We start from the raw sequence: 223,789 nt of genomic DNA, 5'->3' as shown, positions 1-223,789 counted from the left end.
GTTTCCTCGGTTTCGGTCCCGTAGACGATGGCCGTTCGCACGTCCGAGATCGGGATGTCGAACTGCGTGTGAGCCAGCCGCATGTTCTGTGCGTCGAAGCCTTTCGTCGCGTGGTACCAGCTCCCGCCCATGTTGGGGAACGGCACGTCGTCGCGCTCGCCCTGATTCTCCATCGTCGCGCCGCCCTCAGGAATCGGGAACTCCGGTGCGCCGTAGACGCCCGTCGTCGTCGTCTCGACGAAGTGGGTGTCTGTGAGGTCGTGTTCTTCGAGGCCCCACAGGAGGTTCCGCGTCGCTTGGAGGTTGTTGTGCTGGGTGTAGTTCGCCCGCTCGCCGTTGATCTGGGAGTACGGCGCGGACGGCTGCGCGGCGGTGTGGACCACGACTTCTGGTTCGTGGACCGCCAGCAGTTCATCGACGAAGGACTTCTCGGCGAGGTCGCCCTCGACGAAGGAGAGGTTCGTCAGGCCGTGGACCTCGCGGGCCGCGTCGAGACGCTCGTCGATACTGGCAACCGGTGTCGCGCTCGTCGCGCCGACGTCTTCAACCCACCCTCGTCGGGCGAAGTTGTCGACAAGCAGCACTCGCTCGTCCGTTCGGTCTGCGATTCGCAGCGCGGCTGGCCACCCGACGTAGCCGTCGCCGCCAGTGATGAGGATAGTCATAGTTACTCAAATTATGAGTAACCATGACGCGTAATCAGTCTTCTGGTTAGTTGCCTCCCTGCCTCGTCCAGCCCGACCGCTCGTGTGACACCTGACCCCGCTCACGGAAGCGACAGCCTCCCTCTACTGGCCGATATCGAACTGGTCGAAGTGTTTGAAGACACACTGGTTCGCGTCCGCCGGTGGCTCCGTGACGACGCGAACGCGTCATGCTTGTCATCGACTGCTATCTCTGCCTCGCTCTCGGGCTCAACTCGGTAGATGATCGGTATCGTGTGTCAGGAGTCGATGTCAACACAGGGTTGTGTTGTGTTTTCGAGACAGGTGGCGAACGTCTCTGCCGGGATACGTTCGTGGTGAAGGTCCGCGTCTTCGGCCTTCGGTTCACCAGTGAAACTGCTCCCGATCTCGCTGTTTCGCAACCGTTAAAACTGACCCTGTCCTCTATCCGATCGCTATCGCACGGGCCGGTGGGGTAGCCTGGTATCCTTCGGCCTTCGGGTGGCCGTAACCGCGATTCGAATTCGCGCCGGCCCATTTTTCCAACGCAATTACTAGATAACGACAGTACCGTCCTCTGCGATTCCGCTCAATAGTCGGTCTGGCCGCGAGATACCTGATAGGCCTGGCCGCGGAACCGGAACCGACGTATGTCTACATTGTGGCCGATGCCGTTGTTCACGACTCGCTCGTCGGTCTCGACGACGACGTGGTCGACATCATCGGTCAGGAACGGCAAGGCATTGCGGAGACCACCGGGGCGGCCGGCGAACCGAGCGCTTGCCATCACCTGTTCGGCGAGAACCCGCTCGCTCGCGCTGTCGGTGCGAGTCAGCGAGAACGTCGCGTCGGCTGGCCGTTCGCCGTCGCCGTGGCGACCAGTCGTCACCGTGACGGTATCGCTGTCTCGGGCTGTCGTTCGCATCGGTTACTGACTGCGTCGGGCGCGGAGCGGGCGTTAAGTCGGCAGTCTCGTCTGAGCCGAGGGTCCCGAACGAACAGCCGGCGAGCCCGGCCAGCGCACCCGGGACTGACGCGAGGAGGGCACGTCTGCGCATGGGCAGCGATTCGTCGCTCCCGGTAAACCCTTTCTGGACGCTCAGACGGGGTTTGTAGCGTTCTTGGAACTCAATTTGAGATGGAGCCGCCTGACTGCGTCTCTATAGCCCCGACTTTTCGGATTCGGGCTGTCACCCTTCCGCGAACATCTCAACGACACGGTCTAGGTCGGGCGACAGTTCCTGCATCACGTCTGTCGTCGTGAGAATACCGACGCCGTCGGCCTGTCCGTCGACTACGAGTCGCTTGATGCTGTGCTCGACCATCGTATCGATGGCTTCCTCTAGCGGGGCACCGGGGTCAATCGTCTTGACCGGCGTCGTCATCAGATCACCAACTGGCGTCGTATCTGGGTCCATCCCATCGCGGAGGCCGGCGATAATGTCCGTTTTCGTGAGTATGCCTCGTCCATACTCGGTTTCGACGACGACAGACCCGACCGCTTCGGACGCAAGGAGCTTCGAAACGTCGCGGACGGCAAGCTCCCGGTCGACGGTCTTCACTGGCTTGGTCATCACCTGCTCGACCGGTGTGTCAAGTGAATTCATAGCACTAGTTAGCAAACACACATAATAAGTCATTTGACTCCCGCAACCGGTGCTGACGTGGCCTTACCAGTCAAAGTCTTCGTGAATCGCCAGTCCCTCCTCGTGACATATCGGCCCGGCGACGTCGGTGATGCCGGCGAGGATTTCACCGGAGCGGACGGACTCCTCGTGGCCGCTGAACTCACCCATCTCGTCGCTGCCGACGCTGTACACGACTCGGCCGAGGCCGGCGTACCGGAGCCCGCCGGCACACATCGGGCACGGCTCGGTGCTCGTGTACATCACTGTCTCTGCCCGCTCGTCCGGGTCAAACTCCTGCATTGCTCGGTGCGCCAGCTGGAGTTCCGGATGGCGGCGCACGTCCGATTCAGTGAGGACGCGGTTCGATGCCTCCATCACAACCTCGTTGTCACGAACGAGTACCGACCCGAAGGGCCGGTCGCCGCGGTTGACAGCGGTCCGGGCCAGCTCGAAGGCGCGTTGCATGTGCGTTTCGTGGTCGAATTCGTCGAACTCTGACACAGGCATACCATCGCTTTGACCCGCAGTCGGAAGTAGGCACGGCGGGGGAGAGCTTGGGGTCGTGACCGCGAACTGACGGCGGTTAGACCGTTCCCAACACTGCCGACACCGCGTTTCCCACACTCGACCACGCGACGGTTCAGTCTGCGACACGTTGGTCGCTCAGGGCCACATCTGTCCCGCGTTGGCACATGCCAGAGCGTATGCCTGTCGGCTCACAAACACGAACTATGCTGCGGACCGCAATCGTCGGCCTGGGCGATGTCGCACACTGGCATAAGGCCGCAATCGAGACGACTCCCGGTGCAGTCCTGACTGCGGTCGCCGATATCGATTCACAGCGAGCCGAGCGCGTCGCTGCCGCATGGGACGTGTCTGGATACACCGACCTGCAGCGGCTGGTGGCGTCCGAAGCGGTCGACTGGGTCCACGTCTGTACGCCGCTGCAGACCCACTTCGACCTCGCGATGGCCTGTATCGACGCGTCGGTCCACGTGCTAGTCGAGAAACCCTTCGTCGCCACCAGAGCGGAGTTCGAACGGCTTACCGCTGCTGCAGACCGGGCTGGCGTTCGGGCGACAGTCGTCCACAACCAGGTGTACTACCGGCCGCTACAGACCGCACTTCAGCGTATCAAGCGTGGCGACCTCGGGCGGCTCCACAGCGTCGCCGTTCACTGGGCGGAGGACATCGACCCGACGGTTCCGGGCCGCGGGGACTGGGTGCTCGACCTCCCCGGCGGCGAGTTCGGTGAGGGCATCGTTCATCCGATATACGTGGGGTTGCGCGCGGCGGGCAATCCCGCGGACGACGCCTCGGTCGACATCCGACGGTGTCGTACGACTGCTGACGACGTTGCCTTCGATGGCATCGCCGTCTCGTTCGTGACGGCCGAGGATGTCACCTGTACAATACAGCACCACTCGAACGTGCCTGACCGCCGTCGCGTCGTTTTTACCGCGGAGTGCGGACACCTCACCGTCGACATCGGGACACAATCGCTCCGGTACCACCGCCACGGCTACGGCCCCAACTCGCCGTACGACCTGCCGATGCTTGCCGGGGCGCTCACCGACCTGCGAAACGCGGCCCGTACGACCGCCAGCGCAGTCCGTGAGACAGTCAAGACGCGGCTCTCGTCGTCGTACTCGACCCACGACACACATACGCCGGTCGTCCGTCGCGAAGCACGGGCAATCGAACACGGCGGTGAGGGGCCGACGCCGCGAGCGGAGGCCGACTGGGCCAACCGGCTGTTCACCTCGGTTGCCGAACTGTGAGTCCTGCGTCCGGGTGATTCGTTGTCCGGATCTGGCCGCGTGTCGTTCGGCTGTCGATGCACGTAAGTCGCCGACCAGCCTCGAACCGGTATGCGTCAGTTCGTCATCATCGGTCACGACGCCCCGACGACGCCGGAGTTCTCGCTCGACGATCTGGCCGGCGCGGCCGGCCGGCTCGACGTGCTCTGTCGGTGTGTCACCAGCGCGTTCTTTTTGAGCCATGCCATCCGGGAAGACGTGCGGGTCCACCTGATTCTGGGCGACGAGTACACCGTTACGTTCGAGGGGAGCGACCTCCGCCGGCTGAACCCGGATGAACGGTCCACAGCGGCACTGATACGGAAGGCACTAGAAGAGCGCGAAGAAGCTATCGGCCACATCCCGGTCGAAACCTCGCCGGGCGTGTCGCTCACGCGACGGGGATTCGAAGGGACGCTCGACGACGTGGCGCGCCGCGGAACCGTCGTCCAGTTGCACGAGGACGGCGACCCCATCGTCGGCGTTGCACCCCCGTCGGACCCGGTGTTCGTCCTCTCGGATCATCACGACTTCCGAGACGAGGAAGCGGCGCTGCTGGCCGACCGTGCGGACGAGCGCGTCTCGCTTGGGCCGAAGGCCCTCCACGCAGACCATTCGATCACGGTCGCGCACAATTATCTGGACACGGCGGGGTTCGAACGGTACTGACGGGGCACGTTTGGAGACTGCCAGAAGGGTTTTCCTCCGCGGTTCGCTGAAATGGTGTATGGAATTATTGGGTTCGGAGACAGCGACGGGTCGCGCTGTCCGACGACGCACCGAAGCGATGAGGGACCGATGACTGACCGGGATGGACTGTCCCGTCGTGCGGTTCTGCAGACGGTCGCCGGGACCGGCCTTGCGTCCGTCGCCGGCTGTTCGGCGTTCGAAAGCGAAAGCGACGACGCGGCCTCGACAGTTGAGGGCGAACGCGCCGCAGAACTCGCCCGACGGTTTGCACCGACGCTGTACTTCGACCGGGCGGAGCCGTGGTTCCCGACGGACCCGCGGCCGTACACAAGCGAGCAGGACGGGGACACCGTCGTCGGCGGGTTCGACGCGTTCAACGGGTATCACGAGCGGATGGCCGACGGAGAGCCGCCGGACCCGACGGCGTTCTACAACGTGGTCGAGTACGAGAACTCGCCGCTTGCCGTCGTCCAGTTCTGGTTCTACTCGGCGTTCGACCAGTTCACAACGAACTTCCACTGGCACGACTGGGAGGTCCTGCACGTGTTCGTCGACACGGGGACGGGCGACCCGCAACTGTACGTCGCCAGCTCCCACTCCCGGAAGGTGCCCAACAACGAGTTCCTCGACCCGGACTCGGAGATGGTGCCGCGCATCCTCTCGGAACTGGGCTCACACTCCAGCGCGCTGTCGGTCAACGACGTTCGCGACCGGTTCACCCGCCTGCCGGAGGGCGACCGGTTCGCGGACATCACGAACAGCGCCGTCGAGACCATTGAGGACCTCGCGGAGATTCCCGTTGCCTACGGCCTCCCGCGCGACGAGGGCTCCCGACTCCCCTACCTCGTTCCGGAGTACGAGGGCGCGCCGCTGTACGAACACGAGCGGCTCCCGTCGGTCAGCCGCGAGGACCTCATCTCGGACTCGCTCACCGTCCGTTCGTTCGACAGTCTCACCCAACCACCGACGGACCTGCCGACGCGGGAGACGGGGCTCGTCTTCCAGCACACCGACCGCGGCGAGGCCGACCCGGACATCGAGTACGACCTCGTGCCGAGCAGCGAACTGGAGCACATCGCCGATTTCACCGGCCCGCAGTTGAGCTTCGAGTTCGCCGTGCCCGAGTTCGCCGAGGACGCCGTCTCAGGCCACATCACGACGACTGGCGCGCCCTGGAACCAGCCCCGCTACGAGAACCCCGCCGCGGATATCTCCGAACCGAACCACCGGGCGGCGCTGGCCGAGCGCTACGACGCCATCGGCGCGCCGGCGGAGATACGGACCATCGTTGCCAGCCTTTCGGAAGCTGTCTCGAACGACGACGCCCCCGACAACGAAGGGCTCACGACCGAGGACACCACCGTCGAGTCTGTCGCCCTGCTGGAGAGCGACCCCGAGGCCGTCCCGACTTTTTCAGGTCTGGCTGTCGTTCAGGACGTGCCAGCGGGCGAACACCGGTTCACCGTCAACGGGGCCGGCGTCGCGCCACACAGTGAGACGGTGTCGGTCCCTGAAACGAGCGAGGCCGAGGGGCCGACTAGAGCCGGTGTCGACGGCGAAGTCCCGCTCGTCGCTCGGGAAAACGCCACTCGTCTCGAAGTCGATCCCGCTGGAGCCGATAGTGACCTCACCGACCTCGCCGTCGAGGACGACTTCGCTGGTCGACTGTACGACGCCCCGCTCGCCGAACCCGACGCTGTGTACGTCCACGGCGGCGGCGCGTATACGACGGAGGTCCGGGACCGCGACGACGAGATAGGTGCATTCCGGGTGAACCCGGACCCCGAGGCCGACACTGCCGCAACAATCGATGAGCCCCGAACTGGCAAGGCCTCGCTGGCGTCGTTCCTCGCCGACATCGCCGAGGAGACGCGCCAATCGGTGCTCGACGAGATGGACGATGACGGCGATTCTGACGATGATGACGGTACTTCCGGGAGTAGCGGCGGCTCCGGGAACGCTATCCAGGGCCTCGAACGAGCGCTCGCCGCTGTCGTTGAAGCCGCCGAGCGAGCAACGGAACGCGCCGAGGCCGGTGACCGCGGAAACGCTGACAAGCAACTTCAGGCCGTCGCTGACCGGCTCCAGCGCGTCGCGACCAGAATCGAGGATGCAAGCGACGCTCTCTCGGACCCGCTGTCGAACGCGGCCCGACGACGCCTCGAACAGGCAGATCGACGGACCGAGCAGGCACAGGCCGCTGACAAGCTGTGAGTGCTCGTGCTATCCTCAGAGCCCGCCCCACCGGGCCAACCCGCCGGCGACGAGGGCCAGTCCCCCAGCGATGAACGTTCCGGGGACCGGGAGGACGAACAGTACGATACCGAGCAGGATGACGATTGTCGATACTCTCATTCCACCTCTACAGAGTGCGCCATCTCGCATCCGTCCGGTGCCTGCATTTGCGTGGACCCGTGTTGACTTTGCCGGTGGGGACCACACTCCCAGTATGGACGAGGAACTCGCCTGGGAGACGCTTGATGCAGAGACCGCATACGCCTGTCCGGGGTTTGATGTCGTCCGTGAGGATGTCCGCTTCCCTGACGGCACGAAGGGTGCGTTCGATTACGTGCAGCACGGTGAGAGCGTCATCGTGCTCCCGTTTACCGCCGACGGCGACGTGGTCGTTATCGAGGAGTGGCGACAGCCAGTCCGTCGAATCAACTACGGTCTGCCTGCCGGAACGGTGGAAGACGAGGACGACGACCCAACCGTCGCCGCCGCCCGCGAACTCCGCGAGGAGACGGGCTACGAGGCCGATACGTTCGACCACCTCTACACGGGCGAACCGGCTAACGGCAACACTGATTATGTGTTCCATTACTACGTCGCACGCGGCTGTGAGGCGGCGGCCGACCAGAACCTCGACCACAACGAATCGATTCGGGTCGACACTGCCGACTTCGATTCCCTGGTCCAGTCGGTGCGCGACGGCACGCTCCGTGACAGTCGGTCTGCCGTAGGTATCATGTACTATGCCCTGTTCGAGCGCTGAACTGACGACAGCTTGAAATCATGTGGGGTGGTACCAGCAAACACATGGCCCCGATTGCACTCGACGAACAGACGGAACGCCGGCTCGATAAACTGCGCGCGGCTGTCCGCCGTCGGACCGGTCAGCCGATTTCGCGGGCGGAACTGCTCGAACGGCTTGTCGAGGACGCCTACGGGTCCCGCGACGAGGTGGTTGCTATGTTCCGAACCTCACAGACGTACGTCGCTGACGAGGACTCTGGGACCGTCCACCGGCCCGAGCGGAAACTGGTGCCCGGCGGAGCGGAACAGCCCGACGAATAGCGGCGCTGCGCCGGCCGGTGCGCCGTTCGGCCCCACCGTCGTTCTCGGCTTCCGCCAGTGACGAACGGCCAGCCACGGGGGAACACAACCCTTAGGCGCGCCCACCGACGACGACGTGTAATGACGAATTTCGAGGTCCGCCAGTACGACGCCGCGGGCCGGCTGGGCGAGCTAACGGTGCCACGGGCCGGCGTCACCGTTGAGACGCCGACTATTCTGCCGGTGGTCAATCCCCACGTCCAGACGGTTGCACCGGCAACGTTGGCGTCGGAGTTCGGGGCGGAGATACTCATCACGAACAGCTACATCCTGCACGGCTCCGATGACCTCCGTGAGCCTGTGTTAGAGCAAGGCCTCCACGACCTGCTTGGGTTCGACGGGGCTATCATGACCGACTCCGGGTCCTTCCAGCTCGCCGAGTACGGCGACATCGACGTGACTACTGAGGAGATTTTGGAGTTCCAACACGAGATCGGCTCCGATATCGGCACGCCGGTGGACATCCCGACGCCGCCGGACGTGGACCGCGAGCGGGCGACCGAGGAACTCAAAACGACACAGGAACGGCTCGAACACGCTGCTACCGTCGACACCGGCGAGATGCTCGTCAGTGCGCCGGTTCAGGGCGCGACGTATCCGGACCTGCGGGAGCGCGCCGCTGCAGATGCCGTCTCGACTGGACTTGACGTGTTCCCGCTGGGAGCCGTCGTCCCGCTAATGAACGAGTACCGCTACGCTGACCTCGCGGATGTGGTCGCGGCCTGCAAGCGCGGGCTGGGGGAGGTCGGCCCGGTCCACCTGTTCGGTGCGGGCCACCCGATGATGTTCGCGATGGCGGCGGCGCTGGGCTGTGACCTGTTCGATTCGGCGGCGTACGCGCTGTATGCCCGCGACGACCGCTATCTCACGGTGCAGGGGACGGAACTGCTCGACGAACTGAGCTACTTCCCGTGTCACTGCCCGGTCTGTACCGACCACACGCCGGCGGAACTCGATGCGATGGACGCCGACGCACGCGAGGAACTGCTCGCGCGGCACAACCTCCACGTCACCTACGGCGAAATCCGGACGGTCAAGCAAGCGATTCGCTCGGGCAACCTCATGGAACTGGTCGACAGCCGCGCCCGTGGTCATCCGGAGATGCTCGACGGCTACCGCGCCTTGCTCGACCACGCCGAGCAACTCGAACGCACCGACCCGGTCTCGAAGGACGCGTTCTTCTACACCTCGACTGAAAGCGCCCGCCGGCCCGAGGTCCGACGCCATCAGGACCGACTGGAGCGCCTCCCGGTCGAGGGCGAGGAAGTGCTGCTGACGGAAGGTAGTTCCAGTGCACAGTATGACGAGAGCTGGGGCGTCCTGCCCCCGTTCGGTCCGTACCCGCGCGAACTCGCTGACACCTATCCGCTGACCGCGGAAACGCCGGACCGGACCGACCGGGCTGCCTACGAGGCCGCGGCTACAGGAGTCCGACGGCTGGTCGAACTCCACCCCGACGTGTCCTTTACCCTGGTCCACGACGACTGGCCAGCAACGGCACTTGACCGCGTGCCTGAGGGCGTTCGCCTGCGAGACCTGCACGCCCGCGACTGATCCGTTTTAATCTTCTCGCCGCCGGTCAGACTGTCGGCACATCCACGTCCACATCGGCAGCCTCACGCCACGAACGGGTCGGCTCCCAACCCAGCCGTTCCGTGGCCTTGGCTGTCGAGTACGCCGCGGCGTCCCCTTCGACTGTACAGTCGTCCGGCACACGACCGTAGTGGTCGCGCACAAGTTCGACCAGCGGTCGGCCCAGCGCGTTGTCGGGGCCGACGCAGTTGAACGTCTCATGCCCCGCAACATCTGCGGTGAGCGCGGCCTCGACGAGGTCGGCTACGTCTCGCACGTCAACGTACGACCAGTAGTTGCCCGCGCCAGCCGCGAGGTCGTCAACGTAGTCCTCTGACCGACAGGGGTACTCCCCGGGAATCTGTATCCACGACGGGCGGATTGACGCCACAGAGATGCCGTCCCGGCGGGCAATCGTCTTCCCGATTTCCTCGGTAACGACCTTTGAGAGCCCGTAGTCGTCCTCGGGCCTGCGTGCGTGCCCTTCCGTAATCGGGAGTTCATCTGGCACGGGGGTCTCCTCGGCGAAAAAGAAGCCGTACGCACCATCAGATGAGCCCTGCACCACGTCAGCGCCGACACGGCCAGCCGCCGAGAGGACGTTATGTGCTGCCAGCGTATTGTTCTGGAACAGGTCTACACCGGGATGGTTCCCAGCTACCGGAATCGCCGCCCAGTGGACCACTGCATCCGGGTCGATGGCGGTGAGCGTGTCGAAGACGCCCCCGGCGTCTGTCAGATCGAGCGCCTGATACTCAACAGCCGGATGACCCTCGTCATCGGGGAGACGGCGGTCAAGCACTGTTACGTCGTGCGGTCCGGCGAGACGGTCGACGATCCAGCGCCCGGAACTCCCCCGGCCGCCGGTCACGACAACATTCATACCGGACTTAGAGCCGCTGGCATCCAAAACGTGGCGGTGTGACTGCGTCTCCGGAAACAACGCTGTTACAGGTCAAGCCGGAACCGCTCGCCGTGCGTGAACGTTGTCCAGCCGAGGATGCGTTCGTCCCGATGTGGCCGGTCGGGGTTGTCAATTGCCGCCTGCTGGGCTGAGACGTATGTCGGGACGTTCTTCACTGGCTGTCCGCTCTGCTTGAGCGCTTTCAGATACGTATCTTTCTCGTAGTACGAGTAGGCCACCTCGTACAGCGAGGACGCGGCTTCCTGCTTTCTGGCGGGGAAGCCGTCACTGTTGACAAACCGGTCGGGGTCCCCTTCACCCATCGCCTCCCAGGCCTCTGGGTCGGCCACGTATGGCGCGTGGGCGTCGAGAATCCGCTCGATAGCACCCCTGTCACCGTCGAATTTCTTGTACTCGTACAGTGTGGGGCCGTCGAGTTTGTCGGCGTAGAGCCGGCTGAGTTCCGCGGCGGTGATCAGTGCCTTCGCCGCATACAGCGAGTACGCTAAACTCGACGCGCGACCAATCTCGTTTTCTAGCAGCCCGTCCTCGCGGAGTTGGGTGAAGCCCGTCTCGCGGTTCCGTCGCATGGCCTTCTGGAACCGGTCCCAGTCCCGGAGGTACACCGAACCGGCGGCGTGGGTCATCTCCTGCCAGTTGAAGATGTTCTGTTGCCCCATCGCGGTCGGAATGTTGTGGCCCACGTCGTCGAGGAACGTCCGGACCCACTCCTGCAGGTCGGCCTCCGCGCCGACACTGTCGTCGCTCCACGCCTCGTGGCCGCGAACGAGTTCCGCGCCCCACCACATTTTCGGGAGCGTGATGAACTGCTCAATGCTGTTCGTTTTTACAGGAGTCATATAGGTCTCCGACCGCAGGAACCAGTGGTCCAGCAGTTCGACGGCCTTCTCGGCGTATTGATCCGCACCGGTGTACTGGTAGGCGAGGCCGAGGTCCCGGAGCCGGTCCCCCGTCCTGATCGCGGCAACGTAGTCCTTGCGTTCCGCGGGGTCTTCAGGTCCTTTCGTTTTGAACTCGTGGCCGTCGCCGTTGTCCGTGACACTCTCGGGGTCCGCTGCCATCGCGTCGCGGACATCGTCCATGAAGGCTTCGTGGGCCTCTGTCCACGGGCTGTCTCCGCTCTCGACACGGGACTGTATCGCGGCCAGCGTATCGAGATGGACGAACATTGCGGCCCTGTTTTTACCTGGTGACTCCGATACCTGTTCTGTTGGTGATCCCGATACCTGTTCCGTTGGTGTCGGCTCCGTCTCATCTGACACGGCCCTCGCACCCGAGTCCCCCGAGGAGAGGCCGGTCGAACAGCCTCCCAGCGCTACGGCTGTCCCCGAGAGGGCGAGCAACACGTCTCGTCGTGTCTGTCGCTGCACGAGTCGTCTGTCATCCCCGATGGATTTAGTTAGGACCTAGCTAATCAGCGAATAGCGGCTTGTTTGCGATAATCATGGTCACATAACTCCCGATCAGGATGCCGTTTGCTGGATTTGAACGGCTTTTTGCTCGCGGGGTCGTGCTGGCCCAAAGGCAAGATAGTTGGTCGCGCGTGGCTGACGCCATTGCATGACCGACTACTTCGAGGTCCACGAGCGCGACAGCGCCGCGCGAGTGGGTGAGTTGCGCCTCGCCGACTCCGTGACGACGCCAGCGCTGGTCGACGACGTGGACACTGAGACGCCGGGCGACTGCCGACACGTCCTTGCTGACGCCGGAAGCCGCTGGTCTACCGAGCGAGACGCTCCCGACGGCGACGACTCGTTGCTCACTGTCTTGCCCCACCGCGGACTCCCCGCCGGCACGCCGGACGAAGTCGCCGAGGCTTTCGCCGTCGACTATCCGGACGTCGAGTTCCCAAGTGCGGCCGTTGTTTCCCCTGATACCGCGACCAACCACGGCAGCGACGCCTACGTTCTCGCTGGTGCGCCCGGCTATGTCGGGCACGCGTCGGCGTTCGTCGATGCCGTTACGACCGTCCGTGAGGCAATTCCCGCGGACACCGCGCTCTATCTGCCCGGCGTTGCAACGCCGCGAAACGTCGCAACGCTCGTCTACGCTGGCGTCGACCTCGTCGACCCGGACCGCGCCGTCGTCCGCGGGACCGAGGGCCGGTATCTCACGACCGACGAGGCGTACTTCCTCGAAGACCTCGACGAACTCCCGTGTGCGTGTCCGGCCTGCCAGCAGCCACGCGCGGAGTTCGACCGCGAGGACTGCGCTGAACACAACGTCAACGCGCTCGCCGCGGAACTCCGACGCGTCCGCCGCCGGATTCGTGACGGTCGCCTCCGTGACTACGTCGAGGGTCAGGCCAGACAGGACAACTGGCTCACCGCGACGTTCCGACGACTGGACCAGGGGTACGGCTATCTGGAGGAGCGAACGCCGCTCATCCGGCGGGCCGACCTCTCGGCGGCCAGTGACGACTCGCTCCGGCGGGTCGAAATCCAGCGCTTCGCCGAGCGCGTCACCGACCGCTACATCCCCCGCTTTGACGACCGCCCGCTCGTGCTGGTCCCGTGCTCGGCACGGAAACCCTACAGCGACTCACAGAGCCACAAACAGTACCACGACGCTATCAAGTGGCGCGCCCACGTCGTCTCGATGACCTCGCCCATCGGTGTTGTTCCGCAAGAACTCGAACTCACTTACCCCGCACAGCACTACGACTCCGTGGTCACGGGCGACTGGACCGCCACTGAAATCGAGTTCGTCAGCCGCGTGCTCGAACGCTATTTAGAAGGCACCGACTACCCGGAGATTATTGCCCACGTTCCCGGCGAAGGCTACCGCGACATCTGCGAGCGCGTGGCCGATTCGCTGGACCGGGAGTTCACCTACACGGTCACCGACCACCCAACGACGGCGGATTCGCTGGGGAACCTCGCCGCCGAACTGGAGGGCTGGGACCGCTATCCGAAACGCGAGCGCGAACACAACACTATCCGCGCCGTTGCTGACTACCAGTTCGGCGAAGGCGCGGGCGACGAACTGTTCGACGACCTGTCGACGCAGGGGCGGTATCCGCAACTGCGTGCCGACGACGCCGACGGGGAGCAACTGGCGGCGCTCGCCCAGCAGTACGGCGTGCTCTCGCTGACCACCGCCGGCGCGCGCCGCTGGGTCGAGAGCGACGTACCGACGAAAACCGTCGAAATCGAGCCGTTCGTCCCTCACGGCTCGGTGCTTGCGCCGGGGATCACGGACGCCAGCGACGACATCCGCGTCGGCGATGACGTGGTGATTAAGGGTGATGCGGCCTTCGGCGTCGGTCGCGCCCAGATGAGCGGCCCGGAGATGCGGTCCTCGACGCGCGGTATTGCCGTCCAGATGCGACACGTCGACGAGCAGTAACAGGGTCCGCTGGGATTCGTTCCGAATCGGCTACCGGCTTCCCTGACCGTCCGACTTATTTGTGCACCGGGAAAACCGCCAGTATGGACGTGTCGGGGTTCCGCCGCTACCTCCCTGCAATCGGGTTTTCCCTGTTGGTACTGGTCACATCACTGCTTCCGGTTCCAGAAGGGGCGGGCGAGCAGGTCCCCGCACTTCTCGGTTTCGCGCTGGATAAGTGGGTGCACGCGGCGAGTTACGGCACGTTGGCGGTGCTGCTCGCGTGGGGCCGGCAGGCCCGCGATGTGACGACGGTTGCAGCACTCGTGATTGTCTCCCTTTGCTACGGGGCCGGGGTCGAACTCCTGCAGGCGCTCGTCCCGTCACGCGGTGTAAGTGGCGCTGACTTCGTGGCCAACGCTGTTGGGGCTGTTCTGGCCGGACTGGCGTGGCTCGCGGCCTACCGTTCTGACGCCCTTTCAGACCGAACCGACCCACAATCCCGGCAGTAACGAAGCGGCTTTACGCGCTCATCGGCTACCTCGCCCCAATGAGCAAGCCCAGTCCTGAAGTCTACGAGGAGGGCAAGGGCATGGACGCCCACAACTCCGTGATGCGTGACATCCGGTCGCGCAACGACTCGACCTATGACCCTCGCGAGCCGACCCGCGTGTGGCTCGACGAGGACAACACCCCGGACGGCGTCTACCAGAGCCTGACTATCATCCTGAACACCGGCGGCTGTCGGTGGGCACGTGCCGGCGGCTGTACGATGTGTGGCTACGTCGCCGAGAGCGTTGAAGGAGGGAGTGTCGCCCATGAAGACCTCATGGCACAGATTCAACACTGTCTGGACCACGAAAGCGAGAACAGCGACGAGCAGAGCGGCCTCATCAAGATTTACACCTCCGGGAGCTTCCTCGACGAGCGCGAAGTCCCGGCGGAAACGCGTCAGGCTATCGCCGAAACCTTCGCCGACCGTGAGCGCATCGTCGTCGAGTCACTGCCGGACTTCATCGACGAGGAGACCGTCGGCGACTTCGTCGACGTAGGTCTGGAGACGGACGTGGCGGTAGGTCTGGAGACGGCGACCGACCGCGTCCGCCACGATTGCGTGAACAAGTACTTCGACTTTGCCGACTTCGAGGCGGCCTCCGAGGCGGCACAGGCCGCCGGTGCCGGCGTCAAGGCGTACCTCCTGATGAAGCCGCCGTTCCTCTCCGAAGCCGAGGCCGTCGAGGATATGAAGCGGTCGGTGCGACGCTGTGCGGCCGTCGACGGCTGTCACACCGTCTCGATGAACCCCTGTAACGTCCAGCGATACACGATGGTCGAGGAGCTGTACCACGACGGCGGCTACCGACCGCCGTGGCTCTGGTCGGTCGCCGACGTGCTGGAGTCGACCGCCGATGAGGACGTCATCGTCGTCTCGGACCCGGTCGGCCACGGCAGCGACCGCGGCCCGCACAACTGCGGCGAGTGTGACGACAAGGTCCAGCGCGCTATCAAGGACTTCGACCTCCGGCAGGACCCGTCGGTGTTCGAGCAGGTGAGCTGCGAGTGCGAGGCGACGTGGGACGCTGTCATCGAACGCGAGCGCAGCTACTCGCTCCCGCTCGCTCGATAAGCACTGCGAGCGCCAGAAACCGTGTGATGGCCTGTCGACCAACGCTTATCCGTCTTTCGCGCATAATACTGTTCGATATGACCCCGAACGGTGACCAGAACAGCCGAAGTTTCAATAAACGCGGGACGGTCACGGAGTGTGACCTGTGTGGTGAACGGCGACAGTGCATCGACGGCGACGGAATGGTCGCCTGCAGTGCCTGCCAGTCCGACCTGCTGCCGTCCGGCTGGGGTCTCTAAGGCTCCTCTTACGCCGCCGTTCACTTGCTTACGATGACTCATCCGACAGCGACCGGTCGAGAGCGGGAATGACGCCGGCGGTCGCGGTCGCTTTGAACGAGGCGACGAGTTCCGCGCCCGTAGTGATATCAAGTTTGTCGAGGCTTGTGTCGGTCACGAGCGCTGACAGCGTCGTCGTCGGGTCGACAGCCAGCGCAACAAGCGCGATAGAGGTTCCCTCGTCGATACGCTCGACGGTGCCCGCGAACTGGTTGCGTGCGCTTGTCCCCGTCGACTCCGGGGCCTCGGACGGTGCGTTCAGCGTCACCGTGTCGGCGCGGATGCCGACCTCCACCGCGTCACCGGGACACGCTTCAGTGTCGACGATGGCCCGGACCGTCCCCGGCGGGGTTTCGACGGTCGCAAGTTCCCCGTCACGGTCCACGACAGTCCCTCGCAGGACTGTCTCTTCCGCCGTCGCTACCCCGTCGAACTCGGCCTGTAGCCGCTGAAACCGGGCCAGTAGTTGCTCGGCAGCGTCCGTTAGTTCACTGCCGCCGCCACCGCTGCCACCTCGACTGCGGTCGACCAGCGGGCCGAAAGCATCTTCGAGTTCCACGATGCGGCGCTGGGCGTGGGCGTACGACCGACCCAGCGCGTCGGCGGCGGCGTTCAGCGACCCGTGGGCCGCGACCGCCTGCAGGAGCGTCCGGTCGCGGGCGGTCAGCGCCACGTCGCCCTGCTCCAGTTGCACTTCGACGTCCGCAGTCGCATCCATATCTCGACAATGTCGTTCCCCGATAAAGGTATTGCCGCCGACCAGCCCTATCTTCCACCGGTGATCGGAGTGGGGTATGAAGCGGTCAGTAGACCAGTTCTCCGGAGATGAACTTCTGGGTGCGGTGGTCCGATGGGTTCTGGAAAATCACTTCTGTCGGGGCTATTTCAGTTATTTGCTCGTCGAGTAGCACTGCGACCCGGTCTGCCACCCGCTCCGCCTGATGCATGTCGTGTGTCGCCACCACGACACCGATACCCCGGTTCCGGGCCTCGGCTATCGCATCCTCGATAACGGCGGTGTTCCGTGGGTCCAGATCCGATGTCGGTTCGTCGAGTAACAGCAGGTCCGGGTCGTAGGCCAGCGCGCGGGCGAACGACACCCGCTGGGCCTCGCCGCCCGAGAGCGAATCCGCGTGCTGGTCCATTTTCTCGGTCAGCCCGACAACGCCGAGGGCCTCGTGAACGGCCGCCGCGGTGCCGTTCGAGCGAACTATGGACTGTAGTTCGCGCTGCAGTCTGGCTGTCCACGACCTGCGGATTCGAAGCCCGTATTCGACGTTGCGAGCGACCGGCGCGTCGAACAGACTCGCTTCCTGAAACACCATGCCGATCCGCCGACGCAGCGAGAGCCGTGTCGCTTCGTCGACGGCCCACACGTCCGTGTCGTCGAAGCCGATGGTTCCCTCGTCCGGTTCCAGTGAGAACGCGAGCAGTCGGAGCAGCGTCGTCTTCCCGACGCCGGACGGACCGATGACGGCAACGACCTCGCCGGGTTCGATCCCGATCGAGAGGTCCCGGAACACGTAGTCGTCTCCGTAGGCGTGTGATACCGCCGTGACATCGAGCATTATCGCTGCACCCCCTGGTCCCCCAGTCGGATGACGATAGCGTTGACCGTCAACACAAGCGTGACCAGCACGGCCCCGAGAATCATCGCCGTCTCGTACTGTCCCTGTCGGGCTTCGAGTTGAATCGCGGTTGTCAGCGTCCGCGTTTTCGAGATGCCCCGTGCGCTCGTGATATTCCCGCCGACGATGAGCACGGACCCGACTTCGCTGATGGCACGGCCAAAGCCCGCAAGCACTGCCGTTGCGATACCGTATCTGGCCTCCTTGAGTACGACTAGCGCCACGTCGAGGCGTGTTCCGCCGAGAACGTGTGCGGCGTCGCGGACCTTGTCGTCGACGCCACTGATAGCCGCGAGGCTGATCGCCGTAATCGGCGGCGTTGCCAGGACGAACTGAGACATGATCATCGCCTCCTTGGTGAATATCAGCTCTAGATCCCCCAGCGGTCCCTGGTTCGAGACGGTAAACAGGACGAGAAGACCGACGACCACGCTTGGAAACCCCATCCCAGTGTTGATGACTGACTTCACGAACTGCTTGCCGGGAAAGTCAGAAAACCCCATCACCACGGCGATCGGGAGGCTGAACAGCGTGCTCAGTGTCACGGCTATGACACTCACGTATAGTGAGACGTAAATGATACTGGACACGTACCCTTCCCGGAACGGAAGGGCGACGACGGTCATCGGTAGGTATCCGACTGAATCGAGGAACACGCTTACTCGCCTGCGTCGCTACTCCATCCTTCTGGCACGTACTGCTGGAAGTTGGGGTCCTCGGACACGGCTTCCGGGAAGAACAACTGTTCGCCGTTGACCTGATAGTTCGAAATTGCGTCCTGGGTTCCGGGGCTGGTGATCCAGCCGATGTATGCCATTGCCAGATCGTAGTTCGCGTTGTCGTGGACGCCGGGATTGACCGCCATAATCCCGTACGGGTTCGCGAGGATCTCTGGTCCGTCCTCGATCGGCCCCTGCACCAGAATGACGAGGTCGATCTCTGAGCGCTGGGAGATGTACGTCCCGCGATCCGAGAGCGTGTACGCGCCCTGCTGGTTGGCGATGTTCAGCGCCTCACCCATGCCGGTCCCAGTCTCCTGATACCAGTTTCCGCCCGGTTCAGTTCCCGCCGCTTCCCAGAGGTTGAGTTCCTTGGTGTGGGTACCGGAGTTGTCCCCGCGTGAGACGAACTGGGACTCCGACTCGGCGATAGTTGTCAGTGCCTCCGTGGCCGAACCCATGCCCTGAATCCCTGCCGGGTCGTCTTCGGGGCCGACGATGACGAAGTCGTTGAACATCAGGTCCCGGCGGTTGATCCCGTATCCGTTGCGCATGAAATCGTCTTCGAGGCCGCGGGCGTGGACCATCACGATGTCCGAGTCACCGTTGCGGGCCGATTCAAGAGCCGCACCGGTCCCCTGTGCGACTGCATCGACCGACACGCCGTACATATCCTCAAAGTCGGGGTGGATCTCATCGAGCAGGCCCGTGTCGTACGTACTCGTTGTTGTCGTAAGCGTCAGGGTTTCGCCGGCCACCCCTGGCTGACCGCCGCCCCCGGATTCCGCTTCCGTTTCCGCTTCGGTCTGGCCGCTGCCTTCCCCGGACTGCGCACACCCGGCGGTAGTTGCTAACGCGCCTGTCCCTATTGCTGCAATGAACTCTCGTCGTTGTATCGGCATAGATACAGCGTTGACCCAACAGCAAATATAATTTATGATGGATAAACCGACGTATCTATTCTGTCAGGTCTGTATGGGCGACAGCGGTAGCGGACACCCTCGCGGCTCGTTGTCCTGAGAGGCACTAGCGCTCGACACAACGCGAGCGGGGGAAGGCTGCCCTGTTAGCGATGATTCGTTGCCGAGAGCAAATGCGAGTGGCTGATGTACTCTATCGCCATCAGCCGCAGCCAAACGCTTTGTCCTCCTCGATTTCACTTCCACTCCGGTACGCATGTATTTATACGGCTTGACCGCCAAGGCAATATAGGGGCCGCCGGACTATGTCACACGCTCCGCTGGTCCCTTCCCCTTTGAGACACAACCAGATAGCGGCGCGGCTGTTCGGATATGCCCCAGTCGCGTATGAAACCGCCGCAGTGACAGTTTCGTCTGTGACCGTTACTCAGCGAAGCCCGTGAGAACGCCGCGGCCGTCAGTCCGACCGAGGTCCGACAGTGTCGCCCGCTCCGGGTGGGGCATCATGACGGCGACGTGTTCGGCTTCGCCGGTGACGCCGGCCACGCTGTGCTTCGAGCCGTTCGGGTTCGCCTCGGGTGTGACAGTCCCGTCCTCGTCACAGTATTTGAACAGAATCCGGTCCTCGGCTTCGAGTTCATCCAGACGCTCGTCGGTGATCTCATAGCGGCCCTCACCGTGAGCGATCGGGAGTTCGACGACCTCGCCGTCCTCGTACTGGCTGGTCCATGGCGTGTCGGCGTTCTCGACGCGCAAGCGGACGTGCTCACACTGGAAGCGGGCGCTCTCGTTGGTCGTAAACGCGCCGGGGGTCAGCGATGACTCGCAACCGATCTGCGCGCCGTTGCAGATGCCAAGCACCGGCGTTCCCTCGCTTGCGACTTCGCGGACGTCGGCCATGATTGGCGAGCGGGCGGCCATCGCGCCGGCACGGAGGTAATCGCCGTAGGAGAAGCCGCCGGGGAGGACGACGCCCTCGACATCCTCGGGAAGCCCGTCCTCGTGCCAGACGAGTTCGGCGTCGAAGCCCAGCGATTCCAGAGCCTGGACGGCGTCGCGGTCGCAGTTCGAGCCGCCGAACTGGATGACGGCAATGGTCACGCGAGCCACCCCGTGTGGAAACAGACCTTTGCCGTCAGTTTCGAGGTGCTGGTCATTCTGTCTCGGTCACCTCGACGTCGTAGTCGTGGATCGTGGGGTTCGCCAGGAGCCGCTCGGCCATCTCCTCGGCGCGCTCGGCCGCGTCGTCGGCGCTGTCGGCGTCGAGATCTAGCTCGAACACATCCGCCGAGCGGAGGTCGTTCAGGTCGAAGCCGAGGCGTTCCAGCGAGCGCTGTGTCGTCTCTGCCTCGGGGTCGAGGACGCCCCGTTTGAGGCGGACGGTGACGGTCGCGGTAAAGGCAGTCATTACTGGCAAGCGAGCGGGCAGCGGAGAAAACGCTTGTGTTCTCCCGGCAGGTCACGTTCCGACCGGCGTCCAGTTGGTTGGCTGGTTTTGCAGGCCGGCCACTCGGAGATCAAGGTCGCCTTGATCAGCACGAATATCGACCCGCCCGTCGAAAAACCGTGCCACGCTTTCGACGACCTGCTCCTCGTGGGCGTTCGGGTCGAGCACACAGATACCCAGCCCATCCGCAGTTCCGATCCGGCCGGTGATGGTGTTGAGGAACCGGTACACCGCCCGCACGTCGTCGCTGTAGACGAGCAACGGCGTCAGCGTGATGATGCCGGTGCGGACTCGCGTGTAGCCGCTGGCGTACGTCGACTCGTACTGACCGGAGTACTCGATACCGATACCGGTCAGGTCCGCCGGCGTGTTGACCGTGGACACGTTGTCCTCCGACAGGTCGCCGCTTTCCTGTGCGCAATCGATAACACGAACTCGCTCGCGGTCGAGCGCACCGCCGTGGCGCTCGAAGTCCTTGAGCATCGTTGTGGCGTCGCTGTCTGTCGCGACGAGGACGGTCCCGCCGTTGGTATCGGGACTACAGAGCAGTCGCAGTCCCATCTCCCGCGCGCCGCTCAGACCGGGCCCGGTCACGAGCAGGCTCGTTCCTGACTCGACCGGATTCAGCGGTAGGTCGTCGAACGTGTATCGGTCGTCCTGTTGCTGTGCCATTAGCGGTCCCCCTGTAGCCGGCGTCGCAGCAGCAGTTGGTCCTCAACCTCGTCAGCGAACCGCTGGAGGTCGTCTCGTTCGGTCTGCGTGTAACGCCGCGGTTCGCCGTCGGTGCAACAGACGGCACCAATTGCGTTCCCCTCCCTGTCTGTAATTCGGACGCCGGCGTAGGACCTGATATTGAGCTGTTTCAGCGCGTCGACCTCGGCAAAGCGTGGGTCTTCGTGGGTGTCTTCGACGACCATCGTCTCGTCCGAGAGAATCGTATGGGTGCAGATGGTGTCCTCGCGGGCGAGGGTCCGCCAGTTGGCTCCCTCACACGCCACGAACCGCTCCTCGTGTTCGTCCATGAGGCCGACAAAGGCCACGTCGATGTCGAAGTGACTGGCCATAAGCGCCGTCAGCCGGTCGAACGCGTCGATTGCCGCCAACTGGTCGACATCGTACTGCTGGACGGCGGCCAGCCGCTCCGTCTCGGTCTCCGGAACCGGGTAGGCCGCCTGCGTTACCTCGGCGGCAGCCATGGCAGCCACATCTGCAAGCCGCTCCCGGGACTCCGGAACCGTCCGCGGCACGTATTCGACGACCTGCTCGGGCCCGCCGCGGGGGAGGTCCGACGGCGCGTGTTCCGTATAGAGAGTCACAACACAGGCCGGATTCACTGCACGGACCGCGTCTACCACGTCGAACCCGTCCCCGTCTGGAAGGTCGAAGGCCGTCACAACGCAGTCGACCGACCGGTCAAGTGCTGCGGTCAACGTATCGAGGGACCCAACTCCCTCGACAGCGAGTCCGGCGTCGGCAAGCGCGTCGGCCGTCTCGGCGCGCTCGTCGGCGTCCGGCTGGACACAGAGAACGGTCGGCGAATCACTCATCACGACCAGACGTTCACGGACTAACACACAAATGGTTGGCGGCCACGCTCGGTGGAAAACGAAGGCTTTTGCCGTGGGACTGCCGACTCTGCGTCAAATGAATGACGACGCTGTCCGGAGGTGGGTATCGTGACTCGCGATTTGACTGAGATTACGGTCGTCGGCGAGGACGACACGGGCCTCATCGCCGAAGTGACCTCGCTCCTGTTCGAGCGCAGCATCAACATCGAAGACCTCGATCAGGCTGTCCGAGAGGGGGTCTTCCGGATGACCATGCGCGTCGACACGTCCGGGATGGTGACGACGGAAAAGAAACTCCGCGAAGACCTCACCGAACTGGGCGACGCACTCGGCGTCGACGTGCAGGTCCGGTTCCCCGCCGACCGCGAGACCCAGACCATCGCCGTCCTCGTCACGAAGGAGTCTCACTGTCTGGAGGCGCTGTTCGAGGCGTGGGCCAACGGCGACCTCGGGGCCGACATCGAGGTGGTCATCGGGAACCACGACGACCTCGAACCGCTGGCGGCCAAATACGACGTGCCGTTCCACGACATCGGCGACGAGAAGGGGACGCCCGACGAGGACCAACTGCTCGACCTGCTCGCGCAGTACGATGCCGACCTCATCGCGCTGGCGCGTTACATGCGCATCCTCTCGCCGGACGTCGTCTTCCGGTACGAGAGCCGGATCATCAACGTCCACCCGAGCCTGCTCCCCGCCTTCCCCGGCGCGTCGGCATATATGCAGGCTATCGAGGAGGGCGTCCGCATCGCTGGCGTCACCGCCCACTACGTGACGACGGATCTGGATCAGGGACCGATCATCACCCAGCGCGCGTTCAACGTCCCCGACGACGCCACTGAGGAGGAGCTCCAGCAGATCGGCCAGCCGCTCGAAGCCGAGGCACTCATTGAGGCCATCAAGCTCCACCTCGACGACGAGGTGAACGTCCATCGTGGCCGGACGAAACTGCGGGACCCCGAGGAAACCTCGGCCCAGCTTGGTGCACCGGAGAAACTCGACCAGCTGAACCCCGACCGTCCGATCGACGGCCTTGGCGAGTTCGTTGCCGAGGACGACGAACTCGAAGCCGACGACTGAGACACCGCCGCTCGGCGTCTCACTCCGGAAACGGTGGCGCAACGGGGCTGTTTCTGGACGTGACGCCGCGAACGCTTCGAGCGACGGTGCGTGCTCGCATGTCAGCCTTGCTTGTTGCTGACGGGCTATCCTTCTGGCTGTAACTGCGGCAATCGATTCGCCACCCCGCGGTGGCGACAGTCTCGGAGAGCATCCAGAACATGAAGCGGTCGGCTCCCTCTATGTGTTGCAAAGCAGGCCTGCCGACACAAAAACTGGACTCCGGGCCGCACAGACATATGCCGTGGTTCAGTCCAGAACCGGTCGAGCTCGCGACAGGAAGTCGGACCGGTCGACGAGTCGCTTCGCGGCGGCGAACGCGAATACCCCGATAGCCACGCCAGCCACGGTGTCTGAGAGGTAGTGCGTGCCGAGATAGACCCGCGAGAACGACACCGTCGCCGCGAGGCCGGCGACGACGCCGAACGGAAGCCGCGGCGACTGGCGCGCTGTCATTGCAAAGACGACGACGGCGGCCGCGTGACCGGAGGGAAACGACGTGGCGATGGTGCCGGCGTCCCCGGTCATACACACCGGGGCAGGCGGAAACGGCCGCTGCACTGTTTGCATAAGCACCCCGACAACGACGCCAGTCAGCACCAGCGCCACGGCAGCTATCAGGAGCTCGTCTTCCCAGCCGGCCAGACCGAAGAAACCGAGAAACACGACTGCCGCCGCCGCCGAACCTAGCCCGGTCACCGAGGTCAGGACCTTCGTGAGAAGTGGGTTCCGGAGTTGGAGTATCAGCGACACCGTCTGGTCGTCGATAGCGACGATAATATCGATGAGTTCGCCGACGACCTCCTCCATGTGCCACAGTTGAGGGGCTGCTGTGGTATATCAGCACCGGCGATTGTCGGCGAGGCGGCAGCGCCGCCGTGTCACACCGGCGTCAGAGTTCGCTTGCGGCATCGACAGCATCGTCGAGCGACGGCGCGTCGAACACGTCGCCGCCGACGTAGGCGTTTGTGCCGGCGCAGTAGAGGTCGCGCGCGACTTTGATTACGTCGTCATCGAGCGGTTCCGGTGACTCATCACAGAGCGCCTTCCAATCGGCGACGCCCTCTACATCGGCCTCGTTTTTCGCCTCGCCCACGGCCTCGACCCACTCGGGCTGGGTTCGCTTGTGGTACTGGCGGATGACCTCCTTCGAGACCTGCTGTCCCTCGTAGGAGAAGCGGTTCTCGTCGAACGTGCCGACCACGTCGGCCACGCGGATCTCTCCGTCGTAGTACAGACACTCGATTTTCCCGTCCTCGTGGATCAGGTTGGCCTCGGCGGCCTGTTCCGTAACGATGTGGTTGACTGCCCGAGCCAGCTCTTCGAGGCGGTCGATGCTGGCCGCGCCGGCGATCCGGTCGGCCGCCTCACGGTCGAGGTATCGGTCCTGTTCCTCGTATTTCGTCGAGAACTCGACGATGGGCTCGTCGAGGTCGACGACTTCCTCTGGCCAGGTGTCGTAGTCAAGGCCGTGGTCGGCAGGCTCGGTCCGGGACCGCAGTGACGATCCGACGCCGACCCGGTTCCGAAAGACGATCTCCAGGGGAATGAGGTAGTTCTCGTTGGCTCCCGCGTGGTAGGCGTCGTAGTCGTAGCTCCCGTCCTCGAAGGGGAGGTCCGGGACCTGCGTGAGTTCGATGACCATCTCCTCGGGGGCGGCGTCGGCCGACAGCGCCTCGCCGAGGTCGAGTACCTCGTCGCTGTCGGGGAGCCTCACGCCCTCGTAGTGGGTCGGGACGTGGTTCTCCTCCAGTAGCTGGAAGTTGTACGCGCCCATCGTACACAGCGACGCGCCCTTGTCGGGGATCTGGTCCGGCATCTTCCCCCAGTCGAATACGGAGTAGTCGTCCGTGAACACGAACGCGCCGCGGCCAAGCCCCTCGGCCGTCGCCGGTTCGTCCACGCGAAATTCCTTGACGCTCGTCATTGTGCCCGCCTTTCGGGCCGGGGACAAAGACGTTTCTCATACTGTCGGCTGTAACTATTGTAAGATATTCGCGGTAGCGAAATTCTTCACAGACAGTATCACTCGCGCTCGGAAGGCAAGGTTTTCTGTCGGGCCGTCGACTGACTGTCTGATGGCTTCCAGTTTGTTGGTCGAGGCTGCGATCATCGTCGCCGCGACGGTCGCGATATGGAAAGGGAGCGACTGGCTCGAATCATCGAGCGAGCGGCTCGCGACGTACTACGGCCTCCCAGACGTCGTTCAGGGCGCGATCATCGTTGCCGTCGGGTCAAGTTTCCCGGAGGTCGCGACGGTCGTCGTCGCGGCGCTTGGCGGGTCAATGCCGCTTGGCGTCGGCGCAATCGTCGGGTCGGCAATCTTCAACATTCTCATTATTCCCGCAGCTGCGGGTATTGCCACGGACGACGAACTCGAATCGAGCCGGACACTCGTCTACAAGGAGGCGCAGTTCTACATGCTCGCCGTCTCAGTCCTGCTTATTACGATGGCGCTTGCGGTCATCTACTATCCCGGTGAGGCCACACTCACTGGCGTTATCACGCGGCCGCTGGCGGCGATTCCGCTCGCGCTCTACGGCCTGTACGTCTTCATCCAGTATCAGGATACGGCCGACCACGACCCTGAAAAGGACTGGACTGCCGACATCTCGGTCGGGCGGGAGTGGCTCTTTCTTCTGCTGGGCCTGGCTGTCATCCTCGTGGCCGTGGAGAACCTCGTCCACGCCGTCAGAGTCATCGGTCGGGCCGCCGGCGTTCAGGAGTTTCTGCTCGGTGTGACGATTCTCGCGGCGGCGACGAGTCTCCCCGACACGCTCGTCAGTGTTAGAGCAGCCCGCGACGACCGCGGGGTCACGTCGCTCGCAAACGTTCTCGGCTCGAATACGTTCGACCTGCTTGTCGCTATCCCGCTTGGCGTTCTCATTGCCGGCACGTGGACCGTCGACTTCGCGATGGCCGTGCCGATGTTCGGCGTCCTGACCGGGGCAACGATTCTTCTGTTCACCGTCCTCCGAACCGACCTTGTGTTGAGCGAACTCGAATCGTATGCGTTGCTCGGCGCGTACGCGGCTTTCGTTGCCTGGGTTATCGTCGAGACTGCGGGCTGGGTCGGTGGCGTATTGCCGACCTGATGGAGTGTTCCCGGAATTGCAGCCGCTTGTCTCCCGGAACACGGGGCCCTGTCGACCTTGTGATCCGTGTGCGTACCCATACGCTTTTGACCGTTCTTTCCCTCCTGTCCAGCAATGCCGGACGTCCCAGAGACCGTCGGTACTCCGGACGGCTCCACCGAGTTCGAGCACCGTCCGACGACTGACCAGTCGTTCGAGAACGCCCTCGCCAAGGCGAGAAACGGGACGCGACTGACAGTTGACGACGCCGTCGAACTCTTTACCACGGGCACTGACCGGGACGGTATCGACCACGACCGGAAAGAGCAGGTGCTCGAAGCGGCCGACCGCCGTCGGGCCGAGGTCGTCGGTGACGAGGTCACCTTCGTCGCGAACCTCAACAACAATGTCACAACGGCCTGCAACACGGGCTGCCTGTTCTGTAATTTCAAGGACCGCTCCGAGCAGTTCCGGAGCGATTATCAGGAGGACCACGGCGGCTTCACGAAGACGCCGAGCGAATCCCGTCAAATCGTACAGGACGCTCTCGACCGGGGCATCTACGAGGTCTGCTCGGTGTCTGGACTCCACCCCGCGCTCGCGCTGGACGACGAACACCGGGAGATACTGGAGACGAGCGACCGCGGAGACCTGAACTACCGCTCGCCCGACGAGTACGAGACGGACCCGGCCACATACTGCGAACAGCTTGACGCGATGAACGTCGGCGACATCCATCTCCACTCGATGACGCCGGAGGAAGCCTATCACGCCCGCCGGGGCACTGACTGGTCCTACGAGGAGGTGTTTAGCCGACTGCAAGACGCCGGGCTCGACAGCGTCCCCGGCACGGCTGCCGAAATCCTCGTTGACGAGGTCCGTGACGTTATTTGCCCGGGAAAGATCCGCACTGACGAGTGGCTCGAAGCGATGGCGGCGGCTGCGTCGGTTGGCCTCGATATGACCTCGACGATGATGTACGGCCACGTCGAGAACGAGTACCACCGTGCGCTGCACCTGCAGCGCATCCGTGACCTGCAGGACCGAACCGGCGCAATCACAGAGTTCGTCCCGCTATCCTTTGTCCACGAGGAGACGCCGCTGTACGAACGTGGCATGGTCGACGGCGGCGCGACGGTCGACGAGGACGAACTGATGATCGCCGTCTCACGGCTCTTCCTCGACAACGTCGACCACATTCAGGCCTCGTGGGTCAAATACGGTGACACGCAGGGGTTGAAGATGCTTACCTGCGGTGCGGACGACTTCATGGGGACGATTCTCTCAGAAGAGATCACCAAGCGCGCCGGCGGCGACTACGGCGAGTTCCGGTCGTTTCAGGAGTACGCCGACATGATCACTGCCATCGGCCGGACGCCCGTCGAGCGCTCGACGGACTACGAGCAGCGCCGCGTTATCGACCCCGACGCCGACGTGCTCGGCCCGCAACTCGGACCACGGGCTGACGGAACGCCATTACTCGACTGAATTAGTGGACCACGGCTGGGCACTGGCCGTGGCCGGTGTGGTAGAGTATTCCGCCTGGAACTGCTGTCAGAGGCACGCCCAGGCATGATATATATTGGTACGCCAGCGTATGTGTAGATACCGCCTAGACTGCTAGGTGATTGTTGTCCAGTGTCTGTTTGGCCGTGGCGACCGTTCACCTGCAGACTGGCCGCCGGAGTCACAGCGTCACTGGATTCACACCCCGGTCCAGTATTGACCGGAACCGGTCGCCGGCGTCATTATCGGCCTCGATAGCCGCCTCGATGGGGGTAGAGAGCCAGCCGTCGTCGACGAAGTGGTCGTAGACCGGCAACCGCTCGCTCAGTGGCACCTCGGCGGCCTCGGCGACGGCGGTCAGTTCCTGCAGCGCGGGCCACTCGTACTCGGGGTTGATGTGGTCGACTGTGACTGGAGAAACGCCGCCCAGGTCGTCGATACCACAGTCAGTCAGGTCCCGGGCGGGCGCGAGGTTCGGGGGGACCTGTACGGACACTTCTTTGGGAAGGGCCGCGCGGGCCATTGCTGTCACCCGGCGCATTGTCGCCAGGTCGGGGGAGCCGCCCTGCCAGCGCTCGTTCTCGACGACGGGCTGGATGATGACCTCCTGAATATGGCCGTAGCGTTCGTGCATCTCTCGGATAGCGAGCAAGCTCTCTGCGCGGTGGTGCCAGTCCTCGCCGATGCCGACGAGAATGCCCGTTGTGAACGGAACGCCGAGTTCGCCGGCCACCCGGAGGGTGTTGAGTCGCTGACCGGGGTTTTTCGCCCGCGGGCCACCGTGTGCCTGAACCTCTGTGGTCGTCTCAAGCATCACGCCCATCGAGGCGTTCAGGTCGGCGACGTGGGCCATCTGCTCGCGTGTCTGGTCGCCGGGGTTGGCGTGCGGGAGCAACCCCTCCTCCAGCGCGATTTCGCAGGCTTCCCGGAGGTACTCGTGGATGGAGTCGTGGCCCCACTCGGCGAGCTGGTCGTGGACCGCGGTGTAGCGGTCGTCCGGGTCGTCGCCGAAGGTAAACAGCGCCTCGGTACAGCCGGCGTCGGCCCCGCGGCGGCAGGTCTCCCGGATCTCTTCGCGGTCCATCAGCTCTGCCTGCCCCGGCGGGTCGTAGTACGTGCAATAGGTGCAGGTGTAGCGGCAGGCGGTCGTCAGGGGTAAGAACACGTTCCGGCAGTAGGACAGCGCCGACGCGGCCTCGACATCTTCGGGCATCACCGACAGCAGTCGCTCAATGTCGGCGTCCGAAATCTCGATAGCGATGTCATACGCGTCCGTGCCGGGTATCACGTCCCGGGGTGGGCACCCCACGGACAAAAACCTTCAGTCGTGTGTGATGGCCTGTGCCAGTAGTTGTGGACGGTCGAAACTGGCCACATGACAACAGAATCAGTGTGTCGTGACACGCCGGTTACTTGTGAACCGTTATCAGCTCCGAAGTGCCGCGTGATCGACGACACCTCGGTGACCGCTACTGCTTAGTCCGCCGGCGTCACTGTGGTGTCACCCGAATCCCGAAGCAGTTTCGTGGCGAACACCTGCCGTCGGGCGTAGAAAAAGTACACGTAAGGGACCTTCGCCAGCAGGTCGAGAAACGCATAGGTGATGCTGACACCGACGTAGGTCGCGAATCCAAGTCCCTCGGGGCCAGCAAGCCAGACGAGCGGATACGCGATCCACAGCAGCCCGACGTGGTTCTTGAGGAGGCTAAACAGGCCGATACGCTGTGGGTCGTCCGGAACCGAGCGCGGGAAGATGAGGTACAGATAGGCAAACAGCGAGATGTGGAACACTGCCGAGACGCCGAACAGTGCCCATTTCAGTGTCCCGGCGGCGACGACCGCCCCGACGCCTGCAAGTATCATCAGGGCGTCTGCCGCCATGACCCCGAAAATCGCGCGTCGCGACGCGCCGGCAGTATACCCGATAAACCCGACCAGCAGCGGCGTCGTCACCACCCAGTCGAGATATCGGAACCCGACAAGCGTCGTCTCGCCGATGGTTACGGTACCAATACCGAACACCATCGCAACGTACGAGATACCTGCAACCCCGGGTATAAGCGCCAGTGCCGCCAGAATTGGCCGTTCGTCGGACCCCTCAAGCGACGCATAGAGGAACCCGACGATGGCGACACCGACCGCAAAGCCAGCGGCGGTTATCCCGTACACGACTGAAACGGCGTCCATCAGTCGTCACCTCCAACTGACGGCGACCCTATGGCGCGCGTCTGGCTTGCCGCTGTGGTATCTGTGTTAATGGTAAACAGTCGAACTCGAGATTCGAGGTCGTCAACCGCGGTTTCACGGAAGGAATCGAGTGAGTCGGAAATCGACTTGACGACGTCCCGCTGCCGACGGATCTGTGTCGACATTTCTTCCGCAGTCGTCGCTGTCTCCGCGCTTGCTTCGGTGACATCCGCTATCGAGTCGGCCGTCGCTTGAACGGTGTCTGCCTGCTCCGAGGTAGTTTCTCGCATCTCTTCGATGGAGGCTGAGATGTCGTCGACGGCCTCCGCAATTGTCGCAATTTCCGACAGGGCCGACTCGACGGTCTCAGTACCAGTTTCGACTCGCGTCTCCGTCGCCTGTATCGAGTCAGTCACCTCCTCTGTCTGCTCAGATACCTCCGCGATGACCGTTGCTATCTCGTCAGCCCGCGACTGCGTCTCTTCAGCAAGTGACTTGACTTCGTCTGCAACGACGCTGAACCCGTTCCCGTCCGCACCGCTGCCCTGTCCACCAGCGCGAGCGGCCTCTATCGACGCGTTCAGTGCCAGCATATTTGTCTGCTCCGCGATCTCTGAGATGATATCCGCGATGTCCGTTATCTCGGCCATTCGCTGCTGGAGGGTTTCGACCTGTGTGACAGCGTCAGCTGCATCAGCCTGTATCTGGTCCATCTCCGTCAGGGATGTTTCCGAGGCTGTCCGAGCGTCACTGCTGGCTTCCTCGACCTCACTGCTCCGGTCGGCAAGGTCGTCAATTGTTGCGGCAATTTCCTCTGCTGACGCGCTCACGTCCTGAATATCGACTGCAGCTGATTCGAGTTTTGTCTGCTGGTCGGTTGCTTGCGTCTGGATATCGGCGACCGTTTCGACAGCCGCGTCGACCTCCTGCTGGACTCGCCGACTCGTTTCGGTTATCTCGTCAGTTTCAGTTGTGATACGCCTCGAAACGGCGGTGACCGTCTCGATCGTCTCCTGTAACTCATCCATCATCCTATTGAACGACTGGCCGACGGTCTCCATAGCGTCATACTCAGTGGCCACATCGACACGCTGCGTGAGATCGCCGTCTGCGGCGGCTGCCATGACTGTCCCGTACTCTGTTGCAATGTCCTGGTAGGCTGTGGCGAGTTCCTTGGCTTCCTCCTCAGCAGCCTCTGCCTCTGCCTGTGCCTCGTTTGCGTCAGTTTGTGCCTGTTCGAGGTCTGCCCTCGCGGCCTCCATCTCTGACAGTCGATCGCGCAACGAGACGCGCATCTGCTCGATAGAGTCAGCAAGGTCCCCGAACTCGTCGGTACGCGTCGAGTCGATTTCGATATCGAGGTCTCCGTCTGCCACCCGTTGTGTCTGTGCTGATAACTCGGTGATGCTGGCAACCGTTTCGGCTGCGTTGATCGAGCCAAGCGTCAGTAAACCGGCGATGCCGGCGACGACTGTCGATGCAACATCTTGTGTTACCACCCCGACAGTGATAAGCAGGGTAGCCGTTGCGATGTATCCGACACCGAGCTTGGCCCCATAGCTCTGCTTGACACTAGAAATAGTCACATATGGATAGTAGTCTGCAACTACCTAAATGTAAACTCGGAAGTATCAGTATTGATACTAGGGCGGCTGAGACCTCGGTCAAACTACCGAAATCGCTCCACGTCGACCCGTCCACCGGTGGCTGTCAGCTCGAATCCTGACTGTTTGAGCCAGTCGGCGGCCGCGCCGTCGCTGTGTAGCAGCACCTCAGCGAGGTCGTCCGGTTCGTCGATGTCGGTCGCAAGCCGCCGTGAGTCAACTTCGGTAACGCTGGCTCCCACGTCTCGGGCGGTCTCCCGATGGTCGCGGATAGACGCGCCGTGGTAGTCGACCCTGAACTCCGGATGCCGACAGACGAAGGCGTTCGTCCCACCGCCTAGACCCGGAGCCAGCACCACATCGGCTTCGGGAGCAAGCAGTCGTTCGATGCTTTCCCGGGTCACAAGCGGGAGGTCGGCCATCACGACGGCAAGTGCCCCTTCGTCGTCAGTCACCGTCGACGCGAGCAGGTCGTTGACGAGCGGATCAAGCCCGCGGTCGTCGACGGTGACCGGAACGGCACAGTCGAGGGGCGCTGTCGAGATGACTTCGGGTTCGTGGCCCGCTGATGTCACTGCGTCGACGACGTCTGCAAGCATCGCTTCGGTAAAATCACGGCGCTCGTCGGGAGAAAGAACGGATGCGAGTCGCGTTTTAGGGGTAGACCCCGAGACGGGGACGGCGAGACGCATTACAGCTTGGAGTATTCGTCCTCACTCATCTGGGCGTACGCGTAGTAGCCGCCACCGACCAGCAACAGGAGGACGATGAGTCCGCCACCGACCAGCAGCAGCGTTTGCTGGGTCTGAGCGCTCTGCTGGGCCTGCTGTGCTTGGCTCTCGGCCTGCCCGGCGAGGTCCTGAGCGTTCTGGAAGTTCCCGTTCTCGTATGAGGAGATAGCGCTGCTGACCAGTTCCTCAGCGCCTTCGTTCCCACCGGCCGCGTCGATTGCAGCCTGTGCGTCGTCGATTGCCTGCCTGGCCGCCTGACTCTCTTCGGTGTAGTGGTGGGCGGTGTCGCTGCGGAACTCCTCTTCGTTGTTGCCGCTGACTCGACTGAGCGCGGCGACCTGATAGTTCTGCGCCGGCTCATACGTGTAGTTCGAGATGGCCGGCGTCGTGCCGACAAGTTCGACGCGAACTTGGTCACCGTTATTATCGATCTCCAGATCCTGTTCGAAGGACTGGTCGCCGTAGGTTTCTTGATTCACCTGATTCCCCGCACGCAACACAGTGACCGTCCAGCTAACGTTCTGAAGTTCGGTCGAACCGGCGAGCGTCCACTCGTTCGGTGCGTCGGTGAACGGGTCGTCTATCGTGTACGTCACCGACACCTCTTCGCCGACGGCACTCTCGGTTGGCACCCCGTCAGCAGAGACAGAGAATGCACTCGCTGTGCCGGCGGTCGCGAGCAGTGCGACGACACAGAGGAGTACGGCGGTCTTATTAGAATAGCGGATCAAGTTCATCTTCGTCGTCTTCGACCAAGTCCTCTAAGTTATCTTCGCTTTGGTTACGGATATCGTCGATGTTGTCCTGTGCTTCGATGGCGACCTGCTGGAGTTCCTTGATTCGTGGAACGTTGTGAACGCCGGCCAGCAGGATGGATGCGGCCACTTTCGGGGCGTTAGTCGGATAGTCGCCACCGCGGACCTCCATCGAACCGGTCTGCTCCTCGAGCCACTTCCGGCCGCGTTCTATCCCCTTCCGGTTCAGGTGCTCTGGCGGCCCTGCCATCACGAGCAGGGCACGCTCTGCACCTTCGATCTCACAGGGGAGTGTCAGCCGGCCGAGCGCGGCTTTCCGAACGAGCGACGTGATACGGTTTGTCGTGTTAGCCGTATCCATGCTATCGTCTGACGAGTCGTCGCCCTTGAACCGCGAGAGCAGGCCGCCGCCGCCAGAGGATACCTCGACGTCCTCGGAGGCGTAGCCGACGGTGGACACGCCGCCGCCGTCGAGCGTGTTGATGATCTCGGAGGAGTCGACGACGCTTTCGGCGACGTTATCGCCAGCCTCGATCTCACCAGCCCCGAACAGCACGCCGAAGCGCCGGACGATCTCCTCGTTGATGTGGTCGTAGCCGCCTTCGACGGACTCGCCAGTCTGTCGCCAGGCGTCGTTGTCGAACACCATCAGGTTGTCCACCTCGCGCACGAACGTCTGGAACGAGCGGGCGGCGTTGAGGGTATAGATGCCACCCTCGTCACTGCCCGGCAGGACGCCCAGGCCGTACACCGGTTCGGTGTAGATGCGCTTGAGGTGTTTTGCGACGACCGGCGACCCGCCCGATCCGGTCCCGCCGCCGAGACCGGCGACGATGAGGAAGGCGTCGACTTCGTGGACAGGGATGTTGTCAATCGCACCCTGCACCTCGTCGATATCCTCTTCGGCGATTTCCGCGCCGAGTTCGTTGTCCGCGCCCACGCCGTGGCCCTTGACGCGGGCCTGGCCAATGAGCACTCGATTCTCTTCCGGAATGTGTTCTAGCCCAAGCAGGTCTGCTTTTGCTGTATTAACCGCAACAGCCGAGCGGACGATTCCCGAGCCGGTTTCCTTGTCGTACTCGAGAAATTTGTCCACAATTTTGCCACCGGCCTGCCCGAAGCCGATCATCGCCAGTTTCATTATATGGTTCTCCGCTTAAAGGGTCAAAGAGCGATGGCGAGTATAAGTGTTTTGCCCGGCTCTCAGTCCTGAAAGCTACGCTTGAAAACAAATCTCTTCTGACACAAACCCCTATAGGTGGAGGCTACTGCCAGTGATTATCCGCGGAGGTATCCGCTGAGTGTCGTTAAAGAGCCACTACTGACGCCGAACGCGTCGATATCGTTTGTTGCCGGACTGTTATCGAATTTGAGCGAACGGTACTGGTCAGCGCCCATCGGGAAGCCAACGCTTCCCAAGACAGAGAGGCCGACCTTCGCGAGCGGCATCGGAAGGGGAACGATGCTTACCGACGACCCCTCTGCATCGTACACCTGATTGGTCACGTCTCTGAGTGTCAGTACTTCCGGCCCACCGATCTCGTAGGCCTCGCCGACGTGTTCCTCGGATTCGATGCTGTCGACGAGCATCGGCACGAGGTCACCGACCCAGATGGGCTGGAACTTTGTCTGACTACCGCCGCCGGGAAGCGGATACAGCGGGACGCCCGGCGCGAACATCCCTTTGAGGCGCTTCGTGAAGGAGACGAACTCCCCGCCCTTGCCGAAGACGACTGATGGTCGGAAGATGGTCCAGTCCAGCGAGGACCCCGTAACGACTTGCTCGGCCTGTCCTTTCGACCGGATGTAATGCGTGTCGCCATTAGGGTCTGCACCCAGTGCGCTCAGCTGGACGAATCGGTTGACGCCGTGCTCTTCTGCGGCCTGTACGCTGTTCTCGGTCCCGCCGAGATGGATGCGTTCGTGCATCTTATCGCCGCCATCCGGCTTGAACAGGGGCGACAGTGCGACCAGATAATACACCGCGTCCTGACCCTCGAACGCGCTCTCGATGCTACCGTAGTCTGTGACATCCCCGGCGACGGTTTCGACACCGTCTGGGAGTGTCGCGTCCTCCGGAGACCGGGACAGCGCAGTGACAGCGTGTCCCTGTTCGTCAAGCGCACGGCACAGGTGCTGTCCAATAAATCCGGTCCCGCCAACGACAAGTACATCCATGGATTCCGATACGGTCGGTAGAACCGTAAAGGTGGGCGTATTTCTTTGCCCGACCGGCCCGCAGTCCGGTCACTTGTGTCAGTCTACGGATGCACCGACCAGGTCGGGGCGCTTACGTCCCCCCACACAGATTGTGAGGTATGCTCGTCACGCTCGAAGGACTGGACGGGAGCGGCAAGACGACCGTGTGGGAACGGCTCCGGAGCGACGACGCTGTCCCCAGCGAAACTGTGTTCACGCGCGAACCGACGGATACCTGGTACGGAGACGCCGTCCAGCGCTCCATCGACAACGACGACGCGGACTCGCTGGCCGAACTGTTCCTCTATACGGCAGACCACGCCGCACACCTCTCGGAGACGGTCCGACCGGCACTCAACGAGGGTCGGCTCGTCGTCTCCGACCGCTACAGTGACTCGCGGTACGCCTATCAGGGTGCGACACTCGCAGGTAGTGGGACGTTCGACGACCCGCTATCGTACGTCCGAGAAGTCCATGCCCCCTGGACCCGCCCGCCGGACCGGACCGTGTATCTCGACCTCGATCCCGAAACCGCTGCACGGCGAAGCGGCGCGACGAACAAGTTTGAGACCGCCGAGTATCTCACAACGGTTCGTGACAACTACGAGCGACTTATCGAAGCCGACCCGGAGCGGTTCGTTCGCGTCGACGCAACCGCCGACCCAGACACGGTGTACGAACGGGTCCGGGCAGCGATTCTCGATTAATCCATCGACGCCGGCAGTTCGACCTCGTCGGGGGCTGGCATCCAGAAGTAATCGAACGTAATCCCGGTAGCGAGTGGAATAACGACAGTCACGAGGAGGACAGCCGTCTGGCTCCCGAGATTTGCACCGAGTTTGAACACTCCGCTCAATACGATGAGAATGACGACCATGACTACCGGACAGAGGAGCAGCGAGTAAACGAGGCTCCCCCACCGCGTGTTCAAGCGGACGCGGAAAAAGCGCGTCATGAGCGCCGTCACAGCACTGTTGACCAGCACGATGACGAGCAGGCCGATAATACCGGCGACACTGACCATGTTCCCCGTAGGGTGGCAAGTCCCTTTGCCGTGTCGGAACAACGCGGGGCGCTCACTCCAAACAGATGTACGTGCGCGTGTCGGCGACGCCGTCGAGGTCTCGGACATGACCCGAGACCGACTGCATGATATCATACACTTCCGTACCCGTCGCTTCGCCGATGATATCGTACTGCCCGGCGACGATATGTGCCTCGGTGATGCCCTCGGCGTCACGAACTGCCGCAAGGAGTTCTTCGGATTTGCCAGCAGCGGTCTTGATCATAATAAACGCGCTAACCATATTGTGGTGTGTCGTGTCATAGCACGAAAAAGCTTCCGTCAGTCGACAACAATAGCCTTGTTGTTTGATATCGTGGTCAAGGCGTCCGGTGGTTCCACCGGGTGGGTACTTTTATTCACCCCCGCCCCATAGGAGGGTGTATGCGATTCGTTATCGTGGGTGCAGGTCGTGTCGGATTGCGGACGGCTCGCGTCCTGCAAGAGAGTGGCCACGAAGTTGTCCTCATCGAGCGCGATGAGAACGCCGTCGAACGTGCGCGAACGGCTGGTTTCGAGGTAATTGCGGGCGACGGCGCTATCGAGGAGACGCTCGGCAACGCCGACCTCGAAGCTGCCGACGCGCTCGGCGCGCTCACCGGCGACCTGAACGACAACTTCGTTGCCTGTATGATCGCCAAGGAACACGGCTGTCGAACCGTTATGCGTATCGACGAGGACTACCGCGAGGAGATCTACCGACGCTACGCCTCCGACGTTGACGAGGTCATCTACCCCGAACGGCTGGGTGCTATCGCCGCAAAGAACGCCCTGCTTGGCGGCAACATCCGCGCGGTCGCCGACATCGCACAGAACCTCCAGCTCGTGGAGTTTACCATTCAGAGACAATCGCCGATGGAAGGGTACTCGCTGTCGGAGCTGGAGCTGCCATCGGATTCCCGGCTAATGGCGCACGGGAAAGGCGAGGACCCGCTCGCCATTCCCGACCCGGACGAAACGCTGGAGGCCGGCGACCGGGTCGTGATACTGGCCGACTTCGGGACGCTCTCTGACGTTCGTAGTATCGTTGTCGGTGAATCAGAACGTGCGACTGCGCTTGGAGGTGCCTGAACATGGTCATTGCCTACGTGATGGTCAAAGCCCACACTGGTGACGCGGACCGTCTGAAGGATGACATCGAAGCCGTCGACGGCGTTGTCGAGGCCCACATCGTCGCTGGTGACGTCGACTTTATCGCAAAAGTGAACGTGGAGACGCCCGCCGAAGTCAAGGATGTCGCAGCGACACACATCCAGGAAATCCAGGGTGTCGAAACGACACAGACCTATATCGCGATGGACTGAGGCTGGCTGTTACCCTGTTTCCATGCTCGACACGTACAGCTACAGCGGTGTCCCGCCGCGAGACCCCTCGCTCCCGCCGGTACTCGCCGAATTGAGCAGGTCAGCCACGACGCCGACATAGTCGTAACCGGGAATGACGCCCTCGACGTACGTCCCCTCGACGTACTCGACGAAGGTTTTGGCGACGTCCGCGGCCTGCCGTTCGCCACCCATTGTGTACTCGAACGTGACCACGACCTGCTCGCCGGCCTCAACGACGGTGTAATCGTCCAGCTCGACAGCGGTTCGGGTCGCTTTCGGCGCGTCCTCAAGCCGTCGCTCCAGCGTCTCAAGCCAGCCATCGACGACGGCGTCACCAACCTCATCGCTTGTCGCGGCCTGTAGCGACGGCGCTCTGACCGTCACCTCGTAGTTTGTCCGCCACTCTTCGCCCTCAGACGCGGTCACGCGGCCGTCGAAGTTCGTCGTCTCGACCGCGTAGCTATCTCCAGCCGAGACGAGTGCATCGTGTCGGTCGAACGCTTCGGCAACGTCATCTGGCACATCAGTCATTACGCCGGTATAGGCCACAGAGGTGCAAAAACGCGTCGTGTCCGGACACTCTCCGTTCAGATCGTCTGTCACTGCCGCACCCGAAGCCCTAACCCACACAGGCTGTGCCACATCTGGGCCAAGTCGGACTGTCGAGTGTGTCACAGACGAGCGGCCAGGGTTGTCTCTTGTGGACTACTGTGGCAAATATCGCTCCTCATGTCCACTCGTCGCAGAATGCGAGGGATGGGATTCGAACTCGAATGCAAACGCTCGCGTTGCTCGCGTTTCCGTAGTTCGAATCCCACGATGACATTCGTTGCTCACGGATTGTTCGCAACAGAATGCGAGGGATGGGATTCGAACCCACGGACCCCTACGGGAGCGGGTCTTAAGCCCACCGCCTTTGGCCAAGCTCGGCTACCCTCGCGCAGATTGAACTCTGCGGGGGCTAGTGAATGGTCCTTTCGGTCTCGGGCTGCGAGATGCCTTATCGTGTCCCACCGCCGTCACGTCGGCGGCACTGGATACGGACCGTGACACATCGACGTGGCTGTCACTCTCTCCGATGCCGATACCTACTCGTCGACAGGGAGCCTGTCTGTTGGGAGGAACTTCGTCCGGTCCGCGTGGTTGAACGTTGCGACCGGGGTCCCGTCCAGTTTTCTGAGCATCGTCTGGAACGTCGCGCCGTCGTTCGCAGCGGTAACCGTGTTCCCGGCATCCTGTAGCTTGTACGCGCCAGCGATGAACAACGAGGCGGCGTCTGGGTCGAAGTACTCGACGGCCAGAAATACCTGTTCTCCGACCGTCCGCCGATACACGTCATACGCTTCGAGGGGGTTCGATTCGACCAGCCGCGTCACGTCTTCGGCCTTGTTGCCCGGAATGACGAACACGAGTTCGAGCCCGTCACCGTCGTCGACTGTCTGCAGGCCCGCATCCCCGGCCGGGACGACGACGGCCTCACGGCCGTTAGACCGCCGCTGGTCTGCCAGTGCCTGTGTCTCTTCTAGCGTCTGTTTCCACGATGCCTTGCGCTCGTCCGAACCGGCGGCAAGCCGTTCGAGGTCGTCCGTCCCCTCGCCACCTGTCTTAACCATATCCAGTCGTTACGCCCGTGGGAGGTAAATGGTGGTGTCACCGGACGCCGAAGACGACTTCCATGCTCAGAGAGAGCCCGAGGACGAACAGGCTCGCAACAAAGAGTTTCACTGGCGGCGAGAATCGGTCTTCGGGTGGGGCGAGCGTATCGAGGGGTGGCACGGCACGAGCCAGCACCGACTCGAACGGCGTCCGCTCCCGCGCTGACACGCCAAACGACACGTCTGATTCACCGGACTCGTCGGAATCGAGAGATGGCGCACGCCACAGTGTGACCGAGGCGTAGCCAAACAGCGCGAAGCCGATAAAAAACAGTGCGAATTTCACTGTCACCCAGCCACCGCCACGGAGCGGCGAGAGCACGCCACCGATAAGCGTCGCTGTGAGCGTTACGCCGAGGGCGTACCACAGCAGATCGAGTATCTTTCCCGCCAGGTTATCCATCGTGCGTGTCGTAGCCACGTTGGCGGAGTTCGTCGCCAGGAGAGACGTGCTCCTGTGCGTGTCGGTGACAGAAGCTCATCCGTCCATCGTCGACATCGTAGTACTGCGGCGTTTCGGTGTCACACTGACTGCCGAACACTTCTCTGAGGTAGGCACGAGCGGCGTCGGGGTCGCCATCACTGAGATACGACGCCGCCTGCTCGACGTGCTCCTGTACGTCCGGCGGAAGGGTCACGTCGCTGAACTCCTCTTCGACGATTTCCTCGCTGTCGGCCAGCGCGGTGTCGAACCCGAGTCGTTCCTTGAGCCGCTCACCGATCGACTGTTCCGCGCGCGACCGCTCGCGAATGACATCACGGAACTCTCGAATCCGGTCCCACACTGCGTCGCTAGCGTCTATGTCCTCTGGCCGAATCCGAACGGGACACCGCGTTGCGAAGGGACACCCCTGCGGCGGATCCCGTGGACTCGGTGGTGAGCCCGGCAGAGTGATCCGATCCACCTGAACCGTCGGATCCGGTTCTGGAATCGCCGACAGCAATGCGCGCGTGTAGGGGTTTTCTGGGCTCTGGAACAACTGTTCCGTCGGCCCGACTTCCATGAGGTTCCCGAGATACATCACCCCGACGCGGTCACAGATGTGCCGGACCACGCTCAGGTCGTGCGCGATGAAGAGGTACGTGAGACCGAACTCCTCTTGGAGCTCCTCCAGCAGATTGAGTATCTGGGCCTGAACGGACACGTCGAGTGCCGAAACGGGTTCGTCGAGGACGACGAACTCCGGTTCGAGTGCGAGTGCCCGAGCGATGCCGATGCGCTGTCGCTGCCCGCCGGAGAACTGGTGGGGATATCGGTAGTAGTGCTCCGGCATGAGCCCGACCTGGTCGAGCAGTGTCCGCACTTTCTCCCGACGCTCGCGGGCCGTGCCCTGTTCGTGAACGTCCAGCGGTTCGCGGATAATCTCGCCGACAGTCATCCGGTCGTTGAGGCTCGACTCGGGGTCCTGAAACACCATCTGGGCGTTGCGGCGCCACTGCTTGAGGTCGCCGCCGCTGAGCTCGGTTATATCGGTTCCATCGAAGGAGACCGTCCCAGACGTAGCCGTCTCCAACTGGATGAGCGTCCGACCCAGAGTTGTCTTGCCACAGCCGGATTCACCGACTAGCCCGAACGTCTCGCCGCGTGAGATTTCGAAGTTCACGCCGTCGACGGCTTTCACCGGGTCTCCCCCGAGCAGTCCACCGCCTTCGTAGTACGTCTTCAGGTCCTGTACATCGAGCAACGTCTCGTCGGCTTGGTGCGACACGGTATCGACGACTGATTCACTCATTTGGGTCACCTCCCTCACTGTGTCCGCCGGTGCCCCCGGCACTGTGGCCGTGGCCACCATCAGCCCGGGCATCGCTGTCGTCGGACCCGACCGGACTGGTATCCTCTCCGGCGTTTCGCTTCGCAGCCGGCCAGTCGTCCGCCGACAGCGCTTCGTCTGCCTCGGCACCTGTCTGGTCTGCGTTCGCTTCGTGCTGTGTCACAGTGTCGTCGGTAGGCATATCTTCGGGGTACAGGAGACAGGCGGCGGTGTGGTCTGCTGAGTCGCCGACCTCGACGTGGGCGGGATGGACCCGCTCACACTCGTCGAAGCCCTTCGGGCACCGGCTGACGAATCGGCAGAACGACGCCGATTCGTGCGGCGTCGGTACGTCCCCTTCGATAGTGGGTAGCCGATCCGTACTGGGGTTCCGGCCGGGAATACTCTGCAGGAGTCCCTGCGTGTATGGATGGTGTGGGTTTGCGAACAGTTCCTTGACGGGTGCTTGCTCAACGACTTCGCCGGCGTACATCACGGCGACGCGGTCAGCAACTTCCGCGATGACGCCCATGTCGTGCGTAATGAACATGATGCCGATGTCACGCTCCGTCTGAATCTCCTGCAACAGGTCAAGAATCTGGGCCTGAATAGTGACATCGAGCGCCGTCGTCGGCTCGTCACAGATGAGCAGGTCTGGGTCACAGGCCAGTGCCATCGCGATGACGGCTCGCTGGCGCATCCCGCCGGAGAACTCGTGTGGGAACTCATCGACACGCCGCGCCGCGTCGGGGATGCCGACTGCACGCAGCAGTTCGATGGCTTCCGACTTGGCTTCGGCACCTTCCATATCGCGGTGGAGCTCTAGCGCCTCGATGATCTGGTTCCCGACAGTGTACACCGGGTTGAGTGAGCTCAGCGGGTCCTGAAACACCATCGCGATGTCCCCGCCACGAACTGACCGGTACTCCTTCTCTGAAAGTGCCGTCAGCTCTCTCCCGTCTAATCGTATGGACGACTCCTCGCGGATTTCGCCCGGACTTTCGACCAGTCCCATTATCGAGCGCGCGGTGACACTCTTGCCGGAGCCGGATTCGCCGACAATACCGAGTGTCTCGCCGCGAGCGATTTCGAAGGACACCCCGTCGACAGCGCGGATCTCCTCTCGGTCGCTGTGGAACACTGTTCGGAGGTTGTCTACGGCCAGCAGTGGCTCGCCGTCTTCGGTGTGGCTCATCCGCCACCACCCCCGGCGGCCGCGCCAGTTGCACCGCCTTCAGCACCCTCGCTCTGTGGGTCGATAGCGTCACGAATCCCATCACTCAGTGCGTTGAACCCGGTAACGACCAGCGTAATCAGGATACCCGGAATGAGCGAGATGTGCCAGGACTGACTGGCGATGTACGACTGTCCAATGTTGATCGCCCGCCCCCACTCAGGAGTCGGGGCGGTAATCCCGAGCCCGAGGAACGAGAGGGCAGAGACCGAAATAATGACCCCGCCCAGTGTTAGCGAGGCATAAACCAAGAGATAGCCGAGGATATACGGTGCCATATGTTTCCGCATGATCACAGTGGGTCGCTGGCCGTAACTCTTTGCCGCGTCGACCCACTCCTGTTCCCCGACCTGTAACGCAGGGCCACGCACCGCTCGCCATAGCCCCGGCCAGCGTATTAACGCGAACAGGAGGATGAACAGCATCGCCCCGTTGTACAGCTCTGCTATCCAGTGATTCTTGAACACCACTGTCGCAAGAATCACCAGCAACAATGCTGGCATTGCCTGCACGGAGTCACTGGTCAGTACCACGATGAGGTCAGTCACCCCCTTGTAGTAGGCGGTAACTAATGCCAGCGTCGTCGCAATAAAGCCTGCAATCGCCATCGATCCGAGGCCGATGAACAGCGACACCCGTGCACCAAAGGCGAGGAAGGTGAACAGGTCCTTGCCGCTGACGAGCGTTCCGACGGGATGGAACCGCCCGAAGTCGTCGTAACTCCAGATTCCGACGTTGCTGTCACCGCTCCCGCGGGAGGCGGAACCGAGGTTCGCCTCACCGATAGTGATCGTTTCGACCGTCTCCGTGTCCGCGTCGTAGTACTGCATATCGTGGGAGTACGGTCCCTCGATATTCTCTTCGGCCGTCGTTGGGCCGACAACGGGCGCGAACGCGGCCATCGTGATGAAGAAGACGACGACCGCAAGTCCGAACAGGCCCCAGTAGTGGCTTCGGAGTCGGTCGATGACGTCGTCAGTCGGCGTCCAGTCAGCGGCGCGGTAGTGCCGGCGGAACGTCACATACCCGTACCACAGCCAGCCCAGCAAGACTGCAACGTATACGTACACCAGCAGGAAGCGAATGAGCCATGCGTACTTCGGCTCAAGGCCAAGGAACGTGCCTTGCCAGGCGCTCCCGTCGTAGTATCCTCGGTTGGGTATCAGTTCGCGGCTCAGCAGGTGCGGCAGTTCGCTGAAGAACGCCGACGCACTGGCGAACGCCTCGGCACCGGGCGCGCCCGGAAGTAGCCCGAGTCCGAAGCCAATCGCGCCGAGCAGCCCATCGAGGTACGTCGGTCCCTCAAGCAACAACAGGAGACAGAGCCCGGCCCCCCACAGCAGTGCCGGCCCGGGGTGGGCCTTGAGTCGGTCCCGTAACGGCTGATCGATGTCTTCGGTGAGTTCTGTCTCCATCATGCGTCGTACCCCACGCGTGGGTCGATAATTGTGTACGCGAAGTCCTGTACGATATTCAGCCCGACGATAAGGAGGATAAACAGATACATCAGTGTTCCAACAAGCGGGAGGTCACCCTGCTCTGCCGCCCGGAAGAACAGGAGACCGATACCGTTAATCGAGAAGACAGTTTCGACGAGCACTGACCCGCCAATCAGGATGAACGCTTCCGCAGTGATCACCGGCACGAGCGGAATCAGGGCGTTTCGGAAGATGTGCTTCCACACCAGTACTCGCGGTGAGACGCCTTTGGCCTTGGCCGTTTCGACGTACTTCGAGTTGATCGTTTCGAGCACGGCAGTTCGGCCGATACGCATCTCTGTCCCCATCGACGCGGACCCGAGCACCAGTGCGGGCGGCAGTATCTGCTTTGTCGCTTTCGCGAGGTTGGTCCATGCCTGTCCCGGGTCAGTTATCAATCTCGTGGGATTCTTGAGCACGGCGAGGTTCGGCGAGGTCACGACGTTCGTCTCCACGATGAAGCTGGTCCAGCTGAACCCGAACAGCTGTTCCGTCTGTGAAAGCACCGTCACCAGAATGACCGCGAGCCAGAAGTTCGGCATCGCTCGCCAGACAATCCCACCGAAGGAGGCGAAGTAATCCGAGAACGTATTCGGATTCAGGCCGGCGTAGAAGCCAAGCGGAATGCCGATTCCAAGGGCGATCAGGACCGCCCAGAATCCGAGCCAGATCGTCCGCGGTGCGTAGCTAATGATGAGGTCGATGGCCGGCGTCCCGGAGTTGACCACCCACGACTGGCCCAGATCGAACAGGAACAGGTCACCCATAAACTCGAAGTACTGTTCCCAGAGCGGTTCGTTCAGTCCCAATCGTTGTTCGATCTGTCGAATCGCACGTGCATCACCTTGCGGACCGAGGATCGCCGCTGCAGGACTGAGCGGCCCCAGCCGGATAATTGCGAACGTTACTGTCGTCCCGAATATAATAACAGGGATTGACAGTACCAAGCGCTTGAGCATATACGTAGCGCGGCTCATGGCTTAGCTTGTCTCCGTTGTACGGGTACTTGTGAGTTCATAATCTCTGAGGGCTGCGAAGTTGTTCCCGTCACCAACCGTGACGGGGACGGTCACGCCAGCAGGGACGCGATTACTCTCTGTCTCCGAGCGACACAGTGTTCATCTTCTGTCGGCTCGGTCCCATCCCGGCAGGCGGAGCAAAGTCGACGTGGTCGTACCAGAACAGCTCAGTCAGCTCGTGATACACCGGCAGCATGGCGACGTCTTCCCAGTTCGCGTTCTCCATCTCGATGTACGCGTCGTTCCGGGCGGTCTGGTCCTCTTCCGTCGGTGCCGGGTTTTCGGCGATCGCCTGATATGCCTCCTCAGCCTGCTGGGCAGCGTCGCCGTTCTCCGGCTGCCAGTTGACGTACGAAATCGGGAAATCGAGGCTCGTGTCAGTCTGTGGCGGGTTCAGCAGCTGGAGGAAGTTGTCCGGGGCGGGCCAGTCGGCGACCCAGCCAAGCGAGTACATCTCTAGCTCGCCGTTGCGACCACGTTCAAGCAGCGTGTTGAACGGCGCCTGGTTGACTTCGAGGTCGATGTAGACACTCTGTAGCTGGTCTCGAAGGATGCTTGCGGTTTCGCTCCAGACACCGGACTCGTAGATTGTCAGCTCCATGGCGAACCGCTCGTTTTCGCCGTAGCCAGCTTCTTCCATCACCGAGCGGGCCTCTCCGAGTTGGCTGTCGTCGTAGCCGTACGGGTACTCGTTTTCGGCGCGGTCGTTGTAGTTCTGGGCGCCGCCGGGGAAGATGGACTTCGGCGTGAAGTTGTAGGCGGGCTCGCCGCGCTGTTTGAACACCTGTTCGACAACGGTGTGCTGATTCATCGCGTACGCGACCGCCTGACGGACCGGCTTGGGTACGCTGGCCATATTGAACCCGAGATAGAACACCCCGATATTCGATACAGCGGAGTAATTGGCCGTGGCGCCGTTGCGCAACTCGCCGTAGGACCCGATCTGACGACCCTGGTCGTCTTCCTCTTCGACGGACACCTTCCCGGGGTCGTACTGCGCCGTGGGGAGCTCGAAGATGTCGGCATTGCGGTTCATCGCGTAGTTGTAATTGGCCGAATCGTTCTCGATGACCGCAAAGTGGACGCCGTCGACGCTCGCGCTCTCGCCGTAATAGTCGTCGTACGCGCTGACCCTGGCCTCAGTGCCGGAGTCCCACGTGTCGAACTCGAAGGGACCGTTCCCGACCGGGTTCGAACTGGAGAACTCGGCCTGTGTCATCTCGCCCTCATACCCTTCGATATCGCCGACCATGCCCTCAGGAACCGGTGAGAAAGAGGAGTACGCGAGCATTTCCAGCGTGGATGCAAACGGTGATTCCAGCTGGATTTCGAGCGTTGTTTCGTCGATAGCTTCGACGCCGAGCGTCCCGGACTGGTACACTTCCTGTTCCTCGCCGTCGACCGTCTCGGTCGTCGTCTCGTGTGTCACGCCCAGCGAGTCCAGAACGAAGTAGGCACGACTGGAGTTGCTAGATGCAGTCAGTCGCTCGAACGCGTAGACAAAGTCGCTGGCGGTTACGGTGTCCCCGTTGTGGAAGGTTGCATCCTTCAACTGGAACGTGTAGGTTGTGAAGTCCTCAGATACCTCATAGTCCGCAGCCATAAGCCCCTCTACAGCGGGCTGACTGTCGGGATAGTTCATCAGTGGGTCGAACATCTGCTGGATGACGATTCCCGACTGGGTGTCGGTCGCCTCGATCGGGTCCATCGTCGTCATCGTCCCCGTGTTGACCCGCCAGAGGTCCCCCTCTTCCTTCAGGTCGGTCCCGACATCGCCCCCACTGTCGTCTGTCGAGTCCATGCCGCCGCCGGTTCCCTCCTCTGCTCCCTCAGTCTCGTCACTATCACTGGAACATCCCGCCAGCGCTGCGGCCGCCGCAGCACTGCCCGTTGCTTTCAGAAACGATCGCCGTTCCATGCTACTTGAACGTGGCATATTGATACCCAAATTGCCCCCTACAAATAGAAGTTATGTCATACAGTAGCTTGAAATATTAAACTGCTCGCATGAAGAAATTCAGTTTATTATCTATAGTAATCTTACATGATATATCCTGTAGTGAATGTTACCTGAATGCAAATATTCCACCCCACACAACGGAATTATCGGCGGTATTGACCGCGCGCACTGGTTTTTACGTGGATTGGTAGGTGGGAGTAACAGCGGCCGCTGTCAGAAACTGCGCTACCAGTCGACGGAGAGTGACCCGTCGCCGTTTGGGTCCGGGGCGATTTCTTCGTTCGTTCGCCGGTCGATGACGTGGATGATGCCCCGGTCCTTCTTGGCTGGACAGGCCTCCGCGGCCGCGATATTGTGATCGAGGTCTGACTCGTCGATGAAGTACGCCTCGGGCTTGGCGATGCCAGTGTCCAGGTCAAGCGTCCAATTGCGCGACTTCTCGGCGCATTTGCCCGCGCCGAAGCACTTGTTCGCCTCGAAGATTATTTTGTAGGGCTTCTCCTCGACCGGGGGGCCGTCCTGTTCGCCGAACTCGCTCGGGTCGACGTGGTCGTCCGCGTCTGTCATTACGCCCCGTTCGGGATGGACCGTCTTTCGATTGTCGGTCTCGCCGTTGTTCGCCGCTACGTCTCAGTCGTCGAGACGACCTCGACGGGGTCCCCGACGGCGAGCGCCGCGTCGCGGTCGGCCTCAGGAACGCGGGCGATGAGCATCAGGGTGTAGAAATGGTCGAAGGCGTCCCGGTCGGCCCACTCCGGAAACGTCTCCTGTCGGCGTTCGATGAACTGTTCTCGGAACCCCGGGGTTTCCTTCCCGGTGTCGGGGTCTCGCTGCGGGACCACACAGCGACCGCAGGGTGTCACCCCTTCGAAGCGGACACTGCCGGCCCGGAATGCTGGAGCGTCCGCGCCGACGAAGCGGTCTTCCCAGAACGCCGGGACGCCGCCGACCTCGACGTTCGCCCGGAGTCGTCGGCGCAGCCCGTCGACAGTCACGTCGTCGAACCACGATGCCACCGTTTCCAGTGTCGCGGTACTGATGACCGACGGCCCCATTTCCCGCCGGTCGACGTACCCAAGTGTCTCGTCGCGCTCGACGGTCAGGTCCACACCGAAAAATTTGCTGAGCCAGTCGGCGGCTCGGGTGCGATCACTTGCATCCCGGAGTCTGAACGACGCGCTATCGCCGTCGGTGGTGACCGACAGTGTCCCCGTTTCGGTGTCGTAGCCGGTGTCGATGTCGTGGACGCGGCGGGTTCGCTTCCCGTTGACCACGCCGCCGTCGGCGTCGAACAGGGCGAACTCGCGGTCGTGCGCCAGCGTCCCGCCCGGACGCATCGATACTGAGTCGCAGTCCATGCCGTCCAGTGCCTTGACGGGGTAGACGGTGAGTCGTTCGACGTGTGCCACTATCGGTTGCTCGGTCGGAACAACGAAAACGTTGTCTGGTTACCGGTGAACGTCGACCGATTCCAGCAGCATCTCCTCGGTCGGCGCGTCGTTGCGGTCGGTGTCGACGCTGCCGATAGACTCGACAACGTCCATTCCGTCGATGACCTTCCCGAAGACGGCGTGCTTGCCGTCGAGGTGGGGCTGGGCGTCGAGGGTGATGAAGAACTGCGAGCCGTTGGTGTTCGGGCCGCTGTTGGCCATGCTGAGGACGCCCGGGCCGTCGTGGCTGAGTTCGTCGTGGAACTCGTCGTCGAAGGAGTAGCCGGGGCCGCCGCGACCAGTGCCGGTCGGGTCGCCCATCTGGATCATGAAGTTCTCGATGATCCGGTGGATGTCGATATCAGTGTACAGCGGGTCGATGCGCTTCTCGCTGGATTCAGGGTCTTCCCACGCACCGGTCCCCGGGCCGACTTCGGTCCCGTCGTAGTCGTCGGCCCCTTCGGCCAGACCGACGAAGTTCTCGACGGTAGTCGGCACGCGCTCGTCGTACAGTTCGACTTCGATCTCGCCCTCTGTCGTGTGGAGGGTTGCAGTCAGGTCACTCATACTCAATCGGAGGGAAGCCCGGCAGAAAAGCCTGCCCACTGACCGAGGATTCACGTACTGCAACGAGGCCATCGCCGCCATAGTCTGAGTAGCTGTCGCGTGGCGGGACGCGGGAGTCCGACGCGTCGCCACGCGAGCGGGAGTGTCGGCTGTTCGTTGCGCCGGGCTACGGCAGGTGTGACAGCAGTAGCTCCGAGACCTGCTCGGGGGCGTCGAACTGGACCCAGTGGCTCGCCGCCGGGAGCCGCTCGACTCGACAGTCCGGGACCCATTCTTCGAGGTCCTGGGTCAGGTCGAGCGAGAGCGCATCGTCCTGAACACCCCAAATAAGGAGCGTTGACGCTGTCACTGGACTGTTGCCGACCCCGCCCGCCGTGAGCGTCAGCTTTGCGTTCCGCCGGCCAAGCGCCCGGTAGTAGTTGACCGCGGCCGTGCGCGCGCCCGGCTGCCCGAGCGCCCGCTTGTACCGCCGCACGTCGGTCTCGGTGAAGGCGTCAGGGCGGGTCGGTCCGTCAGTCAGAATGCGCTCCAGCATGGTGAAATCGTTCCAGCCGAGGCTGGCCTCCGGAAGCGCGGGAAGCTGGAAGAACAGCACGTACCAGGAGCGCAATAACTGGTCGACCGAGTGGCGGAGCGCTCGTTCGTATGCCGAGGGGTGTGGTGCATTCAGAACCGCAAGCTGGTCGACAACATCGGGACGGTCGATAGCGGTCTGCCAGGCGATGACACCGCCCCAGTCGTGCCCAACAATGTGGGCCTGTTCGCGGTCGAACGCCGACACGAGGCCCGCGACATCGGCGACCAGTTCGTCGATGTGATAGGCTCCGACGCCCTCGGGCTTGTCGGAGTGGTTGTAGCCCCGGAGGTCGGGTGCAACCACGCGGTAGCCGGCGTCCGCGAGCGCCGGGAGTTGGTGTTTCCAGGCGTACCAGAACTCCGGAAAGCCGTGCAACAGGACGACGAGGTCGCCGTCCGGCGGCCCGGCGGTCACGGTATGAAGCCTGATACCGTTCGTGTCGACCAGCTCGTGGGTTCCGGGGGTTTCTGCTGCGGGTACCGTCCACGCAGTGCTGTCACGAGCGCTGGCGTGTTGTCCCATCAGAATCATTTCGCCCGCTCGGTAGAAGTGGGTTCCGCTCTGTGGGCCGTTGCCGGCTTAGAAGGTCCGAAGCTCGTCGAGTGTCGCCGCTGCGCTGTCGTCGGCAATCGCTTCACGGGCCTGTTCGAGGCCGTCCTGAATACTGTCGGCGTCCTCACGGGCATAGATGCGGAGGGCGGCGTTGAGCGCGACAGCATCGGCAAAGCCGTCTTCGCGCTCGCCGGCCAGCACAGCCTCGGTTATCGCCGCCGACTCTTCGGCCACGTCGTCGACCTGCAGGTCCTCGCTCTCAATGTCCATCCCGTACTCGCCGGTGCGGATTTCGAAGTCCGCGATGTCCTCGTCGTCGGACTCCTCGCCGGTGACGGGCCATTCGGCCACGATTGTCTCGCCGGGGCGAACGTCGTCGTAGCCTTCCATTCCCTGGAAGAACAGGGCACGCTCGACGCTGCTGGTCTCGGACTGGGCGAGCGTTCGGACCATCTTCTTTGCGAAGGCCAGATGGTAGAAGCTGCCGAGATGCACACTGGCGTTGGCGGGGTTCGCAAGCGTCTCGACAGTGTTGACGAACGTCCGGACGCCCATGTTGTCGCGGCGCTCGAACAGGGCGTCGATGCCGGGGTTGAACTCGGGCTGGTAGTAGTAGCCGAAGCCGACCTCGTCGACCATATCGGCACTTTCGCTCGGCTCGATTTCGGTTCGGACGCCCAGTTCGTCTAACACGTGCTTGTAGGCGTCCTGCTTCTGCGTCGGGACGCGGTCGCCGGAGTGGACGACAACGGGCGTCCCGGCGGCGGCGGCGACGACACCTGCGCCGACGCCGAGAATCGCGGACCGGCCTTTGCCGTCGTAGTTGGCCCCGCAGTCGACAGGGTCAGCTTCTGGCGTAGCTGTCTCGACCGATTCCTCGGACATCACGTCGACATACGCACCCAGTTCCTCGGGGGTGTTGCGCTTCCAGCGGTTGGCGAGCCAGAACGCGCCAAGCGTCGTGTGGTCGGGTTCGTCGCCGAGGATGCGCTGGAACGCCTCCCGGGCCTGTGTGCGGGACATGTCGTCGGCCGATTTGTGACCGGAGCCGACAACTTCCGTCATGAGTCGTTTGAGCGGCCATTCGCCGTACTCCCGGGTCGCTTGCGCCATGGAAACGTGTTCGGGCCAGAGTTCAAAAGCCCCTGCGTTTTGTTCTCAGTTTATGGGAACTGACCGCCTTCCCGAAAGGGATACACGACTACACTCCTAATCGAATACAATGAGTCTCCAGTCGGGCGAGTGGCGCGAGCAGATCGACGAGGTAGACGCTGCGCTCATCGATGAGTTCCAGAGTGACTTCCCGATTCAGGAACGCCCCTTCGAGGCCGTTGGTGATGCGCTGGGGGTCTCGGCGGGAACAGCACTCGACCGGGTCAAAACGCTCCGTGACGACGGCATTTTCCGTCGGTTCGGTCCGGTTCTTAATCCGCCGGTCATCGGCTCTTCGACGCTGGCTGCTGTCAGTGCCCCCGAGGACCGGTTCGACGAGGTTGCCGAGATAATCAACGGGTACCGGCAGGTGAACCACAACTACGCTCGCGACCACGAGTGGAATATGTGGTTTGTTGTCACTGCAGGCTCCCGACAGCGACGCGACGAGATTCTGGCCGAGATTGAGGAGCGAACCGGCTGTTCGGTACTCGTCTTGCCGATGTTGACTGATTACTACATCGATCTGGAGTTCCCGGTTGTCAACGGTGACCGGTTCGCCCGGGAGAGTCTGGAGACGACCGACGCCACTGCGACTCGAATAAGCGAAGATGCCGCCGCGGACCTCTCGGAACTGGACCGACGGTTGTTGCTCGAAATTCAGACTGGTTTCCCGCTTGTCGCAACGCCATACCGAGACGTGGCGGACGCTGTCGATGCCGACGTGTCCGAAGTACTCTCGGCTATCAAGCGACTCCAGCGAACCGGCTGTATCAAGCGCATCGGCTGTGTCGTGAATCACATCGTCACCGGGTTCGACAACAACTGCATGGTCGTCTGGGACGTGCCGGACGACGCCCTCGACGAGCGTGGGCAGGCAGTCGGCGAACTCCCCTATGTCACGCTCTGCTATCACCGGCCACGCCGCCCGGAGCAGGACTGGCAGTACAACCTCTTTACAATGATCCACGGACGCGAAGCGGACATCGTGGACGAGAAGATAGACGAACTCGCGACTGACCACCTCCCGTACGACCACGGCCGGCTGTACTCGACGGAGACGCTGAAACAGACTGGGGCACGATACGACGATATCGTCGGCCAGTAACCGTTCTCAATCAGGGTGTCCCGGGAACGGTGGCCGGAACCCTTTTGCAATTCTGCTGTAAATATGCTAGCTAATGACAAAGGGTCGGCAAGTGACAATTCTCGTTGTCGACGACGAGCCAGCGGTGGCAGACGTGTACGCGGACCAGTTAGGGGAACGCTACACAGTCGAGACGGCATACAGTGGTGAGGCCGCCCTCTCGAAGCTGGACGCCGCAGTCGATGTTGTCCTGTTAGACCGACGGATGCCGGACCTCTCCGGCGACGAGGTGCTGTCGGCGATCCGTGAGAAGCGCTACGATACGCGCGTGGCGATGGTGACCGCAGTAGACCCCGATTTTGATATCATCGAGATGCCCTTCGATGACTACGTCCTCAAACCAGTGTCGAAGGCGGACCTCTTCCAGACAATCGAACAGTTGCTTCTGTACGCCGATTACGAGGAACGCCTGCGGGAATGCTACTCGCTCACGGCGAAATACGCTGCACTGGAATCATCGAAACCACAGGCTGTCCTCGATGAGAGCGAGGAGTTCACTGCGCTGCGGGCCGAACTTGAGGAAGTCCGCGCGGAACTTGACGAACTCACGGATTCGTTCGACGCCACGGACTTCGAATTGCTGTTTCGGAATTTCGAGACGGACGAGTCAATACCGGACAACACACAGTTTTGAGCCGGGTCGGAGCGGTTGTTTCGAGACTCACGGTGACCCGCCCACCCTTTCGAAAGCACTAACCGATTCTCTTCCATAGGGAGGGCAATGAGTCAACAACTCCCGGACGTGCAGGCGTCGAGTCCGGACGTAACGGTCGGTCTCAATCGCGTCGGTGTGACGGGCGTCGAGAAACTCGTCAAACTGGGGCGTCGTGACCGCGACCCCATCGTACTCATGGCGGAGTTCGAAGTGTTCGTAGACCTGCCGTCCTGGCGAAAGGGTGCCGATATGTCCCGCAATATGGAGGTTATCGACGAGACGCTGGAAACCGCTGTCTCCGAGGAAGCCTATCGGGTCGAGGATGTCTGTGGCGACGCCGCCGAACTCCTGCTTGAGAAGCACGATTACACGACGAAGGCGGAGGTTCGGATGGAAGCGGAGTACGTCACTCACGAGTCTACCCCGGCCTCCGAAATGGCGACACAGTCGACTGCTGACATCATCGCTTCGGCGACGGCAACTGAAGACGGGACGAGCGAGGAAATCGGTGCTCGCGTCACCGGGATGACTGTCTGCCCGTGTTCTCAGGGGATGTCAGCGTCCCGTGCCCGCGAGACGCTCAAGCAGCTAAACGTCGAAGACGATGTCATCGAGGAGTTCCTTGAAACCAATCCACAGGCCGGCCACTCACAGCGGGGCCACGCCACGCTCACCGTCCAGAGCGACGGCGCGCCCGAGGTCGACCTGAACGAACTCATCGAAGTCGCCCGCGATTCGATGAGCGCCCGCATCTACAACCTCGCGAAACGGCCCGACGAGGACCACATGACCTACGAGGCCCACAAGGACGCTAAGTTCGTCGAGGACTGCGTTCGCGCGCTTGCCGAGGGCGTCGTCAACACGTTCCCGGACCTGCCGGACGACGCCGTCGTGACGATGAAACAGTCCAACGACGAGTCTATCCACCAGCACAACGCCCACGCAGAGCGCGTGGCACAGTTGGACGATCTGCGGCAGGAAGTCAGCGAGGACTGAGCGCAGCGAAGTCCTCGGAACGTTGAGCGGGGAGCACAGCGACCCGCGAAACCGCAGAAATTTTTGAGCGGAGCAGTTCACAACAGTACGGACGCCGTTTGCGACTCGATTTCCTCTCACCTGTTCCAGCGGTCCAACTATGGCGGGCCGACCGGTTTCGCTTCGGCCCAGTGTTCTTCGAACGCCTGGCTGATATCGGCAGTGAAATCGGAGTCTTTCATGTCGATGACGCCGAAGGTTTCCTCGCGGCCCAGCGGGTGTGGGACCTCGATACAGACTTCGACGCCGTCGAGTAGCTCGAACGTGGTCCTGATGTTCGGGCTGGCGCGGGCGCTGTAGTTGTCGTAGTGGAAGAGGCGCTCGTAGTACTCACGGTTGGCCTCCTCAGGAAGGCTTTCGAACAGATCCGGTCGGACGAGCAGGGACACTTCCACACCGCGCTCTAACGCCGCTTCGAGTTCGTCGACGATCCGCTCGGTGCCGGAGAGGATATCGACCTGTCGAGCGGGTGCCGAGCCGACCATGATAATCTCGTCGTCGGCGGCGGCTAGCCGCTCAAGCAACAGGTCAAGCGAGTTATCGGGGCCGACGGCGGCCGTCCAGAACGGCTCCTCGACGGGGTCTGCCGACTCCAGCTGTGACGAGAGGTCGTCAACGATTTCCTCGTACTGGCCGACCTTTTCCTGGAGTTCGCGCTTCTTGTCTTCGAGCAGGCGGTCGAGGGCCGTGTCGGGCTCGACGGCGACGTATTTTTTTGGTCTGCTGGCGGTCTGGCTGCGGACGAGATTGTACGTTTCGAGGCTGTTGAGCACGTCGTAGATGCGGCCCATCGGAACGTCACTGGCCCGTGATAGTTCCTTGGCCGTTGTCGGTCCCGTTTCCAGCAGTGACCGGTATGCTCTGGCTTCATATTCGGAAAGTCCGAGATCTCTGAGACTGGACATACCCATACATCAGGGTACGTGTGCAAAAACTTGTCGGGGGTTTACCGTTTGTCCACGTTTGCTGTCGTTGTTCGTGTCAGCGGTCGCCAGTGAGTGAGGCTTCGAGTTCGGCCGGGGTCGTCCCCTCGGCGACAATTGCGTCCCCGTCGAGGAGTCGCGCCGTGCCGTCGCCGTCCGGCTCCGGGACGACGGTGGTCTCGTGGTCGGCCAGCCGAAGTGCCGCGCGGTGGAGGTCCGTTCCCGCTTCGGCCCCGACGGTGAGCGTCTGGGGTTGCTGAAGGCGGGCCGCGACGCCGGCGTAGCCGGCCACCTCGACGCCCATCCGTTCTGCTGCGCCGGCGAAGGACTCGACGGCTGAAAGCGCCGCGTTGCGGTATCGGTCCTCGCCGGTGAGTGCCGCGAGGTCGACAAGGGCGTCAGCCAGTTCCACTGTCGCGTCGAGCGGATGGAGCGAGCGGGTACACAGCCCTGCGCCGCTGTCGGGACCGTCCCGGAACGCGCCGTCATCTTGCTGGCGGTTTTCGATGGTCCAGTCGGCGATAGCCTTGGCCGGCCCCGGTTCACCGAGGACCTGCCAGCTCGTCGTCAGGCCTTGGAGGAGCTGGGCCTGGTCAAGCAGCAGACCGGTATCGCTGTCCGCGCCGTCGTAGTGGGCGACCTCGCCGCCGTCGACAAGCGATTCACAGACGGCGTCTCGCGCGCGACTGGCGTACTGCTGTGCGCGCTCGTCGTCGGTGTAGGCTGCGACCCACAGCAGGGCATCGATAGCGAGGCCGTTGCGGTCTGCGAACACTGTCTTGTCGACGTTCGGCGACACGGTCCCTTCGCGCTCTGTCGGCTCCAGCCGGTAGTACTCGTCCGAGCCGGCTTGGCTCGCGGCGAACGCGTCGCCGGCCCACAGCGTCGTCGTGAGGTAGTCGACGGTCCGCTGGGCGGCGTCCCGGTACGCCTCAGTCCCAGTGTACCGGTAGCCGTGAGCGAAGGCCCGGACTAGGGCAGCGTTCTCGTCCAGTAGCTTCTCACGCCGGGGGTTCCCCCAGCTGCGCTCTGTCGAGTACCGGAAGAAGCCACCGTCGTAGGTGTCGAGCAGGTGTGTCCGAATCGCTTCGAGTGTCCGGGTGGCCTGGTCCCGCGCTCGGACAAGGGCGAACTCTACGGTCCGCGGCAGCGGGAACTTCACGTCGGTTCCCCAGCCGCCGAACTCGTCGTCGAACGCGCCAAGCAACTGTTCGACCATGTGTTCCTCGATGCGCGGCCGGAGTTCGCCAGCCGGCGGCGATTCGTCCTGTAGCTGCCGGGGAATCGAGCCCGCCGCCGCGCCCTGGGCGTCCCACGACTCCCGGACGGAGTCCAGAATACCGCGGAACCCGTCCGGCCCGAGGAACGTCGCGCCGGTGATGACCTCGCCCTCAGGAGTCAGGAACACCGTCGACGGGAATCCACCCATCGTGTACCGCTCCCGGACGCGTGGGTTCCGGTCAGCGTCAACGCGGACCGGGACGAACCCGTCGTTGATGTTGGCCGCGATGCGGGGCTCGCCATACGTGCCTCGGTCCATCGCCCGGCACTCGGCGCTCCACGGAACCGTCAGCGCCAGCAGTACCGGCTTCCCCGACTCGGCGGCGTCCTCGAACGGGGCTGTGCCCCACTCGCGCCACTCGACCTTCGTGTCGCGTGCGTATTCGTCCATACCGGGTGTGGGCGGTGGGCGTACAAAGGCCCTCTCACTCTCGGCGAAAGACCGATTGGCGGCGCGGTCCAAGCGTGGGCGATGGATACCCAGCAGGCGATTCGCGAAACGCCGGAACCGGTCACACCGGGCGACCGGCCACCCCGTCTCGGCCGCGTCCCGTTCGTCGACAACACCGCCGCGATGTTGCGTGACCCGCTGGGGTTCTATGACCGCGCCGGGGCCCACGAGGCCGACATGGTGGGGTACAGCGTCGCCGGGACGACGGGCTGTTTCGTCTGCCATCCCGACCTCGTCGAGCAGGTGCTTGTGACCGACGCCGATGTATACGAGAAGGGACAACTGCTTCAGGACACCCTCGGCCAGTTTATCGGCGAGGGGCTGTTCCTGCTGGAAGGCGAGGAGTGGCAACAACAGCGGACGGCGCTCCAGCCGGCGTTCTACCGGGAACGCATCGCCGCCTACGGCGACACGATGACAGAGTTTGCCGACCGAGCAGCAGCGGGCTGGAGCGACGGCCAGCGCATCGATGTCCTCCCACATATGCAGTCGCTGACGCTGAACATTCTCGGCAAGACACTGCTAGACGTGGATATCGAGACGACTGCTGACGCGCTGGAACCGCTACTCGACGCGCTACGTACGCGACTGGACCCGCGGTCGCTGTCGGCGTACCTCCCGCTGTGGGTTCCGACCGGAACGAACCGCGCCGTCACTAATTCGCTGGCCGAGTTCCAGTCCACGCTCGACGACGTTATCGCCGCCCGTCAGCGTGAAGACGAGCACGCCCGCGAGGCACGCGACGACGTACTCTCCCTGCTGCTTTCGCTCGACGACGAGACGATGGACCGCGAGCGACTGGGTCACCAGCTCCTGACGTTTCTGGTCGCCGGTCACGACACGACGGCGCTGACGCTCACCTACGCCTGGTTCTTGCTGGCAAATAATCCGAAGCGCCAGCAGCGCCTGCACGACGAACTCGACGCGACGCTGGGGGAGCGCCAGCCGACGCCCGAGGACCTGTTCGAACTGCCGTATCTCGATGCCGTGCTGAATGAAGTCCTGCGGCTGTACCCGCCCGCGTTCACGGTGTTTCGCCAGCCGACGGAGCCGGTGACCCTCGGCGGCTACGAGCTCTCGACGGACGCCCAGCTCACTCTCCCGCAGTGGCTCGTCCACCGGGACGACCGGTGGTACGACGCACCCGCCGCCTTCCGCCCCGAACGGTGGGACGACGACCTCGAAGCGTCGCTCCCGGACTACGCCTACTATCCCTTCGGCGGCGGTCCGCGCCACTGTATCGGGATGCGCTTTGCCCGGATGGAGGCCAAACTCGCCTTGGCAACCATCGCCCAACAGTACGCCGTCGAAGCAGTCACCGAACCGCCGCTGTCGCTGGCGATGCAGATTACACTGAGTCCCACAGACCCCGTCGAAGTCCGACTGCGGAAACGCTGACCCGCTACGCCGGCGGTCGACAGCTCGGTCCTGCTCTCGAAAGGCGTTTGGGGGCGGGCCTGCAAGCAGTCGTATGCTCCGGGTCATCGGGCTATTGCTGCTCATCCCGCTGTTCGACATCGTGTTACTGGTGACGGTCGCGATACCGTTCCTCGGCTCGCTCGTGACGGTCGCCCTCGTCGTTCTGACGGCGCTGGTTGGCATGCTGCTGGTCCGCGCCGAAGGCCGTGCGACGCTTCGGAAGATACAACAGCGGCTCGCAGTCGGCGAACTCCCGACCGACGAACTCATCGACGGCGGCCTCCTTATCGCCGCTGGCGCGTTCTTCCTCACCCCCGGCCTAGTGACGGACTTCGTTGGCCTCCTGCTCGCGGTGCCGTTCACCCGGTACCCCGTCCGCGCTGCCACGCGCCGCTGGGTCGTCCGGCCCTACATCGATGCCAAGACCAGCGGTTTCGCCAGCGGCCAGGTGTACGTCGGCGGGTTCCCTAACGATGAGAACGGCCCGGCCGGCCCCGGCCCGACCGGTCCAGAGGGTGGCCCCGGTTCGGGCTCTGGTTCCGGTCCCGGCACCTCCTTCGACCCAGACGAAGCCACTGACGTCGACTTCGACGACCGCGACGAAAACTGAAGCCCTGACGCGGTTTCACATCCCCAACCGGCCGCGAAACGTTACCCTTTTCAATACCCCTCGGGTACAAAAGAATGCGTTGGGCCAATAGCTCAATCAGGTTGAGCGCTCGGCTGATAACCGGGAGGTTCGCGGTTCAAATCCGCGTTGGCCCATACCGAGTTCTTCCCGTTCTTGGCTTTACCGAAACCGGAGCTACAGCGCTGTAGTTCGCTGATTTCGGCGGAATTGAAAAGTGCCGTTGAAGGAAGTATTTATCAACTCGCAAGGGAGCCTTGCGGACCCTGCCGCCGTCTGGCGTTTACTACGGCTCAGGCTGTTCTCACGAGGTGGTTCCGGTGACCGACTCGGAGTACCGAGAGACATCGCCACCGGTTTCGAGTCCGTCGAAACGCGGCTCCGGTCGTGAGAACCTGCCGCAGGAACACAAGCCGGAAGTTTCCGGTTCTATCGACTGGTCCGAGTACACCGCGTACCGGTGCTGCATCTGCCAAGACAACTGCATCAACAAGATCGACTCGGACTACGCGCGAGCGCGGGAGTGTCGCCACTGCTACGCGGTCCCCACGCTCGACCGGCACAGTGCCGACGATCCCGCGCGTGGCCGGTAACTCCTCTGTCCGACGATGCGCCGAGGAAAGGACAGGGGAGTACCCGCCGTAGGTAGCCGACCCACCGTCCGACCAACCCAGTGTGTCGGCGGCTCGACCCCACAGGTTCGCGTTCCGGGAGAGGAAACCCCCCTTGCGGGGGTTGACTCGACCTCTCAGCCGTGCGTGTCTGCCAGCCCCCACAACCCACCGAAAGCGAGGGCGCGGGAGAGCTGGCACGCCCGGCAGCGCAGCGGAGCGAGCAGCCCGGACCGGGCCGCGAGCGCCAATCGCGGCCCGCACCTGCTCGACCAGCCGGCAGCGACCCCTTGCGGGTCGACCCGGAAGCCCGAGCGTTTCCCCCGAACCCGGCGGGTGAGGGGAATCGTTACCGCGTTCACCTGTCCGACCAATGCTGTTTCTGCCCCCGCGGGGTCCCACGCATGACCAGCCGCGTGGAGCCGCCGGGACACCTGGGCGGTCTTGACCTCGCGGACAGATGTAACACTCCCGTCTTAGCAGACCTTCTGGAAGAGCGCGGTCTCCTCGGCCACGGCCAACTGCTCGACGGATCACTGACCGAACGTGACGAAGACCGCGTACGCATTGCGAAGTTCGTTGCGGCGCATCCAGAGGGTACGCCGCTGTCTCATGTCGTTTCGTACGCTGTGAAGGGAGTATCGCCTGAGACGTGCGAGCGCGTCGACGGTTCGGACCCGGATTACCAGTTTGCATACCGCTTCATCGACGACCTCATAGCCCCCGACGACCCGTACGTGCGGAAATCCCGGTCGTCAGGCGTTCTTTTCGTGACCCCGACACTGCGGCTTCTTGACTTGATTACAGAAGGCATTACTCAAACAACCCAGACAGAGGGCCTGACGTATGATCGTCAGTTCCTACGTAATTACCTTTCTCGCGTCGATTCTGTAGACGATGACCTGCGGGAGCTACTGAAGGACGGTTTTACATCCTACCTGAACCGCATCAAAGATTACAAACTGCTGTTCGATGTTCACTTCGTCGACCGCCGTGGCGGCGAGTCAACACAGCGGATGACGAAGGATTACAAGACCCGCTTTAACGACTCCGGGCGCGTCTCCAAGCAGTTCGCTCGGTTCAACGACGCGTTGGAATACGGCTACGAACACGCTGAGAACGCCGTGCTGGTGACGCTGACCACCGACCCGAAACGGCAGTCGTCGCTGCTTGACGGGATAGATTCGATAAACGAGAACTTCAACCGGCTACTGTCGTACTTCGATTCGGACCCGTCGACCAAATTGGATACACGCGATTCCGATGTGGCCGGCTGGCGTCCCAACCTTGACGACGACGTGACCGGACGACCGCGTGACCGACCGGACTACATCAAGGCGCTGGAGTTCACGCAAAAAGGATACCCGCACCTGCATGTGCTGTTTTTCGACGTGCCAACCCGTGAGAAAGACGGACTGCCGTGGCTCTGCGACAAGCCGGAGCTGGCAAAGAAATGGACCGACTACGGACAGGGAGAGATCGTCGACGTGTACCCGCTGACGTACCGCGATGACCTCGACGAACTGGAACCAGAGTTCCAGAGCGACGAAGGCTTCGTTGACTGGTACAGGTTCGGCGACCACGATCACGGCGAAGAGTGGATCCGAGAACGGACCCGTTCGCACGAGTTGATCGAGTTCGGCGACGACGGTCATGAAATGGAGTCAACCGCTGGCGCGTATCTCGGAAAGTACCTGAGTGCGACGTTCGGCTCGCTGCTCGACGCCACGGAATCCTTCGAGCAGGGCGACGACAACCGTGAGACGTACGCTGACAAAGCGGCGACGTGGAAGCTCGCGCTGTACTGGGCGACGAACCGACGATTCTGGTCTTGCTCGGAGTCGATTACGGAAGGAATCGATCCGAACGACCACCTGCAAGACCCGGACGTGCGCGAAGCCGTGCGCTGGTGTTCGCTCGACTCAGTACAAGCAGCGAGTGAGAGCGAGATACGCGACGACCTGGCGCGTCGGCAGTGGGACGACCTCGACGATCTCGACGCCGCCGTAGAGCGGGCGATTTCCGATGTGGAACAGCCGCAGGTGCGTTCAACGCTGCCCGAGGAAGCTACGTTCCGGTGTATCGTGGATTACATCGGTGCGTATGCGTATTGGGACCTCTCCAGCAACGAATTAGCCGATAGTCCGTGTGGATTCGAAACCGCTGAAGACTGTGTTCCCGATACCGATGGTCTACCAGCGGTTGACCGTGAGAACGACCCACCGATAGCCGATGTTTGGTCGTAGCAATGGTCAGTACAGACTAATTCTTGCTTTTTTGTCGTTGAATTTTGGGCCTTTCTTGACGGTCTGTTCTTGTCTATCCAGCCTGACTAACCCTGTTTCTTCTAATTCTTCGAGCGAGTGATGACGTAGCTCAAGACGGAGTTTCGCTACATCCTCATTGGCAGAGGGAAGGTCGCTACGGGCCGCAATGGCTGGTGTTTTGCTCTTTCTCATTAGATCTAGTATACTATCAAGACACGGATAAACACACGCAGTTTTCACTGATATTTGTCTTTCCAATTAATGAGGGGTCAAGGACTCTGGCTGTTCAGTTCGTACGCACACCAAACAGGTGTTGCAGTATCTAACTGCTGAAATTATGTAAATTAGTGCCACCTACACCGATAGCCCTGCTTATTTGGAAATCTGGGCCTGTAAAGCGTCCGTCAAACGAGTCCCCGATGGGAGAGCGATACTGGTTCGTTGAGTTAGGAGTGATCGACGAGCGAGTACCCGGTGCGCTGTCGACGACTGAGTCCCCGACAGGAGAACGTGTCGCCTGCTGTGTGAACGACCGATAAGTGAGTCCCCGACACGCCATTGGTGACCGAGTCCCCGACGGGAGAGTGAACCCAGCGCTTCGGGTCGTGTTTGTGAAGTGTTCGGTGAGCGAGTCCCCGATGCGAAACCGACGACCGAGTACCCGATGGGAGAACGTAGAAGTACTAAATATCTGAAACCAAGTAGGTAGTGGCGATTCTATCACTCGTTTTCTGTATCACTGTTCCTTTCTTCGATTTCCTTTTTTATTTCTTCACGTGTTTTCCCGTGCCAAGGTTTGTACTCATCGTCAACATCGACCCATTCGGTCATGTATTTGAGACCTTCCTCAGTGATCTCGTACTTACCTCGGTCAACCTTTCTAACCAGCCCACCCGCTTGAAGTGAGTTTAGCCTGTTTCCGACTCCCTCACGTGACCGGTCGATATTTTCTGCGATGATCGACGGAGTAAGAGTTAAATTAGTACCCAATACGTTGATGATTTCTTTGTCCATCTCGGTGAGCCAATCCGGATGCCCATCGTCATTCTCCATGTTTCCATTGATGAGAGGTCTCCGTTTAAAACCCAATCACCCATTAGTCCCAACCAAAACAAAGTTCCCGAGTAAGGGCTGCTTAACAGAGTTTGCTAATTAGTGAAAGCTTTTAAGAAGTTGGCCGTTGATGGCTAAGATGGAGCCGCCCAGTTGGTCGTTGATGACTCTGGCCGGGAAGTAACGAAGGGCCGTGCTGGAACACGGCCCCGAGGTGGCTCCGGTGAAACGATGGAAACCGAAACCAGCGCGGGAGTGGAGTCCCGCACGGCAAGAAACGACGTACGAAGTGAAAAGACCGCTGGTAGTTCGTACACGGTCTACCGCGTCCACTGTCCGGATTGCGGACACTCGAAGGAGTGTAACAACCGTGCTGACGCTGCTACCCGGCAGCGAAAGACGCCTTGTCCGAACTGCAACCGGATGATGGGTGTCACAGAACTGCGGCGGCCCGGTGACAGCGCCGAGTTTCGTCTCGCTTCTCAGGCTGTTGCAGCTGCTGTCGATGCACAGCGAAGCGTATCCGGTGACGACGTTCCCAGTGTCAATGCGATTCTGGAGGCGATGGGACGCAGTCCCGACGGCTACCCGTCCGATGGTGGTCCGACGGACCTCACTGCGAATCAGGCGGCCCGCGCTCTTGTCGAGGACGGTGCGCTATGAGCCACGACCGACTGTACGTCTGCGAAGCCTGCTCGAATGTAACGTTCGAGCCGGTTCGCGTTTGTCCGGCGTGCGGAAACCACGGTGAGCCGCTGTCGCTCGCGTTCACCTTCGAACGAGGTGAGCAATGAGCGACAACGACCTCGACCCGATCACGCCCGAGGCGGCGCTGACGTACTACCTCGACGCGCGGCGCTACGACCTCCGCGAAACGACGATGCGAAGCCACGAGTCGCGCCTCCGGTCGTTCATCGACTGGCTCCAAGACGAGGGCATCCAGAAAATGAACGACGTGGACCTCCGAACGGTCCATGCGTACCGCGTCTACAAGCGGGAGGACAACGGCGACGACGACACCTGCAACGACGTGACCATGCAGGGACAGGTGTCGACCGTCCGCCGGTTCCTCGATCACCTCGTCGACATCGACGCCGTGCCCGAATCCCTGCCGGAGCGGATACGGCTCCCGAACGTGAACGGTGACGGCTCGGACGACACGCAACTCGACTCCGGGCGCGCAAACGCGATTCTCGACTACCTGCGAGAGTACCGATACGCTTCGGCGGAACACGTCACGCTGCTGCTGATGTGGCGGACCTCGGCCCGACGTGGTGGCGTCCGTGCGCTCGACTTGGAGGACTTCGACGCCGACGAGCGCGCGCTCTGTTTCCGGCATCGACCGGATACAGGCACACCGCTGAAGAACGGTGACGGTGGCGAGCGTGACGTATCGCTTTCGGCGCACGTTGCAGCGGTGATCGAGGACTACATCGACAGCCCGAACCGCCACGACGTGACCGACGACCACGGGCGATCTCCGTTGGTGACCACTGAGTACGGCCGACCGTCGGTGACGACGTTTCAGAACTGGGTGTACCGGCTTACCCGCCCCTGCGTCATCGGTGAAGCCTGTCCGCACGATTACGACCCGGAAACCTGTGAGTTCAATACGCACGACCGCGCGAGTGGTTGCCCCTCGTCAGTGTCACCACACGCAGTTCGGACCGGTTCGATCACGGCCCACCGCGATGCCGGGACGCCGCGCGAGGTCGTCAGTGACCGCGGTGACGTGAGCGAGAAGATTCTCGAAAAGCACTACGACAAAGCGTCGAAGCGCCAGCGGATGCGTCGACGCCGCGACCACCTGCCGGAGGAAATTTAACGATGATTGTTGACTACAGAACCCGACCGCAAAGCCCGATTGCTCAGACCGCGTTGGCCCATACCGAGTTTTTCCCGTTCTTGCCTTTACCGAAACCGGAGCTACAGCGCTGTAGTTCGCTGATTTCGGCGGAATTGAAAAGTGCCGTTGAAGGAATTCTCTGTCAACTCGCAAGGGAACCTTGCGGACCCTGCCGCCGTCTCGCGTTTACTACGGCTCAGGCTGTTCTCACGAGGTGGTTCCGGTGACCAGCTCGAAGTCCCGAGAGACGTACGCCAACAAAGCTGCGACGTGGAAGCTGCACCCTATTAGACGGTAAACCGGCGCTTCTGGCCTTGCTCGGAACTGGTGACGGAAGAAATTGACCAGACGACCACACACAGTGTTGAACAGCTACGGGTGCGTTCGGCGTTGTCTAAAGAGACATCACATGACATACCACCGATAATACCATGAGGCCGTCCCACCGTGACGAACGTATGGACCTCGCAAAAGACTTTTTCGACGAGTGGGCGGGCTTTTACGATGCTAATTACGAGGATCAGGAAATCGGCGATGTTGAGTTCTACGTTGATCTGGCCGCAGAGACCGATGGCCCGGTTCTCGAAGTCGGTTGTGGAACAGGCCGCATCTATCTTGAACTCCTCCGGGCTGGTGTAGATGCGGACGGTATCGATATCTCTGCGGAGATGCTTGAGGTTCTAGAGCAGAAAGCCGACGAAGCTGGCCTCACACCCGCTGTCAGGCAAGCCGATATGACTGACTTTGCTACTTCCCGGAAGTACGAACTCATTATCGTCCCGTTCCGCACCTTCCTCCATAACGTCACAGTAGCGGAGCAGAAGGCGGCGCTCCGACAATTCCGCGAGGCTCTCGCGCCGGATGGACGACTTGTCCTGAACTTCTTTGTCCCGAGTTTCGATCTGATCTCCCAATCCTATGACGAGCCACAAACACGGTCTGTGACATATCAGGGCGAGGAATACGTTGTCACCAGCATATCCCGGCTTGTCGACGAAGTTGCGCAGACTGTCGAAACGGAGCGAACGATTGCACACGACGGAGATGTGGTTCGACGGGCAACGTTTCAACTGGCCCTCCTTTCGAAGTCAGAGTTCGAGCTCCTTCTGGAGACAACCGGATGGAGCGACTGGACTGGCTATGGCGGCTTTGACCGGCAACCGCTGAAAGACGGGGCAAAAGAGATGGTCTGGGTTGTGGAAAAATAAGCTGGTCCCTCGGCTCCGTTTCGGCGAACCATCCACACCGATTTCATCATACTCGCGGTATTTCACACGGGGGAACGACCACTAGCAGAAGTGAGTAGACATCCTGCCAGTCAGTGCGCACGCTCACTCTGTTCATAGCGATTACCGGGGGTGACACAACAGGCCCGGCCCGGAAGACTTTCCTTCCAGTTGTCTGTCAGTAGCTGTATGCGACGACGCCAGTTCCTCGCGGGCGGCACAGTCCTCCTCTCGGCTGCTGTCGCTGGTTGTGGCCATCCCTCCGTCGTGCTGGACATGGACGACGCGACAGCGACCGATATTGCCGACGAAGTTTCGATATCGCCTGACTCCGAATCGGCGGAATACACGGTTGTCTCAGCGGCCATCGAAAACGGCTCCGCGACGCGCCGGGGCCGAAACGAACTGTTCGACCAGATAGATACCGTCCGGATCGATGAGACCTTCTACGAAGTTTCGGAGACGCCACTTGAGAGCAACGAAGTGACAGTGTACGAGGTGCGAATCGATTTCGACCCGGCTGATTCGACGGCTGAAATCGGTGAAATCGCCTATGAGGAGCTACCGGCGGTGGACCGCCAGCGCCTTGACCCGGTTATTTCAGACGACAACCCGCCCAGCGGGGACGGATACGACGTGGGTATCGGATACGGAACCGCCGCGGAAGTGGGTGACGGGTCGGCGTTCGTTCCGGAGCGCCAGTACGATATTATCGTCCACGACGGCGACCGCTACCGGGTGACGGTCAGCACACGAACGACAACAGAGACGAAATACCGGTACGAAGCGACGGAAGTTGCGTCGGGTGTCGACTCGTTTGCTGACCAGATCCGAGACCAGTACCTGTTCACCCTTACGGGCCTTTCCGAAGCCGAACGAGAAGTCGTTGAAGAAGCGATTGACGGCGGCTACTTTCAGGATGACGAGGCCTTCCGGTCTGTCACCGACCGCATTCGGGAGCACGAGGGGGTCGAGGTCACAGATAGCTACGGGACGTGGCTTCTGGCGTACGAACAGGTCGAGTATCTCACGTACGTCGAGTGGTAGTCAGCGGGCAAGGGCCGCGGCTACTCGGCCGACGCGTCGGACCGCCCTGACTCCAGCGTCTGGACTCGGTGCCCGCTAGTCGGTGAATTCGTCGAACAGGTCGGCGACACGCCCCGCAATCTCATCTCGGATTTCCCGCACTCGCTCGACGGACTGCCCGTGTGGGTCGTCTAGCGCCCAATCGCGCACTGCGACGTCGGCGTCGAGTTCGAGCGTCGAACATCCCATCGTCGCAACGACGGTACAGTCGTTGAGTTCGTCGTCCGAAACCGCCTGCGGGACCCGGTCGGACAGGTCGACGTCGAGTTCGGCCATCGCCTCGACGACCTCCGGATGTACTTCGTCAGCAGGGTCTGTGCCACCCGTCAGGATTTCGACCTCGTCTTCGAGTCCACGACGGGTACGTTCTCGCTCGGCAAACGCTGCGGACATCTGACTTCGGCCCGCGTTCTGGACGCAGACGAATCCGAACTTCAGTGGCGTATCGGTCATCGTGTAACCGTACCGAGCGAGTGGAATAATCCTTCCTAAGACCACTATTGTGGGCTATATATCTGAGACCGTCTACCGTACGGCAGTCGCGGTTGGCGAGCGGGACGCTCTCACGTGCGTATAGACCCTTCACATTGAGGGGACAGTTCCTTCGGCTATCCAAGTCCGTGCCTGAGTATATGCCGGAGTACCGCTTCACGTGCCCGAACTGTGATGCGTGTGCAACGGTCGACGGTGGCGTCCGCGAGCGCCTGTTGGTTGTTGGATGCCCAGTTTGCGCTGGAGGTGTCGATACCCCGGCGTTTGTTGAGGTCTCGCCACACGGGACTAACCGACCCTGAGCCACGCCGTTGCCCGTGCTGAATTGGTCCAAGAGCTGCGATGTCTGGGTCGCAGCTTTCAATCATTACACAACTTATTTGAACCTATCTCAAGACTGACTGAACATGATAGAGGACGCACTTCGCTACCAGACACAGGGCGACGACTGGGTCAAACGCGTTGCCCTCGGTGGGGTTGTACTGTTTTTCGGCTTTTTGATCGTTCCGCTGTTCACGTTTCAGGGATACATGCTTGAAGTGATGCGCCGGGTCCTCAGGGGCGAGACTGACACGCCGCCGGCCTGGGACGAACTGGATCTGACCGACATAACTGTTGACGGAATTCGACATACCGTTGTTGTTATGGGGTACGGTTTGTTGCTCACGCTCGCGCTTGCTGTCCCGGGCCTGCTGGTGATCGGCGGTGGACTCGGCGGCTCTGAAGGATTGCTGCTCGTGGGCTTTCTCGTCGCCGCCTTGCTCTACCTTATCGGCGTTCTCGCAATGGCAGTGATACTGCCCGTTGCGACGGGGAACTTCGTCCGGGCGGACAGTATCGCTGCGGGCTTTGACCGTGATGTTCTCTGGTCTGTCGGCACGAGCCGAACGATGCTGATGGCTGTGGTGATGGCGTTTGGGGTCAACATCCTCATCTCCGTTGGAGCGACCGTTCTGGGATTCACCATTATTGGCTACCTTGCAGTTCCGTTCCTCGCGTTCGTCGGCCAGTCCGCGATCATGTACGTCTGGGGACGTGGCTTCGCGGACGCATACGAGGAGGAGTACGGTGAACCGCCGCTTGCACCCACGACTGGGACTGGCGGGACACACAGGTCCGGACCAGCCACGACAGGCGTGGATGAGCCGACGGGAGACAGCTACGCCGATGACTCGAGCTGGAGTAGTGATACTGACGATGACGGATTCGGCACTTCGGCCTGGGACGATGTCGGTGACAGTGACAGCGGGCAACGCTGATAGCAGTCACTCGACACGGCTGGTCACCTGTAACGCAAAATATCGTCAGAAGTCGCTCAACTGCGACTGCAACCCGGCGACGAGTTCGGACTTGCGCCGTAACTGTCTGAGACTGACCGGGAGCTGGTCGGCAATAGCTGTCAGTGTCTCCCGGAAGGACTGTGCGGTCCCGGGTTCCCCGTCAAACGCATTCCGGACGCCCTCACGCACCTGCCAGACGCCGACTGGTGCCCAGTAGTCGTCGGTGATTTCCCGTAGTACCAGACACTTCGCCTGTTTGTCGCGCTCCTGCAGGTGTTCGAGGACATCGAGGCGTGCCGCGTAGTACGCTCCCGCAGTCTCCTCGACATAGGCGGTCCGTCCCTCGTAGCCCTCGTGAGCGCTAGACATGTAGTAGCCCGTCTCGGGACGGGGGTTCCAGACGCTCTGGGGGGCTTTCATCTCGACGAGTTCGAACTCCCAGCGGCCGGGCGCAAGCACCACCCAGTAGCGGTTTCCCATGTACTCGTTGTACCACAACTCCGGCTTATCGATGGTGTCGGCGTTGCGTAGCGTGCCGCGGACGTACTGCCCGACCGTGTCGTCGACGGCGGTAATCGACCACCGTGTCGGCACCAGCGACCGCTCGCTGGCCTGCCCGAGCGCGCCTGCCGAGAGGATGGTGTTGATATCGTACACGTCGAACCCGCGGCGGTACAGGTACGCCATTGCACCCTCCGCGCGCCAGTCGTCGTCCGACAGCGTCTTTTCGACGGGCCGGGGGACGTGGGGGTTCTCCGCCAGGTCCGCACCCGTCGCGTGTGCCCGTGGCCCCGTTGGCGTCCCAACATCGTCGAAGTTCACATCCATCTCGGGAGTGCCGTCGAGACCAACTTCCACGTCGACGGGATGATCCGCGATGGCGACTTCCCGCTGGACGCCGACGAAACCGTTCCAGACGTCGTGGACCCCGCTGGTACCGCGCCCACCACCGGCGCTGACCGAATCGACTGACGTGGTCTGGGTGGAGTTCACCATGCCGGTCCGGCGCTGGAGTACGTCCTCGATGCCAAGCCCCTCCTGATACCAGTCGCCGCTGGTCGCGAACCCGGCAGCGGCGGCGTCGGTATCGACTGGAGAGAGCAGGCCCGTTGAGACGTTGGGGTACCCCGACCGACCGACGAATATCTCGGGGGCCGTCGATCCGAACAGCGAATCGCCCTGCACTGCTGCCTCGAACTGCTGCTCGACGTCTTCGAGGTGGTCCGTGATGGCGTAGGATTTCTCCGCCGCAAGGCGGCGCCGCTGTGCGGCTTCGTCCTCCTCGAACCCCTCGATGAACTCGTCGAGTTGCATCTGTCACGCCTTCGGCCCTCCCCGATAAGAACCTTTCCGGCGGTCCGTGGGAGAGCAACTCTTACAGGGCCGGATTGAGTAACAACAGGTGATATAAATCATGGCAAATACAACGAAGTGGTTCCTGCTCGGCGCGACGCTGGTCAGCATGGCTGTCGTATTCGTCTCGGCGGTCATTCCAGTCGCGTATGAGCAGGCGCTGGTCAACCTTCTCGTCGGAGAACTCGCGGCCCTCACGCTCGCACATTCCACCTATCGGGTCTCATCGGGGAAACAGGCAAGCCCTCTCGCAGCGGCGATAGCTGTCCTGTCCGGTATTGTCCTGTTTCTCTCACCCGTCCTCATTGAGCCTGTCGACCCCATTCTGTCAGTAATGTTCGCTGCTGGTGCCGTCGTCACTGTCGGCGGGCTGGTTGGTGTTCTGGGTCGGGTACTCGGCAGTGAGGAGAGTCGACAGACTGGTGCTGAGCGAATCAGCAGAAACGCCGGGAACTGACGGGCCGACCACAACGTCTATACCGACGGGTCAGCCACCCTCGGACGATGCCGGTTATCGAATGCGACGAGACGACGGCCCGCGAGCGACTGGCGGACGCGGGACTCGACATCCAACAGGGGAACACTGACCACGAGCGCTGGCGCGTCGAATACGGCGGCGCGACAGCGGTCGCCTACGACGGGAAAGTCGTCGTGCAGGGTGAGGGGACCGCACGACTTGAGGCCCTGCTGCGCGGCACTGACGGCGGGCGCGTCCATGCATATTTTGATGGCGCATCGCGGGGTAACCCGGGACCAGCCTCGGTCGGCTACGTGCTGGTCAACGACAGCGGGATTGTCACGGAGGGTGGAGAAACGATAGGAACGGCGACAAACAACCAGGCGGAGTACAAGGCGCTCATCCGCGCGGTTGAAGTCGCACGCGATTACGGATTCGACGATGTCCATATCCGGGGTGACTCAGAGCTTATCGTCAAACAGGTCCGTGGCGAGTGGGATACGAACGACCCCGAACTGCGCGAGCACCGTGTCCGTGTCCGCGAGCTACTGACAGACTTTGACGACTGGCAGATCGAGCACGTTCCGCGGGAAATAAACGACCGTGCAGACGAACTAGCTAACGACGCACTCGACGATGACTGACCTGCCGACAGATGTGACCGAACAGGCCGAACGGCTGACCAGGCTCGCTCGCGAAGTAGTTGATGATGCCGAGGCCGACGCCTACAGGACTGAACGCGACGAAATCCTCGCAGAGTACGACTACACTGCCCGTATCAGAAACGACGAGACGGGTGACGTACTCGTCTGCCATCCCGTCGAATGGGTCGATGATGGCGTCATCCGTCCGGAGCGGGTCGACGACATCGACCGAGGCGTCGAGATACGGCTTTCAGGCCCCGGCGACCCGGACGAGTGGGCAGAGATCGACGCTGCAAACCGTGCTGTCGTTGAAGCCGTTACCGAAGCACACGGTGAGACACACGGCGCCAACGCGGAGTTGCTCGCTGATTTCATGGGTAATCACTACGCGAAACCGATCTCGGAGGCGACGCCGGACGAAATTCAGGAGTTTCGAGACGACTATGTCCGACGAAATGCGTGGCCAACTGCGGAACAGCGGTCGGTTCTCGACCAGTCGATCCGTCTCACTGTCGAAGAAGCCGGTGGTCGCGCTCCTGACGCATAATCGTCTGGTACACCTGTCGGTGAGCAGTATTTGTCTGCCGTTAAGAAGTGGTTAACAGTAGTTCGCAGGTGCCCAGGTGCGAATCTACTGCTGCGCCGCGATCAGATCACGGAGTTCGTCGGCTCGGCCGTCATCGGAGATGAACTTTCCGAACACCCATCCGAGCTGGTCAAGGACTGCATCCTTGCCCGACTCTGTCAGGGAGTACTGGTTCGTTCGCTTGTCGAGTTCGCTCTTCTCGACGAGACCCATCTCGACGAGGTCGTCGAGGTTCGGGTACAGGCGACCGTGGTTGACTTCGTCGTTGTAGTATTCTTCTAGTTCGCGCTTGATAGCGAGACCATACCGCGGCTCTTCAGCGAGTATTACTAGGATATTCTGCTGAAAAGCGGTAAGCTCTTTTGCGATGCCCGGACTGTCAGTAACTGTTTGTGCCTCTGACATAGTTGAGTAAATGTCAGCAAGCTATTTAACACTTGTTAACTCTGGCGCACAACGCCTGCTGTGGGGCATTAACCACCATACAACTAGCAGCTACAGTATTATAAGAAAAATTATATTATGCGCCCTCAGTTGAATTGAGTTTCCGATTAATTTGCTTTCAGATTGTCGTTTACAGGTGGTAAGTGTAATCTAAGAATATATCTATAGTTAGATATTATTGGGTTATATAGGGCATAATACCGAATAGCTGCGGCTATTACGAAAGGACTTTTTGACGGCGTCGCGCAGTCGCCGGTGATGACGAACCTCTGGGAAGACCTCGAAACCGGACCGAACCCCCCCGAAGAAATCTACGCCGTTGTTGAGTGCCTGAAAGGCGAGCGTAACAAGTACGAGTACGAGAAGGACATTCCCGGTGTCGTCCTCGACCGTGTCCTTCACTCGAACGTTCACTACCCGTCCGACTATGGTTTCATCCCGCAGTCGTACTACGACGACGAGGACCCGTTCGACGTGCTCGTCCTCGTCGAAGACCAGACGTTCCCCGGCTGTGTCATTGAGGCCCGCCCCGTCGCCCTGATGAAGATGGACGACGATGGCGAGCAGGACGACAAGGTCATCGCAGTCCCGACTGAGGACCCGCGCTATGACCACATCGAGGACCTCGACGACATCTCACAGCAGACCCTCGACGAGATTGACGAGTTCTTCTCCACCTACAAGAACCTCGAGGAGGGCAAAGAAGTCGAGACGCTAGGCTGGGAAGACAAAGAAGCCGCAAAGGACGCTATCGTCCACGCGCAGGAACTCTACGACGAAGAGTTCAACTGACGCGTCCGGGACCACCTTTTGCGGTTTTTGTTCCGTTGGCGGTGTATTTCCAGAAGTAATACCGGCAGGTACTTCCGATTATGTATGAGCATGGGTAATCTTTTGTCCGTGTAACCGCTATCATTACGTGTATGGCTACTGATGACACCGACGCAGCGCTGGACCACACGACTGTTGTTCCGCGAGTCGAGCGACGGTCGACACCCGGAATCGCACATCTGACGGTGGTTCCGGAGAACGTGGACCAGTCGTCCTGACCGTTGGGCTGTGTCGATTATTTTGCCGCTTTCGGTGACGCGGCGCCGAAAAGAAGTTTCTTGTTCCTGACCTGACTAACAGACCGTATGGGATTATTCGACCGATTGAAGGGCGACGACGCACCGCGTGTTGCCTTCTTCGGCATTGACGGCGTACCGTTCAGTCTTATCGACGAACACCCCGACGTGTTCCCGAACCTCACCGAGATGGCGTCGGACGGAAGCGCCGGCCCCATTGACAGCATCGTCCCTCCCGAGTCTAGCGCCTGCTGGCCAGCGCTGACGACCGGTGTTAACCCCGGCCAAACGGGTGTCTACGGGTTCCAGGACCGCGAAGTCGGTTCGTACGACACCTACGTCCCAATGGGACGCGACGTGCAGGCGACGCGTCTCTGGGACCGCGTCACCGATGATGGCCGCAACGCGACGGTTCTGAACGTCCCGGTCACGTTCCCACCCCAGCGGAACGTCCAGCGGATGGTCTCGGGCTTTCTCTCGCCGGGCGTGGACAAGGCCGCTTACCCGGACGAGTTCCGGGATAACCTTCAGGACAGTGACTACCGCATCGACGTCAACGCCAAACTCGGCCACGACGACGACAAAAGCGACTTCGTCGAAGACGCTCACAAGACGCTCGAAAAGCGCTACGAGACGTTCAAACACTACGTCGAACAGGACGACTGGGACCTGTTTTTCGGCGTGTTCATGACCACGGACCGGGTCAACCACTTCCTCTTCAAGGACTATGAGCGCGACGGCGAGAACCAGGACGCCTTCTTTGAGTTCTACAAGCAAGTCGACGCGTATCTCGGCGACCTGCGCGACCGACTTCCCGACGACGTGACGATGGTCGTCGCCTCGGACCACGGCTTCACCTCCCTCGACTACGAGGTTCACTTCAACGAGTGGCTTCAGGAGGAAGGGTGGCTCGACTACGCGACTGATGACCACTCCGAACTCGGCGATATCAGCGAGGACACCAAGGCCTACTCGCTCATCCCCGGCCGCTTCTACATCAATCTGGAGGGCCGCGAACCGAACGGCGGCGTCCCCGAAGACGAGTACGAGTCTGTCCGCGCGGACCTCAAAGAAAAACTCGAAGCGCTCGAGGGCCCGGACGGCAAGCCCGTCGCAGACCGTGTCGTCACCAAAGAAGACGCCTACCGCGGCGACCACGACGACATCGCACCGGACCTCACTGTCGTCCCGAACCACGGCTTCGACCTGAAGGCCGGATTCAAGGGCTCCGAGGACGTGTTCGGCGTCGGGCCGCGAAACGGTATGCACAGCTTCGACAACGCGACGCTCATGGTCGACGACCCGGATGTTCGCATCGATGACGCCGACCTCTACGACATCGCGCCGACCATTCTCGACCTGCTCGACCACGACTTCGACCGCGCAAAGTTCGACGGCAGTAGCCTCGCCTGAGGCTCCTGTTGCGACCGAGAAATTCTGCTATCTAAACCGTTAGAACAGTCCGTCCAGCTGGTCGTTCGTGAACTCGTCCGGGTCGGTCGTTCCACCCTGTGAGTTCGCCGCTTCTGTGGCGCGCTCCATGAACTCGTTGACCCGCTCGGACCGTTCGACGCCCGAAAGGACGATGAGCGACGCGATTTTATCGGAGCCGAGCGGGAAGTCCCCGCCCCGGACCTCCATACTCCCGGTCTGGTCTTCCACCCAGCGGCGCGCTCGCTCGACGCCTTTCCGCGAGAGGCGTTCGGGGTCACCCGCGACGACGAGGAGGGCCGAGTCAGCCTTGACCGCGTTGGGCAGACTCATGCTCGTAAGGAGGGCTTTCCGGGTGACGCTGGTGATAGTGTTGACGTTCTCGCCGGCATCCTCGCTGGCCTCGGCGCTGGCGTAGCCGATAGAGGCGATGCCGCCGCCCCTGAGTGTGTTGATGATCTCCGAGGAGTCGACGACGCTCTCGCCGACCCCCTCAACTGCCTCGCCGGAGGCGAACAGCAGGCCGACGCGCTGTGAGATGGCGTCATTGACGCGTTCAAAGCCGGCGGCGACGCTGTCGCCGCTGCCCCGCCAGGCGTCATTGTCGACGAGGAGGAGGGAGTCTGCCTCGCGGGCAGCGGTCTTGAGCGAGCGACCGGCGTTGGCCTGGTAGAGGCCGCCCTCGTCCCGGCCGGGAAGAATGCCGAGGACGTACACCGGCTTCTCGTAGATGCGCTTGAGTTCGCGGGCGAGCATCGGTGCGCCACCGGAGCCGGTGCCACCGCCGAGTCCAGCAACGACGACGATGGCCTCGGCTTCGGTCGTAATCCGACCGTCGAGTTCGTCGAGCACTTCGGTGGCGTTCTCCTGCATAACCTGCGCCCCGAGCTCGTTGTCACCGCCAACGCCGTGACCTTTCACGCGGTCCTGTCCGATGAGGGCCGTGTCGATATCGAGATTCTGGAGGTCGGCTCGCGCCGTATTAACGGCGAGGGCCCCCCGGACAGCGTCGAACCCCATGTCGTAATCGAACTGGGCAAGCGACTGGGTTACTTTCCCGCCAGCCTGCCCGACACCAATCAGGACGACTTTCATATCAAATGTCTCGTGAGGGTGACTAATCAACGTTGTCCTCACACTGTGAACGGGCGACAAAGAAGGTGAAGCGGCCCTTGGCGTGGAATGGCGGACGTGGTTCTCAACCTGAAGCGCGTCGGGTGGTTACCCGACCCGGAGCGTGTAGATCCGCTTACGCGCGTCGGAAAACGAAAACCGGGAGTCGATGACGCCGACATCTTCGAGGCGAGAAAGGGCGTACCGGACTGTCCGCGGTGGCAACAGGGTCTCCTCGGCGAGCTGGCTCTGGGTCAGGGTCTCGTTGTACTCCAAGACTTTCGCGACGAGTTTTGCGCTCGGCGGGAGATCGCGGACGGCGTCCCATCCACTGTCCTCGTCCTCGCTGTCGGCATCAGCGGATTGGATATCGGATGCGCTCATGGTACTTCCCTTGTATCCAATACAGAGTGATAATATTTTCTGTTCGCCATTATGCTCTGTGGAAATGTTTCGGCAAAAAACGCGGCCGCGGACGGAGTCTATGTCCGAAAGTTTACCTTCGGTACATCCGGTGTCACAGACGTGGACGAAGTCGAGGTCAGCACAGTCGTGTATGTCCCACCCGAAGAGGTGTACGAGTTTCTGCTGGATTTTCCAGGCTACGCACAATATTCCGAATATCTCGACCGCGTGGTACAGGACGGCGACGGCTCACCGGGGACGAACTACGACCTCGTGTTCTCGTGGTGGAAGCTCTCCTACACCGCTCGGTCGGAGGTGACTGACGTTTCTCCGCCGACGCGTATCGACTGGCGGATCGTCAAAGACATCGACGCCGAAGGGTACTGGGCGGTCGAGCCTGATCCGGACGACGTTCTGGCGGACGAGCAGACGGCCTCACGGGTGCGATTTCACGTTGCGTTCGACCCGGGGTCGGCCTCAGACAGCGCTATCGACCTTCCCCGACTCGTTTCGATGGACTGGGTAATCGAGAAAGTCAAGCCACTCATCCGCAAGGAGGCGACCAAAATCGTCGAACGTGTCGTCGAGGATCTTGAAGGACAGGAGCGGGATGTCGATCTGGAGATTCATGCCGGTCCGGATTCGGTATAACGCAGCGAGGGACCGCTACTCGGGCGTCTCGTAGTCGCCGCCGTACCGGATGAAAAAGTACGCGAGTCCGAGCGTCGCGACCATCACGAACGAGGTTGCAACTCCGAGCGTCTTCGCGCTGTTTGGCACTTCGGGCGGGCCGGAACTCCCACTACCACCGCCGCCGCCGGAAGACTTCGTCGGGTAGTCCGTCCCGACGACGATGGCTCCCTTCATGCCGAGCCCTTCGTGTGGCACGCAGACGTAGGGGTAGATGCCGTCCTCCTCGAAGGTGTGCTCGTAATTGACGCCGGCGCTAGAGACGGCGCTCCCGGAGTCAAGCGGACCCTCACCGTCCGAGACGACGTTGTGGCCGCCGCCGTTGCCCGTCCACTCGAACTGGACCGTTGCACCGTTGTCAACGTGGATCGCGGGTGGGCCGAAGCCGAACGCCCCGCCGTTTGCCTGCACGCCGACTTCTACCGTCGCCGTGTCCTGTCCGGTCGCATCGGCGACTGAGCCATCGTAGTTGCCAACCTGGTCGAGGAACCCACCAAAATCCGGCGGCCCGCCGCCGCCACCTTCGGTGCCTTCCTGTGCGGTCGCGGTGCCTGCTGCGGCCGACGCAGCCGTGGCCCCTGCCGCTGTCCGCAGGAAGCCGCGACGGGACACGTCCGCTCTACCGTCTGTCATACCTGACCGTTTGGGACTCCCCGTCCTGAATATGTCGGTTTCGAATCGGGGCCGTACTTTTCACAGTGGCATCACAACAGCCGCGGGTGCCGTGAAACATTTAACGCCGGTAGACCGAAACCACCGGTATGTCTACCGGAAGCCAGGGGGTCGTCGGCGGGATCCGTATCGACCTCAATCGGTTACACGAAACGTGGATGGAGCTCGTGTATCCACGCCAGCGAAACGCTAACGACACCGTTCTCGGGACGTGGACACCGGACTCCGCGGTCGGGATGGCCCTCTACCGTCTCTGGTCTGCGCTCGGTGTCCCAGTCATCGCGCTGGTGTATCCGCTGGTACTGTGTGGCGTCGTCCTGCGCTACCAGACCCGCCGCATTGACGGCACGGCGACCCGCCTGGGCGTTGTCGGTGTCGTTCTACTCTCTGTCCTCGCCTGGGGTGGCTTAGCGGCCCTTGCCCGGTTCGAGCCTGGGAGTATCGACCTCGTGTCGGGCGGGTTCACCGCTGTCGCTGTCGCCGGCGGGGTTGCGACGCTGTCGGCCGCGCTCGCTGTTACGTTCCGGCGGGTCGGCGGTCGCGGGACGACGGTCGCGCTGGCATACCCGTTTGCTATGACGGCCATCTTCCTCCCGCCGGTCGTCGCGGCGCTGTACTCAACGACTGTCGCCTCGGTCGTCATCCCCGCGAGCGACTCGCTGTCCCGGTGGTTCCTCTACGAAGTGCTGGCCACTGTCGGTGTCGCGGAGTTCTTCATCGAGAACTTCGATCGGGAAGGCATCGCCTACGTCATCATCTGGCTCGGGATCTCCATCCCGCTGGGGTGGGTGCTCGGCCTGCTGGTGACGCTTGCGGACTTCGTCCGCCCAACCGAGTGACCGCAAAGCCACCGTGTAGACGACCCTGGCTCTTGTTGTTGATGGGCTGGAAGCCGGCAAGGTGTTTCTGAAATAGTGGTGTATGGCCGGAACTTGTCCGAACCGCGCGTGATGGAGACAGAGGATGTACTGGGTAGTACAGTGACCAGCATCAGCAGCCCATAGTTGTAGAAACTGTCTGAGAATCGATGTTTCCGGTGTCGTCAATACGGACTTCTGCAAACCGGGAATTACAGTCGAAATGATCAGTCGTTACTGGGTACGTACCAGTCGTCTGTGTTGATTCGTCGGTTATCTTGAGAAGGTAGCCCGGAGATCGAATTTCTAACCAAAGTGTCCCGTTCGGTGGAAGTGTTTCTGTCTGGGTTACGACTGAGGAGGAACTCTCATTATGCAGTAATTCGACAGAGACAGTTCGGCTCGCCGGGCTATCATTCCAGATCTGAATTGGCAAACTATCTCCAGCTCCAGCAACTCGGATGACGGTCGTGGGTTCCGCTTTCGTTCCCTGATACGGGGCTGGAACGGATGGATCAATCGTTGGCGTGTCAGATGTCGTTACGTCGGGCGGACCACTGAGGTGTGAGAGAGCGGGAAACAAGAACGCTGAAACGACGATGCCGGCAACAATGATGAGAATGACCGTAAGAAGCGGACGGATATTCACACTACAAGGGACTTCCTTCTGTGCGTATCTGCCTTCTGGTTGTCACATCGACGGCGCGTACCGGTCACATCAGTCACTTTGAATCGGCGCAACTCGGGGTTGCGGTGACTTGCCCTGCGGACTGTGTGAACCGAAAAAGACCGCTACGGACTGGCGCGGAACTCGCCGTGCTTCATTCCGAGGAAGAACGCGACGACCGAGAACACAATCATCGAGGGCAGAACCATCATCAAGACCGTCGAGAGAGTCATCACAGACGTGAGCCCGACCGTTGCGATAGCGACGATTACGACGAGCGGGGCCACTGCGGGCACAAAGTCAAAATCCATACTTCCGATTGTAGCCGGACAAATAAATTCTTTAAGAAAGCAACAGCGTCGATCAACTGACTGGCCAGCGGTTCGGTTCTTCACCCGCACCAACACGATGAGTACTGCGTACCCGTGAAGTACACTGCTGACGAACGTCTGCCCGGTCGCTACGACGGCGTCGCGTCGTCCGGCCGAACAACGGTTTCCTCGGGCGCGTCTCCATCGGCAACAGCGATATCCGCAGTCTCGTTGCCGCCGAACACAACCGTCGCACCGGTCCGCATCGGTGCAAGCAGTCCGACGACAACCGCGCCCGCAGTCGTCATCGGTGCCCGAAGCGCGACGGTCGTCTCCGCGTCGATATCGTAGTCGGCAACGACACGGCCGCTTTCGGCCATGAGTTCGCCGTGCGTGTATGTTCTGTCGGCCGCCAGAACAGCGTCGTCGGGCGCGACCTCGCCCGGCGGCTGAAGTGGGTTCTCGCTCCACAGTTCTCGCTCGAACTGGGCGATGGTGGGGTCATCGACCGGGCCACCGTAGGCCAGCCCCTTGGTCCCCGGTCCCTGCGTGTAGCGGTCGAGCCACGCCGCTGGCGCGACGAGCGCCGTCGCGTCGACTGCATTCGGCGGGTCCATATCAACGACCGCGCCGTCGAGCGCCGCTGCGAGAAAGGCAAGCAGTGCGTCCGGGGCGTCCCGAAGGTAGCCCGGTCGGTCCTCGTCGGTCGGCTCTTTCGGACCGACGACGACGGCGACCCGCGTCCCGTGCCGGACCCCGTAATGTCGCAGCAGATTCCCGCCTTTCCAGGCGTTCGTGGCGAAATCGGAGTAACTGTACGGCGCCGCCCGCTCCGGCGAACGAAAGAAGACGCCGTCGCGGTCGCGGGCCTGCGCGACAAGGTCACCGAGTACCTGCATATGTCGTCGTTCGGCCCCACCGATGAAAAACAGCGCGGCCACAAAGCCGATGTGGGTGGCTATCCCCACGCTCTAGAAATGAAACGACAGCAACAGGTTGCCGACGTACTCAGGCACAGCGACATCGACACGCCGCCCGCGTACCGGTTGCTTGACGTGGTGGCTGAACTCGGCGACATCGCGGCACAGGTCAACGAAACGACCGGCTACGGCACCGATTTGACGGCACTATCGATACGGGAAGACGAACTCGGCGACGCTCTATTTGCACTACTCGCGCTATGTGAACAACTCGATGTCGACGCCGATGCCGCGCTCTCGTCGGCGCTGGCGAAATACGAGGGACAATCAGGCACAAGCGGGACGCCGGCAAGCGGGGACTGACTACAGCGAGTTCTTCAGTTTCTCGAAGAAGCCTTCATCGACATCGACCTCTTCGCCGCCGGCCTCTGCGAACTGTTCGAGGGCCTCTTTCTGTTCGGCGTTGAGGCTGTCGGGTGTGACGACCTGTACCTGCACGTAGAGGTCGCCGTGGCCGCGGCGGCGGAGCCGCGGCATCCCCTTGCCCTCCAGTCGGAACACTTCGCCGCTCTGGGTGCCGCTTGGCACGTCGACTTCCACCTCGCCGTCCAGCGTCGGGACGGTGATGGTGTCACCGAACACTGCTTGCGGGAACGAGATGGCCTGCTGGTGTTGCAAGCTGTCGCCGTCGCGCTCGAAGTCCGGGTGGTCGCGGACCTGTACCTCGATGAGCAGGTCGCCGTTCGGGCCGCCGTTTTCCCCGGGCGCGCCCTCGCGCTCCATCCGGAGTGTCTGCCCGTCGGCGATGCCGGACGGAATCTCGACTTCGAGGCTCGCATCGTTCTGGACAACGCCGTTGCCCCGGCAGGTCGAACACGTTTCGTCGTACAGCGTCCCCTCGCCGTCACACCGGCGGCAGGTCGTCCGCTGCTGCACCCGCCCCATCGGTGTCTGCTGGACCTGCGTCGTCTGGCCCTGGCCGTTACACTCCGGACAGGTCTCCGAGTCGGCTCCCGGCGGATGCCCGGCCCCGTCACAGTCGTCGCAGGCTTCCGGCCGGGTGACGTTCAGTTGCTTCGTCGCGCCGTTGTAGGCCTCTTCGAGGTCGATTTCCAGTCGCGTCTGGAGGTCCTGCCCCTGCCGCCGTCGGCTGCCACCGCGTCCGCCGCGGCCGCCGCCCCCGAAGAACTGGTCGAAGATATCCTGCATATCGAAGCCGCCAGCGCCGCCACCGAACGGGTCTCCACCCATCCCACCGCGGCCGCCGCCACCACCAGCGCCGCCGCGCTTCTCGGCCTGTTCGAAGCGCTCGTGACCCATCTGGTCGTACATCTGGCGCTTCTCCTCGTCGGTGAGGACCTCTTTGGCCTTCTTGGCCTGCTTGAACTTCTCTTCGGCGTCGGGGTCGTCGCTCACGTCCGGGTGGTATTCCCGGGCTTTCTCCCGATAGGCCTCCTGAATCTCGTCTTCGGAGGCGTCTCGAGAGACACCCAGTATCTCGTAGAAATCCTGACTCATTCGTTGTACAAGGCTTAGACGATTGAGCTACTTCAAAAGAACGGGTTGTCGACTAGTCGTGTTCGACCCGTACCGGGGCGCTTATTTTCGTGCCGGGGGAGGATTCGAGCAATGAGTCCTGAGTCGTCTCGTGGGCATCGGGGTCTCGTCACGGTCGAGCGAGTCGCAGTCTGGGGGCTCGCGGCGCTGGCCGTCGTCGGGCTTGTTGCACTCGTCGTCGGCCCCGGTGCGGACCTGCGGACGGCGTCGCCGTCGGTCACCGTCGACGGCCAGTTCGACGCCGAGGCGGGAACGGTCACGCTCACCCACGCCGGCGGGGACCGGCTCACGGACACCAGTACGCACGCGCTGGCGCTCATCGTCACTGACGCTGACCGGAACCGCTCTACCACACTAACGTGGGCCGAGGCAGAACGGCTGCCCGTCGTGCCCGGCGACAGCGTCGTTGTTGACGACCCACGCGTGGACTCGAATGGTGACGGAAATTATCTCGACGGCGACGCCTCGGTCGGCTTCTACCTCGACAGCGGCGACACCGTTGCGGTCCGCTGGACTGGCCGGCCACTCGGTGCACCGGACGAGCGGACAACGACGCTCGATACAGTAACGCTCGGTAACACAACTGGTTGACTGTTCCCCCTCCTCAGGTGGCCCGTTATGGCATTTCCGGGAAGCGTCCCCGGCCGTTTGCGGCGGTGCTCCTGTTCCGTGTGTCGTCACGGACCGACGGGTCCGGTGTGGACATACACGTCTCCGGTTCCGGTCACAGTCACTCCGTAATCACCCAGCTGAAACGAGAGTGATACGGCGCTGTCCGGCCCTGACGAATGGACAAATAGCTGGTCAAGCGCGTCCGGATCAAGCGTTTCGATGAGGGGTGATAGCTCTATCGCCTCTTGCCCAGCTGCGATTGCAACCGTTTGTACGACCGCTACTGACGGTGAGACTGTGTTCCAGTCGAACTCCGCGTGGAGCGTGTCCGGATTGTCGGATGTCCCGTCGGGCCGCCTGTCGGACCCACTCATTACTAGCAATATGTTGACCAAACATCTTAATTCTACTGTCAATCAATAAGTTGTAATTATGATATGTAGAACGACTACCTAATTACCGAGTAAACGCCGATAGAAAGCTTTCACTGCTGGATGTGAACAGTCCTTTATGATTGCAAGCTGATACAGTAGCTGTCCGCTAAACTTGTATTTCTGTGTCGGCCGTTTCCGCCAAGAAATGACACTACAGACGAAATACTGCCAGTGAAATAGCTGCTGTAGCGTGTCTGACACGACTGCGTCCGACTGAGTATCACTCTAAACGCACTCCCTGATGCCTGTCTGGGCAGTTTTTCTGAAAGAGGCACGCAGCAGATGTGGTTGGGACACATAGGATGCCGCGTGCCAAGTACCTCTACTCCGGACCGGGGTATAACAGTTGTGTGATTAACTGAGTAAACAAGGGCAGGACGCCGACGCGACCGACACGTGGATCAGCACGTGCGACAACCGGAGCCCGGACTGCCACAATACGCTCTGTGGCCCCATCAAGCAGCGCTAACTCCGATGAGAGCCGGCAATGTAGCAGTAACAACGTCTTTTACCTGCGGGCGTCATCTTCCTACACATCCTCGGCTTCCACCGAGATGAAGGTTGGGACACATGACATCTGATGCAACACACGAAGAAGCGGTAAGTTTACTACAGGAGTTGGGTTTGAAAGAGTACGAGGCGAAATGTTTTGTCGGACTCTCTCGGATGTCCAGCGGCACAGCGAAGGGACTGAGCGAAGTGACGGAGGTCCCGAGAACGCGCGTCTATGACGCCGTCCGGATTCTCGAAGCGAAGGGGCTGGTCGAAGTCCAGCATTCGAGCCCCCAGCAGTTCCGGGCCGTCCCGCTCTCCGAGGCCACCGAAACGCTCCGCGATCAGTACGAAGAGCGTATCGAGCGCCTCCAGTCCGCACTGCGCGAGATGGGACGTATCGAAGCCGACAATGACGAGGCTGAGCTACAGGAGGTCTGGTCGCTCTCCGGGTCCGACGCTATTGAGAACCGCGCTGCGGCGATCAGCGCGGACGCGACCGACGAAGTGGTCCTCGTCATCGGCTCTGAAGCGGTCCTCACCGAACCGCTAATCAAGCAACTCAATTCGCTCGACCCGAATGCAGACCTCATTGTCGGGACTGGGTCCGCCTCGATACGGGACCGCGTGGAACAGGAAATCCCACGCGCCACCGCGTTCCTGTCGGAACTGGACTGGCTCCACAGCGAAATGATACCTGAGGAAGACGCTGCTGTCGGACGACTCCTGCTCGTCGACCGGTCGACTATGCTTGTCAGCTCAATCAACCCACAGACTGGCGACGAACAGGCCATCTTCGCGACCGGGCTCAGAAACGGGCTCATCGTCATCGCACGCCGTCTCCTCTCGCAGGGCGTCGTGGAGATGACCCCACTAGAGCAAGACTAACAAGCCATGTGCGCGGGCCGTCACCGCCCACGCCCCTTACTCGTGGTGATACTCGGAAAGGCACGCAAGTAGCGGCCGAAGCCGCTGGTACTCTGGGCCACGTGTGACACAGTGAGTCTCTCTATCCCACTCGATGAGCCCCATCTCTGCCAGTTTCGGGAAATGCCGATGGTAGAGTGCAGCCGGAATGGCTGGCTCACCAACGAGCGATCGGTCACCATCGAAATCCGAAGCGGATGGCTGCCACCGCTCCGTGTCGCGTAACGCGAACAGTATTTGCCGACGGTCCGCGTGTCTCACCGCGTCTAGCTGTGCGCTCAGACGCTGTGGCCTGACCTGTTTCTGATCGCTCATTGTCTGACTGCACGCTCGACTATCTGATATATATGCATTATTTTCATTATCTTATACTGTTTTGATTATCAGGGTAACCTGACTGAGACAGACCTATCCAGTGACGGACCGCTGTTGCGAGCACAGCGGCACAGCAATGCACCCACCGCTGCCTACTGTCGCCTGAAAATGATGGCAATCGGTGGCGTGGTGTGCAGGCGCCGCCCTGTTCTGGCCGTCTTGCGGTGCTGGCACCGGACCGGCATCACCGGGTCAGTCGGTCACTGTCCGGAGATGTCCTGAAGGTTGGCTTTCGTTGCCGTTGTACCGACGAAAGTGACGTGACTCGCGTTATTCGTCTTCGTCGCTTTCCTCGACGTCTTCAAAGTCGGCGTCGACGTACTCCTCGCTCTGCTCGGCCGCGCCGCCTGCTGCGCCGCCCGGTCCGGCAGCGCCGCCGGGGCCGGCCGCGCCACCCGGACCAGCGCCCGCGGCACCGCCTGCGGCCTGCTGGGCCTGGTCCTGATACATCTGCTTGCCGATCTCCTGCAGTTCTTCGCTCAGGGTCTCGGTGACTTCCTCGTAGTCTTCCTTCGTGGCGTCCTCGTCTTCGAGGACTTCCTCGACGTCCTCGATTTTCGCCTCGATGTCGGACTGGAGGTCTTCGTCGATCTCCTCCTCGTTTTCGTCGAGGAGTGTCTCGGCGCGGCGGACGGACGCCTCGGCCTCGTTGCGCGCTTCAATGCGTTCGCGGCGCTGCTCGTCCTCTTCGGCGTGCTGTTCGGCCTCCTGTTGCATCTCCTCGATCTGGTCGTCGGAGAGGCCGGCACCGCCTTCGATGGTGATGTCCTCCTTGTTGCCCGAGCCCTTGTCCTCGGCTTCGACGTTGACGATGCCGTTCTCGTCGATGTTGAACGACACCTCGATCTGAGGCGTGCCTGCGGGGGCCGGTGGGATGCCCGAAAGCGCGAACGCGCCGAGCAGTTCGTTCTCCTCGGCGATTTCACGCTCGCCCTGGAAGACACGGATCTGGACCTGTGTCTGGTTGTCCTGAGCGGTTGTGAAGATCTTCGATTCCTCGGTCGGGATGGTGGTGTTCTTGTCGATGAGTCGCTCGAACAGGCCGCCCTTGACCTCGACACCCAGCGACAGCGGCGTCACATCGAGCAGGACGATGTCGTCTACATCGCCCGAAAGGACGCCAGCCTGAATGGCTGCGCCCAGCGCGACGGCTTCGTCGGGGTTGACGTTCTTTTTGGGCTCCTGCCCAGTCATCTCTTCGACCTGGTCCTGCACCTGCGGCATCCGCGTCGAGCCACCGACGAGAATGACTTCGTCGATGTCGCTTTTGGTGTAGTCCGCGTCGGCAAGCGCCTGCTCCGTCGGGCCGACGGTGCGCTCGATGAGATCCTCTGTGAGGGACTCGAACTTCGCGCGCGTGATCTTTTGCTCAAGGTCCAGCGGACCGTCGTCGGTGGTCGCGATGAACGGGAGGTTGATTCGGGTCTCCTTGCGCGAGGAGAGTTCGATCTTGGCCTCCTCGGCAGCCTCGGTCAGGCGCTGGAGCGCCTGCCGGTCGTCGCGGAGGTCGATGCCGTGTTCGGCCTCGAACTCGTCAGCGAGATAGTCGATGATGGCGTGGTCCCAGTCGTCGCCACCGAGGTCGTTGTCCCCGTTGGTCGCGACAACTTCGTAGACGCCCCCACCGAGGTCGAGGATGGAGACATCGAAGGTGCCGCCCCCGAGGTCGTACACGAGGACGGTCTGGTCGGATTCATCATCGAGCCCGTAGGCCATCGCGGCCGCCGTCGGCTCGTTGACGATTCGTTCAACCTCGAAGCCGGCGATCTCGCCGGCATCCTTGGTTGCCTGGCGCTGTCGGTCGTTGAAGTACGCCGGGACCGTAATAACGGCCTTCTCGATCTCGTCGCCGAGGTACTCCTCAGCGTCGTGTTTGATCTTCTGGAGGATCATCGCCGAGACCTGCTCGGGTGTGTACTCCTCCCCGTCCAGTTCGACCGAGTAGTCGTCTTCGCCCATATGGCGCTTGATCGACTGGATGGTCTCGTCGGGGTTCTTTACCGCCTGGTTCTTCGCCGGTTTCCCGACAAGCCGCTCACCGTCGTCGAACGCAACGACAGAGGGTGTCGTCCGCTCGCCTTCACCGTTGACAATGATTTCAGGGTCGCCACCTTCCATGACCGCGAACGCGCTGTTCGTGGTCCCAAGGTCGATACCCAGAATCTTGTTGCTCGCCATCTTACCCGCTCATAGCGGATTGGGCCGGTTAAAAGTTGCTAGATGTACTGATTGGAAAAACGGACAAAGGGGCCTCCTCCGGGCGGTTTTATACTCGGTGGACTTCCCTGACCGGTGATTATTTAATGTACCGCAATACGACCGCTATACCGTCAGAGTTGCCCGCTACTCCTCGCTCTCGCTGACGGTGACCTGTGCCTCGCGCAGCACTTTGTCGGCCATCTCGTAGCCCGGCCGGTGGACATCGGCGATTGCCCCGTCCGGCTGGTCGCTGTCGACGCGGGCGAGCACCTGATGCTGTGTCGGGTCGACGTCTCCACCAGGGTCGGGGTCGATGACTTCGACGTTCTCGGCATCGAGGACATCGTCTAGCTGGCGAAGCGTGGATTCGACTCCACCTCTGATATCGGTGTCCTCGTCCTGTCCGAGCGCACGCTCAAGATTGTCTCGAACGTCGAGCAGGCGCGTCACGAGGTCCTCGGTGGCACGCTTCTGTTCCTGTTCGCGGCGCTTGTCCATCCGCTTCTTGTAGTTCTGGAACTCCGCTTGCTTGCGCTTGAGCTTCTCCTCTAGCTCCTCGATGTCACCGTCCTGTTGTTCGACCTGCGATTCGAGACTGTCTACGCGCGTCCGTAGCGCGGAGAGTTCCCGAGCGATGTCTTCGGGGTCCGATTCGGCGACCCGGTCGACCAGGTCCTCGTCGGTGTCGAACTCGCCTAGGTCAACCTCGTCCGCGTTGACGTCCTCGGGCACGTCCTCGAGATCCGCGTCACCGTCCGCTTGCGCCTCGCTCGCGGTCGACTCCTCCGTCGCGGCCGTGTCGTCGGCTGCGTCCTGCTCGGTCATACCCGATAGAAGTCGTCACGTGGATAAAAGGATTCAGAAACGGCGTGACGCTGACACTCCGAACCGAAGCTGGTGTCACAGGAGGAAGCTAACGACCATCAGAACGAGGAAGACGACGACGGGGATCTTCGCGATTCGCATACTGAGCCCCGCAACGCCACGCAGCCCGGCCAATCCGGCGACAACAGCGAGGACGAGAAACAGCAGCGCCAGTTCGAGGAACCCACTGCCGGGTTGGAGTGGGATCGCCGGTATAGTGTCACTGCGAACTAATGCACATTCTGCTGTACAACAACAGTACAGTTAGCGTATAAACGGTTTCGACTGTGGCTGCGGTAGATACTGCATGACACTGTGTACCGGCACACCTCCAGGTATTATCTACCGCCTAATCAGGGACCCATGGCAAATACGTCCGGGTCGTACTGGAACCGAGTTTGATAGGTCTCCCACTCATCAGCCTCCTTCAAGCGGTACTTCGCGAAAGACGGGTTTCGGACCAGTTCTAATTCGGCAATCCGTTCCTGAACCGGGTCGAACATACTTTTCCAATCGAGGTCACGGAGTGACTCGCCGGGCTCTTCATCGGCTGCAGCGAATGTCACTCCATCATCTGTCTGCTCAATTGACCCGTACTGATATCGACTCCAAGCCGTGTACGTTCCGAACGGAACCGTTTCAGTTGGCGGTGGTGGTCGACGATACTGCACTTGGAACCGCTGATGCCTTTCCCCGCCGCCCCACAGCACTCCACGAGTGAGAAGCTTAATACGGCTTTTCGTGTCTATAGAGCTGTTATAGGTGATTCGGGCGTGCTCGTATTCGCTTGATTGGAACTGGTCTGCGACGTTATCGGTGTGATGGATCTCGATTTCGTGCTGATACGGTAACGATGTCCGGCGTGCGCGCTCGACAACTGAAATCGTCTCCGTGCCCCGACGAAGCTCATCGTGTGGGCCTGTTCGACGCCACTGTGCCGGGTCGGCCTCATCGGGGTCGACCCACTCGTCCATACTACTAATATGCGATTGACAGTGGTAAGCTTTGTTATGGTTCACTGTGGCATATGTTTCGCGTGCTGCCAATGTCGTGTGAAATACAACTGTTTACACTAACATACGGTCAAGTTCGACAACGAGGCCGCTGTCGGCGTCCGGGTCGCTGACGAGCGTCCCCAGGCAGACCGCAGCCCCGTCGGGCGTGACAGAGACGACCTGTGAATCTATCTCAGGCGTCGCGTCCCCCACTTCTGCCGGGCCGGTCTCGATGACGCCCGGCGCATACACCGGCGCGCCTTCGGCGACTTCGCGGGCGGCGCTGGGCGCAATTGTGACCCGTGGCAGGTGGGACAGCGCACGCTCTGCGGGCTGGATTATCTCGCGCAGTTGCGCTTCGTCCCCGTCTGCAGCAAAGGCCAGCGCGTCCACGAGGTCGTGCATCGTCGACAGCGATCCGTCGTCAAAGGTGCCGGTCGCCGTCCGGCGGAGGTCGCCCATGTGTGCGCCGGTCCCCGCCGCCAGCCCGATATCGTGACACAGCTTCCGGATGTAGGTCCCCGACGCACACCGGACCCGCAACAGTAGTCTCCGGTCCCCCTGTTCGAGGATATCCAGTGAGTGAATCCGGCGGGAACGCAACTGGCGCTTCACTGCGCTCTTTCGAGGAGGTTTCTGATAGATGTCTGTCTCGAACTTGGCGACGATATCCGCAATATCGGCCGGCGCTTGGTCGTGGAGTTCGAGCACCGTCACGTACTCCTTGACGGCGTTGTCGAACACTTGCGCCATCCGAGCGGCGTCGCCGAGCAACACGGGCAGACAGCCGGTCACCTTTGGGTCGAGCGTTCCGCCGTGGGCGACCCGGTCCTGGCCAGTGGCGTCGCGAATCCAGGCCGCGACCTGATGGGCTGACGGGCCCGGTGGCTTATCGAGGTTGACAACGCCGAACGAGCGAAGCGAATCGAGGTCCCGTTCGTCGGGCGGGGCACGGAGTGTCATCGGCTCAGAACTCGTACCGGATGTTCTCGACCGGTGCCTTCCCCTCGTCGCCATCGGGGCTGTATGATTCGACAGCGTGGAGGGTCACGCTCAGAACGCCCTGTGGGTCCCAGCGAGCGGTGTTGACCGACAGGTCGTAGATAGAGAGGTCGTCGAAGTCGATGTCGTAGTAGTCGCTATAGCGCTGGGCCTCGCTGTCGCCACGCTCCCGGGTTTCGGTCTTTGCCTGTTCGAAGGGCTTGTTCTCCCGTGTCGCGATGCGGTCGGCGCGTACGTCCAGCGGCGCAGTCAGCCACAGTTTCATGTCGGCGTACTCGCCCGCCATCCAGCCGGCGAGGCGCGATTCGAGCACGAGGTCGTCACGCTCGGCGGCGATGTCCCGAAGCTTGCGGTCCAGATCACGGTCGATCTGGTCGTCTTCCTCGGCGGCTTTGTTCAGCTCGAGCGGTGTCATCCCGCGCTCTTCGGCCAGCGAGCGGAAAATATCGCCGCCACTGACGTGCTCGTAGTTCAGGGCGTCGGCCAGACTCTTGGCAAGTGTGCTCTTGCCGCTGCCGGCCGGACCGGAGACGGTAATCAACATAGAGATGTTCGGGGGGCCCCGATAGAAAGGGCTGTCTCTTCGCGCCTACCCAGTCGGCGTCGTCTCGACGTTGAGCGCCTTCCGGATGATCTGGGTGAACGACAGCGAGCACAGGAAGTACCAGACAATCCACGCCTGGACCGGGCCGGCGACGCTGTTGCTCCACGCTTCGACCTCGCCGAAGATGGGGAGCGTAATCACCGGGCTCGCGTCGACGCCGGCTCCGAAGACAATCCAGTAGAGCCAGAGGAACAGCGGGATGTTGACCAGCATGATCCACACCATCGGTCGGAACTGCTGTTTGAACATCCCCATCTGGTCGGTCATCAGCTCCATCTGCTCCTCTTCGAGGCGGTCAAGCGCTTCTTGATCGTCGCGTTCCTTTGCGGCTTTGCGGCGCTCTTTCAGGTCCTCCATCTTCTCTTGATGGTCGCCCATCCCCGACATGTCCATGAGGTTGTCCTGCAGAATCGTCGAGGTGGTCCCGGTGATAATTGCAAGCACCAAGATAACGACGTAAAACGGCAGCATGTCGTTGAGCGGCCCGAGGACGATGTCGATGACGCCGCCTGCGATAACGTCCCGGACTGAAGTCAGGGAGTAGCCGGCAAACAGGCCGAGCGTGCCGAGGCCGGCGAGCTTGTCCCATTTCGACCAGCCGCTGCCCTCGTCATCATCGCTCGGGGCCGCGTCGGACTCTTCGAGCGCCTCACGGACGCCATCAGGGTCGTCGATAACGAACCCCTCGCCATCGGCGTCGATGAGCAGGCCGGACTCGATGAGCCGGCCCCACTCGCCGCTCGTGAGGTCGTCGCTCACGTCGCCCCAGGTGACGGTCCCGTTCTCTTCGGCCGCAGCGAGCACCGTCGAGAGCGCATCAGTCATTGCCTCGCCGTCTTCGGCGAGTCGTTCTACCTTCGGCGCGGTACGTGCCATTGTGTGTGCTTGAGTTGCGACGGCATATCAACGTTTTACTCTGACTGTCTCGACGATGTCGGCCTCAAACGGCGGTTCCGTCGCGTCTCAGGCCGTGTGTGCGTCGACGGCGTCCTGAATCTCGCTCCAGACCTCGTCGGGTGTCTGCTCGCCGTCGATGGCGACGAAGCCGTCGTGGTCCCCGTAGTGGTCGATGACCGGTGCGGTGTTGTCGTCGAACACGTCCAGTCGGTTGCGGACGGACTCCTCGTTGTCGTCGTCGCGCTGGATGAGGTCGCCGCCGCATTCGTCACAGACACCGTCTTCCTCGGGCTGATTGAACTCGACGTGGTAGTTCGTGCCGCAGTCGTCACAAACCCGCCGGCCCGTGAGTCGGTCGACCAGTTCCTCCCGCGAGACATCGAGCGAGAGGATCACGTCGAGGTCGGTCATCCCTTCCAGTTCTTCGGCCTGTTCGAGGTTACGCGGATAGCCGTCGAGCACGAACCCGTCAGCCTGTGAGAGGGCTTCGTCGACGATAGCGTTAACTACCGCGTCCGGCACGAGGTCGCCCGCTTCCATGTACTCACGGGGCGTGTCGTACTCGGTGTCCATGTCGCTGATATCCATGTCCTTGTTCGCCCGAAGGGCGTCACCGGTCGTGATGTGTTCGACGCCGTACGCTTCGGCGAGGTTGGCGCTCTGGGTTCCTTTGCCGGCTCCCGGCGGCCCGACAATCAGGATTCGTGGATTCGACATAGTCAGGGTTTCCAAGGGGTCGGTTAAATGGTTGTCCAAATCACGCTGGCGGGTCACGCTGCCGCCACCCAAAGGCGTGTAGGCGTCCCGGGCCAACACAGAATAATGCTTGAACCCGGCGCGCCGGCCCCCGACATCAGCGCACAGAATCAGTTCGGTGAGACTGTCTCGCCCGACTTCGATGCGCCGACCGTGCTGTACTTCTATCCCGAAGATTTCACTGGCGGCTGTACCATCGAGGCTCGGGATTTCCAAGAACAGCTCCCGCAGTTCCGCGAGGGAGGCATCACCGTCTACGGCGTTTCGATGGACGATGTGGCGACCCACGACGAGTTCGCCGAGGAGGAAGGCCTGCTGTATGACCTGCTGGCCGACCCCGACGGAACCGTGGCCAAAGCGTTCGGTCTGGACACGAGCGGCGGCCGGACGGCCCGCCGGACGTTCGTGCTGGCCGACGCCGAAGTGAAGTCCGTCTACGACCCGGATCTCTCGGACCCCGACGGGCACGCCGAGGCAGTGCTCCGGGACGTTCGTAACGAGTTCGTCCAGGGCGGCTGACCTGCCTTTCGTCTTCGGCTTCTTGGTTTGAGTATCTGCCCGACCACGTCTCGCAGTCGAGGACTGGCGCGCTACTGCTGGTCGTCCGGCGGGTCCCGTGCCGGTAAATAGAAAAAGACGGCGTTCCCGTCACCGCTCCGCTCGAATCGGAGTTCACCGCCGAGAGACTCAATACACCACTTCATCACGAACAGGCCGACGCCAGTACCGTGCGCCGTTTCTGTGGCCTGCGTCGGGTCGAAGAGCGCGCTGATCTCCGTATCTGGAATCGGGGGGTTCGAATCGCGAATGCAGATCTCCACTCGGCCGGTGTTCGGTGACGGACCGACGGATACCTCGACTGACGGGGTGACAGCCTTACTGTGAATGATTGCGTTCTCGATGGCGTGGGTGAGTGCGTATGTGAATGCGTCATTGCTGTCTACCCACAGCTCTGCCCGTTCGGTAACGGTAATCTCTGAAGTAGGGTAGTCGGTCAGGATGGTGTTCACGACACCTCGTACCCTGCGCGTGACGTGACAGCGGGTGTAGTCTGTGCCGGGGCGCGCGACTGCCCGTTCGATCTGCTTGACGGATTCGACGATGTTCGTGAGGTTTTCGACGCGAGACCGAATCGTCTTGCTGGCGTCCCGCACGGCCTCAGTCCCGGCCGAAGCTGTGATACGGGCTGTGTTTCCGGCGATGACTGTCGCTTCGTTCCGCAGGTTGTGTCGCAGTATCCGCCAGAGGAGCTCCTCGCGGTGGTGTGTCTCGAAGTACTCCGTGATGTCACGGATCTCCGCACAGACGTACGTCCTCCCGGACACGACCCGCTCCGAGAGGTGAATCCGGGCCCAGATGAGCTCGCCGTCCGCCCGTTTGATCCGCCACGTGAACTGGCGCGACCTGCCTGCGGCGCTGTCTTGCAACCGGGACCTGAAATCGGCGACAGAGTGGACGAATGTGTTTGCGGTGTACTCGCTGATCGACCGCTCGCGCAACTCCGAAACTGAGTATCCGAATATCTCTGCTAGCCGTTCGTTGCCGTCCAGAATAGCACCACTGTCGGGGTCGTACAGTGCGATACCGATGTTGAGCGCGTCGTATGCTGCTGGAAGCGCGTGCCCCGTCTGAGATGCCATTGACATTCAGGTAGCGCGGCGAGACGCCTTGCTGTTACTAATAGCAGTACATAGTGCTATAACGCGGTACAGACGTCTCATCGCCCGACGGGGGTATCTCTCTTCGTCGACGACTGACCGCGTGCGGGATGAACAGCCCGGTCTTCTCGCTGATCCCCCGGCACGATATGGAACGAAGTAGTCCCTGTCATCCCCGGTGCACCCACACCGCCTGCATACCGGCCAAGTGCCCCAATCCCACCTGTAGACACCGCTGACGAGATGCTCCTTCCCGCTTTTCCGCGACTGCCTTCGAAACGGACCTGTCCGCTAGTCGCGGAGCGTACCGTCGCGGACCTGCGGACGGTCTCAGAACACTTCAGCGCCGCCGCCGATACGTGTCTGGTACACCCGGGCGTCGACCCCGCGCTCGCCGAAGGCGTCGAGCATCGTGCTCGCAATCTTTCGGCGGTCTTCCTCAGCACACGCGGCGATGACTGTCGGGCCGGCCCCGGAGATAGTGACGCCGGTGGCACCAGCCGACAGCGCGGCTTCACGAACCTGTTCGTAGCCGTCGATGAGCTTCGCGCGGGCCGGCGTCACCACGGTGTCGTGCATCCCCTGGCCGACGAGTTCGGGGTCGCCGCGGTGCATCCCGGTCGTTAGCGCCGCGGCGTTACCCACTGTCTCTACCATCTGGTCGACGCGGGCGGTCTCCGGGACGACGTTACGCGCGTCCCGCGTCGAAACCACGATATCGGGCAGACACGCCACGAGCGGGATGTCGGCGTCGACCTGCGTGACGCCCTTGTCGGTTGCGATGGTGAACCCGCCCATGATCGAGGGGGCGACGTTGTCGTCGTGGGCGTCTCCGGAGACAACAGCCTCGCCCTTGGCGGCGATGGGGACCAGTTCCTCGCGGGAGTAGCCGCGGTCGTACAGTTCGTTCAGCCCAACGGCCGCTGCGGCGGCGCTGGCCGCGGAGGAGCCAAGCCCTGATGCGGGACGGACACCTTTATCTATCTGAATGCGTGCCGGCGCGTCAAGTGCGTCAGCGACCGCGCCGACGGTGTTCTTGTCGGGGTCCTCCGGGATGTACTGGCTGCCAGCACCGGTTACGTCGATGGTCACCCGGTCAGCTTTCTCCAGACGGACAACGTCGGCCGGACGCTCCAGTGCAACGCCGAACACGTCGAAGCCGCTCCCGAGGTTCGCACTGGTAGCCGGCGCCCGGACTGTCAGCATGCCTGCGAATTTCAGCAGTGTAGGCAAAAAGGTAGCGAACCGACACTGTGGCCGTTTCCCAGTACTGAGAACGCGGCCCAAAGGCATAATGCTGGGAAACCTGACGTTGGGATAGGTATTGCTATGGATGTCGACATTGCAACGGTCGCCATCCTCGGGAACGCGGGTGGAGCGCTCGTCGGTTTCGTAGTTGCGGTTATTGCCACCCGACACCGGGATGTCCCCGGTGCTCGCCAGTACGGCTGGCTCGCACTGGCTGGTGGGTGCTGGTGTGCTGTCTCTCTTTGGCGAGTTGTCGCTACCAACCCCACCGTCGCAGAAACGGTGTACGTGCTGGCACGAACCACTTCGGCACAGCTACTCGGGCTCTGGGCCGTTTTCGTGCTCGTCTACACTGGCCGGCGCTCGTGGCTTCGCCCGACCCGTCTCGTTCCCCTTTTGCTTGCGGCGAATGCAGACGTGCTGCTACTGCTTTTTGGCCAGGGTCGCTTCGTCGAAGCCATCCCCATCACCCAGAGCGGCGTGACGCTGTTCGCCGTGCAACGTGGGGCCGCCTACACGACGACGCTTGCAATCTCTTACATCCCGTTATTTGTCGGCTATGCTCTCCTGATCGAGTTCTTGTTCCGGTCACAGAACCTCTATCGGCGGCAGACAGCGACAATCCTCATTGGAACCATCCTCCCGGTACTCGCCGCCGTACTGTATGATTTCGGCTACACGCCACATCCGGCCATCGACTTTACGCCGGTGGCGTTCTCGATCAACGCGGCACTCGTCGGCTGGGTCCTGTTCGAAGACGAGTCGCTATCGGTAAGAACGGTGTCGGGTGACGGCCTCGTCGACAATCTCCCCGACCCGGTCATCGCTCTCAACGACGACTGTGTTATTATCGATTACAACGCCGCGGCGGCCAGCGCGCTAGATCATCCAGAGCCTGATGGGGAGTCACTCGACGACCTTGCCCCGGATCTCGTTGGCCACATTGAGCGCGGCGAGGTGTTCTCGTTCGGGGATTCGTTCACCTACTATAACCCACAGACGACGAGTCTCACCGACCAATCCGGGACGGAACGCGGTCGCCTCGTCGTGCTCAGGGACGTCACCGGACAGCAGCGCCGGCAGGACCGACTCGAAGCGCTACAGGCCGCGACCCAGCAGTTCATCGAGGCAGAGACAGCCGAAGCGGTTGCGGAGATGGCCGTCGAGTTCGCAACTGCCGTGCTCGACCAGAACGCGGCGGGCGTGTTCCTCGAAGAGGATAGCGTTCTTGAACCGGCCGTCATCAGCGAGACGATCGAAAATAACGTTGAGGAAGAACTGCTATACGGGTCACCGACTGACAGGCCCGAAAGCAAACTCTGGCAGACGTACGAAACCGGTGAGATACAGACTGTCTCGCTGGAGCAGGACGGACTTGACCCGCTCGACAACGCCCTCATGCTGCCACTTGGCTCCCACGGCGTGATGGCGATCACCGCATACGGCAGCACCTTCGCCACGGAGGACAGGCGATACGCTGCGATTCTCGCACAGACGACGCAGGTCGCCCTCGATCAGGTCGAGCGCGAGCGCGAACTCCGCCAGAGCCGGAGTTCGGTCAAGCGACGCCGCGAACAGATAGAGTTCTTCAACGGCATCCTCAGACACTCGCTGCACAACGCGATGGTCGTCATCCGCGGCCGCGCGGAGCACATCAGGGATGATGTCCCGTCATCAAAACAGCGCCATCTCGACAGCATCAGCGACTGGTGTGGGACGCTCACAGAGATGAGCGAAACGATCCGGGATATCAACAACACGGTGACAGCAAGCGAAGCCGAGCGGCTGGACACCGTCGATCTTAACGTCACACTCCGGCGCTCAATTGAGTCGCTCCGAGTCGAGTACGATTCGGTATCGGTCTCCTGCGAACTGGACGGTGAGTACAGCGTGCAGGCGAATGAGTTGCTCGAAGAGGTCCTCCTGAGCATCCTCCGGAACGCGGTCGACCACAACAACGCCGACACCCCGCAGGTAACCGTCTCGGTCCAGCAGGCCGGCGACTGGCTGCAAGTCCGCATCGCTGACGACGGCCCCGGTATGAGCGATGAATTAAAGACGAAAGTGTTTGAGCGCGGGCTCTCACCCGACCAGACCGCCGACGGGTTCGGCCTCTACTTCGTCTCGGTCATGATGGAGCTGTACGGCGGGACGCTCTGGTTCGAAGACAACCGCCCGACGGGGACGATCGCTGTGCTCGAACTCCAGCAGGCGGTGACGTCCAGCAAAGCCGGCGACGACCCCCAGTATGACGCTCCCGAGACGGCGGCGACCGAAGCACAAACTAAATCCCACAACCGCTGATAGGTCGGGGTATGATTGGCGTCGTCGGTGGCGGTATCGCCGGCCTCTCGGCAGCGTACCGGCTCCAGCAACGCGGCCACGAGGTCCGTGTGTTCGAAGCGAGTGAGGATCTGGGCGGCCTGGCAGCGACCTACGAGACGGCCGGGGATCCAATCGAGAAGTTCTACCACCACCTCTCGAAATCCGAGGAGACCATCGTCGAACTCGCCGAGGACCTGGGCCTCGGTGACGCGGTCGAGTGGCATATCGGGGAGAACGCCTACTACGTCGACGGCGTCGTCCACCCCATGGACAAGCCCTGGGAAATCCTCACGTACCCGCACCTCTCGCTGTACGATACGTTCCGGCTGGGGATGCTGGTCCTCGACATCGATGTTCGCGGCGGCATCCCGTCGTTCGACACCTACGAGCGACTGGAGGATTTCGAGGACGTGCCTATCGAGGAGTTCGTCGTCGAACACACCACACGGGGCGTCTACGAGAACTTTTTCGAGCCGCTGCTCGATGCGAAGTTCGGCGACCGGAAAGACGACGTGAGCGCGGCGTGGCTCCTCGGACGGGTCAAGTTCCGCGGCGAGCGGGACATCCTGAACGGCGAGATCCTGGGCTACTTCGACGGCGGGTTCGGCCGGTTGCTCGACGCGCTGGTCGACGCCGTCGGCCGCAAAAATATCTCCACGGGAACGCGCGTGACCGAGGTCGATACGAGCGGCGGGACCGTCTCGTCGTTGACGGCCACGGACGGAACCGAGACGACAGGTCACGATGTCGACAGCGTCGTCGTCGCGACGATGCCGAATGTGCTGGAAGCCCTGACCGGCTACACCTGCGACATCGATTTCCAGGGGACAGTATGCTCGGTTATTAGCATGGACGAACCCTTGCTTGATACGTACTGGCTGAACATCGCCGACGACGCTCCCTTCGGCGCGCTTATCGAGCACACGAACTTCGTCTCCGCGGAGCGGTACGGCGGCGAGCATCTGCTGTACGTCGCTCGCTACATTCAGGACGAATCCGAAGCCATCTGGCAACAGACCGACGACGAGGTCGCCGAGACGTGGCTGCAGGGCATCGAATCCCTCTTTCCCGAATTCGACCGCGACGCCGTCAACTGGATTCGGACGGGGCGCAACCCCCGGACGGCCCCGGTCTACGAGCGTGGCTATCTTGACATGGTCATTCCGTACGATCTGGGCGATGCCGTCGCGGACGGCCTCTACTACGCCGGGATGGCCTCGCGTGCCCAGTACCCGGAGCGCTCGCTCAACGGGGGTATCGTCGCGGGCTTCGAGTGCGCCGACCGCATCGCCCGCGACCCGTTAGTGGCGACGAAAACCGACGAGTCGCCGCTTTCGGAAGCCCAACGCTGAGGGCTTTGCTGCCCGAGTCGATATCCTACGCTCCGGCCATATGTTGGCTGCCCCTTCTGATTACGGCTGATACAGCGAAAAACAGGCCTCCGACCGTCGATCGGCTCAGTCGCCGGCCGCGCTTTCCACGTCGTCCTCGTCGATGACCGGCGCGTCGGTCGGGCTCACGTCGTCCGGTTCCTCGCGGCCGCCACCGACGACCATCTCGCCGTCCTCGGTTTCGACGTAGACGTCGTCAGCAAAGCCACCGACGGCGTGGGGGTGTTCCGGCTCGTCCAGTCGCTCTGGCGTCGACGGCGCGTCGGTGACGCCGCTGGCCGGCCGGAACGTCCCGAGCGGGTCGTCGATGGTGATGCTGTGCGTGTCGAAGAAGTCCGCGTACCGCTCGTAGTGGGCTTCGAGTTCGTCGGCCGGGAACTCCATCATCTCCGTCCAGCCGTGGTTGTAGAAGTCAAAGTTCGCCTGAATGTGGGTTATCTCCCGGGCCTCCGCTTCCGAGTAATCTGCCTTGAGCGCGGCCACGTAGGTGTCCATCGTGGCGTCGAAAAAATCATCGAGGTGGTCGCGCCGCTCCTCCCGGTGTGCCTCGTCGGCCTTCCCGAGGAAGATTTTGGTGTGGAGTTTCACCAGCCCGTAGTTGGCCACCGACCGGACGCCGGGTGTGGTCAGCGCCTTCTTGCTCGCCCAGTGGCGCGGGTTCTGGTAGATTTTCATTTCAACCACGAATACGGGCCCCAGCGTCTTCAAATCCCCGACTATCGGTGTGCTCAGCGCGCTATCGAAAACGATACGCAGATAGCAATCCACATTAGGCCTGATTTCGTACCGGCCGTACATGAGCACGTCGCACGTAATCATCGGTGACGGCATCGCGGGTGCGTCCGCAGCCGAGACAATCCGGGAAGCGGACCCGGACGCGTCGGTCACAGTCCTGACCGACGAGGGGGAGGCACTGTACAACCGGATCCTCATCAAGGAGTTCGCCAAGGGGAAGCTGCCGGAAGCGCCGATCTCGATCCACGAGCCGGAGTGGTACGACGAGCGCGACATCGACCTGCAGCTGAACACCCACGTGACGGACATCGATCCAGATGCCCACGAGATACAGACCCACGAGGGGGACACCTACGAATACGACAAGCTGCTGGTGGCCACGGGTGGGACGCCGGCACAGGTTCCGGTCGAGAACAGTGACGCCGACGGCATCCACCACTTCTGGACGTTCCAGGATGCACGTGGCATCCGTGAGCACGCCGACGAGGCCGACCAGGGTATCATCGTCGGGGCTGGACTGCTCGGCATCGACCTCGCGGCGGTCTGTGCCGCACAGGAAATCGACGCGAAGTACCTGATGCGTGGCAACCGCTGGTGGCGCTACGCGCTCTCGGAGGAGGGCGCAGAGATCATCCACGAGGCCCTCGAAGAGAACGGTGTCGAACCCGTCTTCGAATCCGGCGTCGACCACTTCGAAGTCGACGACGACGGCACGGTCACCGGTGCGGTCGACCCCGATGGCAACCACTACGAGGGCGAGTGGGCCGGCGTCGCTATCGGCCTCGATTTCAACACCGAGTTCCTCAACGGGACCGGACTCGAACTCGACGACGGCGTCGTCGTCGACGAGTACATGCAGACCAACGTCGAGGACATCTACGCCGCGGGTGACCTCACCCAGTTCTACGACACCATCCTCGACTCTCAGGCGCAAAACGGCGCGTGGGGTTCAGCCAAGGAGCAGGGGTCAGTCGCCGGGACGAACATGGTCGCGGACGCCGAGGAAAAGGAGTTCCGCTGGGTCTCCTCGTACTCCATCACGCACTTTGACTTCCCGTTCCTTTCCTTCGGTCATCCGACCCGTGGCGACGACGAAGCCGAACGGAAGTACTCCGACAGCGAGTGGCGGCGGCTCGCCTTCGAGGACGGACAGCTCGTTGGTGGCGTGCTGATCGGCGACCTCTCACAGCAGTCGGCGTTCAAACAGCTCATCCGCGAGGAGCGTCAGGTCGCCGACAAGAAGGAACTGCTGCTGGAGAAGGAAGTGGACCTCGAAGAAGTGAAGGCGCAGACGCCCGCGCCGGCCGAATAAGGCCAGCCGACACCGATATTTTTACTCACTGCGGACGTAATGACGCGTATGCGTCACGCCCTTTCCCGCGTCGTTGCCTGGCTCACCCGTCGTAGCGACCAGTCGGGTGAGGCAGACGACACAGGCGATGACAGCGGCAGCTTCACCGGCTCGCGGCTCGATGGGTCGGTCAATCAGGGGCACGGTCAGAGCAACCCACGGGCCGCCAGCGAGATGGCGGCGGTCCAAGCGGAGGCCGACCGTCTTACACAGGCGGACCAGCATCACGAGTAACTGCCGGCGGGAGAACGACGCTCTTTTTTCGCCCTAAAGCGGAGAGTCGCGTATGGATGGCGGCAGCGGCGATATGACCCTCGCGTTCGACCTCGACGCCCTCAAGCAACTGGCCTACCCTGACAGCGTGTTCAACGACGCGCGCCAGTGGTCCGAGTACGTCGGCGTCATCTCCGAACAGCCCACCTACGTCGTAACCAACTTCACCCGGAAACACCGGATCAGACAGGACTTCTTCTCCGGGCCGCGCGGCCGCGAGGAGAGTCTCGAAAACGTCAAAGAGCAGTTCGACACCGACCGGCACGTCTTTGTCGGTGCGGACGACGAGGACGCCGACCTCGCCGAGGCGGCGGGCTGGGAGTACCTCCCAGTCACGCAGGCTGCGGAAGCGGCCGACTGGAACCTCGGCGACCCGGAGACACCGGACGCAACGACCGACGAGGACGAGGCGCGCGACGACTGGCCGTAAGCGGCACAGTCCCGCCGTCGGCGGGTATCTACGATTCGACTAGTTTTATATTTTCCCGGAGAGCGACTGAAGATATGGCCCTCCAGATCGGCCGTGCCTTCCAGGACGGTATTGATGAACTACTCAGCGAACGTGGGGCGATGTTTGCCGGCGTATTCATCGTCTATGGATTGCTCAGCTCTGTTGTCTGGGCGTCACTTTCGCAGGCGTTCACAGAACTGTTTCTGGGGCGACTGCCGAGCGATGCACAGGTAAATCAGGCAGCAATGGCTGGGGGTACCCCACTGGCACTCGACCTGCCGCTTGCAGTTGCTGGCGTCGGTGCGCTCGTGTTGCTTATCCTCAATGAGGCGCTGAACATCGTCGCAATCCGTGCCTTTGCCAGTGATGACCGCGAACCGATTCCCGACAATGTGGGCCGACGGCTCGGGAGGACCGTTGTGGTCGCGATCGCAGCCGGCATCCTCACCACTATCGCAGTGGGTATCGGCCTCATTCTACTCATCATCCCCGGACTGGTGTTTGGACTCCTGTTCTTCTTTGTCCGACAGGAGATTGCACTGAACGACAGCGGCGTTATCGAATCAATTAGCAACAGTGTCAGCGTCGTCACCGACAACCTCCTCGCCACGTTCGTTCTGGCTATTGTGCTCGTGGTGCTTGGATTCGTTCTCGGAGGTGCCGTCAGCTTCCTCCCGATCTCGTTGCCGCCGATGGTGTTGGCGACAGTCTCTACTGTCTTCTCAAGTGTCGTCAGCGTCTTCTCAATCGCTGTGACGACTGTCGCGTACCTCCAAGCAACGGGGTCCAGCTACACACAGGATACAGAGTCCATCGGCGGGCTCTAACCCGCTGTAGTCCGTATCGCGGCCTTTAACCACGCGAGCGACCAATCACGGGTAATGGCTGAACCGCGCGTGCCCGGTGGGCGCGAGTCCGAACTCGAACTGGCCTGTGGCGAACTCGTCGACACGCATGACCTCCATCTGGGGATGCGGGAGTTCGCGTGTGACTGCGGGCAGACTCACGGCGTCGTGCTTGACCCGCACCCGCTGGCACGGTTCGTGCCGGAGTTTCTCACCGAGGTGCTACACGCGACTATCGAGACCAACGACGACTACGATGAGTTCACCACCGTCCACCTGATGGGCGTCGTCATGGAGGAGTTCCCCGAGAAGGTCGTCGCCGCCGACACCAGCGAGGACGGGTCAGTTGGCTTCTCGCTGGCATGGGTGAGTGACTTCGATTCCCGCCGTCTTCACGAAATCGTCGTCGAACTGCTCGTGGAACTGATGGAACACGCTATCAGCCACGCCGAGGACGACGACGTGATGGCGGAGTTCGAGGAGCAGATGCTCCAGTTCGATGTTGACGCATTTGTCGAACAGTACCGCGACGAGCGAAACTTCGACGGCCGGTCGGACACCGCCATCTGAGGCCGACTGCGACCTGAGTACTTAGTGGGTCTGGCTCGCACACCCATGCATGGCGGGTCGTGTGGTAATCCTGCTTGTCCTCTTGCTTTTTGCGGGCTGTGGAGCCTTCGGCGGGGCGGAGCGACAGACGGTGACCCCAGTTCCGGTGCCCGAGCAGTCACAGGACGACCGGGCCAACCCCGCCGTGACCGAGGACGCTGTCGACGCCAGGCGACTCGCGGCGGCCCACCGGCGCGCGACGCGGAATCGCTCGTACGTGCTGGGAATGCGGTTGTCGCTGGAATGGGGGACACAAATCGTCAGTCTCGTCGTCGAAGACAGGTATCGCTACCAGTTCCGAACCGAAATCATCAACAAGAATTACACCAAGCAGGTGTACACCAACCGGAACCGACGCTATGTCTACGACGAGCGAGCACAGGGAGCCTGGACCGCAACGCGGCGGCCAACCCCGGTCAGCGGGGTACTCGACCCCGACCCCGCTCGACTCATCGAAGCCTACCTCGCCACGAACGTCAGCGTCGACCGTCCGAGGGACGACTGTGACTCCTGCAGCGTGACGCTCATGGCTACGGACCCGCCGGCGGCGTTTGAACCGGCCGATAATTACAGCGTGCAGGCGACTGTCCGGCCGGACGGCCTCGTCCAGTCGCTCACCGTCTCGTACTGGGACCGCTCCAGAAAGGCCCCGGTAAGCTACGAAATCCGGTACTCCGCGGTTGGCGATACAACCGTCTCCCGACCGGCGTGGGTCCGAAAGCGCTGGGGGAACGCGACAGACAGCGACCCTGAACTGTCCGACAGCCAGTGACACGCCGCCGTCGGTTGATTTCCCGAAATCAGCCGTCTGACTGTTGTCTGACGGTGTTATATGGTGGAAGCGGTGCTGTAACTGTGTATGGCTATGCGTGAGGGAGAGTTCGGGCGCATCCTGACAGTGCTCGAAGAAGCCGATGTCAACGGCACACTGACGGCACGCGAAATCTGTGACCTGCTCGAAGAACACGACGAGGCGTTCGGGAGCGCCCACCGTGTTGCCACAGTCCTTGGTCGTCGTGCTCAGTCCGGCGAGGTCGAGGTTATTCAGGGCCAGCCCTACCGGTATCGCGTTCCCGACCGCGACAACTGACCGTTCTCAGCGCCGCTACCGTCTGTCTGCTATACCGAGACTCGTCTGTGAGAGTGCTGACTATGTGACGCAGACGCATTACGATATTCGAAATTAGGCTTCGAGCTTCGCATTGTTTCGCCGGGCTTATTACGATGTGTAGACTCCGCTCGTACAATGACAGCGGACGAGGACCGTACAATCCTGCTCATCGGCAGTGGCCCGATCAAGATCGGACAGGCGGCCGAGTTCGATTACTCCGGCGCACAGGCGTGTCGTGCCCTTCAGGAAGAGGGTGCCCGCGTCGTGCTCGTGAACTCGAACCCGGCGACGATTATGACTGACCCGGAGATGGCGGACAAGGTGTATCTCGAACCTATCAACACCGAAGCTATCTCTGAGATCATCCGGAAAGAAGAACCCGACGGCGTCATCGCCGGTCTGGGCGGCCAGACCGGCCTGAACGTCACAGCCGAACTCGCCGAAGAGGGCGTCCTCGACGAGTACGACGTGGACGTGATGGGGACGCCACTGGACACCATCTACGCGACGGAGGACCGCGACCTGTTCAAACAGCGGATGGAGGACATCGGCGAGCCGGTGCCGCGCTCGACGACCATCACGCTCGATGAGGGCGAGTCGGTCACCGACCTGGACGAGGAGTCGCTCGTGGACCGCGTCGAAGCGGCCGTCGACGAGGTCGGCGGGCTCCCCGTCATCGCACGCACGACATACACGCTCGGTGGCTCCGGTTCCGGGGTCGTCGACGAGATGGACGAACTCATCGAACGCGTCCGCAAGGGCCTGCGCCTCTCGCGCAACAACGAGGTCCTCATCACCGAGTCCATCTCCGGCTGGGTCGAACTCGAATACGAGGTGATGCGCGACGCTGACGACTCCTGTATCATCATCTGCAACATGGAGAACATCGACCCGATGGGCATCCACACCGGGGAATCGACCGTCGTCACCCCCTCGCAGGTCATCCCCGACGAGGGCCACCAGGAGATGCGCGACTCCGCGCTGAAAGTCATTCGTGACCTCGGCATCCAGGGCGGCTGTAACATCCAGTTCGCCTGGCACGACGACGGCACGCCCGGCGGCGAGTACCGCGTGGTCGAGGTGAACCCCCGCGTCTCCCGCTCCTCGGCGCTGGCCTCGAAGGCGACCGGCTATCCCATCGCCCGCGTCACCGCGAAGGTCGCACTCGGCAAGCGACTCCACGAAATCGAGAACGAGATCACCGGCGAGACGACCGCCGCCTTCGAGCCGGCTATCGACTACGTCGTGACGAAGGTGCCCCGCTGGCCCATCGACAAGTTCCGCGACACGGAGTTCAAACTGTCGACGGCGATGAAATCCACCGGTGAGGCGATGTCAATCGGCCGGACCTTCCCCGAGAGCCTGCTGAAGGCGCTTCGCTCCTCGGAGTACAATCCCGCTGCTGACTTCAACGAAATCGACGACGCAGAACTCGAAACGGAGTACCTCGAAAAGCCAACGCCTGACCGTCCGTACGCGATGTTCGAGGCGTTCTGCCGCGGCTACACCGTCGAGGAAGTCGTCGACATCACCGACATCAAAGAGTGGTACGTCGAGCGGTTCAAAGAGGTCGCCGACGCCGCTGAGGCCGCCCGCGATGGCGACTACGAGACCGCCGCACAGGCCGGCTTTACCGACCAGGAAATAACGGCGCTGGCCGGCGGCGAGTTCAACGACACGCACGTCTCCTGGCTCCCGGCGGATCTGGATGAAGACGGCGGCGACGAGCCGGAAGTCGAAGCGGCGACCGATGGCTCCGGTGTCACAGTCGACACCGTCGAGACGGAGACGACTGACCGCGACTTCAAACTCGTCGACACCTGTGCCGGCGAGTTCGAGGCGACGACGCCGTATTACTACTCGACGCGGGACCCGCTGTCGGGTATCGACCGCGACGAACTCCAGATCGACCCGGACCTCGAAAGTGTCGTGGTCGTCGGTGGCGGCCCCATCCGTATCGGGCAGGGCGTGGAGTTCGACTACTGTTCGGTCCACGCGGTCCGCGCGCTGGAGAACCTTGGCATCGACGCCCACGTCGTCAACAACAACCCCGAGACGGTGTCGACCGACTACGACACGTCCGACGGACTGTTCTTCGAACCAGTCACTGCAGAGGAGGTCGCCGATGTCATCGAAGCGACCGACGCGGACGGCGTGATGGTCCAGTTCGGCGGCCAGACCTCTGTCGACATCGGCCACCCGCTCGAACAGGAGCTCGAACGCCGCGACCTCGACTGTGAGATCATGGGGACCTCCGTCGACGCGATGGACCTCGCCGAGGACCGCGACCGGTTCAACAAGCTGATGGACGAACTCGGTATCTCACAGGCCGAAGGTGGCTCTGCGACCTCCAAGGAGGAGGCCCTCGACCTGGCCCACGACATCGGCTACCCCGTCCTCGTGCGCCCGAGCTACGTGCTCGGCGGCCGCGCGATGGACGTGGTGTACAACGACGAGGACCTCGAAACGTACATCGAGGAAGCCGTCCGCGTTAGCCCGGACAAGCCGATTCTGGTCGACGAGTTCCTCGCCGACGCCGTCGAACTGGATGTCGACGCCGTGGCCGACGAGGACGATGTCCTCATCGGCGGTGTAATGGAACACGTCGAGACGGCTGGTATCCACTCGGGCGACTCCGCCTGTATGATTCCGCCCCGGTCTCAGGAGATCAAGGACGTGATGCCACGTATCCGCGAGGTCGTCGAGGACATCGCCGACGCGCTCGACACCGTCGGTCTGCTGAACGTCCAGCTCGCCGTCCGTGACGGCGAGGTGTTCGTCCTCGAAGCGAACCCGCGCTCGTCCCGTACCGTTCCGTTCATCTCCAAGACGGCTGGCGTCCCGATCGCCAAAATCGCCGCTAAGGTGATGTCCGGCGCGACGCTCTCGGAACTCGACGTGCAGGAGCAGATTCCGGAGCAGGTCTCTGTCAAGGAGGTCGTCCTGCCCTTTGACCGCCTGCCGGGTTCGGATCCGCGTCTCGGCCCGGAGATGAAATCCACCGGCGAGGTCATGGGGACCGCCGGCTCCTTCGGCAAGGCCTACCAGAAGGCCCAGATGGCCGTCGGCAAGGCAATCCCGCTCGAAGGGACAGCCATCGTCGACCTGCCAATCCTCGGCTTCGAGGAGCACTTCGACGTGCAGGACTTCGACGACTACGAAGACACCGACGCCATCATCGACGCCATCCAGAGCGGCAAGGTTGACCTCGTTCTCTCCCGCAACCGCGACGTGCTGGAAGCCTGTGTCGAGGAGACTGTGACGTACTTCTCGACTCACGAGAGCGCCGAGGCGGCGCTGGAAGCGATCAACTCCGCTGACCAGCCACTCGCTGTTCAGGCCATCGATGAACGGCCAAAGACCCAGCGCGAGTGGGGCGCTGAGTAACGCGGTCGGCTGTTCTCGGGAGCAGATCACCCACCGCGGTGGCACCGATTCCTGTCACTCGAACGGACAGGTACAAATACTTATTCGTTGGACACGTTCACGTACCATTCATGGCCGATGCCGTACGTGTCCTGCATGTTGAGGACGACCCCGAGTTCGCGTCGATGACGGCAGCGTTTCTCAGCCGTGCCGACGACCGGTTCGACGTGGTCTCGGCAACGTCGGCAAATGAGGGACTCACCCGGCTCAGCGAGGAACCAATCGATTGTGTTGTCTCGGATTTCGAGATGCCCGGTCAGGACGGCATCGAGTTTCTGGAATCCGTCCGAGCTATCGACGAGAACCTCCCGTTCATTCTCTTTACGGGGAAAGGCTCCGAGGAAGTGGCCAGCGAGGCGATTTCGGCCGGTGTGACCGACTACCTCCAGAAACAACAGGGCACTGACCAGTACACAATTCTCGCCAACCGCATCGCCAACGCGGTCGAGCAGTACCGGTCACAGCGGGCACTGGACGCGAGCCGGGAGCGGCTCTCGCTGTTTATCGATAAGTCACCGCTCGGCGTCATCGAGTGGGACGAGAGCTTTGAGGTGGTTCAGGTCAACGAGAAAGGCGAGGAGATCCTGCGGCGTGGGGAAGCGGCGCTCGCCGGCAAGGGGTTCGAGACGCTCGTCCCGGACTCGGCGCTGGATGCGGTCGAAGAGACAATCACGGCCCTGCAGGAAGGCAGCGGGGGCTACTATACGGTGCTTGATATCGAGACCGGCGACGGCGAGGAGATCGTCTGTGAGTGGCACAACCGAATCATCCGAGAAGACGGAGAGACCGTCGCGATCTTCTCGCAGTTTCAGGAGATCACGGAGCGTCGGCAGCGACAGCAGCGTATCGAGGCACTGCACGACACAACGCGGGAGCTGATGCACGTTGAGTCACGCGAGGCTGCCGCCGAACTGGTCGTCGAAACCGCGCGTGATCTGCTCGGATTGCCACTCAGCGCTGTCTTTCTCGCCGATGAGTCGGCCGACGCTCTCAGGCCGACCGCAGTGACCGACCAGGCTCAGGCGATTATCGACGACCATCCGACGTTTAGCGAGGGTGATAGTCTGGTCTGGGAGGTGTTCGACTCCGGCGAACAGCGTGTTTTCAACGATGTCTCCACTCACCCCAACCGCTACAACCCAGACACCGACGTCTGTAGCGAACTCCTGATTCCACTGGGCGACCACGGTGTGCTGATCGCCGCATCGACCGATGCCGCCGCGTTCGAGGACGCATCGGTCTCGCTGATGCGAACCCTCGCTGCGAACACCGAGGAGGCCCTTTCCAGACTCGACCGGCAGCAGGAACTCAGAACGCTCACGGAACGCCACGAACTCGCCCTTGAGGGTGCTGAGCTCGGCGTCTGGGACTGGAACGTTCAGACGGACCAAGTCACCTTCGACGAGCGCTGGGCGAATATGCTCGGCTACACGCTCAATGAACTCGACCCGACAGTCGACACCTGGGACGAACTGATTCACCCTGAGGACCGCGAGCGGACCTACGAGGCACTGAACGCCCACCTCGACGGCGAGACGGAGATATACGAATGTGACCATCGCCTCAAGACGGCGACCGGCGACTACCGATGGATCCGCGACATTGGCAAAGTGGTCGAACGCGACGAGAACGGCGATCCGGTCCGTGCGGTGGGGATCCATCAGGACGTGACCGACCACAAAAAGCGGAAACAAGAACTCGAAGACACGAGCCGCAAACTGCAGGTCATTCTCGACACAGCGCCGACGTACATCCTGATGAAAGATATCGACAGCCGCTTTCTCTTCATCAACAGTGCGGCTCGTGACCTCTACGGGATCGACGCTGACAAATCTGTCGTCGGCCTGTCCGATTACGATATTCTTCCGGACCGCATCGCGGAGCAGACTCACGCCGACGATCAGCGGGCCCTTGAACAGAAAGAGACCGTCGAAGTCGAGACGGTGATTCCGGTCGACGGGACGGAGCGGACGCATCTGACGCGGAAGACACCGATACTCGACGATGACGGCGAGCCGTACGCCCTCTGTGTCGTTGCGACTGACATTACCGACCAGAAACAGCGCGAGCGGGAGTTGGCTCGCCTCACCGACGAGTATGCGGCGGTGTTCGAGAACACCAACGACGCCATCGCGCTCGTCGACATTGAGGAGCCGGCAGACGATCCGACGTTCCGATACGTTCGGACGAACGAGGCCTACGAGCGACAGACCGGGTTCGACACCGAGTCACTGACCGGTCAGACCCCAGTTGAGGCTGCCGGCCCGGACATCGGTCGTCGAATCGCCGACCACTACAAGCAGTGTGTCTCGGCCGGTGAACCTATCACATTCGAGGAGCGGGACCTCCACCCGACTGGCGTCTGGGAGACACAGATAACGCCGATCTTCGCCGACGGGGAGGTCGCTCGGCTCGTTGCTATTTCCCGGGATATCTCCGACCGCATCGAGTACCGCGAGGAACTAGAGCGGCAGAACGACCGGCTCGAAGAGTTCGCGAGCATCGTTAGCCACGACCTCCGGAACCCGCTTAGCGTCCTCGAAGGCTCGCTCACCCTCGCAAGAAACACCGGCAACGACGAGCAGTTCGACCGCTGTTACCGTGCAATCGACCGGATGAAGGAACTCATCGAGGACCTTCTGACCCTCGCTCGTGAAGGGGACACGGTCGCCGAAACGGAGCCGCTCGAGCTCGAATCGACCGCGCTGTCCTGCTGGCACGCCGTCGAGACGTCCGATGCCTCCCTGGATATCACTGCCGAGAGTACGATATACGCCGACGAGAGCCGCGTTCGCCAACTCCTCGAAAACCTCATCAACAACGCTGTGACGCACGGCGGCCCGGCCGTCACTGTTGAGGTCGGCGATCTCGACGACCCGGGGTTTTACGTCGCCGATGATGGTGGTGGTATCCCGCCGGAAAAGCACGACACAGTGTTTGAGAGCGGCTACACCACCACTGACGGTGGAACCGGCTTTGGGCTCGCTATCGTCAAGGAGATAGCGGCGGCACACGACTGGTCGGTGTCCGTTACTGAGAGCGACGCCGGCGGCGCACGATTCGAGTTCAGGGGCGTCAGACAGGAGTCATAGAGCGGTCGGGCTGTAACGACTGTTATCCATGCACCGATTTCTCAACCATTACATGTCCGAACCGTTGAACCGATATGGTGGTCATAGCTAGTACTCGATTAGCTACTGATGACTATCTGTCCTGTTCTGTGCCAATAATGGCACGTTCGTAACACTCATCTCTGGGGCTGTGACACTAGCAGTATGGACCGTGTTGCAATCGCTGTCGCCGCTCCGGGAATCCGATGATAGAGGACATCACTAAGCGGGCGGAGACAGTCGCTGAGATGGCTCCCAGTGACTCGGTAACGGTAGGTGTCCTCGCTGGATACAAGAGTCGTTTCTCCGAGTCACCACCGCTGAACAACCCACCGCTGACGTACCTCGACGGCGCGGAAGCCCCGGCGTATCTCCTGACCAACGGGAAGCGCGGCATCGGTCGCGGAACGAAACGCAAGACCGACTCACCGGTCGGCGACCGACGGACCGTCATTCTGGTTACCGGCCGCCGGACGCTCTGTCTCATCGGGAAAGACGAGGACGACGACATCATCGAGATCCCACACGAAGCAGTTGCCGACGTTACCACCAAGACCGGGTTCCGTGCGCACCGCCTCGCGCTCCGGACCCCACGGAAAATGTACCACTGCTGGGTGCACCGCAAGACCGACAAAACAACGCTCAAAGCGGCCGCCGAGTTCATCGAGAACCACCAGCAGGACAGTCCGGACGCAATCGACGGCGACGACGACGCCAACCGAGTCATGTACCGCGGTCGCCCCGTCGCACCGCAGAACAACACGGCCAAAAGCGAAGACAGCGACCAGACGAAATACTACCGCGGGCAACCAATCGACGACGACAGCGACTGAAAGACGTGGCTCATGCGCGTCCAAACCGCGCCGCCCGCGGTTCGTTGCTGTTCACAGTTCGCAGTTCTCATCTGCTCCGCTCGCTTCGAACCGCGCTACTGCTCGCGGGTCACTCTGTTCCCCGTCGTCGGGCGGCGATACCGCCCGACTGCTTGCGGGACCGAAGGTCCCGCTCCGCTCGGAAGTCCGGGGACCCTTCCCTACGGCCAGGCTCCCCCTACTCCCCCGCCATCCCTAGCACATCATCAAAGAAGCCGAGCGAATCGTGCGGGCCGGGGTTGGCCTCGGGGTGGTACTGGCGCGTGATGATGTTCAGGTCGTCGTTTTCCAGCCCTTCCGGCGTGTCGTCGTTGACGTTAATTTGGGTCACGTCGAGCTTGTCGCCGGGGTCGGCGACGGTGTAGCCGTGGTTCTGGGTCGTCATCACGACCCGATTGGAGCGCAGGTCACGGACCGGCTGGTTCACGCCGCGGTGGCCGAACTCCATCTTCTCAGTTTCGCCGCCGAGCGCGTTGGCAACGACCTGCTGGCCGAGGCAGATGCCCGCGAGCGGCACGTCGCCGACGTAGGTCTCGACGAGTTCCCCAGCCTGCTCGAAGTTCTCGGGGTCGCCGGGGCCGTTCGAGATGAACAGCAGGTCCGGGTCGACAGCGGCCACGTCGTCCTCGGTGGCGTCGTACGGGAACACGTGGACCTCGGCGTCGCGTTCGACGAGCGACTCGGCGATAGAGCCCTTCGCACCGCAGTCGACCAGCGCGACCGTCGCACCGTCGCCGCCCTCGTTGTGGACCTCGACCTCGTCGACGGAGACCTGCGCGCCGATGTCGGTGTGGTCAGACATATGCTTACACTCGTGGAGTTCGTCGAGCGCGTCCTGCTCGGTCACGTCCGGCCCGGCGGCGATCCCGCATTTCATCGCCCCCTCGTCGCGGATTTCGGTGACGATGTCGCGCGTGTCGAGGTGGTCGACGGCCGGGATACCCTCGGATTCGAGCCACTCGGCCACGTCGTCGGTCATCTCGCGGGCCACTGCCGCGCGCGGGTGGACGCGGTCCGACTCGAAGCGTTCCTCTCGGACGCCGTAGTTCCCGATGAGCGGATAGGAGAACGTCAGGACCTGTTCCTCGTAGGAGGGGTCGGTAAGACTCTCCTCATACCCGGTGTACGCCGTTGTAAAGACCAGTTCGCCGCGGGCCGTCCCCGGAGCGCGAGCGCGCGCCTCGATGACGCGGTCGCCTTCGATTGCCACGTATGCGTCAGCCATTACGAGATGCGTATACTATAGTCGGCCATAAGGGTTGCTTTCGAAGACGAGTTTCGAATTTCGTAATCCTCAAGTCACGACCGGTGATACTGTCATATCTCGATGGACGACCTCGACAGGGAGATACTCTCGATACTCCGCCGGGACGCCCGAACCCCGTATACGGAAATCGCGGACCGGGTCGGCACGTCGGAAGGGACTGTGCGAAACCGCGTCGAACGACTGGTCGACGACGGCGTTATCGAACGATTCACTGTCGCGACGCGGACCGGCAACGTGAAAGCGATGATCGAGGTCAGCGTCGATGTGAACGTCGACACGGCCGAGGTTTCGGACCGCATCGCTGATTGGCAGGAGGTCGATTTCGTGTGGCAGGTCTCCGGCGAGGAGGACATCGTCGTGGTCGTTGATGCCGCTGACACCGACGCAGTCAACGGGCTCATCACGCAAGCGCGTGAGTTGGAGGAGGTTGTGGGCACGAAGACGAGGTTGATTTTAAACGAGCGCGTCGGGTGATGCGTGTGGCGTGGCCGTGCGCGAACCGACGCGATTAATCGAAATCCACCGAATGAGGCTCATTCTGAACGAACGAGTTGGGTGACGCGCGGCAGTGCCGCGCGAGCCAACTCGGTGAATCGGAATTCGCCGAGTGGGGTTGATTTTAAACGAGCGCGTCGGGTGATGCGTATGGCGTGGCCGTGCGCGAACCGACCTCGAAGAACGAGCGGCGGAGCCACGAGCAGACTCGCAGCGCCGTGGTCGCCACCAGCCCGACGTGACACCCTGATTTCATATCTATTGGGCTACGAGAGACGGTATGCAGTTCCCGGCGGGCCTGGATATCGACATCGTCTCGACGTACGGACAACTCGCGACTGACGGGGCGCAGTTCCTCGCCGCCGCGGCGCTGCTCTACGCTGTCGGCCGGCTCATCGTCGTACCAGCGGTCCGGTTGGCGCTGTCACGGACGGCAACGAATAAAACGGTTGCCAGTGCGCTGACTAGCGCGGTCCACCTGCTGTCGGTCGTCTTTGCGGTGGTCATCGGAGCGAGCGTTGCAGGCTTCAGGGGGGCGCTCGCGGGGTCGACGCTGCTGGCCGCGGGCATCACACTGGCGGTGGGGCTGGCAGCACAGGATGTGCTCGGGAACTTCGTCGCTGGCGCGTTCATCGTGACTGACCCGGATCTGAACGTCGGTGACATCATCGCCTGGAACGGGATGCAGGGCACGGTGGTCGATATCGACCTGCGAGTGACGCGGATTCGAACGCCAGATAACGAGCGCATCATCGTCCCGAACACGGAGCTGGCGACGAGCGCGGTGACGAACCAGACATCAACAGGCCCGGTGGGTATCTCCTACCGGTTCGGCGTGAGCTATGACGCCGATATCGAGACGGTACAGGCCATCATCACGAACGCCGCCCGCGACCTCGATCACGTCTCGGAGAAGCCGGCACCGACAGCCAGAGTCAGCGACCTCGCGTCGACAGCGGTCATCCTGACAGGCCGGATCTGGATTCCCAACGAACGGCGGAATCGGCTCGCGTCGGTCAGGGCTGCGTTTATCGAGCAGGTGCAGGCCGACTGCCGCGCCGAGGGCATCGACCTCAGTGACACGAGCCAGCACGAACTCTCCGGCGACATCGGGGTCCACGACGGCGTCAGGCCGGCGCACGAGCGAACCGAATAGCTACCGGTCGGTACAGCATCGACCCCGTGCTGTCTGCGAGATTCGCAGCGCCCGTACGTTTATACCTGTTCATAAGATGGTATGTATATGGACGAGAAGCGCTTCGTCGTCGCCCTCTTTGGTCTCGCTGTCGCGGTGGTGGTCGGCGTCCTCGCATATCAGTTTATCGCGGCGTTGACCGTCTCCGTGTTCCTTTACTACTCGACGCGACGGTACTACACCTCCTTGCGCAGGCTCCGCCTTCCGGCGCGGGTGCGTGCGGTCGTCGTCATGGCTTCGCTGGCGATTCCGCTCCTGTTGCTCGTCAGCTATGCGGCCGTCCTCCTCATCATCGAAGCCCGGCAGTTTGTCACCCAGTACGCGCTCGTCGACGTGGCCGCAACACACGTCAGCTGGCTGGACGGCGCGGAGTCTGTGCCAGACCTCACCGTAGAGGGGTTGTACAGCGCCTACCAGTCGGGACAGCTCAAGCCGTTCGTTGACTTCCTCAGCGAGAACGCCATGGTACTCACGTCGGTCGCCTCCCAGTTCTTCCTCAATCTGTTCATCACGACCATCGTCACGTACTACCTTCTGGTAGACGGACGACGCATCCGCGGGTGGCTGCTCCGGTTCGATGACGGGGCCATTATCCGCGAGTATCTCGAAGCTGTCGACGAGGAGCTGGAAGCGGTGCTGTTCGGCAATCTCCTGAACGTGCTGGCGATATCGCTCATCGCCATCGCTGCATTCACCGGCTATAACGCCGTGGCTCCGGCGGCCGTTGAGGTCCCGTACCCGACGCTCGCCGGCGCGCTGACCGGTATTGCGAGCCTGATTCCCGTCGTTGGGATGAAAATAATCTACCTTCCGCTGACCGGCATCACCGCGCTCCCGGTGGTGCTTGACGGCCAATCGTCGCTGCTTGCGTACGTGCTTGGATTCCTCCTCATCGCCGTGGTCGTCGTCGACACGATTCCGGACCTGCTGCTCCGGCCACTTCTCAGCGGTGAGAGCACACACGTCGGGCTCCTGATGCTCGCGTACACGCTCGGACCGGTCGTGCTGGGGTTCTACGGGCTCTTCTTTGCCCCAATACTGCTCGTCGTTGGCATGACGTTCGCGAACACGGCACTTCCTCGGCTGCTCGGCGCGAGCGAACCGGACGGTATCCACCCCGACCAGCTACGACTGGAAGACTTCAGCTAGCCGTCGTAGCGGTGAACGAAACCCGAATGTGGATAGAGTTCGCGAGCGAGCAGTGATTGACAGCCACGTCGGGTGTGTACTTTTGACATACAAAAATAACATTTATATTCAGGTCGAAATAAGGAACTAAAAATGGGGTCAAACTCCGACTCCCTCCCCTATCAGGCGTCCTCAGATGACCAGATCGGGGAGTTGCATGTGGCGATGCGGCGACTGATGGCCGCCGAAGACCAGTCTGCGGTCGCGGCAGTCGCAGTTGAGACTGCAACAGCAATTCTCGATTTTCCCTTCAGTGTCTTCTGGGAGGCCACCGACAGTGAACTCAAAGCCGTAACCATCTCCGAGCCACTCCGGGAGCACGTCGAGGCCCCTGCTGACCCGGGGAAGGTAATGCGACATGAGCATGGGAGCTGGCTGTGGAAACAGTACGAATCCGACGAGACACAGCGAGTTCTGGTTTCGGAAGAAAAAGCCGCGTCTGATGCACCGCTGCATGGCGGTATCACCGTCCCGCTCGCAGAATATGGGCTTTTGACTGCTGGGACGGATGAGCGAGCCGAACCGACTGAGCGTGAGACGCAGTTGGCCGATATCCTCGGGAAGAACGTACTCTCGACCCTCGAACGGATCGAGCGCGAGCGGGAGCTGAAGCGGCAACGCGACAACCTCGACCTGTTGAACCAGATCGTCCGTCACGACCTCACGAATCACCTACAGACCATCACCGGCCGGGCGGAGTTGCTCCGGGACCAGTGCAGTGGCGACGCCCTAGAACACGTCGACGGGATTCAGGAGAGTAGCCAGTCGGCCGCAGAACTGCTTGAGACGGCTGGAAACCTTGCGACGGTAATGCGACAGACGGACTGGGAGACTGAGCCGGTCGCCCTCGGCCCAGTCCTGTCCTCGGTGACCGAAGACATCACAGCGACGTACACTGACGCACAGGTTACCGTCCCGGATGAGTTCCCGTCGGTACAGGTCCAAGCTGACGAACTCCTGTCCTCCGTGTTCCGGAACGTCCTGACTAACGCCATCCAGCACAACGACTCGGCAACGCCGTCAGTCGTCGTCGACGCAACTGATGATGGAGACGTAGTCAACGTCATTGTCGCCGACAACGGCCCGGGAATCCCGGACGAGCAGAAACGGACGGTGTTCGAGCGCGGGGAGAAGCGACCGGACAGTGAAGGGACCGGCGTCGGCCTCTACCTCGTCCGAACGCTGGTCGACGCGTACGGCGGCGACGTGTGGGTCGAAGATAACGAGCCGCGGGGGGCCGTTGTCGGACTCACGCTGCCGAAAGCGGCGGATGACGCCTGAACCACCGCCGGAATGAGAGGGCTTGTTATCGATTCAACAACCCGTCCAGTAAATGTATCGCGCCGTGTTTGTCCAGCGGGTCGTTCGCGTTCCCGCAGTGGGGCGACTGCACGCAGGCCGGACAGCCGTCGGCGCAGTCACACGCGGTCAGCATCGACAGCGTGGTGTCCATCAGCGGCCCAATATCGTGGTAGCCCGCTCGCGTTAGCCCGATGCCGCCGGGATAGCCGTCGTAGATGAAGATGGTCGGTTCGCCGGTGTGGGGATGGCGCGGCGTCGACAGGCCGCCGATGTCGCCGCGGTCACAGAGGTATTCAAAGGGGAACATCGAAATCATGGCATGCTCGGCGGCGTGGATGGCCCCTGGGAAGTCGCCGTCGTCGCCGGCGTCGCCGCCGTCGGTCACCGCATCGCCGGACTGAACGCCGTCGCCGCTTTCGCTCCCGCTCTCAGCCCCGTACGCACCCTGCCGTATCTCGCGTTCTAGGTCCGACGGCACGGTGTGGTACAGCGCCTTCGTCTCCAGCGTGGTCTCGGGCAGGCCGAGCGACCGCTGGCCGAGCACCTCCCCTGAGGAGCCGTCGCGGCGCTCGTAGCCGGTGATCTGCTTGCGCATCGTCACGGACGCGAAGCGGACCGGCACGTCTTCGCGGGTCGGCAGTCGCCGCTCCGCCAGGTCCGCCTCGACGGTGATGGTCTTGTCGTGCAGGACGCGGGTGAAGTAGTCGGCCCACGTCCGGTCGAGTTCTGCCACACCCGCGTTGAGGTCGAGGTCCGTCACCTCGTAGCGCCGGCCCTGATGATGGTAAATCGCGCCGGGGTGGGCGTCCCGCAATGCGTCTTCGACGGAGAGTTTCGCTATCACGTCGCCTTTCGCCACCAGTTTCACCTCGCCGTCGTCGACGGTCCGCAGGTTCATCTCGTGGTGCGGGCTGCCGTTACCGAGCCAGCGCATCCCTTGGTCGGTCTGGCGGCGGTCGAGCTTCCCGGCCGATTCGAGGCCGGAAACCACGTCGGGGAACGTCTCGCCGAAATGACGGTCGTCGTCCGGCGAGAGCCAGTTTTCGCAGGCGGCTGCGTGGACGTGGCCCGGGAGCAGTTGCTCGTTTTCGGGGTTGGTCACGGCCTGCTCGGCCCCTGTCTCGAACAGCGCGTCGGGGTTGCGCAGGACGTACTGGTCCAGCTGGTCCTCCCCGCCGACCAGCGCCACCAGAGCGGGGTCGGTGCCGCGGCCGGCCCGTCCGGCCTGCTGGAAGGCCCGCATCCGCGTGCCGGGGTAGCCGTCCAGCAGCACGGCATCGAGGCCGCCGACATCGACGCCCAGTTCGAGCGCGCTGGTCGACCAGACGCCGCGCAGGTCCCCCGACTGCAGGCCCTGCTCCAGTTCGCGCCGCCGGTCGTCGGTCAGTGCGGCCTGATACGCGCCGACGCCATCGGCGAGGTCGTGCTCGCCACGCTTCCGGAGTTCGTCGGCGCTGTCGCTGGCGTACCGCTCGGCCGTCTGGCGCGACCCGGCGAAGACAACTGTCTGAAGGCCCCGCTCTACGAGGTCAACGAACAGCTGTTTCGTCTCGACGTGGTTCGACTTCCGGCGACCGCTCCCCCAGCCGTCGCCATCGTACTCGGGCGGGTTCCACAGCAGCCAGTGACGCGGCCCGCTGGCACTGGCGTCCTCGTCGACCAGCGCGAACGACGGTTCGGGCTGGCCGGTGACCGCTGCCGCGTGTTCGACTGGGTTGCCGATGGTCGCCGAGCAACAGACCCACTCCGGGCCGCCCGCTGTCCCACCGTCGCTTCCTGTGCCCGTCCCCCCAGCATCGAATCGCTCGGCGACCCGCTGGAGGCGGCGCATCACCAGCGAGACGTGGCTACCGAACACGCCGCGATAGCCGTGGACCTCGTCGATGACGACGGTTTCGAGCCGCTGGAAGAACCAGTCCCACAGTCGGTGGGCATGGGGCAGAATGCCGTAGTGGAGCATATCCGGCGTGGTCAACAACACGGTCGGCTGGCGCTCCCGGATAGCCTCCTTCTCGGACTTGGACTGTCGGCCAGTGTACTGGGCGATGGAGACGCCGGAGGCGAAGCCAAGTCCCTGCGCCAGCTCCGACAGCGTCTCGGTCTGGTCGTTGATGAGCGCGACCTGTGGGGCGATGTACAGTGTCGTCGCCCGGCGGTCCAGCGCCCGCTCGAAAGCCGGAACGGTGTAGGCGAGGCTCTTCCCGCTCGCTGTCTCGGTTGCGAGAACAACGTTGTCACCGGACCGGACTGCCTCGATTGCGTCCACCTGATGCGTGTAGAGGTCGGTGATGCCCCGGTCTTCGAGGACGCTGGCGAGGCGGTCCGCAATCTCGCAGTCCGCGGTCTGCGCGCCCCGGCCGAGGACCGTCCGCTGGTCGACGATCTGTCCCTCGTAGTACGGCCGGTCCCGGAGCCACGAAATCGTGTCGTCCACGGGTGATGTATGGGTGCGAAAAGTATCGGTGTTGCTGTTCTCGGCTGGAGATACATCAGCCGACGGTGGACTCAGTCGGTGGTCGACTGATTGAGCGGCGGTGTCGCATCGCGTTCCGCTGCGGGCGGCAGGGACCCCACCGCTGCAGGGAGCGCAGCCAGTGGGACGGTGTCGTGAGCAGTGCTGGCGTGGACGCTCTCATCCGTCTCGACAGCGAGGTAGGTACCGCCAGCCTCGACGACCGGGCTGTTGCCGTCACCGGTTTCGCCCGCTATCACGACAGCATCGGCGGCAGCGGCGAGGTCAACTGCGCGCTCGCGGGCCGCGTCGTCAATGCCGGCGAAGGCTGGGACCGTGACCGTCTCACAGTCGAGGTCCCGGGCTCGCTCGGCGGCTGCGTCGCCGGCAGGCACAACGCCGACACTGACCTGACAGCCGGCTCCGACGAGCTTCGAGACGGCGGACGCCGCCGGCTTGCCGGTCCCGACGACGTGAACGCGACGGGTGACAGACTCTTGTTCAGCAAGCGGCGTCACAAGTGGCGCGTCGGTGCCGGGCTGGGTCGTCACCAGCGTCTTCGCGTCGAAGGCGTCACGGAGCGTGTCGCTCGTGAGAACATCGGCGGGACGGCCCGCGGCGCGGATGCCGCCGCCGGCGAGCAACACCAGTTCGTCGCAGTACCGCGCGGCCAGATTGAGGTCGTGTATCGCTGCGACGGCCGTTTTCCCGTCTTCGACCAGCGTCTGGACCAGTTCAAGCGTGCGGACGGCGTGGTTGATGTCGAGGCTCGCCGTCGGTTCGTCAAGCAGGAGCACCGGTGTCTCCTGTGCCAGTGCCCGAGCGAGGAGGACCCGCTGGCGCTCGCCGCCAGACAGCGAGGTGAACGGCCGGTCGGCGAACTGGGCAACGCTCGCACGCTCCATCGCCGTCTCGACGGCGCGCCGGTCGCCGTCGTCCATTCGGTCGAATCGGCCGAGATGCGGTGTCCGCCCCATCTCAACGGTCTGTCTGACGCTGAAGTCGAACGACAGTGCGGTGCCCTGTGGCGTGCTCGCGACGAGGCGGCTCACCGCTTTCGCGGATTTACTCTGGATGGGCTCGCCGTCGACGCGAACCGTTCCGGCGTCCGGGTCGAGTGTCCCCTTCACCGCTCGCAGGACGGTCGTCTTACCCGCGCCGTTGGGACCGACGAGGCCGACGAGCGACCCACGGTCGACGCTGAAATCGACGTCCGAGACGACCGACTGGTCGCCGAAGGAGACCGCGAGGTCAGACACGTCAAGCATCGGCCCGGAGCGGTCCCGTTCTGGGTCCGAACCTTCGGGCGCGGTCTGCTCGCTCATAGCTCGTGCACCTCCCGCTTCCGGAGCAAGTACAGGAAAAACGGCGCGCCGAGGACGGCGGTGACGATGCCGACCGGGACCTCGGCGCTACCCGAGCGTGCTAGCGTGTCCGTCGCCACGAGAAACGACGCGCCGGCGAGCGCTGCCGTCGGGAGCAGTATCCGGTGGTCCGGCCCGACGAGCAGCCGCATCACATGAGGGACGATGAGGCCGACGAAGCCGACGATGCCGGCGACGGCGACGCCCGCTGCCGTGATGACTGCCGACAGCGCGAGCAGGACCCGCTTGGTCCGTTCGACCTCGATACCGAGGCTCTGGGCGTCCTCCTCGCCCAGCAGCATCACGTTCAGGTCGCGTGCGTACGCGAGCAACACCACGAACGGGATGGCCACGAGCACGACGCTGCTGGTCACCTCGGGCCAGGACGCACCCTTGAGATGGCCCATCAGCCAGTACAGCGCCCGCCGGATGCTCTCGCCGCTGTGGAGCAACAGGAACGAGACCACCGCGCCCAGAAACGTCTGTATCGCCACGCCGGCCAGCAACAGCGTCGCGACCGGTGTGCGGCCGTTCCGCGTCGCGATGAGATAGACGCCGAAGGCCGCGACCAGCGCTCCTGCGAAGGCCGCGCCGCGGAGCCCGAGCCCGAACGGGATGACGACTGGCGCGACAATGAAGGCGACCGCGCCGACCGCCGCGCCGGAGGAGACGCCGATGATAGACGGGTCGGCCATCGGGTTCCGGAAGATACCCTGCATGATTGTCCCTGCGGCGGCAAGCGAGAAGCCGACGACCGCACCGAGCAGTATCCGGGGGAGTCGGACCTGCAGCACTATCTGTGTCTGGAGGTCGCTTACGGCGTAGGAAAACACGTGAGCCGTGGTCACGTCGACGGCAGGGCCGGAGATCGAGATGCCAGTCGGAACGACGACAGCGTTGAGCAGCACTTTCCCGACATCGGCAGGCGGAATCCACACCGGGCCGATGCCGGCGCTCGTCGTCACCACGGCACAGAGGACGGCGACGAGCCCTGCCGACCACCCGACAGTCCGACCCGCGAAACGCATGTATGAAAGCCCACTTGCAGTAGATAAGTATTTATTGCTCCTGACACCCGCCTATGGTATGCGACGACGGTCTCTCGTCTGTGTCTTTGTCCTGCTCGTCGGCTCGTTCGCGGGTATCACTCCAGCTTCAGCAACAGCAGCCACACAGGCGGAGGGCTGCTCGTTTCCGGTCACGATGACCGACGCGACCGGGACCGAGGTCACTATCGAGGAGCGCCCGGCGCGGGTGACGACGACCAACCCCTCGGCCGCCCAGACGATGTGGGAGATCGGCGGTCGTTCTCAGGTTGTCGGGCTCACACAGTATGCAAGCTATCTGGACGGCGCTGAGAGTCGGACGAACGTCTCCGCGAGCTTCGGCGTCAACGTTGAGCGCGTCGTCAGCACGAACCCGGACCTGGTGATTGCACCGAACGCCAGCGCCGGTGACGTAACCCCGCTTCGGCAGGCCGGGGTCACCGTGTATCACCTCCCCGCCGCGACAACTATCGAGGACATTCGAGCAAAGACAACGACCATCGGCCGCCTGACCGGCAACTGCGAGGGTGCGAGCGAAGCGAACGCCTGGATGGACGCAAACGTCGACGCTGTCCGGCAGGTCACCGCCGATGTCGAGGACCGACCGACCGCGCTGTACCCGCTGGGTGGGGGGTACGTGGCGGCGGGCAACACCTTCGTCACGTCGCTCATCGAACTCGCGGGCGCGGAGAACGTTGCGGCCCGTAACCACACACAGTACCCACAGCTCAGCGACGAGGTCATCCTTCAGCTCGACCCGGACGTGCTCTTTGTTACCGAGAACACAGCGACCGTCGCGGAGACAGAACCCTACGCCAGCACGACCGCGGGCGAGACCAATTCGACGGTCACCGTACAGGTGCGGAACATCAACCAGCCCGCCCCGCGGAGCGTGGTCTCGTTCGCCCACAACGCCACTGCACAGCTCTATCCGGACCGCTACGACGCCGACAGCTACGTTCCCCGGTCGGCGGTGACCAAAACGAGCGAGCCCACGCCCGCGGACCACACGCCAAGCACTGAACAGTCCACGACCGACGCCAGTGGTCCCGGATTCACGGCTGTTGGGGCGCTTGCCGCACTGCTGACGCTGGTCTGCATACAGCAGGTCCGCCGCCGGAGGCCATAGCGCCATGGATAAACAAACTATCCGCGAGACGGTCTGGGACGCGCTGGAAGAAGGCGGTATCGCTCGATTCCCGTTCCCGCCCCACGACCGGATTCCAAACTTCGAGGGCGCAAACGAGGCCGCACAGCGCTTGACCGAGACAGCAGTCTGGGACGCCGCGGAGACGGTGAAGGCGAATCCGGATTCGCCACAGCTCCCGGTCCGCCGGGCGGCGCTGCGGGCCGGCAAAACGGTGTATATGGCCGTGCCACGGCTCCGGGACGAGCAGTGTTTCTACGAACTCGACCCCGCCGAACTCGACGATATCGAGGCCGCGCCGGCGGTGTCGAACGTCGCGGACCACGCCCGGCAAGTGGGCCCCGAGGCGGTCGGGAGCGTCGACCTCGTGGTGTCGGGCTCAGTCGCAGTCACCGAGGACGGCGCGCGCATCGGGAAAGGCGAGGGGTACAGCGACCTCGAATACGCTGTTCTCCGTGAACTGGGACTGGTCGACGAGACGACACCGGTCGTGACGACGGTCCACGAACTTCAGATTGTTGGCGGCCCCGAAGGCGTCGTCGACACCACTGTCCCCGTCGACGACCACGACGTGCCGATGGACTGGGTTGTGACGCCGGAGCGCACTGTCGAGGCGGCGACCACGCATACGACGCCAGCGGGCGTCGACTGGGACGCGCTTTCGACAGAGCGCATCGACGAGATTCCGGTCCTGTCAGCTCGCCGGCCCGACTGACCTCTCAGTCGCTATACACGGGGTAAAACCCTGGTAATGAAAGCCTACCGGCGGTACAATTTTATCCCCACATACCCTGAAACGGGTATGGATACACCCGTGGCCACGCCGAACCGTCACGGGGCCGACGGAACTGCCGGGCGGGTACGCGTTCTCTATGTTGACGCGGACTGCGACGACATCACGGCAGTCACGGAGACACTGAGCGGGAGCCCCGACGAATTTACTGTGACGGTGTGTGAGACGGCGGACGACGCACTCACATCACTCGAAAACGCGTCCTACGACTGTGTCGTCAGCGAGTATCGACTGCCGGACCGAGACGGAATCGAACTGTTACGGGCTGTCCGGGACCAGTCCTTTGACCTCCCGTTTCTGCTCTTCACTGACGACGGCGATGAGAGCGTGGCCAGCGATGCCATTTCGGCCGGGGTCACGGACTACGTGACGAAGACACCGCTCTCAGAACAGACGGAGCTGCTCCGACAGCGGATTACCGCTGCTGTCGCCCGCTATCTGGAGGAGGCAGACATCCTTGACCGGATGACAGACGGGTTCTTCGCGGTGGACGAGGACTGGGAGTTTACCTACCTCAACGAACGTGGCCGGCGCGTCATCGGCCGTGCGATGGCATTGGACGGGGATACTGCTGACTTGCTGGGGCAGAATATCTGGGAGGCGGTCCCGTCGATAGAAGGAACGGAGTTCAGCAAGCAGTACCGACGGGCGATGACCAAGCAGGAGCCAACATCCTTCGAAGGGTACTTCGAGCCGCTACAGACGTGGTTCGACGTGTCCGTGTACCCATCGCCAACCGGAATTTCGGTGTACTTCCGTGATATCACTGAGCGGCACAGGCACGAAGAAGAGATCAGGAGTAGAGAGCGGACGCTGCGAGAGATTTACGGGGTCATCTCGCGCAAAGACCTGGATTTCGAGGAGAAGGTCGAGCGACTCCTCGAAATCGGGCAGAACGCCCTCAAAGCCGAAACGGCCGCGCTCTCACACATCGATGGCGATATGTACGTCTTCGAAATCGTCCGCGACCGGACGGGAGCTATCGAGGCGGGCGATGCAGTCCCGCTGGACGCCACGAACTGCGAACGGGCCGTCGTTGAGGAGCAAACGCTGGTGCTCGCTGATATCGCCGCAGACCGCCCTGAGCTGACCGCCAAGGCCGGCTACACGGAGATGGGAATCTCCTGTTACCTTGGAACGCCCGTCATCGTCGACGGGTCGGTGTACGGGACGTTCTGCTTCTACGGCACGGAACGCCGTGATTCCTTTTCGGAGTGGGAAGTCACGCTCGTCGAGCTGATGGGGAACTGGATCAGCTACGAACAGGAGCGTGAACGCCGTGAGCAGGAGCTCACTCGCCAGCGTAACCGTCTGGAGGACTTTGCCAGCGTCGTCAGCCACGACCTCCGGAACCCGCTCAACGTCGCGGTCGGCCGGCTCACGCTTGTCGACGAGGAGTACGACGGAGACCCGGAGCACGTCGAATCGCTCCGGCGGTCACTCGAACGGATGGATGAACTCATCGACGACGTGCTCGCGCTCGCTCGCGGCGGCCACAAGGTCATTGACGCGACCGAAACGTCGTTAGACGACATCATCACGGCCGCCTGGGACACCGTCGAGAGCTCGGACGCGACGCTTGAACGGGTCGATACGGACGCACGAATCACAGGCGACCAGACGCGGCTTCAGCAGCTCTTCGAAAACCTCTTCCGAAACAGTGTGGAGCACAGCAACGACCCCGTGACCGTCCGCGTCGGGACCCTCGCTGACGGCCGGGGGTTCTACGTCGCGGACGACGGTCCCGGGATTCCCGAAGACGAGCGTGACGAGGTGTTCGAGCGCGGCTACACCACGAGCGACGACGGGACCGGCTTCGGGCTGGCTATCGTCTCCGAAATCGTCGACGCACACGGCGGCCGGATAACTGTCGCAGAAAGCGAGGACGGCGGGGTTCGCTTCGACGTGACCGGTGTCCAGGTCGACTGATTATAACTGGTCGACTGATTATAACTGGTCGACGCAGTCCCGAATGAGGCCATCGACGTTCTCCGGGAGCGTCGGGTGATAGGCCCGGTCCGGCAGGTCACGCACGTCAAGGCCGAGCTCGACGATGGTCTGGAACGTCTTGGCGAAGCTGTCCGCGTGGTAGTGCATGCCTTGCCAGCCGAGCACTGTCCCGTCGTCGGCGTCGACGACGAGCTTTGCAAGCCCCTCGGGCACGTCTTTCGATTTGAACACGCCGTCGTCGCTGGCCTGTCGCGTCGCCGTGACAATATCGTAGCCAGCCTCTTTTGCAGTCTCCTCGTTGTGGCCGACGCGAGCGAACGGATACACACCCAGCCCGGAGAAGATGACGTGGTGGTGGACGTTTCGGTACGCTTCGAGCGAGCCACCGGCTTCCTGTCGGACGATGTTCTCGGCCGCGGTGAAGCCCTGCTCCTTGGCGACGTGGAGAATCGGCTCTTTCCCGTTGACGTCGCCAACGGCGTAGATGTGGTCGGCGTCGCGGGTCTGCATCGTGTCTCTCGCCCAGTCGCCGTCAACTGAGACCGGTGTGTTCTCCAGCCCGAGCCCTTCGACGGTCGGCCGACGGCCGGTAAAGAGGAACAGCTGGTCGGCCTCGAACGTCTCCTCGCTGCCGTCGTCGTACTCGACGGTGAGGCGAACGCCGCCGTCCTCGGTCTCTTCCAGTTCCTTCTCGTAGCAGTTTGTCGGAATGGTCACGTCCCAGTTGTTTTCGTAGATGTCGAGCGCCTCGTCGCCGAACTCCGGGTCGCCTTCGTCGATTGGCCGGTCGTCGTGCTCGATAACGGTAAGCTCCATCCCACCGGCCTCCGCCAGATACGGCACCATTTCCATCCCGATGTAGCCAAAGCCCATCACGATGCCGGAGTCGGGGAATTCGGTGGCGTCGAGCACCTGGTCGCTCGTCATGAAGTCGACCTCGTCGATGCCGGGCGTCTCCGGGACGTTCACGCTGGAACCGGTCGCAATGACGACGTAGTCGGCCTCGTGTTCCTCGCCGCCAGCCCGGACCGTGTGCTCGTCGACGAACGTGGCGGTGTCGTGAATGAATGTCACGTCGTCGCGTTCGGCCATCTCGTGGACGGAGTCTCGGCGGTGCCCCGCCCAGTCGAGCACGTGGTCGTCCTTGCGTTCGACGACGGCTTCCAGATCAACCTCGGGCACGTCGCCAACGAGGCGTTCGTCGTGGCGCGCCTGAAAGCGATGGGCCCCTGCGGAGAGCACTTCCTTGGACGGCATACAGCCACGAAGGATACAGAGCCCACCGCCGGGCTCGCCGTTGTCGATGAGCGTGAGTTCGATGTCATCCGCCTCGACAAGGTCGCCGGCGACTGCGGCCCCGGCACTGCCATACGCGCCGATGATAACGACGTGAGTCATACCAGTGCTAGAGCGACGGCATTAAATAAAGGCTTCAGTGGCGTGTTTCGCCCGGACACGACCGACGTGTGGTAGTCTGGCCCACCGAATCGACTGGTCAGTCGTCGCCGTCGACGGGCGCGGGTGGACGCGACCGCCCGAACCCGAGTATGCCACGAACCGACCAGTCAGCGTTGAACACTCGGTCCCAGACGACAAGTGCGGAGGGGATCACCAGCAGGGACGCGAGGAACGCGTACCCGATCGACAACGCCGTCAGGATACCGAACTGGCCGATTGCGGGGAACACAGCCAGCCCGAGCACGCCGATGCCGAACGTCGTGGTGAGCATACTCCCGAACAGCGCGCCACCGGTCCCGCGAACGGTCCGGTCCAGTGCCGTTTCGAGGTCGTTTTCGTCGAACTCGTCGGCAAACCGGTGGGTGACGTGGACTGAGTAGTCGACCCCCAGTCCGATAGTTATCGCCAACATCGTCGCTGTCAACGCGTTGAACGGGATGCTGAGCACCCGCATCGTCCCGCCGAGCCACGCCACCGTGACGACGACAGGAATGATGTTCACGAGACCGAGCGACGGCCGCCCCTCCAGCATATTGTAGATGAGGACCAGAAACACTGACGCGCCGATAAGCGCGATCGCCAGCGACTGGATCGCAGACTCCAGGATGAGGTCCGAGACGGCCTGGAACACGACAACCGAGCCGGTTGCCGTCGCGTCATACCGGAAGTCGTCGGCAACGCTTCGCGTATCGGTGGTCACCTCTGCGTCGGTCGCGTCCGCCTCGACGGTATAGACAACGCGTGCGCTCCGGTAGTCCTCGGTGATGTACTCGAGCGCCTGGCCACGGGCCGACGAGTCGAGCAGGTACTCGTATATCTGTTCGAGGTTATCGTCCGGGATCCCGTTGTCGTTCCGGTCGTTGCGCTCGACCATTCGGCGGAACTCGGGGTCCTCGTCCGCCCGGTCCTGGATGACGGTCACGATAGACGTCGAATCAGCACGCCCGTCTTCTCGAACAAACGAGTCCGGCGGGTTGTTCCCCGCCCGATACATCTGCTCAAGCGCCGCGTCGTTCCGCATCGGCCCCTCTACGTACACCGTCGCCTGACTGGACTGGGTCGTGTCGAACCGTTCATCGAGGAAGTTCGTCACCTCCGTTACGGTGTATTCGCTTGGAGCGAACGGCTCCGGCAGGGCCTCGACGAAGTCCGGGTTCTCCTCGGGCGGCAGGAAGTCCTCCTGACTGAACGAAGTCGAGACGCCGGTGGCGTAGTAGCTGGCACCGACCGTAGATACGAGGATGAGAACGAGGAAGATGATCGGGGCGCGGTTCGCAATGACGACGCCGCCGCGCAACACGTCACTGAGTGCGGAATCCTCTGCACCCAGCGGCGTCTCGCTGAACGTCGGGATGGGGTAGGACTGTCTGAGCCGGTCCAGCTCCACCTTCGCGGCGGGCAGGAACACCCCGAAGATGAGGAACGTGAAGGTGATACCGACAGAGGCCACGTAGCCGAAGTCCTGAATCGGCGGCAGCGCGCTGGTGAGGTTCGCGGCGAACCCGATGACTGTCGTGCCGGTCACGATGAAGAACGCGACAAGCAGTTGGTCGGTCGTGATCCGCATCGATTTCTGGATGGACGCCCCGGTTTCACGCTCCTCCCGATATCGGTTGACGGCGTGAATCCCGAAGTCGATACCCACCGCCAGTAACAGCGGTGGCACGGCGATGAGCATCTGCGAGAAGGGGATGCCGGCAAGCCCCATGAAGCCGAACGTCCAGACGACGGCCATAAACAGCGCGAGCAGGCCAAGCGCCATGTCCGCGAGGTCGCGGTAGGCAATCGTCAGGAAAAACAGAATGAACAGCACTGCCGCGGGCACAGTCAGGATGAGCGAGTCGCCGACGACGTTCGAGAACTCGTCTGCGACGATACCGCTACCGAACAGGGTAATGCCACCGTGGTCAGCGCTGGCGACAGTGAACCCGGCTTGTTTCTGGATACTCGTTAGCGGACTCGAACCGCCCTGGCCTGACCCGGAGGAGATTCCCGCCGGGACCTCGTGTGTGACGACCCCGATGGTCGCCGACGCCGAGGCGGCTTTGCGGTTGAAGTCCTTGCTCAGTAGTGATTTGAACCGGGGATTCTGCTCGGCCGCGCGCCTGACGGCAGCGTCGATTTCACCCGGCGTTGCGGCTTCGACAGCATAGACCTGTTGTTCAGTTGTCGTCGCTTCCGGGTCTAGCTGCTTGGCGACAATGCTGGCGGCGCTTGAGGTCGATGTGACACGGAGCGTTCCGCGCTGTTCCAGCCGGTGCTGTGACCTGAGCATCCGGAGCAGCGCCGGCTTCGAGAGCACGTTCGTCTCCTGCTGGATCAGCTGTGTGCTCCCTGTATCCGGTGAGAAGGTCGGCGAGAACTTGTCGTTGACCTCCTGTAGTGCCTCCTCGGCCGGCAGTCCGGTCGTAAACTGCGACGTCCCGGAATTGGTCGAGACGCCCCCGAGGCCGGCGCTGAAGACCACCGTCACGACCAGGAAGAGGAGCACCACCTTCCGTGAATCGTGGACGATGCGGTCGTCTGCCCAATCGATGTAGCGCTGATAATCCATGCGTTAGCGGAACCTGAAGTAGCCGCCGATGGCCAGGGCGGCCACGAGTGCGACGCCGATAATCACCGTCAGTGGTGAACTGCCACCGCCGGAGTTGGTCACGGAGACCGGAAGCCGGTAGGTATCAGACACCGGCGTATCTCCGTCCGGTTCCTCGTACTGGAAGTCCACCGAAACGGGGTAGCTCTTCGTCATCGCGGCACCGCTTGCGCTGATGCCGAACTCGATGGTTGTTGATTCACCCTGGTCAAGGCTGTCGACGTACGCCTGGTCGTCCGAGACGGAGATCGGTGACTCGGCGAACAGTTTTGCCTCGATATCGGTCAGTCGCTGCCCGGCGTCGTTGGTAATGGTCACTTCGAGCGTGCTGGACCCGCCAACGTTGACGGACGCGTTCGTCGTCTCGACAATGAACTCATCGGCGCTCCCGTCGACGCTCTGTCGGATTTCGAGCGTGTCGCTCTCGCGCCTGTCGTCCTCACTGTTGCGGTAGGTGGCGACGAAATCGAACTGTCGTGGGCCGGCGTTCGCGTTATCGGACACGTCGGCATCGAACGAGACGGTCGTCGACTCGCCCGGCTCGAGGTCGCCAACTGCGTACTGGGTCTGCTTCGGCGAGATGTTGTCGTGGGTGCTCTCCCAGTTCAGGACAACGTTACGGACCGTTCGGTCGCCGGTGTTGGTCAGTGACGCTTCCAGCGTGCCGTCGTCACCCGCCTGCAGGGTCGATTCAACGTCGCCTAGCTCGAAGGACTGCTCTGGCTCGGGCCGGATTCCGAGTGCGATTCCGTCGTCAACACCGGAATCACCCTCCGGGTCGTTGTAGCCGACTGTGGCGGAGATTGCATACCCTCTGACGGACGCGTCCTCGCTCGCGGACGCGTCAACGCTGACGATGCGAGTCTCTCCTGGTTCCCACGTCCCGATGTACTGCTCCGCGGAGTTGGACTCACCGAACGCGATTTCGCTGCTCTGTGAGCGCAGGGAGACCGTGGCGTCTCTGACAGTCACTGGCCCATCGTTGTGGAGCGTGACGTTGTACGTCCCCGAATCGCCGATGGCGACGTCACTGTCGACGCCCCGGACGCTGAACGTTTGCTCGCGGGCAGGTGTAATCCCGAGCGACGAGGCGGACGTACTCTTTCGTACCCCGTCCGTGTCGTCGAAGTCGACCTGCAGGTCAAACTGGTACGGTTCGGCTCTGGCGTCGCCGCTTGCACCGACGCGGTACCGGAGGGTCCGCTGTTCACCAGCCTCCCAGGTGTCGATGAACCGGGAACTGCTGGTGTCGCTACCGACTGTGAGTTCAGGGTTCGTTGATTCCAGCGTTACTGAGGCTTCTCGGGCTGGTTCGTCACCAGTGTTTTCGACGGTGACTGCGACCGTCCCGACTGAGTCGACGCGTGCGCCGGAGTCGACGCTCACCACGTCAAAGGCCGCGTCGTCGTCGATTTCGAGTTCGAGTTCGACCCGTTCGGTCGCGGTCTTTTCGTCACGTGCCCCGTCGTTTTCGGAGATATAGCTCGTGTACTCGTATTCGATGATGACGGGAACGGTGTAGTCCCCAGGACTTGCGTCGTCATCGACGCTGATGTCGAATGAAATCGGACTCGTCTTGCCTTCCGGGACGGAGCCGACGGCCTGCTTGCTCGTTGTTACCGTAATCGGGGCGTCTCCGTCGTTGACCTTGACTGTGGTCCCGCGGGCGGTGGTCACCTCACTGTTCTGTATTCCCTGGCTCGTGGACCCAGAGTCGACCGTTCCGCTGTTGACGAGGACAACGTCGAGTGTCGTCTCCTCACCGGGTGTGACGGTATTATCGATGAACGTTGCGTCGAAGTCGGGACTTCCGGTCACGGCCCCGATAGCCGTTCCGGATGCCATGAGCAATGCGACAACAGCCAGCGTCAGTAATGTTCGTGGTTTCATGCGTAGGGACACTTCGGACATGCCGTGTCGTTATTTCTGTCCGGAGCGGACGTCATGCGTGGGAGATCGGCATATATGCCCACATACGTCTGTACAGACTCCCGCCCGAACCGTGTACATCGAACGAACGTTCGGTCGCCTATCAACGTTGTGGTTCAGTAACAGTGGGAAGATATTTACTGCCCGAACGAATATTCGGTCGGGATGAGTGATGGAATTCCGTTCGCCGGGGAGCCAGCGGACTCGCACGAGGCGATAATGCGAGCCACGTTCCGTGCCCTCCGGGAATACGGGTATGCCGGACTTTCGATACAGCGAATCGCGGACGAGGCCGACCTCAGCAAATCGACGTTTTATCACCACTTCGATGGCAAGGAGGACCTCCTGTTGTCGTTTCAGGAGTTCATCCTCACGGAATTTAACCGCATTTTTCAGATCGAGTCGACCGGCGACCCCGAACAGGACATCAAGACGTTTGTCAGTCTCATTCTCGACGATTTCCCGGACTGCGTCGAAACGCCAACCAAGAACGCCGTACTCGGTTCGTACGTCGAGATGCGTGCTCAGGCAGTCCAGAACCCGGACTTCCGCGAGAAATTCACTGAGACGGACGAACTGTTCGCCCGACAACTCGTACAGATCATCGAGGACGGCATCGAACAGGGAGTCTTCGCCGATGTCGACCCCGACACGGTTTCGCGGTTCATGATCACGATACTCGACGGCGTAATTCTTCAGAGCGCAACGCGCAACGACAATCCTGTCGCCGAGGTTCGGGATACCATCGACGAGTACATCGAAGAGACGCTGATTCTCAACACCTAGCTTCGGCTGATAGACTGGTACGTCTGTTTCAGCTCTTCGAAATCATCGTTCTCGGCGTGCAGCATCCACTCCAGTTCCCTGGCACGTTCCTTTAGCTCCGTGTACTCGGCGCTCGATTCCAGCTGTGACGCGGACTTTTCGCGTTCCAGCACAGAGAGCTTCGAGGAAATCCGGAAGTACTCGTCGAGCCTATCGTCCTCGTCGGGTCTGTCGAGATGTTGATCGAGCGTCGACAGGAGCGTCGACTGGCCGACCGGCTTCTGGAGGTAGTCGTCGAACGGCATCTCCAGAATATTCAGATCAGCGTCGACCGCGGTCAGCATGATGATGATGCCGTCGTACCCTCGCTCACGCAACCGCGAAAGCACGTCGTCACCGTGCACGTCGGGCATTCGTCGGTCGAGCAACACAGCGTCGAACTCCGGGCCGGCAGCGTCGAGTGCCGCCTGACCGCTGTACGCGACCGTAGTCTCGTAACGCTCACCCAGTTTCAGGGCCTGCGTGTCGGCGACGTCGTGTTCGTCGTCAACGACGAGCACCCGCGGCGGGCCGCCTGTTGTTCTGGACACAGTATTACGCAGGTCTAGGGCTGGCAACTGTATATGTCTTATCGGCAGCCGCCTCTCGAAAAGCGTTAACCGATGGCCCATTGAGTGTGTACCGATGAGCAAGTCGTCGGCGGACACAGGCGGTCGACACCGTCTTGGCAGCCTCGCGGCCGTGATCGGGTGGATAGGAGCAGGAGCGGTCGTGCTCGCCACCGTCGCGCTGGCGGTGCAGTCAGTGTTCTCACTCGGGCTCTCGGAACAGGTCACCATCGGCCTCGGTCTGGCGCTTGGCGGCGGGCTGGGCGGCGTTTCCTACCTGCTGGTGACTGATTCGCCCGGCGAGACGACCGACGAGACGATGACTGTGTCGGCAGATGCCAAGCACACACCGGAGCCACAGCCGGTCGACCTCTTCGACGGTCATCCTGACCCGGTGTTGTACTTCGCCGACGAGGGCCACGGCCCGGTCGTGCGTGCAGCAAACGAATCGTTTGGGGCCACGTTCGACGTCCCGTCCGACCGCCTCAGCGGGACAGCCCTCTCAGAAGCCCTGCTCGTGGCCGGTATCGACGAAGTGGACGCCGAGACAGTCAGCACGGCTGACCTTGATGTCGTCGCCCTCTCGACGGCACCCGACGAACCGCGGCAGTTTCGGCTGCGGACAGCCGGCGCCCCATCGACCGGCTACCTCCTGCTCACACCGCTGGGGACAGCGGGCGAGTGAACGGCCAGACGCCGCCCGCGGGTCGGCGGCGTAACGGAACTTTAAAGATTCCATCCCGGCGAGATTCTGGATAGGAATGCTCGCGTCACCGCTGCAACTCATCGATAGTTTCCTGCTGAACTACACCATCGGTGATGTCCTGCTACTCGGCTTTGTCGGTGGGCTCGTCGCAATTCTCCCGCAACGATCGCTCCGGATGCTGGGACTGCACACAATTGCGCTGGGCGCACTGCTCGTGATTACGCCGGCATCGGCGATGGAACCGAACAGTGCGAGCGTCCTCGCATCGTCGTTCCAGTACAAACTATTCGGTATCGTGCTGCTCGTCCTCGCCCCGGTGCTGTACGCCGTCGGTCGGCGTTAGGCCAGCTTGTCAAGTGCGGTGAAAAAATCAAGCGGCGGACCGGCAAGCCGGACCGGCTCGCCCGCACGCGAGACCGTTATCCGCTCCGGTGGGACCACGTCTTTTCGAACCCGCCCGTCACTGACGACGACACCGCTGTCGGCGTCTGTGAGTTCGACGACGATTTCGCTGTCAACGTCGACGACCAGCGGTGGCGTCCCCATCTCGTTTGCCATCCCCGTGATGATGAGGCCAGCCACGTCGGGGTGGACGAGCGGCCCGCGTTCGCTGAGGTTGTACGCCGTCGAGCCGGTGGGTGTCGCCACCAGTACGCCGTCGGCGTGGCCGGACGTGTACAGCGAGTCATCGACGTACACATCGACCGTCGCCCCGCCGCCGTGACCGCGGCGCTCGCCCTGCACGACGACCTCGTTTAGCGCCGGCGACAGCTCCCAGTCGTCGCCGCTGGCCTGCAACCGCGGCTTGGCCCGCGTTCTGGCGCTCCCGGTTTTCTGGATGTGTTCGACCTCCGCGACGACCGTCTCGACGGCCTCTTCGGGTGCAATAGCGTTCAGAAAGCCGACTTCGCCGAGATTGACCCCCAGTATCGGCGTTGACCCCGCACCGCGGGCCGCGTACAGAAACGTCCCGTCGCCGCCGATACTCACGACGAGATTACAGGCGGACATCTCATCGACCGGAGCCGAATCGGGCACGGCTGCCTCCCATGCGTCGTGGTCACCCAGCGCTCCGGCGGTCGTTTCGTCGACAACGACGGCCGCCGACGTGGCGCGCAGTCGGTCACACAGTGTACTCGCAAGCGACATAGCCCGGTCGTTGTCCCGCTGCGCGACGATCCCGACAGTCATTGTCGGACGTTCCCGCCGGCCGTATATAAACCCTCTACGACAGCAATTATATCAGTCCCGACGCGTATCCACTTCCATGGGCCGTTCGTGTGGCTGGTGGTCGTGCGTATGAGTGAGGATGATGAGTCCGACGACGACTGGTTTGAAAGTGCGCTGGACGACGAGGACGGCGACAGCGAACCGACTGAGGCAGACGACATTTCGGCGACGCCATCCGAGAGCGACACCGAGGAACCGGCGTCTACCGGCACTGACTCGTTTGGGGCCGACAGTGACGACGGCAAGCGCAGTGGTGATAGCAGCCCGTTCGATGACGACGGCAGCGCCGCTTCTGGCGGGGACAGCAGCCCGTTCGACGACAGCGGCGGTGACCCCTTCAGCAGCGAGAGTGGGCCTGCTGATGCCGACGCTGGGTCCCCCGGCGATGGTGATGGCGGCGGGCTCTTTGACGACGACTTCGCCACGGCGTTCGAGTCTGCCGGCAGCGGTGGCGGTGATAGCGGGAGCGACTTCGAGGAGGAGTTCGAGTCCGATATCCCACGGGTCGACATCGGTATCGAGGGACTCGACCAGATGATTCAGGGCGGGATTCCACAGCGCCACCTCATCGTCACTATCGGTTCAGCCGGAACCGGGAAGACGACCTTCGGGCTGCAGTTCCTCCACCACGGCCTCCGGAACGGCGAGAACGCGGTGTTTCTGACCCTCGAACAGTCCCACGACGCGATACTGGACACCGCCAGCGACCGCGGCTGGGGATTCGAGGAGTACGAAGAACAGGGCCAGCTGGCGATTGTCGACCTCGACCCGGTCGAGATGGCGAACAGCCTCGACAACATCCGGGGCGAACTCCCGGCGCTCATCGAGAAGTTCGGCGCTGACCGGCTGGTGCTCGACTCCGTCTCGTTGCTTGAGATGATGTACGACGACCAGTCCCGTCGACGCACCGAAGTGTTCGATTTCACCCGGTCGCTGAAACAGGCCGGTGTGACGACGATGCTCGTCTCCGAAGCCAGCGAGACCAACCCCTTCGCGTCCAGACACGGTATCATCGAATACCTGACGGACGCCGTGTTCATCCTTCAGTACGTCCGGTCAGACACCAGCGAGACGCGACTCGCCGTCGAGATCCAGAAGATACGGAACGCGAACCACTCCCGGGAGACAAAACCCTACGAGATAACGAACGACGGCATCTCAGTTTACCAGCAGGCTAACATCTTCTAAACCGTCGCCGTCCCGACCGACTCCGCTTCATCCCGATCATCAAGTGCGGCGTTGTAGCCGCTGGCCCAGAGGTCCGTCGCGACGACGAGCACGTAGAAGGTGGCGAACGGACTGAGCAGCACGGCAATAAGCGAGCCGATGAATGGAACGACATTGAGCAAGTTCACCACGACGTTGACGGCGATGAACAGGGCAATCGAGACCAGCCACGGTGTCGCGTACTCCGGAGACATGACTAACGTCCGTAGCGTCCCGAAGTCGAACCCGGCACCGAACTCGCCGGTACAGGCGAAGTGGATAATAGCCGCTGTCGCAACGTAGCCGAACACCAGCGACAGGACGAACGAGATGGCCAGCCCACCGAAGAGGCCGGCCAGGCCGGCACCCGCTCCGGCACGAGTCCCGGTCGCCAGCGCGAATAGGCTGCCGCCGACAGTTACTCCGAACACGACGAGCGGGACGAGCATATACACGATACCGATGAGCCAGGCTTTGACGCCGTCGACAAGCAGTTCCCCCCAGTTTTCGAACCCTGGCGGCTGTGTCGCCCCGTCTGCTCGCTTGCGGATTGCCTGAACGAGATAGCCGTACACGAGGATTGCAGGGACGACGAGGAACGAGAGGAGGCTGAGGCCCCCGCCGATGAGGACGGTCACGGTCCAGTCGTCGTCCTCCATGGGATACGTGAGTGCATCGTCTATCGATTCCATGACTATTGGTCACACTCAACAGGGTTAGTTACAGACAGCTTGCCGGGTTATTCGCTCGGCTTACCACAGGACCGGGATGTGTCGCCACCGTCACTTTCTCTCTGCGATTGCCCCGGTTAGCGGAACCAATAAATCACAACCGGGCAACAAGTGGGATATGGTACTACTCGTTCCCTTTGACGGCTCGGCCCTGTCGAAAGCCGCGCTCACGCGGGCGATGGAGTTCGCGGACTACCGCGATGAGGATATCACTGCACTGTCTGTTATCCCGGACGATGCGGCGTACGCGCGGGAACACGGCTGGCTCGACGCGGATGAGGCGTTCACTGTTGAGGCGGTCGCCGACCGGATGCGAGAGCAAGCCGAGTCAGTCGCCCCGGCGGCGTCGTTCCGCTATGAGGTCCCGGAAGACGTGAGCTCGATGGCATCGACGACGACGAATATCACCCGGACAATCAGAGAAGTCGCTCACGAAGAGGAGGCCTCAATCGTGTTCATCGGCAGTGAAAACGCCGGGCGGGTGTCGACGCCGGTCTGCAGCGTCGGCTCGCCGGTCTCAGAAGACCCCGAATACGACGTCCATATCGTCCGGCACCCGTAGCGCTATCTGACGACAGTTACGGGGATGGACGCCCGTCTGACGACGATTTCAGCGACGCTACCCAGCAGGATACGAGACATGCCCGAGCGGCCATGGCTCCCCATGACGATCTGGTTGATGTCGTGGTCATCCGCGTACTCCACGATGACCTTTGTTGGTCGCCCGACCTCGATGACGCGTTCGACGGACTCGACACCGGCCTCGGTCACTTCCGACTCAAGGTCGTCGAGGAGGTCCTCCGCCGTTGCCTTCTGTGTCTCGTACCACTCCTCGGAGAACGAGGGAATCGATGCCTCCGCGCTGTAGCCGGCCTCTGCGGGGTTGATGACGTGCAGGAGAACGAGTGTCGCGTCCGGATGCTCCTCGGCTGCGAACTCACAGGCCACCGATGCCTGGTCTGAGCTGTCGACCGGAACAAGGATTCGTTTTGCCATACGTCCACTTCCGCTGGGGCCGGTTTGAATCTTCGGCCCGCTGCAATCGGTGAGTTGGCCTGCGGTCTGTCAGTCTCGCCCGTGGCGAGTCACACACGTTGACAGGCCGATGAGTTCGACTGGCTCGGAGTTATCGGGCGAGTAGACGACCCGCTGGCCCTTCTCCATGTAGGGAACCTTCGATTCCAGATTGCTGGGGATGTTCACCGCCGAGATGGCGTCTTCGTCGCCGAGGTTGAGTACCATCGTCGTATTGATCTGCTTGAACACCGGGTCGGCGATGTCCTGTGGGTCCTGCGTGATGAGGTACAGGCCGAGACGCTCCTTGCGGCCCTGTTTGGCGGCCTCGGTGAACTTCCCGATGACCTTGCGGCCCTGCACGCTGTCGGCGTCGGTCAGGAAGTTATGGGCCTCGTCCATCCCGAGGACGAGCGGCGTCTCCTTGATGCGGTCGTAGTCCGGGTCGTTCGAGAGCTTCTGGTCGATGAGCAGGCTGGAGACGGCCAGTACGATTGTCGATGCGGTCCGGGAGTCCGTGATGTGGTACGTCGGGATAACCGTCAGCCCGCCGTCGCGGACGAACTGCGAAATCTGGTCGGTGATTGGTCGGGCGTCCTGGTCGAAAACCGCGCCAAAGCCCTGAACGCGGCGCTTGACAGCGTCGAACGTAGCCTCGTGCACGTCTCCCGCCTCGTCCAGTTCCTCCTTGAGCGCGGGGTCTCCGAGGAAGGTCCGGAAGTCGCTGTAGGTCCCGCCCTCCCCGTATTCGCGCTTGAACCGCGGGAGCAGTGTGTTCACCAGCGCGCCGTACTGGTTGTCGTTCAGGCTTGACCCGGCGATGAGCCAGGGATTGTCGTGGACGAGTGAGAACGGAATCGTGAACTCCACCTGCTCGGCGCGGTGGTGGCTGGCGTTGTAGTCGGCCCCGGCCACCTTCGGAACGAAGGCGATAGTGTCGTCGTGCCCGCCGTAAGCGATGCCTTCCCGTTCACAGCGCCGCTCGAACTCGTCGGTCATCTCGGGGTTGTCGTCGTGCATCTGGGCGTACTCGTCTTGGGGGTCGAACTGGACGACGGCGAGTTCGGGTGTGCGGCCGTCGCCCATCTCGTAGGTCCGACCGAGATACTGCCGCAGGACGTTTTTCGAACTGTGGGTTTTCCCGGACCCGGTCCCGCCAGCAACGAGGGTGTGCCGGAACACGAGCGGGTCACCGGCGACGTAGTCGTCTTTCAGCCGGTAGTCGATGGTCGGCGGCTCGGCGGCCGTCCGGACCTTTTCGCCACCGACGGCAAGGTGGCCCAGAAAGACGCCGTCCTCGGGAATCTTCAGGCCGGTCTTGATCTCGGACTTGTCGGTGGCCTCCCGGACGACGGTTTCGGGTTTTGGCACCCGGTCAGTCATCCGCCGTTTGAGTTCGCCACCGTCGCTGTACAGCACTGCAACCGGCTCAAGCTCGGCGATGAATTTGAAATCCCGCTCGTCGATGCCCCGCTCGCGCATCGCTCGCCGGGCGTGGATTTCGGTCGCGTCGTCGGCATGGAACTCTTGGGCGTACTCCAGGGCCTTGATGCGGCAGAACAGGCGCTCACCGCCTGGGTATGGGACGAGTAGATACGTGCCGATGCGCAGACGCGAGCGGTTCCGCGCGGTGACGTACGCCCGGAGGACCGTTTCCTCCGCTTCCTCGCTGATCCGGAGGCCGTTCGCGGCCGAGAGGACGCCGAGGCCGGTGTCTGTTCCGGCCGGTGTCACATCCATATCTTCGAAGTCATCGTCTGCAGACTGTGTTGTCGGGTCGGTTTCCTCCGACGCATCGACAGCCCCATCACCGTCATCGGCCGTCTCGGCCGACTGTGCGGCCTCGTCGTCAGCCGCCGCGTCGTCGCCGTCGAAATCAGTGAAATCCCCGAGGTCGGACATACCCCAGTTCAGGGTAGCCGGGGATTAACACCTTTCCCCAGCAGCATGAATGTGAAACCTTACCCGGATGGCTGTCAACGAACGCATATGAAGCCGACGCGGGTGATGTCTTTCAATGTGCGGTACGATACTGCCGGGGATGGGGTAGACGGGTGGCCCCACAGGCGGCGGCTGGTGGCGGGGACCATCCAGTATCACAATCCCGATATTATCGGGGTGCAGGAGGCGATGGCACACCAGCTCCGGGAGCTAGAGGTGTTGCTGGACGGCTACGAGTGGGTCGGTGACCCCCGCGACTCAGTCGACGCCGGCGGGGAGCACACGGCCATCGGCTACCGGGCCGAGCGCTTCGACTGTGCGGCCACGAACACGTTCTGGCTCTCAGAACAGCCCGCCGAGCCCAGCAGCGTCGGCTGGGACGCCGCCTACCCCCGCGTGGCGACCTGGGCTCGCCTCCGTGACCGCGACACCGACGACGACCTGCTGTGTCTGAACACGCATCTGGACCATCAGGGGGCTGACGCCCGGGTCGAGGGCATCGAACTGGTGCTTGACCACCTCGATTCTATCGCCCGGGATGCTCCTGCAGTACTGATGGGCGACTTCAACTGCGTCGTCGGCGAACCGGCCTACGAGCGGGCCGAGGGCCACGGACTCCCGGACGGCCGCACGCTCGTCGACGCCCGCGACATAGCGAGCGTCATCCACGGTCCGACGACGAGCCGGACCGATTTCCACGACCTGCTCCCTGGGATGGGTATCGATCACGTGTTCGTCAGCGAGGACGTGGCCGTCGACACGAGGGCCGTCATTGCCGACCGCGACGACGACCACTACGGCTCCGACCACTTGCCTGTCGTGGTCGACTGCGAGCCCTGACCCGGGGGAGAATCTTTTGCCGTTGGGGCCCCTATATAGGATTATGTTGCTTATTCGGGGGACGGCAGGCGGGACGGCGCTGACCGGGACGCTGTACGAACCGGGTGAGGAGCCGCCCGAGTTCAAGGGCGCGCCGGACGAGGGGACGCCCTACGTCTGGGTCTGTGACGCTTTTTACGAGGTCGAGAGCGGCGGGCAGGTCCAGTCCATCGGCGACCGCGAGATACGAATCGCCTTCGAATCCCCGATGCCCCGCGGCTTCGAGACGCGCGATGCGGCCATCGACGCGGCCAAGGAACATGTCCGAACGCAGTTCGCCCGGCTCGGCGTCGCCGGCGAGACGGTCGACGTGACGGTACAGCAGGCCGAGACGGCGTAGTCGGAGTGGCCCGTTTTCTGAGTCAGCGAACGACCGGTGAGTTATACGACGGTGCCGAGTGCATTGTTCTGGCCCGTCGCGACTAGCCCCTTCAGAACGATTCTTCGACGGCGCCCCACCGGATGTCGTTGTACTCCCGCTCCCGGTCGGTCTCGAAGGTCCGCTCGATGCGGCGGGTGAGTTCCTCACTGCCTTGCCGGTCGATTTTGGCAAGCTCGTCGGCCTTTCCGATTGCCAGCGGCGGCCCCTGTTCCCGGGCCACGTCGTGGAGTATCTGCCGGGTGAGTTTGGTCCGGCACTCTGGGTCTTTGGTGAACGCGTACGGGGCCTCGACGCGGAACACGAGGTCCGAACGCGGGTCGTAGAGGACGAAAAACGTCACCTCGTAGGCCTCGGGGTCGAGCGACCGCTCGATGCCCAGCGCGTCACCGTCGGCGGCCATGATGCCGTCAGTGCCGCCCCGCGAGCGGAACCAGTTCGTCGCAGTGAGACAGTCGGTCTGGCGCTCGCCTTCGTCGTCGCAGCGTTCCAGGATTCGGCGGAAAAAAGCAGTGTCGTTCACCCACGGGGCGTTGGTCTTGCGCCGGAGTGCCCGCGTGAGGGCCTTCGTCGAGGAGTTCTTGATGAACCCGACCATCGGGACGTCCCGCTCGACGAACCGCTCGACGAGGTCGACGTAGTTGTTCACGACCGTTTTGGGGCGGTCGTCCTCCGCGAGCAGGTCGGCCAGTTCGGTGTCGCGGTCGGCCCAGCGGAGCACGCCGGTCGGATAGATAGGGCCGTCGAGGATGAACAGGTCCTCGACCACGTCGGCGTTGGTCAGCGCGTGCCGGCTCTCCGCGAGGTACAGCGCCAGTGCGTGGACGACCCGCTGCTCGTAGCGGTCGACCTGTGGCACGTCGAGGACGCGCCGTTTGGCGTAGCCGCGGTCCCCGCCTTGCCACTCGCCGTCGAATCCCAGCGTCGCGTCGTTCGAGTGGACGGCCATGATGATGGTCCGGCCCCGGTGGAGTTCCACGTCCGAGGGCACACTGCCCATCGCAGCCTGGGCCACGTCCAGCACCAGTCCATTCTTGAACGTCGTCGGATTGATCGTCCCCGAATCCAGGCCGTGCTGGGTCGGAAACGGCGGGTCTGCCAGCGCGATATCCTCGATAGGGACCTTCCGGCGGCGCTGCTCGTCCAGCGGCTCCAGAATCTTCGTTCCGTCCTGCCACAGCGGGTCGAGAAAGCTGTCCCACACCTCCTCGGCGGCCGCCTCCTGGTCACTCGTCTCGACGGTCTCGCGTACCTGCCCGGCGAGCTTGGCGATTCCGTCGACGTGAACCGGGTCCAGCGTCATGCCCGTGGGTTCGCCGGGACGGGCATAACCCTTTGGTCACCCGCCGATTCGGTGGTTACTCCTTGCCCGACTCCTCGCGGAGCAGGCGTTCGATGGCCTCGGCGATTTCCTCGTAGGACTGCATCGTCAGGCCGTCCGTGGTGATGAGCACGCCCTGGCGTTCGGTCGTCGCCCGCACGAGGTAGCCGTTGGAGAACGCGCGCACGGTGAAGCGATAGTCGCCCAGTTCGGACTCTTGGTATGCGTTTTTTGTCTGCTTGTACCCCTGCCATTCGTGGCCGACGAAGTCGTTGAGGTCGGCGTCCTGTTCGAGGTCGTCCCGCAGGTAGAGCTGCTCGAAGTTCGCACGTGTGAAATACGTCACCGAGCGCAGCGAGTCGCCCGTCGCCGTCCGGGCTGTCGTAACGATTGCGTCGGCCAGATCCTCCGAGAGAATATTTCGAGTCATGCCCGACCGAAGGCGGGCCACCCTCTTAATTTCAGGGTTCCAGATACCGACAACGATAGCGGGGCGGAGGCGGGGGGATAGCCCCACCAGCACCGCCGAATTTCGCATTATCGACCGTCACGTTCGGGACTGACCGACAGTGTATTAGGCCGGTCGCGTGACCCACTGGATATGGACGCCGGACTCATCATCTTGGACGGGTGGGGCCTGAATCCGGACGACGATGTCCGGGATGCCGTCGCCGCCGCCGACACGCCGAACTTCGACCGCTACCGAGACGCGGGCGCAGCGTCGACGCTTACCACCCACGGCCGCCGGGTCGGCCTCCCGGAGGGCCAGATGGGCAACTCAGAGGTCGGCCACCTCAACATCGGGGCCGGCCGCGTCGTCAAGCAGGACTCTGCTCGCGTCAGCGACAGTATCGCCCGCTCGCGGGGCGAAGCCCCGCCCGATGACGACGCACAGGACCCGCCGTTCTTCGAGAACGAAACGATTCTATCGGCCTTCGAGCACGCCGAGGCGCACGGCGGCCGGGTTCACTTCATGGGCCTCGTGTCGGACGGTGGCGTCCACTCGTATCAGGACCACCTGCACGCACTCATCGAACTCGCCGGCGAGCGCGGGACTGACGCTGTCTCACACGCCTTCACCGATGGCCGGGATACCTCGCCGACCGGCGGCGAGGACTACCTTGCTGACCTCGAAGCCCACGTCGAGGAACACGGGACCGGCCACGTCGCCACCGTCTGCGGACGCTACTACGCGATGGACCGCGACCAGAACTGGGAACGGACCCGCCGGGCCTACGACGCCATCGTTCACCGAGAGGGCGACCACCACGCCGATGAGGCCGTCACGGCCGCCACGGAGTCGTACGCCCGCGACACCACTGACGAGTTCATCGAACCCACGACTGTCGGTGACCACGCCGGCCTCGAAGCCGGCGACGCGGTCGTCTTCTTCAATTTCCGGTCGGACCGCGCCCGACAGCTCACCCGGATGCTCGGCGATATCCGACCCGAAGACTGGGGGGCCGACACCGAGCCACCGGACACCCGGCTGGTGACGATGACGCAATACGACGAGACGTTCGACCTGCCGGTCGCCTTCCCACCGAACCAGCCTGCGGACGTGCTCGGCGAGGTGCTTTCCGAAGCCGGGAAGACACAGATTCGACTGGCCGAGACGGAGAAGTACCCCCACGTCACCTACTTCCTCAACGGCGGCCGTGAGGTCGCGTTCGACGGCGAGAGCCGCGAAATCGTCGATAGCCCTGACGTGGCGACCTACGACCTCCAGCCAGAGATGAGCGCGCCGGAACTGGCCGACACCGCTATCGAGTTCATCGAGACTGAGGACCCCAGCGCGATGGTCCTGAACTTCGCCAACCCCGATATGGTCGGCCACACCGGCGACTTCGACGCGGCGGCGACCGCCGTCGAAGCCGTTGACGAACAGCTCGGGCGACTGGTCGAGACAATTGGAGCTGCTGGCGGTCACGCACTCATCTGTGCCGACCACGGGAACGCCGACGATATGGGCACGGAAGACGACCCGCACACGGCCCACACGACCAATCCCGTCCCGTTCATCTACCTCTCTCCCGACGGAACTGCCGGCGGTCGGACTGCCCGTGACGGCGGGACGCTGGCCGACCTCGCGCCGACGATGCTCACGCTCATGGGTATCGACCGGCCGGACGCGATGACCGGCACGCCGCTGGTCGAGTAGCGGGCGACGCAACCACGCTATTTTTCGAGCAGCGAAAGGTACACCGGCGACACGCGGTCAGTTGTGTATGTCTCGGTTCCGCGCTTGACGATTCGGCGGTCATCGGACTGCATTGCCGTGGCGTCGACGACGAACACGACGGGGTCGGCGGCGTGGCGACGCCCCACCTCCCGGGCCGCCGCGGCGGATTCGGAAAGGTGGACCGTCTGGCGGCTCATCGGCTTCAGTCCCGCCTCGCGTATCGAATCGACGTTCCGCGGGGCGGTCCCGTGGTACAGCGTCGCCGGAACGGGGTCATCGGTCCCGTCGAGGGTCACGTCAACGGAGTGTCCGTATGCCGCGCGAACACGGCCGCCAGCGGTCGCAATTCCTGCTTCATTGCCGACGCCCGTCCGCTCGAATCGCCCTTTCGGGTCCGTGGCGATGACGCCGGCCAGTGCCGCAGCATCAGCCCAGTCGTACTGTCGCTCGACTGCGACACGGAGGGCATCGAAGCCCGTCCACCCCGCTTTGTCTACCTCGATGCCTGCGTCTTCGGGAAAATGTCTGAGCGCGCCCGAGACGAACTTCGAGAGCTGTCGTCGCCGTGCGCCGTCGAGAATGTGGGTCCCAGCTCCGTCACAAACCGGGCACGTGTCGCCCTCGAAGAAGCCGTCTTCGGGACAGCGGCGGACCGCGTCTGGCATAGTCGAGAATGAGCCACGACCATACAAAAGCGTCACGCGGACGTGCCAGTTTTCTGCGACACAGACACCTGTTCCAGCCGGTTTCACCGGCGGCCACGGCAGCGCTGCTGGCAAGGCGGCCTGCAATTGCAGGTGACGGTGCTGGGTAGCTTCAAGTAGATACAGTCATCAGTGGGCCATAGCGAGATGCCGTCCCCAACAGACCTCGAACTCGGCGGTGAGCGGTCCGACGTGTACCGGTTTGTGGAACGGAACGGCCCTGTCGCGCCCGCCGAGGTGGCCGAAGCTATCAGTGTCGACCCCGAGCGGTTCCAGCACCACGTCTCCATTCTCAAACGGGACGACCTCATCGAGGCCACCGAGGACGGGAAGCTCACCGTGGCACTTCATGGCGGTGAGACGGCCGAACACTACGAAGCCGGCGTTAGCTACGAGATACGCCCGTCCCGGCCGTCGGACCTCTCCGGCGTCGTCGGCACGATACGCGACGTGACCAGTGAAGCGCCGTATATTATCGCGGCCGGCGTCGCGGAGCAACTGGCCTACGAGGACACGCTCGTCCGGTGGGGTCCCAACCGCTGTCGCGTCGTGTTCGTCGCCACGGTGGACGACGATGTTGTCGGCTGGGTCCACGTCGCCATGTCCGAAGTGGACGAACTCGCGTCGACGGCCGAACTCACGCTCGGCGTGATGGAGACGTACCGACGCCATGGTATCGGCAGTCACCTGCTTCACCGCGGGGTCGAATGGGCCGCAAGCCGTGGCTGTCGGAAGGTGTACAACAGCCTGCCGGCGACGAACGAGCGAGCAATCGACTTTCTGAAGGCGGTCGGCTGGACGACTGAGGCTGTCCGCACTGACCACTACGAAATTCGGGGCGAACTGGTCGACGAGGTGATGCTGGCCCGCCAACTGGACTGAGACGGACTGTATAGCGTCCCACCGCGTGGTGAATAGCGACCCCCGAGCCAGCGCCCTGTGGCTTTATGATTATCTACCGACAAGTGCTGGCGTGACATTTGAGCAACTAGAAGAGTACGGGATGCTCCAGATGGACAGCGGGGATATCGAAAAGACGCTCGAACGCAAGAGTATCGGCGTGCTCGGCGTCCCAACCGACTCCGCGCCGCTATTGCGCCCGCTCAGTTTCTGGTACGACGGCGAGTCTGCGCTCTATTTCGTCTACGTTCTCGGTAGCGACAGCCGGAAGGTGACGGTGAGCGACCAGGCAGACGTTGCCCGGTTCCTCATTTATGATATCGAGACGACGTTCAACTGGCGCAGCGTCCTGCTGACGGGGACCATCGAGCGAGTCCCTGACGACGAACGCAGGGCAATCGAAGACCAGATTGACACTTCATGGAAGCCTGACGTGTTCGAGCGGGCGGCCGAGACGGAGGCCACAGCGCTGTACCGGTTCCAAATCGATGACCGGGCCGGTATCAAGCAACTCGAACTCCCGCCCGAACTCAGGTCTGAATCCTCGTCGAGTCGGCCGGAGTAACCGGGACTCAGCCCGTTCGGAAGGAGAAATCCAGCGTCGGCGCGGAGTGGGTCAGCGACCCCATCGAGATGATGTCCACACCTGTCTCGGCGTAGGCCGGCACGTCCGCGACGGTGATACCGCCACTGGCTTCGGTGAGCGCATCGGCATCTGACGCCGCTACGAGGTCGACAGCCCGCTCGGTCTCGCCGGGGGACATATTATCCAGCAAGACGATGTCTGCGCCGGCTTCCGCGGCCTGCGGCGCGTCCTCCGGGGCTTCGACTTCGACGTCGAGTTTTGTTGCGAAGGAGACTCTCTCGCGGAAGTGCTCAATAGCGTCAACGAGGCCCATTTCGGCGACGTGGTTGTCCTTGACCATCACCATGTGTGAGAGGTCGAGCCGGTGGGTGTCGCCGCCGCCAGCCGCCACCGCTCGCTTTTCGATGCCGCGCAGGCCAGGGGTCGTCTTTCGCGTGCCGGCAATGCGGGGCGTGGAGTCCCCTGCGGCCGGGTCCGCCGCGTCGACGGCGGCACGGGTCTTCGTCGCCACGCCTGAAGCGTGACCTGTGATGTTCACGGCGACGCGCTCGCCGCGGAGCACCGACTGCGCGGGGCCGTCGACACGAAGCACTACGTCGCCAGCGTCGATGGCGGACCCGGAGTCGACCGATGTCTCCACCGCGCAGTCCAGATACTCGAACACCGCGGTGGCGGCGTCGAGGCCCGCCACCACGCCGGACGCTTTCGCTACCAGACGGCCCTCGGTCGTCCCGGGTACGTCGTTGGTCACGTCGTGGTGGCCTACGTCCTCGCGGAGCCACCGCTCGATGTCACTGTCGGTAAGCATCAGTCGGCCGTGGACTCCGGTGGCTCCTCGCTCGCGTCCACGAGATTGTGCGTGCCGACGCTCTCCTCGTTTTCGGCGGCGTGGCGCGCGATCAACAGGGCGGTGACGCTCGCGTGGCGGAGTTCGTACAGCGAGCGACTGGTTCGCGTGCGGACGTAGGCATCGACCTCGCCCTTGAGCCGGCGGAGGACGGCCATCGCGCGCTGGAGGTCCGCGGGGTCGCGCTCGACGCCGACGTTCTCGGCCATCACGCGGGTCAGCCGCTGGAACTTGTCGCGGGCAAACCGCTCTGGCAGGTCCGGGTCGCGTTCGAGCAGTTCCGGCGCTTCGATTGGCTCCGGGTCGGCCCCGGCAGCGTCCCCGCCAGCCCGCAGGCCCCAGACCAGCCCTTCGAGCAGGGACGTGCTGGCGAGGCGGTTCGCGCCGTGGACGCCGGTCCGGGAGCATTCGCCGACGGCGTACAGTCGGTCCAGCGTCGTCCGGCCGCGGTCGTCGACGTTGATGCCGCCACAGAGGAAGTGCTCGGCGGGCGCGACCGGAATGCCGTCTGTCCAGTCGATGCCGTGCTCTTTACAGCGGTCTGCGAGGTTCGGGAACTCTTCGGCGAAGTCAAGCGGCGAGACATCCAGCGTCACCTCACCGGTCGCCTCTCGCTCCGCCTTGACTGCCCGGGCCACCACGTCGCGGGGCGCGAGTTCGGCGTCCGCGTGGTAGTCGGGCATGAACCGCTCGCCCTTGCCGTTGCGCAGCAGACCACCCTCGCCGCGGACGGCTTCGCTGACGAGGAAGGCCACGTCGCCCGCTCCGGCGGTTCCACCGCCTCCGTCCGAGCCACGGGGTGGCTCGCTATCGAGCGTACAGGCCGTGGGGTGGAACTGCACGTACTCCATATCCTCGACCTCGGCTCCGGCGAGCGCGGCCATGCCGATGCCGTCACCGGTCGTGTTGTCGGGGTTCGTCGTCCGCGGGTAGAGGTCGCCGATGCCGCCGGTCGCCAGCACGACGCTGCCGGCGAAGTACGGGTCGACCTCGCCGTCGGATTCGAGCATCGCGCCGTGGACCCGCCCCTCGTGACGGATGAGTTCGAGCGCGGCGGTGTCGTCCAGAATCTCCACGCCGTCGTGGTCGTCGATGTAGTTCAGGAACGGGACGTGAATGTGCTTGCCCGTCGAGGCGTCCACGTGGAGGATGCGGTCTTCGCTGTGGGCGGCCTCGCGGGTGAAGTCGTGGCCCGAGCCGTTCTGGTCGAACTCGACGTCCAAGGTCTCAAGCAGCACGTCCTCGACGGCCTCGTTGGCATTCTCGACCAGCACATCGACGGCGTCGGGGTCGGCGGTGCCGTCGGAGGCGGCCATGATGTCGTCTTTGAATTCTTCGGGCGTATCTCGGGAGATGGCGATGCCGCCCTGTGCCCACCAGGAGGAGGAGCCTTCCGGGCGGGTCGCCTTCGTGGCAAGCGTCACGTCGTCGCCTTCGCGGGCCGCAGCGAGCGCTGCCGCCAGTCCGGCGATACCGGAACCGATGACCAGCACATCCGTCGTAATCGGGTCGTCCGTCATGGTCAGATCTCCAGCATTCGGTCCATCGCGACCTGTGCCAGTTCCTTCTCCTCGGGCGCGACTTCGATGACGTTGCGCTCGCGGCCCTCGACCAGTTCCTCAAGCACCCATGCGAGGTAGTTCGGGTCGATCTGGCGCATGGCGTTGCAGTCCATGCAGGCGTCGCCACACAGCGGGACGACATTCACGTCGGGATGCCACCGCTGGAGGTGGTGCGTGAGGTGAATCTCCGTGCCGATGGCCCACGTCTCGCCGGGGTCGGCCTCGGCGACGGACTCACAGATAGTCGACGTGGAGCCGGCCACGTCGGCGGCCTCGACGACCTCGCGGCGACACTCGGGGTGGACGATGACGTTCGCGTCGGGGTAGTCCTCGCGGATGGACTCGATGTGGTGCTCTCGGAACCGCTCGTGGACCTGGCAGTACCCCTCCCAGAGGATGACGTCGTTTTCGACGGCGTCAGCGGCGTCGGTCCCCTCGGCGTCCCAGGGATCCCACTCGACGGTTTCGTCGGCCATGCCGAGCCGGTGTGCCGTGTTTTCACCGAGGTGTTTGTCGGGCAAGAACAGCACCTTGTCGCCCTTCTCGAAGGCGTACTCGAAGGCCTTGTGCGCGTTCGAGGAGGTACAGACCAGGCCGCCCTGCTCGGCGCAGAAGGCCTTCAGGTCGGCGTAGCTGTTCATGTACGTGATAGGGATTATCTCTTCGTCGTCGTCGAGCGCCGCGGTCAGTTCGGCCCACGCGGCGTCGACCTGCAGCGCCTCGGCCATGCCGGCCATCGGGCAGGAGGCCTCCATCGACGGGAGAATCACGGACTGGTCGTCGTCCGTGATGATGTCTGCGGATTCGGCCATGAACGTCACGCCGCCGAAAATCACGTAGTCGGCGTCGGACTGGGCGGCTTCTTTCGAGAGCTGGTAGGAGTCGCCGATGAAGTCGGCGTGTTCGACAATCTCCTGTCGCTGGTAGTTGTGGCCGAGGATGACCACATCATCGCCAAGCTCGGCGAGCGCGCTCTCGATGCGTTCGGTCCGCTCGTCCGCATCGAGGTCCCGGTACGACGGCGGGAGCTGCTCGAGGTTGTCATACTTGAAGAGGCTAAGATCCGTCTCGAACGCGGCGGTTTCCATTTCGGGCACGTTGTATCCACCTGTGGGTACTCACACTTCGCAACTACTTCGTGAAAAGATTTTATCTTCAAAGAAGCTAGTTGGTGGCGGAGAAAATTGTGTATCCAATATCGGTGGCCACTATACTTTTGTTTCCGGGGTTGGTGACCGCTCTGGTTTTATATCCGGCTTTGGCGACTTATCCGGTTCTATATCCCGTATTGCTGAATCAAGTTGTTTGTTACCGAACAACAAGAACCGAGGCGCTTCGATACCGCTCTTTGTTTGATTCAGTCCCCGGAGTCGAATACGATGTCCCCGGCGCTGACGGTCATTGTGACGTCTATGTCCGAAATCTTCCCGTTCGGTACTTCCCACGGCGAGGCCGATAGCACAGCGAAATCCGCGACCGACCCCGGTGTGACTGTGCCCATCCGGTCCTCGTCGAAGCCCGCATAGGCAGCACCGCTGGTGTACGCCCGGAGCGCCTTGCCGACTGTCAGTCGCTGGCTCGGCTCCGGCGCGGTAACGGCCTGCTGAACACCATACAGCGGGGAAAGTGGCATACAGTCGCTCCCGAAGGCCAGTTGTGCGCCGGCATCCACGAGGTCGCGGAACCGGTTCGTCAGCCCGCGACGTTCGCCGAGGCGCTCGTCGTACAGGTCGCCCGGCGCTGCCCAGCGGTGGAAGTTCGGCTGGGCCGAAACGACCAGCGGCGACGCTGCCAGTCGCTCCACCAAGTCGCCGGTGAGGACTTCGGCGTGTTCGACGCGGTGGCGCTCGTCCGCGGCGTCGACGGACTCGATAGCCGAGAGCAGCGCGTCGATGGCCGCGTCACCGATGGCGTGAGCGGCGAACTGGAGGCCCGCGTCGTCGACCGCTGACACGAGTTCCCGGAGTGCGTCCGGGTCTGTCCGCCACTCGCCGGCGCTATCGCTGTCGGCGTAGGGGGTCCGAAGCCGCGCGGTTCCAGCCCCGAGCGACCCGTCGATGTACGCCTTGATAGCGCCCGTTTGCACTCGGTCGCTCCCGTGGTTCGTCACTAAGCCGAGTTCCCGTATGGCGTCGAGGTGGTCTGCCCAGTAGTTGAGCCGAACCCGCAGAGAGAGTGCGTCTTCGGCGTCCAATTCGCGGTACACCTGTGGGGCGTGAGACTGCCGCACCATGTCGTGGACGGCGGTAATTCCTTCCGAGAGCGCCACCTCCTGTGCAGCCAGCAGATACTCCCGTGTCTGTGTGTAGTCGGGCGCGATGGCGTCGAAGACGGCCTCAGCGGCTTCCTCGACGAGCACACCGGTCGGCGCGCCGTCCTCGGTGCGGACGCCGTCGTCGGGCAGGTCCAGCGTGTCCAGCGCGGCGTGGTTCACAGATATCGTGTGAATGTCTTCGCGCGCGGCTACGACCGGGCGGTCAGTGCTCACTCGATCCAGTGTCGCCGCCTGCAGCAGCTCGCCGTCCCAGTCGCTCTCGTCGTAGCCAAAGCCCAGAACCCAGCCCTCGCCGTCGTCGGCCGCCAGCAGCCGGTCGATGCAGTTGTCCGGGCCGTCTGCCCCGGCGAGGTCGGCTTCGACCGCACGCCGGCCGACGATGTCAAGATGCGTGTGGGCGTCGACGAAGCCGGGCAACAGCACGCCACCGCGACAATCGACGGTCTCAGCACCCGCTGTCAAGAGTTCGTCCGGGTCACCGACGGCGGTAACCGTGCCGTCCGTCACTGCAACCGCGGACGCCGGGTCGTCGCCGGATAGCGGCCGTACCTCACAGTTCGTGAATACGCGGTCGACCATACAGACTCCGGGCGCGGCGACTGCAAAACGCTTGGCCCGCCAAGAGCAACTGTTAGGAGTCCCGAAGCCACACCGGTCAGTATGACCGACTCCGACGTCGTTGCGCTCGCAGAGCGCGTTCGTGACGGTGAGTTGCGGCTCTACGAACTGGAAGACCACGCCGAGCCCGACGTTGCGGCGGCGGCCCGCAGACACCTGCTGGCCGAGGAGACCGACACGGACCTCTCTGCGGTCGGCGACTACACGTTCGACGCCGCCGACGCCGAGAGCAACATCGAGAACATGGTCGGCGCGGCGCAGGTCCCGATGGGCGTCGTCGGCCCGCTGCCCGTCGACGGTGGAGCCGCTGACGGCGACCACCACCTCCCGCTGGCGACCAGCGAGGGCGCGCTGCTGGCCTCGGTTAACCGCGGCGTCTCGACCATCCGCAACGCTGGCGGCGCGACCGCCCGCGTCCTCAAATCCGGAATGACCCGCGCGCCGGTGTTCCGCGTCGAGGACGTGGCTGAGGCGGGCGAGGTGTCGGCCTGGGTCCGCGAACACGTCGATGTCCTCGCCGACGCCGCCGAATCAACGACGAGCCACGGCGAGCTACAGGACGTGACACCCTACGTCGTCGGCGACAGCGTCTTCCTGCGCTTTTCTTACGACACCAAAGACGCGATGGGGATGAACATGGCGACCATCGCAACAGAGGCGGCCTGCGATGTCGTCGAGACCGAGACGCCGGCCGACCTCGTGGCGCTCTCGGGCAACCTCTGTTCGGATAAAAAGCCCGCTGCCATCAACGCCGTCGAGGGGCGTGGTCGCACCGTCGCCGCGGACGTGTTGATTCCCCATGAGCAGGTCGAGGACCGACTCGATACGACCTCCGACGCCATCGTCGAGGCCAACACCCGAAAGAACCTCGTCGGCTCCGCAAAGGCCGGTGCGTTAGGATTCAACGCTCACGCCGCCAACGTCGTCGCCGCCGCCTTCCTCGCGCTCGGGCAGGATATGGCACAGGTCGTCGAAGGGAGCAACGCTATCACGACGGTCGACGCCCGCGAGGACGGCCTGTACGCCTCGGTCACCATCGCATCGCTGGAGGTCGGGACCGTCGGCGGCGGGACGGGCCTGCCAACCCAGTCCGAAGCGCTGGACGTGCTGGGGTACAGCGGTGGCGGCGACCCCGCCGGGAGCAACGCCGACGCGCTCGCCGAAGTTATTGCCGCCGGCGCGCTGGCCGGCGAACTCTCTTTGCTTGCGGCGCTGTCCTCGCGCCACCTCTCCTCGGCGCACGCTGACCTCGGGCGGTAGTCCCGGCTTCGGGACGGTCTGTCATCACTGCCGGCTCTGACTCACCAGAAAGCCGGCACCCGCAACGAGCACGACGACGCCGGCGAGCAGGAGTGCTTCCTCGCCCAACAACGGACCGAGCACGAGCAGCGCCCACGCGACGGCGAAGACACCGTGTGCGATGGCGAACAGCCGGCGGCCCCGGCGAGCGAACACGACCGTGCCCAGCGCGAACCCGAGCGTGAGAACGACCGCCGAGAGCGCAACCGTGCTCACCCGCAACGAGCCGACTGCGACGGGTTCGACGACTGGCGTGAGCAAGAACAGCAGTCCCGAGAGACCGACGAGCGTCCCGACTGCGACCGGTCCGGGCTCGAAATCCAGTGTTGCGGTCATAGCAGCCGGTAGTGCCCCCGACTCTCCGATGCCTCGCCGGCACGAACCAGCTTTTTCAACGCCTTCCGGGTGTACGACGCCGGGACGCCACGCTCCTCGGCGTAGCCCACGATATCGTCTTCGGTCGGCTCATCCAGTGCCCGCAACGCGTTCGTGACCGTCTCCTTACGGCTCGACCCGCCCGTCGCTCCCTGTTCGGCGCGGTCGGCAGCCGCCGACACGGCGTCGGTGTCCACCCCCGAATCTTCGAGATACGTCTTGTCGTCCACGCCCGCGTCGTCGACCTGCCGCTCCATCTCGGCGTAGGAGTCCAACTCTGCGAAGGCGTCGCCCTCCCCTTGGCGGTTCGCAAGCATCGACGCCCGAACCTCTCGGGCGTGGGCCTCGTCGTCCGTCTCGACGAACTTCCGACGCTTCTCGTGTTTGCGGCGCGTGCCACACCGCGGGCACTGGGTCGTCTCCGGTCGCCCCTCGGTGACCCACAGCGCGCTGCACTCACTACACCCGACGACCGCGTACATACCTCCCCGTCAGGGCCGGACGGTACTGAACCCACCGACGTCCGATGCCGGGGGACGAAGGCTTAGGTGCGGTGGACATGACATAGCTGAGCATGGAAGAAGTACCACAGGCGGCCTGTGAGACAGTCGAAGCAGTCGACGGCGTGCACCTGACACAGATGGCCGTCGGAGAGGAGATGAGCGTCCAGCAGTTTCATATCGAACCCGGCGCGGCCGTCCCGGAACACAGCCACCGCCACGAGCAGGTCGGCTACGTTGTGAAAGGGACCTTTACCTTCCACGTCAACGGCGAGGAGTACGTCATCGGCCCCGGGGACTCCTACGTGGTCCCGAGCGAGGAACCACACGAGGCGCGCAACGACGGCGAGGAGCCGGTCCGTGGTATCGACGTGTTTAGTCCGCCGAGGCCGAATCCGGACTGGCAGGACTAACCACAACTGTTTGAGTCCTCCGGCCGTATGGTAACCAATGACGCGAGCAGTGGTTGCTATCGTGACGCTCGCGCTCGTACTCGCCGGCTGTTCTGGGTTCGTCCAGCAAGACAGTCCCGAGACGGTCACGCCGGCAACGGTGCCGACCGACGGGGTCGGGTATCCGCCGGGCGTGAGCGACGACGCAGTGGTTCCGTCAACGCTGGCCAGCACCCACGAGCGGACGCTTGCGACGACGAATTACACGCTGGTCACTCGCCAGTGGGTCACTGACAGCAACGGGACAGTACTCCGGCGGTCCAACCACACCCGCTACGTCGCGGTGAACAAGACGACGTACGCAGGTCGGTTCCGACAGAACGGCACGGAGTTGAACACGTTCACCACCCGCATTGACTACTGGACTAACGGTTCCATCGTTGCGGCCCAGTACGACGAGCGAGTGAACCGCCGCAGCCAGGTCAAGTGGTCTGTCCGCGACGACGGCCCGGTCTCGGACCTCTCGGAGCGCCGGACGATACGTGGCGTCGGAGAAGCCGTCGCTCTCTCCGTTGCAGACCGAAGTGACAGCGGCGTCGTCCTCGTCGGCACCCGCTTTCGGAACCCTGACAGACTCAACACACCGCTGTTCGTGAGCGACCCCCGCAACGTCTCCGTCCGACTTCGCGTCAATCACGATGGCACCGTTTCCGCGTTTCGGCTGGCCTTCGATGCTAAACGGAGCGACCGACAGGTTCGTGTCACCCAAGAGATGCGGCTCCGACACATCGGGTCGACGACAGTGAGACAGCCGGAGTGGGTCGAAAATACAACTCAGCGGTCGCTTCAGGACTAAGAGTCTGCCTGCAGCGAACACTCAGGCGCTGCCGAGCGCGGGAAACACTCGCCGCGATGCGAGGGTATAGCCGGCGTACAGGAGGACCAGGCCCATGTACACCTCCCAGGTAGCGAACGCGGAGACGCCGCCGGACAGGTCGGCGAGAGCGGCCTGTTCGGTGAGTGCCCCGCCAACGGTTAGCCCGGCTGCGAGCAGCGTCGAGAGCAGGAGTTCAAGTAGCTCTGGAATCGATTCTGAGACCATGTGTGCCCAGATATCATTCCGAACGCGTTTGTAGCTCTTTCGATCCGAGAGAGCTTAGTAGGTCCACGAGGACGGACCTGTATGAGTCAAAACTGGAACGCGGACTACGCGACACTCGCGAAGCGCGGGTTCATGCTCGGGGCAGGGCTGTTCCTCCTCGGCATCGCGGGCGAAGTCGCCGGAAGCGCCGTTCTCGGGACGCTCCCCGCCTGGGGCGACACCCTGCTAGTCGACATGGAAATGCTCGGTATTCTCGTCGGACTTCTCTCGCCGCTCGTGTTTGGCGTAGTTATGCCGCTGACCGAGTAACGCCTCTCGGACGGCTGTGCTGCATAAGAAACGCAACTCCCAAGAGATAGCGCTATTCTCCAAATGATACTCGCCTGTGTCGTCACTTTCGGGCTGTAACGCGCACTAAAAATGCAGAGTTCGGGTGGTCAGCGCGACTCGCTTATGCGAGCTTCTCGATGTTCTGGCGGCTTTGCCGCCAGAGCCCAGAAACTTGCTTACGCAAGTTTCTCGATGTTTTCGACGACCTTCTCGGCGAACTCGCTGGTGGCGAGCTTCGTACCGCCTTCGATCTGGCGTTCGAGGTCGTAGGTGACGTTGCCAGAGGAGATGGTCTCCTCGACGGCGTCACGAACGAGCTGGCCGGCGTCCTTCCAGCCCATGTATTCGAGCATGAGGCGGCCGGAGAGGATCATTGCGGTCGGGTTGACCTTGTCCTCGCCGGCGTACTTCGGCGCGGAGCCGTGGACCGGCTCTGCGAGACAGCGGGCCGAACCGAAGTTCGCACCGGGGGCGATGCCGAGGCCGCCGATCTGTGCGCCGGCAGCGTCGGACATGTAGTCCCCGTTGAGGTTCATCGTCGCGATGACGTCGTACTCGTCGGTACGGGTCAGGAGCTGCTGGAGCATGTTGTCGGCGATGCGGTCGTTAACGACCAGTGAGTCCTCGGGCGCCTCGCCGTCGTACTCGTCCCACAGCTCGTCCTCGGTGATGACGTGCTCGCCGTACTCCTCTTCGGCGACCTCGTAGCCCCAGTCACGGAAGGCTCCCTCAGTGAACTTCATGATATTGCCCTTGTGGACCAGCGTGACGCTGTCGCGGTCCTCTTCGAGGGCGTAGTCGATGGCCTCACGGACGAGGCGCTTGGTCCCGAACTCGGTGATCGGCTTGACGCCGATGCCGACCGGGCCGTCGTGGATGGTCTCGTCGAAGTTCATCTCGTCCTCGACGAACTCCTTGACCTCCTCGACTTCGTCGGTGCCGGCCTCCCACTCGATGCCGGCGTAGACGTCCTCGGTGTTCTCCCGGAAGGTGACCATGTCCATCTCCTCGGGGTCTTTGACCGGTGACGGGACGCCCTCGATGTGATAGGTCGGGCGAACGTTCGCGTAGAGGTCGAGCGTCTTGCGAAGTGCGACGTTCAGCGAGCGGAAGCCAGCGCCGACCGGTGTCGTTAGCGGGCCCTTGATAGCGACGTTGAACTCTTTGATGGCCTCGACGGTGTCATCAGGGAGGTTCTCGTCGTACTTGTCTCGGGCGGACTGGCCGGCGTAGATGCGCATCCAAGAGATGTCACGACCGGTTGCGTTCGCGGCGGCTTCGAGCACCTTCTGTGCGGCCGGACCCACGTCGGTCCCGATACCGTCCCCGTGGATGATAGGGATAATCGGGTTTTCCGGAACGTCGAGTTCGTCGTCCTCCGTGACCTGAATCTGCTGTCCCTCGTCGGGAACCTCCACTTTGTCGTAATCGTAGCCCATATTCCGCCAATTGACAGTCGCCCCTAAAGGCGTGCCGCTTTCCCTCAGACGTGGTAACACAGTGCGTAAAGAAAGGGCACGACCGCACGCCAGCACGTCACTATCGCAATGGTCGGAGGTGATATGCCTTTCGTGTGTCAACGGGTCCGCATGCACGTCATCGTCCACGGCGGCGCGGGCAGTCCACCAGAGTCACCGGCCACCCGACAGAAAACGCTTACCGATGCCGCTGAACAGGCAACGGAGGCGGCGCGTCCGATGGGCGCGGTGCTGGCCGCGCTTCGGCCACTTGAATCAGACCCAGCATTCAATGCCGGCGTCGGTGGGGCAATCCAGAGCGACGGCGAAGTCCGGACTGACGCTGGACTGATGACCGACGACGGCGGGGTCGGAGCGGCGTGTGCAATGTCTGGCGTTGTACACGCCGCGGATGTAGCCCATACTGTGGCAACTGAGACGCCACACGTCCTCCTTGCCGGCGACGAGGCCGTTGAGTTCGCGGCTGGCACAGGTGTCGAAACCGGCCGGGACCTCACGACTGCAGAGACGCGACAGCGATACGAGCGCGCGGACCCGCCCGACGGTGGCCCCGCTGACCACCTCGACTGGGTCCGTGAGCATTTCAGCGGCACTGACACCGTCGGCGCGGTTGCGACCGACGGGGACCGGCTTGCGGCGGCGACATCGACCGCCGGGCGCTGGTTCGCGCTGGCCGGTCGAGTCGGCGATGTGCCACAGGTTGGGGCCGGCTTCTACGCGGACGGCCGCGGTGGTGCGAGCGCGACCGGCGAAGGGGAGGCTATCGCCCGGTTCGGGGTGGCTCGCCGCGCTGTCGAACTACTGGACACGTACGGCCCGAAACAGGCCGCCGAAGAAGCCATCGCCGAGTTCGAGGACGCGACCGGTGGACGTGCCGGCGTCATCGTTCTCGACCACGCCGGCCATACCGGGGCCGAACGGAACACCGCCGCAATGCAGACCGCGACGAAATAGCAGAGGGAAACCCCTTTGCCCGCCACCGACTAACCGGCGTGCATGACTGACGTGGACTTCGATTCCGAGCAGTACGAGAAATGCCGCGAAGCGGGCGAAATTCTAGCACAGGTACGCGACGAGGCGGCCGAACGCGTTGAGGTGGGCGTCTCTCACCTCGAAGTCGCACAGTGGGCCGAGGACAAGATCCGGGAACTGGGCGGCAAGCCGGCGTTCCCGGTGAACATCTCTATCGACGAGGAGGCCGCTCACGCTACTCCCGAGCGCGACGACGACGCGACGTTCGGCGAAGAGATGGTCAACCTCGACATCGGCGTCCACGTCGATGGGTGGCTCGCCGACACCGCCGTGACGGTCGACCTCTCCGGGCAGGACGAACTCGCCAAAGCCCCCGAAGAGGCCTTGGACGCCGCGCTGGACGTTGCCGGCCCGGGTGTTGATGTGGGCCAGATCGGCGCAGCCGTCGAGGAGGTCATCGAAGGGTACGGCTACAACCCCGTCGTGAATCTCACCGGCCACGGACTCGGTCACTGGGAACAGCACACGTCGCCGAACATCCCGAACCGCGAAGTGGCACAGGGTGCGACGCTCGACGTGGGTGACGTGGTCGCTATCGAGCCGTTCGCCACCGACGGCCGCGGCAAAGTGCAGGAAGGGGCTGACGAGGAGATTTTCGCCCTCGAACGGGAAGGATCAGTCCGGAACCGGCAGGCCCGACAGGTCCTCGAACAGATCACCGATGAGTACCGAACACTGCCGTTCGCCGCCCGCTGGCTCGACTCGCCGCGAGCGGAGATGGCGCTTCGCCGCCTGAAACAGCAGGATATCGTCCACGGCTACCCCGTACTCAAAGAGCAGGACGGCGCGTACGTCAGCCAGAAGGAGCACACCGTCATCATCACTGAGGACGGCTGTGAAGTAACGACGCGCTCGCGGTAACGCGACACCGACTTCGAACCCGCTGGGTGATACCGGACTACTGTTTTCGAGTCCCGTCAGCCGCATCACTATGTGGTTCGTGTGAAAGGGTGGGGTGGGGGTGTGTAGCCACGCAGTCGGAGACCGCGTGGCGTACGGAAAGGGTGGGGTGGGGGGTGTGGGATGGTTAAGCGTTGTTCATCCGTGTCGACGTGGTTGTCCCACAGATTTGACACTCGCTAACTCGATACGGCTCTCGGGAAAACGCCGCGTTTTCGCGTTTATCGGATTCTGTCTGTATCTGGACACGCACGGCGTGCGGTGTCTCACGGTCACACGTCGAACAGTGTTCGGCCATGTCAACGCCGTCGTTTATCGCTGCCATCCCGTCTGATACAAGCCGGGTAGAGAGTATAAAAACCACCATCAGTTCTGGTCCGTTTAGCACTGTTTATCGCCAGACGGCAGTCGATTTCTGCCGAAGGCGACCTTAGGTTCGCCGAGAATGTTTAAAAGCCGTCCTGAGCCCACAAAACCCGTTCAGCTTGCGTGAACGGCCAACACTTTTATATACTACATTCGCGGTATCGGTCATATCGTTTTTGCTGGTGGGTCGACAACTGGCGGTATGGACAAGGTGTTTGCGCCGTGGCGCATCGAGTGGGTCGAACGCGAAAAGACGGACCCTGATGTCGACTGCGTGTTCTGTGCGTTTCAGGCACAGGACGACGACCGGGCGAACAACCTCGTGGCGCGAAGCGACCACGCCTTTGTCCTCCTGAACAACTACCCGTACAACCCCGGACACGTGATGGTTATTCCCCATACCCACACCGGCGAGTACGGCGACCTCGACGACGAAACCCTGCTCGACCACGCCCGACTGAAACAGCGGACCTTCGACGCTCTGGAGACGGCGTTGTCCCCGGACGCGTTCAACGCAGGGCTGAATCTCGGCGGCTCGGCGGCCGGCGGCTCGATTGACGACCACCTCCACACCCACGTCGTGCCGCGGTGGAACGGCGACACCAACTTTATGCCGGTCATCAGTGATACGAAAGTCATCGTCGAGGCTGTCGAAGAGACGTACGACCGGCTCTACGCTGCGTTCGCGTCACAGGACGGAACGACCGCTCCGGAGGACGGAGCTGTCCGAATCGAGTAGCTCTGGCCGTCCCGGCCGTACCGACCGAGATGCCGTCTTCGTCTGTAGCGATGCGGTGAAACAGCCGATTTCCGGTAGCTGAAAAGCATCGGGTGGGCCTTTTTCAGTGGCTGCCAAACTGTCGCATGGTCCTATGACGCAAGAAAGCCCTCCAAATCACGGCCAGCGTGACAAGTACCCAGCTCCGTCCGGTCGCCGCCGCTTCGTCAAAGGACTGGTCGGCGCCAGTGCGCTGTCAGGGGTGACGACTGTCGGCGGCCTCGCAGTCGACGCAACGACCGACCAAGGTGGCGTCGGTGGCGGTACCGTGTCCTATGTCGGCATCCGGAATATCGCTGGCCCAGCGAACCGGCCGATGCCGATTGTCCCCTTGGAGATATCCGATGGCGCACTCCGCGGGATGTGGCCGTCCGTATCAGAAGTGACAGCGGGCGGTGATACCTTCCGTCTCGCCAGGGGTGAACTGGGCGGCGTGACGTACTCTCAGCAGTGGTTCCAGTACTGCGGGCTCGAAGTCGCCCCGGGACTCGAACCGGACCCCGAGCGCGACGGGTTTCTCAGGTCGAAGACGACGTATGACTGGCAATCTGACCTGCCCGATGGAGAGAAACTCCGTGTCGAGCACTTCGAGAACTACGAGTCGTGAGGAAACAACATCGGTAGCGACGGTCTCGGCAAGCCAGCGGTCGCGACCTGGCGTTCACAGGGCGAGGACGTCAAGGAGATTCAGGTTCAGGTGCTCCGGACACCCGCTGTCTCGAAGATGGTCGCCGGTGAAGACGAGTATGCTGACCTCGCCGGTGAGATACGTGACTTTCTGGACGCGGCCACTGCCGAGGATTTCATCGCATGGGTGAACCGCTGTACGCACCTCTGCTGTAATCCCGGGTACAAAAAAACGTCTGGAAGCGCGAAATTCGAGGCCGCCGACAAGGTGTACTGTAACTGCCACCAGTCGGTATACGACCCGTTTTCGCCAGCGATGGCAACCTTCGCGTCTCGGCCTCGGCCACAGGAGTAGCTCAGTGTCGAAGCGGCTTTGACGGCGGCCCAACAACGGAGGGGCAATGTCACGCCGCACGACGCTCAGGCGAGTCGGCCTGCTCGTTCTCGGCGTCAACCTTCTCCTCGTGCTGCTGAAAGCCGGCGTCTGGCTCACTACCGGAAGCTTCGCCGTCCAGTCCGAGGCGGTCAACAGCGCCGCTGACACCGCCTACTCGCTGGTCATCGTTGCCGGGCTGTACCTGACGACGCGCCCGCCTGACTTCGAGCACCCCCACGGCCACGAACGCATCGAGCCGTTCGTCTCGCTGTTCGTTGCCGCGGGTATCTTCGCCGCTGGCGGGTTCGTCCTCTGGAACGCCGGGACTGCCCTGCTGACCGGGAACGTCTCGGTAACACAGGGGCCAGCCGCCGTGCTCGTGCTCGCCTTCTCGGCCGTCGCGAAGTACGCCCTCTACCGCTACTGTCTCCGCGCGGGCACGGACCGTAACTCCCCGGCGCTCATTGCGACGGCGAAGGACAACCGCAACGACATCCTCACTGCGGGAGCGGCGCTGGTCGGTGTCGCCGGTGCAATGGCCGGTTACCCCATCGCCGACCCGCTGGCCGCACTCGTCGTCGCCATCGGCATCATCTACACCGGCATCGAGGTCGTACAGGAAAACGTCACCTATCTCGTTGGCGGCGCACCACCGGAGGACCTCCGGCGCGAAATCCTCCGTCGCGCGCTGGACCACCCGAAGGTCAGCGGCGCACATGACGTTATCGCCCACTACGTCGGCCCTGAAATCGACGTGAGCCTCCACATCGAGGTGGAAGGTGACCTGACGCTGTTTGAGGCCCACGACATCGAGACGGCGGTCATCAAATCAATCGAGGAGCTTCCGGAGGTCGACGACGCGTTCATTCACGTCGACCCGAAGGAACTCGGCGAGTGGAAAGACGACGAAGAAGTGGAACGACTCGCTGACTTGGAGTGACGTTTTAATAGCTGTCGTGCCATGCGATAGCATATGGGTGACGACTCATCACGTAGCTGGCTTGCACTTGGACGACTGTTGTTCGGCCTTGGCGTGGCCCTTCAGGCCGCTGAGGACTTCCGGGACATGGAAGACGCTATTGAGTACGCTGAGTCGGCGGGTGTCCCCGCGCCAGACTTGCTGGCCCCGCTGGCCTCAGGGATGATGCTGGTCGGCGGGCTCGGGACGGCATTCTGGCGGCTTCCCCGTGTTTCGACCGGTGCCGTCGCCACGTTCCTTGCCGTCGTGACCCCGACGATGCACGACTTCTGGAACGCTGACCCGGACGATCAGAGCGGCGAGCGTCTGGCTTTCTTCGGGAACCTTGCGATGTTCGGCGGAGCGGTAACGTTCCTTCGCAAAGCCTACAGTGGCGACTGAGCGGCTGGTCAGTCCTGACTGAAAATGTGGGGACCCGTCAGTCCGCTATCTGGGCCCGCTCGATTGGCTCGCCGAAGGCGTACACGGTGTTGTGGCTCGTGATCTCCACGTCGACCGTGTCGCCGATTTCGAGGCCGCGCTCCTGTGCGTCGGCGATGACGACCTGCCGGTAGGCCTCGTCGTAGCCCACCAGCGACTCGTCGGTGCCGTCCTCGACGAGCAACACCGAGGACGTGTGGCCGACCATCTCCTCGTAGGCCTCGGCCATCAGTTCCATCTTCGCCTCGCTCATCTCCTTCGAGCGGTCCTTCTTCGTCTGGCCGCCGAGCCCCTTCATGTCGGCGGCGTCGGTCCCGGGCCGCTTCGAGAAGCGCGTGACGTTGATCTTCTCGGGCCGGGTCTCGCGCAGCAGCGCCATCGACTCCTCGTGGTCGGCCGGCTCCTCGGTCGGGAAGCCGACGATGAAGTCCGTCGACAGCGTCCAGTAGTCCAGATGGTCGTCCAGCGTCTCGACGACCTCCAGATACTCCGAGACGGCGTGCTGGCGGCGCATATCGGCCAGCACGTCGTCACTGCCGGACTGGACCGGCGCGTGGATGAAGTTGTACAGTTCGTCGTGCTTGGCGAACACCCGGGCCAGTTCCTCGCGGACGCCGTGGAGGCCCTTCGGGTTCGCCATGCCGACGCGTACCCGGAAGTCACCGTCGATGTCGGAGCAGATGCGGTCGAGTAGCTCCGGCAGCAGGCTCGTCCCCTTGTTCGTGTCCCAGCCGTAGACGCCGGTGTCCTGACCCGTGATACGGATTTCCTTCGCGCCGGCGTGGACGAGTGCGCGGGCCTTCTCGACGTTCTCCTCGACCGACGGCGACTCGATTCGCCCGGTCGCCTGCTTGGTGATGCAGTAGGAGCAGTCCGACATACACCCCCGTGCGATGGGAAGGATACCAACGACGCCGTTGAGCACCGTTTCGGTGTCCGGCGTGATTGTCGGGCACTCGCCGTTGAGGACGTACTGGGGCACGTCGTCCCAGTGGAGTACCTCCGCGTCGATGTCGGCGCTCTGGAACTCCTCGCCCTGCGCGAGCGCCATACAGCCCGTGATGACGAGGTCGGCCGGCGTTTCTTTGTCGAGTTCTTTGGCCCGTGCGAGCATGTTCCGCTCGGTTTTCTCAAGCACCGTACAGGTGTTGAGAATCGCTACGTCAGCCGACTCCGGCCCGTCGGCGGGGTGGTGCCCGCCCTCCCGGAGCGCTTGCTCGATCTGCTGGGTCTCACCTCTGTTCGAGGTGCACCCGTACGTCTCGACGTGATACCGGGCCATTCATCCAGACACTATCGCCAGGACGGCAAAAGGGCGACGGATTGGACCGGTCAGTAGCCGTCGGTTGTGTCCGCGTCGTCACGGTCTATCTCTGGTTCGGGCGGGGTCTGGCCCTCCGTCTCCGCCTGCCACTCCCGGACGATAGTACCGCCGCTGGAGGCCCCGATTCGCTCGGCACCGGCCTCGAACATCGCTTCGGCGTCGGCCCACGACCCGACGCCACCACTGGCTTTCACCGGGAGGTACGTGCTGAGGATCTCTACGTCGTGGACTGTCGCGCCGCCATCGCTGAACCCCGTCGCGGTCTTGAGGTACGCGGCGTCAGCGTCTGCGACCAGTTGGCCGACCCGTTCGAGTTCGTCGTCAGAGAGCAGCGGCGCTTCGACGATGACCTTCACCGGAACCGGGACGCTGGCAACGACTTCGGTGATGTGGTCCCGGACGGCATCGTCCTCGCCGGCCTTGAGCAAGCCTATGTTGCACACCATATCCAGCTCCTCGGCTCCGGCGTCCCAGGCCAGTTTGGCCGCCTGACAGACGCTGTCGGTCTGTCCCTGGCCGTGAGGGAAGTCGATAACGGCCGTGAGCGGGACGTTCGCGTACTCGGTCGCAAGCGGGAGCGCCCACGGGGGAATGCATGCTCGCATGCCGTACTGTAGCGCCTCGTCGAGGCAGGTTCGTACGTCGTCTGGTGTCGTCGTCGGCCCAAGGACCGTATGTTCGATGCGGTCTGGAATGTCGTCCATACCGCGGGGTGACACGCGGTGTCTACGTAAAGACGGCGGGCGGCAGGCGATGGGGGGCTACTGTCTTCCTGTCCTCGCTGTTCGGTGGTTGCCGCTCAGGCTGTGATGACCACGGCCGGTCTCGTTCGGAAGGTTTTCCCTCGTCGGCGTCGGCGTGAGGGACATGGTACTGCCTTCGGGGTTAGCGCTCCCGCCGCTTGAGTACACTGTGGCGCTGCTTGCGGGCACACTTGTGGTGACAGCGCTGTTGTACGCCCTCGAACCACCGATCGACCAGCGAACCGTGGTCGCCCTGACGCCATGGATGGCACTCGGCGGCGCACTCCACGCGTTCCACCAGCCGCCGATAGAGGCCTACCGACCTGTGGTCGCGCCGCTGTTTGGCGCACCGGCGGTGTACCTCACGACCTTCGTCACGCTCGGCGTCGTCTGGATCGTGCTGGCGCTGTTTAGCGTCCGGCGCGGCCACAGCGAGACGATATCGCGTAATCTGGGGTACATCGGTGTCGGGCTCCTGACGGTGTTGCTCGTCATCGCCGTCGTGATGGCACTGGAGTCCGGCCTGCTGGGGCTCATCTGGCCCACCATTGCTGTCGTCGTCGCAGCTGTCGTCACCGCGGTAACGGTGCTTGCGGTCGCGCTGTGGCGGACACCGGTCGTGGTTCGGATGCGCTATGCGGCCCCGACGGTCGTATTCGCGCATATGCTCGACGGCGTCTCGACGGCGGTTGGCGCTGACGTTATCGGCATCACGGAACGAACGCCGATCCCGGCCCGAATCATGGAGTTCGCCGGCACACTCCCGACGGCCCCGTATCTCGGCAAAGGCTGGCTGTTCGTGTTCGTCAAACTCCTTGTGGCGGTTGCAGTTGTCTTCCTGCTGGACGACTACCTCGAAGAGGACCCCATCGAAGCGAGTCTCCTGCTCGCGCTCGTGACCGCCGTCGGCATCGGCCCGGCTACGAATAACATCGTCCTGTTCCTGTTCAGCCCGGTCTGAGTGGGACTACTCTGCCACCGAATCGCCGAGTCCCTCCTGCCGTTCCCGTTCGAGCCGCTGACATCCGAACACGAGCGAGTCCGGAACGTCCGTCGCGTTCGACTGTAGTGATTCGAACACGGTAGCCACCTCATTGAACCGCGGGCCGCGACCAGCAACCAGTGGCTCGATCTCCCACGTAATGAACTCATTGTCGGACAGCATCGGCAGATGACAGTGGTACAGCTCCCGCCGAAGGACCGCGGGATCCTGCGGGACGTTGGGGTTTACAGCACTCTCGGGGAGGGCGACTGTCTCGTCAGGCTGGGCATCCAACAACGCGACGATGAGCTGTCGCCGCGGCTCGACGGTAACAGCCTTGAAAACTTCGTCCCAGCGTCTGATCACCTGCTTCCCGTTCTGATAGCGCTGCTGTGTCATGGTGTAACTTGCAATATGTTTCTGCACGACGACATATATACTATCGTGGTGTACTATATTGAGTGAATTGAACTCTGACGATGATCGCTCCGAGACGACACTGCCGCGGATGCTGCAACAGGCTTGCTGGCGCTCGGTGAGACACCCGGTGCAACTCTCCTGATAGCGGGCCGTTCTGGCCTCGGACCCGTTCTTGGAACTGTCCCGCTGTGCCTCCACGGTCGCATGACACAATGCTCATTGGCACCGCGAGCAAGGGGAGACACGTGCTTGATTACCCCCTCACGCAGTGGGCGTTCGTCTGTGTCGTCGCCGGCGCGGTCGTCGGCCTGTTGTTGAACATCCCGATGGTGACACAGGACGGGGGGTACCTGCCGGCGTACGTTGCCGCGGCCGGACTCACCCGCACTGACCCGAGTGCAGTGAGTCGTCCCCTCGCCGTCGTCGTCCATCACGGCACCGCCCTCGTCGCGGCGCTGCTGTACAGCGCGGTTGTCGCTGGCCTCTCGTTCGTGCTTCCGACGGCGATCTCACTCAACGGCGTCCCGCTGATTCCACATACCATCGGTGCTGTGGGCATCTCCGCGTTCATCTACTACTTTTTCGCTCGCATCGCCATGCCTCGATTCGGTGGCAGTCTCCGAGACGACGCTGACGAGATCATCCAACAGTGGGCACTCACGGCGTTCATTTTCGGAGCGGCGCTTGCGCTGTTCATCCCAGTGCTCGTCACCTGGCTGTAAGCTACGTGTCCCGGACCCGCTTCGAGAGGTTTCTGTAGGCCCCGAGATACAGGAAGACGCTGGCAAGCAGCGCGAACGGGACGACGAGAGTCCACGAGGGGCCGTCCGGTGTTCCTGCGCCGACGGTATAGCCGGTCAGCAGTCCGAGGACGATTCCAGCGGCGATAGCGATACCCGCCGGCCCTCGCATCCGTCTGTCGAACAGCGAGATATTGTCTGCCATACATCCTCTCTGTTGGGCGTCCTACCTCACTGTTGCGACCGACGGGAATCCACTGACTACTAAATAGTTCCGTGCGACTGGCCTGTATGGCGAAACAACCCCATCTACTCGTCGAACCGGGTGACCTGACAGACATCGCGCTCGTGCCGGGCGACCCCGGACGCGTCGACCGCATTGCTGGCCTCTGTGACGACCACGAAGTCGTCGCGGAGAACCGCGAGTACAAACTCGTCAACGCGACCTATGAGGGCCGCGAACTGACGATCTGTTCGACCGGCATCGGTTCGCCGTCGACGGCCATCGCCGTCGAGGAACTCGAGGCGGTCGGCGTCGAGACGCTCATCCGCGTCGGGACGACCGGCGCGCTGCAGGAAGGCATCGAGATCGGCGACATGGTCGTCGCCAACGGCGCGGCCAAGGACGAGGGAACGTCCCAGCGCTACGAATCCAAGGCTGTCCCGGCCGTGCCGGACTACGACGTGCTCTCGTCGCTGGTCGACGCCGCCGAGGCGAACGACGAGGACGTTCACGTCGGCCCCATCGCCACGGACGACGCCTTCTACGCCGAGACGGATGAATACATCAACGACTGGGAGGCCGCCGGCCTGCTGGCCGTCGAGATGGAGGCCGCCGCGCTGTTCTCCCTGTGTCGCCGTAAGGGCCTGCGCTCAGGCGCTATCTGTACCGTCGACGGAAACCTCGTCGAGGGGACACAGAAGGGCGAAACCGAGGACGAGGAACTCCCAGAGAAAGCCAAGAACAACGTCGAGCGCGCCATCGAAATCAGTCTGACGGCGGCCGCGTCGCTGTAGGCGTCGGAGTGACTGTCTCTTTGAGAGCCGCCGACGGTGCTATCGAACCGGAATGCGCGGCCGCTCGCGCCGCGCTCCGGCGGAGGGCTTAACAGACGCTCTCCCGTGGGAAACTGTATGCTCGACCAGTTCCGGAAGCGACTCCGTGCGGCGGCAAGGCGACTCCGGCGGGTCGAGCGCCGCGAACTACAGGACTTCAGACGCTGGGCCGAGGTGACTGAAAACCTTGTCCACCTTTCGATGCTGGTGTTCGTCCCGCTTGCTATCGTGCTGGTGACGACGCTGGCAAACGCCGTCCCACGACTGAGTTTCCTGCTGTTTCCGCCGCTCGCAGCGGGGTCGTACACGCTGTTCGTCGACCCGACGAGCAAGTACTCCGACCCGAAGCGGTTCGTCGCGGGGCTCACCATCGGCGCGGTCTGTGGACTGGGCGCACTTGCCGTTTCGAACAGTTACCTCACAGCGCCGGGCGGCCAGTTCGGCGTCAACGCGCTCGGTGCCGGCCTGGCCGTCTTTGCGACTGGCGTTGTCACATGGCCGCTGGACATCGAGGAGCCGTCGTCGTACTCCACCGCCCTGCTGGCGCTGCTGGTCGAACCGAACCAGCGGGCGACGTTCGTTGCTAGCATCTTCCTCGCCAGTGTACTTGTGGCGGTCCTCTTTATCATCTGGCGCGAGCAGTTCTACGAGCAGCGAGCGACGTACCTGTACGAGTCGATGTCCGGTGACGACCACGTGCTGGTCCCGATGCGTGGCGACTCGGCAGGACAGACAGCGATGCTGGGCGCACGGCTCGCGGCCGCCCACGAAGCCGGAAAAGTCGTCCTGCTCGACATGGTTGCAGACAGCGACGCCGCCACGACCAAGCAATCGCTCACGCGGGACACGATACAGCTCGATATCCGGTCAGAAAATGGCTCAGAGTCGCCGCCAGCCCGGACCCGCCTCATCGGCGATGGCGGTGACCCGGCCACTGCGGGGGTGTCGCCCGACAAGACTGACCTCGAAGCGGAGGTCGACTGGCTGGAGACCCACGCCGACCGAATCGAGACGCGAACGGGCGTGTCCTGCCAGGTCGTCGTTGCGAGCGACGATGGCTCGCCGGCCAAGACGACGCTGCAAACCGCGGCCGAAACCAACTGTGACCTCATCGTCGCGCCCTACGAGAGCCAACACGGAGCGCTGACGCCGTATCTGCAGCGGCTGTTTCGAAGCAAGAGCGATATTGTCGTCCATCGGTCCCGGAGCGACCGGACCCGCTGGAAACAGGTCATCGTCCCCGTCCGGTCCGTCAGCGATGTAGCCCACAACATGGTCGACTTCGCAACGCGACTGGCCGGTCGGAGCGGGCGGGTCGCCGTCGCAACCTGTATCGGTTCTCGCGGGGACCGCCGCCGGGCCGAAGAGATGCTTGCGGACCTCATCGAACCGTACGAGGGCGCGTTCGAGACAAGGGTTCCGCGGACAAGCATCCAGACGTTTCTGTCCGATACTGCATCGCAATACGACCTCGTCATGATCGGAGCAAGCCGTGACCGGAGCAAGGCGTCGCGGTTCATTTCGCCACCGACGTTCGAACGACTGGAGGACGTGGAAACAGACATCGCTATCGTCGACCGCGGCCGGGCCTAGATATCTGCGTCGTCCTCGTCGTTCACATCGAGCAGGTGGTCGGCGATATTTTCCATCCCCTCCCGGCCCAGCGCCGACTGGACGATGAGGTGGCCACCCAGCACTGCCGGGCTGATGACCGTGTCCGCGCCCGCTCGTCGGAGTTTCTCGATGTTCTCGCGGTCGGTCGCCGCAGCGACGATGTTAACCTCGGGGTTGAGCGTCTGTGCCGTCAGTATCGCTAGCGCGTCCTGTGCGTCGTCGTTCGTCGCTGCGACGACCGCCACAGCGTCCTCGATACCGGCCCGTTGCATGGGTTCCTCGTCACTCGGGTCCGCAGTCAGGACGGCGATATCCTGTTGCTGGAGCCGTGTCGCTGTCTCCGTGTCCGGCGTGATGACCACGAAATCGATTGCGCCGGTCAGTTCTTCGATAATCGGTTCCGTCAGGTCGCCGTGGCCGAGCACCAGTACGTGGTTCTCGAGCAAGTCCAGTTGTGCGTCAGTCATGTTTCCGAGTGCCTCCGAAAGCCGCTTCTCGATTGCCGGGCCCAGCAGCGACCCAAGCGCGATGGCGAAACTGGCCGTCCCGAGGACGACCACGGACATCCCGAATAGTTTCGCCTGCTGGCTCTGTGGGGTCACGTCGCCGTACCCGACGGTACTGGCCGTGACCAGTGTGTAGTAGAACGCATCGGTCACTGTCGAGAGATTAGTGAAATCGTCCCGGAGCGCGTACGAGCCCGCCGTTCCGTACATAAGCGAACCGAGGAGTGCCGCGCCAGCGGCCAGTTGCGCTGTCGAGAGGTCGATTGGTCGGTCGAACCGCCGCCGGTTCAGCAACATTGCCGGGAGCGAAATCAGCGAGAGCACCACGAGCGGAATCGACACCGCCGAACTCGGCACGGGGCCGACGAACGGAAGCGTCACCGCCGAGTTCTGTACCAGCCCCTGAACCGCCGCCACGGGCAGTAAGACGATGGTCGCGTACCACGCGATTCGCAGGCGGCGTCGGAGTCCGACGACGCTAACGAGTAGCGTGAATCCGGTGAGCGCACCGGTAAATCCGGCGGTACGCTGGATGCTTCGCGGAATGAGGTCTCCGAGCGGTCCGCTGATCGATACGGCACTGATGTTGACCACACCAGTGACGAACGACAGCACCGCCACAAGCACCGGCAAGAGGATTGTCGTGCGCGCTCCCAACCAGTTCCGCGGCCTGTCCATACCCATCCAGATTACAGCGGTCGGTGTAAATGTACTGTCCGCGGGCCGGAAGCGATTTACTACCGGCCACGCAGGATGTGGACATGGCTTCGCTCCCGGTCGAGGTGTTGATGGGGATCTATCTGGGGTTGTTGGTGGGAGTGATACCGGCGCTCGTGTCGTGGGCGCTGGGGTTCAGTTTCAAGTACTTTACCGGCATTACCGTGCCGGGGTTCGGTGTTGTCGTGCTGGCAATCGCACTTGCCGGCGTCAGCGGCGGCCTCATGGCACTGGCGGATAAGTCGATTACGCAGGCCCCTAACGCCGAGCGCATCATCACCGCAATCATTCTCGTGGGGATGGTGTCGCTGTACGCTCACAGCAAGGGCGACCAGCTTGGGGCGAACTTCCCGAAGCGGCTCTCCTTGCAGGGGCTCCGCGAGAAGAAACTCTCCGCCGATGTGGTCGAATTTGTCGGCGGCCGCGACGAAGTCCGTATTCGCATCGTCGGCGACGTGGCCGACATGGAAGGGTATCCTGCGCTTGCGGAGCCGCTCCGGGCCGAAATCCGCAGCGAGGAGTGGCGGTTCCCGGCCGACCTCCGCATCGGCGAACTCGAACGCCGGATGGAGGAGCGGCTGAAATCGGAGTTCGACCTCGGCGACGCCGCCGTCTCCATCGACGAGCAGGGGCGAGCGACGGTTGTCGCCGCGCCGCCGTTTTCGGGCCTGTCGAAGCGTGTGGGCGACAACCGTCACGCCGTTTCGGTGGACGCGCTGTTGCCGACCGGGCTGGCCCGAAACGATGAGGTGACAGTGCTGACTGAGGACGCACAAGTTCGGGGAACCGTCGTCAGTGCCCGGTCGACGCCGTCGGCCGACGAGACACCAGCCGAGACCCCGACGGAACCGGAAATCGCCGACTCCGAGACGCCCCCAACGCCGGTACAGGCACCGACGACTGACGGCGGCGAGGGCCGGCTCACGGTCGCCGTGACCCGGACGGACGTGCAACCACTCCTGCGGTCGGCTCAGCCAAAGGTCGTGGTCGAACCCCGCGGAACCCATCGGGAGTACGAACTTGTCTCCCTGCTCCGTCGGGCCGGAAGCCGGTTTCGCCGTCTCACAGTTCGCGCCGACGGCCCGCTTGACGGGACGACGCTCCGGGACGCCCACGTTCGGGAGGCCTACGACGTTGCCATCGTCGCTATCCGGACGCCGGACGGCTGGCAGGTCGCACCACGCGGCGACGCGGCCGTCGAAGCCGGCAACGAACTGTACGCGATTGGCCGCCGCACCGACCTTGATGCCTTCGTGGAGGCGGTCGCATGACGCCGCTCGGCGCGCCACTCCTCGCACAGATCGGTGCGAACCTGCAACTGGGGATAGTGTCACGAACGCTGGTTGAGGGCGTTGTCTGGCTCCTCGCCATTGCGGTCCTCGCCGCGACGCCGGCTGGTGCTATCGCCGTTTTCTACCGCTGGTACGTCCGGGAACGAATTCAGACCGGGCTGGCGCTCCTGTTCGGGCTGACTGCGGTTGTCCTCGTTATCGGCGCAACGACCGCGCTCAGCGAGGTTATCCTCGGTGACGAGGATGTGCTGGCGGCCGGTGTCGTCCTGTTGAATCTCGCTGCGTTCCTTGCCGGCGGCGTCGGAGCCTACGGTGGGATGCGCATTGGGGACCGGCTGGGCGTCGACCTCTTTGCCGCGACTGGCGGCCGGAACATCGACGCCGACGTGAGCGAGATCGTCCAGACCGTCGGTCGCGTCACGTCTGTTCGCCTTCCCGAGGATATCGACGACATCATCGGCTACGACCCGATGCCCGACGAGACTAAAGAGACACTTGCGAACCGCCGCTTTCTCTTCCCCCGGCGGCTGACAAAAGACGAACTCCGGGACCGGCTGGTTGGCCGGCTCAAGACCGACTACGGCGTCGGCCACGTGGACGTTGAACTGGCCGACGACGGCACCGTCGACTACCTTGCGGTCGGGTCGCGGGCGGCCGGTATCGGCCCGACGCTGCCGCCCTCGACGAACGCCGTCGCCATTCAGGCTGACCCGGCCCATGCTGCAAGCGCTGGCGATCTGGTTCAGGTCTGGGAGCAAGCGCCGGCGAAACGCGTGCTCACCGGCGAACTCCGGGGCGTCGCCGACGATGTGGTAACGGTCGCTATCGACGCCGCCGACACGCCGAAACTTGACCCGCAAACGCGGTACAAGCTCGTCACGCTCCCAGTGCAGGACCGCTCCGACCGAGAGTTCGCTTCGCTCCTCCGTGCGGCCGACGAGACGATGGGAACCGCCACTGTTGAACCGGGGAGCACGCTTGACGGCGCGCCGGTCGGCAGCCTGGCAGTCTCGGTGGTCGCGATCACCCGCGACGACACAGCACCGGAGACAATCCCATCCCGCGAACGCGTCCTCGCGGCCGGTGACACAATCTACGCAATCGCCACCCCGGACGCGCTGCGGCGGCTGGAACAGGCAACGGAGGGGACAGGCGAACCGGGCACGACGGCGGCTGTGACGGACGAACTGGGCAGCGATACTGATGGCGATGATGGCCAGTCAGGCGCGTCCGACGCTGTTGCCCGGAACGAGCAGACTGACGGGACGGAAGAACCGGCGGCTGATGCGACTGCTGCCACGGCTAACGACGGCGCTCCGAATGCCGACGCGACCGAGACTGAGGCTAATGACACGGCAAACGCTGATGCGGACACATCCACGGCCGACACCGCCGCTGCCGACGAGCCGACTGAGACCGCTGTTGAGGATGGGTCGGCGGCGACCAGCGATGGCGCGGATGCACCAGCAGACGCCGAAGCTGAAGCCATGGCGGACACTGCCGACAGCGACGACTCCCCGGACGACGACCCGCTAGAAGCACTCCGGAACACCGACATGGAAGAGCCAAGCGACGATCTGACTGCGGACGAGGCGTTCGACGACCTGCCGGCGGACGACGGCGACGACACTGTCGAGGTGTGGGACCCAGAAGAGCGAATCGCCGAGGCGGACGGCGAGCCGGCCGCCGACGAAGCCAACGACAGCGACTCGATAGCCTCTGAAGCGCCGACCGAGGACGGAGACGGCGAAGATGACGAATCAACTGCTGGTGACGATTCGGAGAAACCAAACTGAGGCGAGTATCGGTACTACCGGACACCCCGTCACAGACTGTCCCTCTCCTGCCTGCCCGAACGGGCCGGACCGGACACACCGTGGTCCGGAACCCTCTTTTGCCGGACGCTCGGAATACGGCTATGGAGTGGAAACTGTTCGCACACCTCCGGGACGCGGCTGACGGCCAGTCGGTCAGCGTCGATATTGAGGGGGACGCCACGGTCGAAACGGCGCTTGACGCGCTGCTTGCGACGCGACCGGCGCTCGCTGAGGAGGTGCTCGACGAGAACGAAGAGTTGGCCGACCACATCCGGGTGCTCGTCGACGGTGAAGACCCGTTCGCCGCCGGCGAAGGGCTGGCGACGGCAGTCGATGAGGAAACGGAACTGGCGCTGTTCCCGCCGGTCAGCGGCGGTTGAGACGGATCGTTGGCCGGGTCAGCTTTCCACCGGTCGCGCCACTGTCACGTTCGAGATGACGACGCGAACGCCGTCCTGATATTCAGTATCGAGTGTCACGTCCCAGCCGTGGGTCCGTGCAAGCATCCGCAAGTTCGGGAGCGTCATCCCGGCCGCGGCGTCCGGTATCGCGCCGCCGTACTCGAAAAAGGCCTCCGACGCTGTCTCGCCCGCCGGGGTCCCGTCGTCGGTGATGACGATCTCGTCGGCCTCCCGCGAAACGGTGACCATCGACGCGTCGTTGTGTGCCGCGAACGTGAACCCGCTCTCGAAGAGGTCCCGCAAGCGTGTCGGGTCGGCGATGACCTGTCCCTCCACGTCGGCCGCCATGGTGAGCCCGTCAGTGTCGGCACGGTCCCAGGCTCCTTCGACGACTGGCTGGAGGTCGACAGGCATTGTTTCGTCGATCGTCTGCCCATGTCGAGCCAGCGTCGCGAGTCCGTCGACGATTTCGGACATCCGGTCGGCTGTCTCAGACGTTGACTGGAGGGATTCCTTCGCCAAGTCGACGTCCCCGCGGTTCAGGGCGTCGCCGGCGGCGGAGACGCGGCCGGTGACTATCTGGAGCGTGTTCAGCAGTTCGTGTCTGATTGCAGTGGCGAACCCTTCCAATTGCTCGTTCTGCCGGTCAAGTTCGCGCCGACGCCGCTCGCTCTCGGTCACGTCGGTAAACACGAGCATCCGACCGATATCGACCTGGCCCAGTGAAAATGAGGTGTCGCTGACGAGGTAATACTCCGCTCCGCCACCTCGGTTTCGTTCGAGAATCTGCTCGTCCGTCTGCAGTATCTCCGTGACGGCCGGCAACACCGTCTCAAGATTCTGTCCGCGGCTCCCGGATAGTGCTGGGAAGAGCCGCTGTGCCTTGCCGTTTGACTCCTTGATGTGGCCGTCATCGTCGAGATACACCACAGCATCATCGACGCCGTCGGTCAACTGTACGGCGAGAAACGCTTCGTCGTACACGTAGAGGACACCGAACGCGAACAGTGCGACGCCAAGCGGTTCGTGGTTGATATCGAGCAGTATATCGCTGGTGTACCCGATGACGTCAAGCACCGCTGGGAGCGCCGTGACGCCGACGAGAACGCCCAGTGGGCGGGTGTCGTAGTCCGCTTCGAGGAACAGTTCGAACAGCATGAAGAAGCCGACGGTGACGAGCGCGTAGGAGAGCCCCGTCACCACCCAGTGAAACACGCCGTGTGTGACCGCCAGATGCGGGAACGGGTCGGCGACGAACTGCGTGGCGAAGTAGAGCCCATGAAACGGATTGGTCAGCTTTACGATGACGATACCGAGGTACGCGCCCACAGCGACCCCGCGGTACGACCTGTTCCGGTGGAAGGCCCGACCGGTGTACGCCGAACAGAAGTACAGCCACGCGCCGACCGTCGCAAGCCCGACGATGAGGCTGCCGAGGTAGAACGCGTACCCCAGCGTCCCGGGCGTGATCAGGAAGCCGAGCTCCAGCGCCGCCCAGCCACCGCTACAGACGAGGAGCCCGACCATCCCTCGGCGGGTATCGGGGTCTTCCATGCGAGTCGCTCTGTAGAGCCCGATACCACAACCGACCGCCGCGAGAGCGTACGCCGCGACATACGCAAGAAACGCTGGAGGGCTCCCGAACAAATTCATCTACCCATGATATGGGGAGTATTTCTATGAGTGTTGTGACCGCGTTATCGGTTATGATAACGCTCCGAGGCCGTCTATCTCGAACACGAAGTCCGGGCGGCCGTCGATGTTCCCGCCAGCATACGCGGCCTGGGCGACGTGGCGCGGTGTCTCGGGGATGAGGACCCGGGTCCCGTCGACACCGAGCGTAGCTGCATCGGCAGCTATCGCGGTGAATAACGCCTGTGCAGCGTCGACGTCACGCCACACCCCGACCGCGTACTCCGCAAGCTGTTCGCCGTCAGCTTCGGTTGTCCGGACGCGGCAGGCCATTCCCTGTGGCTCGACATCGCCGACAGTGAGGACAGTCTGGTCGGCCGCCAGCCGGTCGAGTGTTTCCCGCGTCAGCGTCGAGAGCGCCCAGCTCTCCCCACTGTCGAGCGCAAGCCCGGACAGGACACCTCGGCCATCGCTCTCCTGCCAGTAGCGCCACGCTGTCGTGGGGTCGTTCCGGACAGTCATTTCGGGCGTCCCGTCCGCCGGATCGGGGTGCGCCCAGCGGAACGACGTGACCGCTTCGAAGCCAGCAGCTAGCGACTGGCCGAGCCCAGCCTCGTTCCAGGAAAACACCATGCTTCGACCGACTGACGCGCCGGCATCGGCCGCCCATTCGATGAGGTGCTCGGTCAGCAGCGACCCGAACCCCTTCCCCCGGTGATCCGAGTCGACACGCATGCCCTGGAACCATGCCTCAGTCTCGGTGAGTATGACGGCCTGCGCGAGGCCGACGGCGTGGCCGTCAACATCGACGACGAGGGTTTTCCGGTTGGGGCCGTCATCGTCGACCCAGTCACGGAACACGTCGGGGATGTAATCAGCCATCGCACGGTCGGCCCAGACATCGCTGGTCAGGTCCACAATATCGTCGTAGTCGTCGTGACGAGCCGTCCGAACAGTCGGCGACATACCGGGAGACTCGCCCGCGACAATAAAAAAGAGGCGCTCCGATGGCGAGGTCAGTGTTTGCACCGTGACCGAGCCACTGCGCCAGTTCCAGTGCTACAACCAGGGCGTCGAGCGCTGCTGAATCTCGCCAGCAAGGGGCTCCTGCATCGTATCGGCTACGTCGTCGCTGTTTGCCAGCGCCCACATGAGCTTGACCTTCGCTGTGCCGGGGAGCATATCCTCGCCCTCGATGACGCCGGCGTCGAGCAGGTCCCGACCGGTGTCGTAGACGCGGTCACAGACCCGGCCTTCGAGGCACTGGCTGGTCATGACAAGCGGGATGTCCAGTTCCTCGATGGTCCCGATCCAGTCGGTGTTGACGTGACCGAGCCCCGTCCCTTCGATGACAATGCCTTCGCTGCCTTCGGCGGCGGCTTCAAGCAGTGACGGGTCCATCCCCGGCGAGAACTTCAGGAGTTCCACGTCCGTCTCGATGTTGTCATGCAGTGCTAGGTCGACGGCGTCCCGTTCGGTGTACTCGCGGTGGAACGTGACAGTGCTCTCGCCGTCGATGTCGTAGTCGACCTCGCCGAGTGGCTTCGCGCCGACGGTCTCGAAGGCGTCCCGGCGCGAGGTGTGGTTCTTCCGGACGCGAGTGCCCCGGTGGAGCGCACAGCGGTCGTCGGACTCATCGGCGTGCATACAGACCAGCACTTCCGCACAGTCGCTCGTCGCAGCCTCGACGGCGGAGACGGCGTTCATCACGTTATCAGAGGACGGCCGGTCCGCCGACCGCTGGCTGCCCGTGAACACGATCGGAACCGGCGTGTCGAGCATGAACGACAGCGCCGACGCGGAGTACTGCATCGTGTCGGTGCCGTGCATGACGACGATTCCGTCCGCCCCGTTCTCGATTTCCTCGTGGACTGCCTGCGCAAGGTCCTGCCAGACTGCCGGGGTCATGTTCTCCGAGAGGATGTTGGCGACAACGCGGCCGCGGTAGTTCGCCATCCCCGCCAGATCCGGGACCGCCCGCAGCACGTCCTCGGCGTCAAACTGGGCCGTCACTGCCCCGGTCCGGTAATCGACTGTCGAGGCGATGGTTCCACCAGTGGAAATAAGAGAGACCGTCGGGAGGTCATCGTCAAATTCGATTGCCGACTGGCTCTGTTCGTCCTGTGCGCTCTCGACATCGTACACATCCGACTCCAGCACGTCGATAGACGTATCTTCGCGGTCGATGCCAACGTTGTACCCGCCGTCGAGTTTGACGACGAGGTGGTCGGGCGTACTCGATGGGAGCAACACGCCCTCGTATGTCTGGGCCGCGCGTTCGACGCGGACCCGGTCGCCTGCGTTCATGGGCGGCACTTTCCGCCGGTGGGACTTGAACCCACTCGTTTCGGCGAGCGCGCTCGACCATGTGCTGGACCTGCCGACTGGGCGGCGGCTTCGGTGTCCACCGCGGTTGCACTCCGAGGCATCGCCATTTGTTACGCTGGCTTTCAAGCGGTACCGGACCACAATGTTATCTCACTCGACATTCTTCTAACAGGTATGGCAGACAACAAGAACGGCCGCGAAGCCCAGGCCCAGAATGAGGAGCGTCGCCAGCGGGAGCGTGCTATCGCCGAGGAACTCAAGCGCGCGGACGAACCTGAGCCGCCGGTTGACCCGACGGAACTCGCGTACTTCGAGACAGAACTCGAAACGCTCGAATTCCCGGCGACTGCGGCTGAAGTGGTCGCTACGGTCGGCGACCACGAGATCGAGTCGGCCGACGAGACGTACACTGTCGCGGACCTCCTGCCCGATACAGAGGTCGAGTCTTTCGACTCGCCAGCCGAGGTCCGGGCCAGAGTCCAGCGACCGACGGTAGCCGAGGCGATGAAACGCGTCGTGGCGGCCGCCGACGAACACCAGAGCGCGTCGTTCGGGGCCTCACAGCGTGATGGCTACGAGCGGACGTTCCGGGAGCTACAGGCTATCGACGCGGATGACGACGACGAGGGCATTCGGGCCATCGCCGACTGGATTATTGAGCACATTCACGAGAACGAGAAGCTTCCCGGGTCCCGCGACGTTCGCCGTGAAGCGGCGGAGTTCTGCCGGTCGAACGGCTACTCGGTTCGCAACGACGAGTGGCTCGGCATCTGAGCGCCACACCATCGTATCCCTGACTGCCGGCAGACCCCACAAGGACCATACTACTCGCGGTCCCACACTCTGTATGGCCGAACGAACCGAGGAGCGGACCCGCGACGCGGACGCGAAATCGGGCAGTGACCTCGGCGTCGATGTCGGCACGACCGAGTCGGTCGAGACGGACGTTGCTGTCGGGGAATCGCGCGGCGCGGAGTCGTCTGTCACCGAAACGTCCACGACAGACAGCGGCAGCTACTTTTCACTGCGGGCGCTGCTGTTCGCCTTCGGCGCGGTCGGCGGCGGCATGGTGCTCGGCGGGCTGATACCGCTCGTCCCGTTCACTGAACTGGTCGGCATCCTGCTTGGCGGATTCGTCTACGGACTGCTCGCCAGCGAGCGCCGATACGCCGAACTGGGGCTGGCGGGTGGTGTCAGTGGCGGTGCGACGGCTGTTCTGTCTCTCCTCCCCCAGCTCGCCGCAGGATTGAGCGGGACCAGACTATTCGCTATCGCCGGCGGTGTCGGTCTCGTGCTCGCGCTTGTCGGGCACTACTTCGGCCGAGACCTTCGCAGCGGACTCACGAAAGACCTGTAGCTCTCTCGACGGCAGATTCGGGTCAGTGCCGCGACCGCCTTTCTGGCTTACTGCACTGTATTCGATGGTCCTCCCGTCCGATGCCGCATATCGGTCGCCCGGCCAAACGATGTCGATGTTTTTCGCGGTAGCCTGCCTACAAAAGCGCCCGATAGCAGTATCGCCGTGAACGGACTTCCTGTCACGTAATATCGACTGTACTGGTCTTGTCATATGGTGGTAAAATAAACCTATGTCTCCAGAATATCGGCCTATATCTGACCATCTGATTCACTTTCCGGCGTTTCTATCACAGTGTCTTGAGTTGATAACGCTTATAACCCTCGTATGTAAATCCCGGAATAGAACGCATGGCACCAGAAACGTACGGGCTTATCAGCCTGTTTCCGGCGATGCTCGCCATTGTACTGACGTTGTTCACTCGCCAAGTACTGCTCTCGCTGTTTGCAGGTATCTGGATCGGTGCGACGGTTCTCGTCGGCTGGAACCCGGCCGCCGGAGCCGCTCGAAGCCTCCAGTTTGTCGTGGATAACGTGACTGAGCCGTTTAATGTCAAACTGCTCTTGTTCACGTTCCTTATCGGGGCAATGCTGGGGATGATCTTCCTCTCCGGCGGGATGAATGCGCTGGCGTCACAGATGGTCAAGCGCATTCGAACCCGTCGGCAGGCGGCGCTTGGCACGTCGCTACTGGGGATGACGATCTTCGTCGACTCGTACGCCTCGACAATGATTACCGGGTCGGTCATGCGGCCGATCACCGATAAGTTCGACATCAGTCGCGAGAAGTTGGCGTACATCCTTGACTCAACCACTGCCCCGACCGCATCGATATCAGTTGTCTCGACGTGGCTCGGATTCGAGGTCGGCCTCATCGCCGAGCAACTGACCACAATTGGGGTGGACCGAAGCGCGTTCCTGCTGTTCCTCGAATCGATTCCCTATCGGTTCTACAGCCTGCTCGCACTTGCAATGGTATTCATTGTTGTCATCGCCGACCTCGACTTCGGCCCGATGGCGGAGGCCGAACGCAGAGCCAGAGAAGAGGGGAAGGTCCTCGGCGACAACGCTGACCCGCTGATGGAAACACAGGAAGACGATATCGTGACGCCCGACCACGTTGAGCCGCGGTGGTGGTACTTCGCCGCGCCAATCATCGCACTCGTGGGGGTAACCGGGTTCTCGCTGTACTACTCCGGCGGTGGATTCGCTGGCCGGGGCCTTACCGACGCGCTGTCGAACGCAGCCACTGCGGATGCCATCGTCTGGGCCTCGTTCTCGGCCTGTCTGGTCATTTTGACCATTCTCGTCGGGCACGCACGAATCGCAGTTGACGAAGTGAGCGACGCTATCTTCGAGGGCTTCAAGATGGTGATGTTCCCCGTCGCGGTGCTCTCGCTCGCGTGGTCTATCGGTGCCGTGAGCCAGGCACTCGGTGTCGGTCCATACGTCATCGCCATCAGCGAGGGAATTATCACGGCTGGGATGTTGCCCGCCGTCATTTTCGTCAGCGCGGTGATTATCAGCTTCAGCATCGGCACGTCCTGGGGGACGATGGGTATCCTGTTCCCGGTCGCAATCCCGCTCGGACACGCGCTCGGTGCGCCGCTGGCACCGGCTATCGCGGCGATTCTGACCGGCGCGCTGTTCGGTGACCACTGTTCGCCGATCTCGGACACCACGGTGATGTCGAGTATGTTCGCCGCGAGCGACCACGTCGACCACGTGAACACCCAGATTCCCTACGCGGTGCTGGCCGGCATCGTCGCAACGGGACTGTTCCTGATGGCCGGCTACGGCGTCCCGGCGTACATCGCGCTCCCGATCGGACTGGCCGCTGTCGGGTCCGTGACGTACCTGCTCTCAGAACAGTTGTCCGTCGAGGTCCCGAGTTCGTACGGGTCGAAAGCGGACTGAGACGGTCCGCTTTCTGAAGTGCTGTCGTCTCGTCTAAACGATTTCCCAGCCGTCGTCGGTCCGCTCGACCACGTTATCGTCCGCGAGCCGAGTGAGTGCTTCCTCGACGATCTCCGGCGGCGCTTCGATCTCTCTGGCCAGCGCCGGCACCGTGTCGATACCGTTTGCGAGCCCGCTGACCAGTTCTGCGTACAGTCGTCCGTCGCCGTTCTCGAAGCCGGAGTCGATGCGGTCCCGCACGTCCGTCAGACGGGCCTGCACCCACCGCTGGGCCAGCGACAGTTCGTTCTCTAGCTGCTGGAGATGCTCCAGTTCGCGTGCCAGGTCGTGAAAATTCCCGCCAGCTTCCTCGCCTACATCTATCGAGAGGTGACGGCAGGAGGGCATCTCGAACTCGGGATTTGCCGGATAGGCGCTCTTGGTGCCGAACTCATAGGGAGAGACACGGACCTCCAGACGGAGGTTCCGGGCGATAGAGAAGTACTTCCGGCGCTGGTCGTCTGTCCGGGAGTCGATGAGCCCGGCGTCTTCGAGCTTCTGGAGGTGGTCGATGACGGCTTTCGGGCTAACGCCGATGTATTCGCTGATTTCGGTGACGTAGCAGGGCTTGTGTGCGAGGAGTTTGAGAATCCGCCGGCGGTTGGCGTTTCCAAGGAGATTGAGTAACTCGGCGGAGTCCATCGACACGTAGGTAGCGGGTCACGGTTCAAAAGGGTGACTCTCGTCGGGCGGTTTGCTAGCGTCACCTGCCTACGATAGCTGGTCTATCCACGACGCGCCCTGTGAGCCGCTGTTGCCGCTCCCCTGACCGCTTCCGCCATTACCGCTCTGTCCGCCGTCGTTCCCCTGCCCACCATCATTTCCGCCGCCATTTGCGTTGTCGTTGCCACCGTCAGAAGCGCTGTCAGAATCATCAGCACCGTTACTATCAGAGGTGTCGTCAGCACCGTCACTGCCAGAATTTCCGTCAGAGCCATCGGAGTTACCACTGTCAGAACTGTCGTCAGAGCCATCGGAGTTACCACTGTCAGAACTGTCGTCAGAGCCATCGGAGTTACCACTGTCAGAACTTCCGTCAGAGCCATCGGCACTGCCACTGTCAGAACTGTCGTCCGAGTCCGATGTACCGGCTGAATCATCCTCCCCACCACTGTCGGCTTCATCTGAACCGCTGTCGTCTCCTGCGGTATCGTCGCCGCTGTCGTTCTCATCACCACTCCCATCGCTGTTGCCCCTGTCGTTACCCTGCTCAGCTCCGTTTCCCCCACTCTGAGCTGTGTCGTCGGACTCGTCGGTTTCGTTTTCGCCGTCGTCAGGCCCGTCGTCCGGTGGCCCTCGGTCACTCTCGTTCCCTTGCTGTCCGGGGGCATCTGCAGGCGGTCCCTGTTCGCTTTCGTTGACACCCTCCTCAGACACGTTGGCTGGTGGGCCCCGGTCGCTCTGGTTGCTCCCAACGTCGTCCGGTGGTCCTTGGTCAGTTCGGTTGACACCGGCGACGTCCGGTGGCCCCTGATCATCCGGGCCGGCGGTCTCTGGCGGTCCGGCGATGCCGCGAGCAATCGACGAGACCTGCTGGCCGGAGAGCTTGCTGGCGTTCTGTTTCAGGCGCTCCAGTGCGGTCTCGTTCACACCGGTCTGTTCGGCGGCCGTGTCAGTGTCGTTGATGGCGGTCTGCAGGCCCGCGATTTCTGTCGTGAGCCGGCTTCGCTGCGCCACGTAGGCTTGCTCACTGATATTTCCGTTTTCGTATCGCTGTTCGAGCGAGGCGTTGCGCTCCTGCAGTCGTTCGAGTCGGCGCTCAAGTGAGCCGGTTCGGTCCGTGACCAGTTCGGCTCGTTCGGTTCCGTTGGACTGGTTGTATGCCGACCGCCACATCCCGTTTTCCACTGTGTCGTTCGCGGCGGCGGAGTTCGACTGCAAGAACGCAGTGAGTTGCACTCCCATCCCGCTGGCAGAGTTGTTCTGCGTGGCCACTGTCTCCGTCGCGGTCTCCTGTGCTGTCACGGCCGGGAGGCCGACAGCGACAGTCCCGACGATGACCAGCACGGTGAGGAGCGTGGCCTGGCGTGGGCTCATTCCTATCCCTGCCTCTGTCCTCCCTCATCAAAAAGAAACGCCTTCGTTCGCGTCGTTCATCGACGCCTGAGACCGCCTCAGATAGTCCAAGAGTGTTTAAGTTGTCTTTTTACTCGGCACTTGCATCGGCAGCAGCCGCCAGGCGATTCCCACCGATAGCACCGAGAGTGCGACGGTCGCGAGCGGCAACACCACCCCTGGGTCGTATCGCAACGGCGGATGGTAGCCGAAGCCGTAATCGAGGACGTCGTTAGCGAGTGCCAGCACCAGCGCAGTCACGAGCGCGCCCTTCGTCGTTCGGGCGTAGTGTGGGACTAACAGTCCCTCGGCGACGAAGCCGAGGTGGGTAATGATGATGCCGAAATACGCCCACGGAGCCGGGAAGTAGGCGTCGAAGCCGATGTTTAACGCCACGACAGTCCACAGCCCCATCTTGACCAGCCAGACCAGCGCAATCGTGTGGAGGTACGCGAGCGGCACCGTCAGCGGAACCTCGTCGAGCGACTTGCCGAGGAATGGCAGGAGGGTCGCTACCGACAGCGTCATCAGGAACAGCGCGGCCGGCGAATCGGCGTACAGCGGCCAGAGAAACGTCGACACCTCGGGCATTGTTTCGACGTAGAACCGGACGCCAACGAGCATCGCGACAGCGTTGACAACCAGCAGCCACACGAGACTCGGCGTCTGTTCCAGATAGTACCGCGCGTACCGACGTGGCAACGGCCCCCGCTGCTCGCTCATAGGTCGACTCGGGGCCGGCCGTGGCAAAGCCCTGTCGGACGGGAGTCGGCATCGGGTCACCGGCCCCCCGAATCCGCGCTGTTTGCACGACGACAAAAGGTTGCCGGCGAACACTTATGTGTGTGAGTGTCACACATACACTTGCACCGATGTTCGAACAGTTTTCGCGGGGATACTACCTCGGCCGCCTCTACGTCGAACCGAGAGACGACGCGGCGGCCGCGATGTGTCGCGAGCAGCACGAACGAGTGAACGAACAGTTGTACGCCTCCGGAGACGGGGTTGAGCGCACAGACTATCCGCTGGTAATGAAACTCGGTTCCCAGCATTTCGCCGTCCACGGGGACGAACAGGTCCCGGCGGACACACTCGTCGTTCCCGAACCGATGCTCGAAGACGCCAACGTCCGGAACCCGCCCAGCCTCGAAGAAGTGTTTCTGGCGAAAGCGGACCACGCCGCACAACTGCTCTCTATCTCCGAGGGGACGCCGACACTGCCCGACACCGCTGTCTGAGGGGGCACAACTCCGTTTTACTGTCTTTTCTCCGTCCACCGAGTGGGCGAAATGCTTGAAACGCGTGATAAGTAGGTTATACGCTTAAGCTACAGACCAATGCGGTTCAGGGGCTTCTAGTTCCCTGTATGTCACAGCGAAGTCACACCGACAACTGGGACAGCGCTACAGAATCCAAATTCTACCTCCCCGCCGGGGTCACCCCGTCGTCCGAAGCCAGTTGGTCCGAGCGGCTCTGGGCCATGCTATTCAATCATCGCGTCTGAGCCGGCGACATCACTGCACGGGAACCCCTTGCCCAGCGGGCGAGTCCCTCTCTCAAGCCGACCTGCACAGACGGGAAATAAAATCCGCATTGACTCCGTACTCAGAACTCACGACCAACCGACTCAGTTAAGCCACCGCACGACCTCCTTCACCCAGTAACGAGAATTTGAGACAAAGCCGCCACAGACATCTCGAACGAACACTGTAATTGCACGTTTTGCCACACTCACACCACTACCCTACAACTAATGACCGATATCAAGGCGGTCGTCCGGGTCGAGCACCCTGACATCGTGCTTACAGAGACCGTGACCCACGCCCCAGATTCGAACGTCAGGTCCGTGTCAGAGGCGGGTACGGACCCGACGTCGGGCAGGTTCTTTTACTATATCGAATCGCCTGATTTCCAGCAGTTCGAGGCCGGGTTACAGAACGACAGCACTATCGGCGAATTCGAGCGCGTCATCGAAACCAGAGACAACGAGGCCATCTACAGCTTTGAGTACACTGACGAGGCGAAGATTCTCTCTCCCGTAATCTCATCCGCGAATGGGGTTATCCTCGACATGGAAAACGACGGGAGCGCATGGATACTGACGATATGGATGCCAGAGCGAACGGCTCTCGCTCATCTCTGGGACTATGCTCAAGAGAACGACATCGACATCGACCTGCTGCGCGTGAACGAATACGCCAGTCTGGGCAACACGGATGCAGGGTTGACCGACAGCCAGCGGGAAGCGCTTCTCGTCGCACTCGAAACGGGATATTTCGAAGAACCACGGAACGCGACTCTCAGCGACGTTGCCGCCGACCTAGACATCTCTCAGCCTGCGGCCAGCGGTCTCCTTCGACGTGGCATCAAGCGGCTCATCATCTCCTCGCTGAGAGATGACGACGGACCGCCGAACTGAGCGGGAGCGTTCCGATGCAGCGACGGTTCGGGAAGTCACTTTTAAGCCCGTCCCCGTCTGCCATCCAGTCGATGCTTGACCGGTTGCTGGGACGGGCGTCGCTGAAGGAGCGAGTAGCCGAACTTGAGGAGGCAAACCACCACCTCGAACGACAGCTCGACGCCGAGAAGGAGCGCCGCGCCGACGCAGCGACCGAGCGCCAGCGGGCCGAGGCCGAGGTCAATCGGCTGGAGGACCGCGTCGCCGAACTTCAGGACCGAGTCGAACGCCTGCAAGACGAGGAGGGAGAATCGACGTTCCGAGCCGAGGAAACGCTCAGTCGGGCGCGACTGAGTGAGGTCCTCGACCGGCTGGAATCCGTCGAGACAGAACCAGAGGGGGTCTTTACCGCCTACGTCGATGCGGAGCGCTCCCTGCCGGGTCCAGTCCGGGACGCCTTCGGTGACCGCGCGTCGCTGGTCGCCAGCGCCGCACCGTGTCTCGCAGTCACCGACGACGCCGGCCTCCTGTCGGCGTGTCTGTCCGTCCCCGCGCCGTCGTCGCCGTTCACCGGGTGGGCCGACACGGTCCAGCTGGAGCGGTCGTGGTTCGAACCGACCGGCGAGCACGTCGTCGCGCTGGTTCGCTCGGACCTGTTCGCCATGGGCGAGTACGACGGCCGGGAGCAAACTGCGTTCCACGGGTTCGACTCGGAGCTAAAGAGCCAGCACTCCAAGGGCGGCTTCTCACAGAGCCGGTTCGAGCGGCTCCGGGACCAGCAGATCGACTCCCATCTTGACCGCTGCCGGGCCGCTATCGAGGAGGTGTCCCCCGACCGGCTGTACGTCGTCGGCGAGGGGTCAGTTATCCACGAGTTCGAGGACCTCTCGACGGCGATGAAACCGGTCGACGCGACTGGGGAGCCCGACGCAGCACTTGACGATGCCGTCCGGTCACTGTGGACCGTTCGGTTGCGCGTGCCGTAGTTTGGGCCCTGTTCATTCCGGCACCCTCGGTGCCGGTTCCGTAGCTTTTTCGCGGGGCGGTGATTCTGTCCGGCCATGGCCGTAGCCATCTTAACACACGACGCCTTCCCCGACCGAGCCAAAACGGCCGTCGGGCTGTTGCGGTACGGTGACCGAACGGTACGCGCGCTTATCGACCGCGAGCGGGCCGGCCAGCGCGTCCACGACTCGCTGCCGGACGTGCAGGACGCGCCAGTCGTCGCATCGATGGCCGACGCACCCGAGGTGGACGCGCTCGTCATCGGCATCTCGCCTATCGGCGGCGAGTTCGACGAGTCCTGGCGTGAGGATGTCCGCACGGCGCTCGAACGCGGCTGTGACGTGTATTCTGGACTGCACGACTTCTTGGCTGACGACGACGAGTTCGCCCGCCTCGCCGCGGAACACGGCGCCGAACTGCACGACCTGCGCAAGCCGCCCGAAGACCTGACCGTGGCAGCGGGGACCGCCGGCGACGTGGACGCGACAGTCGTCACGACCGTCGGGACCGACTGCTCGACGGGGAAGATGACTGCCTCGTTCGAGATTCGCGACGCGGCGCGGGAACGTGGCCTTGACGCCGCTGTCGTCCCGACCGGCCAGACCGGCATCGCCATCTCCGACCGGGGTATCGTCATCGACCGCGTCATTGCCGACTACGCTGCCGGCGCGGTGGAACGGTTGGTCGAAGAAGCGCAGGCGGCAGACCTCCTCGTCGTCGAAGGACAGGGCGCGCTGGCCCATCCGGCCTACTCGGGTGTGACGACGAGTATCCTCCACGGGTCGGTCCCGGATGCGCTCGTCATGTGTCACGAGGCTGGCCGGGAGGCCATCCACGGCTACGAGTCGTTCGATATTCCGCCCCTCCCCGAGTACGTCGATATCTACGAGCGTCTGGCCGCCCCAATCTCTGATGCGTCCGTCGTCGCGGGCATGTTGAACACGCGCCACCTCGACGACGATGCGGCCGCGGATGCCGTTGCGGGGTACAGCGCCGCTCTGGATGCACCGGCGACTGACCCGGTCCGCCACGGCGTCCCCGACGAGGTACTGGACGCCATCCTATGAACTGGACCGTCGACCGCCACGACCTGCCGCTGTCGAACCCATTCGGCATCTCGCGGGAGACCAGTGAGACCAGCGAGACCGCCACAGTCGAACTCACCCACGAGGGAACCACCGGCATTGGAGCCGTCACGCCGTCGGCCTACTACGACGAGAGCGCCCAGTCGGTGGCTCAAACGCTGCCGTTGCTCTGTGAGACCGTCGACGGCATCGGTGACCCACACGCCCAGCAACGCATTGAGCGGGACCTCGCCGAGCAAGCGCCGGACCAGCCAGCCGCTCGGATGGCACTCTCTATCGCCGTCCACGACCTCGCCGCTCGGCAACTGGACCTGCCGCTGTACCGCCAGTGGGGGCTCGACCCCGACGCGGTTCCGCCGACCACCTACACGGTCGGCATCGCCTCGCCCGAGCGGATGGCCGAGAAAGCAAGGGAGGCGGCCGACAGCGGCTTCGGCCATCTGAAGGTCAAACTCGGGACTGGGGACGACCGGGCGCGGCTGGACGCGGTCCGGGACGCGGCCCCCGATGCCGAACTACGTGTCGACGCCAACGCCGCCTGGACTGCACAGGAGGCTATCGACAATGCGGACTGGCTTGCCGACGCTGGCGTCACGATGCTGGAACAGCCGGTCGAGGCCCACGATATCGACGGCCTCCGCCGCGTGACCGACGCGACCGAAATCCCCGTCGCCGCCGACGAGTCCTGCGTGACTGCGTCGGACGTGCCGCGGGTCGCTGACGCCTGTGATATTGTCAACGCCAAACTCGTCAAATGCGGCGGCCTCCGGCCCGCAACCCGACTGCTCAACGCCGCCGACGCCCACGGCCTCGACCTGATGCTCGGGTGTATGGTCGAGTCCAACGCCAGTATCGCCGCGGCGGTCCACCTCGCACCGCTTGTCGACTACGTCGACCTCGATGGTGCGCTCTTGCTGGCGTCAGACCCCTACGACGGCGTGTCGCTCGACGGCGACGTGTTCGACCTCACTGCAGTATCGGCCGGCACCGGGGTCCGGCGGATGCGAGATGCGTAGCTGCGAAGTCGCACAATAAAAAATCAGGTTCGGCCGACGACCGCTTACGCCGACTCGGCGGCGTCCAGCAGTTCGTCGTAGTCCGGCTCGTTGGTCGGGTCATCGGCGACCCAGCTGTAGGCGACTTCGCCGTCGTCGTCGACGACGAACACGGCGCGGTTTGCGACGCCAAGCAGCCCGAGGTCTTCGATGTCAATTTCGAGACCGTAGTCCTGAATCGCCGACCGGCCCATGTCGCTGAGCAGGTCGAACTCCAGCCCGTGCTCATCACGGAAGGAGTTCAGCGAGAACGCCGAGTCGGCGCTGAGGCCGAGGACCGTCGCGCCGGCGTCGTGGAAGTCACCGAGGTGCTCCTGCAGGGCGACCATCTCGTTGGAGCACGGCGGTGTGAACGCGCCCGGGAAGAAAGCCAGCACGACCGGCCCGTCGCCCAGGTGGTCGCTCAGTTCGAAGTCCTCTACCTCACCGTTCGCGATTGTCGCCGAGATGTCCGGCGCTGTGTCGCCTGTGGATACCATCACCCGAATATAACGGCGTCATCCGAATAAATACCCGCCATCCGGCAGGGGACTCCCGGACTCCGCTCTACCAAGTGCCGGCCGCTCACAGCCACTCCTCGAAGGAATGGTGCTCACGACTTGCCGCAATGTAGTCCCGCTGCATTGACTGGATGGCTGTTGAGAGGTCGTCGCCGTCATCAAGATACTCACGGACGCGAGCGATCTTCCAGTCGCTTGGGGTCATGCCGGCATCGTAGCGGGCCTCGATAGGGCTGAGGTACTCGTCGATGCGGGCCTCCGAGATGTCCTGTTCGGCCAACCCCAGACGAGCGTACTCAAAAACCTCGTCGTAGATGGCGTCGTGGTCGGCCGTTCGCTCGCCCTGCGCCGTCACCCACGAGAGGTCGGCCTCTAGACCATCGTCCGCAGCGTTGTAGAAACTCCGCCGGGCCTCCTGCCAGGGCAGTTCCGCAACAGGGTGGTCGGCGACGACAAGGCCGCGGATGAGGCCGACCGTCAGCGCCTGTAGCCCGATCATGTCCTTGGCGTGGGGCTGGGTCGGGAGCGGGCGATACTCGATGCGGAGCGACTTTTCAGTGCTTGCCCCGTCGACGGGGGCTCCGCCGACGACACAGCGGAGCCAGCGCCAGTAGGTCCCACGCTTGTGGTCGAACTCCCAGAAATCGTCTTCGAATTCTGTCCGGTCGTCATCGTGCAGGAATTCCCGCAGGAACGGCGCGAACAGGTCGTCGTCGACGACGCGACCGACGACATCCGTCGTGTCGTCGAGGTCTTGCGGGACTCGGACCTTTGGGTTCTCACTGGTGTTGACCGACTGTTCGAAGGCCGCGATACGGAGTTCGTGATGGGTGGTCTCACAGAGCCACTCGCCGTCGGTGTCACCGTACATATCGGCGGGGAGGAACGGCGAGTTCACCGATAGCGCGAGCAGTGGCCCGAGCGTCCGTATCGCGGCGTTGTAGTACTCGGGGAACGCCGCGGCGTCCGGAATCTGGAGGTGTGGCTGGATCGAGGTGGCCAGCGACTCGAACAGAATCGTCGGGAACGACCCGCTGTATCCCGGCACGTCGAAGTCGATGCTGCCGCCAGCGTGGTCCAGCGCTTCGTTGTCTAGTGCCACGTATCTGGGAGCCTGCCGCATGTTGTCCGCGAGGACGACCCCGTCGTTCATCTCGTGTGCCGAGAGATACTCTTTGCTGCCTTCCTCGGGCGGAATGGTCCACATCGCGTCAAGGACGAGTTCGCAGTTGTGCTTGCTCGCCTGCTGGCGGGCCTGTTTCGTCTGCATCTCTACTGCCGTCGTCTGGACCTCCATTCCGGTCTGGTCGAAGCTGTTCGGTTTGGTGTTGACTTCGGCGTTGTGCAGACCCAGTTCCTTGTTGGCCTCGCCCTCGAACACCACGTCGGGCAGGCGGGTCAGTCGCCCCTCCCAGTCTTCGGGGTCCATGTACGGCTCGTCGTCTTCTTCCTCGACCGACGACTCAACGGCCGACTCGGCCTCGTTTTCGGGTGTCTCAGGTTCGTCGTCGGCCAGCGGGCTGTCCGGGTCGATGTCGAGCGACGGCCCCTCCCCGGGACCAAACGCGTCGTCGGACTCGTCAGCGGCGTCGCCGGTGTCTTGATCCAGTGACTCATCTCCAGCGGGTTCCAGCGGATCGCCCTCGTCTGGCTCCAGCGACGCCCCGCCGCCGTTTGGCTCCAGTGATGCGCCACCGCCGTTTTCGGGCTCCGCCGGCGCGTCGAGCGACCCGCTCCAGGCAGCCTCGCTCGATCCGCTCAGGTCGTCGTTCAGGTCCGCCTCGGTGGCTTCCTCGCTGTCTTCCGCATCGTCCGGTTCGGGCGGGTCCGGCTCGGCGTTGATGGCGTACAGCTCAATCTCCAGACCGACGGAGAACGCTTCGTTGTCGAACTCCCCGGCCTCGATGGCTCTTCGGAGCTGCATCGCCTGTTCGTCGACCCGCTCAGTGAACGCCGCGGCAGTCTCGTCAGCGAGCGACCGGGTCACCAGGTCGACGATATCGTCCATGCACGGTACTGTGTGTGTTCTTCCACTATAAGTGACCCGTCGTGTCCGGCGTGACGTTACTCGAAGAGGTCCTCGTGGCGAGCCGCGAGGTTGGCGTAATCGCCGGAGCTGAACGCTTCGAACACTTCGTTGGGGTCGATCGTGGTCTCGGACAGCGGCGTCACTGTGGCCGGGCTCCCGCGGACAAAGGACTCCGCGGGCACCTCGTAGCCTGGTGGAACAACCGTCCCCATCGCGACGATAGAGCCCTCGCCGATGGTGGCGTCGCTGACCGTCGAATTGAACCCAACGAGCGCCCCGTCGCGTACATGGGCGTCGTTGAGGACGGCTCCGTGGCCGACCATCACCTTCTCGCCGACGGTCGAGGCGTGGACGATGGCCCCGTCACCGATCGCCGATTCGCGGCCCACCTCGACGGGGGCCACGTCGCCGCGCAACACGACACCGGGCCAGACGTTCGCGTTCGGGCCGATGGTGACATCACCCACCAGTGTCGCCTCGCGGCTGACGTGGGCGTATCCGTGGATATCTGGCGTGGCTCCTTCGAAGGCGTACTCTCGGCTGTCCATACTGCCACCATCGTGTCGGCGGCTCGAAAAGATACCGGTCAGAACGGGGTGCTACCGGTAGTATAGCTGCTATCGAGCACGTCCGTCCCGCAACCGCCAGCGACACCTGGGCTATTCGATGTGGACGACGAGAACGGGGACGGGCGCGCTCTGGACGACCCGTTCGGTGACACTCCCGAGATTGGCGACCCGGTCTCGTCCGGTTCGGCCGTGGGTCCCCATCACGATGACATCAATGTCTTCCTCCTCGGCGTAGTCGGTGATTGTCTTGTGGGGAATCCCTTCTGCCATGGTCGTGACGACTTCGACGCCGGCTTCCTCGCCGCCGACCACGATGTCGTCAAGCGCGACATCTCCCTCTTCCTCCAGCGACTGACGCACCTCGTCTTGATTGGCCTTGTCGGCCGCGACGTAGAGCCGCCTGTCCACGACGTACAGTCCATGGAGAGTCGCGTCGTTGTCACGCGCGATCGAGGTGGCGTGTGCGAGCGTCTCTGTCGTTCCCGAACTGCCGTCTGTGGCCACGAGCACCGAATCGTACATATCCAGCTTCTCATGCGAACCGTGCCCACATAGTACTCCCTATCACGCTGACACGGCCCGTGGCTGTCCAACCGACGGTGTAACCGTCGATTCAGTTTCCGTCGTTCAGTGTATAACTGTTCTAACCATTATTTGTCAACAGGAATACTTTTGCCAGTCCCTGCGCATTAACTTCTATACGATGCAGGGGAGCACGCAGCCAGATGATACACGGGCAGAACTGTACGTTCGTTCACTGCTGCCCGACGGGCACACGCAGCAACAGGCTGCGGTTATCGACCGAATTAAGAGGTTGTCGGACACTGATGTTTTGTCGGACTTTAGCGTTCAGGTCATTGGTCGGCAGATACCGTCCACACCAGCGGAGGCACGGACCGAACTGGGACTCTTCGCACTCAACCGGGTGAGCGTCTTTCAGGAATGGGCAAAACGCAACAAATGTTCACTCGAACCTGCGTTTCAGGTCCGGTCGGTTGACTCTGAGATGTCGGGGGAGCAGTACCGGGCGATCGTGTTCCCGGTCCAACTATTAGCCGAGTACACCGGGTCGGAACTCAGGTGCGTGACGCCGCATACGGCCGACGGGGAGACCGTCACTGTCATGGACCGGCTTACCATGCTTGAAGGCGAGGAAGAACTGGCGCTCTCATCGCTGGAGCGGGCAAGCGCAGCACGCCCACCGGCCCAGTCTGACCTGCCGGCGGCCGACACTGTCGATGAGGATTCGGACCCGCCGTTGCCAGAGTAACACCAGCGTCGCCCGCGTCTCAATACACTTATCCCCGGCCGCCGTCGTATCCTCGGATATGAGTACGGTCACGGTCACGCTGCCCGACGGGACCCCACTAGAGGTCGAACGCGGCAGCACGGTCGAGGATGTCGCCTACGAAATCGGGCCAGGGCTGGGTGACGACACGGTCGCCGGCGTTGTCGACGGCGAACTTGTCGACAAACACGCGCCGTTGACAGCGGACGTCGAACTCGAAATCGTCACCGAGAGCAGTGACGAGTATCTCGATGTGCTTCGTCACTCCGCTGCCCACGTCTTCGCACAGGCCCTGCAGCGCCTTTACTCCGACGCGAAGCTCACAATCGGGCCGTGGACCGACAACGGGTTCTACTACGACATCACCGGCGTCGACATCGACGAGGACGACCTCGAAGCCATCGAGGCCGAAGCCGAGGAGATCATCGAGGAGGACCTCGACATCGAACGCGAACTTGTCGACCGCGACGACGCCTTCGAGCGCTACGAGGACAATCAGTTCAAACAGGACATCCTCGAAACTGAGGCCGCGGACGACGAGGAGGTCTCTTTCTACACCCAGGGCGAGTTCGAGGACCTCTGTCAGGGCCCCCACGTCGAATCGACCGGCGAAATCGGCGGCTTCGCGCTGCTTGAAATCTCGGCGGCCTTCTGGCGCGGCGAGGAAGAGAACGAGACGCTGACTCGTGTGTACGGAACCGCCTTCCCGACGGAGGACGCGCTCGATGAGTTCCTCGAACAGCGCCGCAAGGCCGAGGAGCGCGACCACCGCAAGATCGGCCAAGAGATGGACCTGTTCTCCATCGACGAGACGACCGGGCCGGGCCTGCCGCTGTACGAACCCAACGGCAAGAAGATCCTCAACGAACTCTCGGACTATGTTGCCGGCCTCAACCGTGACGCCGGCTACGACGAGGTCGAGACGCCCCACGTCTTCCGCACCGAACTCTGGAAGAAGTCGGGCCACTACGAGAACTACGTTGACGACATGTTCCTGCTCGATGTCAACGACGAGGAGTACGGCCTGAAGCCGATGAACTGTCCCGGCCACGCCACCATCTTCGAGCAGAATTCCTGGAGCTACCGGGACCTACCGGTGCGGTACTTCGAGGACGGGAAGGTGTACCGCAAAGAGCAGCGCGGCGAACTCTCCGGGCTCTCCCGGACCTGGGCCTTCACCATCGACGACGGCCACCTGTTCGTCCGCCCGGACCAGATTGAGGAGGAAGTGCTGGCGACGGTCGACATCATCCTCGATACGCTTGACACCTTCAATCTCGACTACACCGTCCAGTTCGCCACCCGGCCCGAGAAGTCCGTCGGCGGCGACGAGATCTGGGAGAAAGCCGAATCCCAGCTTGAATCTGTCCTTGAGGAGCAGGACATCGACTACGTCGTTGAGGAGGGCGACGGTGCCTTCTACGGCCCGAAGATCGACTTTGCCTTCGAGGACGCGCTCGGTCGCCACTGGGACGGCCCGACCGTTCAGCTGGACTTCAATATGCCCGAGCGGTTCGACCTCTCCTACACCGGTGAGGACAACGAGGAGCACCGCCCGGTGATGATCCACCGCGCGCTGTATGGCTCCTACGAGCGGTTCTTCATGGTGCTGACCGAGCACTACAACGGGAAGTTCCCGCCGTGGCTCGCCCCCGAACAGATCCGTCTGCTGCCAGTCAGCGACGACAACATCGCCTACTGCGAGGAGATTCAGGATGAACTCGATGACTTCCGGGTCACTATCGAGGACCGTTCCTGGACTGTCGGCAAGAAGATTCAGCAGGCCCACGACGACCGCGTTCCCTACATGTGTGTCATCGGCGACAACGAGGAGGAAGCGGGGACCATCTCGGTTCGTGACCGCAAGGAACGCGAAGAGAAAGACATCGACATCGCCGAGTTCCGCGACCACCTCGAAACTGAGGTCGAGCAGCAACGAACCGCTGTGACGTTCCTCGCCGGCCGATAGCCGCTGTTCGCTCGGCTGATCCTTGCTGCCGATGTACTGACTCCCGGAATAGCTCGGGCGCGTTCTTTTAACCCCGGCGGGCGAGCCGACCTGTATGACCACTGACAGCGGTGAGTCGAGTGACACCATGCGGGGGCGCGCCGCGGGGGACACGCGACTCCTCTGGTTCCTCCTTGATGCGGACCGCTGGCTCGTTACCGCCCTCCTCTCCGGTGTCCTGCTCTGTGCGATTCTCGTCGTCGGGCTCTTGCATCCGAAACCGGCCATGACGTTGCTGACTCGCGGTGACCCGGTCGAAACGCTGTTTCAGGCGCTGATTACGGGGACCATAACCGCAGTAACACTGGTCCTGACACTGAACCAGCTCGTCCTCTCACAGGAACTCGGTGCGGTGGGTGATCAGCGTGAACGGATGAACGGGTCGATGCAGTTCCGCGCCGACGTTGCTGACGCCGTCGACACGCCAGTCAGTCCGGCAGAGCCCTCGGCGTTCCTCCGGTCGCTGGTTCGCGGGACCACCGAACGGGCCGAGAACACCCAGAACGCTGTCGACGAGACGGCACTCGATGACGACCTGACGGCGTTGCTGTCGAACTATCTGGAGGATGTGCGAACAAACGCCGACAGCGTTACCGACCAGCTTGAGGGCGGGACCTTCGGCGAGTTCGATGTCGTCAAGGCCGCGCTGAACTACAACTACTCCTGGAAGCTGTATGCCGGTCGACGTATCCGTGAAGCGTACGCCGACGAACTCACTGACGAGATCGACGACTCGCTTGCGGAACTCGTCGAGACGCTCGAACTGTTCGGCCCGGCCCGGGAACACTTCAAGACGCTGTATTTCCAGTGGGAACTGTCCGACCTCTCCCGGACACTGCTCTACGTCGCCATCCCGGCGCTTACCGTCGCAATCACCTCGTTGTTGTTCCTCGATGTGCAGGATTTCGTCGGCGTCACAGCCGGCGTCCCCGACGCGTTGTGGCTCCTCGCCGTGACGACGACAGCATCCCTGCTTCCGTTCACAGTCCTGATATCGTACATCCTCCGTATTGTCACGATAACCAAACGAACGCTCGCAATCGGCCCGTTCATTCTCCGCGAGACGAACCGGAGTGTCGACGTCGACTGGGAGTGACGCCGTCACATCACCACGGTATAAGTGCCGGTCCGGACTCGCTATGATTATGCAGATTGGTTCGCGTCGGTGTATCCTCAACCCCGTCAGCGGCGACGGCGAGCACGCCGACTACGTTCCGCGGCTGATGGAGGCACGCGGGTTCGGGGTGTACGAAACTCAGGCGGCGGGCGACGCGGTCGAACTCGGCCGCGAAGCCGGGCGGGCTGAGGCCTCTGAGGTCGCCGTCTGTGGCGGCGACGGGACGGTGAACGAGGTTGTCCGCGGACTCAACGACGCCGGCCACCTCGACTCGGTGACGCTGAGCGTCATCCCGGCCGGGACGGCGAACCTTCTGGCCGGGAACATCGGCGTCACAGACATCCAACACGGTGTCGAAATCGCCGATATTGGAGCGACGCGACCGGTCGACGTGGGCATCGCCGACGAGGAGCCGTTTCTCGTCTCCTGTATCGCCGGCCTCCCCGCCGACGCCAGCGTTTCGACTCCGGGCGACCTCAAAGAGCGGTTCGGCACGCTGGCGTTTCTGCTCACCGGCGCACAGGAGGCGCTTCGTTTCGACGGGCTCGATATCACCATCGCGGCTGTCGAGGAGGATGGACCGTTCACCTGGTCCGGCGAGGCCACCTGCCTGCTGGTGGGCAACGCCCGCAAGTTCGTCGCCGAAGGTGGGCAAGCAAACATGGAAGACGGCCTGCTCGACGTGGCTATCGTTGAACAGATGCCAACAGGGAACCTCGTCGCGGAGGCCATCGGCCAGCGACTACTGGCGCTTGATACCGACGGCGTGACCCACGTTCGAGCGGACGAGATTACCGTCGCCGGGCACGGCAAGGAACTCACGTTCAGTCGCGACGGCGAACTCAGCACGCACGAGACGCTGTCGCTGTCGGTGCGTGAGACCACACTGACGCTGCGAGTCGGGCCGGGCTACGAGCCGGACCCAGTGTGACGAGACGGCGCGACCGACGGGCAGTGGTGAGTGAGCCGCGTCCGCTTGCGAAATTCCCTGACAGCGCCCCGGATGTTTTTATCGCCGTCCGTCGAGGGAACTGGTATGCCCTCGCTCTCGATGGGCGCGCTCGTGGTCTTCGCGCTCGTCGTTGCCGCCCTGACGCTGTTCGTCACCGAGTGGCTCTCGCCTGATATGACGGCCATCGCTGTCCTCGTTGCGCTGGTCGTGCTGGAACCGTACACCGGCGTCCCGGCGCGGACAGCCATCGAAGGGTTCGCCAGCCCGGCGGTGGTTACCATCGTCGCGATGTACATCCTCAGCGCCGGTGTCGAATCGGCCGGCGTTGTCGACTGGCTGGCCGGACGGCTCGCGGCGCTGACGGGCGGCGACGAACGGCGTCTGCTGACCGCCATCGTCGGCACGACGGGCGTCAGCGCGGGCTTCGTCAACAATACGCCGGTTGTCGCCGTCTTCATCCCGCTGGTCACCGGCCTCTCGGAACGGTACGGTATCTCGCCGTCGAACCTGCTGTTGCCGCTCTCTTTCGCCGCGATGCTCGGTGGGACGCTCACGCTGGTCGGCACCGCGACAAACCTGCTCGCGAGCGACCTCTCGGCGCAGTTGCTCGGCCGGCCGTTCTCGATGTTCACGCTGACGCCTGTCGGTGTCGTCGTCCTCGCTGTCGGCGTGGGCTACCTGCTGACGGTGGGTCGGGCGCTCGTCCCCGAACGGGTCCATCCCGCGGCCGACTTCACTGAGGAGTTCGAGATGGACCGCCATCTGGCGCAGTTACGGGTTCGCGAGGCGTCCCCGCTGGTCGGGCTGACGGTTCGAGAAGCGCTCGAAGGCAGCGTCTCCGACGACGCAGTCGAGGCGGTCGTTGACGTGGTCGACGCGGGGGAGTCACTGCCGACCGAGGCCACCGTCGAACAGGTCCTCGCGGTGAGTGGCCCGCTTGACGTCGACGTGCTCCAGATCGACCGCGACGGCGAGTCGTTCTTTGCGACAGCCACCGACCGCCCGCTCGAACCTGGCGACGTGCTGACGGTCCGTGGCAACCGCCAAGCTGTCAACCAACTCGCTCAGACGCTTGACCTTCGGGACCTCGCCCGTGAGTCTGTTACGGCGGACTTGCTGGCGGAAAGCGGGCACCCGGGCGTCCTCGCGGAGGCCGTCATCGACAGGGAGTCGCGGCTCCGCGGGCGAACGCTCGCCGACGTGCAACTCCGCAGTCGATTCGACGTGACGGTCCTCGCCGTCCGCCGCGGCGACGAGGTCATTCACGAGGATCTCACGGCGGTCGAACTGTCCGCTGGCGACTTACTCTTACTCCAGACGCCCCTTGACGAGATGGGACACCTCCAGGACGAAGGCTACCTGACCCTGACCGAGGGCCCACCGGAGCTGTTCGATGCGCTTGAGGGCGGCCCACCCTCGCTTGACGCCGCTGCGGCGGTCCCGCTTGCGACCCTGCTCGCCGTCATCGCGCTCGCAGCGCTGGACCTGCTGCCCATCTATATTGCCGCGCTGGGTGGCGTCGTCGCCACGGTCGCCACCGGCACACTGAGCGCCTCGAAGGCCTACGACGCGGTGAGCTGGAACGTCGTGTTCCTGCTCGCCGGCCTGCTCCCCTTGGGCCAGGCGATGCAGGCCACCGGCGGAGCCGCGTTCGTCGGCGCGCTCCTTGTCGACGCCGCCGGCGTCCTCCCGCCGCTCGCGCTGCTAGCGCTGGTGTATCTCCTGACTGCTGTCCTCGCCAGCGCCATCACCCCGGCCGCGACCGTCGTGTTGATGATCCCGATTGCCGTCGCCACTGCCACGGAGATCGGCGCTTCTGGGTTCCCGTTCCTCGTCGTCGTGACGTTCGCGGTCGCGACGGCCTTCCTGACACCCATCGGCTACCAGACAAACCTGATGGTGTACGGTCCCGGCGGCTACCGCTTCACTGACTTCGCGCGCGTCGGCGGACCGCTACAGCTGCTTCTGTGTGCCGTGACATCGCTCTCGGTGTCGGTCGTCTGGCCGCTGTAAAAGTCCCGCGTTGCCGGCGTTACTGCTCGTCTTCTTTCAGCTCGTCCAGTTCCGACTCAACCTCGCTCTCGTCGACGTCGACCTGCGTACTCTCGTCGGCGAGTTCCTGTTCCAGTTCGGTTTCGGAGACATCCGCGTCGCTCGACCCGCTGTCGCCGTCCTCGGCTTTCCCCATCTCGGCTTTTAGCGTGTCGAGTTCGGCGTCGACTGACCCTTTCTGTCGGACTTCCTCAAGCTCCCGCTCCAGTGAACTCTCGTCCGATATCTGACTTTCGAGGACGCCGTCCTCGCGGAGTTCGTCCATCGCCTGCGAACGGGCTTCCATGTCCTCGGTCCGTTCCTCCGCGCGCTCGATAGCCTGATTGATATCCTGCATCTCGTCGCCCGCGCCGGTCATCGCTTCGTTGACGCGCGCCGACGCCTTGGCGGCCTCGTGGCGAGCCTTCATCGTCTCCTTCTTCGTCCGGAACTGCTCGATCTGTTTCTGGAGTTCGTCTTTCTGCTCGACCAGCTGGTCCTGCTGGCTCTGTAAGTCCTGTATCTGGCCTTCCAGGTCCTCGATCTGACTCATTTTCTGCTTTTTCTTTTCCAGCGCCTGGCGGGCGAGGTCTTCGCGGTCCTGCTCGACGGCCTGGCGCGCCTGTTCGTTGTGCTTCTCGACGTTTTCTTCGAGACGGCGCTTCTGTATCTCCAGTCGCTTCTTCTGGGTCGTCAGGTCCGCAATGCCCTGCTTGACGTCCTGCAGTTCGTCACGCAACTGCTCGTAGCTGTAGTCGAGGGTCTCTGTCGGGTCCTCCGCTCGGTTCAGGACGGCGTTGAGCTTGGAGCGGATGACGTACGACGCGCGCGAGAGGATTCCCATGTATGCGCATTGGTCTCTCCAACCTTAAATTTCTTACAGAGGGCTGGCGAGTGAACACGTATGACTACCGTCGGGATACCGGGTGGGCGAGACGTCACCGCGTCGCTTGACCGGCCAGCATCGGACACCGTCATCGTTGCGTGCCCGCCCCACCCGCAGTACGGCGGCTCCCGGTCTGACAGCCGGCTCAAGGCGGTCAGCGACGCGCTGGCCCCCGACATCAGCTGTCTCCGGTTCGACTACGGCGCGTGGGACGAGGGCCGTGGCGAGCGGGCCGACGCCGAGAACGCGCTGGCGTGGGCCGACGAGCGCTACGACGCAGTTGGCCTGTTTGGCTACAGTTTTGGCGCGGCTGTGGCGCTCTGTACGGCCGCTGCACACGACACTGCGGCCGACCCAGCGGCCCTGTCAGTGCTCGCCCCACCGGCCGGCGTGACCGCGCATCTCGATGCGGCCACTGCGCTTGACGCCATCGACTGCCCGGTACAGGTCGTGGTCGGGGAGCGCGATGCGACAGTCGACTGGGAACCGGTCGTTGACCGGGCTACCGAGCTGGGCCAGACGGTTGAGCGCCTGCCAGCCGACCACCATTTCGTCGGGCAGAGCGGCCGTATCGGCGAGACGGTTGGGCCGTTTCTCCGCGACCACCTGTAGCTGCTGGGAACCCGGTATTCAGAGTCCGTAGTCGATTCCTGTCGCCGGTTCAGTACCAAGTGAAAGTATAGCTCAGCCCCACACCTGCTGGACAGTATCGAAAGACAGAGGCGCTGTCGGCTCGACCTCATACTATGGACCGCCCGCTCTCGTTTGCTGCCGTGTCGTTTCTCGCCACGCTGGTGACGCTGTTAGTACTGATGCAGACGGCACTCGTCGCGGGCGGGCCGCTCCGGGCACTCGTGCTTGCCTCGGTTGGTGCCATCGGGACGTACTTCGCCATCCGGTCCGGCGTCCTCAAGTCCTGACCGTCGCCGAACCTCCCCACCAATACCGAAGATACATTTATACTATATACCAATAAATAATGTTGTATGTCAACGCGAACCGGAGCGGCGGTGTCTCACTCGACGCGGCACGGCGTCGTCTCGCTTCTGGGGGGGTTCATCGCCGGGTACCTGTTGTTTATCGCCATCGGCTCCAGTCCCAGTGATGCGGTGTTTTCGGCGCTGTCACTTGCCGCGCTCGTAGCTGCGTGGCGCGTCCTCACGCAGCCCTCACTGTAGCCGCGTTGACACTGCGACGGGGTGGCGAACAGTGCGCGCTCCGAAACCGTTTAGACTACGCGGGGTTCACCGTCGGTATGCCGACCGAACCCGAAACGGACTACGACCCGGAACTGGGTCGGAAGTTCATCTTCGTCACCGGTGGCGTGATGTCTGGCCTGGGGAAAGGCATCACTGCCGCCAGCACAGGTAGATTACTCAAAAACGCCGGGTTCGACGTTACAGCGGTCAAGATTGACCCGTATCTGAACGTCGACGCCGGTACGATGAATCCCTTCCAGCACGGCGAGGTGTACGTGCTCAAAGACGGCGGGGAGGTCGACCTCGACCTGGGGAACTACGAGCGGTTCCTCGACATCGACATGACCTTCGACCACAACGTCACCACGGGGAAGACTTACCAGCACGTCATCGAGAAGGAGCGGTCCGGCGACTACCTCGGTCGCACGGTCCAGATTATCCCGCATATCACCGACGACATCAAGCGCCGTATCCGCGAGGCCGCCGAAGGCAACGACGTCTGTATCATCGAAGTCGGCGGCACGGTCGGGGACATCGAAGGGATGCCGTATCTCGAAGCGCTCCGGCAGTTCGCCCACGAAGAGGACGAGGACGATATTCTCTTTACCCACGTCACGCTCGTCCCATACTCGAAAAACGGCGAGCAAAAGACCAAGCCGACCCAACACTCCGTGAAGGAACTGCGCTCTATCGGTCTTCAGCCCGACATTCTGGTCGGCCGCTGCTCGGACAAACTCGATATCGACACCAAGGAGAAGATCGGGTTGTTCTGTGACGTGCCGACGGAAGCCGTCTTCTCGAACCCCGATGTCGACGATATCTACCACGTCCCGCTGATGGTCGAGGAGGAAGGTCTCGACCAGTACGTGATGGAAGAACTCAACATCGCGTCGGAGGCGCTGCCCGAGGACGAGCGGGAGAACCGCTGGCGCGACCTCGTCACGCAACAGACCGAAGGTGAGATCGAAGTCGCGCTCGTCGGCAAGTACGACCTCGAAGACGCCTACATGTCCGTCCACGAGGCGCTGAAACACGCCGGGCTGGAGAAAAACGTCGACGTGAACGTCCGGTGGGTCAACTCCGAGAAGATGAGTGACCACCACGCCGACCGGATGCGTGAGGCCGATGCCATCGTCGTCCCCGGCGGGTTCGGGGCGCGCGGGACCGAGGGCAAAATCGAGGCCATCCGCTACGCCCGCGAGAACGACGTTCCGTTCCTCGGGCTGTGTCTCGGCTTCCAGATGGCCGTCGTCGAGTACGCGCGGAACGTGCTGGACCTCGACGACGCCCATTCCGCGGAACTGGCCGAGGACACGCCACACCCCGTCATCGACATCCTCCCCGAGCAGTACGAAATCGAGGACATGGGCGGGACGATGCGGCTGGGTGCCCACGAAACCGAAATCGACGCGAACACGCTCGCCGCGACGCTGTACGGCGGCGAGTCGTGTACGGAACGGCACCGCCACCGATACGAGGTCAACCCCGAGTACATCGACGACCTCGAAGCCGCCGGGCTGAAGTTCTCCGGCCGCGCCGGGAACCGTATGGAGATACTCGAACTCGCGCCCGAGGACCACCCGTACTTCATCGGGACGCAGTTCCATCCGGAGTTCCGCTCCCGACCGACGCGTGCCAGTCCGCCCTTCGTCGGCCTGCTCGAAGCCGTGCTCGGCGACGACCCCCACACTGTGACGACTGAGGAGGTGAGCCACTGATGGTTGACGTCGACGAGTTCATCGCCGACGCGAAAGCCGAGATCGCAGACGAGATCGGCGAGAAGAACGCTGTCATCGCACTGTCGGGCGGCGTCGACTCCTCGACGGCCGCCGCCCTGGCCTACGAGGCCATCGGCGACCAGCTCACCCCCGTCTACGTCGACACCGGGCTGATGCGAAAAGGCGAGACCGACCAGATACGCGAGACGTTCAGCTACATGGACTCGCTGCGTATCGTCGACGCACAGGACCGGTTCCTCGACGCGCTCGGCGACGAGACCGACCCCGAGGAGAAGCGCCACATCATCGGCGAGCAGTTCATCCGGGAGTTCGAGACCGTTGCGAAGGACGTCGACGCCGACTACCTCGTCCAGGGGACCATCTACCCGGACCGCATCGAGAGCGAGGGGACCATCAAGTCCCACCACAACGTCGGCGGCCTCCCCGAAGTAGTGGACTTCGAGGGCATCGTCGAGCCGATGCGGGACCTCTACAAGGACGAGGTCCGCGAGGTCGCCCGCGCGCTTGACCTCGAAGAGATCATCTCTGAACGGATGCCGTTCCCCGGTCCCGGCCTCGCCGTCCGCATCATCGGCGAAGTCACCGAGGAGAAACTGGAAGTGGCCCGCGAGGCCAACCACGTCGTCGAGGAGGAACTGGAGGAGTACGAGCCGTGGCAGGCACTGGCCGCCGTCATCGGCAAGGCCACGGGTGTCAAGGGCGACAACCGCGTCCACGGCTGGGTCGTCGCCGTCCGCTCTGTCGAGAGCCGGGACGGAATGACCGCCCGGGCACAGGAACTTGACTGGGACACGCTCCAGCGCATCCAGTCGCGCATCACCGGGGCACACGAGAACGTCGCCCGCGTCGTCTACGACGTGACCCACAAACCGCCGGCGACAATCGAGTACGAATGAACGTCGTCCTCGTCGGCACGGACCCCAACGGACTCACGGACGCGCTCGAAGCTGAAGGACACACAGTGACGGTTGCCGATGTTGGTAACCGACCCGGGCTGGAGGAGGCCGGCATCCACGAGGCGGACGTGTACTTGTTGACCGAGATGTCACAGGCCACCTCAATCGCCGTTGCGAAGGACCTTAACCCCGACTTGCGGGTCGTCGTCTACGCCGAGGGGTCGCTTCCGGACTTCGCTAGCCGACAGACCGACCTCGTCGTCGACCCGAACCTGCTCGGCTCCGACGCGGTCGCCGAGGAACTGTAGCGCAGTTCCGGGCGCTCCGGTTGTTGCTCACAGCGTCGCCGCAAGCCGGGCCAGTCGCTCTGTGCCATTTTTCTTGAATGGAACGCCGTGGCCCGGGACAGCGATGTCAAGGTCAGGCGCGCGCTCGGCGAACTCACTGACACTCCGGGTGACGGCGTCGGTATCGTAACTCAACAGCCACGGTGAGGGCTCGAAGCGGCCGCGGTCCTCACGGACGAGGTCACCCAGCAGTCCCAGTGACAGCGACTCGCTGACGTAGCAGACGTGTCCCGGCGTGTGTCCGGGGGTGTGATAGGCGGTGAAACTCCCGACGGTATCGCCGTCGGCCAGGGTGACAACGTCGTTGTCCGGCGCGTCGACGAACGGTGAGACGAGTCGCTGGAACGCACCCTTGTGGTTTCCCAGCGGCGGCGACCGCTCACCGGTGACCAGCGGCGCGTCCCGCTTGCCGACGTAGATGGGCACGTCGATGCCGTCGAAGGCGGTCAGTCCACCGACGTGGTCGAGATCGAAGTGTGTAAGCAGAATGCGGTCCAGATCCCGGAGCTCGTAGCCGGCATTGCTCAGGCCGGCGATGAGTTCGTTGCCGTGCCAGGGCAGCCCCGTGTCCACGAGCGTGAGTGCGCCGTCGTCGTCGACGAGCGTCGCGTTGACGCCCGTGAGATCGTACCACCAGATATCATCGGCGAGCGCCGTCACCATAGCGCGGGGTTGGTGCGGCGATTCCTAAACCCTTGGTCACTGCTCCGTTTCGGTGAGCCGGCTCCGGTTCTAATCGAGTGCGACCGGCGCGGCCTGTCGCACATCGTCCTGCAGCCGGTCGGCGTGGTCGAGCCGAATCTCGCGGGCATCACGGGGTGTGACCGGTTCCGGTCTGTCGAACGTCGGCGCGACCGGTTCGTACGCGTCCACGTCGAATCCCATCCGGTCGAGATACGACCCAACGCTATCGCAGGTGGCCCCGTCCCGGATAGCGTCGTTCGCGTATGCAAGGACAGCGTCGAACTCCGGGAGCACGATTTTGTCGTCGGTAACGCGGCCCGTCTCACCCTCGATACGCACCTCGGTTCCCCTGAGGTGGTCCATGAGAGACGCTACGGCGTCGGCGAGTTGCAGGACCTGACTCGGGAGTGCAGCGTCGGGCGACCGCCACTCGACGGTGCCGAACTCGGCCCGAAGCTGGACTGGCGTCCAGATAGCGCTTTCGGGCTCGAAGTTCGCTGCGACAGTCCGGCGGTCGACACCAGCGTCGACAGCCGCGGTCACAAACTCATCGTAGCGCCGTTCGAGCCGGCGGTCCCACTCCGCAGTGTCGTTGAGATACGACCACAGCCAGCCCTGGTGTGGCACCGAGTTGTACGCCATCCAGCGGTACAGTTTCGAGCGCGCACTGTCGGCCAGCCGCCGGCCGCGGAAATACGGCGAGGACGAGACGAGCGCTAGCGCGGGGTCAATGGCAATCAGCGTATTCAACTGGTCGATTTCCCGCCCCGGCTGCTGTTCGATGTGGATGTGCGTGCCGGCACAGTGGCGGACGTACTCGAAATCATCGCCGACGACACAGTTTTGAATCCGGGTCCGGTCGCACGGAATCTCCTGAATCTCGTCAGCGTTGACTGGGGTCGAAAGCGGCACGAGCCGTTTCCCGAGGTCGTCGGCCCGCCGCAGCACGGCTCCGAGTCGGTCAAGGAGTTCCTCGCGCAGTTCTGTAGCTGTCTCACACGGCGTTGTCTTGACCTCCAGCAGGGGCTCGACGAACTCTCGCTCCGCTCCTGGGGTTGCGTTGACGAGCGCCCCCGGTTCGACCAGCCGGCCCGCGTCGTCGATGACCCAGTACTCCACTTCGATGCTTCGTCGTATCGGTTCGGATTCGTGTACTGACACAGTGGCCTCGCTGTGAGTTCAGCGGTGTGTTCCCGCGCCGGGATTCAGTGGTAACACACCACACGAAAGCTGCGACCAGATGGTTAATGATAGTTGTGTGATTAGTAATATTTGCCACATCAAGCGCCACGGTTGCGGGGATAACCGGTATAAAATACGTCATACGTGCCACGACTCCACCGAAACATCTCCTATGTAGAGATATCTGTCGGGTCGAAACGGAACGCCGCTCAGAACGGCAACTGCGACCGAACGAACTGCACGCCGGTCTTGACCTTCGACGGGTCCCGAATCCGTTCCATCTCCGCGTCGGTGAGTTCGAAATCGAAGACCGCCAGGTTCGCTTCCAGGTGCTCGCGGCTGGATGCCTTCGGAATCGCTGCCACGCCGTCCTGCTGAACCAGCCACCGGAGCGCGACCTGCGCCGGGGATTTCCCGTATTTGTTTCCGATCTGGACGAGCGCGGGGTCGTCAAGGACGCCGCCGCGGGCCAACGGGCTATACGCGGTCAGGAGCACGTCGTGGATGCGACAGTAATCCAGCAGTTTCCGCTGGTCCCAGTAGGGGTGGTACTGTACCTGATCGGTGAAGATAGGGGCCGAGGAGATGTCCCGCGCCCTGTCCAGCAGCGACGGCGAGAAGTTGCTGACGCCGATGTGGTGGACCAGCCCCTCCTCGACGAGGTCGTTCATCGCCCCGAGCGTCTCCGACAGCGACGCCATCCACGGGGTGTTCGGCCAGTGGATGAGCAGGAGGTCCAGATAGTCTGTTCCCAGTTTGTTCAGGCTCTCTCGGGTCGACCGGCGGACGCTGCGCTCGTCGCGATTGGACCCGTCGAGCTTTGTCGTCAGAAACACGTCTTCGCGGTCGACCGCGGCGGCATCCATCCCCAGCCCGACCTGCCGCTCGTTGCCATACGCCTGTGCGGTGTCGATGTGGCGATAGCCCATCCCCAGAGCTGTTTCGACGGTTTCACGGCAGGACTGGCCGGTGAGCTGCCACGTCCCGAGGCCGAGTGCGGGGACCGACGTTCCCTGAATCTGAATATCGTCCATACTGTTCGTTTGTATCACACCGGTAAAACGTCGGTGTCAACCCGACGCCCCGCTGTGGCTGATAGCTCAGGGGTATGTCGTGGCTACTGTCGAGAGTTATGAGTATATATCATAAACAATTTTGAGGTATTAATATCGCGTCCGTTCTATCTGCCACGTCTCACGAGGGACAGGAGTGAGCGTTCATGGATACCCACCGTCCACAACGACTGCTGGCATTGGCGTATGAACAATCCACTGTCCGGGGGCGTCACGGATGAGTGAGCTAGCTGGCGTCTTCGTCTCGTTGACGACTGGGTCCGGGAGACACGAGGGGACCGACGACCACGTGTACCTCGGCGTCTGTGGCACGGTCGGCGGCCGCGAGTTCGCGCTCAACGTCGAAAATTTCGACGACTGGGAGGAGGGAAGCGTCGTGACCTACTCCTTCGGAAAGTACGCGAACTTCTACGGGGGGAAGGACCCGCGAACCGCGGCCGACCAGCTCGACCGAATGACGATTTGCCTGCCGAACATAACGCACGTTTATCTCCGCAAACAGGGGGACCGGACGACATCGGGGGACGATTTTTGGGAGCTAGAGGAGTGCCACGTCAACCTCCATTCACAATCTTCGACCCGGCAGTTCGTCTCCACCGGAACGGCGCGCCTCGGGAACGAGTACGGACACAAACTCTGGCTGGCCGAGTCGTTCCACCAGGGAACGTATCGGGACGCGCGAATCCCTGCGGATGGGGCCGCCGAGTGCGAACGCCAGCGGGAGTGAATCCCTTCGGAGACACGGACAACAACTCAGGCTTGCCACACTGTCAAAACGCCAGCGGGCCGTTTTTCGACGCAGATGCGAGCGGCCAGCTAGTGACCTGCGGTGGTGCCTACTTCTCCAGGATAGTTCCGCCCGAACCGACCGCGATGTCGGTGCCGCCGCGGACGACGGCCGTCAGATTCTCGCCGGCGGGCGTCTCATCCGGGGTCCAGTCGCCACCGCCGAGGGCGTACACCTTGCCACCGCCACCGACTGTGTAGCCGGTGCTGTCGTCGTCGGTGACCTCGATGTCTCGCAGGCCGGCATCGCCTGTGTCGGTCGGCGTCCATTCAGAGCCGTTCCAGTGGAACACCATACCGCCACCGCCGGAGACCCACACGTTGTCCGGGCCGTCGGAGTCGACGCCGTAGAAGTTGACGTTGGCGTCGGCGAGGCCGATCTTGTCCCACGTCGACCCGTCATCGGTGACGAAGACGCTCTTGTTGCCGTCGACGATATGGCCCGAGCGGACCCCGTGGAAGTCGACAGCGTTGATGGCTGACCCGGACCCGGGCGTGGTGTAGTCCCACGTCTCACTCGCGCCGTTCTCGAAGCTGTAGTACATCTTGCCGGAGTCGCCGGCGACGTAGACGTTTGCCTCGCCGGCGCTGCCGGTCACGGACACGTCGTTGAAGTTGTTGGTGACATCCATCGGAGCGCTGTGGTTGGTAAGCACGCCCGACTCCACGTCGTACTCGCCGATAGCGCCCGAGGCACCGACGAACCAGAGGGCCGTGCCGTCGTCGGTCACGTCGGCCCCGTAGAGGCTGTTGCCGTTGCCGGTCGGGCCGCCGCCGATGACCTTCTGCCAGCCTGTGCTGGTTCGTTCGAGGACGATACCGCCACCCGCCACCGCGTACGCACTGGCCGCGGTGTACTCGACATCGTGGAGGGTGTTCCCGGTCGGGGACTCGACGGACTCCCAGGGACCGGCCGCAGCAACTGTCCCGGAGAGGGCCGCCCCACCCAGTGCAGCTGCAGCTGTTGCGCCGATACCCTTGAGTACGCCGCGTCGTGTCGCGTTGCGATCGGACATGACACCCGGTTCTGTGGACTGTCCCCACTTCAATGGGCGGCGCAGTTAACGACCTTTCACGGCGATTTATCCGTTTAAACAGCCGATATTCGGGAGTATGGGCCGTTGGCATCGGCAAAACTGGTGGCCCGGAGCGAGCCGGCAAATATCACGTTAAGTCGGCTAAACGGACACAAGACTGATACCATGAATCCGCCGGCTGTGGGTCAGGACAGTTCAGCGACGAGTGACGGGGCTTCCGCCGCGATGATCTCGTCAATGGCGACACGGGCCGCCGCCGGGTCCGCGGGCAGGCAGAACACTGGCGTCCCATCGGCGATCCCGGCCGTCGCACGGATGGCGATGACCTCGGTCCCCTGTTGTTCGAAGAGGAGGCCCCGGTACACTTCCTCGAATCCCGGCAGGGCTTTCTCGAACAGGGGGTGGACCGCTTCGAGCGTCTGCTCCGCCGGGGCGACGCCGAGTCCCCCCGCGGTGACGACGACCTCCACGTCGTCACGCCCGACCAACCTGTCGACGGCCTCCTGAATGCCGTCATAGTCCCCTCGAAGGCGTTCGCGGGCTGTGACTGTCTGGCCGGTCGCTTCGAGTGCTGTCTCCACTGCCTCGCCCGTCGGGTCGCCTTCCTCTGTCGCCGTCCCGACCGTGACGACGGCGATGGCCACTGACTGCTCCTGCGCCGCGTCGGTCTGGGTCACTGTTTGCGCTGGCGTCGCATCCGTTGTCTGAACTGCCGCTTCCTGCGGTGTGTCTCTCGGCTGCGTAGCTGATTGTGTCTCGGCGCTGGCTTCCTCGTCAGGTCTCTGTGTCGCCTCAGCAGCCGTTTCAGCGTCCTGTGTTTCGGTCGCTGATTGGCTGCCCACACTGTGATCCGCCGCCTCGTCGATACGGTCCGTGACAGAGCTATCGGTTTCGGGCTTCGAGGTAGGCTCGTCGCTGTTCTCTGCGGTATCATCTGCTACAGGCGTCGCTGTGCCGTCAGCTTCTTCTGGCGCTTCGTCGTCGTTTCCCGCCGCTGGATCGGCTGCTTCGGCGGGGTCCGAACTGCTGGCCTCGTCGTCAGTATCGGCTGCTGCGGATTCCTCGTCGCCCCGCGTCTCGTCCTCATCCGTTTCATCGTCTTCCCCGTCAGTCGGCCCTCGGCGTGTGTCACGGGACTGGAAATCCACCATACGACTTCATCGGCCGCCGTGAATAAATACCCTGACGACCGTTTACGGAACTGCAATACATATAATATCTGAAACCGATAGTCTTAAAATATAGAAAGAAGAATAAAAATGTATGGGTGGGAGATATCACGTCGTTTGCCATGAGTGTGCGTTCGAGGGACTGTACGAAGACGCATCGGTCGCGGAGGGGCAGCGGGACGCACATACTTCCGACAGTGGACATCAGATGAGCCTGCGTGACATCTCGTGTCAGGAAGCGCCCGGGCTGTCGCAGTAGCGGGACCGTTAGCGTTTTGCACACGCTTGCCTGACTCCGAGATATGCAGCCACGTTGTTCCGTCGGTATTACTGGAGGCCGTCCCATCGTGATGCACCGTCCGAGCAGGGACGGGGTGCGTACCGATGGCTGACGACGAGTCCGGCTACGTCCATCGCCCTGACACGGAGCCACAGGCCACAGATACGTCGCGTGCGGAGAGTGAGACGGGCACGGAAGCTGTCGACGGTCCCGAATTCGGGACGAGCGGCTGGATTCTTGTCGGGATGATCGGCGTGGCGTTCCTGCTCGTCCCTGGCGCAATTTTGCTCTTGCCGGCCGCCCAGAGCGTTATCAGTAGCTTCGGCCTCACGCTCCGGGATGCCTATCTCACGCTCCCGCTCGTTCCGGCGTTCGCACTCGGTGCGCTTGCGGTGTGGTCTGCGGTCCGTTCGCAGTCGAAGTGACCGAGAATAATTATATCAGGGACGCCTTTGCTAGGCTACTGAATGGTCCTGTCGCCGCTTACTGTCGTTTTATTGTCGGGTGTCGTCGGCATGGCTGTCGCCTTTCTGGTGTGGCTCCACCGGGACCGGCCGGGGGCAGGACCGCTGGCAGTGTTCGTCGTCGCGGCGAGCCTCTGGGCCGTTGCGTACGGTATCGAACTCGCTGTGCCGGGGCTGTCCACCATGGAGCGGCTCGTTCAGGCACAGTTAACGCTCTCAGTAATCATCCCTGTCGCGTGGCTCGTGACGGTTATCGAGTACACGGGGCACCCACACTGGCTCACGCAACGCCGAACAGCGCTGTTGCTCGTCGAACCGGCGGTGTTTGTCACGCTCGTGTGGTCGAACCATGCCCACGAACTCATCTGGTCCGGCCGCCAGACCCAATTCGTCTCAGCATCGTCGGTGACGCTCGTTCCCGCGTTCGAACTCATGTACTGGGGCCATATGTCCTACATATTGCTGTTAATCCTCGCCGGCAGTTTCCTCCTGTTGCGGATGCTGTTCCGGTCGAACCAGGTGTTTCAGGGTCAGGGGCTCGCGCTGCTACTCGCCATCACCGTCCCGACGGTCATCCAGACGCTGTTTGTGCTTGATGTGGTTCCAACCACGTTTAATCCGACAAGCCTTGGGTACGTCGCGTCGGGGGCCGTCCTCTCGGTCGCCATCCTCCGCGGGCAACTACTTGATGTGGCACCGGTGACCCGGGAACTGGGTCGGGAAGCTATCTTCACGGAAATGGACGACCTCGTCATCATTGTCGACGACGAGCGCCGTATCGTTGACGTCAATGCGGCCGCCACGGCGCTGTTCGACGGTGACCAGAACACGCTTCTGGGCCGTTCGCTACCGCAGGCGTCACCGACACTCGCCGAAACAGTCCCCGGCCCGGGTGAGCGAACGCAGACCGAGACGGCCCTCGAACGCGACGGCAGCGTCCGGTACTACGACGTGCGCGTGATACCGCTGTACCGCGCGTACGGTGTTGTTTCTGGCCATCTCATCAGCCTTCGTGATATCACAGACCGCCGACAGCGCGAACAGCGGCTAGATGTGCTTAACCGCTTGCTCCGTCACGATATCCGAAACGAGATGAACGTCGTCAAGGGGAACGCGGACTTGCTCAGGGATACGGCCGATGCCGACGAACGCGAGCGACTCAACCGTATTATGAGCACAGTCGACGACATCGTCGACCGCAGCAACAAGATCGGCCGGGTCACCGAGGCTCTAGAGACCGAACAGCACAGCCCGACAGCGCTTCAGACGCTGCTGGACTCGGTCGTGAGCGATGCGCAGGACCGTCATCCTGACGTGGCGATTACGCTCACCTGCGAGAATGATATCTGGATACGGGGCGGTCCGTCGGTCCTCATCGCGCTGGAGGAACTGGTCGAGAACGCTGTCGAACATCAGGCCACCGATGCGGGCCCAGTTGCGGTCGAGATTACGGCGACACGGGCCGATAGAACGCCGGGTGTCCATGTGGCCGTTCACGACAACGGTCCCGGTATCACCGACCACGAGCGCGAGGTTATCCGCTCGGGAACCGAAACGCCGCTCAAACACGGCTCCGGCGTCGGGCTCTGGCTCGTCAACTGGATCGTTCGGAACCTCGGCGGCCGGATGTCGTTCCCCGCCACAGACGAGCCGGGAACGACTGTGGAGTTGCAACTGCCGGCGGCTGAGCCAGCCCATGCGACGGACGAGCCCGCGGCAGTCCACGGCGAGAACGCTGATTGATGCCGGCTGCTACCACTCGATTTCAGCCTTGTCGCGCCAGAACCGCCCGCTCGGCGCGTCGGGTTGGAAGCGAGCGAGCCATACTGGCGTCTCAGCACCCTTTTCGGGCGTTCGGGGGGCGCTCCCCTCAGTCATGTCCGTCTGAACGTATCCCGGACACACCGAGTTGGCGATGAGGCCGTCGGCCGCGTACTCGCCGTCGAGGTACTTCGTCAACCCGTTGACGCCCGTCTTCGAGATGCGGTAGGCCGGCGTGCCGCCTGACTGACTCTCGGTGATGGCGCCGAGGCCGGAAGACATGGTGACGATGCGACCGCCCGCCTCGGCCAGCAACAGCGGAAGGGCGTACTTCGTCATGAGCACCGCTCCTCGGAGGTTCGTGTCGAAGGTGTGGTCGATGACGTCGGTCGGCATACCATCGAGCGGTTCCCGTGAGTCCATCACGCCGGCGTTGTTGACCAGCACGTCAAGCCGGCCCTGCTCGCGCTCGATGCGGTCGACCGCGGCGACCATCCCGTCGTCGTCAGTCACGTCGAGTTCGATAGCGTGACGGTCTGTCGCCTCGATGTCGTCAGTATCACGAGCGCCGGCGTACACCGTCGCGTCGAGGTCGACCAGCCCGTCGGCGATTGCCTTCCCGATGCCCCGCGTGGCGCCGGTGACGAGTACGACTTGGCTGTCGAGGGAGTCGTACAGCGGAACGTCCATACCCGGGGTTAGGCGGCGGGGCCGAAAAGGAAACGGGTCGGGATGTCATCACTGCAATGCCTGCCGACCGTACTGCTAGTGACTCCCCGAGCGTCGGTGTACACCGTCGCGTCGAGGCGTCGGCGTTACCGTTCTTCGTCCCGGCGCATCGCGATCTCGAACCAGGGACAGAGCCGGAGCTGACGGTAGTACTCGGGATGTTCACGCAGCCGCTCGTAGGGGACCCACATGAGGCCGTCGACCTCCTCGGGGTTCGGTTCCAGCGAGGTGTCGTGGAGTGTGGCCTGCAGGACCGCACAGACTTCCCATTCGAGGCCAGCGTTCTCGTAGTAGCGCTTGTACTCGAACCGGTCGGTCACGCGGAGGTTCTGGTACTGCGAGGGGTCAATGCCCAGTTCCTCTTCGAGCCGTTCCTCGGTGGCTTCGACCTGCGTCTGACCTTCGACAGGGTGGGAGGCGACGGTCCCGTCCCAGTGTGTATCCCAGAGGCGCTTGTTCGCCGCGCGCTGTGCGAGCAGGATTCGGTCGTTCTCGTCGAACAGCAGAGCGGTGAACGCGCGGTGGCGAACACCGTCGCCAGTGTGGGCGTCGAGCCGATTGACCAGTCCCTCCTCGTTGTCATCGGCGTCTACCGCGATGACCTCCTGTCGGGCGTTTTCGTGTGTCTCGTCGACCGCGTCGGAACTCATATGTCGTACCTCTCACAGAGGCGCGTATTACGCCCTTCGACTTCCAGTCACCGCGCCGGGTGGTCCGAAACGAACTGCTTGAGTATCTGTTCCTCTGCGCGGTGGAGTGTCTCGCTGCAGGTCGACTTCGCGATACCGACGCGGTCCGCCAGGTCCGTCAGTGAGCACTCCCGTGGCGTGTCGTAGTAGCCCGCGTCGATGGCCTCCTGAACCAGTTCTAGCTGGCTCTCGGTGAGCACCTGCTCGGTTTCGAGGTGTTGCTGGATGCGGTCGACACTGAAGGAGATGCCGAATTCCTCCAGTTGCTCGCCAAGTTCGGAGAGTCGCTCCTGTGGCGCTGATATCTCCCAGACGGCCTCGCCGTCGGACAGGGTAAACGGCATTTCCAGCGGGACACCCGAGCCCTGCACTGGGAAGAGCAGGAGCGGCATCGATGTCTCGAACTGAACCAGTGCGCTGTCGTCACGGTGAGAGAGGATTTCGAGAGTTGTGACCGACTCGCGGTTCTCGATATCACGGAGGACCGCTGGGAGGTCGTCCGATGTGATCTCCGCGAGCCCGACACCGGCGTCCTCGCCGGGGAGCGCAGACAGGATGCGAAACGTCGCGTCGTCGTACGCTCGCGAGACATCGCCGATCCAGATTTCCTCCGGAATCGTGAGCGTGAGTTCAGCGTGTGGCATTGGCGTAACCGAATATATTCGCCCGACCCCTGCGTCCGTACTCCCGAACATGTTCGTCTACCTGCGATGGGGACAAGAAACTTGGGGGGCGGTGTCCCACGCTGTCAACACGAAATCAGGTCGGACAAAACCACAGCGTCGAACATCTTCGGGTATGGCGAACGCTTATCTCGCCGGCCACTGGCCGTCTGGTATGGAGCGCGTTTCGCTGACCCGGACGGTCCCGGCTAACCCGGAGACCGTCACTGCGCTGATAACGGACGTAGAGCCGTTTATGGTTGCAGCGGGGTTTGACGAGGTGACACTCGACGGAGACAACCTCGGCATCACGAACCGCGTCGGACTCTTCGAGATCGAACTGGATCTGGAACTCGTCGAGACTGACGCAGTGCTGCGGTACGAGCAGCGTCAGGGCATCTTCGAGTCGATGATAACAGAGTACACGGTCGAGGCCGTCGACGCTGGGACCGAAGTCACGGCGACGACGGAGTACAGCGCACTCGATCTCCCGGTACTCGGCGAGATGATCGATTCGACCGTCATTTCGCGACAGCGCACGAAGGAACTGAACAAGCAGTTCGACTGGCTGGTCGAACAGGTGTCGTAGCAATACGTGTGATAAAGTCGCTCAGACGAATTCCTCTCTGCAATCCGTTGTGTATAATAACCCGAACATCTTCGGGAGAGAACCGAGGGATGCCCGTCGATAACCGGTACATATGAGCCATTCCCACGAGGACGTGTCGCCGGTTACAACCGAGGTTCACGACACCTCTTGGTCGGCGAATCTGGAGACGCCCGCACACGCTAAGGACCCCGACGTGGTCGTCGAACAGGCCATCGATGCCGTCGAGATGACGACGGCTGGGAATCACGTTAATCTGGTGAGCCACGCCGACCACGGCCACCCGGAAACCTATCTGTTTGACGCGCTGGACGAAGCGTTCGATGAGACGATCACAACGGAGTACGTCCAGCAGTGTGGCTGTGGAGGCCACGTTACCCGCGTCTACCGGGAGGCATAGATGCGCGGGCAACTCGACCTCGACCAGCAGCCGCTGGTGCTGATCTGGGAGGTAACGCAGGCCTGCGAACTGGCGTGCAAGCACTGCCGGGCCGACGCCCAGCCTCGCCGGCATCCCGACGAACTGTCGACGGCGGAGGGGAAGGCGCTGCTGGATCAAGCCAGCGAGTTCGGCGACGGTCAGCTGGTCGTCCTCTCGGGCGGGGACCCGCTGGCTCGCGGGGACCTCCCTGAACTCGTCGAGTATGGCACCGAACAGGGCCTCCGAATGACACTGACGCCCAGCGGGACGAACTCGATCACGCCCGAGCGGCTGGCCGAACTCGACGACGCCGGACTCCGGCGGCTGGCCCTGTCCATCGACGGCGGCGACAGCGACGCTCACGACACGTTCCGGGGTGAGTCCGGGAGCTTTGAGGCGACGATGGCGGCCACCAAGGCGGCCCGTGACCTCGACATCCCGCTGCAGATCAACACCACCGTCTGTGCTGAGACGGTCGAGCAACTGCCGGCGATCCGGGACCTCGTCGCAGACCTCGATGCGGTGCTGTGGTCGGTGTTCTTCCTCGTCCCGGTCGGTCGCGGGCGAGTGCTGACACCGATTGACCCCGAGCGGGCCGAACGCGTGCTGTCGTGGCTCCACGAGGTCAGCGACGAGGCACCGTTCGGCCTCAAGACGACCGAAGCGCCCCACTACCGGCGCGTCGCGATGCAGAAGCAGGACGAGGGAGCCAGCGGGCTCAAACGCCGGATGGGTATTCGCGCTGGCAAGGGGTTCGCCTTCGTGAGCCACACCGGTGAGGTGTACCCCTCCGGATTCCTGCCGAAATCAGCGGGCAACGTTCGTGATGAAAGCGTCGTGGACATCTACCGGGAGTCGGCGCTGTTCCAGCAACTCAGGGACGACGACGCGCTGACGGGCAAATGCGGGGCCTGTCGATACCGAACGGTCTGTGGCGGCAGCCGGTCACGAGCGTACGCGACGACGGGGGACCCGCTGGCGGCGGACCCGCTGTGTGACTACCGGCCGGACGGGTTCGAGGGGTCGGTTCCTGACCAGCACCCGGCAGATTGAGGGGGTTTTTCACTCCGTGGGAACGCGCCTCGCCCGTTTTGTAATGTGGTGTCACAGTATCTTACATGAGCGACTCCGGCATTAGAGTGGAGCTGTCGGTCGACGCCCCGGGGGCCTGTCCGGTGGCGAGCGTCTCGGATGAGGCGGGCACGGCCGTGACCGATGTCGCCCGAAGCAGCCCAGATGCAGACGGGCAGGTCATCGAAGAGTTCACCGCGACGGGTACTGACGACGGGGCAATCGAGGCACGGGAGGACATGGAGAAAGTGTTCGTGACGGGCAACGGGACCCGCTACCAGTTTTCCCGGTCGCGAACTGAGTGCGTCTGCGAGGCGGTCGAAACGTATGACTGTCCGGTCGCGGATATCCGTGCTGAGGGCGGGCAGCTCCGCCTGACCTTCCACGCGCCTGATGTCGACCGGGTGCGCGCTATCGTGACGCGGCTGAAAGAACTGTACGACGGCGTTTCGCTCCGGTCGATGCGGCGGAACGGCGACGTGGACCCGGTGGACTCGATTCTCGTCGACCGAAGTAAACTCACCGACCGGCAGCAGGAAGTGCTCGAAACCGCCGTCGATATGGGGTACTTCGAATATCCGAAAGGGGCCAACGCCGGCGACGTGGCGACGGAACTGGATATCTCCGTCTCGACGTTCGCGGAACACCTTGCCGCCGCCCAGACGAAGCTGCTCGACAGCATTGTCGCGGAGTAGGCCCACAGCGCGCTGGCGGTGATGAACCACCACGAGTCGTGCTCAGGTCCCACCTCACTCCGGCCTGATTGTGACGTGCCACTCTTCGTCGGCGACCTGCTCCGCGTCGTACCGGTATCCCTTTGTCGTGAGGACGTCGTACAGCGGTACTGGCTCGAAACTGTTCACCAGCCTGAGCGCCTCGCTTTCGCTGACAGAATCGAGGGCGCTCATGATCTGTTCGAACGGTTCCCCGTCAACGTCCCGAACGTCGAGTTCCTGTACCGCCTCCTGGTGCTCTGTGCTCATACGTTCGATAACTGTCCCCGTTAGTCAGGCGCTTGTCCCGAACGTGTTCGTCTCCATGGCGGTACAGTACTCGTGGTGCGAGGCTGCACCACTCGCCACTACCGCGGGGGTACTCCCGGGACCGCGCTACCGAAGCGTCGTGTAGCTCAGTCCGGCAATTGCGACGAACTGCAACGAGCGAAGGACCAGCACGGCTTGCTGGACGTGTGGGTCGCCAGCGTAGAAGCTCTGCATCGAGAAGAAGAAGTAGACGGCGATGGCGTTCTCGGCGAGCATCGCGACGGCGAAAGCGATGAGGCCGGCGACGAGCCCCGTCCGGAACGTCGCGTAGTTACGGACCCAGACGCCCAGCAGCGGGAGCAACAATAGGACGTTAAGTCCGCCAAGGATGGCCGCGGCGGTGATGAGCGGTCCCATCGCCATCAGCACCACCCCTTCTGTTGGCTGGCCGCGGTCCGGATGGTAATTTGTCCCCTCATTCGTCCATCTTCTCCACGATTTCCTCGAAAGTGTCGCGGTAGTTGTCGAACCGGTCAGTCAGGAAGTAGAGTTTGGCGTACTCCTCGTCGCCGGATTCGACCACGTCGTGGTCCTCTAGCTGTTCCATGTGATGTCTGATCGTCTTGTAGCCTACGTCGAGTTCGTCGGCGAGTTCGTTTGCGTTCATCGGTCGGTCCGCGAGAGCGTCAATGATACGCGCCCGGTTGGCACCGCCGCGTGTCGCCGTCAGCAGATACCAGAGCGCTTTCTCCATCCCACTGTCCTCCCGGGAGCTGTGTCTGCCCGTCGTATAGTCCTGTCTCTCCCCGTCGAACAGCGCGCTGGACCTGAATTCATATGCCACGATGGGATACCGGAGTCAAGACGGGCGTCGGATAAAGCGTTTCTTCGCACTCTCTTCCGAGACTGTTCCAATTTCGGGGCGACTGTCCGCGGTTCCATTCGCCTCCAAGCGCTCAGCGGAGCGCCGCCGTCGCGTCGGCCATGATGTCGATGGCCTCTTCCAGCGTCTCCATGTCTGTCGCGTAGGAGATGCGGGCGTAGCCCGCGCCGTGTTCGCCGAAAGCATCGCCAGGGACGACCACCACGCCGCGGTCGATAACTTCGTCCACCCAGCCGTCGGGGACCTTCGGCATCGCGTAGAACGCGCCCTTGGGCGTCGGACAATCCAGTCCCATCTCATTGAGGCCATCCAGCAGCACGTCCCGCCGCTCTTTGAAAGCCTCGCGCATCTCCGCGACGGGCTCCTGTGGGCCGGTCAGCGCCGCCTCGGCGGCGTACTGGGCCGGGGCTGACGCACAGGCCTGTGCGTACTGGTGGACCCGCAGCATCCGCTCGATGCGGTCCGTCGCCCCGGTGACCCAGCCGAGCCGCCAGCCCGTCATCGAGTACGCCTTCGAGCAGGCGTTGACGATGACGACGTTGCCCGTCTCGCTGAACTCCGCCGGCGAGCGATGCTCGCCCTCGAACACCTGGTGTTCGTACACCTCGTCAGAGATACACAGCACGTCGTGCTCATCGGCGATGCGGGCGAACTCCCGCATATCCTCGGGGGACTGGACCGCTCCGGTCGGGTTTGCGGGCGAGTTTACGACAAACGCCGCCGTGTCGTCGGTGATGGCCTCCTCGACCGTCTCAGGGGCCATCGTGAGGTCCTCGCGCAGTGGGACAGGTCGCGGCGTCCCGCCGGCGAGGTGGGTCAGCGCGTCGTAGGAGACGAAGCCCGGGTCCGGGAAGATGACCTCCTGTCCTGCATCGACGTGGGCCTCCAGCGCGATATGCAGCGCCTCGCTCCCGCCCGACGTGGCAATGATGTCTCCGGGGTCGACCTCAAGGTCGTTATCCCGCTCGTGCTTGGCGGCGATGGCTTCCCGGAGTTCCTCGGTCCCCTTGTTCGACGTGTAGGCATCGACGTCTCCCGCTCGAATTGCCTCGACAGCCGCTTCGCGCGCGTGCTCCGGCGTCGGGAAGTCCGGCTGGCCGAGGCCGAGGTTGATTGCGTCCTCGCCCGCCGCCTCGAACACTTCGCGGATGCCCGAGATCGATACCTGCTCTACCCGCCGGGAGAATGCAGTCATACTCTCTTTGGGGGCGGCCGGCCCGATAATTCTTCCCGATTTCGCTAGCGCACCACAGACATCGCAATCGCGCCGCCACCGCCGACGCTCACTCGCCTCGCCGCTGGCGGTCCTATCGGACGACGCTCATCGCAATTGCGCCGCCACCGCCGACGCTCATCCCCACGATGCCGCGATGATGATCCGCTCGCTCCATCGCATACAGCATCGTGGTCGTGAGGATGCCGCCGCTGGCTCCGATTGGATGGCCGAGCGCCACCGCGCCGCCGAGGGGATTGTGCTTTTCGGCGGGGATGTCGAGTTCGTCGGCGACGTACACCATCTGCGCGGCAAAGGCCTCGTTGAGTTCGAAGTGGTCCACGTCGGCGACGGTGAGGTCGTTGCGCTCTAGAAGCTTCGACACTACGTCCCGTACCGCGATTGAGAACTCCGACGGATCGCGGTAGGCAACCGCGTAGTCCTCGACGTGGGCCATCGGCCCCAGCCCCTCGCGCTTGACCGTCTCGGCGTCGGCCAGCACCACTGCACCTGCCCCGTCAGAAAGCTTCGATGCGTTGCCGGCGGTGATTGTCCCACCGTCCGCAAAAGCCGGTGGGAGCGCCGCCAGCTTATCTACCGTCGTGTCCGGATGTGGTCCTTCGTCCTCTGTCACGAGCCCGTCCGCCGTTTCCACAGGAACGAGTTCCTCGGTGAACTGCCCGGACTGGATAGCCTCGCCGGCTCGGTGATTGCTCCGCCGAGCGTACTCGTCTTGGGCTTCGCGGCTGATGTCGTGCTCGGCGGCGAGTTCCTCCGTCAGCGTGCCCATATGCGCGTCGTACTGTTTGTCCCACAGCGAGTCCCATATCATCGCGTCAACGAGTTCGCTGTTCCCGTGGCGGCGACCGCCGCGCATATCCGGCACAAGATACGGAGCGTTCGACATCGACTCCATGCCGCCGGCGAGACACACCGACGCCCGACCGGCCTCGATGCGGTCGGCGGCGGTCGTGATCGCTCGCAGTCCCGACCCCGACGCCTCGTTGAGTGTCGTCGCAGCCACGTCGTCAGGGAGCGGCGATTCGACGACGACCTGTCTGGCCGGGACCTGACCGACGCCGGCCTGCACCGCGTTTCCGAGGCCGACCCAGTCAACACTGTCCTCGTCGACGCTGGTCCGATTGAGCAGTCCCTCGACGGCCGCGCTGCCGAGCGCTATCGCGCTTCGGTCTGTGAGCCTTCCCAGCAGTTCACCGTGTGCGGTGCGTGCGCCGTCGACCAGAACCACATCAGTCATACGAGCTACATGAACCTAATCCTACAATATTGTTCGCCCGACGATGAACGGCGTCCTACTCCTCAGTCGACGTCCGCAGTTCCTCGATAGCCGTCTCAAGTCGTCTGAGTGTCGCATCAGCGTCGGTGTAGCCTTGCTCGTACTCACCGTAGGCGTCGTCGGCTTCGTTTAGGAATGCCTCAACAGCGTCGTGCATCTCGTGGTCGCTCATGGCTGTCCCGACGGCAGCCGACCGGAAAAGTCCCGCTACTCGCGGGTCACTGTGTCACGTCGTAGTCGACGCTCGCATCGCGGAGTGCGTCGGTCACACGCCCGACGGTGTCCTGTGTCGCGACGACAACAGCATCGAGTCCCCGCGATGCGGCGGCGGCGGCCACCTCACCCGCCGCGAAATGTGTTGTCGGTTCGATGTCGGCATCGCGGAGCGCAACGACGGATTCGACGCCCGCGGCGGTAACAATAGGGACATCTGCACAAGCCGCGGCGATGTCGTCGATGTTCTCGACCGGCCCCGACCGGACCGGCGGGACCTGAATGACGCTGACGTGGCCGGGGTCGAGGTCGATGACGCCCTCGAAGCCGGTGACGCCGACGACCTCGCCCTCTGCGGCGCTGGTCGTCGTCACGCCCGTCGCGTCGCCGCCGCCGGGGTCAGCGTGCAACAGGCCGTCCGATAGCGAGAGCGTGACCGTCTCGCCTTCCGCCAGATCCGCCGTGGCGATGGCGGCGTCTTCCTGCACGCTGCCGAGCACGTCGTCGGTGACGTGGTCGGCGAACCGGCGGACGTCGGTCGCGGACTGGAACACCCAGTCGACGCCCTCTTTCGTGACGCGGTAGCGCGACCGCCCTTCCTTCTCGACGAGGCCGTCGTCGACGAGTTCACGGATGTACTCGCTGACGGCCTGGCTCGTCACACCGACAGCGTCGGCGATTTCGCCCTGACTCACTGCGGGCTGGCGCTCGGCGATCTCCACGAGGACCCGAAACCGCGTTGCGGCCCGCTTGTTCTCCAGGACGTCGACCATACAGGAATCACGGGAGTCGCAGGTAAAAATACCACCGACACTGTCAGGCCGAGATATTCGGCTGCAGTCCGGCCACCTGCGATGTGTCTCGTCCCCATGCCCGACAATATAAGCCTCCCCGGTGCTGACTGGACGGCGATGACAGCCAGCTACGACGACCGGGCGCTCCTGCTCGGGGAGACGCTCGTCGTCGCGGACCTCCACGTCGGCCGGGGCACCGGCGGGAACCTCGAACTCCCGGTCGGGTCCGGCTCGGACATGGTCCAGCGGTTCCAGTCGCTCGTCGAGCGCCATGACCCAGCGGAGGTCGTTATCGCCGGCGACCTCCTCCACTCGTTCCAGACGGTTCCCCGGTCGGTCGAAAGTACCGTGGCAGGGCTCAAAAGCGCCTGTCAGGGGGCCGGGGCTCGCCTGCTTGTGACGCCGGGTAACCACGACACGATGCTCGACAGCGTGTGGGACGGCCCGACCGAAACGACGTATCGCGTCGGCGAAACCGTCGTCTGTCACGGCCACGAGGCACCCGACGTTGATGCCGACCGCTACGTCGTCGGGCACGACCATCCGACGATCAGCATCGAGGGCCAACGCCAACCCTGCTATCTCGTCGGGAGCGGCCAGTACCGCGGCAGCGACGTGGTGATGCTCCCGTCGTTCAACAGGCTGAACGCCGGCGTGGAGGTCAACGAGATGCGGGCCAGCGACTTTCAGTCCCCGCTCGTTACTGATGCCGACCGATTAGAGCCGGTAGTCTGGGACGAGAGCGGGCGCGAGACGCTGTCGTTCCCGCCGCTGGGTGAGTTCCGGCGCATGCTATAACGGTAAGTATTTGACCCGCGACGGTGGACGCTGGAATATGGTTCAGACAGAAATCGCGCTGGGTCTCATCGCGATTACGCTGCTCTCGCTACTGCTGCTGTACTTCGCGACGATAAAGTACGTCTCTGAAGTCCTCGAAGGAGAGGGGCACGAACAAGAG

The 223,789-nt window shown here is 62.9% G+C and carries 234 protein-coding genes, 3 tRNA genes and 2 pseudogenes (2 of these 239 running past the window's edge); 118 read left to right on the top strand and 121 right to left on the bottom strand.

The genetic code is table 11. The annotated features are described in order from the left end of the window. Positions 1-665, bottom strand: the 5' portion of a protein-coding gene (locus G9C82_RS06800; RefSeq protein ID WP_127013686.1) for an NAD-dependent epimerase/dehydratase family protein. It extends 508 nt beyond the left edge of the window; only the first 665 of its 1,173 coding nucleotides appear in the window; it begins with the start codon at positions 663-665; its stop codon lies beyond the left edge, outside the window. Positions 666-1,129: 464 nt separating this feature from the next. Between G9C82_RS06800 and G9C82_RS06790 the strand changes: the two genes are divergently transcribed. After that, positions 1,130-1,202, top strand: a tRNA-Pro gene (locus G9C82_RS06790). Between the two features lie 52 nt (positions 1,203-1,254). Here the strand turns inward: G9C82_RS06790 and G9C82_RS06785 are convergent. From G9C82_RS06785 to G9C82_RS06775, 3 genes and pseudogenes are all read right to left on the bottom strand, one after another. Continuing rightward, positions 1,255-1,584, bottom strand: a pseudogene (locus G9C82_RS06785) (hypothetical protein); the annotation flags it as partial. A gap of 271 nt (positions 1,585-1,855) precedes the next feature. Beyond that, a complete protein-coding gene (locus G9C82_RS06780) occupies positions 1,856-2,272 on the bottom strand; it encodes a cyclic nucleotide-binding/CBS domain-containing protein (protein WP_004964229.1) in 417 nt (138 codons plus the stop codon). Between the two features lie 63 nt (positions 2,273-2,335). Then, a complete protein-coding gene (locus tag G9C82_RS06775) occupies positions 2,336-2,800 on the bottom strand; it encodes a nucleoside deaminase (RefSeq protein ID WP_004964226.1) in 465 nt (154 codons plus the stop codon). Positions 2,801-3,024: 224 nt separating this feature from the next. On the opposite strand from G9C82_RS06775, the gene G9C82_RS06770 reads away from it, so the two are divergent. From G9C82_RS06770 to G9C82_RS06760, 3 genes are all read left to right on the top strand, one after another. Then, on the top strand, positions 3,025-4,074 hold the full coding sequence (locus G9C82_RS06770) for a Gfo/Idh/MocA family protein (RefSeq protein WP_127013685.1): 1,050 nt from the start codon (positions 3,025-3,027) through the stop codon (positions 4,072-4,074). Positions 4,075-4,164: 90 nt separating this feature from the next. Continuing rightward, positions 4,165-4,761: a tRNA (pseudouridine(54)-N(1))-methyltransferase TrmY gene (trmY, locus tag G9C82_RS06765; protein ID WP_004964221.1), complete on the top strand. Its 597-nt coding sequence runs from the start codon at positions 4,165-4,167 to the stop codon at positions 4,759-4,761. 129 nt (positions 4,762-4,890) lie between these two features. Further along, positions 4,891-6,996: a hypothetical protein gene (locus tag G9C82_RS06760; RefSeq protein WP_174789846.1), complete on the top strand. Its 2,106-nt coding sequence runs from the start codon at positions 4,891-4,893 to the stop codon at positions 6,994-6,996. A 15-nt stretch (positions 6,997-7,011) separates the two neighbouring features. On the opposite strand, the gene G9C82_RS20880 is transcribed toward G9C82_RS06760, so the two are convergent. Beyond that, positions 7,012-7,137: a transporter gene (locus G9C82_RS20880; RefSeq protein WP_194242931.1), complete on the bottom strand. Its 126-nt coding sequence runs from the start codon at positions 7,135-7,137 to the stop codon at positions 7,012-7,014. Positions 7,138-7,231: 94 nt separating this feature from the next. Here G9C82_RS20880 and G9C82_RS06755 point away from each other — a divergent pair, with 94 nt between their 5' ends. From G9C82_RS06755 to tgtA, 3 genes are all read left to right on the top strand, one after another. Next, positions 7,232-7,777: an NUDIX hydrolase gene (locus tag G9C82_RS06755; RefSeq protein WP_127013683.1), complete on the top strand. Its 546-nt coding sequence runs from the start codon at positions 7,232-7,234 to the stop codon at positions 7,775-7,777. Positions 7,778-7,821: 44 nt separating this feature from the next. After that, positions 7,822-8,079 (top strand): hypothetical protein, encoded by a 258-nt coding sequence (locus G9C82_RS06750; protein WP_007189160.1) that lies wholly within the window; start codon positions 7,822-7,824, stop codon positions 8,077-8,079. A gap of 120 nt (positions 8,080-8,199) precedes the next feature. Then, entirely contained in the window at positions 8,200-9,672 is a 1,473-nt protein-coding gene (gene tgtA, locus G9C82_RS06745) for a tRNA guanosine(15) transglycosylase TgtA (protein WP_127013682.1), read from the top strand. Positions 9,673-9,697: 25 nt separating this feature from the next. Here tgtA and G9C82_RS06740 read toward each other — a convergent pair whose 3' ends face one another. Both G9C82_RS06740 and G9C82_RS06735 read right to left on the bottom strand, forming a co-directional pair. Further along, positions 9,698-10,573 (bottom strand): NAD(P)-dependent oxidoreductase, encoded by an 876-nt coding sequence (locus G9C82_RS06740; RefSeq protein WP_127013681.1) that lies wholly within the window; start codon positions 10,571-10,573, stop codon positions 9,698-9,700. Between the two features lie 65 nt (positions 10,574-10,638). Further along, positions 10,639-11,784, bottom strand: a complete 1,146-nt coding sequence (locus tag G9C82_RS06735) for an alginate lyase family protein (protein WP_174789901.1) — start codon at positions 11,782-11,784, stop codon at positions 10,639-10,641. 391 nt (positions 11,785-12,175) lie between these two features. On the opposite strand from G9C82_RS06735, the gene arcS reads away from it, so the two are divergent. The 4 genes from arcS to G9C82_RS06715 all read left to right on the top strand — a co-directional run bounded on the left by arcS (position 12,176) and on the right by G9C82_RS06715 (position 15,808). Then, the gene (gene arcS, locus G9C82_RS06730; RefSeq protein ID WP_127013679.1) at positions 12,176-13,963 is read left to right on the top strand and encodes an archaeosine synthase subunit alpha; all 1,788 of its coding nucleotides are present in this window, start codon (positions 12,176-12,178) and stop codon (positions 13,961-13,963) included. Between the two features lie 83 nt (positions 13,964-14,046). Next, complete coding sequence (locus G9C82_RS06725; protein WP_007189155.1) at positions 14,047-14,454, top strand: VanZ family protein; 408 nt, start codon at positions 14,047-14,049, stop codon at positions 14,452-14,454. 38 nt (positions 14,455-14,492) lie between these two features. Then, the gene (locus G9C82_RS06720; protein WP_007189154.1) at positions 14,493-15,569 is read left to right on the top strand and encodes an archaeosine biosynthesis radical SAM protein RaSEA; all 1,077 of its coding nucleotides are present in this window, start codon (positions 14,493-14,495) and stop codon (positions 15,567-15,569) included. A 77-nt stretch (positions 15,570-15,646) separates the two neighbouring features. Next, entirely contained in the window at positions 15,647-15,808 is a 162-nt protein-coding gene (locus tag G9C82_RS06715; protein WP_241244086.1) for a hypothetical protein, read from the top strand. Between the two features lie 28 nt (positions 15,809-15,836). Here the strand turns inward: G9C82_RS06715 and G9C82_RS06710 are convergent, their stop codons facing one another. The 8 genes from G9C82_RS06710 to G9C82_RS06675 form a co-directional block, all read right to left on the bottom strand. After that, a complete protein-coding gene (locus G9C82_RS06710) occupies positions 15,837-16,565 on the bottom strand; it encodes a TOBE domain-containing protein (RefSeq protein ID WP_007189152.1) in 729 nt (242 codons plus the stop codon). Between the two features lie 85 nt (positions 16,566-16,650). Beyond that, on the bottom strand, positions 16,651-17,415 hold the full coding sequence (locus G9C82_RS06705) for a phosphate ABC transporter ATP-binding protein (protein WP_004964194.1): 765 nt from the start codon (positions 17,413-17,415) through the stop codon (positions 16,651-16,653). Continuing rightward, a complete protein-coding gene (locus tag G9C82_RS06700) occupies positions 17,415-18,101 on the bottom strand; it encodes an ABC transporter permease (RefSeq protein ID WP_007189150.1) in 687 nt (228 codons plus the stop codon). Before G9C82_RS06700 ends, G9C82_RS06705 begins: the two co-directional genes overlap by 1 nt. 32 nt (positions 18,102-18,133) lie before the next feature. Beyond that, positions 18,134-19,096: a substrate-binding domain-containing protein gene (locus G9C82_RS06695; RefSeq protein ID WP_004964188.1), complete on the bottom strand. Its 963-nt coding sequence runs from the start codon at positions 19,094-19,096 to the stop codon at positions 18,134-18,136. 441 nt (positions 19,097-19,537) lie between these two features. Next, positions 19,538-20,215 carry a phosphoribosylformylglycinamidine synthase I gene (purQ, locus tag G9C82_RS06690; protein WP_127013677.1) on the bottom strand — a complete coding sequence of 226 codons (678 nt, stop codon included), beginning with the start codon at positions 20,213-20,215 and terminating at the stop codon, positions 19,538-19,540. Between the two features lie 52 nt (positions 20,216-20,267). Beyond that, positions 20,268-20,522 carry a phosphoribosylformylglycinamidine synthase subunit PurS gene (purS, locus tag G9C82_RS06685; protein WP_004964181.1) on the bottom strand — a complete coding sequence of 85 codons (255 nt, stop codon included), beginning with the start codon at positions 20,520-20,522 and terminating at the stop codon, positions 20,268-20,270. 51 nt (positions 20,523-20,573) lie between these two features. Beyond that, complete coding sequence (locus G9C82_RS06680) at positions 20,574-21,233, bottom strand: hypothetical protein (RefSeq protein WP_004964178.1); 660 nt, start codon at positions 21,231-21,233, stop codon at positions 20,574-20,576. Beyond that, on the bottom strand, positions 21,233-22,108 hold the full coding sequence (locus G9C82_RS06675; RefSeq protein ID WP_127013676.1) for a GAF domain-containing protein: 876 nt from the start codon (positions 22,106-22,108) through the stop codon (positions 21,233-21,235). The genes G9C82_RS06680 and G9C82_RS06675 overlap by 1 nt, the downstream gene beginning before the upstream one ends. Positions 22,109-22,228: 120 nt before the next feature. On the opposite strand from G9C82_RS06675, the gene G9C82_RS06670 reads away from it, so the two are divergent. Further along, positions 22,229-23,209 (top strand): formyltetrahydrofolate deformylase, encoded by a 981-nt coding sequence (locus tag G9C82_RS06670; RefSeq protein WP_127013675.1) that lies wholly within the window; start codon positions 22,229-22,231, stop codon positions 23,207-23,209. A 288-nt stretch (positions 23,210-23,497) separates the two neighbouring features. Here G9C82_RS06670 and G9C82_RS06665 read toward each other — a convergent pair whose 3' ends face one another. Continuing rightward, positions 23,498-24,058 (bottom strand): phosphatase PAP2 family protein, encoded by a 561-nt coding sequence (locus G9C82_RS06665; protein WP_127013674.1) that lies wholly within the window; start codon positions 24,056-24,058, stop codon positions 23,498-23,500. An 82-nt stretch (positions 24,059-24,140) separates the two neighbouring features. Next, on the bottom strand, positions 24,141-25,175 hold the full coding sequence (locus G9C82_RS06660; protein ID WP_127013673.1) for a phosphoribosylaminoimidazolesuccinocarboxamide synthase: 1,035 nt from the start codon (positions 25,173-25,175) through the stop codon (positions 24,141-24,143). Positions 25,176-25,326: 151 nt separating this feature from the next. Between G9C82_RS06660 and G9C82_RS06655 the strand changes: the two genes are divergently transcribed. After that, positions 25,327-26,343, top strand: coding sequence for a sodium:calcium antiporter (locus tag G9C82_RS06655; RefSeq protein WP_127013672.1), 1,017 nt, complete (start codon positions 25,327-25,329; stop codon positions 26,341-26,343). 114 nt (positions 26,344-26,457) lie between these two features. Continuing rightward, on the top strand, positions 26,458-27,810 hold the full coding sequence (cofH, locus tag G9C82_RS06650; protein ID WP_004964161.1) for a 7,8-didemethyl-8-hydroxy-5-deazariboflavin synthase subunit CofH: 1,353 nt from the start codon (positions 26,458-26,460) through the stop codon (positions 27,808-27,810). 199 nt (positions 27,811-28,009) lie between these two features. On the opposite strand, the gene cofG is transcribed toward cofH, so the two are convergent. The 7 genes from cofG to G9C82_RS06615 form a co-directional block, all read right to left on the bottom strand. Continuing rightward, entirely contained in the window at positions 28,010-29,116 is a 1,107-nt protein-coding gene (gene cofG / locus G9C82_RS06645) for a 7,8-didemethyl-8-hydroxy-5-deazariboflavin synthase subunit CofG (protein ID WP_127013671.1), read from the bottom strand. 188 nt (positions 29,117-29,304) lie between these two features. Continuing rightward, entirely contained in the window at positions 29,305-30,015 is a 711-nt protein-coding gene (gene sop1 / locus G9C82_RS06640) for a sensory rhodopsin I (protein ID WP_004964156.1), read from the bottom strand. After that, a complete protein-coding gene (htr1, locus tag G9C82_RS06635; protein ID WP_127013670.1) occupies positions 30,015-31,601 on the bottom strand; it encodes a sensory rhodopsin I transducer Htr1 in 1,587 nt (528 codons plus the stop codon). Before htr1 ends, sop1 begins: the two co-directional genes overlap by 1 nt. Before the next feature lie 83 nt (positions 31,602-31,684). Further along, positions 31,685-32,311 carry a 2-phospho-L-lactate guanylyltransferase gene (gene cofC / locus G9C82_RS06630; RefSeq protein WP_011224716.1) on the bottom strand — a complete coding sequence of 209 codons (627 nt, stop codon included), beginning with the start codon at positions 32,309-32,311 and terminating at the stop codon, positions 31,685-31,687. Further along, a complete protein-coding gene (locus G9C82_RS06625; RefSeq protein ID WP_004964147.1) occupies positions 32,311-33,087 on the bottom strand; it encodes a hypothetical protein in 777 nt (258 codons plus the stop codon). Before G9C82_RS06625 ends, cofC begins: the two co-directional genes overlap by 1 nt. Next, positions 33,065-34,246, bottom strand: a complete 1,182-nt coding sequence (locus G9C82_RS06620) for a tubulin/FtsZ family protein (RefSeq protein WP_004593875.1) — start codon at positions 34,244-34,246, stop codon at positions 33,065-33,067. Before G9C82_RS06620 ends, G9C82_RS06625 begins: the two co-directional genes overlap by 23 nt. Positions 34,247-34,383: 137 nt before the next feature. After that, positions 34,384-35,283 carry a complex I NDUFA9 subunit family protein gene (locus tag G9C82_RS06615; RefSeq protein WP_011224717.1) on the bottom strand — a complete coding sequence of 300 codons (900 nt, stop codon included), beginning with the start codon at positions 35,281-35,283 and terminating at the stop codon, positions 34,384-34,386. Positions 35,284-35,423: 140 nt separating this feature from the next. On the opposite strand from G9C82_RS06615, the gene tmk reads away from it, so the two are divergent. Beyond that, entirely contained in the window at positions 35,424-36,011 is a 588-nt protein-coding gene (gene tmk, locus G9C82_RS06610) for a dTMP kinase (protein ID WP_011224718.1), read from the top strand. Here tmk and G9C82_RS06605 read toward each other — a convergent pair. Continuing rightward, positions 36,008-36,328 (bottom strand): hypothetical protein, encoded by a 321-nt coding sequence (locus tag G9C82_RS06605; RefSeq protein ID WP_004964136.1) that lies wholly within the window; start codon positions 36,326-36,328, stop codon positions 36,008-36,010. The two genes, tmk and G9C82_RS06605, sit on opposite strands and share 4 nt — an antisense overlap. Positions 36,329-36,380: 52 nt before the next feature. Then, positions 36,381-36,611 (bottom strand): Lrp/AsnC ligand binding domain-containing protein, encoded by a 231-nt coding sequence (locus G9C82_RS06600; protein ID WP_004964133.1) that lies wholly within the window; start codon positions 36,609-36,611, stop codon positions 36,381-36,383. A gap of 140 nt (positions 36,612-36,751) precedes the next feature. On the opposite strand from G9C82_RS06600, the gene G9C82_RS06595 reads away from it, so the two are divergent. Both G9C82_RS06595 and G9C82_RS06590 read left to right on the top strand, forming a co-directional pair. After that, on the top strand, positions 36,752-37,438 hold the full coding sequence (locus G9C82_RS06595) for a TrkA family potassium uptake protein (RefSeq protein ID WP_004964130.1): 687 nt from the start codon (positions 36,752-36,754) through the stop codon (positions 37,436-37,438). A 2-nt stretch (positions 37,439-37,440) separates the two neighbouring features. Further along, positions 37,441-37,671, top strand: a complete 231-nt coding sequence (locus G9C82_RS06590; RefSeq protein WP_004593869.1) for an Lrp/AsnC family transcriptional regulator — start codon at positions 37,441-37,443, stop codon at positions 37,669-37,671. Positions 37,672-37,710: 39 nt separating this feature from the next. On the opposite strand, the gene G9C82_RS06585 is transcribed toward G9C82_RS06590, so the two are convergent. The 14 genes from G9C82_RS06585 to G9C82_RS06520 form a co-directional block, all read right to left on the bottom strand. Beyond that, a complete protein-coding gene (locus tag G9C82_RS06585; RefSeq protein ID WP_127013669.1) occupies positions 37,711-38,223 on the bottom strand; it encodes a DUF5813 family protein in 513 nt (170 codons plus the stop codon). 324 nt (positions 38,224-38,547) lie between these two features. Further along, a tRNA-Leu gene (locus tag G9C82_RS06580) sits at positions 38,548-38,632 on the bottom strand. Between the two features lie 148 nt (positions 38,633-38,780). Then, complete coding sequence (locus tag G9C82_RS06575) at positions 38,781-39,305, bottom strand: hypothetical protein (RefSeq protein WP_011224720.1); 525 nt, start codon at positions 39,303-39,305, stop codon at positions 38,781-38,783. Positions 39,306-39,342: 37 nt separating this feature from the next. Continuing rightward, positions 39,343-39,750, bottom strand: coding sequence for a hypothetical protein (locus G9C82_RS06570; protein ID WP_004964121.1), 408 nt, complete (start codon positions 39,748-39,750; stop codon positions 39,343-39,345). Further along, entirely contained in the window at positions 39,743-41,080 is a 1,338-nt protein-coding gene (locus G9C82_RS06565) for an ABC transporter ATP-binding protein (RefSeq protein ID WP_127013668.1), read from the bottom strand. The genes G9C82_RS06570 and G9C82_RS06565 overlap by 8 nt, the downstream gene beginning before the upstream one ends. Beyond that, positions 41,073-42,293: an ABC transporter ATP-binding protein gene (locus G9C82_RS06560; RefSeq protein ID WP_127013667.1), complete on the bottom strand. Its 1,221-nt coding sequence runs from the start codon at positions 42,291-42,293 to the stop codon at positions 41,073-41,075. Before G9C82_RS06560 ends, G9C82_RS06565 begins: the two co-directional genes overlap by 8 nt. After that, entirely contained in the window at positions 42,290-43,747 is a 1,458-nt protein-coding gene (locus G9C82_RS06555) for an ABC transporter permease (RefSeq protein WP_004964112.1), read from the bottom strand. The genes G9C82_RS06560 and G9C82_RS06555 overlap by 4 nt, the downstream gene beginning before the upstream one ends. Next, positions 43,747-44,787 (bottom strand): ABC transporter permease, encoded by a 1,041-nt coding sequence (locus G9C82_RS06550; RefSeq protein WP_004964110.1) that lies wholly within the window; start codon positions 44,785-44,787, stop codon positions 43,747-43,749. The genes G9C82_RS06555 and G9C82_RS06550 overlap by 1 nt, the downstream gene beginning before the upstream one ends. A 112-nt stretch (positions 44,788-44,899) precedes the next feature. After that, positions 44,900-46,747 carry an ABC transporter substrate-binding protein gene (locus G9C82_RS06545; RefSeq protein ID WP_127013837.1) on the bottom strand — a complete coding sequence of 616 codons (1,848 nt, stop codon included), beginning with the start codon at positions 46,745-46,747 and terminating at the stop codon, positions 44,900-44,902. A gap of 267 nt (positions 46,748-47,014) precedes the next feature. Next, positions 47,015-47,356, bottom strand: coding sequence for a ferredoxin (locus G9C82_RS06540; RefSeq protein WP_127013666.1), 342 nt, complete (start codon positions 47,354-47,356; stop codon positions 47,015-47,017). Positions 47,357-47,412: 56 nt separating this feature from the next. Beyond that, entirely contained in the window at positions 47,413-48,198 is a 786-nt protein-coding gene (locus G9C82_RS06535; protein ID WP_127013665.1) for an MOSC domain-containing protein, read from the bottom strand. Positions 48,199-48,237: 39 nt separating this feature from the next. Then, on the bottom strand, positions 48,238-48,786 hold the full coding sequence (locus G9C82_RS06530) for a peptidylprolyl isomerase (RefSeq protein ID WP_004964101.1): 549 nt from the start codon (positions 48,784-48,786) through the stop codon (positions 48,238-48,240). A 166-nt stretch (positions 48,787-48,952) separates the two neighbouring features. After that, positions 48,953-49,885, bottom strand: a complete 933-nt coding sequence (locus G9C82_RS06525) for an alpha/beta fold hydrolase (RefSeq protein WP_127013664.1) — start codon at positions 49,883-49,885, stop codon at positions 48,953-48,955. Between the two features lie 57 nt (positions 49,886-49,942). Then, positions 49,943-51,028, bottom strand: a complete 1,086-nt coding sequence (locus G9C82_RS06520; protein WP_127013663.1) for an anthranilate phosphoribosyltransferase — start codon at positions 51,026-51,028, stop codon at positions 49,943-49,945. Positions 51,029-51,137: 109 nt separating this feature from the next. Between G9C82_RS06520 and G9C82_RS06515 the strand changes: the two genes are divergently transcribed. The 3 genes from G9C82_RS06515 (at position 51,138) to mptA (ending at position 53,865) form a co-directional block, all read left to right on the top strand. Continuing rightward, positions 51,138-52,175, top strand: coding sequence for an AsnC family transcriptional regulator (locus tag G9C82_RS06515; RefSeq protein ID WP_004964094.1), 1,038 nt, complete (start codon positions 51,138-51,140; stop codon positions 52,173-52,175). A 73-nt stretch (positions 52,176-52,248) separates the two neighbouring features. Further along, positions 52,249-52,848: a response regulator gene (locus G9C82_RS06510; RefSeq protein WP_007189130.1), complete on the top strand. Its 600-nt coding sequence runs from the start codon at positions 52,249-52,251 to the stop codon at positions 52,846-52,848. Positions 52,849-52,935: 87 nt separating this feature from the next. Then, positions 52,936-53,865: a GTP cyclohydrolase MptA gene (gene mptA, locus G9C82_RS06505; RefSeq protein ID WP_004964088.1), complete on the top strand. Its 930-nt coding sequence runs from the start codon at positions 52,936-52,938 to the stop codon at positions 53,863-53,865. 137 nt (positions 53,866-54,002) lie between these two features. On the opposite strand, the gene G9C82_RS06500 is transcribed toward mptA, so the two are convergent. Continuing rightward, positions 54,003-54,809, bottom strand: coding sequence for a TrmB family transcriptional regulator (locus tag G9C82_RS06500; protein ID WP_004593852.1), 807 nt, complete (start codon positions 54,807-54,809; stop codon positions 54,003-54,005). A 76-nt stretch (positions 54,810-54,885) separates the two neighbouring features. Then, a complete protein-coding gene (locus G9C82_RS06495) occupies positions 54,886-56,499 on the bottom strand; it encodes a DUF255 domain-containing protein (protein ID WP_127013662.1) in 1,614 nt (537 codons plus the stop codon). An 81-nt stretch (positions 56,500-56,580) separates the two neighbouring features. Between G9C82_RS06495 and G9C82_RS06490 the strand changes: the two genes are divergently transcribed. The 5 genes from G9C82_RS06490 (at position 56,581) to G9C82_RS06470 (ending at position 61,463) form a co-directional block, all read left to right on the top strand. Next, positions 56,581-57,957: a cytochrome P450 gene (locus G9C82_RS06490; RefSeq protein ID WP_127013661.1), complete on the top strand. Its 1,377-nt coding sequence runs from the start codon at positions 56,581-56,583 to the stop codon at positions 57,955-57,957. Between the two features lie 73 nt (positions 57,958-58,030). Further along, positions 58,031-58,588: an FxsA family protein gene (locus G9C82_RS06485; protein WP_127013660.1), complete on the top strand. Its 558-nt coding sequence runs from the start codon at positions 58,031-58,033 to the stop codon at positions 58,586-58,588. An 81-nt stretch (positions 58,589-58,669) separates the two neighbouring features. Further along, positions 58,670-58,743: transfer RNA gene (locus tag G9C82_RS06480), tRNA-Ile, on the top strand. 183 nt (positions 58,744-58,926) lie between these two features. After that, positions 58,927-59,199 carry a hypothetical protein gene (locus G9C82_RS06475; RefSeq protein ID WP_127013659.1) on the top strand — a complete coding sequence of 91 codons (273 nt, stop codon included), beginning with the start codon at positions 58,927-58,929 and terminating at the stop codon, positions 59,197-59,199. Between the two features lie 422 nt (positions 59,200-59,621). Beyond that, the gene (locus G9C82_RS06470) at positions 59,622-61,463 is read left to right on the top strand and encodes a hypothetical protein (protein ID WP_127013658.1); all 1,842 of its coding nucleotides are present in this window, start codon (positions 59,622-59,624) and stop codon (positions 61,461-61,463) included. A gap of 741 nt (positions 61,464-62,204) precedes the next feature. Here G9C82_RS06470 and G9C82_RS06465 read toward each other — a convergent pair. Further along, a complete protein-coding gene (locus G9C82_RS06465) occupies positions 62,205-62,537 on the bottom strand; it encodes a MarR family transcriptional regulator (protein ID WP_174789844.1) in 333 nt (110 codons plus the stop codon). Positions 62,538-62,768: 231 nt separating this feature from the next. Between G9C82_RS06465 and G9C82_RS06460 the strand changes: the two genes are divergently transcribed. The 5 genes from G9C82_RS06460 (at position 62,769) to G9C82_RS06445 (ending at position 66,656) form a co-directional block, all read left to right on the top strand. Next, a complete protein-coding gene (locus G9C82_RS06460; RefSeq protein ID WP_127013657.1) occupies positions 62,769-63,200 on the top strand; it encodes a hypothetical protein in 432 nt (143 codons plus the stop codon). After that, positions 63,197-63,331: a zinc ribbon domain-containing protein gene (locus G9C82_RS20875; protein WP_277601704.1), complete on the top strand. Its 135-nt coding sequence runs from the start codon at positions 63,197-63,199 to the stop codon at positions 63,329-63,331. The genes G9C82_RS06460 and G9C82_RS20875 overlap by 4 nt, the downstream gene beginning before the upstream one ends. After that, a complete protein-coding gene (locus G9C82_RS06455) occupies positions 63,328-64,362 on the top strand; it encodes a site-specific integrase (RefSeq protein ID WP_127013656.1) in 1,035 nt (344 codons plus the stop codon). Before G9C82_RS20875 ends, G9C82_RS06455 begins: the two co-directional genes overlap by 4 nt. 479 nt (positions 64,363-64,841) lie before the next feature. Beyond that, on the top strand, positions 64,842-65,591 hold the full coding sequence (locus G9C82_RS06450; protein ID WP_127013655.1) for a class I SAM-dependent methyltransferase: 750 nt from the start codon (positions 64,842-64,844) through the stop codon (positions 65,589-65,591). Positions 65,592-65,798: 207 nt separating this feature from the next. Beyond that, positions 65,799-66,656 carry a hypothetical protein gene (locus G9C82_RS06445; RefSeq protein ID WP_127013654.1) on the top strand — a complete coding sequence of 286 codons (858 nt, stop codon included), beginning with the start codon at positions 65,799-65,801 and terminating at the stop codon, positions 66,654-66,656. A 75-nt stretch (positions 66,657-66,731) separates the two neighbouring features. Here G9C82_RS06445 and G9C82_RS06440 read toward each other — a convergent pair whose 3' ends face one another. Continuing rightward, positions 66,732-67,148, bottom strand: coding sequence for a low molecular weight phosphatase family protein (locus G9C82_RS06440; protein ID WP_127013653.1), 417 nt, complete (start codon positions 67,146-67,148; stop codon positions 66,732-66,734). Between the two features lie 446 nt (positions 67,149-67,594). Between G9C82_RS06440 and G9C82_RS06435 the strand changes: the two genes are divergently transcribed. Then, the gene (locus tag G9C82_RS06435) at positions 67,595-68,446 is read left to right on the top strand and encodes a DUF4013 domain-containing protein (RefSeq protein ID WP_127013651.1); all 852 of its coding nucleotides are present in this window, start codon (positions 67,595-67,597) and stop codon (positions 68,444-68,446) included. A 45-nt stretch (positions 68,447-68,491) separates the two neighbouring features. On the opposite strand, the gene nreA is transcribed toward G9C82_RS06435, so the two are convergent. Continuing rightward, complete coding sequence (gene nreA / locus G9C82_RS06430) at positions 68,492-69,781, bottom strand: DNA repair protein NreA (RefSeq protein WP_127013650.1); 1,290 nt, start codon at positions 69,779-69,781, stop codon at positions 68,492-68,494. Between the two features lie 100 nt (positions 69,782-69,881). Between nreA and G9C82_RS06425 the strand changes: the two genes are divergently transcribed. Genes G9C82_RS06425 through G9C82_RS06415 form a run of 3 tightly spaced genes read left to right on the top strand, consistent with a single transcriptional unit; the run spans position 69,882 to position 71,468 of the window. Next, positions 69,882-70,277, top strand: coding sequence for a hypothetical protein (locus G9C82_RS06425; protein WP_007189120.1), 396 nt, complete (start codon positions 69,882-69,884; stop codon positions 70,275-70,277). Positions 70,278-70,324: 47 nt separating this feature from the next. Beyond that, entirely contained in the window at positions 70,325-70,921 is a 597-nt protein-coding gene (gene rnhA, locus G9C82_RS06420) for a ribonuclease HI (protein WP_004964067.1), read from the top strand. After that, positions 70,914-71,468, top strand: a complete 555-nt coding sequence (locus G9C82_RS06415) for a hypothetical protein (RefSeq protein ID WP_004964064.1) — start codon at positions 70,914-70,916, stop codon at positions 71,466-71,468. The genes rnhA and G9C82_RS06415 overlap by 8 nt, the downstream gene beginning before the upstream one ends. 84 nt (positions 71,469-71,552) lie before the next feature. Here G9C82_RS06415 and G9C82_RS06410 read toward each other — a convergent pair whose 3' ends face one another. Beyond that, positions 71,553-71,912, bottom strand: coding sequence for a PadR family transcriptional regulator (locus tag G9C82_RS06410; RefSeq protein ID WP_004593840.1), 360 nt, complete (start codon positions 71,910-71,912; stop codon positions 71,553-71,555). Positions 71,913-72,209: 297 nt separating this feature from the next. On the opposite strand from G9C82_RS06410, the gene G9C82_RS06405 reads away from it, so the two are divergent. The 3 genes from G9C82_RS06405 (at position 72,210) to G9C82_RS06400 (ending at position 74,431) form a co-directional block, all read left to right on the top strand. Then, positions 72,210-72,743 carry an inorganic diphosphatase gene (locus G9C82_RS06405; protein WP_127013649.1) on the top strand — a complete coding sequence of 178 codons (534 nt, stop codon included), beginning with the start codon at positions 72,210-72,212 and terminating at the stop codon, positions 72,741-72,743. 131 nt (positions 72,744-72,874) lie between these two features. Further along, the gene (locus G9C82_RS20870; RefSeq protein ID WP_277601703.1) at positions 72,875-73,000 is read left to right on the top strand and encodes a hypothetical protein; all 126 of its coding nucleotides are present in this window, start codon (positions 72,875-72,877) and stop codon (positions 72,998-73,000) included. Positions 73,001-73,087: 87 nt separating this feature from the next. Then, complete coding sequence (locus G9C82_RS06400; protein ID WP_127013648.1) at positions 73,088-74,431, top strand: alkaline phosphatase family protein; 1,344 nt, start codon at positions 73,088-73,090, stop codon at positions 74,429-74,431. A gap of 39 nt (positions 74,432-74,470) precedes the next feature. On the opposite strand, the gene G9C82_RS06395 is transcribed toward G9C82_RS06400, so the two are convergent. Together G9C82_RS06395 and G9C82_RS06390 are read right to left on the bottom strand one after the other, a co-directional pair. Continuing rightward, positions 74,471-75,544 carry a tubulin/FtsZ family protein gene (locus G9C82_RS06395; RefSeq protein WP_004964052.1) on the bottom strand — a complete coding sequence of 358 codons (1,074 nt, stop codon included), beginning with the start codon at positions 75,542-75,544 and terminating at the stop codon, positions 74,471-74,473. 126 nt (positions 75,545-75,670) lie between these two features. After that, positions 75,671-75,946, bottom strand: coding sequence for a helix-turn-helix domain-containing protein (locus tag G9C82_RS06390; RefSeq protein ID WP_127013647.1), 276 nt, complete (start codon positions 75,944-75,946; stop codon positions 75,671-75,673). Positions 75,947-76,087: 141 nt separating this feature from the next. Between G9C82_RS06390 and G9C82_RS06385 the strand changes: the two genes are divergently transcribed. Then, positions 76,088-76,618 carry a type II toxin-antitoxin system RatA family toxin gene (locus G9C82_RS06385; RefSeq protein WP_127013646.1) on the top strand — a complete coding sequence of 177 codons (531 nt, stop codon included), beginning with the start codon at positions 76,088-76,090 and terminating at the stop codon, positions 76,616-76,618. A 15-nt stretch (positions 76,619-76,633) separates the two neighbouring features. Here the strand turns inward: G9C82_RS06385 and G9C82_RS06380 are convergent, their stop codons facing one another. Then, positions 76,634-77,290 (bottom strand): halocyanin domain-containing protein, encoded by a 657-nt coding sequence (locus G9C82_RS06380; RefSeq protein ID WP_127013645.1) that lies wholly within the window; start codon positions 77,288-77,290, stop codon positions 76,634-76,636. A gap of 128 nt (positions 77,291-77,418) precedes the next feature. Between G9C82_RS06380 and G9C82_RS06375 the strand changes: the two genes are divergently transcribed. Continuing rightward, positions 77,419-78,168, top strand: a complete 750-nt coding sequence (locus G9C82_RS06375) for a hypothetical protein (protein WP_004964040.1) — start codon at positions 77,419-77,421, stop codon at positions 78,166-78,168. An 810-nt stretch (positions 78,169-78,978) separates the two neighbouring features. Here the strand turns inward: G9C82_RS06375 and G9C82_RS06370 are convergent. Together G9C82_RS06370 and G9C82_RS06365 are read right to left on the bottom strand one after the other, a co-directional pair. Continuing rightward, entirely contained in the window at positions 78,979-79,164 is a 186-nt protein-coding gene (locus tag G9C82_RS06370) for a hypothetical protein (protein ID WP_004964038.1), read from the bottom strand. Positions 79,165-79,313: 149 nt separating this feature from the next. Continuing rightward, complete coding sequence (locus G9C82_RS06365) at positions 79,314-80,063, bottom strand: hypothetical protein (protein ID WP_127013644.1); 750 nt, start codon at positions 80,061-80,063, stop codon at positions 79,314-79,316. Here G9C82_RS06365 and G9C82_RS06360 point away from each other — a divergent pair, their 5' ends adjacent. Next, complete coding sequence (locus G9C82_RS06360) at positions 80,064-80,447, top strand: MazG-like family protein (protein WP_007189112.1); 384 nt, start codon at positions 80,064-80,066, stop codon at positions 80,445-80,447. On the opposite strand, the gene dnaJ is transcribed toward G9C82_RS06360, so the two are convergent. After that, positions 80,448-81,602, bottom strand: coding sequence for a molecular chaperone DnaJ (dnaJ, locus tag G9C82_RS06355; RefSeq protein ID WP_004964030.1), 1,155 nt, complete (start codon positions 81,600-81,602; stop codon positions 80,448-80,450). Positions 81,603-81,713: 111 nt separating this feature from the next. Between dnaJ and G9C82_RS06350 the strand changes: the two genes are divergently transcribed. Further along, positions 81,714-82,232, top strand: coding sequence for a hypothetical protein (locus tag G9C82_RS06350; RefSeq protein ID WP_007189111.1), 519 nt, complete (start codon positions 81,714-81,716; stop codon positions 82,230-82,232). Positions 82,233-82,318: 86 nt separating this feature from the next. Here G9C82_RS06350 and G9C82_RS06345 read toward each other — a convergent pair whose 3' ends face one another. Beyond that, the gene (locus G9C82_RS06345; protein ID WP_004964021.1) at positions 82,319-82,627 is read right to left on the bottom strand and encodes a HalOD1 output domain-containing protein; all 309 of its coding nucleotides are present in this window, start codon (positions 82,625-82,627) and stop codon (positions 82,319-82,321) included. Positions 82,628-83,257: 630 nt separating this feature from the next. Here G9C82_RS06345 and G9C82_RS06340 point away from each other — a divergent pair. Continuing rightward, positions 83,258-84,067: a TrmB family transcriptional regulator gene (locus G9C82_RS06340; RefSeq protein ID WP_049944641.1), complete on the top strand. Its 810-nt coding sequence runs from the start codon at positions 83,258-83,260 to the stop codon at positions 84,065-84,067. A gap of 36 nt (positions 84,068-84,103) precedes the next feature. Here G9C82_RS06340 and G9C82_RS06335 read toward each other — a convergent pair whose 3' ends face one another. The 9 genes from G9C82_RS06335 to G9C82_RS06295 all read right to left on the bottom strand — a co-directional run bounded on the left by G9C82_RS06335 (position 84,104) and on the right by G9C82_RS06295 (position 91,759). Then, on the bottom strand, positions 84,104-84,421 hold the full coding sequence (locus G9C82_RS06335) for a hypothetical protein (protein WP_011224742.1): 318 nt from the start codon (positions 84,419-84,421) through the stop codon (positions 84,104-84,106). A 330-nt stretch (positions 84,422-84,751) separates the two neighbouring features. Then, the gene (gene dnaK, locus G9C82_RS06330) at positions 84,752-86,659 is read right to left on the bottom strand and encodes a molecular chaperone DnaK (RefSeq protein ID WP_127013643.1); all 1,908 of its coding nucleotides are present in this window, start codon (positions 86,657-86,659) and stop codon (positions 84,752-84,754) included. 165 nt (positions 86,660-86,824) lie between these two features. Continuing rightward, on the bottom strand, positions 86,825-87,505 hold the full coding sequence (locus tag G9C82_RS06325) for a nucleotide exchange factor GrpE (RefSeq protein ID WP_007189108.1): 681 nt from the start codon (positions 87,503-87,505) through the stop codon (positions 86,825-86,827). Positions 87,506-87,580: 75 nt separating this feature from the next. Beyond that, a complete protein-coding gene (locus G9C82_RS06320) occupies positions 87,581-87,760 on the bottom strand; it encodes a DUF1328 family protein (RefSeq protein ID WP_127013836.1) in 180 nt (59 codons plus the stop codon). A gap of 137 nt (positions 87,761-87,897) precedes the next feature. Continuing rightward, positions 87,898-88,518: a hypothetical protein gene (locus G9C82_RS06315; protein ID WP_004964008.1), complete on the bottom strand. Its 621-nt coding sequence runs from the start codon at positions 88,516-88,518 to the stop codon at positions 87,898-87,900. A 93-nt stretch (positions 88,519-88,611) separates the two neighbouring features. After that, the gene (locus tag G9C82_RS06310) at positions 88,612-89,502 is read right to left on the bottom strand and encodes an RNA-guided pseudouridylation complex pseudouridine synthase subunit Cbf5 (protein WP_127013642.1); all 891 of its coding nucleotides are present in this window, start codon (positions 89,500-89,502) and stop codon (positions 88,612-88,614) included. 4 nt (positions 89,503-89,506) lie between these two features. Continuing rightward, on the bottom strand, positions 89,507-90,085 hold the full coding sequence (gene cmk, locus G9C82_RS06305; RefSeq protein WP_011224745.1) for a (d)CMP kinase: 579 nt from the start codon (positions 90,083-90,085) through the stop codon (positions 89,507-89,509). A gap of 45 nt (positions 90,086-90,130) precedes the next feature. Further along, positions 90,131-91,021, bottom strand: a complete 891-nt coding sequence (locus G9C82_RS06300; protein WP_004963999.1) for a DUF106 domain-containing protein — start codon at positions 91,019-91,021, stop codon at positions 90,131-90,133. Between the two features lie 87 nt (positions 91,022-91,108). Further along, a complete protein-coding gene (locus G9C82_RS06295; protein WP_127013641.1) occupies positions 91,109-91,759 on the bottom strand; it encodes an adenylate kinase in 651 nt (216 codons plus the stop codon). A 105-nt stretch (positions 91,760-91,864) separates the two neighbouring features. On the opposite strand from G9C82_RS06295, the gene G9C82_RS06290 reads away from it, so the two are divergent. Next, positions 91,865-92,317, top strand: a complete 453-nt coding sequence (locus G9C82_RS06290) for a peroxiredoxin (RefSeq protein WP_007189102.1) — start codon at positions 91,865-91,867, stop codon at positions 92,315-92,317. Positions 92,318-92,388: 71 nt separating this feature from the next. Here G9C82_RS06290 and G9C82_RS06285 read toward each other — a convergent pair whose 3' ends face one another. Further along, complete coding sequence (locus tag G9C82_RS06285) at positions 92,389-93,438, bottom strand: PAS domain-containing sensor histidine kinase (protein WP_127013640.1); 1,050 nt, start codon at positions 93,436-93,438, stop codon at positions 92,389-92,391. Between the two features lie 348 nt (positions 93,439-93,786). Next, positions 93,787-94,662: a homoserine kinase gene (locus G9C82_RS06280; RefSeq protein ID WP_127013639.1), complete on the bottom strand. Its 876-nt coding sequence runs from the start codon at positions 94,660-94,662 to the stop codon at positions 93,787-93,789. A 123-nt stretch (positions 94,663-94,785) separates the two neighbouring features. Between G9C82_RS06280 and G9C82_RS06275 the strand changes: the two genes are divergently transcribed. Together G9C82_RS06275 and G9C82_RS06270 are read left to right on the top strand one after the other, a co-directional pair. Then, positions 94,786-97,008: a histidine kinase N-terminal 7TM domain-containing protein gene (locus G9C82_RS06275; RefSeq protein ID WP_127013638.1), complete on the top strand. Its 2,223-nt coding sequence runs from the start codon at positions 94,786-94,788 to the stop codon at positions 97,006-97,008. Between the two features lie 11 nt (positions 97,009-97,019). Then, entirely contained in the window at positions 97,020-98,381 is a 1,362-nt protein-coding gene (locus tag G9C82_RS06270) for an NAD(P)/FAD-dependent oxidoreductase (protein ID WP_127013637.1), read from the top strand. A gap of 105 nt (positions 98,382-98,486) precedes the next feature. On the opposite strand, the gene G9C82_RS06265 is transcribed toward G9C82_RS06270, so the two are convergent. Continuing rightward, a complete protein-coding gene (locus G9C82_RS06265; RefSeq protein WP_127013636.1) occupies positions 98,487-99,095 on the bottom strand; it encodes a DUF6149 family protein in 609 nt (202 codons plus the stop codon). Between the two features lie 121 nt (positions 99,096-99,216). On the opposite strand from G9C82_RS06265, the gene G9C82_RS06260 reads away from it, so the two are divergent. From G9C82_RS06260 to G9C82_RS06215, 10 genes are all read left to right on the top strand, one after another. Next, positions 99,217-100,467: an NAD(P)/FAD-dependent oxidoreductase gene (locus G9C82_RS06260; protein WP_127013635.1), complete on the top strand. Its 1,251-nt coding sequence runs from the start codon at positions 99,217-99,219 to the stop codon at positions 100,465-100,467. A gap of 48 nt (positions 100,468-100,515) precedes the next feature. Continuing rightward, on the top strand, positions 100,516-100,740 hold the full coding sequence (locus G9C82_RS06255) for a hypothetical protein (RefSeq protein WP_127013634.1): 225 nt from the start codon (positions 100,516-100,518) through the stop codon (positions 100,738-100,740). Between the two features lie 52 nt (positions 100,741-100,792). Beyond that, positions 100,793-101,209, top strand: coding sequence for a hypothetical protein (locus tag G9C82_RS06250; RefSeq protein WP_127013633.1), 417 nt, complete (start codon positions 100,793-100,795; stop codon positions 101,207-101,209). A gap of 74 nt (positions 101,210-101,283) precedes the next feature. Then, positions 101,284-102,057, top strand: a complete 774-nt coding sequence (locus G9C82_RS06245) for a hypothetical protein (protein WP_004963969.1) — start codon at positions 101,284-101,286, stop codon at positions 102,055-102,057. Between the two features lie 54 nt (positions 102,058-102,111). Next, complete coding sequence (locus tag G9C82_RS06240; protein ID WP_011224755.1) at positions 102,112-102,645, top strand: DUF5815 family protein; 534 nt, start codon at positions 102,112-102,114, stop codon at positions 102,643-102,645. A gap of 49 nt (positions 102,646-102,694) precedes the next feature. Beyond that, positions 102,695-103,456 carry a hypothetical protein gene (locus G9C82_RS06235; RefSeq protein WP_127013632.1) on the top strand — a complete coding sequence of 254 codons (762 nt, stop codon included), beginning with the start codon at positions 102,695-102,697 and terminating at the stop codon, positions 103,454-103,456. Positions 103,457-103,543: 87 nt separating this feature from the next. Beyond that, positions 103,544-103,774 carry a hypothetical protein gene (locus tag G9C82_RS06230; protein WP_004963957.1) on the top strand — a complete coding sequence of 77 codons (231 nt, stop codon included), beginning with the start codon at positions 103,544-103,546 and terminating at the stop codon, positions 103,772-103,774. Between the two features lie 156 nt (positions 103,775-103,930). Further along, a complete protein-coding gene (gene carB, locus G9C82_RS06225) occupies positions 103,931-107,182 on the top strand; it encodes a carbamoyl-phosphate synthase large subunit (RefSeq protein ID WP_127013631.1) in 3,252 nt (1,083 codons plus the stop codon). Between the two features lie 110 nt (positions 107,183-107,292). Further along, the gene (locus G9C82_RS06220; RefSeq protein WP_127013630.1) at positions 107,293-110,313 is read left to right on the top strand and encodes a PAS domain S-box protein; all 3,021 of its coding nucleotides are present in this window, start codon (positions 107,293-107,295) and stop codon (positions 110,311-110,313) included. Positions 110,314-110,537: 224 nt separating this feature from the next. After that, positions 110,538-111,164: a hypothetical protein gene (locus G9C82_RS06215; RefSeq protein ID WP_004963949.1), complete on the top strand. Its 627-nt coding sequence runs from the start codon at positions 110,538-110,540 to the stop codon at positions 111,162-111,164. A gap of 217 nt (positions 111,165-111,381) precedes the next feature. Here the strand turns inward: G9C82_RS06215 and carA are convergent, their stop codons facing one another. Beyond that, positions 111,382-112,428, bottom strand: a complete 1,047-nt coding sequence (gene carA / locus G9C82_RS06210; RefSeq protein ID WP_007189090.1) for a glutamine-hydrolyzing carbamoyl-phosphate synthase small subunit — start codon at positions 112,426-112,428, stop codon at positions 111,382-111,384. Positions 112,429-112,530: 102 nt separating this feature from the next. On the opposite strand from carA, the gene G9C82_RS06205 reads away from it, so the two are divergent. Next, entirely contained in the window at positions 112,531-112,944 is a 414-nt protein-coding gene (locus G9C82_RS06205; RefSeq protein ID WP_004518577.1) for an Lrp/AsnC family transcriptional regulator, read from the top strand. A 145-nt stretch (positions 112,945-113,089) separates the two neighbouring features. Here G9C82_RS06205 and G9C82_RS20865 read toward each other — a convergent pair whose 3' ends face one another. Further along, on the bottom strand, positions 113,090-113,221 hold the full coding sequence (locus tag G9C82_RS20865) for a hypothetical protein (RefSeq protein WP_277601702.1): 132 nt from the start codon (positions 113,219-113,221) through the stop codon (positions 113,090-113,092). A 24-nt stretch (positions 113,222-113,245) separates the two neighbouring features. Here G9C82_RS20865 and G9C82_RS06200 point away from each other — a divergent pair, with 24 nt between their 5' ends. The 3 genes from G9C82_RS06200 (at position 113,246) to G9C82_RS06190 (ending at position 116,629) form a co-directional block, all read left to right on the top strand. Beyond that, complete coding sequence (locus G9C82_RS06200) at positions 113,246-114,121, top strand: mechanosensitive ion channel family protein (protein ID WP_121303745.1); 876 nt, start codon at positions 113,246-113,248, stop codon at positions 114,119-114,121. Positions 114,122-114,208: 87 nt separating this feature from the next. Beyond that, complete coding sequence (locus G9C82_RS06195) at positions 114,209-115,309, top strand: AI-2E family transporter (RefSeq protein ID WP_127013629.1); 1,101 nt, start codon at positions 114,209-114,211, stop codon at positions 115,307-115,309. 132 nt (positions 115,310-115,441) lie between these two features. Continuing rightward, positions 115,442-116,629 (top strand): sensor histidine kinase KdpD, encoded by a 1,188-nt coding sequence (locus tag G9C82_RS06190; RefSeq protein WP_127013628.1) that lies wholly within the window; start codon positions 115,442-115,444, stop codon positions 116,627-116,629. A gap of 25 nt (positions 116,630-116,654) precedes the next feature. On the opposite strand, the gene G9C82_RS06185 is transcribed toward G9C82_RS06190, so the two are convergent. From G9C82_RS06185 to btuC, 3 genes are all read right to left on the bottom strand, one after another. Further along, on the bottom strand, positions 116,655-119,084 hold the full coding sequence (locus G9C82_RS06185; protein WP_127013627.1) for a DEAD/DEAH box helicase: 2,430 nt from the start codon (positions 119,082-119,084) through the stop codon (positions 116,655-116,657). A 71-nt stretch (positions 119,085-119,155) separates the two neighbouring features. Next, positions 119,156-120,427, bottom strand: coding sequence for an ATP-binding cassette domain-containing protein (locus G9C82_RS06180; protein ID WP_127013626.1), 1,272 nt, complete (start codon positions 120,425-120,427; stop codon positions 119,156-119,158). Next, positions 120,424-121,494 carry a vitamin B12 ABC transporter permease BtuC gene (gene btuC, locus G9C82_RS06175; protein ID WP_127013625.1) on the bottom strand — a complete coding sequence of 357 codons (1,071 nt, stop codon included), beginning with the start codon at positions 121,492-121,494 and terminating at the stop codon, positions 120,424-120,426. Before btuC ends, G9C82_RS06180 begins: the two co-directional genes overlap by 4 nt. A 58-nt stretch (positions 121,495-121,552) precedes the next feature. On the opposite strand from btuC, the gene G9C82_RS06170 reads away from it, so the two are divergent. The 3 genes from G9C82_RS06170 to G9C82_RS06160 all read left to right on the top strand — a co-directional run bounded on the left by G9C82_RS06170 (position 121,553) and on the right by G9C82_RS06160 (position 125,381). Next, complete coding sequence (locus G9C82_RS06170; protein ID WP_127013624.1) at positions 121,553-122,641, top strand: PGF-CTERM-anchored ABC transporter substrate-binding protein; 1,089 nt, start codon at positions 121,553-121,555, stop codon at positions 122,639-122,641. A 4-nt stretch (positions 122,642-122,645) separates the two neighbouring features. After that, complete coding sequence (locus G9C82_RS06165) at positions 122,646-123,374, top strand: 5-formyltetrahydrofolate cyclo-ligase (RefSeq protein WP_127013623.1); 729 nt, start codon at positions 122,646-122,648, stop codon at positions 123,372-123,374. A gap of 87 nt (positions 123,375-123,461) precedes the next feature. Beyond that, positions 123,462-125,381 carry an ATP-binding protein gene (locus tag G9C82_RS06160; protein ID WP_007189082.1) on the top strand — a complete coding sequence of 640 codons (1,920 nt, stop codon included), beginning with the start codon at positions 123,462-123,464 and terminating at the stop codon, positions 125,379-125,381. 18 nt (positions 125,382-125,399) lie between these two features. Here the strand turns inward: G9C82_RS06160 and G9C82_RS06155 are convergent, their stop codons facing one another. From G9C82_RS06155 to G9C82_RS06145, 3 genes are all read right to left on the bottom strand, one after another. Then, on the bottom strand, positions 125,400-126,800 hold the full coding sequence (locus tag G9C82_RS06155; RefSeq protein ID WP_127013622.1) for an NAD(P)/FAD-dependent oxidoreductase: 1,401 nt from the start codon (positions 126,798-126,800) through the stop codon (positions 125,400-125,402). A gap of 97 nt (positions 126,801-126,897) precedes the next feature. Next, entirely contained in the window at positions 126,898-129,414 is a 2,517-nt protein-coding gene (locus G9C82_RS06150) for an RND family transporter (RefSeq protein ID WP_127013621.1), read from the bottom strand. A 3-nt stretch (positions 129,415-129,417) separates the two neighbouring features. Continuing rightward, a complete protein-coding gene (locus G9C82_RS06145) occupies positions 129,418-131,343 on the bottom strand; it encodes a COG1361 S-layer family protein (RefSeq protein WP_127013620.1) in 1,926 nt (641 codons plus the stop codon). Between the two features lie 204 nt (positions 131,344-131,547). Between G9C82_RS06145 and G9C82_RS06140 the strand changes: the two genes are divergently transcribed. Beyond that, positions 131,548-132,168, top strand: a complete 621-nt coding sequence (locus G9C82_RS06140; RefSeq protein ID WP_004963914.1) for a TetR/AcrR family transcriptional regulator — start codon at positions 131,548-131,550, stop codon at positions 132,166-132,168. On the opposite strand, the gene G9C82_RS06135 is transcribed toward G9C82_RS06140, so the two are convergent. Then, positions 132,165-132,707, bottom strand: coding sequence for a response regulator (locus tag G9C82_RS06135; RefSeq protein WP_004963911.1), 543 nt, complete (start codon positions 132,705-132,707; stop codon positions 132,165-132,167). The two genes, G9C82_RS06140 and G9C82_RS06135, sit on opposite strands and share 4 nt — an antisense overlap. Positions 132,708-132,831: 124 nt before the next feature. On the opposite strand from G9C82_RS06135, the gene G9C82_RS06130 reads away from it, so the two are divergent. After that, on the top strand, positions 132,832-133,440 hold the full coding sequence (locus tag G9C82_RS06130) for a hypothetical protein (protein WP_007189077.1): 609 nt from the start codon (positions 132,832-132,834) through the stop codon (positions 133,438-133,440). 76 nt (positions 133,441-133,516) lie between these two features. Next, on the top strand, positions 133,517-133,804 hold the full coding sequence (locus G9C82_RS06125) for a hypothetical protein (protein ID WP_004963905.1): 288 nt from the start codon (positions 133,517-133,519) through the stop codon (positions 133,802-133,804). On the opposite strand, the gene G9C82_RS06120 is transcribed toward G9C82_RS06125, so the two are convergent. After that, positions 133,801-134,652, bottom strand: a complete 852-nt coding sequence (locus G9C82_RS06120) for an NAD(+)/NADH kinase (RefSeq protein ID WP_127013619.1) — start codon at positions 134,650-134,652, stop codon at positions 133,801-133,803. The genes G9C82_RS06125 and G9C82_RS06120 overlap by 4 nt on opposite strands. Positions 134,653-134,760: 108 nt before the next feature. On the opposite strand from G9C82_RS06120, the gene G9C82_RS06115 reads away from it, so the two are divergent. Continuing rightward, a complete protein-coding gene (locus G9C82_RS06115; RefSeq protein WP_127013618.1) occupies positions 134,761-135,879 on the top strand; it encodes a KaiC domain-containing protein in 1,119 nt (372 codons plus the stop codon). Here G9C82_RS06115 and G9C82_RS06110 read toward each other — a convergent pair. Further along, on the bottom strand, positions 135,876-136,589 hold the full coding sequence (locus G9C82_RS06110; protein ID WP_127013617.1) for a DUF4013 domain-containing protein: 714 nt from the start codon (positions 136,587-136,589) through the stop codon (positions 135,876-135,878). The two genes, G9C82_RS06115 and G9C82_RS06110, sit on opposite strands and share 4 nt — an antisense overlap. A gap of 157 nt (positions 136,590-136,746) precedes the next feature. Between G9C82_RS06110 and G9C82_RS06105 the strand changes: the two genes are divergently transcribed. Beyond that, entirely contained in the window at positions 136,747-137,190 is a 444-nt protein-coding gene (locus G9C82_RS06105) for a universal stress protein (protein WP_049939108.1), read from the top strand. A 2-nt stretch (positions 137,191-137,192) separates the two neighbouring features. Here G9C82_RS06105 and G9C82_RS06100 read toward each other — a convergent pair whose 3' ends face one another. Both G9C82_RS06100 and G9C82_RS06095 read right to left on the bottom strand, forming a co-directional pair. Beyond that, a complete protein-coding gene (locus G9C82_RS06100) occupies positions 137,193-137,624 on the bottom strand; it encodes a universal stress protein (RefSeq protein WP_004963892.1) in 432 nt (143 codons plus the stop codon). A 69-nt stretch (positions 137,625-137,693) separates the two neighbouring features. Then, entirely contained in the window at positions 137,694-139,544 is a 1,851-nt protein-coding gene (locus G9C82_RS06095; protein WP_011224778.1) for an ATP-binding protein, read from the bottom strand. A gap of 87 nt (positions 139,545-139,631) precedes the next feature. On the opposite strand from G9C82_RS06095, the gene G9C82_RS06090 reads away from it, so the two are divergent. Beyond that, on the top strand, positions 139,632-140,423 hold the full coding sequence (locus tag G9C82_RS06090; protein WP_127013616.1) for an endonuclease/exonuclease/phosphatase family protein: 792 nt from the start codon (positions 139,632-139,634) through the stop codon (positions 140,421-140,423). A 43-nt stretch (positions 140,424-140,466) separates the two neighbouring features. After that, entirely contained in the window at positions 140,467-140,802 is a 336-nt protein-coding gene (locus G9C82_RS06085) for a hypothetical protein (protein ID WP_004963886.1), read from the top strand. Positions 140,803-140,893: 91 nt separating this feature from the next. On the opposite strand, the gene G9C82_RS06080 is transcribed toward G9C82_RS06085, so the two are convergent. Both G9C82_RS06080 and G9C82_RS06075 read right to left on the bottom strand, forming a co-directional pair. Then, positions 140,894-142,144: a DNA double-strand break repair nuclease NurA gene (locus tag G9C82_RS06080; protein ID WP_127013615.1), complete on the bottom strand. Its 1,251-nt coding sequence runs from the start codon at positions 142,142-142,144 to the stop codon at positions 140,894-140,896. A gap of 55 nt (positions 142,145-142,199) precedes the next feature. Then, positions 142,200-142,592, bottom strand: a complete 393-nt coding sequence (locus G9C82_RS06075; RefSeq protein WP_004963876.1) for a hypothetical protein — start codon at positions 142,590-142,592, stop codon at positions 142,200-142,202. A 171-nt stretch (positions 142,593-142,763) separates the two neighbouring features. Here G9C82_RS06075 and gpmI point away from each other — a divergent pair, with 171 nt between their 5' ends. Then, entirely contained in the window at positions 142,764-144,323 is a 1,560-nt protein-coding gene (gene gpmI / locus G9C82_RS06070; RefSeq protein ID WP_127013614.1) for a 2,3-bisphosphoglycerate-independent phosphoglycerate mutase, read from the top strand. 17 nt (positions 144,324-144,340) lie between these two features. Here the strand turns inward: gpmI and G9C82_RS06065 are convergent, their stop codons facing one another. Continuing rightward, complete coding sequence (locus tag G9C82_RS06065) at positions 144,341-145,009, bottom strand: RNA 2'-phosphotransferase (protein ID WP_007189065.1); 669 nt, start codon at positions 145,007-145,009, stop codon at positions 144,341-144,343. Between the two features lie 186 nt (positions 145,010-145,195). Here G9C82_RS06065 and G9C82_RS06060 point away from each other — a divergent pair, with 186 nt between their 5' ends. Next, the gene (locus G9C82_RS06060; RefSeq protein ID WP_007189064.1) at positions 145,196-145,930 is read left to right on the top strand and encodes a bifunctional helix-turn-helix transcriptional regulator/GNAT family N-acetyltransferase; all 735 of its coding nucleotides are present in this window, start codon (positions 145,196-145,198) and stop codon (positions 145,928-145,930) included. A gap of 91 nt (positions 145,931-146,021) precedes the next feature. Then, positions 146,022-146,513 (top strand): pyridoxamine 5'-phosphate oxidase family protein, encoded by a 492-nt coding sequence (locus tag G9C82_RS06055; protein ID WP_004963863.1) that lies wholly within the window; start codon positions 146,022-146,024, stop codon positions 146,511-146,513. A gap of 7 nt (positions 146,514-146,520) precedes the next feature. Here G9C82_RS06055 and nadC read toward each other — a convergent pair whose 3' ends face one another. The 4 genes from nadC to G9C82_RS06035 all read right to left on the bottom strand — a co-directional run bounded on the left by nadC (position 146,521) and on the right by G9C82_RS06035 (position 151,797). Next, positions 146,521-147,342: a carboxylating nicotinate-nucleotide diphosphorylase gene (nadC, locus tag G9C82_RS06050; protein WP_127013613.1), complete on the bottom strand. Its 822-nt coding sequence runs from the start codon at positions 147,340-147,342 to the stop codon at positions 146,521-146,523. Further along, on the bottom strand, positions 147,342-148,901 hold the full coding sequence (locus G9C82_RS06045) for an L-aspartate oxidase (RefSeq protein ID WP_011224788.1): 1,560 nt from the start codon (positions 148,899-148,901) through the stop codon (positions 147,342-147,344). The genes nadC and G9C82_RS06045 overlap by 1 nt, the downstream gene beginning before the upstream one ends. Positions 148,902-148,903: 2 nt before the next feature. After that, positions 148,904-150,031 carry a quinolinate synthase NadA gene (gene nadA / locus G9C82_RS06040; RefSeq protein ID WP_174789895.1) on the bottom strand — a complete coding sequence of 376 codons (1,128 nt, stop codon included), beginning with the start codon at positions 150,029-150,031 and terminating at the stop codon, positions 148,904-148,906. A gap of 269 nt (positions 150,032-150,300) precedes the next feature. Next, positions 150,301-151,797 carry an amidohydrolase gene (locus tag G9C82_RS06035; protein WP_127013612.1) on the bottom strand — a complete coding sequence of 499 codons (1,497 nt, stop codon included), beginning with the start codon at positions 151,795-151,797 and terminating at the stop codon, positions 150,301-150,303. A gap of 81 nt (positions 151,798-151,878) precedes the next feature. Between G9C82_RS06035 and hmgA the strand changes: the two genes are divergently transcribed. Next, on the top strand, positions 151,879-153,096 hold the full coding sequence (gene hmgA, locus G9C82_RS06030; protein WP_127013611.1) for a hydroxymethylglutaryl-CoA reductase (NADPH): 1,218 nt from the start codon (positions 151,879-151,881) through the stop codon (positions 153,094-153,096). A gap of 24 nt (positions 153,097-153,120) precedes the next feature. On the opposite strand, the gene G9C82_RS06025 is transcribed toward hmgA, so the two are convergent. Next, on the bottom strand, positions 153,121-153,471 hold the full coding sequence (locus tag G9C82_RS06025; protein WP_004963847.1) for a hypothetical protein: 351 nt from the start codon (positions 153,469-153,471) through the stop codon (positions 153,121-153,123). Continuing rightward, on the bottom strand, positions 153,468-153,992 hold the full coding sequence (locus G9C82_RS06020) for a DUF5817 domain-containing protein (protein ID WP_004963843.1): 525 nt from the start codon (positions 153,990-153,992) through the stop codon (positions 153,468-153,470). Before G9C82_RS06020 ends, G9C82_RS06025 begins: the two co-directional genes overlap by 4 nt. 92 nt (positions 153,993-154,084) lie before the next feature. Between G9C82_RS06020 and G9C82_RS06015 the strand changes: the two genes are divergently transcribed. Together G9C82_RS06015 and G9C82_RS06010 are read left to right on the top strand one after the other, a co-directional pair. Continuing rightward, entirely contained in the window at positions 154,085-154,423 is a 339-nt protein-coding gene (locus G9C82_RS06015; protein WP_004963841.1) for a cupin domain-containing protein, read from the top strand. A 37-nt stretch (positions 154,424-154,460) separates the two neighbouring features. After that, positions 154,461-155,258 (top strand): hypothetical protein, encoded by a 798-nt coding sequence (locus tag G9C82_RS06010; protein ID WP_127013610.1) that lies wholly within the window; start codon positions 154,461-154,463, stop codon positions 155,256-155,258. Positions 155,259-155,279: 21 nt separating this feature from the next. Here the strand turns inward: G9C82_RS06010 and G9C82_RS06005 are convergent, their stop codons facing one another. Continuing rightward, positions 155,280-155,504, bottom strand: a complete 225-nt coding sequence (locus G9C82_RS06005) for a hypothetical protein (RefSeq protein WP_004963836.1) — start codon at positions 155,502-155,504, stop codon at positions 155,280-155,282. Between the two features lie 81 nt (positions 155,505-155,585). Between G9C82_RS06005 and G9C82_RS06000 the strand changes: the two genes are divergently transcribed. After that, a complete protein-coding gene (locus G9C82_RS06000) occupies positions 155,586-155,813 on the top strand; it encodes a hypothetical protein (RefSeq protein WP_007189053.1) in 228 nt (75 codons plus the stop codon). 197 nt (positions 155,814-156,010) lie between these two features. On the opposite strand, the gene icd is transcribed toward G9C82_RS06000, so the two are convergent. After that, positions 156,011-157,273, bottom strand: a complete 1,263-nt coding sequence (icd, locus tag G9C82_RS05995) for an isocitrate dehydrogenase (NADP(+)) (protein ID WP_004963830.1) — start codon at positions 157,271-157,273, stop codon at positions 156,011-156,013. 150 nt (positions 157,274-157,423) lie between these two features. Here icd and G9C82_RS05990 point away from each other — a divergent pair, with 150 nt between their 5' ends. Both G9C82_RS05990 and map read left to right on the top strand, forming a co-directional pair. Next, positions 157,424-158,266: an isoaspartyl peptidase/L-asparaginase gene (locus tag G9C82_RS05990; RefSeq protein WP_049939112.1), complete on the top strand. Its 843-nt coding sequence runs from the start codon at positions 157,424-157,426 to the stop codon at positions 158,264-158,266. A 42-nt stretch (positions 158,267-158,308) separates the two neighbouring features. Beyond that, positions 158,309-159,205 carry a type II methionyl aminopeptidase gene (gene map, locus G9C82_RS05985; RefSeq protein WP_004963823.1) on the top strand — a complete coding sequence of 299 codons (897 nt, stop codon included), beginning with the start codon at positions 158,309-158,311 and terminating at the stop codon, positions 159,203-159,205. 166 nt (positions 159,206-159,371) lie between these two features. On the opposite strand, the gene G9C82_RS20690 is transcribed toward map, so the two are convergent. Beyond that, positions 159,372-159,569: a hypothetical protein gene (locus G9C82_RS20690; RefSeq protein WP_004518623.1), complete on the bottom strand. Its 198-nt coding sequence runs from the start codon at positions 159,567-159,569 to the stop codon at positions 159,372-159,374. 243 nt (positions 159,570-159,812) lie between these two features. On the opposite strand from G9C82_RS20690, the gene G9C82_RS05975 reads away from it, so the two are divergent. The 4 genes and pseudogenes from G9C82_RS05975 to G9C82_RS05960 all read left to right on the top strand — a co-directional run bounded on the left by G9C82_RS05975 (position 159,813) and on the right by G9C82_RS05960 (position 162,751). After that, a complete protein-coding gene (locus G9C82_RS05975) occupies positions 159,813-160,349 on the top strand; it encodes an HIT domain-containing protein (protein ID WP_127013609.1) in 537 nt (178 codons plus the stop codon). 133 nt (positions 160,350-160,482) lie between these two features. Continuing rightward, positions 160,483-161,370: pseudogene (locus G9C82_RS05970) on the top strand (ubiquinol-cytochrome c reductase iron-sulfur subunit). Positions 161,371-161,416: 46 nt separating this feature from the next. Further along, positions 161,417-162,331, top strand: a complete 915-nt coding sequence (locus G9C82_RS05965) for a cation diffusion facilitator family transporter (RefSeq protein WP_127013608.1) — start codon at positions 161,417-161,419, stop codon at positions 162,329-162,331. A 33-nt stretch (positions 162,332-162,364) separates the two neighbouring features. Continuing rightward, complete coding sequence (locus G9C82_RS05960; protein WP_004963811.1) at positions 162,365-162,751, top strand: DoxX family protein; 387 nt, start codon at positions 162,365-162,367, stop codon at positions 162,749-162,751. Between the two features lie 37 nt (positions 162,752-162,788). Here G9C82_RS05960 and G9C82_RS05955 read toward each other — a convergent pair whose 3' ends face one another. Together G9C82_RS05955 and deoC are read right to left on the bottom strand one after the other, a co-directional pair. Then, complete coding sequence (locus tag G9C82_RS05955; protein ID WP_127013607.1) at positions 162,789-164,072, bottom strand: tRNA (N(6)-L-threonylcarbamoyladenosine(37)-C(2))-methylthiotransferase; 1,284 nt, start codon at positions 164,070-164,072, stop codon at positions 162,789-162,791. A 50-nt stretch (positions 164,073-164,122) separates the two neighbouring features. Continuing rightward, complete coding sequence (deoC, locus tag G9C82_RS05950; RefSeq protein ID WP_127013606.1) at positions 164,123-164,818, bottom strand: deoxyribose-phosphate aldolase; 696 nt, start codon at positions 164,816-164,818, stop codon at positions 164,123-164,125. A 163-nt stretch (positions 164,819-164,981) separates the two neighbouring features. Between deoC and G9C82_RS05945 the strand changes: the two genes are divergently transcribed. Next, entirely contained in the window at positions 164,982-165,818 is an 837-nt protein-coding gene (locus G9C82_RS05945; RefSeq protein ID WP_127013605.1) for a DUF63 family protein, read from the top strand. A 6-nt stretch (positions 165,819-165,824) separates the two neighbouring features. On the opposite strand, the gene G9C82_RS05940 is transcribed toward G9C82_RS05945, so the two are convergent. Beyond that, the gene (locus G9C82_RS05940) at positions 165,825-166,238 is read right to left on the bottom strand and encodes a hypothetical protein (RefSeq protein ID WP_127013604.1); all 414 of its coding nucleotides are present in this window, start codon (positions 166,236-166,238) and stop codon (positions 165,825-165,827) included. Between the two features lie 233 nt (positions 166,239-166,471). Here G9C82_RS05940 and G9C82_RS05935 point away from each other — a divergent pair, with 233 nt between their 5' ends. Next, positions 166,472-166,981 carry a hypothetical protein gene (locus G9C82_RS05935; RefSeq protein ID WP_127013603.1) on the top strand — a complete coding sequence of 170 codons (510 nt, stop codon included), beginning with the start codon at positions 166,472-166,474 and terminating at the stop codon, positions 166,979-166,981. A 1-nt stretch (position 166,982) separates the two neighbouring features. Here the strand turns inward: G9C82_RS05935 and G9C82_RS05930 are convergent, their stop codons facing one another. After that, positions 166,983-167,204 (bottom strand): hypothetical protein, encoded by a 222-nt coding sequence (locus tag G9C82_RS05930; protein ID WP_004963795.1) that lies wholly within the window; start codon positions 167,202-167,204, stop codon positions 166,983-166,985. Between the two features lie 86 nt (positions 167,205-167,290). Here G9C82_RS05930 and G9C82_RS05925 point away from each other — a divergent pair, with 86 nt between their 5' ends. Next, a complete protein-coding gene (locus tag G9C82_RS05925; protein WP_007189044.1) occupies positions 167,291-168,016 on the top strand; it encodes a nucleoside phosphorylase in 726 nt (241 codons plus the stop codon). A 117-nt stretch (positions 168,017-168,133) separates the two neighbouring features. Then, positions 168,134-169,648, top strand: coding sequence for an HPP family protein (locus tag G9C82_RS05920; RefSeq protein WP_121303716.1), 1,515 nt, complete (start codon positions 168,134-168,136; stop codon positions 169,646-169,648). On the opposite strand, the gene G9C82_RS05915 is transcribed toward G9C82_RS05920, so the two are convergent. Beyond that, positions 169,645-170,853, bottom strand: coding sequence for an NAD-binding protein (locus G9C82_RS05915; RefSeq protein ID WP_127013602.1), 1,209 nt, complete (start codon positions 170,851-170,853; stop codon positions 169,645-169,647). The two genes, G9C82_RS05920 and G9C82_RS05915, sit on opposite strands and share 4 nt — an antisense overlap. Before the next feature lie 29 nt (positions 170,854-170,882). On the opposite strand from G9C82_RS05915, the gene G9C82_RS05910 reads away from it, so the two are divergent. The 3 genes from G9C82_RS05910 (at position 170,883) to G9C82_RS05900 (ending at position 174,381) form a co-directional block, all read left to right on the top strand. Next, on the top strand, positions 170,883-172,163 hold the full coding sequence (locus G9C82_RS05910) for a potassium channel family protein (RefSeq protein WP_127013601.1): 1,281 nt from the start codon (positions 170,883-170,885) through the stop codon (positions 172,161-172,163). After that, positions 172,160-173,980, top strand: a complete 1,821-nt coding sequence (locus G9C82_RS05905) for a TrkA C-terminal domain-containing protein (protein WP_127013600.1) — start codon at positions 172,160-172,162, stop codon at positions 173,978-173,980. Before G9C82_RS05910 ends, G9C82_RS05905 begins: the two co-directional genes overlap by 4 nt. Positions 173,981-174,102: 122 nt before the next feature. After that, on the top strand, positions 174,103-174,381 hold the full coding sequence (locus G9C82_RS05900) for a ubiquitin-like small modifier protein 1 (RefSeq protein WP_004963775.1): 279 nt from the start codon (positions 174,103-174,105) through the stop codon (positions 174,379-174,381). A gap of 18 nt (positions 174,382-174,399) precedes the next feature. Here the strand turns inward: G9C82_RS05900 and G9C82_RS05895 are convergent, their stop codons facing one another. From G9C82_RS05895 to gatD, 3 genes are all read right to left on the bottom strand, one after another. Beyond that, positions 174,400-176,055, bottom strand: coding sequence for a histidine kinase N-terminal 7TM domain-containing protein (locus G9C82_RS05895; RefSeq protein ID WP_127013599.1), 1,656 nt, complete (start codon positions 176,053-176,055; stop codon positions 174,400-174,402). 51 nt (positions 176,056-176,106) lie between these two features. Beyond that, the gene (locus tag G9C82_RS05890; RefSeq protein ID WP_127013598.1) at positions 176,107-177,000 is read right to left on the bottom strand and encodes a GNAT family N-acetyltransferase; all 894 of its coding nucleotides are present in this window, start codon (positions 176,998-177,000) and stop codon (positions 176,107-176,109) included. Between the two features lie 93 nt (positions 177,001-177,093). After that, positions 177,094-178,341 carry a Glu-tRNA(Gln) amidotransferase subunit GatD gene (gene gatD / locus G9C82_RS05885; protein ID WP_127013597.1) on the bottom strand — a complete coding sequence of 416 codons (1,248 nt, stop codon included), beginning with the start codon at positions 178,339-178,341 and terminating at the stop codon, positions 177,094-177,096. Between the two features lie 195 nt (positions 178,342-178,536). Between gatD and G9C82_RS05880 the strand changes: the two genes are divergently transcribed. The 3 genes from G9C82_RS05880 to G9C82_RS05870 all read left to right on the top strand — a co-directional run bounded on the left by G9C82_RS05880 (position 178,537) and on the right by G9C82_RS05870 (position 181,635). Next, a complete protein-coding gene (locus tag G9C82_RS05880; RefSeq protein ID WP_011224806.1) occupies positions 178,537-179,136 on the top strand; it encodes a hypothetical protein in 600 nt (199 codons plus the stop codon). 73 nt (positions 179,137-179,209) lie between these two features. Then, positions 179,210-179,719, top strand: a complete 510-nt coding sequence (locus tag G9C82_RS05875; protein WP_004963758.1) for a hypothetical protein — start codon at positions 179,210-179,212, stop codon at positions 179,717-179,719. A gap of 350 nt (positions 179,720-180,069) precedes the next feature. Then, complete coding sequence (locus tag G9C82_RS05870; RefSeq protein ID WP_004963755.1) at positions 180,070-181,635, top strand: Na+/H+ antiporter NhaC family protein; 1,566 nt, start codon at positions 180,070-180,072, stop codon at positions 181,633-181,635. 33 nt (positions 181,636-181,668) lie between these two features. Here the strand turns inward: G9C82_RS05870 and G9C82_RS05865 are convergent, their stop codons facing one another. The 3 genes from G9C82_RS05865 to G9C82_RS05855 form a co-directional block, all read right to left on the bottom strand. Next, positions 181,669-182,316: an ArsR family transcriptional regulator gene (locus G9C82_RS05865; RefSeq protein WP_004963752.1), complete on the bottom strand. Its 648-nt coding sequence runs from the start codon at positions 182,314-182,316 to the stop codon at positions 181,669-181,671. A 69-nt stretch (positions 182,317-182,385) separates the two neighbouring features. Next, a complete protein-coding gene (locus tag G9C82_RS05860) occupies positions 182,386-183,711 on the bottom strand; it encodes a hypothetical protein (protein WP_127013596.1) in 1,326 nt (441 codons plus the stop codon). 96 nt (positions 183,712-183,807) lie between these two features. Next, a complete protein-coding gene (locus G9C82_RS05855; protein ID WP_127013595.1) occupies positions 183,808-184,452 on the bottom strand; it encodes a DUF1405 domain-containing protein in 645 nt (214 codons plus the stop codon). A 149-nt stretch (positions 184,453-184,601) separates the two neighbouring features. Between G9C82_RS05855 and G9C82_RS05850 the strand changes: the two genes are divergently transcribed. From G9C82_RS05850 to G9C82_RS05830, 5 genes are all read left to right on the top strand, one after another. Beyond that, positions 184,602-184,967 (top strand): DUF5802 family protein, encoded by a 366-nt coding sequence (locus G9C82_RS05850; protein ID WP_004963742.1) that lies wholly within the window; start codon positions 184,602-184,604, stop codon positions 184,965-184,967. A gap of 515 nt (positions 184,968-185,482) precedes the next feature. Then, entirely contained in the window at positions 185,483-186,148 is a 666-nt protein-coding gene (locus G9C82_RS05845) for a helix-turn-helix domain-containing protein (protein ID WP_127013594.1), read from the top strand. 71 nt (positions 186,149-186,219) lie between these two features. Beyond that, positions 186,220-187,113, top strand: coding sequence for a Vms1/Ankzf1 family peptidyl-tRNA hydrolase (locus G9C82_RS05840; protein WP_127013835.1), 894 nt, complete (start codon positions 186,220-186,222; stop codon positions 187,111-187,113). Between the two features lie 75 nt (positions 187,114-187,188). Then, on the top strand, positions 187,189-188,199 hold the full coding sequence (locus G9C82_RS05835; protein ID WP_007189032.1) for a DUF1611 domain-containing protein: 1,011 nt from the start codon (positions 187,189-187,191) through the stop codon (positions 188,197-188,199). Continuing rightward, positions 188,196-189,233: a dipeptide epimerase gene (locus G9C82_RS05830; protein ID WP_127013593.1), complete on the top strand. Its 1,038-nt coding sequence runs from the start codon at positions 188,196-188,198 to the stop codon at positions 189,231-189,233. The genes G9C82_RS05835 and G9C82_RS05830 overlap by 4 nt, the downstream gene beginning before the upstream one ends. A gap of 44 nt (positions 189,234-189,277) precedes the next feature. On the opposite strand, the gene G9C82_RS05825 is transcribed toward G9C82_RS05830, so the two are convergent. The 4 genes from G9C82_RS05825 to G9C82_RS05810 form a co-directional block, all read right to left on the bottom strand. Then, on the bottom strand, positions 189,278-189,751 hold the full coding sequence (locus tag G9C82_RS05825; protein ID WP_004963728.1) for a peroxiredoxin: 474 nt from the start codon (positions 189,749-189,751) through the stop codon (positions 189,278-189,280). A gap of 85 nt (positions 189,752-189,836) precedes the next feature. Next, a complete protein-coding gene (locus tag G9C82_RS05820; protein WP_127013592.1) occupies positions 189,837-191,780 on the bottom strand; it encodes a hypothetical protein in 1,944 nt (647 codons plus the stop codon). A gap of 56 nt (positions 191,781-191,836) precedes the next feature. Further along, positions 191,837-192,349 carry a gamma carbonic anhydrase family protein gene (locus G9C82_RS05815; protein ID WP_004963719.1) on the bottom strand — a complete coding sequence of 171 codons (513 nt, stop codon included), beginning with the start codon at positions 192,347-192,349 and terminating at the stop codon, positions 191,837-191,839. Positions 192,350-192,460: 111 nt separating this feature from the next. Continuing rightward, positions 192,461-192,892: a universal stress protein gene (locus G9C82_RS05810; RefSeq protein WP_004963716.1), complete on the bottom strand. Its 432-nt coding sequence runs from the start codon at positions 192,890-192,892 to the stop codon at positions 192,461-192,463. Between the two features lie 181 nt (positions 192,893-193,073). On the opposite strand from G9C82_RS05810, the gene G9C82_RS05805 reads away from it, so the two are divergent. The 5 genes from G9C82_RS05805 (at position 193,074) to G9C82_RS05785 (ending at position 199,748) form a co-directional block, all read left to right on the top strand. Further along, positions 193,074-193,640, top strand: coding sequence for an HTH domain-containing protein (locus G9C82_RS05805; protein WP_004963715.1), 567 nt, complete (start codon positions 193,074-193,076; stop codon positions 193,638-193,640). A 58-nt stretch (positions 193,641-193,698) separates the two neighbouring features. Then, positions 193,699-195,627, top strand: coding sequence for a threonine--tRNA ligase (gene thrS, locus G9C82_RS05800; RefSeq protein ID WP_007189028.1), 1,929 nt, complete (start codon positions 193,699-193,701; stop codon positions 195,625-195,627). Positions 195,628-195,721: 94 nt separating this feature from the next. Then, positions 195,722-196,762 carry a hypothetical protein gene (locus G9C82_RS05795; protein WP_127013591.1) on the top strand — a complete coding sequence of 347 codons (1,041 nt, stop codon included), beginning with the start codon at positions 195,722-195,724 and terminating at the stop codon, positions 196,760-196,762. Positions 196,763-196,811: 49 nt separating this feature from the next. Continuing rightward, positions 196,812-197,714, top strand: a complete 903-nt coding sequence (locus G9C82_RS05790; protein WP_174789842.1) for a diacylglycerol kinase family protein — start codon at positions 196,812-196,814, stop codon at positions 197,712-197,714. 105 nt (positions 197,715-197,819) lie between these two features. Further along, positions 197,820-199,748: an SLC13 family permease gene (locus G9C82_RS05785; RefSeq protein ID WP_127013589.1), complete on the top strand. Its 1,929-nt coding sequence runs from the start codon at positions 197,820-197,822 to the stop codon at positions 199,746-199,748. A gap of 19 nt (positions 199,749-199,767) precedes the next feature. On the opposite strand, the gene G9C82_RS05780 is transcribed toward G9C82_RS05785, so the two are convergent. Next, positions 199,768-200,610 (bottom strand): PspA/IM30 family protein, encoded by an 843-nt coding sequence (locus tag G9C82_RS05780; RefSeq protein WP_127013588.1) that lies wholly within the window; start codon positions 200,608-200,610, stop codon positions 199,768-199,770. Between the two features lie 60 nt (positions 200,611-200,670). Here G9C82_RS05780 and G9C82_RS05775 point away from each other — a divergent pair, with 60 nt between their 5' ends. The 6 genes from G9C82_RS05775 to G9C82_RS05750 all read left to right on the top strand — a co-directional run bounded on the left by G9C82_RS05775 (position 200,671) and on the right by G9C82_RS05750 (position 204,794). After that, on the top strand, positions 200,671-201,264 hold the full coding sequence (locus tag G9C82_RS05775) for an alpha/beta hydrolase (protein ID WP_127013587.1): 594 nt from the start codon (positions 200,671-200,673) through the stop codon (positions 201,262-201,264). A 134-nt stretch (positions 201,265-201,398) separates the two neighbouring features. Next, entirely contained in the window at positions 201,399-201,572 is a 174-nt protein-coding gene (locus G9C82_RS05770) for a hypothetical protein (RefSeq protein ID WP_004963694.1), read from the top strand. Between the two features lie 66 nt (positions 201,573-201,638). After that, positions 201,639-201,830, top strand: coding sequence for a hypothetical protein (locus tag G9C82_RS05765; protein ID WP_004963691.1), 192 nt, complete (start codon positions 201,639-201,641; stop codon positions 201,828-201,830). Positions 201,831-201,907: 77 nt separating this feature from the next. Continuing rightward, positions 201,908-203,569 (top strand): CTP synthase, encoded by a 1,662-nt coding sequence (locus tag G9C82_RS05760; protein WP_127013586.1) that lies wholly within the window; start codon positions 201,908-201,910, stop codon positions 203,567-203,569. Continuing rightward, positions 203,569-204,486, top strand: a complete 918-nt coding sequence (gene guaA / locus G9C82_RS05755) for a glutamine-hydrolyzing GMP synthase (protein WP_127013585.1) — start codon at positions 203,569-203,571, stop codon at positions 204,484-204,486. The genes G9C82_RS05760 and guaA overlap by 1 nt, the downstream gene beginning before the upstream one ends. Beyond that, positions 204,483-204,794 carry an NAD-binding protein gene (locus G9C82_RS05750; protein ID WP_127013584.1) on the top strand — a complete coding sequence of 104 codons (312 nt, stop codon included), beginning with the start codon at positions 204,483-204,485 and terminating at the stop codon, positions 204,792-204,794. Before guaA ends, G9C82_RS05750 begins: the two co-directional genes overlap by 4 nt. Before the next feature lie 27 nt (positions 204,795-204,821). Here the strand turns inward: G9C82_RS05750 and G9C82_RS05745 are convergent, their stop codons facing one another. The 3 genes from G9C82_RS05745 to G9C82_RS05735 all read right to left on the bottom strand — a co-directional run bounded on the left by G9C82_RS05745 (position 204,822) and on the right by G9C82_RS05735 (position 207,733). Then, positions 204,822-205,496 (bottom strand): MBL fold metallo-hydrolase, encoded by a 675-nt coding sequence (locus tag G9C82_RS05745; protein WP_127013583.1) that lies wholly within the window; start codon positions 205,494-205,496, stop codon positions 204,822-204,824. 69 nt (positions 205,497-205,565) lie between these two features. Further along, positions 205,566-206,678, bottom strand: a complete 1,113-nt coding sequence (locus G9C82_RS05740) for a glutamate-cysteine ligase family protein (protein WP_049944637.1) — start codon at positions 206,676-206,678, stop codon at positions 205,566-205,568. A gap of 230 nt (positions 206,679-206,908) precedes the next feature. Continuing rightward, positions 206,909-207,733, bottom strand: a complete 825-nt coding sequence (locus tag G9C82_RS05735; RefSeq protein ID WP_127013582.1) for an aldo/keto reductase — start codon at positions 207,731-207,733, stop codon at positions 206,909-206,911. A 256-nt stretch (positions 207,734-207,989) separates the two neighbouring features. Here G9C82_RS05735 and G9C82_RS05730 point away from each other — a divergent pair, with 256 nt between their 5' ends. Further along, a complete protein-coding gene (locus G9C82_RS05730) occupies positions 207,990-208,499 on the top strand; it encodes a hypothetical protein (protein ID WP_004963669.1) in 510 nt (169 codons plus the stop codon). A gap of 109 nt (positions 208,500-208,608) precedes the next feature. On the opposite strand, the gene G9C82_RS05725 is transcribed toward G9C82_RS05730, so the two are convergent. Together G9C82_RS05725 and G9C82_RS05720 are read right to left on the bottom strand one after the other, a co-directional pair. Continuing rightward, complete coding sequence (locus G9C82_RS05725) at positions 208,609-209,574, bottom strand: hypothetical protein (RefSeq protein WP_127013581.1); 966 nt, start codon at positions 209,572-209,574, stop codon at positions 208,609-208,611. 206 nt (positions 209,575-209,780) lie between these two features. Continuing rightward, positions 209,781-210,746, bottom strand: a complete 966-nt coding sequence (locus G9C82_RS05720; protein WP_127013580.1) for a molybdopterin-binding protein — start codon at positions 210,744-210,746, stop codon at positions 209,781-209,783. 112 nt (positions 210,747-210,858) lie between these two features. Between G9C82_RS05720 and G9C82_RS05715 the strand changes: the two genes are divergently transcribed. The 3 genes from G9C82_RS05715 to G9C82_RS05705 all read left to right on the top strand — a co-directional run bounded on the left by G9C82_RS05715 (position 210,859) and on the right by G9C82_RS05705 (position 213,251). Further along, complete coding sequence (locus tag G9C82_RS05715) at positions 210,859-211,023, top strand: hypothetical protein (protein WP_164734741.1); 165 nt, start codon at positions 210,859-210,861, stop codon at positions 211,021-211,023. 125 nt (positions 211,024-211,148) lie between these two features. Beyond that, positions 211,149-211,469: a hypothetical protein gene (locus G9C82_RS05710; RefSeq protein ID WP_007189016.1), complete on the top strand. Its 321-nt coding sequence runs from the start codon at positions 211,149-211,151 to the stop codon at positions 211,467-211,469. A gap of 42 nt (positions 211,470-211,511) precedes the next feature. Beyond that, a complete protein-coding gene (locus tag G9C82_RS05705) occupies positions 211,512-213,251 on the top strand; it encodes a histidine kinase N-terminal 7TM domain-containing protein (protein ID WP_127013579.1) in 1,740 nt (579 codons plus the stop codon). Positions 213,252-213,260: 9 nt separating this feature from the next. On the opposite strand, the gene G9C82_RS05700 is transcribed toward G9C82_RS05705, so the two are convergent. The 3 genes from G9C82_RS05700 to G9C82_RS05690 form a co-directional block, all read right to left on the bottom strand. After that, entirely contained in the window at positions 213,261-213,959 is a 699-nt protein-coding gene (locus G9C82_RS05700) for an SDR family NAD(P)-dependent oxidoreductase (protein WP_007189014.1), read from the bottom strand. A 125-nt stretch (positions 213,960-214,084) separates the two neighbouring features. Continuing rightward, the gene (locus G9C82_RS05695; RefSeq protein ID WP_004963652.1) at positions 214,085-214,648 is read right to left on the bottom strand and encodes an NUDIX domain-containing protein; all 564 of its coding nucleotides are present in this window, start codon (positions 214,646-214,648) and stop codon (positions 214,085-214,087) included. A gap of 47 nt (positions 214,649-214,695) precedes the next feature. Further along, entirely contained in the window at positions 214,696-215,331 is a 636-nt protein-coding gene (locus tag G9C82_RS05690) for a helix-turn-helix domain-containing protein (RefSeq protein ID WP_004963651.1), read from the bottom strand. A 193-nt stretch (positions 215,332-215,524) separates the two neighbouring features. On the opposite strand from G9C82_RS05690, the gene G9C82_RS05685 reads away from it, so the two are divergent. The 4 genes from G9C82_RS05685 (at position 215,525) to G9C82_RS05670 (ending at position 218,143) form a co-directional block, all read left to right on the top strand. Continuing rightward, positions 215,525-215,938, top strand: a complete 414-nt coding sequence (locus G9C82_RS05685; RefSeq protein WP_241244084.1) for an SRPBCC family protein — start codon at positions 215,525-215,527, stop codon at positions 215,936-215,938. Between the two features lie 112 nt (positions 215,939-216,050). Next, the gene (locus G9C82_RS05680; protein ID WP_127013577.1) at positions 216,051-216,356 is read left to right on the top strand and encodes a CGCGG family rSAM-modified RiPP protein; all 306 of its coding nucleotides are present in this window, start codon (positions 216,051-216,053) and stop codon (positions 216,354-216,356) included. Next, positions 216,357-217,430 (top strand): radical SAM/SPASM domain-containing protein, encoded by a 1,074-nt coding sequence (locus G9C82_RS05675; RefSeq protein ID WP_127013576.1) that lies wholly within the window; start codon positions 216,357-216,359, stop codon positions 217,428-217,430. It begins immediately after the preceding gene. Between the two features lie 65 nt (positions 217,431-217,495). Continuing rightward, positions 217,496-218,143, top strand: a complete 648-nt coding sequence (locus tag G9C82_RS05670) for a helix-turn-helix domain-containing protein (RefSeq protein WP_004963636.1) — start codon at positions 217,496-217,498, stop codon at positions 218,141-218,143. A gap of 54 nt (positions 218,144-218,197) precedes the next feature. On the opposite strand, the gene G9C82_RS05665 is transcribed toward G9C82_RS05670, so the two are convergent. From G9C82_RS05665 to G9C82_RS05635, 7 genes are all read right to left on the bottom strand, one after another. After that, positions 218,198-218,431, bottom strand: a complete 234-nt coding sequence (locus tag G9C82_RS05665) for a DUF2249 domain-containing protein (protein ID WP_121303681.1) — start codon at positions 218,429-218,431, stop codon at positions 218,198-218,200. Between the two features lie 126 nt (positions 218,432-218,557). After that, positions 218,558-218,854: a hypothetical protein gene (locus G9C82_RS05660; protein ID WP_004963632.1), complete on the bottom strand. Its 297-nt coding sequence runs from the start codon at positions 218,852-218,854 to the stop codon at positions 218,558-218,560. A gap of 52 nt (positions 218,855-218,906) precedes the next feature. Then, the gene (locus tag G9C82_RS05655) at positions 218,907-219,185 is read right to left on the bottom strand and encodes a winged helix-turn-helix domain-containing protein (protein ID WP_004963627.1); all 279 of its coding nucleotides are present in this window, start codon (positions 219,183-219,185) and stop codon (positions 218,907-218,909) included. Positions 219,186-219,387: 202 nt separating this feature from the next. Continuing rightward, positions 219,388-220,509, bottom strand: coding sequence for a pyridoxal phosphate-dependent aminotransferase (locus tag G9C82_RS05650; protein ID WP_127013575.1), 1,122 nt, complete (start codon positions 220,507-220,509; stop codon positions 219,388-219,390). Positions 220,510-220,621: 112 nt separating this feature from the next. Then, positions 220,622-221,785: a thiolase family protein gene (locus G9C82_RS05645; RefSeq protein WP_127013574.1), complete on the bottom strand. Its 1,164-nt coding sequence runs from the start codon at positions 221,783-221,785 to the stop codon at positions 220,622-220,624. A gap of 55 nt (positions 221,786-221,840) precedes the next feature. Further along, a complete protein-coding gene (locus G9C82_RS05640; protein ID WP_004963619.1) occupies positions 221,841-221,996 on the bottom strand; it encodes a hypothetical protein in 156 nt (51 codons plus the stop codon). Between the two features lie 46 nt (positions 221,997-222,042). Further along, positions 222,043-222,810: a MarR family transcriptional regulator gene (locus G9C82_RS05635; RefSeq protein ID WP_011224835.1), complete on the bottom strand. Its 768-nt coding sequence runs from the start codon at positions 222,808-222,810 to the stop codon at positions 222,043-222,045. An 81-nt stretch (positions 222,811-222,891) separates the two neighbouring features. Between G9C82_RS05635 and G9C82_RS05630 the strand changes: the two genes are divergently transcribed. Both G9C82_RS05630 and G9C82_RS05625 read left to right on the top strand, forming a co-directional pair. Then, positions 222,892-223,629 carry a metallophosphoesterase gene (locus tag G9C82_RS05630; RefSeq protein WP_174789841.1) on the top strand — a complete coding sequence of 246 codons (738 nt, stop codon included), beginning with the start codon at positions 222,892-222,894 and terminating at the stop codon, positions 223,627-223,629. Between the two features lie 37 nt (positions 223,630-223,666). Continuing rightward, a protein-coding gene (locus tag G9C82_RS05625; RefSeq protein ID WP_004593663.1) for a hypothetical protein crosses the window boundary here: on the top strand, positions 223,667-223,789 show its 5' portion. Its footprint extends 33 nt past the window's final position; only the first 123 of its 156 coding nucleotides appear in the window; its start codon is at positions 223,667-223,669; its stop codon lies beyond the right edge, outside the window.

The organism is Haloarcula sp. R1-2 (genome assembly GCF_011627385.1).
Lineage (GTDB): Archaea > Halobacteriota > Halobacteria > Halobacteriales > Haloarculaceae > Haloarcula > Haloarcula marismortui.
This window is presented reverse-complemented; position numbering and strand designations above follow the sequence as displayed.

Coding starts and splice junctions, on each gene's coding strand:
- gatD (WP_127013597.1), bottom strand. CDS start 178,341: ATGAACGCAGGCGACCGGGTCCGCGTCGAACGCGCGGCCCAGACATAC.
- G9C82_RS06275 (WP_127013638.1), top strand. CDS start 94,786: ATGGATGTCGACATTGCAACGGTCGCCATCCTCGGGAACGCGGGTGGA.
- G9C82_RS06550 (WP_004964110.1), bottom strand. CDS start 44,787: ATGAGCCGCGCTACGTATATGCTCAAGCGCTTGGTACTGTCAATCCCT.
- G9C82_RS05635 (WP_011224835.1), bottom strand. CDS start 222,810: ATGGTCGACGTCCTGGAGAACAAGCGGGCCGCAACGCGGTTTCGGGTC.
- G9C82_RS06200 (WP_121303745.1), top strand. CDS start 113,246: ATGCAGTTCCCGGCGGGCCTGGATATCGACATCGTCTCGACGTACGGA.
- G9C82_RS06255 (WP_127013634.1), top strand. CDS start 100,516: ATGCGTCACGCCCTTTCCCGCGTCGTTGCCTGGCTCACCCGTCGTAGC.
- G9C82_RS05665 (WP_121303681.1), bottom strand. CDS start 218,431: ATGAGCACAGAGCACCAGGAGGCGGTACAGGAACTCGACGTTCGGGAC.
- G9C82_RS05865 (WP_004963752.1), bottom strand. CDS start 182,316: ATGGACTCCGCCGAGTTACTCAATCTCCTTGGAAACGCCAACCGCCGG.
- G9C82_RS05675 (WP_127013576.1), top strand. CDS start 216,357: ATGCGCGGGCAACTCGACCTCGACCAGCAGCCGCTGGTGCTGATCTGG.
- G9C82_RS06180 (WP_127013626.1), bottom strand. CDS start 120,427: ATGAGCGAGCAGACCGCGCCCGAAGGTTCGGACCCAGAACGGGACCGC.
- G9C82_RS06525 (WP_127013664.1), bottom strand. CDS start 49,885: ATGGGACAACACGCCAGCGCTCGTGACAGCACTGCGTGGACGGTACCC.
- G9C82_RS20865 (WP_277601702.1), bottom strand. CDS start 113,221: ATGAAATCAGGGTGTCACGTCGGGCTGGTGGCGACCACGGCGCTGCGA.
- G9C82_RS06565 (WP_127013668.1), bottom strand. CDS start 41,080: ATGAGTGAATCAGTCGTCGATACCGTGTCGCACCAAGCCGACGAGACG.
- G9C82_RS06350 (WP_007189111.1), top strand. CDS start 81,714: ATGAGTCCTGAGTCGTCTCGTGGGCATCGGGGTCTCGTCACGGTCGAG.
- G9C82_RS06335 (WP_011224742.1), bottom strand. CDS start 84,421: ATGAGCGATCAGAAACAGGTCAGGCCACAGCGTCTGAGCGCACAGCTA.
- G9C82_RS05805 (WP_004963715.1), top strand. CDS start 193,074: ATGCAGGGGAGCACGCAGCCAGATGATACACGGGCAGAACTGTACGTT.
- G9C82_RS06445 (WP_127013654.1), top strand. CDS start 65,799: ATGCGACGACGCCAGTTCCTCGCGGGCGGCACAGTCCTCCTCTCGGCT.
- G9C82_RS06625 (WP_004964147.1), bottom strand. CDS start 33,087: ATGAACTTGATCCGCTATTCTAATAAGACCGCCGTACTCCTCTGTGTC.
- G9C82_RS06170 (WP_127013624.1), top strand. CDS start 121,553: ATGCGACGACGGTCTCTCGTCTGTGTCTTTGTCCTGCTCGTCGGCTCG.
- G9C82_RS06665 (WP_127013674.1), bottom strand. CDS start 24,058: ATGGAGGAGGTCGTCGGCGAACTCATCGATATTATCGTCGCTATCGAC.
- G9C82_RS06540 (WP_127013666.1), bottom strand. CDS start 47,356: ATGACAGACGCGGACGACCACGTCGACCCGAGCGAGTTCGGCGAACAG.
- G9C82_RS05760 (WP_127013586.1), top strand. CDS start 201,908: ATGCCGACCGAACCCGAAACGGACTACGACCCGGAACTGGGTCGGAAG.
- G9C82_RS06290 (WP_007189102.1), top strand. CDS start 91,865: ATGCTTGAACCCGGCGCGCCGGCCCCCGACATCAGCGCACAGAATCAG.
- G9C82_RS05650 (WP_127013575.1), bottom strand. CDS start 220,509: ATGACTGCATTCTCCCGGCGGGTAGAGCAGGTATCGATCTCGGGCATC.
- G9C82_RS06155 (WP_127013622.1), bottom strand. CDS start 126,800: ATGACTCACGTCGTTATCATCGGCGCGTATGGCAGTGCCGGGGCCGCA.
- G9C82_RS20690 (WP_004518623.1), bottom strand. CDS start 159,569: ATGGCAGCGATAAACGACGGCGTTGACATGGCCGAACACTGTTCGACG.
- G9C82_RS06100 (WP_004963892.1), bottom strand. CDS start 137,624: ATGGCAAAACGAATCCTTGTTCCGGTCGACAGCTCAGACCAGGCATCG.
- tmk (WP_011224718.1), top strand. CDS start 35,424: ATGCTCGTCACGCTCGAAGGACTGGACGGGAGCGGCAAGACGACCGTG.
- G9C82_RS06570 (WP_004964121.1), bottom strand. CDS start 39,750: ATGGATAACCTGGCGGGAAAGATACTCGATCTGCTGTGGTACGCCCTC.
- G9C82_RS06085 (WP_004963886.1), top strand. CDS start 140,467: ATGTTGCTTATTCGGGGGACGGCAGGCGGGACGGCGCTGACCGGGACG.
- G9C82_RS06025 (WP_004963847.1), bottom strand. CDS start 153,471: ATGACCGCAACACTGGATTTCGAGCCCGGACCGGTCGCAGTCGGGACG.
- G9C82_RS06510 (WP_007189130.1), top strand. CDS start 52,249: ATGACAAAGGGTCGGCAAGTGACAATTCTCGTTGTCGACGACGAGCCA.
- G9C82_RS06370 (WP_004964038.1), bottom strand. CDS start 79,164: ATGGATTTTGACTTTGTGCCCGCAGTGGCCCCGCTCGTCGTAATCGTC.
- G9C82_RS05790 (WP_174789842.1), top strand. CDS start 196,812: ATGCAGATTGGTTCGCGTCGGTGTATCCTCAACCCCGTCAGCGGCGAC.
- G9C82_RS06405 (WP_127013649.1), top strand. CDS start 72,210: ATGACGAACCTCTGGGAAGACCTCGAAACCGGACCGAACCCCCCCGAA.
- G9C82_RS06240 (WP_011224755.1), top strand. CDS start 102,112: ATGGCTGAACCGCGCGTGCCCGGTGGGCGCGAGTCCGAACTCGAACTG.
- G9C82_RS05990 (WP_049939112.1), top strand. CDS start 157,424: ATGCACGTCATCGTCCACGGCGGCGCGGGCAGTCCACCAGAGTCACCG.
- G9C82_RS06770 (WP_127013685.1), top strand. CDS start 3,025: ATGCTGCGGACCGCAATCGTCGGCCTGGGCGATGTCGCACACTGGCAT.
- G9C82_RS06080 (WP_127013615.1), bottom strand. CDS start 142,144: ATGACGCTGGACCCGGTTCACGTCGACGGAATCGCCAAGCTCGCCGGG.
- G9C82_RS05690 (WP_004963651.1), bottom strand. CDS start 215,331: ATGCCACACGCTGAACTCACGCTCACGATTCCGGAGGAAATCTGGATC.
- G9C82_RS06205 (WP_004518577.1), top strand. CDS start 112,531: ATGGACGACCTCGACAGGGAGATACTCTCGATACTCCGCCGGGACGCC.
- G9C82_RS06760 (WP_174789846.1), top strand. CDS start 4,891: ATGACTGACCGGGATGGACTGTCCCGTCGTGCGGTTCTGCAGACGGTC.
- G9C82_RS06340 (WP_049944641.1), top strand. CDS start 83,258: ATGACATCTGATGCAACACACGAAGAAGCGGTAAGTTTACTACAGGAG.
- carA (WP_007189090.1), bottom strand. CDS start 112,428: ATGGCTGACGCATACGTGGCAATCGAAGGCGACCGCGTCATCGAGGCG.
- G9C82_RS05920 (WP_121303716.1), top strand. CDS start 168,134: ATGCTCGACCAGTTCCGGAAGCGACTCCGTGCGGCGGCAAGGCGACTC.
- G9C82_RS06440 (WP_127013653.1), bottom strand. CDS start 67,148: ATGACCGATACGCCACTGAAGTTCGGATTCGTCTGCGTCCAGAACGCG.
- G9C82_RS06375 (WP_004964040.1), top strand. CDS start 77,419: ATGTCTACCGGAAGCCAGGGGGTCGTCGGCGGGATCCGTATCGACCTC.
- G9C82_RS06700 (WP_007189150.1), bottom strand. CDS start 18,101: ATGACCGTCGTCGCCCTTCCGTTCCGGGAAGGGTACGTGTCCAGTATC.
- G9C82_RS06145 (WP_127013620.1), bottom strand. CDS start 131,343: ATGAAACCACGAACATTACTGACGCTGGCTGTTGTCGCATTGCTCATG.
- G9C82_RS06735 (WP_174789901.1), bottom strand. CDS start 11,784: ATGTTCGTCCATCTCGATACGCTGGCCGCGATACAGTCCCGTGTCGAG.
- cmk (WP_011224745.1), bottom strand. CDS start 90,085: ATGTTGATTACCGTCTCCGGTCCGGCCGGCAGCGGCAAGAGCACACTT.
- G9C82_RS05730 (WP_004963669.1), top strand. CDS start 207,990: ATGAGTGAGCTAGCTGGCGTCTTCGTCTCGTTGACGACTGGGTCCGGG.
- G9C82_RS06295 (WP_127013641.1), bottom strand. CDS start 91,759: ATGTCGAATCCACGAATCCTGATTGTCGGGCCGCCGGGAGCCGGCAAA.
- G9C82_RS05825 (WP_004963728.1), bottom strand. CDS start 189,751: ATGGTATCCACAGGCGACACAGCGCCGGACATCTCGGCGACAATCGCG.
- gpmI (WP_127013614.1), top strand. CDS start 142,764: ATGGACGCCGGACTCATCATCTTGGACGGGTGGGGCCTGAATCCGGAC.
- G9C82_RS05735 (WP_127013582.1), bottom strand. CDS start 207,733: ATGGACGATATTCAGATTCAGGGAACGTCGGTCCCCGCACTCGGCCTC.
- G9C82_RS06500 (WP_004593852.1), bottom strand. CDS start 54,809: ATGTCCAGTCTCAGAGATCTCGGACTTTCCGAATATGAAGCCAGAGCA.
- G9C82_RS06065 (WP_007189065.1), bottom strand. CDS start 145,009: ATGCCAGACGCGGTCCGCCGCTGTCCCGAAGACGGCTTCTTCGAGGGC.
- G9C82_RS06595 (WP_004964130.1), top strand. CDS start 36,752: ATGCGATTCGTTATCGTGGGTGCAGGTCGTGTCGGATTGCGGACGGCT.
- G9C82_RS05835 (WP_007189032.1), top strand. CDS start 187,189: ATGGCCGTAGCCATCTTAACACACGACGCCTTCCCCGACCGAGCCAAA.
- G9C82_RS05640 (WP_004963619.1), bottom strand. CDS start 221,996: ATGAGCGACCACGAGATGCACGACGCTGTTGAGGCATTCCTAAACGAA.
- G9C82_RS06515 (WP_004964094.1), top strand. CDS start 51,138: ATGAGTCTCCAGTCGGGCGAGTGGCGCGAGCAGATCGACGAGGTAGAC.
- G9C82_RS20875 (WP_277601704.1), top strand. CDS start 63,197: ATGAGCCACGACCGACTGTACGTCTGCGAAGCCTGCTCGAATGTAACG.
- G9C82_RS05685 (WP_241244084.1), top strand. CDS start 215,525: ATGGAGCGCGTTTCGCTGACCCGGACGGTCCCGGCTAACCCGGAGACC.
- G9C82_RS06280 (WP_127013639.1), bottom strand. CDS start 94,662: ATGCTGACAGTCCGGGCGCCGGCTACCAGTGCGAACCTCGGGAGCGGC.
- G9C82_RS05870 (WP_004963755.1), top strand. CDS start 180,070: ATGGCACCAGAAACGTACGGGCTTATCAGCCTGTTTCCGGCGATGCTC.
- G9C82_RS06660 (WP_127013673.1), bottom strand. CDS start 25,175: ATGACGAGCGTCAAGGAATTTCGCGTGGACGAACCGGCGACGGCCGAG.
- G9C82_RS06150 (WP_127013621.1), bottom strand. CDS start 129,414: ATGGATTATCAGCGCTACATCGATTGGGCAGACGACCGCATCGTCCAC.
- G9C82_RS05895 (WP_127013599.1), bottom strand. CDS start 176,055: ATGAATTTGTTCGGGAGCCCTCCAGCGTTTCTTGCGTATGTCGCGGCG.
- G9C82_RS06245 (WP_004963969.1), top strand. CDS start 101,284: ATGGCCCTCCAGATCGGCCGTGCCTTCCAGGACGGTATTGATGAACTA.
- G9C82_RS05775 (WP_127013587.1), top strand. CDS start 200,671: ATGACTACCGTCGGGATACCGGGTGGGCGAGACGTCACCGCGTCGCTT.
- G9C82_RS05960 (WP_004963811.1), top strand. CDS start 162,365: ATGGGTGACGACTCATCACGTAGCTGGCTTGCACTTGGACGACTGTTG.
- guaA (WP_127013585.1), top strand. CDS start 203,569: ATGGTTGACGTCGACGAGTTCATCGCCGACGCGAAAGCCGAGATCGCA.
- G9C82_RS06410 (WP_004593840.1), bottom strand. CDS start 71,912: ATGTCAGAGGCACAAACAGTTACTGACAGTCCGGGCATCGCAAAAGAG.
- dnaK (WP_127013643.1), bottom strand. CDS start 86,659: ATGGCGAGCAACAAGATTCTGGGTATCGACCTTGGGACCACGAACAGC.
- G9C82_RS06140 (WP_004963914.1), top strand. CDS start 131,548: ATGAGTGATGGAATTCCGTTCGCCGGGGAGCCAGCGGACTCGCACGAG.
- G9C82_RS05925 (WP_007189044.1), top strand. CDS start 167,291: ATGGCGAAACAACCCCATCTACTCGTCGAACCGGGTGACCTGACAGAC.
- sop1 (WP_004964156.1), bottom strand. CDS start 30,015: ATGGACGCCGTTTCAGTCGTGTACGGGATAACCGCCGCTGGCTTTGCG.
- map (WP_004963823.1), top strand. CDS start 158,309: ATGACTGACGTGGACTTCGATTCCGAGCAGTACGAGAAATGCCGCGAA.
- G9C82_RS05710 (WP_007189016.1), top strand. CDS start 211,149: ATGGCTGACGACGAGTCCGGCTACGTCCATCGCCCTGACACGGAGCCA.
- G9C82_RS06260 (WP_127013635.1), top strand. CDS start 99,217: ATGAGCACGTCGCACGTAATCATCGGTGACGGCATCGCGGGTGCGTCC.
- G9C82_RS05780 (WP_127013588.1), bottom strand. CDS start 200,610: ATGGGAATCCTCTCGCGCGCGTCGTACGTCATCCGCTCCAAGCTCAAC.
- hmgA (WP_127013611.1), top strand. CDS start 151,879: ATGACCGACTCCGACGTCGTTGCGCTCGCAGAGCGCGTTCGTGACGGT.
- arcS (WP_127013679.1), top strand. CDS start 12,176: ATGACCGACTACTTCGAGGTCCACGAGCGCGACAGCGCCGCGCGAGTG.
- G9C82_RS06470 (WP_127013658.1), top strand. CDS start 59,622: ATGACCAGCCGCGTGGAGCCGCCGGGACACCTGGGCGGTCTTGACCTC.
- G9C82_RS05935 (WP_127013603.1), top strand. CDS start 166,472: ATGCTCATTGGCACCGCGAGCAAGGGGAGACACGTGCTTGATTACCCC.
- G9C82_RS06265 (WP_127013636.1), bottom strand. CDS start 99,095: ATGAAAATCTACCAGAACCCGCGCCACTGGGCGAGCAAGAAGGCGCTG.
- G9C82_RS05845 (WP_127013594.1), top strand. CDS start 185,483: ATGACCGATATCAAGGCGGTCGTCCGGGTCGAGCACCCTGACATCGTG.
- G9C82_RS05955 (WP_127013607.1), bottom strand. CDS start 164,072: ATGGCCCGGTATCACGTCGAGACGTACGGGTGCACCTCGAACAGAGGT.
- G9C82_RS05855 (WP_127013595.1), bottom strand. CDS start 184,452: ATGAGCGAGCAGCGGGGGCCGTTGCCACGTCGGTACGCGCGGTACTAT.
- G9C82_RS06715 (WP_241244086.1), top strand. CDS start 15,647: ATGACCCCGAACGGTGACCAGAACAGCCGAAGTTTCAATAAACGCGGG.
- G9C82_RS06450 (WP_127013655.1), top strand. CDS start 64,842: ATGGACCTCGCAAAAGACTTTTTCGACGAGTGGGCGGGCTTTTACGAT.
- nreA (WP_127013650.1), bottom strand. CDS start 69,781: ATGCAACTCGACGAGTTCATCGAGGGGTTCGAGGAGGACGAAGCCGCA.
- G9C82_RS06575 (WP_011224720.1), bottom strand. CDS start 39,305: ATGGTTAAGACAGGTGGCGAGGGGACGGACGACCTCGAACGGCTTGCC.
- G9C82_RS06775 (WP_004964226.1), bottom strand. CDS start 2,800: ATGCCTGTGTCAGAGTTCGACGAATTCGACCACGAAACGCACATGCAA.
- G9C82_RS05770 (WP_004963694.1), top strand. CDS start 201,399: ATGGACCGCCCGCTCTCGTTTGCTGCCGTGTCGTTTCTCGCCACGCTG.
- G9C82_RS05965 (WP_127013608.1), top strand. CDS start 161,417: ATGTCACGCCGCACGACGCTCAGGCGAGTCGGCCTGCTCGTTCTCGGC.
- G9C82_RS06560 (WP_127013667.1), bottom strand. CDS start 42,293: ATGAGCCACACCGAAGACGGCGAGCCACTGCTGGCCGTAGACAACCTC.
- G9C82_RS05660 (WP_004963632.1), bottom strand. CDS start 218,854: ATGGCGATGGGACCGCTCATCACCGCCGCGGCCATCCTTGGCGGACTT.
- G9C82_RS06105 (WP_049939108.1), top strand. CDS start 136,747: ATGGTACTACTCGTTCCCTTTGACGGCTCGGCCCTGTCGAAAGCCGCG.
- mptA (WP_004964088.1), top strand. CDS start 52,936: ATGAGTCAACAACTCCCGGACGTGCAGGCGTCGAGTCCGGACGTAACG.
- G9C82_RS06300 (WP_004963999.1), bottom strand. CDS start 91,021: ATGGCACGTACCGCGCCGAAGGTAGAACGACTCGCCGAAGACGGCGAG.
- G9C82_RS05900 (WP_004963775.1), top strand. CDS start 174,103: ATGGAGTGGAAACTGTTCGCACACCTCCGGGACGCGGCTGACGGCCAG.
- G9C82_RS06590 (WP_004593869.1), top strand. CDS start 37,441: ATGGTCATTGCCTACGTGATGGTCAAAGCCCACACTGGTGACGCGGAC.
- btuC (WP_127013625.1), bottom strand. CDS start 121,494: ATGCGTTTCGCGGGTCGGACTGTCGGGTGGTCGGCAGGGCTCGTCGCC.
- G9C82_RS05785 (WP_127013589.1), top strand. CDS start 197,820: ATGCCCTCGCTCTCGATGGGCGCGCTCGTGGTCTTCGCGCTCGTCGTT.
- G9C82_RS06285 (WP_127013640.1), bottom strand. CDS start 93,438: ATGGCATCTCAGACGGGGCACGCGCTTCCAGCAGCATACGACGCGCTC.
- tgtA (WP_127013682.1), top strand. CDS start 8,200: ATGACGAATTTCGAGGTCCGCCAGTACGACGCCGCGGGCCGGCTGGGC.
- G9C82_RS06750 (WP_007189160.1), top strand. CDS start 7,822: ATGGCCCCGATTGCACTCGACGAACAGACGGAACGCCGGCTCGATAAA.
- G9C82_RS05700 (WP_007189014.1), bottom strand. CDS start 213,959: ATGGACGTTCCGCTGTACGACTCCCTCGACAGCCAAGTCGTACTCGTC.
- G9C82_RS05715 (WP_164734741.1), top strand. CDS start 210,859: ATGGGTGGGAGATATCACGTCGTTTGCCATGAGTGTGCGTTCGAGGGA.
- G9C82_RS06230 (WP_004963957.1), top strand. CDS start 103,544: ATGGCTATGCGTGAGGGAGAGTTCGGGCGCATCCTGACAGTGCTCGAA.
- G9C82_RS06090 (WP_127013616.1), top strand. CDS start 139,632: ATGAAGCCGACGCGGGTGATGTCTTTCAATGTGCGGTACGATACTGCC.
- nadC (WP_127013613.1), bottom strand. CDS start 147,342: ATGCTTACCGACAGTGACATCGAGCGGTGGCTCCGCGAGGACGTAGGC.
- G9C82_RS06020 (WP_004963843.1), bottom strand. CDS start 153,992: ATGTACGCGGTCGTCGGGTGTAGTGAGTGCAGCGCGCTGTGGGTCACC.
- G9C82_RS06015 (WP_004963841.1), top strand. CDS start 154,085: ATGGAAGAAGTACCACAGGCGGCCTGTGAGACAGTCGAAGCAGTCGAC.
- G9C82_RS06615 (WP_011224717.1), bottom strand. CDS start 35,283: ATGGATGTACTTGTCGTTGGCGGGACCGGATTTATTGGACAGCACCTG.
- G9C82_RS06235 (WP_127013632.1), top strand. CDS start 102,695: ATGGCGGGTCGTGTGGTAATCCTGCTTGTCCTCTTGCTTTTTGCGGGC.
- G9C82_RS05850 (WP_004963742.1), top strand. CDS start 184,602: ATGTTCGAACAGTTTTCGCGGGGATACTACCTCGGCCGCCTCTACGTC.
- G9C82_RS06310 (WP_127013642.1), bottom strand. CDS start 89,502: ATGACACTCCGTGCCCCGCCCGACGAACGGGACCTCGATTCGCTTCGC.
- G9C82_RS05930 (WP_004963795.1), bottom strand. CDS start 167,204: ATGGCAGACAATATCTCGCTGTTCGACAGACGGATGCGAGGGCCGGCG.
- G9C82_RS06555 (WP_004964112.1), bottom strand. CDS start 43,747: ATGGAGACAGAACTCACCGAAGACATCGATCAGCCGTTACGGGACCGA.
- G9C82_RS05890 (WP_127013598.1), bottom strand. CDS start 177,000: ATGTCGCCGACTGTTCGGACGGCTCGTCACGACGACTACGACGATATT.
- G9C82_RS06110 (WP_127013617.1), bottom strand. CDS start 136,589: ATGGAATCGATAGACGATGCACTCACGTATCCCATGGAGGACGACGAC.
- G9C82_RS05695 (WP_004963652.1), bottom strand. CDS start 214,648: ATGAGTTCCGACGCGGTCGACGAGACACACGAAAACGCCCGACAGGAG.
- G9C82_RS06415 (WP_004964064.1), top strand. CDS start 70,914: ATGACTGACCTGCCGACAGATGTGACCGAACAGGCCGAACGGCTGACC.
- G9C82_RS06315 (WP_004964008.1), bottom strand. CDS start 88,518: ATGGACGAGTGGGTCGACCCCGATGAGGCCGACCCGGCACAGTGGCGT.
- thrS (WP_007189028.1), top strand. CDS start 193,699: ATGAGTACGGTCACGGTCACGCTGCCCGACGGGACCCCACTAGAGGTC.
- G9C82_RS06125 (WP_004963905.1), top strand. CDS start 133,517: ATGCTCGCGTCACCGCTGCAACTCATCGATAGTTTCCTGCTGAACTAC.
- G9C82_RS06365 (WP_127013644.1), bottom strand. CDS start 80,063: ATGCAGGTACTCGGTGACCTTGTCGCGCAGGCCCGCGACCGCGACGGC.
- G9C82_RS06400 (WP_127013648.1), top strand. CDS start 73,088: ATGGGATTATTCGACCGATTGAAGGGCGACGACGCACCGCGTGTTGCC.
- G9C82_RS06390 (WP_127013647.1), bottom strand. CDS start 75,946: ATGAGCGCATCCGATATCCAATCCGCTGATGCCGACAGCGAGGACGAG.
- G9C82_RS05630 (WP_174789841.1), top strand. CDS start 222,892: ATGTGTCTCGTCCCCATGCCCGACAATATAAGCCTCCCCGGTGCTGAC.
- G9C82_RS05810 (WP_004963716.1), bottom strand. CDS start 192,892: ATGTACGATTCGGTGCTCGTGGCCACAGACGGCAGTTCGGGAACGACA.
- G9C82_RS05745 (WP_127013583.1), bottom strand. CDS start 205,496: ATGGTGACGGCGCTCGCCGATGATATCTGGTGGTACGATCTCACGGGC.
- G9C82_RS06710 (WP_007189152.1), bottom strand. CDS start 16,565: ATGGATGCGACTGCGGACGTCGAAGTGCAACTGGAGCAGGGCGACGTG.
- G9C82_RS06620 (WP_004593875.1), bottom strand. CDS start 34,246: ATGAAACTGGCGATGATCGGCTTCGGGCAGGCCGGTGGCAAAATTGTG.
- G9C82_RS06680 (WP_004964178.1), bottom strand. CDS start 21,233: ATGGCACAGCAACAGGACGACCGATACACGTTCGACGACCTACCGCTG.
- G9C82_RS06600 (WP_004964133.1), bottom strand. CDS start 36,611: ATGGTTAGCGCGTTTATTATGATCAAGACCGCTGCTGGCAAATCCGAA.
- icd (WP_004963830.1), bottom strand. CDS start 157,273: ATGGGCTACGATTACGACAAAGTGGAGGTTCCCGACGAGGGACAGCAG.
- G9C82_RS06325 (WP_007189108.1), bottom strand. CDS start 87,505: ATGACCGAGCAGGACGCAGCCGACGACACGGCCGCGACGGAGGAGTCG.
- G9C82_RS06250 (WP_127013633.1), top strand. CDS start 100,793: ATGGATGGCGGCAGCGGCGATATGACCCTCGCGTTCGACCTCGACGCC.
- G9C82_RS06060 (WP_007189064.1), top strand. CDS start 145,196: ATGCCGTCCCCAACAGACCTCGAACTCGGCGGTGAGCGGTCCGACGTG.
- G9C82_RS06010 (WP_127013610.1), top strand. CDS start 154,461: ATGACGCGAGCAGTGGTTGCTATCGTGACGCTCGCGCTCGTACTCGCC.
- G9C82_RS05940 (WP_127013604.1), bottom strand. CDS start 166,238: ATGACACAGCAGCGCTATCAGAACGGGAAGCAGGTGATCAGACGCTGG.
- G9C82_RS06045 (WP_011224788.1), bottom strand. CDS start 148,901: ATGACGGACGACCCGATTACGACGGATGTGCTGGTCATCGGTTCCGGT.
- G9C82_RS05830 (WP_127013593.1), top strand. CDS start 188,196: ATGAACTGGACCGTCGACCGCCACGACCTGCCGCTGTCGAACCCATTC.
- G9C82_RS20870 (WP_277601703.1), top strand. CDS start 72,875: ATGGCTACTGATGACACCGACGCAGCGCTGGACCACACGACTGTTGTT.
- G9C82_RS05765 (WP_004963691.1), top strand. CDS start 201,639: ATGTCAACGCGAACCGGAGCGGCGGTGTCTCACTCGACGCGGCACGGC.
- G9C82_RS06755 (WP_127013683.1), top strand. CDS start 7,232: ATGGACGAGGAACTCGCCTGGGAGACGCTTGATGCAGAGACCGCATAC.
- G9C82_RS05915 (WP_127013602.1), bottom strand. CDS start 170,853: ATGGACAGGCCGCGGAACTGGTTGGGAGCGCGCACGACAATCCTCTTG.
- G9C82_RS06035 (WP_127013612.1), bottom strand. CDS start 151,797: ATGGTCGACCGCGTATTCACGAACTGTGAGGTACGGCCGCTATCCGGC.
- G9C82_RS06495 (WP_127013662.1), bottom strand. CDS start 56,499: ATGGACGAATACGCACGCGACACGAAGGTCGAGTGGCGCGAGTGGGGC.
- cofH (WP_004964161.1), top strand. CDS start 26,458: ATGCCGGACGTCCCAGAGACCGTCGGTACTCCGGACGGCTCCACCGAG.
- G9C82_RS05840 (WP_127013835.1), top strand. CDS start 186,220: ATGCTTGACCGGTTGCTGGGACGGGCGTCGCTGAAGGAGCGAGTAGCC.
- G9C82_RS05945 (WP_127013605.1), top strand. CDS start 164,982: ATGGTACTGCCTTCGGGGTTAGCGCTCCCGCCGCTTGAGTACACTGTG.
- G9C82_RS06720 (WP_007189154.1), top strand. CDS start 14,493: ATGAGCAAGCCCAGTCCTGAAGTCTACGAGGAGGGCAAGGGCATGGAC.
- G9C82_RS05910 (WP_127013601.1), top strand. CDS start 170,883: ATGTACTGTCCGCGGGCCGGAAGCGATTTACTACCGGCCACGCAGGAT.
- G9C82_RS05725 (WP_127013581.1), bottom strand. CDS start 209,574: ATGTCCGATCGCAACGCGACACGACGCGGCGTACTCAAGGGTATCGGC.
- G9C82_RS05705 (WP_127013579.1), top strand. CDS start 211,512: ATGGTCCTGTCGCCGCTTACTGTCGTTTTATTGTCGGGTGTCGTCGGC.
- G9C82_RS06000 (WP_007189053.1), top strand. CDS start 155,586: ATGAGTCAAAACTGGAACGCGGACTACGCGACACTCGCGAAGCGCGGG.
- G9C82_RS05655 (WP_004963627.1), bottom strand. CDS start 219,185: ATGGAGAAAGCGCTCTGGTATCTGCTGACGGCGACACGCGGCGGTGCC.
- G9C82_RS06725 (WP_007189155.1), top strand. CDS start 14,047: ATGGACGTGTCGGGGTTCCGCCGCTACCTCCCTGCAATCGGGTTTTCC.
- G9C82_RS06130 (WP_007189077.1), top strand. CDS start 132,832: ATGAGCAAGTCGTCGGCGGACACAGGCGGTCGACACCGTCTTGGCAGC.
- G9C82_RS06585 (WP_127013669.1), bottom strand. CDS start 38,223: ATGACTGATGTGCCAGATGACGTTGCCGAAGCGTTCGACCGACACGAT.
- G9C82_RS06075 (WP_004963876.1), bottom strand. CDS start 142,592: ATGACTCGAAATATTCTCTCGGAGGATCTGGCCGACGCAATCGTTACG.
- G9C82_RS05720 (WP_127013580.1), bottom strand. CDS start 210,746: ATGGTGGATTTCCAGTCCCGTGACACACGCCGAGGGCCGACTGACGGG.
- nadA (WP_174789895.1), bottom strand. CDS start 150,031: ATGGAAACCGCCGCGTTCGAGACGGATCTTAGCCTCTTCAAGTATGAC.
- dnaJ (WP_004964030.1), bottom strand. CDS start 81,602: ATGAGTCAGGATTTCTACGAGATACTGGGTGTCTCTCGAGACGCCTCC.
- G9C82_RS06740 (WP_127013681.1), bottom strand. CDS start 10,573: ATGAATGTTGTCGTGACCGGCGGCCGGGGGAGTTCCGGGCGCTGGATC.
- rnhA (WP_004964067.1), top strand. CDS start 70,325: ATGCCGGTTATCGAATGCGACGAGACGACGGCCCGCGAGCGACTGGCG.
- G9C82_RS05905 (WP_127013600.1), top strand. CDS start 172,160: ATGACGCCGCTCGGCGCGCCACTCCTCGCACAGATCGGTGCGAACCTG.
- G9C82_RS06115 (WP_127013618.1), top strand. CDS start 134,761: ATGAGTGAGGATGATGAGTCCGACGACGACTGGTTTGAAAGTGCGCTG.
- G9C82_RS05680 (WP_127013577.1), top strand. CDS start 216,051: ATGAGCCATTCCCACGAGGACGTGTCGCCGGTTACAACCGAGGTTCAC.
- carB (WP_127013631.1), top strand. CDS start 103,931: ATGACAGCGGACGAGGACCGTACAATCCTGCTCATCGGCAGTGGCCCG.
- G9C82_RS06655 (WP_127013672.1), top strand. CDS start 25,327: ATGGCTTCCAGTTTGTTGGTCGAGGCTGCGATCATCGTCGCCGCGACG.
- G9C82_RS06345 (WP_004964021.1), bottom strand. CDS start 82,627: ATGAGTGGGTCCGACAGGCGGCCCGACGGGACATCCGACAATCCGGAC.
- G9C82_RS06530 (WP_004964101.1), bottom strand. CDS start 48,786: ATGAGTGACCTGACTGCAACCCTCCACACGACAGAGGGCGAGATCGAA.
- G9C82_RS05795 (WP_127013591.1), top strand. CDS start 195,722: ATGACCACTGACAGCGGTGAGTCGAGTGACACCATGCGGGGGCGCGCC.
- G9C82_RS05820 (WP_127013592.1), bottom strand. CDS start 191,780: ATGGACGATATCGTCGACCTGGTGACCCGGTCGCTCGCTGACGAGACT.
- G9C82_RS06605 (WP_004964136.1), bottom strand. CDS start 36,328: ATGGTCAGTGTCGCCGGTATTATCGGCCTGCTCGTCATCGTGCTGGTC.
- G9C82_RS06705 (WP_004964194.1), bottom strand. CDS start 17,415: ATGCTCGATGTCACGGCGGTATCACACGCCTACGGAGACGACTACGTG.
- G9C82_RS06780 (WP_004964229.1), bottom strand. CDS start 2,272: ATGAATTCACTTGACACACCGGTCGAGCAGGTGATGACCAAGCCAGTG.
- G9C82_RS06095 (WP_011224778.1), bottom strand. CDS start 139,544: ATGTCCGACCTCGGGGATTTCACTGATTTCGACGGCGACGACGCGGCG.
- G9C82_RS20880 (WP_194242931.1), bottom strand. CDS start 7,137: ATGAGAGTATCGACAATCGTCATCCTGCTCGGTATCGTACTGTTCGTC.
- G9C82_RS06005 (WP_004963836.1), bottom strand. CDS start 155,504: ATGGTCTCAGAATCGATTCCAGAGCTACTTGAACTCCTGCTCTCGACG.
- trmY (WP_004964221.1), top strand. CDS start 4,165: ATGCGTCAGTTCGTCATCATCGGTCACGACGCCCCGACGACGCCGGAG.
- G9C82_RS06120 (WP_127013619.1), bottom strand. CDS start 134,652: ATGACTGTCGGGATCGTCGCGCAGCGGGACAACGACCGGGCTATGTCG.
- G9C82_RS06380 (WP_127013645.1), bottom strand. CDS start 77,290: ATGACAGACGGTAGAGCGGACGTGTCCCGTCGCGGCTTCCTGCGGACA.
- G9C82_RS06695 (WP_004964188.1), bottom strand. CDS start 19,096: ATGCCGATACAACGACGAGAGTTCATTGCAGCAATAGGGACAGGCGCG.
- G9C82_RS06490 (WP_127013661.1), top strand. CDS start 56,581: ATGGATACCCAGCAGGCGATTCGCGAAACGCCGGAACCGGTCACACCG.
- cofC (WP_011224716.1), bottom strand. CDS start 32,311: ATGCGTCTCGCCGTCCCCGTCTCGGGGTCTACCCCTAAAACGCGACTC.
- deoC (WP_127013606.1), bottom strand. CDS start 164,818: ATGGACGACATTCCAGACCGCATCGAACATACGGTCCTTGGGCCGACG.
- G9C82_RS06220 (WP_127013630.1), top strand. CDS start 107,293: ATGGCCGATGCCGTACGTGTCCTGCATGTTGAGGACGACCCCGAGTTC.
- G9C82_RS05750 (WP_127013584.1), top strand. CDS start 204,483: ATGAACGTCGTCCTCGTCGGCACGGACCCCAACGGACTCACGGACGCG.
- G9C82_RS06455 (WP_127013656.1), top strand. CDS start 63,328: ATGAGCGACAACGACCTCGACCCGATCACGCCCGAGGCGGCGCTGACG.
- G9C82_RS06270 (WP_127013637.1), top strand. CDS start 97,020: ATGATTGGCGTCGTCGGTGGCGGTATCGCCGGCCTCTCGGCAGCGTAC.
- G9C82_RS05645 (WP_127013574.1), bottom strand. CDS start 221,785: ATGACTGATGTGGTTCTGGTCGACGGCGCACGCACCGCACACGGTGAA.
- G9C82_RS06160 (WP_007189082.1), top strand. CDS start 123,462: ATGGATACACCCGTGGCCACGCCGAACCGTCACGGGGCCGACGGAACT.
- G9C82_RS06545 (WP_127013837.1), bottom strand. CDS start 46,747: ATGGAACGGCGATCGTTTCTGAAAGCAACGGGCAGTGCTGCGGCGGCC.
- G9C82_RS06165 (WP_127013623.1), top strand. CDS start 122,646: ATGGATAAACAAACTATCCGCGAGACGGTCTGGGACGCGCTGGAAGAA.
- G9C82_RS05815 (WP_004963719.1), bottom strand. CDS start 192,349: ATGGACAGCCGAGAGTACGCCTTCGAAGGAGCCACGCCAGATATCCAC.
- G9C82_RS06195 (WP_127013629.1), top strand. CDS start 114,209: ATGGACGAGAAGCGCTTCGTCGTCGCCCTCTTTGGTCTCGCTGTCGCG.
- G9C82_RS06190 (WP_127013628.1), top strand. CDS start 115,442: ATGGGGTCAAACTCCGACTCCCTCCCCTATCAGGCGTCCTCAGATGAC.
- G9C82_RS05875 (WP_004963758.1), top strand. CDS start 179,210: ATGGCCGAACGAACCGAGGAGCGGACCCGCGACGCGGACGCGAAATCG.
- G9C82_RS06435 (WP_127013651.1), top strand. CDS start 67,595: ATGATAGAGGACGCACTTCGCTACCAGACACAGGGCGACGACTGGGTC.
- G9C82_RS06485 (WP_127013660.1), top strand. CDS start 58,031: ATGCTCCGGGTCATCGGGCTATTGCTGCTCATCCCGCTGTTCGACATC.
- G9C82_RS06425 (WP_007189120.1), top strand. CDS start 69,882: ATGGCAAATACAACGAAGTGGTTCCTGCTCGGCGCGACGCTGGTCAGC.
- G9C82_RS06675 (WP_127013676.1), bottom strand. CDS start 22,108: ATGAGTGATTCGCCGACCGTTCTCTGTGTCCAGCCGGACGCCGACGAG.
- G9C82_RS06215 (WP_004963949.1), top strand. CDS start 110,538: ATGATAGAGGACATCACTAAGCGGGCGGAGACAGTCGCTGAGATGGCT.
- G9C82_RS05975 (WP_127013609.1), top strand. CDS start 159,813: ATGGACAAGGTGTTTGCGCCGTGGCGCATCGAGTGGGTCGAACGCGAA.
- G9C82_RS06360 (WP_007189112.1), top strand. CDS start 80,064: ATGTCGTCGTTCGGCCCCACCGATGAAAAACAGCGCGGCCACAAAGCC.
- G9C82_RS06465 (WP_174789844.1), bottom strand. CDS start 62,537: ATGGAGAATGACGATGGGCATCCGGATTGGCTCACCGAGATGGACAAA.
- purS (WP_004964181.1), bottom strand. CDS start 20,522: ATGACTGCCTTTACCGCGACCGTCACCGTCCGCCTCAAACGGGGCGTC.
- G9C82_RS05880 (WP_011224806.1), top strand. CDS start 178,537: ATGGCAGACAACAAGAACGGCCGCGAAGCCCAGGCCCAGAATGAGGAG.
- G9C82_RS06520 (WP_127013663.1), bottom strand. CDS start 51,028: ATGGCGCAAGCGACCCGGGAGTACGGCGAATGGCCGCTCAAACGACTC.
- G9C82_RS06460 (WP_127013657.1), top strand. CDS start 62,769: ATGGAAACCGAAACCAGCGCGGGAGTGGAGTCCCGCACGGCAAGAAAC.
- G9C82_RS05670 (WP_004963636.1), top strand. CDS start 217,496: ATGAGCGACTCCGGCATTAGAGTGGAGCTGTCGGTCGACGCCCCGGGG.
- G9C82_RS06395 (WP_004964052.1), bottom strand. CDS start 75,544: ATGAAAGTCGTCCTGATTGGTGTCGGGCAGGCTGGCGGGAAAGTAACC.
- G9C82_RS05860 (WP_127013596.1), bottom strand. CDS start 183,711: ATGAGCCCACGCCAGGCCACGCTCCTCACCGTGCTGGTCATCGTCGGG.